At 75.8% G+C, this 230,686-nt stretch carries 202 protein-coding genes, 4 pseudogenes and 1 riboswitch (2 of these 207 cut by a window edge); of the genes and pseudogenes, 101 read left to right on the top strand and 105 right to left on the bottom strand.

All coding sequences use genetic code 11. The annotated features are described in order from the left end of the window. The 3 genes from ACU616_RS21810 to ACU616_RS21800 all read right to left on the bottom strand — a co-directional run. Positions 1-159, bottom strand: the 5' portion of a protein-coding gene (locus tag ACU616_RS21810; RefSeq protein WP_446760507.1) for a hypothetical protein. It extends 1,320 nt beyond the left edge of the window; 159 of the gene's 1,479 nt are visible here — the first part of the coding sequence; it begins with the start codon at positions 157-159; its stop codon lies beyond the left edge, outside the window. Positions 160-953: 794 nt separating this feature from the next. Continuing rightward, entirely contained in the window at positions 954-2,525 is a 1,572-nt protein-coding gene (locus ACU616_RS21805) for a ThiF family adenylyltransferase (RefSeq protein WP_446760506.1), read from the bottom strand. A gap of 14 nt (positions 2,526-2,539) precedes the next feature. Beyond that, positions 2,540-3,115 (bottom strand): hypothetical protein, encoded by a 576-nt coding sequence (locus tag ACU616_RS21800; RefSeq protein ID WP_446760505.1) that lies wholly within the window; start codon positions 3,113-3,115, stop codon positions 2,540-2,542. 756 nt (positions 3,116-3,871) lie between these two features. On the opposite strand from ACU616_RS21800, the pseudogene ACU616_RS21795 reads away from it, so the two are divergent. After that, positions 3,872-4,630 (top strand): annotated as a pseudogene (locus ACU616_RS21795) (AfsR/SARP family transcriptional regulator); the annotation flags it as partial. Positions 4,631-5,065: 435 nt separating this feature from the next. Here the strand turns inward: ACU616_RS21795 and ACU616_RS21790 are convergent. The 6 genes from ACU616_RS21790 to ACU616_RS21765 form a co-directional block, all read right to left on the bottom strand. Further along, positions 5,066-10,069 (bottom strand): multicopper oxidase domain-containing protein, encoded by a 5,004-nt coding sequence (locus ACU616_RS21790; RefSeq protein ID WP_446760504.1) that lies wholly within the window; start codon positions 10,067-10,069, stop codon positions 5,066-5,068. Positions 10,070-10,118: 49 nt separating this feature from the next. Further along, positions 10,119-11,000 (bottom strand): DUF2182 domain-containing protein, encoded by an 882-nt coding sequence (locus ACU616_RS21785; protein ID WP_446760503.1) that lies wholly within the window; start codon positions 10,998-11,000, stop codon positions 10,119-10,121. Continuing rightward, positions 10,978-11,712, bottom strand: a complete 735-nt coding sequence (locus ACU616_RS21780; protein WP_446760502.1) for a DUF1326 domain-containing protein — start codon at positions 11,710-11,712, stop codon at positions 10,978-10,980. The genes ACU616_RS21785 and ACU616_RS21780 overlap by 23 nt, the downstream gene beginning before the upstream one ends. A 45-nt stretch (positions 11,713-11,757) precedes the next feature. Continuing rightward, on the bottom strand, positions 11,758-13,005 hold the full coding sequence (locus ACU616_RS21775; protein ID WP_446760501.1) for a hypothetical protein: 1,248 nt from the start codon (positions 13,003-13,005) through the stop codon (positions 11,758-11,760). Positions 13,006-13,245: 240 nt separating this feature from the next. After that, positions 13,246-13,605 carry a hypothetical protein gene (locus ACU616_RS21770; protein WP_446760500.1) on the bottom strand — a complete coding sequence of 120 codons (360 nt, stop codon included), beginning with the start codon at positions 13,603-13,605 and terminating at the stop codon, positions 13,246-13,248. A 191-nt stretch (positions 13,606-13,796) separates the two neighbouring features. After that, positions 13,797-14,120: a Dabb family protein gene (locus ACU616_RS21765; RefSeq protein WP_446760499.1), complete on the bottom strand. Its 324-nt coding sequence runs from the start codon at positions 14,118-14,120 to the stop codon at positions 13,797-13,799. A gap of 431 nt (positions 14,121-14,551) precedes the next feature. Between ACU616_RS21765 and ACU616_RS21760 the strand changes: the two genes are divergently transcribed. From ACU616_RS21760 to ACU616_RS21730, 7 genes are all read left to right on the top strand, one after another. Next, complete coding sequence (locus ACU616_RS21760) at positions 14,552-15,454, top strand: DODA-type extradiol aromatic ring-opening family dioxygenase (RefSeq protein WP_446760498.1); 903 nt, start codon at positions 14,552-14,554, stop codon at positions 15,452-15,454. A gap of 160 nt (positions 15,455-15,614) precedes the next feature. Next, positions 15,615-16,580, top strand: coding sequence for an SDR family NAD(P)-dependent oxidoreductase (locus ACU616_RS21755; RefSeq protein WP_446760497.1), 966 nt, complete (start codon positions 15,615-15,617; stop codon positions 16,578-16,580). A gap of 155 nt (positions 16,581-16,735) precedes the next feature. Continuing rightward, complete coding sequence (locus tag ACU616_RS21750; protein WP_446760496.1) at positions 16,736-17,137, top strand: ester cyclase; 402 nt, start codon at positions 16,736-16,738, stop codon at positions 17,135-17,137. Positions 17,138-17,274: 137 nt separating this feature from the next. Beyond that, a complete protein-coding gene (locus ACU616_RS21745; RefSeq protein WP_446760495.1) occupies positions 17,275-17,571 on the top strand; it encodes a nuclear transport factor 2 family protein in 297 nt (98 codons plus the stop codon). A 362-nt stretch (positions 17,572-17,933) separates the two neighbouring features. After that, the gene (locus tag ACU616_RS21740) at positions 17,934-18,320 is read left to right on the top strand and encodes a hypothetical protein (protein ID WP_446760494.1); all 387 of its coding nucleotides are present in this window, start codon (positions 17,934-17,936) and stop codon (positions 18,318-18,320) included. Positions 18,321-18,730: 410 nt separating this feature from the next. Continuing rightward, entirely contained in the window at positions 18,731-20,098 is a 1,368-nt protein-coding gene (locus tag ACU616_RS21735; RefSeq protein WP_446760493.1) for an FAD-binding protein, read from the top strand. A 25-nt stretch (positions 20,099-20,123) separates the two neighbouring features. Continuing rightward, positions 20,124-21,371 (top strand): class I SAM-dependent methyltransferase, encoded by a 1,248-nt coding sequence (locus ACU616_RS21730; RefSeq protein WP_446760492.1) that lies wholly within the window; start codon positions 20,124-20,126, stop codon positions 21,369-21,371. Here the strand turns inward: ACU616_RS21730 and ACU616_RS21725 are convergent. Then, positions 21,368-22,291 (bottom strand): IS5 family transposase, encoded by a 924-nt coding sequence (locus ACU616_RS21725; protein ID WP_446759551.1) that lies wholly within the window; start codon positions 22,289-22,291, stop codon positions 21,368-21,370. The genes ACU616_RS21730 and ACU616_RS21725 overlap by 4 nt on opposite strands. 195 nt (positions 22,292-22,486) lie before the next feature. On the opposite strand from ACU616_RS21725, the gene ACU616_RS21720 reads away from it, so the two are divergent. Continuing rightward, entirely contained in the window at positions 22,487-23,629 is a 1,143-nt protein-coding gene (locus tag ACU616_RS21720) for an NAD(P)-binding domain-containing protein (RefSeq protein ID WP_446760491.1), read from the top strand. An 18-nt stretch (positions 23,630-23,647) separates the two neighbouring features. On the opposite strand, the gene ACU616_RS21715 is transcribed toward ACU616_RS21720, so the two are convergent. Next, positions 23,648-24,046: a PGPGW domain-containing protein gene (locus ACU616_RS21715; RefSeq protein ID WP_446760490.1), complete on the bottom strand. Its 399-nt coding sequence runs from the start codon at positions 24,044-24,046 to the stop codon at positions 23,648-23,650. A gap of 29 nt (positions 24,047-24,075) precedes the next feature. On the opposite strand from ACU616_RS21715, the gene ACU616_RS21710 reads away from it, so the two are divergent. The 8 genes from ACU616_RS21710 (at position 24,076) to ACU616_RS21675 (ending at position 30,025) form a co-directional block, all read left to right on the top strand. Next, entirely contained in the window at positions 24,076-24,855 is a 780-nt protein-coding gene (locus ACU616_RS21710) for a crotonase/enoyl-CoA hydratase family protein (RefSeq protein ID WP_446760489.1), read from the top strand. Continuing rightward, the gene (locus ACU616_RS21705) at positions 24,852-25,619 is read left to right on the top strand and encodes an SDR family NAD(P)-dependent oxidoreductase (protein WP_446760488.1); all 768 of its coding nucleotides are present in this window, start codon (positions 24,852-24,854) and stop codon (positions 25,617-25,619) included. Before ACU616_RS21710 ends, ACU616_RS21705 begins: the two co-directional genes overlap by 4 nt. Before the next feature lie 53 nt (positions 25,620-25,672). After that, on the top strand, positions 25,673-26,383 hold the full coding sequence (locus ACU616_RS21700) for a hypothetical protein (protein WP_446760487.1): 711 nt from the start codon (positions 25,673-25,675) through the stop codon (positions 26,381-26,383). Further along, positions 26,380-27,216, top strand: a complete 837-nt coding sequence (locus tag ACU616_RS21695; protein ID WP_446760486.1) for an enoyl-CoA hydratase-related protein — start codon at positions 26,380-26,382, stop codon at positions 27,214-27,216. Before ACU616_RS21700 ends, ACU616_RS21695 begins: the two co-directional genes overlap by 4 nt. A 602-nt stretch (positions 27,217-27,818) precedes the next feature. After that, complete coding sequence (locus ACU616_RS21690; protein ID WP_446760485.1) at positions 27,819-29,123, top strand: MFS transporter; 1,305 nt, start codon at positions 27,819-27,821, stop codon at positions 29,121-29,123. A 141-nt stretch (positions 29,124-29,264) separates the two neighbouring features. Further along, on the top strand, positions 29,265-29,390 hold the full coding sequence (locus ACU616_RS21685; protein WP_446761512.1) for a LamB/YcsF family protein: 126 nt from the start codon (positions 29,265-29,267) through the stop codon (positions 29,388-29,390). A 75-nt stretch (positions 29,391-29,465) separates the two neighbouring features. Next, entirely contained in the window at positions 29,466-29,783 is a 318-nt protein-coding gene (locus ACU616_RS21680; RefSeq protein WP_446760484.1) for a carboxyltransferase domain-containing protein, read from the top strand. A gap of 89 nt (positions 29,784-29,872) precedes the next feature. Then, positions 29,873-30,025, top strand: coding sequence for a hypothetical protein (locus ACU616_RS21675; RefSeq protein ID WP_446760483.1), 153 nt, complete (start codon positions 29,873-29,875; stop codon positions 30,023-30,025). Here ACU616_RS21675 and ACU616_RS21670 read toward each other — a convergent pair. Next, a complete protein-coding gene (locus ACU616_RS21670; RefSeq protein WP_446760482.1) occupies positions 29,989-30,573 on the bottom strand; it encodes a hypothetical protein in 585 nt (194 codons plus the stop codon). The two genes, ACU616_RS21675 and ACU616_RS21670, sit on opposite strands and share 37 nt — an antisense overlap. 521 nt (positions 30,574-31,094) lie before the next feature. On the opposite strand from ACU616_RS21670, the gene ACU616_RS21665 reads away from it, so the two are divergent. Beyond that, entirely contained in the window at positions 31,095-31,760 is a 666-nt protein-coding gene (locus ACU616_RS21665; RefSeq protein WP_446760481.1) for a DUF6875 domain-containing protein, read from the top strand. 94 nt (positions 31,761-31,854) lie between these two features. After that, complete coding sequence (locus ACU616_RS21660) at positions 31,855-32,574, top strand: hypothetical protein (RefSeq protein ID WP_446760480.1); 720 nt, start codon at positions 31,855-31,857, stop codon at positions 32,572-32,574. A gap of 197 nt (positions 32,575-32,771) precedes the next feature. Here ACU616_RS21660 and ACU616_RS21655 read toward each other — a convergent pair whose 3' ends face one another. The 3 genes from ACU616_RS21655 to ACU616_RS21645 all read right to left on the bottom strand — a co-directional run bounded on the left by ACU616_RS21655 (position 32,772) and on the right by ACU616_RS21645 (position 35,074). After that, positions 32,772-33,119, bottom strand: coding sequence for a DUF302 domain-containing protein (locus ACU616_RS21655; RefSeq protein WP_446760479.1), 348 nt, complete (start codon positions 33,117-33,119; stop codon positions 32,772-32,774). 294 nt (positions 33,120-33,413) lie between these two features. Continuing rightward, positions 33,414-33,806, bottom strand: a complete 393-nt coding sequence (locus tag ACU616_RS21650) for a cupin domain-containing protein (RefSeq protein ID WP_446760478.1) — start codon at positions 33,804-33,806, stop codon at positions 33,414-33,416. Next, positions 33,803-35,074 carry an epoxide hydrolase family protein gene (locus ACU616_RS21645; RefSeq protein ID WP_446760477.1) on the bottom strand — a complete coding sequence of 424 codons (1,272 nt, stop codon included), beginning with the start codon at positions 35,072-35,074 and terminating at the stop codon, positions 33,803-33,805. Before ACU616_RS21645 ends, ACU616_RS21650 begins: the two co-directional genes overlap by 4 nt. A gap of 321 nt (positions 35,075-35,395) precedes the next feature. On the opposite strand from ACU616_RS21645, the gene ACU616_RS21640 reads away from it, so the two are divergent. Next, positions 35,396-36,649, top strand: coding sequence for an epoxide hydrolase family protein (locus tag ACU616_RS21640; protein ID WP_446760476.1), 1,254 nt, complete (start codon positions 35,396-35,398; stop codon positions 36,647-36,649). A 114-nt stretch (positions 36,650-36,763) separates the two neighbouring features. Here the strand turns inward: ACU616_RS21640 and ACU616_RS21635 are convergent, their stop codons facing one another. Continuing rightward, a complete protein-coding gene (locus tag ACU616_RS21635; RefSeq protein ID WP_446760475.1) occupies positions 36,764-37,705 on the bottom strand; it encodes a thioredoxin in 942 nt (313 codons plus the stop codon). A 257-nt stretch (positions 37,706-37,962) separates the two neighbouring features. Between ACU616_RS21635 and ACU616_RS21630 the strand changes: the two genes are divergently transcribed. Continuing rightward, positions 37,963-40,731: a helix-turn-helix transcriptional regulator gene (locus tag ACU616_RS21630; protein WP_446760474.1), complete on the top strand. Its 2,769-nt coding sequence runs from the start codon at positions 37,963-37,965 to the stop codon at positions 40,729-40,731. A gap of 62 nt (positions 40,732-40,793) precedes the next feature. Here the strand turns inward: ACU616_RS21630 and ACU616_RS21625 are convergent, their stop codons facing one another. The 3 genes from ACU616_RS21625 to ACU616_RS21615 all read right to left on the bottom strand — a co-directional run bounded on the left by ACU616_RS21625 (position 40,794) and on the right by ACU616_RS21615 (position 42,389). Further along, positions 40,794-41,399, bottom strand: coding sequence for a TetR/AcrR family transcriptional regulator (locus tag ACU616_RS21625; protein ID WP_446760473.1), 606 nt, complete (start codon positions 41,397-41,399; stop codon positions 40,794-40,796). 182 nt (positions 41,400-41,581) lie between these two features. After that, positions 41,582-41,881: a DUF6510 family protein gene (locus ACU616_RS21620; RefSeq protein WP_446760472.1), complete on the bottom strand. Its 300-nt coding sequence runs from the start codon at positions 41,879-41,881 to the stop codon at positions 41,582-41,584. A gap of 34 nt (positions 41,882-41,915) precedes the next feature. Continuing rightward, the gene (locus ACU616_RS21615; RefSeq protein WP_446760471.1) at positions 41,916-42,389 is read right to left on the bottom strand and encodes a DUF5709 domain-containing protein; all 474 of its coding nucleotides are present in this window, start codon (positions 42,387-42,389) and stop codon (positions 41,916-41,918) included. Positions 42,390-42,639: 250 nt separating this feature from the next. Between ACU616_RS21615 and ACU616_RS21610 the strand changes: the two genes are divergently transcribed. From ACU616_RS21610 to ACU616_RS21600, 3 genes are all read left to right on the top strand, one after another. Continuing rightward, complete coding sequence (locus ACU616_RS21610; RefSeq protein WP_446760470.1) at positions 42,640-45,459, top strand: AAA family ATPase; 2,820 nt, start codon at positions 42,640-42,642, stop codon at positions 45,457-45,459. Between the two features lie 82 nt (positions 45,460-45,541). Then, a complete protein-coding gene (locus ACU616_RS21605) occupies positions 45,542-46,144 on the top strand; it encodes a molybdopterin-dependent oxidoreductase (RefSeq protein ID WP_446760469.1) in 603 nt (200 codons plus the stop codon). Beyond that, on the top strand, positions 46,114-46,869 hold the full coding sequence (locus tag ACU616_RS21600) for a ferredoxin reductase (protein WP_446760468.1): 756 nt from the start codon (positions 46,114-46,116) through the stop codon (positions 46,867-46,869). The genes ACU616_RS21605 and ACU616_RS21600 overlap by 31 nt, the downstream gene beginning before the upstream one ends. 45 nt (positions 46,870-46,914) lie before the next feature. Here ACU616_RS21600 and ACU616_RS21595 read toward each other — a convergent pair whose 3' ends face one another. Both ACU616_RS21595 and ACU616_RS21590 read right to left on the bottom strand, forming a co-directional pair. Then, positions 46,915-47,562 (bottom strand): response regulator transcription factor, encoded by a 648-nt coding sequence (locus ACU616_RS21595; protein ID WP_446760467.1) that lies wholly within the window; start codon positions 47,560-47,562, stop codon positions 46,915-46,917. Continuing rightward, positions 47,550-49,289, bottom strand: coding sequence for an ATP-binding protein (locus ACU616_RS21590; RefSeq protein ID WP_446760466.1), 1,740 nt, complete (start codon positions 49,287-49,289; stop codon positions 47,550-47,552). Before ACU616_RS21590 ends, ACU616_RS21595 begins: the two co-directional genes overlap by 13 nt. A 159-nt stretch (positions 49,290-49,448) precedes the next feature. On the opposite strand from ACU616_RS21590, the gene ACU616_RS21585 reads away from it, so the two are divergent. The 6 genes from ACU616_RS21585 (at position 49,449) to ACU616_RS21560 (ending at position 56,774) form a co-directional block, all read left to right on the top strand. Then, complete coding sequence (locus ACU616_RS21585) at positions 49,449-50,672, top strand: serine hydrolase domain-containing protein (RefSeq protein WP_446760465.1); 1,224 nt, start codon at positions 49,449-49,451, stop codon at positions 50,670-50,672. Positions 50,673-50,758: 86 nt separating this feature from the next. Next, the gene (locus ACU616_RS21580) at positions 50,759-51,940 is read left to right on the top strand and encodes a serine hydrolase domain-containing protein (protein ID WP_446760464.1); all 1,182 of its coding nucleotides are present in this window, start codon (positions 50,759-50,761) and stop codon (positions 51,938-51,940) included. Positions 51,941-52,449: 509 nt separating this feature from the next. Next, entirely contained in the window at positions 52,450-53,298 is an 849-nt protein-coding gene (locus ACU616_RS21575) for a tryptophan 2,3-dioxygenase (RefSeq protein ID WP_446760463.1), read from the top strand. Positions 53,299-53,694: 396 nt separating this feature from the next. Continuing rightward, positions 53,695-54,183, top strand: a complete 489-nt coding sequence (locus tag ACU616_RS21570) for a nuclear transport factor 2 family protein (RefSeq protein WP_446760462.1) — start codon at positions 53,695-53,697, stop codon at positions 54,181-54,183. Positions 54,184-54,343: 160 nt separating this feature from the next. Beyond that, a complete protein-coding gene (locus tag ACU616_RS21565) occupies positions 54,344-55,822 on the top strand; it encodes an amidase (protein ID WP_446760461.1) in 1,479 nt (492 codons plus the stop codon). Between the two features lie 538 nt (positions 55,823-56,360). Next, positions 56,361-56,774, top strand: a complete 414-nt coding sequence (locus tag ACU616_RS21560) for a GlcG/HbpS family heme-binding protein (RefSeq protein WP_446760460.1) — start codon at positions 56,361-56,363, stop codon at positions 56,772-56,774. A 28-nt stretch (positions 56,775-56,802) separates the two neighbouring features. Here the strand turns inward: ACU616_RS21560 and ACU616_RS21555 are convergent, their stop codons facing one another. The 10 genes from ACU616_RS21555 to ACU616_RS21510 form a co-directional block, all read right to left on the bottom strand. Beyond that, positions 56,803-57,210, bottom strand: a complete 408-nt coding sequence (locus ACU616_RS21555; RefSeq protein WP_446760459.1) for a YkvA family protein — start codon at positions 57,208-57,210, stop codon at positions 56,803-56,805. 121 nt (positions 57,211-57,331) lie between these two features. Next, positions 57,332-58,444: a sodium:calcium antiporter gene (locus ACU616_RS21550; protein ID WP_446760458.1), complete on the bottom strand. Its 1,113-nt coding sequence runs from the start codon at positions 58,442-58,444 to the stop codon at positions 57,332-57,334. A 52-nt stretch (positions 58,445-58,496) separates the two neighbouring features. Then, entirely contained in the window at positions 58,497-59,633 is a 1,137-nt protein-coding gene (pqqE, locus tag ACU616_RS21545; protein WP_446760457.1) for a pyrroloquinoline quinone biosynthesis protein PqqE, read from the bottom strand. Continuing rightward, positions 59,620-59,919, bottom strand: coding sequence for a pyrroloquinoline quinone biosynthesis peptide chaperone PqqD (pqqD, locus tag ACU616_RS21540; protein WP_446760456.1), 300 nt, complete (start codon positions 59,917-59,919; stop codon positions 59,620-59,622). The genes pqqE and pqqD overlap by 14 nt, the downstream gene beginning before the upstream one ends. After that, positions 59,897-60,610: a pyrroloquinoline-quinone synthase PqqC gene (gene pqqC / locus ACU616_RS21535; protein ID WP_446760455.1), complete on the bottom strand. Its 714-nt coding sequence runs from the start codon at positions 60,608-60,610 to the stop codon at positions 59,897-59,899. The genes pqqD and pqqC overlap by 23 nt, the downstream gene beginning before the upstream one ends. Before the next feature lie 7 nt (positions 60,611-60,617). Next, positions 60,618-61,511 carry a pyrroloquinoline quinone biosynthesis protein PqqB gene (gene pqqB, locus ACU616_RS21530; RefSeq protein ID WP_446760454.1) on the bottom strand — a complete coding sequence of 298 codons (894 nt, stop codon included), beginning with the start codon at positions 61,509-61,511 and terminating at the stop codon, positions 60,618-60,620. Positions 61,512-61,608: 97 nt separating this feature from the next. Next, positions 61,609-61,731: a pyrroloquinoline quinone precursor peptide PqqA gene (pqqA, locus tag ACU616_RS21525; protein ID WP_446760453.1), complete on the bottom strand. Its 123-nt coding sequence runs from the start codon at positions 61,729-61,731 to the stop codon at positions 61,609-61,611. Positions 61,732-61,736: 5 nt separating this feature from the next. After that, positions 61,737-63,467, bottom strand: coding sequence for a PQQ-dependent dehydrogenase, methanol/ethanol family (locus tag ACU616_RS21520; protein WP_446760452.1), 1,731 nt, complete (start codon positions 63,465-63,467; stop codon positions 61,737-61,739). 14 nt (positions 63,468-63,481) lie between these two features. Further along, positions 63,482-63,946, bottom strand: coding sequence for an MSMEG_3727 family PQQ-associated protein (locus ACU616_RS21515; RefSeq protein ID WP_446760451.1), 465 nt, complete (start codon positions 63,944-63,946; stop codon positions 63,482-63,484). 161 nt (positions 63,947-64,107) lie between these two features. Beyond that, positions 64,108-65,259, bottom strand: coding sequence for a glutathione-independent formaldehyde dehydrogenase (locus ACU616_RS21510; RefSeq protein WP_446760450.1), 1,152 nt, complete (start codon positions 65,257-65,259; stop codon positions 64,108-64,110). A gap of 122 nt (positions 65,260-65,381) precedes the next feature. Between ACU616_RS21510 and ACU616_RS21505 the strand changes: the two genes are divergently transcribed. Together ACU616_RS21505 and ACU616_RS21500 are read left to right on the top strand one after the other, a co-directional pair. Further along, the gene (locus ACU616_RS21505; RefSeq protein WP_446760449.1) at positions 65,382-66,818 is read left to right on the top strand and encodes a LytTR family transcriptional regulator DNA-binding domain-containing protein; all 1,437 of its coding nucleotides are present in this window, start codon (positions 65,382-65,384) and stop codon (positions 66,816-66,818) included. Positions 66,819-66,837: 19 nt separating this feature from the next. Then, positions 66,838-68,034 (top strand): dipeptidase, encoded by a 1,197-nt coding sequence (locus ACU616_RS21500; protein WP_446760448.1) that lies wholly within the window; start codon positions 66,838-66,840, stop codon positions 68,032-68,034. 144 nt (positions 68,035-68,178) lie between these two features. Here ACU616_RS21500 and ACU616_RS21495 read toward each other — a convergent pair whose 3' ends face one another. Further along, positions 68,179-69,324, bottom strand: a complete 1,146-nt coding sequence (locus tag ACU616_RS21495; RefSeq protein ID WP_446760447.1) for an iron-containing alcohol dehydrogenase — start codon at positions 69,322-69,324, stop codon at positions 68,179-68,181. 30 nt (positions 69,325-69,354) lie between these two features. After that, the gene (locus ACU616_RS21490) at positions 69,355-71,334 is read right to left on the bottom strand and encodes a glucuronyl esterase domain-containing protein (protein WP_446760446.1); all 1,980 of its coding nucleotides are present in this window, start codon (positions 71,332-71,334) and stop codon (positions 69,355-69,357) included. Between the two features lie 111 nt (positions 71,335-71,445). On the opposite strand from ACU616_RS21490, the gene ACU616_RS21485 reads away from it, so the two are divergent. Together ACU616_RS21485 and ACU616_RS21480 are read left to right on the top strand one after the other, a co-directional pair. Further along, positions 71,446-72,327 carry an ATP-grasp domain-containing protein gene (locus tag ACU616_RS21485; protein WP_446760445.1) on the top strand — a complete coding sequence of 294 codons (882 nt, stop codon included), beginning with the start codon at positions 71,446-71,448 and terminating at the stop codon, positions 72,325-72,327. Continuing rightward, positions 72,324-73,628 carry a circularly permuted type 2 ATP-grasp protein gene (locus ACU616_RS21480; RefSeq protein ID WP_446760444.1) on the top strand — a complete coding sequence of 435 codons (1,305 nt, stop codon included), beginning with the start codon at positions 72,324-72,326 and terminating at the stop codon, positions 73,626-73,628. The genes ACU616_RS21485 and ACU616_RS21480 overlap by 4 nt, the downstream gene beginning before the upstream one ends. A gap of 134 nt (positions 73,629-73,762) precedes the next feature. Here ACU616_RS21480 and ACU616_RS21475 read toward each other — a convergent pair whose 3' ends face one another. Continuing rightward, positions 73,763-74,923, bottom strand: a complete 1,161-nt coding sequence (locus ACU616_RS21475; protein WP_446760443.1) for a nucleotide disphospho-sugar-binding domain-containing protein — start codon at positions 74,921-74,923, stop codon at positions 73,763-73,765. Positions 74,924-75,068: 145 nt separating this feature from the next. Continuing rightward, a complete protein-coding gene (locus ACU616_RS21470; RefSeq protein WP_446760442.1) occupies positions 75,069-76,358 on the bottom strand; it encodes an acyl-CoA dehydrogenase family protein in 1,290 nt (429 codons plus the stop codon). 142 nt (positions 76,359-76,500) lie between these two features. Between ACU616_RS21470 and ACU616_RS21465 the strand changes: the two genes are divergently transcribed. Continuing rightward, a complete protein-coding gene (locus ACU616_RS21465; RefSeq protein WP_446760441.1) occupies positions 76,501-77,208 on the top strand; it encodes an NRDE family protein in 708 nt (235 codons plus the stop codon). A gap of 34 nt (positions 77,209-77,242) precedes the next feature. On the opposite strand, the gene ACU616_RS21460 is transcribed toward ACU616_RS21465, so the two are convergent. After that, complete coding sequence (locus ACU616_RS21460; RefSeq protein WP_446760440.1) at positions 77,243-78,478, bottom strand: MFS transporter; 1,236 nt, start codon at positions 78,476-78,478, stop codon at positions 77,243-77,245. 121 nt (positions 78,479-78,599) lie between these two features. Here ACU616_RS21460 and ACU616_RS21455 point away from each other — a divergent pair. Next, a pseudogene (locus ACU616_RS21455) lies at positions 78,600-79,790 on the top strand (histidine kinase); the annotation flags it as partial. Between the two features lie 420 nt (positions 79,791-80,210). On the opposite strand, the gene ACU616_RS21450 reads toward ACU616_RS21455, so the two are convergent. After that, entirely contained in the window at positions 80,211-80,651 is a 441-nt protein-coding gene (locus ACU616_RS21450; RefSeq protein WP_446760439.1) for a response regulator, read from the bottom strand. Between the two features lie 117 nt (positions 80,652-80,768). Between ACU616_RS21450 and ACU616_RS21445 the strand changes: the two genes are divergently transcribed. After that, on the top strand, positions 80,769-81,443 hold the full coding sequence (locus tag ACU616_RS21445; RefSeq protein ID WP_446760438.1) for a response regulator: 675 nt from the start codon (positions 80,769-80,771) through the stop codon (positions 81,441-81,443). Between the two features lie 173 nt (positions 81,444-81,616). Then, complete coding sequence (locus ACU616_RS21440; RefSeq protein WP_446760437.1) at positions 81,617-83,239, top strand: putative bifunctional diguanylate cyclase/phosphodiesterase; 1,623 nt, start codon at positions 81,617-81,619, stop codon at positions 83,237-83,239. A gap of 15 nt (positions 83,240-83,254) precedes the next feature. On the opposite strand, the gene ACU616_RS21435 is transcribed toward ACU616_RS21440, so the two are convergent. From ACU616_RS21435 to ACU616_RS21425, 3 genes are all read right to left on the bottom strand, one after another. After that, the gene (locus tag ACU616_RS21435) at positions 83,255-83,515 is read right to left on the bottom strand and encodes a hypothetical protein (protein WP_446760436.1); all 261 of its coding nucleotides are present in this window, start codon (positions 83,513-83,515) and stop codon (positions 83,255-83,257) included. Positions 83,516-83,612: 97 nt separating this feature from the next. Further along, on the bottom strand, positions 83,613-84,662 hold the full coding sequence (locus tag ACU616_RS21430) for a PD-(D/E)XK nuclease family protein (protein WP_446760435.1): 1,050 nt from the start codon (positions 84,660-84,662) through the stop codon (positions 83,613-83,615). Positions 84,663-84,729: 67 nt separating this feature from the next. Continuing rightward, positions 84,730-86,199: a hypothetical protein gene (locus ACU616_RS21425; protein WP_446760434.1), complete on the bottom strand. Its 1,470-nt coding sequence runs from the start codon at positions 86,197-86,199 to the stop codon at positions 84,730-84,732. 194 nt (positions 86,200-86,393) lie between these two features. On the opposite strand from ACU616_RS21425, the gene ACU616_RS21420 reads away from it, so the two are divergent. Further along, the gene (locus tag ACU616_RS21420) at positions 86,394-86,969 is read left to right on the top strand and encodes a hypothetical protein (RefSeq protein WP_446760433.1); all 576 of its coding nucleotides are present in this window, start codon (positions 86,394-86,396) and stop codon (positions 86,967-86,969) included. A 60-nt stretch (positions 86,970-87,029) separates the two neighbouring features. Here the strand turns inward: ACU616_RS21420 and recD2 are convergent, their stop codons facing one another. Continuing rightward, a complete protein-coding gene (recD2, locus tag ACU616_RS21415) occupies positions 87,030-89,303 on the bottom strand; it encodes an SF1B family DNA helicase RecD2 (protein WP_446760432.1) in 2,274 nt (757 codons plus the stop codon). A gap of 195 nt (positions 89,304-89,498) precedes the next feature. On the opposite strand from recD2, the gene ACU616_RS21410 reads away from it, so the two are divergent. From ACU616_RS21410 to ACU616_RS21400, 3 genes are all read left to right on the top strand, one after another. Then, positions 89,499-90,047 (top strand): single-stranded DNA-binding protein, encoded by a 549-nt coding sequence (locus ACU616_RS21410; protein WP_446760431.1) that lies wholly within the window; start codon positions 89,499-89,501, stop codon positions 90,045-90,047. Between the two features lie 215 nt (positions 90,048-90,262). Continuing rightward, a complete protein-coding gene (locus tag ACU616_RS21405; protein WP_446760430.1) occupies positions 90,263-90,454 on the top strand; it encodes a hypothetical protein in 192 nt (63 codons plus the stop codon). 168 nt (positions 90,455-90,622) lie between these two features. Continuing rightward, entirely contained in the window at positions 90,623-91,612 is a 990-nt protein-coding gene (locus ACU616_RS21400) for a rod shape-determining protein (protein ID WP_446760429.1), read from the top strand. 3 nt (positions 91,613-91,615) lie between these two features. On the opposite strand, the gene ACU616_RS21395 is transcribed toward ACU616_RS21400, so the two are convergent. Both ACU616_RS21395 and ACU616_RS21390 read right to left on the bottom strand, forming a co-directional pair. Beyond that, the gene (locus ACU616_RS21395) at positions 91,616-94,639 is read right to left on the bottom strand and encodes an FtsW/RodA/SpoVE family cell cycle protein (protein WP_446760428.1); all 3,024 of its coding nucleotides are present in this window, start codon (positions 94,637-94,639) and stop codon (positions 91,616-91,618) included. Positions 94,640-94,659: 20 nt separating this feature from the next. Beyond that, positions 94,660-95,853: a hypothetical protein gene (locus tag ACU616_RS21390; protein WP_446760427.1), complete on the bottom strand. Its 1,194-nt coding sequence runs from the start codon at positions 95,851-95,853 to the stop codon at positions 94,660-94,662. A 180-nt stretch (positions 95,854-96,033) separates the two neighbouring features. Between ACU616_RS21390 and ACU616_RS21385 the strand changes: the two genes are divergently transcribed. Continuing rightward, entirely contained in the window at positions 96,034-96,477 is a 444-nt protein-coding gene (locus ACU616_RS21385; protein ID WP_446760426.1) for a TIGR03618 family F420-dependent PPOX class oxidoreductase, read from the top strand. A gap of 64 nt (positions 96,478-96,541) precedes the next feature. On the opposite strand, the gene serA is transcribed toward ACU616_RS21385, so the two are convergent. From serA to ACU616_RS21370, 3 genes are all read right to left on the bottom strand, one after another. Next, complete coding sequence (gene serA, locus ACU616_RS21380; protein WP_446760425.1) at positions 96,542-97,750, bottom strand: phosphoglycerate dehydrogenase; 1,209 nt, start codon at positions 97,748-97,750, stop codon at positions 96,542-96,544. Between the two features lie 227 nt (positions 97,751-97,977). After that, on the bottom strand, positions 97,978-99,081 hold the full coding sequence (gene hemA / locus ACU616_RS21375; RefSeq protein WP_446760424.1) for a glutamyl-tRNA reductase: 1,104 nt from the start codon (positions 99,079-99,081) through the stop codon (positions 97,978-97,980). Further along, positions 99,078-99,839: a DUF2306 domain-containing protein gene (locus ACU616_RS21370; RefSeq protein WP_446760423.1), complete on the bottom strand. Its 762-nt coding sequence runs from the start codon at positions 99,837-99,839 to the stop codon at positions 99,078-99,080. Before ACU616_RS21370 ends, hemA begins: the two co-directional genes overlap by 4 nt. 230 nt (positions 99,840-100,069) lie before the next feature. Between ACU616_RS21370 and ACU616_RS21365 the strand changes: the two genes are divergently transcribed. From ACU616_RS21365 to ACU616_RS21350, 4 genes are all read left to right on the top strand, one after another. Beyond that, positions 100,070-101,245, top strand: coding sequence for a sensor histidine kinase (locus ACU616_RS21365; protein WP_446760422.1), 1,176 nt, complete (start codon positions 100,070-100,072; stop codon positions 101,243-101,245). Next, entirely contained in the window at positions 101,242-101,895 is a 654-nt protein-coding gene (locus ACU616_RS21360) for a response regulator (RefSeq protein ID WP_446760421.1), read from the top strand. Before ACU616_RS21365 ends, ACU616_RS21360 begins: the two co-directional genes overlap by 4 nt. Before the next feature lie 168 nt (positions 101,896-102,063). After that, positions 102,064-102,849: an alpha/beta hydrolase gene (locus ACU616_RS21355; protein WP_446760420.1), complete on the top strand. Its 786-nt coding sequence runs from the start codon at positions 102,064-102,066 to the stop codon at positions 102,847-102,849. 109 nt (positions 102,850-102,958) lie between these two features. Further along, complete coding sequence (locus ACU616_RS21350; protein WP_446760419.1) at positions 102,959-104,482, top strand: acetyl-CoA hydrolase/transferase family protein; 1,524 nt, start codon at positions 102,959-102,961, stop codon at positions 104,480-104,482. Between the two features lie 43 nt (positions 104,483-104,525). Here ACU616_RS21350 and ACU616_RS21345 read toward each other — a convergent pair whose 3' ends face one another. Further along, entirely contained in the window at positions 104,526-104,954 is a 429-nt protein-coding gene (locus tag ACU616_RS21345; RefSeq protein ID WP_446760418.1) for a VOC family protein, read from the bottom strand. A 128-nt stretch (positions 104,955-105,082) separates the two neighbouring features. Here ACU616_RS21345 and ACU616_RS21340 point away from each other — a divergent pair, with 128 nt between their 5' ends. Together ACU616_RS21340 and ACU616_RS21335 are read left to right on the top strand one after the other, a co-directional pair. Continuing rightward, complete coding sequence (locus tag ACU616_RS21340) at positions 105,083-105,442, top strand: carboxymuconolactone decarboxylase family protein (RefSeq protein ID WP_446760417.1); 360 nt, start codon at positions 105,083-105,085, stop codon at positions 105,440-105,442. 62 nt (positions 105,443-105,504) lie between these two features. Continuing rightward, the gene (locus tag ACU616_RS21335) at positions 105,505-106,500 is read left to right on the top strand and encodes an SLAC1 family transporter (protein ID WP_446760416.1); all 996 of its coding nucleotides are present in this window, start codon (positions 105,505-105,507) and stop codon (positions 106,498-106,500) included. A gap of 24 nt (positions 106,501-106,524) precedes the next feature. Here the strand turns inward: ACU616_RS21335 and ACU616_RS21330 are convergent, their stop codons facing one another. Further along, on the bottom strand, positions 106,525-107,271 hold the full coding sequence (locus ACU616_RS21330) for an HpcH/HpaI aldolase family protein (RefSeq protein ID WP_446760415.1): 747 nt from the start codon (positions 107,269-107,271) through the stop codon (positions 106,525-106,527). Between the two features lie 164 nt (positions 107,272-107,435). On the opposite strand from ACU616_RS21330, the gene ACU616_RS21325 reads away from it, so the two are divergent. After that, positions 107,436-109,010, top strand: a complete 1,575-nt coding sequence (locus ACU616_RS21325; RefSeq protein WP_446760414.1) for an MDR family MFS transporter — start codon at positions 107,436-107,438, stop codon at positions 109,008-109,010. 23 nt (positions 109,011-109,033) lie between these two features. Here ACU616_RS21325 and ACU616_RS21320 read toward each other — a convergent pair whose 3' ends face one another. Beyond that, positions 109,034-109,285, bottom strand: a complete 252-nt coding sequence (locus ACU616_RS21320; RefSeq protein WP_446760413.1) for a hypothetical protein — start codon at positions 109,283-109,285, stop codon at positions 109,034-109,036. A 214-nt stretch (positions 109,286-109,499) separates the two neighbouring features. Here ACU616_RS21320 and ACU616_RS21315 point away from each other — a divergent pair, with 214 nt between their 5' ends. The 4 genes from ACU616_RS21315 to ACU616_RS21300 are packed head-to-tail and all read left to right on the top strand — an operon-like array spanning position 109,500 to position 113,126. Beyond that, a complete protein-coding gene (locus ACU616_RS21315) occupies positions 109,500-109,751 on the top strand; it encodes a hypothetical protein (RefSeq protein ID WP_446760412.1) in 252 nt (83 codons plus the stop codon). Beyond that, the gene (locus tag ACU616_RS21310) at positions 109,748-110,578 is read left to right on the top strand and encodes a hypothetical protein (protein ID WP_446760411.1); all 831 of its coding nucleotides are present in this window, start codon (positions 109,748-109,750) and stop codon (positions 110,576-110,578) included. Before ACU616_RS21315 ends, ACU616_RS21310 begins: the two co-directional genes overlap by 4 nt. After that, on the top strand, positions 110,578-112,374 hold the full coding sequence (locus ACU616_RS21305; RefSeq protein WP_446760410.1) for a fumarate reductase/succinate dehydrogenase flavoprotein subunit: 1,797 nt from the start codon (positions 110,578-110,580) through the stop codon (positions 112,372-112,374). The genes ACU616_RS21310 and ACU616_RS21305 overlap by 1 nt, the downstream gene beginning before the upstream one ends. Then, positions 112,371-113,126, top strand: a complete 756-nt coding sequence (locus tag ACU616_RS21300) for a succinate dehydrogenase/fumarate reductase iron-sulfur subunit (RefSeq protein WP_446760409.1) — start codon at positions 112,371-112,373, stop codon at positions 113,124-113,126. The genes ACU616_RS21305 and ACU616_RS21300 overlap by 4 nt, the downstream gene beginning before the upstream one ends. Positions 113,127-113,157: 31 nt before the next feature. On the opposite strand, the gene ACU616_RS21295 is transcribed toward ACU616_RS21300, so the two are convergent. From ACU616_RS21295 to ACU616_RS21275, 5 genes and pseudogenes are all read right to left on the bottom strand, one after another. Beyond that, on the bottom strand, positions 113,158-113,748 hold the full coding sequence (locus ACU616_RS21295; RefSeq protein WP_446760408.1) for a nitrile hydratase subunit alpha: 591 nt from the start codon (positions 113,746-113,748) through the stop codon (positions 113,158-113,160). Continuing rightward, complete coding sequence (locus ACU616_RS21290) at positions 113,745-114,023, bottom strand: SH3-like domain-containing protein (protein WP_446760407.1); 279 nt, start codon at positions 114,021-114,023, stop codon at positions 113,745-113,747. The genes ACU616_RS21295 and ACU616_RS21290 overlap by 4 nt, the downstream gene beginning before the upstream one ends. Beyond that, complete coding sequence (locus tag ACU616_RS21285) at positions 114,016-114,306, bottom strand: hypothetical protein (protein WP_446760406.1); 291 nt, start codon at positions 114,304-114,306, stop codon at positions 114,016-114,018. The genes ACU616_RS21290 and ACU616_RS21285 overlap by 8 nt, the downstream gene beginning before the upstream one ends. Before the next feature lie 9 nt (positions 114,307-114,315). Continuing rightward, positions 114,316-114,849, bottom strand: a pseudogene (locus tag ACU616_RS21280) (UGSC family (seleno)protein). After that, positions 114,846-116,255 (bottom strand): thioredoxin family protein, encoded by a 1,410-nt coding sequence (locus tag ACU616_RS21275; protein WP_446760405.1) that lies wholly within the window; start codon positions 116,253-116,255, stop codon positions 114,846-114,848. The pseudogene ACU616_RS21280 and the gene ACU616_RS21275 overlap by 4 nt, the downstream one beginning before the upstream one ends. 171 nt (positions 116,256-116,426) lie before the next feature. Here ACU616_RS21275 and ACU616_RS21270 point away from each other — a divergent pair, with 171 nt between their 5' ends. Genes ACU616_RS21270 through ACU616_RS21260 form a run of 3 tightly spaced genes read left to right on the top strand, consistent with a single transcriptional unit; the run spans position 116,427 to position 118,809 of the window. Beyond that, complete coding sequence (locus tag ACU616_RS21270; RefSeq protein WP_446760404.1) at positions 116,427-117,311, top strand: alpha/beta fold hydrolase; 885 nt, start codon at positions 116,427-116,429, stop codon at positions 117,309-117,311. A gap of 38 nt (positions 117,312-117,349) precedes the next feature. Then, positions 117,350-118,639, top strand: coding sequence for a glycerophosphodiester phosphodiesterase (locus ACU616_RS21265; protein WP_446760403.1), 1,290 nt, complete (start codon positions 117,350-117,352; stop codon positions 118,637-118,639). Then, positions 118,636-118,809 (top strand): hypothetical protein, encoded by a 174-nt coding sequence (locus ACU616_RS21260; protein WP_446760402.1) that lies wholly within the window; start codon positions 118,636-118,638, stop codon positions 118,807-118,809. The genes ACU616_RS21265 and ACU616_RS21260 overlap by 4 nt, the downstream gene beginning before the upstream one ends. 29 nt (positions 118,810-118,838) lie before the next feature. Here ACU616_RS21260 and ggt read toward each other — a convergent pair whose 3' ends face one another. Together ggt and ACU616_RS21250 are read right to left on the bottom strand one after the other, a co-directional pair. Further along, on the bottom strand, positions 118,839-120,677 hold the full coding sequence (gene ggt / locus ACU616_RS21255) for a gamma-glutamyltransferase (protein WP_446760401.1): 1,839 nt from the start codon (positions 120,675-120,677) through the stop codon (positions 118,839-118,841). A 239-nt stretch (positions 120,678-120,916) separates the two neighbouring features. Further along, positions 120,917-121,102 (bottom strand): hypothetical protein, encoded by a 186-nt coding sequence (locus ACU616_RS21250; protein WP_446760400.1) that lies wholly within the window; start codon positions 121,100-121,102, stop codon positions 120,917-120,919. Between the two features lie 219 nt (positions 121,103-121,321). Here ACU616_RS21250 and ACU616_RS21245 point away from each other — a divergent pair, with 219 nt between their 5' ends. Beyond that, the gene (locus ACU616_RS21245; protein WP_446760399.1) at positions 121,322-121,624 is read left to right on the top strand and encodes a protealysin inhibitor emfourin; all 303 of its coding nucleotides are present in this window, start codon (positions 121,322-121,324) and stop codon (positions 121,622-121,624) included. Between the two features lie 15 nt (positions 121,625-121,639). Here ACU616_RS21245 and ACU616_RS21240 read toward each other — a convergent pair whose 3' ends face one another. Both ACU616_RS21240 and ACU616_RS21235 read right to left on the bottom strand, forming a co-directional pair. Further along, on the bottom strand, positions 121,640-122,701 hold the full coding sequence (locus ACU616_RS21240) for a M4 family metallopeptidase (RefSeq protein ID WP_446760398.1): 1,062 nt from the start codon (positions 122,699-122,701) through the stop codon (positions 121,640-121,642). Between the two features lie 195 nt (positions 122,702-122,896). Then, positions 122,897-123,508 (bottom strand): TetR/AcrR family transcriptional regulator, encoded by a 612-nt coding sequence (locus ACU616_RS21235; protein ID WP_446760397.1) that lies wholly within the window; start codon positions 123,506-123,508, stop codon positions 122,897-122,899. Between the two features lie 60 nt (positions 123,509-123,568). Here ACU616_RS21235 and ACU616_RS21230 point away from each other — a divergent pair, with 60 nt between their 5' ends. The 3 genes from ACU616_RS21230 to ACU616_RS21220 all read left to right on the top strand — a co-directional run bounded on the left by ACU616_RS21230 (position 123,569) and on the right by ACU616_RS21220 (position 127,612). Beyond that, positions 123,569-125,182, top strand: coding sequence for an MFS transporter (locus tag ACU616_RS21230; protein WP_446760396.1), 1,614 nt, complete (start codon positions 123,569-123,571; stop codon positions 125,180-125,182). Between the two features lie 68 nt (positions 125,183-125,250). Beyond that, a complete protein-coding gene (locus ACU616_RS21225) occupies positions 125,251-125,760 on the top strand; it encodes a phosphohydrolase (RefSeq protein ID WP_446760395.1) in 510 nt (169 codons plus the stop codon). A gap of 106 nt (positions 125,761-125,866) precedes the next feature. Next, a complete protein-coding gene (locus ACU616_RS21220; protein ID WP_446760394.1) occupies positions 125,867-127,612 on the top strand; it encodes a PHA/PHB synthase family protein in 1,746 nt (581 codons plus the stop codon). A gap of 48 nt (positions 127,613-127,660) precedes the next feature. On the opposite strand, the gene ACU616_RS21215 is transcribed toward ACU616_RS21220, so the two are convergent. Then, positions 127,661-128,404, bottom strand: coding sequence for a hypothetical protein (locus ACU616_RS21215; RefSeq protein WP_446760393.1), 744 nt, complete (start codon positions 128,402-128,404; stop codon positions 127,661-127,663). Positions 128,405-128,521: 117 nt separating this feature from the next. Between ACU616_RS21215 and ACU616_RS21210 the strand changes: the two genes are divergently transcribed. Continuing rightward, positions 128,522-129,874 (top strand): hypothetical protein, encoded by a 1,353-nt coding sequence (locus ACU616_RS21210; RefSeq protein ID WP_446760392.1) that lies wholly within the window; start codon positions 128,522-128,524, stop codon positions 129,872-129,874. Positions 129,875-129,922: 48 nt separating this feature from the next. Here the strand turns inward: ACU616_RS21210 and ACU616_RS21205 are convergent, their stop codons facing one another. The 12 genes from ACU616_RS21205 to ACU616_RS21150 all read right to left on the bottom strand — a co-directional run bounded on the left by ACU616_RS21205 (position 129,923) and on the right by ACU616_RS21150 (position 150,238). After that, positions 129,923-130,783: an alpha/beta fold hydrolase gene (locus tag ACU616_RS21205; protein ID WP_446760391.1), complete on the bottom strand. Its 861-nt coding sequence runs from the start codon at positions 130,781-130,783 to the stop codon at positions 129,923-129,925. Between the two features lie 71 nt (positions 130,784-130,854). Beyond that, entirely contained in the window at positions 130,855-132,822 is a 1,968-nt protein-coding gene (locus tag ACU616_RS21200; protein WP_446760390.1) for a 3-oxoacyl-ACP synthase III family protein, read from the bottom strand. A gap of 22 nt (positions 132,823-132,844) precedes the next feature. Beyond that, the gene (locus ACU616_RS21195) at positions 132,845-138,361 is read right to left on the bottom strand and encodes an ATP-binding protein (RefSeq protein WP_446760389.1); all 5,517 of its coding nucleotides are present in this window, start codon (positions 138,359-138,361) and stop codon (positions 132,845-132,847) included. Between the two features lie 42 nt (positions 138,362-138,403). After that, entirely contained in the window at positions 138,404-139,219 is an 816-nt protein-coding gene (locus ACU616_RS21190; protein ID WP_446760388.1) for a beta-ketoacyl-ACP reductase, read from the bottom strand. A 217-nt stretch (positions 139,220-139,436) separates the two neighbouring features. After that, positions 139,437-139,802 carry a hypothetical protein gene (locus ACU616_RS21185; protein WP_446760387.1) on the bottom strand — a complete coding sequence of 122 codons (366 nt, stop codon included), beginning with the start codon at positions 139,800-139,802 and terminating at the stop codon, positions 139,437-139,439. Between the two features lie 144 nt (positions 139,803-139,946). Then, positions 139,947-141,110, bottom strand: coding sequence for a DNA/RNA non-specific endonuclease (locus ACU616_RS21180; protein ID WP_446760386.1), 1,164 nt, complete (start codon positions 141,108-141,110; stop codon positions 139,947-139,949). A gap of 45 nt (positions 141,111-141,155) precedes the next feature. Further along, on the bottom strand, positions 141,156-143,222 hold the full coding sequence (locus tag ACU616_RS21175) for a hypothetical protein (RefSeq protein ID WP_446760385.1): 2,067 nt from the start codon (positions 143,220-143,222) through the stop codon (positions 141,156-141,158). Next, complete coding sequence (locus ACU616_RS21170) at positions 143,219-145,324, bottom strand: M36 family metallopeptidase (RefSeq protein ID WP_446760384.1); 2,106 nt, start codon at positions 145,322-145,324, stop codon at positions 143,219-143,221. Before ACU616_RS21170 ends, ACU616_RS21175 begins: the two co-directional genes overlap by 4 nt. A gap of 171 nt (positions 145,325-145,495) precedes the next feature. Continuing rightward, positions 145,496-146,650: a DUF2235 domain-containing protein gene (locus tag ACU616_RS21165; RefSeq protein ID WP_446760383.1), complete on the bottom strand. Its 1,155-nt coding sequence runs from the start codon at positions 146,648-146,650 to the stop codon at positions 145,496-145,498. Between the two features lie 77 nt (positions 146,651-146,727). Next, positions 146,728-148,494: a M28 family peptidase gene (locus tag ACU616_RS21160; RefSeq protein WP_446760382.1), complete on the bottom strand. Its 1,767-nt coding sequence runs from the start codon at positions 148,492-148,494 to the stop codon at positions 146,728-146,730. A 37-nt stretch (positions 148,495-148,531) separates the two neighbouring features. Continuing rightward, complete coding sequence (locus ACU616_RS21155) at positions 148,532-149,347, bottom strand: AfsR/SARP family transcriptional regulator (protein ID WP_446760381.1); 816 nt, start codon at positions 149,345-149,347, stop codon at positions 148,532-148,534. 135 nt (positions 149,348-149,482) lie between these two features. Continuing rightward, the gene (locus ACU616_RS21150; RefSeq protein ID WP_446760380.1) at positions 149,483-150,238 is read right to left on the bottom strand and encodes an AfsR/SARP family transcriptional regulator; all 756 of its coding nucleotides are present in this window, start codon (positions 150,236-150,238) and stop codon (positions 149,483-149,485) included. Positions 150,239-150,426: 188 nt separating this feature from the next. Here ACU616_RS21150 and ACU616_RS21145 point away from each other — a divergent pair, with 188 nt between their 5' ends. Together ACU616_RS21145 and ACU616_RS21140 are read left to right on the top strand one after the other, a co-directional pair. Continuing rightward, positions 150,427-150,882: a hypothetical protein gene (locus ACU616_RS21145; RefSeq protein WP_446760379.1), complete on the top strand. Its 456-nt coding sequence runs from the start codon at positions 150,427-150,429 to the stop codon at positions 150,880-150,882. Between the two features lie 11 nt (positions 150,883-150,893). After that, complete coding sequence (locus ACU616_RS21140; protein ID WP_446760378.1) at positions 150,894-152,210, top strand: Dyp-type peroxidase; 1,317 nt, start codon at positions 150,894-150,896, stop codon at positions 152,208-152,210. 87 nt (positions 152,211-152,297) lie between these two features. Here the strand turns inward: ACU616_RS21140 and ACU616_RS21135 are convergent, their stop codons facing one another. Together ACU616_RS21135 and ACU616_RS21130 are read right to left on the bottom strand one after the other, a co-directional pair. Continuing rightward, positions 152,298-153,092 (bottom strand): AfsR/SARP family transcriptional regulator, encoded by a 795-nt coding sequence (locus ACU616_RS21135; protein ID WP_446760377.1) that lies wholly within the window; start codon positions 153,090-153,092, stop codon positions 152,298-152,300. 76 nt (positions 153,093-153,168) lie between these two features. After that, positions 153,169-153,402 carry a hypothetical protein gene (locus ACU616_RS21130; protein WP_446760376.1) on the bottom strand — a complete coding sequence of 78 codons (234 nt, stop codon included), beginning with the start codon at positions 153,400-153,402 and terminating at the stop codon, positions 153,169-153,171. A 773-nt stretch (positions 153,403-154,175) separates the two neighbouring features. On the opposite strand from ACU616_RS21130, the gene ACU616_RS21125 reads away from it, so the two are divergent. Both ACU616_RS21125 and ACU616_RS21120 read left to right on the top strand, forming a co-directional pair. Continuing rightward, positions 154,176-155,588, top strand: coding sequence for an amidase family protein (locus ACU616_RS21125; RefSeq protein WP_446760375.1), 1,413 nt, complete (start codon positions 154,176-154,178; stop codon positions 155,586-155,588). After that, positions 155,588-156,172, top strand: coding sequence for a TetR/AcrR family transcriptional regulator (locus ACU616_RS21120; protein ID WP_446760374.1), 585 nt, complete (start codon positions 155,588-155,590; stop codon positions 156,170-156,172). Before ACU616_RS21125 ends, ACU616_RS21120 begins: the two co-directional genes overlap by 1 nt. 19 nt (positions 156,173-156,191) lie before the next feature. Here the strand turns inward: ACU616_RS21120 and ACU616_RS21115 are convergent, their stop codons facing one another. After that, positions 156,192-156,923, bottom strand: a complete 732-nt coding sequence (locus tag ACU616_RS21115; RefSeq protein WP_446760373.1) for a CPBP family intramembrane glutamic endopeptidase — start codon at positions 156,921-156,923, stop codon at positions 156,192-156,194. Then, a complete protein-coding gene (locus ACU616_RS21110) occupies positions 156,920-157,744 on the bottom strand; it encodes an alpha/beta hydrolase (RefSeq protein WP_446760372.1) in 825 nt (274 codons plus the stop codon). Before ACU616_RS21110 ends, ACU616_RS21115 begins: the two co-directional genes overlap by 4 nt. A gap of 362 nt (positions 157,745-158,106) precedes the next feature. On the opposite strand from ACU616_RS21110, the gene ACU616_RS21105 reads away from it, so the two are divergent. Then, positions 158,107-160,590 carry a lysylphosphatidylglycerol synthase domain-containing protein gene (locus ACU616_RS21105; RefSeq protein ID WP_446760371.1) on the top strand — a complete coding sequence of 828 codons (2,484 nt, stop codon included), beginning with the start codon at positions 158,107-158,109 and terminating at the stop codon, positions 160,588-160,590. A gap of 35 nt (positions 160,591-160,625) precedes the next feature. Here the strand turns inward: ACU616_RS21105 and ACU616_RS21100 are convergent, their stop codons facing one another. Then, a complete protein-coding gene (locus tag ACU616_RS21100; RefSeq protein WP_446760370.1) occupies positions 160,626-161,657 on the bottom strand; it encodes a site-specific integrase in 1,032 nt (343 codons plus the stop codon). A 138-nt stretch (positions 161,658-161,795) separates the two neighbouring features. Between ACU616_RS21100 and ACU616_RS21095 the strand changes: the two genes are divergently transcribed. Then, a complete protein-coding gene (locus tag ACU616_RS21095; RefSeq protein WP_446760369.1) occupies positions 161,796-163,004 on the top strand; it encodes a hypothetical protein in 1,209 nt (402 codons plus the stop codon). A 27-nt stretch (positions 163,005-163,031) separates the two neighbouring features. Here the strand turns inward: ACU616_RS21095 and ACU616_RS21090 are convergent, their stop codons facing one another. Both ACU616_RS21090 and ACU616_RS21085 read right to left on the bottom strand, forming a co-directional pair. After that, the gene (locus tag ACU616_RS21090; RefSeq protein WP_446761542.1) at positions 163,032-163,163 is read right to left on the bottom strand and encodes a hypothetical protein; all 132 of its coding nucleotides are present in this window, start codon (positions 163,161-163,163) and stop codon (positions 163,032-163,034) included. Between the two features lie 127 nt (positions 163,164-163,290). Further along, positions 163,291-163,422 (bottom strand): annotated as a pseudogene (locus ACU616_RS21085) (hypothetical protein); the annotation flags it as partial. Between the two features lie 80 nt (positions 163,423-163,502). Between ACU616_RS21085 and ACU616_RS21080 the strand changes: the two are divergent. Further along, positions 163,503-165,152 (top strand): amidohydrolase, encoded by a 1,650-nt coding sequence (locus ACU616_RS21080; RefSeq protein WP_446760368.1) that lies wholly within the window; start codon positions 163,503-163,505, stop codon positions 165,150-165,152. A 6-nt stretch (positions 165,153-165,158) separates the two neighbouring features. Here ACU616_RS21080 and ACU616_RS21075 read toward each other — a convergent pair whose 3' ends face one another. Together ACU616_RS21075 and ACU616_RS21070 are read right to left on the bottom strand one after the other, a co-directional pair. Further along, positions 165,159-166,226, bottom strand: a complete 1,068-nt coding sequence (locus tag ACU616_RS21075) for a cytochrome D1 domain-containing protein (protein WP_446760367.1) — start codon at positions 166,224-166,226, stop codon at positions 165,159-165,161. Positions 166,227-166,452: 226 nt separating this feature from the next. After that, a complete protein-coding gene (locus ACU616_RS21070; RefSeq protein WP_446760366.1) occupies positions 166,453-167,961 on the bottom strand; it encodes a carboxylesterase/lipase family protein in 1,509 nt (502 codons plus the stop codon). Between the two features lie 258 nt (positions 167,962-168,219). Here ACU616_RS21070 and ACU616_RS21065 point away from each other — a divergent pair, with 258 nt between their 5' ends. The 3 genes from ACU616_RS21065 (at position 168,220) to ACU616_RS21055 (ending at position 169,288) form a co-directional block, all read left to right on the top strand. Next, positions 168,220-168,582: a hypothetical protein gene (locus ACU616_RS21065; RefSeq protein WP_446760365.1), complete on the top strand. Its 363-nt coding sequence runs from the start codon at positions 168,220-168,222 to the stop codon at positions 168,580-168,582. A gap of 101 nt (positions 168,583-168,683) precedes the next feature. After that, the gene (locus ACU616_RS21060; protein ID WP_446760364.1) at positions 168,684-168,830 is read left to right on the top strand and encodes a hypothetical protein; all 147 of its coding nucleotides are present in this window, start codon (positions 168,684-168,686) and stop codon (positions 168,828-168,830) included. A gap of 254 nt (positions 168,831-169,084) precedes the next feature. Continuing rightward, the gene (locus ACU616_RS21055) at positions 169,085-169,288 is read left to right on the top strand and encodes a cold-shock protein (RefSeq protein WP_446760363.1); all 204 of its coding nucleotides are present in this window, start codon (positions 169,085-169,087) and stop codon (positions 169,286-169,288) included. A 94-nt stretch (positions 169,289-169,382) separates the two neighbouring features. On the opposite strand, the gene ACU616_RS21050 is transcribed toward ACU616_RS21055, so the two are convergent. Together ACU616_RS21050 and ACU616_RS21045 are read right to left on the bottom strand one after the other, a co-directional pair. After that, a complete protein-coding gene (locus ACU616_RS21050; protein ID WP_446760362.1) occupies positions 169,383-170,357 on the bottom strand; it encodes a patatin-like phospholipase family protein in 975 nt (324 codons plus the stop codon). Positions 170,358-170,369: 12 nt separating this feature from the next. Next, positions 170,370-171,548, bottom strand: coding sequence for an FAD-dependent oxidoreductase (locus ACU616_RS21045; protein WP_446760361.1), 1,179 nt, complete (start codon positions 171,546-171,548; stop codon positions 170,370-170,372). Between the two features lie 115 nt (positions 171,549-171,663). Here ACU616_RS21045 and ACU616_RS21040 point away from each other — a divergent pair, with 115 nt between their 5' ends. The 7 genes from ACU616_RS21040 (at position 171,664) to ACU616_RS21010 (ending at position 180,294) form a co-directional block, all read left to right on the top strand. Then, a complete protein-coding gene (locus ACU616_RS21040; protein WP_446760360.1) occupies positions 171,664-172,044 on the top strand; it encodes a hypothetical protein in 381 nt (126 codons plus the stop codon). A 113-nt stretch (positions 172,045-172,157) separates the two neighbouring features. Beyond that, the gene (locus ACU616_RS21035) at positions 172,158-172,670 is read left to right on the top strand and encodes a hypothetical protein (RefSeq protein WP_446760359.1); all 513 of its coding nucleotides are present in this window, start codon (positions 172,158-172,160) and stop codon (positions 172,668-172,670) included. Between the two features lie 201 nt (positions 172,671-172,871). Next, positions 172,872-173,912, top strand: coding sequence for a 3-oxoacyl-ACP synthase III (locus ACU616_RS21030; protein ID WP_446760358.1), 1,041 nt, complete (start codon positions 172,872-172,874; stop codon positions 173,910-173,912). Next, positions 173,909-176,467, top strand: coding sequence for an alpha/beta fold hydrolase (locus ACU616_RS21025; RefSeq protein WP_446760357.1), 2,559 nt, complete (start codon positions 173,909-173,911; stop codon positions 176,465-176,467). The genes ACU616_RS21030 and ACU616_RS21025 overlap by 4 nt, the downstream gene beginning before the upstream one ends. Beyond that, the gene (locus ACU616_RS21020) at positions 176,464-177,450 is read left to right on the top strand and encodes an NAD-dependent epimerase/dehydratase family protein (RefSeq protein WP_446760356.1); all 987 of its coding nucleotides are present in this window, start codon (positions 176,464-176,466) and stop codon (positions 177,448-177,450) included. Before ACU616_RS21025 ends, ACU616_RS21020 begins: the two co-directional genes overlap by 4 nt. A gap of 180 nt (positions 177,451-177,630) precedes the next feature. After that, complete coding sequence (locus ACU616_RS21015; RefSeq protein WP_446760355.1) at positions 177,631-178,455, top strand: CPBP family intramembrane glutamic endopeptidase; 825 nt, start codon at positions 177,631-177,633, stop codon at positions 178,453-178,455. 129 nt (positions 178,456-178,584) lie between these two features. Then, positions 178,585-180,294 carry an alpha/beta hydrolase gene (locus ACU616_RS21010; RefSeq protein ID WP_446760354.1) on the top strand — a complete coding sequence of 570 codons (1,710 nt, stop codon included), beginning with the start codon at positions 178,585-178,587 and terminating at the stop codon, positions 180,292-180,294. Positions 180,295-180,340: 46 nt separating this feature from the next. On the opposite strand, the gene ACU616_RS21005 is transcribed toward ACU616_RS21010, so the two are convergent. From ACU616_RS21005 to ACU616_RS20990, 4 genes are all read right to left on the bottom strand, one after another. Continuing rightward, on the bottom strand, positions 180,341-181,000 hold the full coding sequence (locus tag ACU616_RS21005; protein ID WP_446760353.1) for a CPBP family intramembrane glutamic endopeptidase: 660 nt from the start codon (positions 180,998-181,000) through the stop codon (positions 180,341-180,343). A 118-nt stretch (positions 181,001-181,118) separates the two neighbouring features. After that, the gene (locus ACU616_RS21000; protein ID WP_446760352.1) at positions 181,119-181,754 is read right to left on the bottom strand and encodes a response regulator transcription factor; all 636 of its coding nucleotides are present in this window, start codon (positions 181,752-181,754) and stop codon (positions 181,119-181,121) included. Further along, positions 181,754-183,520 (bottom strand): sensor histidine kinase, encoded by a 1,767-nt coding sequence (locus ACU616_RS20995; RefSeq protein WP_446760351.1) that lies wholly within the window; start codon positions 183,518-183,520, stop codon positions 181,754-181,756. Before ACU616_RS20995 ends, ACU616_RS21000 begins: the two co-directional genes overlap by 1 nt. Then, positions 183,508-183,891: a response regulator gene (locus ACU616_RS20990; protein WP_446760350.1), complete on the bottom strand. Its 384-nt coding sequence runs from the start codon at positions 183,889-183,891 to the stop codon at positions 183,508-183,510. The genes ACU616_RS20995 and ACU616_RS20990 overlap by 13 nt, the downstream gene beginning before the upstream one ends. Positions 183,892-184,029: 138 nt before the next feature. On the opposite strand from ACU616_RS20990, the gene ACU616_RS20985 reads away from it, so the two are divergent. The 3 genes from ACU616_RS20985 (at position 184,030) to ACU616_RS20975 (ending at position 186,315) form a co-directional block, all read left to right on the top strand. After that, on the top strand, positions 184,030-184,554 hold the full coding sequence (locus ACU616_RS20985) for a hypothetical protein (protein ID WP_446760349.1): 525 nt from the start codon (positions 184,030-184,032) through the stop codon (positions 184,552-184,554). 185 nt (positions 184,555-184,739) lie between these two features. Next, positions 184,740-186,035 carry a diacylglycerol/lipid kinase family protein gene (locus tag ACU616_RS20980; protein WP_446760348.1) on the top strand — a complete coding sequence of 432 codons (1,296 nt, stop codon included), beginning with the start codon at positions 184,740-184,742 and terminating at the stop codon, positions 186,033-186,035. A 16-nt stretch (positions 186,036-186,051) separates the two neighbouring features. Beyond that, entirely contained in the window at positions 186,052-186,315 is a 264-nt protein-coding gene (locus tag ACU616_RS20975; protein WP_446761511.1) for a YciI-like protein, read from the top strand. 100 nt (positions 186,316-186,415) lie between these two features. Here ACU616_RS20975 and ACU616_RS20970 read toward each other — a convergent pair whose 3' ends face one another. Further along, positions 186,416-187,525 carry a helix-turn-helix domain-containing protein gene (locus tag ACU616_RS20970; protein WP_446761510.1) on the bottom strand — a complete coding sequence of 370 codons (1,110 nt, stop codon included), beginning with the start codon at positions 187,523-187,525 and terminating at the stop codon, positions 186,416-186,418. 62 nt (positions 187,526-187,587) lie between these two features. Between ACU616_RS20970 and ACU616_RS20965 the strand changes: the two genes are divergently transcribed. From ACU616_RS20965 to ACU616_RS20955, 3 genes are all read left to right on the top strand, one after another. Beyond that, positions 187,588-188,766, top strand: coding sequence for an MFS transporter (locus ACU616_RS20965; protein ID WP_446760347.1), 1,179 nt, complete (start codon positions 187,588-187,590; stop codon positions 188,764-188,766). 329 nt (positions 188,767-189,095) lie between these two features. Next, positions 189,096-190,001, top strand: a complete 906-nt coding sequence (locus ACU616_RS20960; RefSeq protein ID WP_446760346.1) for an SCO6745 family protein — start codon at positions 189,096-189,098, stop codon at positions 189,999-190,001. A 112-nt stretch (positions 190,002-190,113) separates the two neighbouring features. After that, positions 190,114-191,478 carry a cytochrome P450 gene (locus ACU616_RS20955; protein ID WP_446760345.1) on the top strand — a complete coding sequence of 455 codons (1,365 nt, stop codon included), beginning with the start codon at positions 190,114-190,116 and terminating at the stop codon, positions 191,476-191,478. On the opposite strand, the gene ACU616_RS20950 is transcribed toward ACU616_RS20955, so the two are convergent. Continuing rightward, on the bottom strand, positions 191,391-192,701 hold the full coding sequence (locus ACU616_RS20950; protein WP_446760344.1) for a protein kinase domain-containing protein: 1,311 nt from the start codon (positions 192,699-192,701) through the stop codon (positions 191,391-191,393). The two genes, ACU616_RS20955 and ACU616_RS20950, sit on opposite strands and share 88 nt — an antisense overlap. 329 nt (positions 192,702-193,030) lie before the next feature. Between ACU616_RS20950 and ACU616_RS20945 the strand changes: the two genes are divergently transcribed. Further along, entirely contained in the window at positions 193,031-194,095 is a 1,065-nt protein-coding gene (locus ACU616_RS20945; RefSeq protein ID WP_446760343.1) for an FHA domain-containing protein, read from the top strand. Between the two features lie 39 nt (positions 194,096-194,134). On the opposite strand, the gene ACU616_RS20940 is transcribed toward ACU616_RS20945, so the two are convergent. From ACU616_RS20940 to ACU616_RS20930, 3 genes are all read right to left on the bottom strand, one after another. Beyond that, complete coding sequence (locus ACU616_RS20940) at positions 194,135-197,266, bottom strand: FAD-dependent oxidoreductase (protein WP_446760342.1); 3,132 nt, start codon at positions 197,264-197,266, stop codon at positions 194,135-194,137. A gap of 93 nt (positions 197,267-197,359) precedes the next feature. Next, complete coding sequence (locus ACU616_RS20935) at positions 197,360-197,968, bottom strand: DUF6529 family protein (RefSeq protein WP_446760341.1); 609 nt, start codon at positions 197,966-197,968, stop codon at positions 197,360-197,362. Positions 197,969-198,042: 74 nt separating this feature from the next. Next, positions 198,043-198,753, bottom strand: coding sequence for a hypothetical protein (locus tag ACU616_RS20930; RefSeq protein ID WP_446760340.1), 711 nt, complete (start codon positions 198,751-198,753; stop codon positions 198,043-198,045). A gap of 240 nt (positions 198,754-198,993) precedes the next feature. Here ACU616_RS20930 and ACU616_RS20925 point away from each other — a divergent pair, with 240 nt between their 5' ends. Beyond that, the gene (locus ACU616_RS20925) at positions 198,994-199,476 is read left to right on the top strand and encodes a heme-degrading domain-containing protein (protein WP_446760339.1); all 483 of its coding nucleotides are present in this window, start codon (positions 198,994-198,996) and stop codon (positions 199,474-199,476) included. A 201-nt stretch (positions 199,477-199,677) separates the two neighbouring features. After that, positions 199,678-200,097 carry a WhiB family transcriptional regulator gene (locus ACU616_RS20920; protein ID WP_446760338.1) on the top strand — a complete coding sequence of 140 codons (420 nt, stop codon included), beginning with the start codon at positions 199,678-199,680 and terminating at the stop codon, positions 200,095-200,097. Positions 200,098-200,139: 42 nt separating this feature from the next. Here ACU616_RS20920 and ACU616_RS20915 read toward each other — a convergent pair whose 3' ends face one another. Beyond that, positions 200,140-200,985: a DUF6807 domain-containing protein gene (locus ACU616_RS20915; RefSeq protein ID WP_446760337.1), complete on the bottom strand. Its 846-nt coding sequence runs from the start codon at positions 200,983-200,985 to the stop codon at positions 200,140-200,142. After that, positions 200,978-202,135 (bottom strand): Gfo/Idh/MocA family protein, encoded by a 1,158-nt coding sequence (locus ACU616_RS20910; protein ID WP_446760336.1) that lies wholly within the window; start codon positions 202,133-202,135, stop codon positions 200,978-200,980. The genes ACU616_RS20915 and ACU616_RS20910 overlap by 8 nt, the downstream gene beginning before the upstream one ends. 359 nt (positions 202,136-202,494) lie before the next feature. Here ACU616_RS20910 and ACU616_RS20905 point away from each other — a divergent pair, with 359 nt between their 5' ends. Next, positions 202,495-203,886: an MFS transporter gene (locus ACU616_RS20905; RefSeq protein WP_446760335.1), complete on the top strand. Its 1,392-nt coding sequence runs from the start codon at positions 202,495-202,497 to the stop codon at positions 203,884-203,886. A gap of 153 nt (positions 203,887-204,039) precedes the next feature. Here ACU616_RS20905 and ACU616_RS20900 read toward each other — a convergent pair whose 3' ends face one another. Further along, positions 204,040-205,002, bottom strand: a complete 963-nt coding sequence (locus ACU616_RS20900) for an IS481 family transposase (RefSeq protein WP_446760300.1) — start codon at positions 205,000-205,002, stop codon at positions 204,040-204,042. Between the two features lie 106 nt (positions 205,003-205,108). After that, complete coding sequence (locus ACU616_RS20895) at positions 205,109-206,170, bottom strand: LacI family DNA-binding transcriptional regulator (RefSeq protein ID WP_446760334.1); 1,062 nt, start codon at positions 206,168-206,170, stop codon at positions 205,109-205,111. A gap of 185 nt (positions 206,171-206,355) precedes the next feature. Between ACU616_RS20895 and ACU616_RS20890 the strand changes: the two genes are divergently transcribed. From ACU616_RS20890 to ACU616_RS20880, 3 genes are read left to right on the top strand one after another with little or no spacing between them, the layout of a single operon-like run. After that, a complete protein-coding gene (locus tag ACU616_RS20890; protein WP_446760333.1) occupies positions 206,356-207,513 on the top strand; it encodes a Gfo/Idh/MocA family protein in 1,158 nt (385 codons plus the stop codon). Then, complete coding sequence (locus ACU616_RS20885) at positions 207,510-208,691, top strand: dihydrodipicolinate synthase family protein (RefSeq protein ID WP_446760332.1); 1,182 nt, start codon at positions 207,510-207,512, stop codon at positions 208,689-208,691. Before ACU616_RS20890 ends, ACU616_RS20885 begins: the two co-directional genes overlap by 4 nt. Next, positions 208,688-209,548 (top strand): sugar phosphate isomerase/epimerase family protein, encoded by an 861-nt coding sequence (locus tag ACU616_RS20880; protein ID WP_446760331.1) that lies wholly within the window; start codon positions 208,688-208,690, stop codon positions 209,546-209,548. Before ACU616_RS20885 ends, ACU616_RS20880 begins: the two co-directional genes overlap by 4 nt. Positions 209,549-209,614: 66 nt before the next feature. On the opposite strand, the gene ACU616_RS20875 is transcribed toward ACU616_RS20880, so the two are convergent. Beyond that, on the bottom strand, positions 209,615-210,607 hold the full coding sequence (locus ACU616_RS20875) for a hypothetical protein (protein WP_446760330.1): 993 nt from the start codon (positions 210,605-210,607) through the stop codon (positions 209,615-209,617). Positions 210,608-210,890: 283 nt separating this feature from the next. Continuing rightward, a riboswitch (cyclic di-AMP (ydaO/yuaA leader) is annotated at positions 210,891-211,028 on the bottom strand. A gap of 166 nt (positions 211,029-211,194) precedes the next feature. On the opposite strand from ACU616_RS20875, the gene ACU616_RS20870 reads away from it, so the two are divergent. Both ACU616_RS20870 and ACU616_RS20865 read left to right on the top strand, forming a co-directional pair. Further along, a complete protein-coding gene (locus ACU616_RS20870) occupies positions 211,195-211,704 on the top strand; it encodes an ArsC/Spx/MgsR family protein (protein WP_446760329.1) in 510 nt (169 codons plus the stop codon). Between the two features lie 57 nt (positions 211,705-211,761). Further along, a complete protein-coding gene (locus ACU616_RS20865; protein ID WP_446760328.1) occupies positions 211,762-213,171 on the top strand; it encodes an MFS transporter in 1,410 nt (469 codons plus the stop codon). Positions 213,172-213,174: 3 nt separating this feature from the next. On the opposite strand, the gene ACU616_RS20860 is transcribed toward ACU616_RS20865, so the two are convergent. From ACU616_RS20860 to ACU616_RS20840, 5 genes are all read right to left on the bottom strand, one after another. Continuing rightward, a complete protein-coding gene (locus tag ACU616_RS20860; protein WP_446760327.1) occupies positions 213,175-214,836 on the bottom strand; it encodes a bifunctional 3'-5' exonuclease/DNA polymerase in 1,662 nt (553 codons plus the stop codon). 301 nt (positions 214,837-215,137) lie between these two features. Next, a complete protein-coding gene (locus ACU616_RS20855; protein ID WP_446760326.1) occupies positions 215,138-215,701 on the bottom strand; it encodes a DNA-directed RNA polymerase subunit alpha C-terminal domain-containing protein in 564 nt (187 codons plus the stop codon). Between the two features lie 52 nt (positions 215,702-215,753). Beyond that, positions 215,754-217,751, bottom strand: a complete 1,998-nt coding sequence (locus ACU616_RS20850; RefSeq protein WP_446760325.1) for a protein kinase domain-containing protein — start codon at positions 217,749-217,751, stop codon at positions 215,754-215,756. A 286-nt stretch (positions 217,752-218,037) separates the two neighbouring features. Next, complete coding sequence (locus tag ACU616_RS20845; protein ID WP_446760324.1) at positions 218,038-218,622, bottom strand: TIGR03086 family metal-binding protein; 585 nt, start codon at positions 218,620-218,622, stop codon at positions 218,038-218,040. A gap of 5 nt (positions 218,623-218,627) precedes the next feature. Then, positions 218,628-222,002, bottom strand: a complete 3,375-nt coding sequence (locus tag ACU616_RS20840) for a pyruvate carboxylase (RefSeq protein ID WP_446760323.1) — start codon at positions 222,000-222,002, stop codon at positions 218,628-218,630. A gap of 112 nt (positions 222,003-222,114) precedes the next feature. Between ACU616_RS20840 and ACU616_RS20835 the strand changes: the two genes are divergently transcribed. From ACU616_RS20835 to ACU616_RS20820, 4 genes are all read left to right on the top strand, one after another. After that, positions 222,115-223,080 carry an NADPH:quinone oxidoreductase family protein gene (locus ACU616_RS20835; RefSeq protein WP_446760322.1) on the top strand — a complete coding sequence of 322 codons (966 nt, stop codon included), beginning with the start codon at positions 222,115-222,117 and terminating at the stop codon, positions 223,078-223,080. 86 nt (positions 223,081-223,166) lie between these two features. Beyond that, positions 223,167-223,310, top strand: a complete 144-nt coding sequence (locus tag ACU616_RS20830; protein WP_446760321.1) for a hypothetical protein — start codon at positions 223,167-223,169, stop codon at positions 223,308-223,310. 313 nt (positions 223,311-223,623) lie between these two features. Then, a complete protein-coding gene (locus ACU616_RS20825; protein WP_446761509.1) occupies positions 223,624-224,073 on the top strand; it encodes an alpha/beta hydrolase fold domain-containing protein in 450 nt (149 codons plus the stop codon). Positions 224,074-224,639: 566 nt separating this feature from the next. Continuing rightward, complete coding sequence (locus tag ACU616_RS20820; RefSeq protein WP_446760320.1) at positions 224,640-225,053, top strand: hypothetical protein; 414 nt, start codon at positions 224,640-224,642, stop codon at positions 225,051-225,053. A gap of 643 nt (positions 225,054-225,696) precedes the next feature. On the opposite strand, the gene ACU616_RS20815 is transcribed toward ACU616_RS20820, so the two are convergent. Next, positions 225,697-226,209: a hypothetical protein gene (locus ACU616_RS20815; RefSeq protein ID WP_446760319.1), complete on the bottom strand. Its 513-nt coding sequence runs from the start codon at positions 226,207-226,209 to the stop codon at positions 225,697-225,699. 410 nt (positions 226,210-226,619) lie between these two features. Between ACU616_RS20815 and ACU616_RS20810 the strand changes: the two genes are divergently transcribed. After that, the gene (locus tag ACU616_RS20810; protein WP_446760318.1) at positions 226,620-227,162 is read left to right on the top strand and encodes a cupin domain-containing protein; all 543 of its coding nucleotides are present in this window, start codon (positions 226,620-226,622) and stop codon (positions 227,160-227,162) included. A 348-nt stretch (positions 227,163-227,510) separates the two neighbouring features. Here the strand turns inward: ACU616_RS20810 and ACU616_RS20805 are convergent, their stop codons facing one another. Both ACU616_RS20805 and ACU616_RS20800 read right to left on the bottom strand, forming a co-directional pair. Next, the gene (locus tag ACU616_RS20805; RefSeq protein WP_446760317.1) at positions 227,511-227,675 is read right to left on the bottom strand and encodes a hypothetical protein; all 165 of its coding nucleotides are present in this window, start codon (positions 227,673-227,675) and stop codon (positions 227,511-227,513) included. Positions 227,676-228,541: 866 nt separating this feature from the next. After that, complete coding sequence (locus ACU616_RS20800; RefSeq protein ID WP_446760316.1) at positions 228,542-228,745, bottom strand: hypothetical protein; 204 nt, start codon at positions 228,743-228,745, stop codon at positions 228,542-228,544. Positions 228,746-228,873: 128 nt separating this feature from the next. Here ACU616_RS20800 and ACU616_RS20795 point away from each other — a divergent pair, with 128 nt between their 5' ends. Together ACU616_RS20795 and ACU616_RS20790 are read left to right on the top strand one after the other, a co-directional pair. Then, positions 228,874-229,251 (top strand): nuclear transport factor 2 family protein, encoded by a 378-nt coding sequence (locus tag ACU616_RS20795; RefSeq protein WP_446760315.1) that lies wholly within the window; start codon positions 228,874-228,876, stop codon positions 229,249-229,251. A gap of 133 nt (positions 229,252-229,384) precedes the next feature. Further along, positions 229,385-230,377: a nucleotidyltransferase domain-containing protein gene (locus ACU616_RS20790; RefSeq protein WP_446760314.1), complete on the top strand. Its 993-nt coding sequence runs from the start codon at positions 229,385-229,387 to the stop codon at positions 230,375-230,377. Positions 230,378-230,519: 142 nt separating this feature from the next. Here ACU616_RS20790 and ACU616_RS20785 read toward each other — a convergent pair whose 3' ends face one another. Continuing rightward, positions 230,520-230,686: the end of an HAD-IC family P-type ATPase gene (locus tag ACU616_RS20785; RefSeq protein ID WP_446760313.1), read on the bottom strand. 4,351 nt of this gene lie beyond the right edge of the window; the window shows 167 of its 4,518 coding nt (coding positions 4,352-4,518); the start codon falls outside the window, past its right edge; its stop codon occupies positions 230,520-230,522.

The following is a 230,686-nucleotide window of genomic DNA, read 5'->3' as shown; positions in this document are numbered from 1 at the left end:
CGGCAACTGATCGTGAAGAGCCTCTAACGCAGGGTCTTTCGGATCGACCACAAGCGCCTCGAGGAGCGACCCTGGCGCGGGATTTTCTTGCGCCAAGAAGCCGAGCAGCGCTGGGTCCGGGTGAACCTGCCGGCGCTCGAAGTACTCCTCCAACATCACCTGGTGGCCCTAAAGCGCGCCTCAAAGCCCAGGGGATCGAAGGGCGCCCGCAATGTCTCTCGTCGCCCATCGGGATGGATCACGTCGTGGCCGTGGCCAGGTCCAAGAGCATGACGGAGCCCCCCGTAATAGACATCTCGCAGCCCGTTCTTGCCACGTGGCCGCACCACTTCTTCCGACTTTGGCGATCTGGTCGGAGCGCTGAGCGATGTGTCCGGTCGGTCGTGAAATGAAGTGCGCAGCATCGCGTAGATTTCGGCGGCCTGCGCGGTCACCTTCGGTGACGCCGGGCGCCCGCCGTGAGGCGCGCTCACGACGCGCCATTGCTTCGGAACTTCGTAATCCGGCGCCCCCCGCGCCCCTTGCTGGGCTCCCCACGCAACCGTCGTCCAGCGGAAGAGCCCCGCCGGTGTGACCAGCGAGCGAGTGACATCGTTGTTGCCGCAGGCCATCTGAGACTCCCCCGTGTACGAAGCTCGGGTCAGCCTGGCGGACGACCGGGCCGCCGACAAGGCCTTCAGCCCTCGCCGCCGATGCACGTCCGGTCTTGGCCGCGATAGACGGAGGAACCGCGACACAAGGGCCGACTATCCGGACGCCAGCCGACGAACCACCTCGCACTGAACTGCGGTTTTAGCCGCTAAGGCGTCGAACCAGCAGAGCCCCATCACATGGCACCAGTGGCAGCGAGTCCGGAAGCTGCCGCCGGTCAGCAGTCCTGGGGCCTTCAGGATGACGACGGCACACGTATCGTTCAGGCGCTGGTCCCCTGCCGGGTCAGCTCAAGCCACCTGTCATACGCGGTGACGACGACGCTCCCTCATTGCTACAAACCGATGTGCGGCAACTCCTCCCGCGAGCGCCCAGAACATGCGTTCCAAAAGCGCCCTTGACAGCGTGAGACGAGACTCCGCGGGCGCGGATGCACCCGATGGCTCAACGCCCGGGTTGCCCACGGCCAGTGGGACTGCGGATACGAGAGCCGAGACGTCCGATTCCACGGCTTCCTCTGTGGTCTCCGCGGGGGCCAGCCGGACATCGAGGTCTGGAAGAGCTTGAACGGCCTCACCGCATTCACGGCAGTCGGGATCACCCATCCCACGCATCCAGACTGACTGCCAGGCATGCTGGGCCGCGACGTCATCGAAGAGGCCCATTTGGCTGAAGAAACCAGGTTGGAGTCCGACCTGGACGAAGTTCCGGCCCTGCTCGACCGTCGGCCGCAGCAGCGCGTCAGTATCGGCCAACGCTCCGAGGACGCCCAGTGCCGTGCGGGCCGTCAACAAGGAGATGGTGGCCACGTCAGCGCCCAAGGCGACTTCTCCGGCCAGCCGACCGGTTGCGTAGTCGACACCCGGTGTCAAGTTAGAGGCCTCCTGGCGGGGGCCGACCGTGCATCGGTAGCAGGCGGTGAGCCCGGGTACGACCGTCACGATGTCGCCACCGGTCGCAGCCCGGTAGACACCGGCGAACACACCCGGGGTATCGGTCTCGTGGAGTAGGACGTCCAGCACCGCAAGCGCCCGATTGTCGTCCGCAACGCCAAGCGCCAGGTCCGCGTCTCGCAGAGCCGCCGCGAGCTCGCCTGCCGTGCCGGGCTCGACGCGCATGCGCAGCGGCGTCACTTGGACGTCAGGATTGATCGACGCCAGCCGCTCAGCCAGAGCCTCGACCTTCGCCCGACCAACATCGTCCTGCCTGTAGACCGTTCGGCTTAGGTTCACCGATTCCACGAGGTCTGGGTCGACCAGCGTCAGCCGAGGAAGCCCAGCGCGCACCAGTTGCTCAGCAACCACAGAGCCCACACTCCCGGCCCCCACGACCACCGCATGGCGTTGGTGGACCGCCGACAGCGCACCTGCGGGCAGGCGCGCAGAGCACCCCTGCCAGAAGTCCGTCGTCGTGTCGATCACACGCGCCACCGCCGGCTGGAGACCGGAGGCGGCGGCGCCGGCCACATGCACCGCCACTTCACCGTGCCGAATGCGAAGAACGTGCCTTCCTCGGCGCCGAGTCGACGCTGCGACCACCACACCCACCACTGCCACCGGCATGTGCTGGTTCAACCGAAGCAGGTCCGAAGCCGCAACCCGGTCTTGCCCGCTCGGCTCAGGAACCTCCTGCGGATGGGAATGAACGACGCCCAGGTACTGCACGCCCTCGTCGAGCTCGGTCCGCTGAATAAGCGCCTCTCCCCGGTCAGAGGCCCGCACATGAACATGACTTGTCTCAGCGGCGTCGTCCAGGATTCCATGCGTAAGCAGCACCGACCCGTCCGGGCGGACCCGCCCGAGCACGTGCATCATCCGTTCCGGCGGAACAGCGGCCAGTTCCACATCGATCAGTTCGGCCAGCTGTTCAGACACGAGAACGTCCACGCTCATTCGCCCCACGGCCAGGCGTGTCCGCGGAGCATCCGGCTAATCCCATCCGCCCACATAGCCGACTTCGCGTAGGCATTGTTGAACATGCGCTCGCCCGGACCGCGGTCGCTCAAGCAGAGATGGCCGTCCGCGAACAGGTGCGTCTCGTGGGCGAGACCCAGCCTCTCCAGGTCAGGAGCCAGCAGGCGGACGCGGTAGACCCTCTGGAACCGATCGAAGTAGAGGAAGAAGGCGAACATGTCACCGAGGCTGGTAGTGACCTCGTAAGCCCAGCCCTCGAAGTCGTCGTCTTCGTATCGCCAGTAGCCCGGTGGCAGGTGCCGTTCGGCGAGCGCAACCTCGTCGACCGCAGCGAACACCTCCGTCGTCACTCGGCTGACCGTCTGCGACCCGGCTTGCTGAATCGTTTGGATTTCCCCGGTTCGAGTCACAACCAAGTCGCTGACCGCCCAGCCCTTCTCCCGTGCGCGCGCGTGCCGGCGGACGATCTCCTGCTGCTCGGGCGGCAAAGGTTCAGGATTCCGGCGCGCAGCCAGGACCCGTTCACGCCACTGCTCCAGCTCTGAAGACACCGGGGCATCGCCTCCTGTGGTTGGAAGGTTCGGACGGGCGCGCGCCGGCCGGACCAGCCGACGGATACCGGAACATACTGTTTCCCGGTGACCCTGGGGAGCCGACTCGCACACTCAGATGGCGACACGCCGCCTGTCCATCCGGATCTGCCCGGGCGTTGATAGCAAGCGTCGTGCCCCCGCAGAGTCCCGAGTCCACCGGTTGGCGCATCGTGCCGCGCGGCCACCCGTGCCCGATCGGCCTAGCTTCTGCGGCCGCCTAGCAATCCGCGATCTTGTCCGACCGGCGCGCTACGTTCCGACAATGACCACGAAGCCGCGCACACCGCGCCCCTCCCCCACCGGGACGGCCGCTGGTGGGACGGCTCCCACTTCGCGGTGCCCAAGTCCCCCCTCGGACACCGAGTTGAACCCCCACGGTCTTCGGATCGCCGGGTTCTGCTGTCCCTCGGTCGGCGCGTCCAGTGGGCGGCTTCAGTCCGCGCAATACCGAGGTCTCCGCGAGGCTGTCGCCCTCGTCCGGGGACGGAGTGCTGGTGACCGGGGTACCGGCCTCCGCCGGGTCCTACACCGAGCCGGTACCGAGAACGGCATGAGGCGGCTGAGCGATGGGGAGGTCGTCACCGTCGACGGGACGGCCGGGGTCGTCCGACCCCAGGACTGAGCCATCGAGAGCCTGAGGGCCCGGCGCCTCCCCGCCCGCAGCCGGGAGGTGCGGGCGGCTCGCCCGCGGAGCTCCATGCTGCACCAGCCGGCGTGTGCCCCGGGGCACGGTGGTCGGCCCGCGCACCGTGCCGACCGCCTGCCGCGCCCGCGACCGTGCCGCTGGAGCCGGTCGCGTGGAAGCACCCGGCCGCGCGCTACGTGCTCCGGGGACCGCTCCTCGTGGAGGACGGCAGAGCCGAGATCCCCCTGCCCGGTGCGCGACAGCGAGCCGTCCTCGTGGCGCTGCTCCTCGCTCGCGGTCGGGCGGTGCCCGCCGATGACCTCGTCGACGCGCTGTGGGAGGACCCGCCCCGCGGAGCCGCGGCCAGCCTCCAGTCCTACGTGTCGCGGCTGCGCGCGGCCCTGGGCCTCGGTGCCGTGGTGCTCGAGCCGGGCGGCTACCGGCCGGCAGCCGAACCCGACGACATCGACGTCACCAGGTTCGAGCGCCTGACCGAGACGGGGACGGCGGCCCTGCGCGAGGATGATGCGGAGCGCGGAACGCCTGATCCGGCAGTCCCTCGACCTGCGGCGCGGGTCCGCGCTCGAAGGCTGCGCCGACCTGCCCTTCGCCGTGCCCGAGGCCATCCGGCTCGAAGAGGCCGCCTGGTGGCCGAGAAGGCACCGTGCGCGGCGGTGCTCCGCTCCGAAACCCCGCCCGAGGTGCTCGATCGCCTGGCCCGGCTGGTGCGGGAGCACCCGCTGCGGGAGCAGGCGCGGCGGCTGCAGGTGCTGGCGCTGTACCGCAGCGGCCGGCGGCGCGAGGCGCTCGCCTCCCTGGCGGACATCCGTCGAAGGCTGCAGGCCGGTCTGCGGCACGAGGAGCCCCCGGACACCTGGCCCTACCGGGCGGCGCTGGGCCGGCTGCTCCCGCAGTGGCACGACCCCGCCGCGCCGCCGTCGCCTCTTGCACACCTGGCCGAGGGCGTCCTGCGGTTGCTGCGCGGCTGGGTCGGGGATCAGGTACTCACCGTCGTCGTGGAGGACCTGCGCTGGGGACGGGGAGGCGCTCGCCGTCCTGGAGTACCGGGCGGACGACCTCGACCAGGAACGACGTGCTCCCGGTCGCAGCTCACCCCCTGGGTCAGCACCTCCAGCAGCGCGCTCCCGCACCTCGGTGCGGGAGCGCGACGCCGTCAGCTGCAGGGCCCGGTCGAGCAGGAGCTCGGCGGTGCTCAGCGCGCCACCGTCGCCCGGGCTGCCCGGGCGGCCGGCCACCGGCACCACACACTCCAGGAGGAGGTCCTATGCCGGTTCCCCCGGCATCACGCCCGTCTCTCTGGTGCCCGACGGTGGCCTTGGGCCGGCCGCGCGACCACGGTCGGGCGCGACCCGGAGGACGCTCCACATGCCCTGCCCCACGGCCCACTTGAACACGCCACTGCGGTAGGCGTAGTCGCCGGCTTCGCCGGCCGTCAGCCGGACGTCGTGCACGGAGTCGGCCGTCAGCCCGGAGGCCGATCCGGTCCACGGCCCGTCGACGAGCCAGGGAGCGGCCGGCCAGGCGAGCCCGTGCATGGTGAAGGTGTGGTTGCGCGGCTTGTCGGCGGCGCAGACCAGCCGCAGCCATACCTCGTCGCCGGGGGCCACCGTGAAACCCGGACGCACGGGCTCATCGGCGCGGAGCCCGAGTTGGCCCAGGAGGGTGGACCGGTAGTTGATCGCCTTCTGACCGGCGTCCTCGGGATCGTCCCCGGGAACGACGTCCCGCAGCGGCAGGTCGATGTCCCCGGCCACGAAGTGCCGCAGCCCGTCCTGGAGGAAGACGACGATCTCCTCGACCGTGTCCCCCGCGTCCGAGGTCAGGCGCGCCCGGGTTCCCCAGCGGACCGGCGTGTCCTCCCCGTCCACCCGCACCGTCCGCACCTCGTTGGTGGCCGGGTCCAGGCCCTCGGCCGTCCACCCCTCCGGCTCCACCACCAGCGCGCCGATCAGGCCGTGGTGGCGGTGGTTGCGGATGTCCCCCATGTCGTGCAGGTAGCAGACCTGGCCCAGCGGAGCGGTCCGGCGCCCGGCCCCGTCCTCGCCGTGCGGCGCCAGCGCGGGGTCGGCGTACCACCAGTACTCGCGCCAGTTCTGGTCGCGGTGGCCGATGGAGTGGTCGGTGCGCAGGATCACCGTGCCGGTGTCGGCGTGGATGTCGTGGCCGCCGCCGGGAGGGTCCAGAGCGGCGACCGTGCCGTCGTGGTTGCGGCCGACGTTGGCGCCGTCGTCGCTGACCACGTCGTAGCGGAGGAGGCTGGGGTGGAGCGAGACCCGTGGGGAGACGCGGCGCCGGTCGGGGTAGCCCAGCTCGTCGAGGTGCTCGATGGGCAGGCGGGGCGGGCTGACCTCGACGCCGAAGTCAGGCAGCCGGGGATCGGCGAACTCGTCGGACCCCCGCACCGGTTCCTCGGCCTCGGGCAGGAAGACCTCGTTGATCAGCACGATCCTGACCCACTGGCCGCTGCGGGCCCGCAGCACGAGCGGTTCGCCGGTGTGGTGGATCCCCGTGGCCCTCCGGTGGCCGGTCCGACCATCCGTGGGGGCGTCGTCCCAGCCGTCGGCGACCTCGTAGACCAGTCCCCAGGGATCGGTGAGCGCCGCTCCCGAGTACCGGTGCTCGGTCCGCCGCGCGGTCACCACGTACTGCTGGACCTCCGCGGGGTCGTGGTCCTCGCCCGCCCGCGGTGTGGGCCGGGGCGGCAGCGCTCCCGCAGCCCAGATGCCCTCCACGACCTCACGGGGGGATCGGGACGGATCCGGCCGGGCCCAGGCCAGGGGCGGGAGCTGGGCGAAGGCGGCGTCGCTGGGCTGGAGGGCGCGGATCAGTCCCCAGCACCCCAGCCAGAGGTCGTCCATGGCCGAGAACTTCCAGAGGTGGTCACCGAGCCCGTACGTGCTGCTGTCAGCAGGATCGATGTCCAGGGTGAAGACCTCGGAGATCCCGAGGGTCTGCTGGTTGACCAGGGGTGACCTGCGGTTGTGCCACTCCTTGCGCCAGCGCAGGCCGTGGGCCACGAAGCTGTGCTGCTCCTCGTGCGAGCCCTGGATCAGCCGGATCCGCAGCCGCTCCCCGGGGTAGGTGCCGACGAGTTCGGTGTCGGGATCGTGTCGGCCGCGCTCGAGGACGCCGACCGGGGCGGGCGGCTCAGCGATGTCGAGCGGTCCCGCGACGGGTTCCTCGTCGGCGCCCTCCCCGTCGGAGGACGAGCGGGTGCTGCTGAACCACTCTGACGGGTCATCGCCCCGGAAGGTGAGTGGAGCGTTGCGGTAGTTCACGCCCATGGCGCCGGGGTCGTCGTCGGCACCCAGCGCGTGCGGGGGGTTCAGCGGCGCACCTCCCTCACGGTAGAGGGGGATGAAGTCCCCGATCGCCAGGCAGGCCTCCCGGTAGGGCGGCAGGTCGGAGGTGTCCGGGGGGATGACCACGGCCTGCGGACCGGACCAGGCCGGCGTCCGCTGGTCGGGGAGGTACCAGCGGGACAGCTGCGGCTCGGCGATCAGCGCGGCGAAGAGCCCGTGCTTCTGGCGGTAGTTGGCCAGCAGGTGGTCGTGGAAGAAGCAGGGGCCGAACTCCTCGTCCACCACCCACCGGTGCAGGCTGACGTTGCGCGGCGGCTCGCCGGCCCGGTTGGGCCCGACGGCGTCGGTGCAGCTGGCGCCGGAGAGGTAGTTCCAGCCGGTGGCCGAACCGTCGGCGGCGAGGACGTCGAACTTGACCAGGTGGACGTGCAGGCCGCACTCGACCGGGAGGGCGCCCAGGTCGAAGTCGTCGGCCGGGTACGCCGTCAGCAGGTTGTGGAAGCGCAGCTCTACCACGTCGCCGTGGTTGGCACGCGGGAAGAACGGCTCGGTCCGCGGGGCAGGCGGTTCGCACCTCGTCGAGGCGGCCGGCTTGCCGTCGGGGCCGAGCGTGGTGACCTGCACCCCGGTGAGCCGGTATCGGTGGCCGCGGACGTCGTGCCAGCCCCGGCTGTTGTACTCGACCCGGTCCGCGACGGCGGTGACGTCGTAGCTGATGATCCGCTGCTCGGGCAGTCCGGCTGCGGTGTTCCAGCGGCGCGCCAGGCCGTCGAGGTGGACGAAGAGCGCTCCAGGCTGCGGGTCGGCCCGGCAGCCCGGGTCGAAGGCGTTCCACTCGGAGTCCGAGTGCAGGGGCATCCTCAGCAGGGTCCGCCGACCGCCGACGTCCTCCGCCCGGATGGCCGGCGGCGGAGGGGACTTGCGCGGGAAGGTGGCGTCGATGAACCAGGGGAACCCGGGTTGCTCCGGTGTGGACGGCGGGGGTTCACGGCCGGGGAGCGGGCACAACGGGGGGCACGGCGTGCCGTCGGGGTAGGCCCGGCCTCCGTCCACGTAGCGGTCGAAGCTGCGCCACAGTCCCCACATGCCGTGGTGGAAGTGGGGGTACAGGTGGCAGTGCCAGATGATGTCCCCGACGGCGTGCTGGCGGCTTCCGGACCCGTAGAGGGGGTCGATGGTCACCGCCGTCTGCGGGCCGATGGTGATCGAGTCGAGCAGTTGCGAGCCGCGGGGAGCCCCGGGCCGCCACGTCGACGGCTCGGCGGTGTCCTGCGGCACGGCACGCCACTGGTGCACGTGCAGGTGGAAGACGTGGGCCTCCTTGACCCCAGCGTGCACCAGCCGGATGCGCGCGGGGTCGCCGCGATAGGCGCGCAGGACCGGGGTGGCCGGCTCTCCGAACAGCCAGGAGCTGTGGTGCTGCTCCTCCCCCGCCACCCGTTCGAGGAACTCCCCCTCCGGTGTCCGGGCCGTCCAGAAGACCTCGCCGAGCTCGGTGTCCAGCGTGACCTTCACGGCGGAGAAGTCGATGCCGACCTGGCCGGGCGCCGGTTCGTCGGGGGTCGCCGCCGCGAGGCGGCGCATGCGGTGTGGCAGCCGGTTGGGCATCGGCTCGGCGCGGTAGGACAGCGGCATCACCGTGTGCTCGCCCACCAGGTGGGTCACGCCGTGGACCTCGGGCTCGTCGTGGAAGAAGACGGTGAACTCCCGGAAGCTCCTGGCGACCTCGGGATCGGTGGAGAAGTCGACGAAGGCGTGGTGCCGCGCGGCGCAGGGCGCCTCCGGGGTGCACCCGTCGGTGCAGGAGTCGTCGCCGGCGACGGCCTCCCCCGGTGCGAACTCCCGCTCGGCTGCGGCGAGGACGTCCAGGTAGAGCCCGTCCCCGTGGTCGGTGTCGGTGACGTCCTCGCCGGTCTCGGGGTCGCGCCAGCGGGAACCGGTCGGCTCGACGACGAGGGCGCCGAACAGGCCGTGGGCGTTCGTCCCCCGCTCGGTGCCCCGGATGTCGGCGAGGTCGTTGATCGTCCACACGCCCTCGTGCAGGCAGTTCCAGACGTACTTGCCCTGTTGGCCGCTGCCCACGGTGGAGTCCGGGTTGGCCCCGACGTACGCGCCGTCGCAGTAGCCGATGCCGGTGCCGGAGGTCCCGAGCGGGTGTTCGCCGCCGACCAGGCCCTCGCCCTGCAGGTGCAGGCCCACCCGCCGCTGGGCGATCTGGTTCTCGAGCAGCACCGTCACCGTGTCCCCGGCGCAGGCACGCAACACCAACGGACGCACGACCGGCAGGGGCTTCACGGGGTTGAACCAGTCGTACGGCGGAGCGGCCTCACCCAGAGCGGCCACGTCGAAGCTGTGGTCGTTGAGCAGCAGCCGCCGCGCGTCGTCCGCGGTCAGGTCGCTGTCCTTCGTCAGCGCGTCGGCGTCGAACCGCTCGTTCAGCGATACCAGCCGGTTCCGGATCGCCTGCTCGGCGCTGCGGAGGGCCACTCCCCACTCGCGGGACCAGCGCTGGAGCTGGTCGAGGTCCTCGGTGAGCTCGGTGACCTGTCCCCTGGTCAGTTCGCCGAGGGCGAGGACCAGCTCATCGACGGTGGCGCGGTAGTTCTGGCGGATCGCCCTCCCACGGGCGTCCCGCTGGGGTCCGGAGGCGTCGTCCTCCTCGCGCGCCAGCACCTGGGCCGCACTCCCCACGTCGTGCAGCAGGTGGTGGTCGTCGCCACGGCCGAGGGTGATCCGCATCTGCTGGTAGCGCTCCAGCCCGTCGACGACGAGCTGGATGAGCTGGCACCGGCGGTGCAGCCGCGGCAGGAACTCGTCGTGGTCCTCCCACTGTGCGCGGGCCCACCTCAGCAGGGGTTCATAGGACCGGAGGGTGAACAGCATGCCGTTGGGGTCGTGGTCCCCGTCGATCGTGTAGACGATCGGAAAGGACATCGCGACGACGTCGTAGCTTCGTTCGGACATGTCCAGCTCCTGAGGACTCGGTGGTCTGCGGCCGCGAGGACCAGGCAGGTCAAGCGCCGACTGGAACGGTCAGAAGGGGCCAGAGGACGCTGGCGAGCCCGACCGCGACGAGTGCCATCCCGGCCGGCCACACCAGCCGGCGCCCCCACGGGGCCAGCCGCTCGGCGGCCATGAGGACGGCGAGGACGACCATGGCCGGCAGCGCGGCCACGCCCACCGCGAATCCGCTCGCCATGAGCGCCCAGCAGCACCCGATGCACGACAGCGCGTACGCCGCGGCCAGCGTGACCACCTCGGCGGCGGGTGGCCGCCGGCCGCGCCAGTGGGCCAGGGCGAAACTGCGGGGGCTGCGGCAGGCCCGGAGGCAGCGGTCCTTCCACGGGGTCAGCTGGTAGATCCCGGCGCCGATGAGGACGGCTCCCGAGACCGCCCCCGCCACTCGCCGGTCGGGGCCGAGCCCGGCGGTGAGTGCGGACAGCGCGACGTCCCCGGCGATCAGCACGGCACCGACGACCGTCCAGGCGGCCACGAACACGCCGACCGCCCCACCGAGCAACCATCCGGCGTTGCGGTGCCGGGAGACCAGCCGCCGGACGGTGGACAGCATCGGCAAGGCCGGCGGGACCATCATGGCCAGCACCATCACCGACCACGCGCCGAGGACGGCCGCCGCCCGGCCGGCCAGTTCCCCACTGGCGGCGGAGGAGTGATGGTGTCCGGCAGCTCCGGGTGCGGGGAGCTCGCCGGCCCCCAGGCGGTGGTGGTCGAGGATCGAGGAGCTGTCCCCCGAGTGCAGGAACACCACCGCCAGCCACGCGGCCGCCGCGGTGCCGATGACCAGCAGGACCAGCAGCCGGCTGCCGTCCTCCCGGTTGGCGGGAGCGGAACGGGGCCGCGGACCCCGTCGGTCAGCGACCGGCGGGCCGGACATGGTCCCGATCGCCCGCCGCAGGGGAGCCCTCGAGCACGCCGCCCAATCCGCCGACCGGGTCCTGGTGGTCGTAAGCGAACGTTCCGCGCATGCCCGACCGGCCGGTCACGCTGAGCGTTCCGCCGGGCAGCGCTCCGACGTTGACCGACAGCTCCTCGCCGGCCTGGGCCACCACGGGGTCGGCGGCTGGCACACCGAGCTCCTTGGACAGCGCGGTGCGGGTCAGGCGGAGCGGCTCGGTCTCTCCGGAGAAGACCTTCGGCGTCCCGCTCGCGTGAACGCAGACCACGTCGTCCGAAGCCAAGGGGGCGACCGTGACCTCCCAGCACCCGTCCGCCGCGACGCGCAGGTCGATCCTGGCCCGCTCGAACCCGGCCACGACCCCGCTGACCTCGGCCAGGTCGGCCAGCGGACCCTCGAGCAGACCGCTGAAGGCCTGGGTGAGCCAGCCGAATTGCGCCGGGCTGGCTCCGGAGTCGACGTAGAGCACGGTCGTCGTGTTGCTCCCGTCCCGGCGGTTGCCCAGGTGGGTGGACACGCTGACCACCGTGCGGTCGTCCATCCCCACGCCGTTGATCAGCGAACCCGGGGCCAGGCGCCAGGCGATCAGGCCGGTGCAGTGGCCGCCGACCGGGTCGTCGTCGACCCAGCAGGGGCAGATGACCGTGCAGTCACACGCTTCCAGGAAGGACCCGCTCAGTGCATAGCTCATGTCACGCCCTGTGGGTGAGGAGGTTCGGGGAGACGGCGGCGTCGCTCAGTTCGTGGCGGTGACGGTCTCGGTGCCGGAGCCGCCGTGGGAGGAGTCGACCGTGACCGCGGTCGGTGGCGCGGTGATCCCGGGCTGTGTCCCCGGAGAGGCGGGCGCCAGCCCCTGCCCGCGGACGGTCAGGGTCGGCGGGTCGGCCTGGTCGGAGGACCGTGCGATGACGGTGAGGGTGTCGGCCTGGGAGTCGTACTCGGCCTGGGTGATGAGGACCGCGTCGGAGAGCCCGGTCGTCCTCACCCACGGCGGCGCGTCGGAGGTGTTGGTGACCGTGACCTCCTGAGGCACCCCGTCGCCGGAGGCCAGCCGGGCGTAGTAGTTCTCCTGGCTGGCGTCCATGGGAACGCTCGCCTGCCCCGGGACGCCGACCGTGATCGCCTGCCCGGGTTCGGAGTCGGCGAAGACATCGACCGAGACCGCGCCGGCCGCATCGCGTGCGTAGACGGCCCGTGTGATCTCCACCCCGGTCGTCCTGGCGAGGCGGCCCTGCAGGACGAAGAGCGGGGTGAAGACCTTGTCGGGGTTCGTCGGGTCGGCAGGATCGCGTGGCCCGCCGGCGTCGGCGATGTTCGGGCCTTCGATCCGGACGTAGTTCAGCGGCTGCCCGTCGGGGCCCTGAACCGGACTACCGGTGACTGTGTGCTCGGTGACGCCGTCGCCCACGTACCCGGGTGGAGCCTCGGCTTCCCCGGGTGCCATGTCGGCTCCGGTCGTCCAGCGCAGGAACGGCGCGACGGAGGACTGGAGCGCTCCGTCGAAGGCCAGGGGTGTCACCCCGATGTCCTCGGTGACGAACACCCGGCCCCGGTCGTCGGCGGGCAGCGGATCACTCTGCCCGTAGGGGTGGGTGAAGGTGTAGAGGGCCCCCGGGATCGCACCGTCGATCCGGAATCGGATCCGCCCGAAGACGACCTGCTGGCCGTCCATCACCACGCCCGTACCGCCGAACGCGGCCTCCAGGGCGAGCACCACCCGTGCGCGACCCGGCCGTGCCTGTCCTCCGGTCACCATATGGGCCTCGGCCAGCATGTAGAAGGCCTCCTCCGGGAAGGAGGACGGGAAGCCCGGTCGGGGCGTGCCCTGAGGAGACTCCGGTTCGCCGACCGCGGGAGCGAAGGGATCGTCGGGCTCGGTGACGAGTTCCAGCCGGGTGCCCCGACTGTCCTTGTACCAGAGCGGGTAGCCGTTGACGGGGCTGAGTGGCCCCACCTTCACCAGGCGGTCGGGGTTGGGGATCACCCTCGCCGCCCGGGACGACGACGGGCCGGCCGCAGCGGCGAGGTCGAGCCATGGACCTCTCGCCGCGGGTGTGCCCGGAGCGGCTCCGGTGTGCCCCCGCAGACCCGGATCTCCCAGGGGTGGCCCCGAGGATCCTCTCGGGTCGGGTCACCTTCCGAGGTGCTCGGCTTCATCGGGGCCTCCGGCGACGTCTGTGATCCATCCGGAGGACGAGATTGCCGAGGCGGCGTCACCGCAGCGTCACGGCGGCGTGATGGCTGCCCCGACGGACGGGATCGTCCCCATGCCCGAGGCGCCCGTCCGGGGCGACGATGAGCGGAATGGCGCGTCGCCGTCTGTCGGACAGCAGCCCCAGTGGTGGGATGCGTCGGAGGAGCCCTCCACCAGCCGGCGCGGATCGGCCTGCGGATCCTCCCGCTCATCGTGGTCCACGCAACTGGTCGGCGTGATCAGGGCTCCTGTCGAGATGGCATGCAGGTCGGCCTGCTCGTCGCCGAACAGCGGCCGATCGATGGCCGCCAACTCGTAGTACCGGTCTCGCTCATCGCGAGTAGTCCTCTGCGCTACCGGGTGAGAGAGCACCATCGGCTCCAGGATCACCGTCGACGCCCGCGGCCAGAGGACCGGGGACCTGAGGCACCATGCCGATCAGGGCCGCAATCGTGTGCGTACGCACCGTGTCGCCCCTCGGACACAGCATCGCCCCCAGGATCCCGCAGGTCGGGACCCGGGGCGCTCTCACGCCCGGGCGCGGACGGAGAGCAGCGGATGGTGCCCCACGGACGGACTGCTCAGCCTGCCCGGTCCAGCGGGGGCGGGATCTCGTAGTCGGCCGCGACGCGGTCGACGACCATGCCGCGCGCCTTCCGCCCCGCCGCCTCGTGCAGCGGGTGCACGAGGTAGGCGGCCAGCGCCGACGCGTCCCTGAACACCGAGTCCAGGACCAGGTCCCATGTCTGCCCGACGCCGGCCGTCGGGTGCACCTCGAGCGCCTGCAACCCGTCGATCCGGCCGAGCAGAGCGGTGAGGCTCTCGCGGATGGTGGTCACCTGCTGGTCTCTCTGGGTGGGTGTCGTCGCGGACAACTTCCAGAAGACGACGTGCCGAACGCTCATCTCGCGCCTCTCCTCGGGTGCGGTCGGCGGCACCGGAGCGTGGTGACGCCATGGATGCAGAGTCCGGTCAGCCGGGCCTACGCCGGCCGGGACGAGCGCCGGTAGAGATCCGCACCATGGCCTGTCGCCCGCGTGGTGACCGGCGCGGTGGGGCCGGTGGCCGCGCCGCGGGCCGCAACGAGCGGTGCGGTGCGGTGCGGTGCGGTGCGGTGCACGACGGTCGGGTGAGCGTAGGGCATGCCGAGGCCCGTTCCGCACCGCCGGTGTGCGTCGCCAGGCGAGCGCCGCACCGGTTCGCCGCCCGGGGCGCGCCCTGCGGCGATCCGGGAATCAACTGACTCACTTGACGCTTCAAGTAATCTGCAGGGGTCGCGGGAGCCGCGACCGACAGCGAGCGCAGCGGCCGATGCCGCGACGGACAGGAGAGCACGATGAGCGGAACCGAGGGGTCGACCGCCCGCACCGAGACCGCGGCGACCGGCCAGCGGCGGCAGCCGACGTACTTCATCTCGCACGGCGGCGGCCCCTGGCCCTGGATGACCGGCCCGTTCCGCGACGCGCAGAACCAGCTCGAGGAGTCACTCCAGCGCCTGCCCGGCGAACTCCCCGAGCCGCCGAAGGCCATCCTCATGATCTCCGGTCACTGGGAGGCGCCGGGCTTCGCCGTCCAGACGCACCCGAACCCGCCGATGGTCTACGACTACGGCGGCTTCCCCGACGAGATGTACCAGATCCAGTACCCGACGCCCGGCTCACCGGCGCTCGCCGGTCGAGTCGTCGAACTGCTGAGCGGCGCGGGCATCGCCGTCCGCGAGGACGCCGAGCGTGGCTACGACCACGGCATGTACGCCGTCCTGTTCCCGGCCTGGCCGGACGCGGACGTCCCCGTCGTCCAGCTCTCGATCGACCAGCGGTTCGATCCCGCGGAACACCTCGCCGTCGGCCGGGCCCTGGCACCGCTGCGCGACGAGGGGATCCTCATCCTCGCCAGCGGCTTCAGCTACCACAACCTGCGCCTCATGGGCCCGGGCGCGGAGGTTCCTTCGGCCGGGTTCGACGACTGGCTCGGCCAGACGCTGGTCGACAGCAGTCCGGAGGAGCGAGCCGGCCGACTGCTCGACTGGGCGCAGGCCCCGTACGCCCGCGTCGCCCACCCGCGCGAGGACCACTTCATCCCGCTCCTCGTCGCCGTCGGTGCCGCCGGCGACGACCAGGCTGTCCGCAGCTATCACGAGGACGCCTGGAACGGGACGGTGGTGACGTCGAGCTTCCGCTTCGGCGAGCCGGTCGCCACTGCGGCCCGAGATGCTGCCCGCGAGGCTGCGACCGTCTGACCAGCCGGCCGTCCACCACCCGGTGCGGACGCCCTCCAGCACCGCTCTGGACTCAGGCCGAGCATCGCCACCGCCGGCGTGGTCGAGGCGGGCGACAAGGTGATCCCGAGCTCGGAGGGCTGGGCCTGCTCGTGCAGGCCCAGCCCGTACTCGCATTGCCGTGAGCGGTGACCCGACTTACGGTCGCGATCTCGGCACAGCGGACGAGGTGGCGGCGGCGCAGCGCGCAGCAGCCGTGGTCAGGAGCAGCCATGAAGCCTCACATCGACACGCGACCCCGACTCGGGCCGCCGGCAGCCGACTCTCGTGGCCGACGCTGCGCCCACACGCTCTTCCTCTCGTGAGCACGTCGGCAGCCGGCCGCTCGCGCCGTTTCGAGGACAAGGTCGTGCTGATCACCGGCACCGGCGGCGGACAGGGCCGGGCGGCAGCGCTGCGCTTCGCCGCGGAGGGCGCCGTCATCGTCGGCGCAGACGTCAAGACCGCCGGGCACGCGGAGACAGTGGCCATGGTCGAGGGCGAGGGCGGGGTGATGACCGGAAGCGGAACCCTCGACCTCACCGTCGCCGACGACGTCGAGGCCTGGGTCCAGCAGGCGGTGACCGAGCACGGCGGCATCGACGTGGTCTACAACAACGCCGGGGTGTTCAAGATGGGCGACATCGCGACCCTGAGCCTGGCGGACTGGACCTGGTCGGTCGACCGCGAGCTGACCCAGGTGTTCTCCGTGACGCGAGCAGCATGGCACCACCTCGTCGCCAGGGGTGGTGGTGCGATCGTGAACACGGCGTCGATCGCGGGGGTGGTCACCCTCGGCGAGGGCGGTGGGATCGTGCACGCGGCGACCAAGGCCGCGGTCGTCGCCATGACGCGAGACCTCGCCGTCTCCGGTGCCACGCACGGGATCCGTGCGAACAGCATCAGCCCCGGCACCGTCCAGACGCCGGCGACGCAGGAGATGTTCGCCGACCCGGCCGGTCGCGAGGCGATGATGGGACCACAGCTCATCAAGCGCCTCGGGCAGCCCGACGACATCGTGTCCGCTGCCCTGTATCTCGCGTCCGACGAGGCGTCCTTCGTCACCGGCGTGAACCTCGTCGTCGACGGGGGCTACACCGTCAGGTGAGGGCGCTCGGCGGGCCGGCCGCCCGGATCCGGGGGCCGACCCCAGAACACGGGCCCCAGGTGGGAACAGCCGGTGTTGCACCGTCATTACTTGCACAGTCAAGCAAATGACGGACTGCGGCCCGTCTGATCTCTCACCCGGAGGACCGGATCACCATGAGCAGCACCGAGGACAACAAGGCCACCACGCGCCGCTTCTACGAGAGCTACAGCACCGGCGTGCAGGCCGCGTTCGACACCTCCGTCTCCACCGAGCTCGTCAACCACTCGATGGGTGACGCCGTCGGCCACGGCCCGTGGCTGCAGAACGACCTCGCCGCCGAGGCCGCGCTCCCCGACCAGAGGATCACCGTCCACGAGCAGATCGCAGAGGGCGACAAGGTCGTGAGCCGCTGGACGCTGCAGGGCACGAACACCGCGCCGTTCATGGGCAGGCCGGCTACGGGCAACACCCTGACGCTCGACGCGATCGTCATCGACGTCGTCCGCGACGGAAAGATCGTCGAGCACACCATCGTCGGTGACCTCGGCACGTTCATGGCGGGCTTCGGCAGCTGACCCACCGGGGTTCTCCCCCGACGGCCCACGCGCCGGTGCGCATCGACCAGCCACACGTCGACCCACCCCAGACCACAGAGTCCGGAGACCACGACAGGACCCGTGCCGCGCAGAGCCCGTCCGACCCCGGGGGCGTCGTGCTGGGCTTCTTCACCACCGCGTTCATCGAGCGCGACCCGGTGACGGCCGCCGACCGCTACCTCGGCACGACGTACACCCAGCACAACCCGGGCATCCCGGACGGCCCCGAGGTCTTCAAGCAGTTCATCCCGCAGTGGCTGTCGTCGGTACCGGAGCTGTCCTTCGACATCCGCCGCGTCACCGAGGGCGATCTCGTCGTGCTGCAGCACCACATGAAGAGCCGCCCTGATGACCTCGGGACGGCGATCGTCGACATCTTCCGCGTCGAGGACGGCCGTGTCGTCGAGCACTAGGACGTCCTGCAGCCCGTTGGTGCCGAGGCCGCCAACAGCAACACCATGTTCTAGGAGCACGAAGCAGGGACCAGCGCCCGCAGTCCGCCTGACTGGGGGCGCTGGCCGTGCCCGGCCATGCGGTCATCGAGCGCCAGGCCGGCGGCGGCCCCCGGTCAGCACGGACATCTCCCGGCGCCTGCAGCCGTGTGCGCATGCGGCGTGTCGCCCCTCGGACACCACATCTCACAGTCGCCCGTGAGGCCGCCGCACATGCGGTCCAGGTCGGCCCTCGACCCCGCTCGCGTGAGCGACGAACGCACGACCCGCACACCCGCTCGGCCGTCCGACCCGGTCGCATCCCCTGACCGAGGAGAACCGTCATGGCCTCCCAGGGCGTCACCTGGCACGCGATCGTCGTGCCGCAGGACCAGTTCGACGCGCAGGAGCAGTTCGTCATCGGCACCTACGGCGTCCAGCCGGCCATGGAGATGGACGGCGTCAGCGTCTTCTCCCCCGACGGTGACGTCTTCGAGCTGTACACCCCGGCGACCGTGATGCCGTGGGGCCTCGACGACGGCGTCGCGTTCGGCTTCCGGGTGGACGACGTCGAGGAGGCCGGCAAGCAGCTCGAGGCCGGCGGCGCCGAGCTCCTCGGCGAGATCGCCCGCTTCCCGGAGTACCAGGACGCCTGGCGGCGCTTCCGCGGCCTCGACGGCGAGGTGTACGGCATCCACGGGAACAAGCCGCAGCCCGGAGCCGGAGCCTGAGCCCGCGGGGCGGCGCCGGAAGACACACGGCGGCGCCGCCCGACCGGCGCCGCGCCCCAGCCGCCCTCGCGGGCCGGTACCTGCGCGCCCGGTCTGGCCAGCCGGACCGCTCCCCGCGGGCCCCGCCACGACGTCCGCCTCCGTCGGCGTGTCCCCGCGACCGGGGCGGGCTGTCGGCGGGCTCACGCGTGCTCGTCCGGTCCGCGGACGCGCCTGCACGAACGTCGACGACCCCGAGCGCCCGGGGGCTGTGCGCGACCCGCACGTGAGCGCGTCGCCGCAGTCACGAGCGTGAGGAAGAGGAGGCTGCGGGTGCGGCGGGACGTCGGCGACCCCAGGTCCCGCGGACACGACGTCGCTGCACCGGGCGCCTGCGCGGTCCGCACACGAGGCTCGGTACGTTCGCGCCCATGGGCGCAGCAGCCGACCTGGACCGAAGGGCCTACGACCTCGCAGTCGCCGACCTGCGCGCCCAGCTCGCGGCGCTGCCGTCCGGCGCTCCTGTGCGCCTGGGCAAGCGCACCAGCAACCTGTTCCGGACGCGGGAGGCGTCGTCGGCGCCGCGGCTCGACGTCTCGGCCTTCTCGGGCGTGCTGCACGTCGACCCGGACCGGCGGACCGCCGACGTGCTGGGCATGACCACCTACGAGGACCTCGTCGCGGCCACCCTGCCGCACGGGCTCATGCCGCTGGTCGTCCCGCAGCTGAAGACCATCACGCTGGGCGGGGCGGTCACGGGTCTCGGCATCGAGAGCAGCAGCTTCCGCAACGGCACGCCGCACGAGTCGGTGCTGGAGATGGACGTGCTCACGGGCGCCGGCGAGGTGCTCACCGTGACGCCGGACGGCGAGCACGCCGAGCTGTTCGCGGGCTTCCCGAACTCCTACGGCACCCTCGGCTACGCCCTGCGCCTGCTCATCGAGCTCGAGCCGGTGCAGCCGTACGTCCACCTGCGGCACATCGCGTGCGCGTCGGTCGCCGAGGCGGCCGACGTCATGGCAGCCGCGTGCCGCGGGCGCGAGGCGGACTTCGTCGACGCGACGTGGTTCTCGCCGGACGAGGTCCGCGTGACGCTCGCGAGCTGGGCAGCCTCCGCCCCGTACGTCTCCGACTACACCGGTCAGCACGTCTACTACCGCTCGGTGCAGTCGCGGGATGAGGACTGGCTGACCGTCGTGGACTACCTGTGGCGCTGGGACACCGACTGGTTCTGGTGCTCCCGTGCCTTCGGCGCGCAGAACCCGCTGGTGCGCCGCCTGTGGCCGAAGCGGTGGCTGCGCAGCGACGTGTACTGGAAGATCGTCGCCTTCGAGAAGCGGCACGGGTGGAAGACGCACTGGGACCTGCGCCGCGGCCTCCCGCGCCGCGAGGACGTCGTGCAGGACGTCGAGGTCCCGGTCGAGCGGCTGGCCGAGTTCATGGAGGTCTTCGCGCGCGAGGTCCCGATCGCGCCGGTGTGGTTCTGCCCGCTGCAGCAGCGCCCGGCCGGCCGCACGTGGCCGCTGTACCCGCTCGAGCAGGACCGGCTGTACGTGAACGTCGGCTTCTGGTCCAGCGTCCCCCTCGACGCCGACGAGCCGGACGGGACGCACAACCGCCTCGTCGAGCGCCTGGTGGAGGAGCTCGGTGGCCACAAGTCGCTGTACAGCACCTCCTACTACGACGAGGACGCGTTCTGGCGGCTGTACGGCGGCGAGACGTACGCCCGGCTCAAGACCGCGTACGACCCCGAGCGCAGGCTGCTCGACCTGTACGACAAGACCGTGCGCAACCGCTGAGGACGAAGGGGACGACGTGGGAGCCATGGGGATCGCGCAGGCGCTGCAGGCGGTGCTGGGCGGGCAGGTGGCGGTGACGGCCTACGACGACTCGGTGGCGGGGCCGCCGGACGCGGAGGTGACGCTGCACGTCCGCGACCCCCGGGCGCTCACGCACATGATCGTCGCGCCCGGGGAGCTCGGGCTCGCCCGCGGCTACGTCTCCGGCATGCTGGACCTCGACGCGCCCGACCACCACCGGGCGCTGCAGGTCCTGTCGACCGGCAGGCACATGGCCGACCTGTCCTGGGCCCAGCGCCGCGCCATCCTGCGCACCCTCGGCCGCGAGGCCCTGCACCTCGTCGAGCCGCCGCCGCAGGAGGTCGGGGCCCGCCGCTACCTCGCGGGCCTGCGCGCCCACACACGCCGGCGGGACGCGCTCGCCGTCTCCCACCACTACGACGTGAGCAACACGTTCTACTCCTGGGTTCTCGGGCCCTCGATGGCCTACACGTGCGCGGTCTACCCGGACGCGGCGGCGAGCCTGGAGCAGGCGCAGGAGAACAAGTTCGACCTGGTCTGCCGCAAGCTCGGGCTCGAGCCCGGGATGCGGCTGCTCGACGTCGGCTGCGGCTGGGGAGGCATGGCCCTGCACGCCGCGGAGCACTACGGCGTCGAGGTGGTCGGTGTGACGCTGTCGCGCCAGCAGGCCGAGTGGGGGCAGAAGGCGGCCGTCGAGGCCGGGCTGAGCGAACGGGTCGACCTGCGCTTCTCGGACTACCGCGACGTCACCGGGACGTTCGACGCGATCAGCTCCATCGGCCTCACCGAGCACATCGGCCTGGCCCAGCTCGACGCGTACGCCGCCCACCTCGCCTCGCTCCTGCGACCACAGGGACGACTGCTCAACCACTGCATCACCCGCCCCGACGACGACAGCCCGCCCATCCAGCGCCGCGGCTTCATCACCCGCTACGTCTTCCCCGACGGCGAGCTGCCGGGCGTCGGCCGCATCGTCGGCGCCCTGCAGCGGGCCGGCCTCGAGGTCCGCCACGAGGAGAACCTGCGGGAGCACTACGCCCGCACCTGCGCCGCCTGGTCGCGCAACCTGGACGACCGCTGGGAGCAGGCCGTCGAGGAGGTCGGGCTCGGGACCGCACGCGTCTGGGCGTTGTACCTGGCCGGCTCGCGGCTGGGCTTCGAGCGCAACGAGATCCAGCTGCACCAGGTCCTCGCCACGAGGACGACCGACGGCGACAGCGGCGCCCCCCTCCGCCCCGACTGGGGCGTCTAGGCCCTGTTTGAAAGGTCGCGCAGCCAGATGTCGATGTCGCTGATCTGGACGGTGGCCTCGTAGCGGACGGCGAGCTTGTCGTAGCGGGTGGCGAAGCCGCGGTGCTGTTTGTGCAGGTTGATGCCGCATTCGACGGCATGCCGCTGCCGGTAGCGGGCCGGGTCGAACGTCGGCGGTCGACCGCCGACGGAGCCCTTCTTGCGCCGGTTGGCCTGCTGGTCGGCCTTGACCGGGATGGTCGCCGGGATGCCGCGGCGGCGCAGATAGGCGCGGTTGGCCCGGCTGGAGTAGGCCTTGTCGGCCAGCACCCGATCCGGTCGGGTGCGCGGGCGACCCGGACCGGTGCGGTGTGGCACCCGGATCCGCTCGAGCACGGTGGTGAACTGCGGGCTGTCGGCCGCCTGCCCGGGGGTGAGCGCGGTGGCCAGCGTCTTGCGGCCGGCCTCGACGGCCAGGTGCACCTTCGTCGACAAGCCACCGCGGGAGCGGCCCAGCGTGTGATCGGGCGGCTCCCCGGCCGGCGGAGTGCGTTGGGCTTCGGGATGGCGGCGGGCGCCGGCGGCGTGCTGATGCGCCCGGTTGACCGTGGAGTCCACCGACACCACCCACTCGATTCCTCCGGCCTCCTCGCCCAGCGCCCGTAGTCCGGTGAGGATCGCGGGCCATCGGCCGGCCAGCTGCCAGGCGCGGAACAGGCCGTAGATGCTCTGCCAGGTGCCGTAGCGCTCGGGCACGTCCCGCCAGGGACAGCCGGTCCGGGTGCGGAAGCGGATGCCGTCGACGAGCTGGCGCAGGGTCCATTTCCGGGGTCTGCCGGGCTTCCTGCCGACCGGGAGCAGCGACTCCAGCAGCGCGGCGAGGATCGCCCACTGCTCGTCGGTCAGGTCATGGCGGGCACCGGCGGGTAGGGTGCCGTCCACGAGGTCTCCGTGGTGAGGGTCTTCTTGGTCGTTGATCCCTCTACCGGAGACCTCGCCTTTTCTCCGGCACCGACACGCCGCCCCCGGCCCCCGAGCGACTTCTCAAACAGGGCCTAGGCCGCCCGGATCAGGACGGCTGCCGCGGGCGACGGGGGCGTGCACGCTCCCCGGCGCACCGGCTGGGACGCTCCGCCCGTGTCGACCAGCGCGAGCCCCTCCGAGCCGGTCCGGCCTGGGCCGGACCGGGCCGCGACGGTCGTCGTCGTCGGTGGCGGGCAGGCCGGGCTGTCGGCCGGCTACCACCTGCAGCGCCGGGGCTTCGCCAGCGCGCTCGAGCAGCCGCAGGCCGACCGGAGCTACGTGGTCCTGGATGCCGAGCCCGCGCCAGGCGGCGCGTGGCGGCACCGGTGGGAGAGCCTGACGATGACCACCGTCAACGGGATCTTCGACCTGCCCGGGTTCCCCGCACCCGCCGTCGACCCGGACGAGCCGAGCCGGACCGCCGTCCCCCGCTACTTCGCGGCGTTCGAGAGGCACATCGCGCTCGCGGTCGAGCGGCCCGTGCGGGTGCTGGCGGTGCACCGCGACGACGACGACCCGGACGGCGACCTCGTCCTGCGGACGAGCGCGGGCACCTGGGTCTCGCGAGCGCTGGTCAACGCCACCGGCACCTGGGACAACCCCCTGCGCCCGGCCTACCCGGGGCAGGAGACGTTCGCCGGCGTGCAGGTGCACACGCGGGACTACGTGTCCGCGGCGGACTCCGCCGGGATGCGTGTCGCCGTCGTCGGGGCCGGCATCTCCGCGCTGCAGCAGCTGTCGGAGATCTCGGAGGTGGCGGCGACCCGCTGGTACACCCGCCGCCCGCCGGTGTTCCGCGACGACCTGCTGAACGACGAGGCGAACCGGGTCGAGCTCGTCGACCACGTCGCCGCCGACGTCGAGGCCGGCCGCCCGATCGGGAGCATCGTCTCCTACATCGGCCTCGCCTGGACCCCGTACGCCCTGGCGGCGCAGGCGCGCGGCGCCCTGGAGCGGCGGCCCATGTTCACCGCCGTCGACCCGGACGGGGTCAGGGAGGCAGACGGATCGCTCACGCCGTTGGACGCGATCGTCTGGGCCACCGGCTTCCAGCCCTCGCTCGCGCACCTCGACCCGCTCGCGCTGCGCAACGAGTTCGGCGGCATCCAGGTCACCGGGACGCAGGTGACCGCGGAGCCGCGCGTCCACCTCGTCGGCTACGGGCCGTCGCAGTCGACGGTGGGGGCCAACCGAGCGGGCCGACGCGCCGTCGCCGCACTCATCCGCCGGCTGAACGGCGCTCCCGGTCCAGCGTGAGCGCTGGTGCGCTCGGGCTCACCGCCCGACGGCAACGGCCTCCGCGCTGCGCCCGCCCGCGCCGGAGGTCGCGCTCGCAGGGCGGCCGCGGCGTCGGGACCACCGCACCGCCTCGCGCACACGTCGCTGTGCCCAGGTCGACAGCCGCGCCGTCCACGGGAACTCCCGGCCGAGGAAGGACAGGCCGACGACGACCACGGGCCAGCCCGGACCGGGCAGCGGCACGAGGAGCAGGCCGACCAGGACGATCAGCCTCCGACCACCGCCACCCCGACGCGGCTGACCACCGCGCGCAGCGAGCGGCGCCCGAGGGGCGCGGGGCCCTGAGGCCGTCAGGACGGCGTGCGTCCCGCCGCGACCGGTCGACCGTCGAGGAGGCCTGCGGAGCGGCCGGCCTGGTCGTCGTGTCGTTGACACCCGTGTCGGCCGGACCCTAGACAGGGCCGGTGGACGACGACGTCTCGCGCCGGGTGGCGCTCGAGGTGGCCGACGGCGTGGCGACCGTCCGGCTGGACCGGCCGGAGAAGCTCAACGCCCTGGATCCGGCGATGTTCGAGGCGCTGGTCGCCGTCGATACCGCGCTCGTCGACCGCGACGACGTCGGCGCGGTCGTGCTCACCGGCGCTGGCCGGGCGTTCTGCGCCGGGCTGGACTTCGGCTCGTTCGCCGCGATGGCCGAGGGCACCCGGGTCGTCGTCCCCCGGGAGCCGCTCGGCGCGGCCCGTGCGCTGGGCCAGCAGGCCGTGCACGTGTGGTCGCTGGTGCGCGCCCCGGTGATCGCCGCGGTGCACGGGTTCGCCTTCGGCGGCGGCCTGCAGATCGCACTCGGCGCCGACATCCGGCTCGTCGCGCCCGACGCCCAGCTGTCGGTGATGGAGGTCCAGTGGGGCCTGGTGCCCGACATGTGCGGTACCCAGCTGCTGCCCGAGCTGGTCGGCCGCGACGTGGCCAAGGAGCTGGCGCTCACCGGGCGCAGGGTCAGCGGCAGCGAGGCGGCGCGGCTGGGCCTGGCCACCCGCGAGGCGGCCGACCCGCGGGCCGAGGCGCTCGCCCTGGCGGCTCAGATCGCCGGGCACAGCCGCAGCGCCACCCGGGCGACGAAGCGGCTGATCGAGCTCGCCGGGCGGGTGCCGCTGGCCGAGGGGCTGCAGGCCGAGCAGGACGAGATCGGCGCGCTCATCGGCTCCCCGGAGCAGGCCGCGGTCGTCCGGCGGCGGCTGTCGTGAGCGCCCTGTTCGACCTGACCGGCCGTCGCGCGCTGGTGACCGGCGGCGGGTCCGGCATCGGTCTGGCCATGGCCCGGGCGCTCGCCGACCACGGGGCGTCGCTGGCGCTGTGGGGACGGCGGGCCGAGAGGGTGCGCGCCGCGGCCGAGGAGCTCACCGCCGCCGGCGCCGTGGCGCACGCCCAGCAGGTCGACGTGTCCGACGAGGCGGCCGTCGCCGAGGGCGTGCGGGAGACGGTGGCGCTCCTCGGCGGCCTCGACGTGGTCGTGGTCAACGCCGGGCTCGGCGTGCCGCTGAAACCCCTGATCGACACCACGGCGGCCGACTACCGGACCGTGATGGCCACCAACCTCGACGGCGCCTTCTGGACGCTCCGCGAGACCGCCCGGGTGCTCGTCGAGCAGGGCACCGGCGGCTCGGTCATCGCGGTGGCCAGCCTGGCCGCCATCAGCGGCACCGCCCGCAACCACGCCTACGGGGCGAGCAAGGCCGGCCTGACCGCGTTCGTGCGCTCCGCCGCCGTGGAACTGGCCCGGCACGGCATCCGCGTCAACGGCGTCCTGCCCGGCTGGACCGCCACCGACATGACCGCCGCCGCGCAGTCCTCGCAGGTCTTCACCGACCGGGTCATCTCCCGCGTGCCGATGGGCCGCTGGGGCCGGCCCGAGGAGTTCGGCGGCGTCGCCGTCTACCTCGCCGCCCACGCGTCGAGCTACCAGACCGGCACCACGGTCCTGGTCGACGGCGGCTACGCGGTCTTCTGACCGACGTCCGCCGCGGGTCGGCACGTCGTCGCCCCGCGTGCTGGACTGGGCGGGTGTTCCGCCTGCGCCAGCTCGTGCTCGCCGCGCAGCAGCTGGCACCGGTGGAGCGGGCGCTGCGGGAGCTCCTCGGCGCCGCCGCACCGCACCGCGACCCCGATGTCGGGCGCTTCGGCCTGACCAACGCCGTCCTCGCCGCGGGCTGCGACTTCGTCGAGGTGGTGTCGCCCTCGGCGCCCGGCACGGCGGCCGGGCGGTGGCTCGCGCGGAACGGCGGCGACGGCGGCTACGTGCTGGTGGTCGACGGGCCGGCGGCACTCACCGCGCCCGACCGCCTCGCGGCGCTGGCCGTGCGCGAGGTGCACCGCGTCGAGCTGCCCGACGTCGTCGACGTGCACCTGCACCCGCGGGACACCGGCGGCGTGCTCCTCGCCCTTGACGCCGTCGACCCGGCCGGGTCGTGGCGGTGGGCGGGTCCGGCCTGGACCGGTCGCAGCCCGTCCTGCGCCGGTGGACTGCGCGAGGTCACCGTCGCCGTCCCCGACCCGGACGAGGTGGCCCGGCGCTGGGCCGCGCTGCTGGACGTCCCGGCGGTCGGCGGCGGGCTGGGACTCGACGGCGGCCGCCAGTCCCTGTCCTTCGTCGCCGGCGCGGGCGACGTCGCCGCCGTGACCGCGGCACGGCTCGCGCTGCCCGGGGCCCGGCCCGACACGGCCGACGTCGGCGGCGTGCACGTCCAGGTCGTCCCGCTGGAGGAGGAGACGTGACCGACATCGAGACCGGCACCGAGCACCTGCTCGCCCGCGTCGAGGACGGCGTCGCCGTGCTCACGCTCAACCGCCCGGAGCGCCGCAACGCGCTGTCCACGCCGATGCTCACCGCCCTCGGCACGACGCTCGCGCGGGTCGAGGCCGACGACGCGGTCGGTGCCGTGGTGCTGACCGGCGCGGGCGGCGCGTTCTGCGCGGGCGGCGACGTCAAGGGCTTCGCCGAGCGCTCCCCCGGCGCGCCCGGTGCGTCGGCGGAGCGGGTGCAGCGCGCGAACCAGCGCGCCACCAGCGGACGCCTGTGGCGGATGGCCAAGCCGACCGTGGCGGTGCTGCCCGGGGCCACCGCGGGGGCGGGCCTGTCGCTCGCGCTGGCGTGCGACCTGCGCTACGCGGCGTCCTCCGCCGTGCTGACCACGGCGTTCGCCCGTGTCGCGCTCGCCGGCGACTACGGCAGCGCGTGGTTCCTCGTGCGCCTCGTGGGCCCGGCCCGCGCCCGAGAGCTGCTGTACCTCTCGCCGCGGCTGTCGGCCGACGACGCCCTGCGGCTGGGCCTGGTCAACGCCGTGCTGCCGCCGGAGGCCCTCGACGGCGAGGCGCTGGCGGTGGCGCGCCGGCTGGCGCACGGGCCGCGCGCGGCACTGGCGTCGATGAAGGAGAACGTCGCGCTGGCGCTCACCGCCCCGCTCGACGAGTACATGGACGTCGAGGTGACCCACCACCTCGCGACCTTCGCCACCGCCGACCACGCCGAGGCCGCGCGCGCCTTCGTCGAGAAGCGGGAGCCGGTCTTCGGCACCGGCGCCGGAGGAGGCAGAACCGGCGGTCCGTGACCGCGGAACGCCTCCTCCAGCCACCACGACGGCCGGTCCCGGGCCACCTCCGCGTCGACGAGCAGCGGGGTGCCGCGGGGGCCGGCGAGCCGCTCCCCCACCGCCGCCAGGTCCCCGGGCTCCCGGTCGGGAACGGCCGTGAACCCGTGGCCGCGGGCGATCGCCGCGAAGTCGCTCTCGGGGAAGCGCACGGCGGTCCGGCTCGGTCTGCCCATGGTGGTCGTCGTGTACGACGACGCCGCCTACGGAGCCGAGGCCCACCACTTCGGGCCCGACGGGCACCCGCTGGGGGACGGCGCGGCGCTCATGGGCGCCTCGGAGCTGGAGACCGTCAGAGGTCCCCGTGATGCTCGTGTGGAACTCCCCGCCTCGGCTGCACCCTCGAACGGTGCGGCGACGGATCGCCGCCTGGTGCCCCCCGTCACGGTGCACGTACGGGTGGACGGTCGGCTCTGCGGCGCACCGCACCCCTCGGCGCGACGCCGTGAGTCGGTTCCTGTTGCGCAGGGACGTGGTCGGGTCTGTGCTGGATCAGAACCGACCGGAATCGGTCACGAGGAGCTTCGATGCCACGCCCTCCCGAGTCCACCCAGGTCTCATCCGTGCGTCGCGTCATCGTGGCCAGCCTCGTCGGGACGTCGCTGGAGTGGTACGACTTCTTCATCTACGGCACGGCTGCCGCCCTGGTGTTCAACAAGGTCTTCTTCCCTGACTTCGCCCCGCTGGTCGGCACCCTGCTCGCGTTCACGACGTACGCAGTCGGTTTCGTGGCACGGCCGCTGGGCGGGGTGGTCTTCGGCCACTACGGCGACAAGCTCGGCCGCAAGAACGTGCTGGTCGTGACGTTGCTGATCATGGGTGTGGGCACCTTCCTGATCGGCGTGCTGCCCACGTACGGGTCCATCGGTGTGTGGGCCCCGATCCTGCTGGTGACGCTGCGCTTCCTGCAGGGGCTGGGCCTCGGCGGGGAGTGGGGTGGTGCGGTGCTGATGACGCTCGAGTCCGGCTCCGCGCACCGGCGCGGGCTGAACGCCAGCTGGCCCCAGGTCGGGGTGCCGATCGGGCTGCTCCTGGCCAACGGGGTGCTGTCACTGATGGGGGCAGTCACGTCCGACTCGGCCTTCGTCGGCTGGGGGTGGCGGATCCCGTTCCTGCTCAGCGGTGTCCTGGTCCTCGTGGGGCTGTGGATCCGGATGACGATCGCCGAGAGTCCGCTGTTCCGCGAGGTCGTGGAGCACGACGCCAAGGCGGAGGCGCCGATCGTCGACGTGCTGCGCCGGTACCCGTCGCGGGTGCTGCTCGCCATCGGGGCGCGGGTCGGGGTCGACGTCGCGTTCTACACCTTCATCTTGTTCATCACGACGTACGTGGCGACCTACCTGGAGCTGCCGAGCACCTACGCCCTCAACGCGGTCCTGATCGCCGCCGCGGTGCAGGTGTTCCTCATCCCCTGGTTCGGGGTCCTGTCGGACAGGTTCGGACGCCGGCCGGTCTACCTCTTCGGCGCAGTCGGAGCCGCGATCTGGGTCTTCGTGTTCTTCGCCCTGCTGGACACCGGCCGCTTCGCACTGATCGTCCTCGCGACGGCGATCGCGCTCTTCTTCCACGCCGCGATGTACGGCCCGCAGGCGTCCTTCATCGCTGAACTGTTCCCGACCCGGGTCCGCTACACCGGCGCCTCGATGGGGTACCAGCTGGCCGGGATCCTGGGCGGAGCCCTGGCCCCCATCGTCTCCGTGGCCCTGCTCGATCGCTACGACACCTCCCTGGCCGTCTCCCTGTACGTGGTCGTCGTCCTCGTCCTCACGACCGTCTGCGTCTTCCTGGCCCCGGAGACCGCGCGGATGGACCTGCACGCCGACCCGGCCACCGCGAACACCGGGAGGACCGGTGACCGCGCTGCCTGACCACCGACCGCGAGGCCACGGCGGCGTCCTCGGCGACCGGTTCCCCGCTCCCGCTGATCGATCCGGCCTCCCGAGGGGTGTTCCGTCCGGTGGATCCGGACTCCGACCCGGGTGAGGGTTTCGGCCGCTGGACGCTGGGTGATGACGACGCACTGCTCGAAGGTCGTGACCAGCGCCAACGCCGCGTGCGGCCACCACGCCGGGAACCCCTCGATCATGGTGACGCCTCGATCATGCGGCGTGTCTGCGCGCGGGCAGAGCGCATGACACTCCGCCCTCATCACCGCACCGCCGGGGGCCGTCGACATCCCGGTCACCTACGACGGTGCCGACCTCGCGGACGTGGCCGAGCTCGTCGGCCGGCCCCAGGCCGAGATCGTGCGACGTCACACCCGGAGCGAGTGGACCGTGGGGTTCTGCGGGTTCGCTCCCGGGACCTGTCCCGCGACCCCGCAGCGCTGCTGCGGCCGGGCAACCGGGTCCGGTTCTCCGACGTGGGACGGTCATGGCGAGCGCCGCGACCGTCCTCGACACCGGGCCCCGCCTCGACTGGTCCACCCCCGGGCGTGGACGACGCTGACCGGTCGGCCGTACGCGGTCACCGACGACGAACAACCGGATCGCACTCCGTCTCGACGGCGCGCAGCTCGAGCGGGCTGAGCAGGGCGAACTGAAGAGCGAGGGCATGGTGCGCGGCGCACTGCAGACACCGCCGTCGGAAGACCGGTCCAGTTCCTCGCGATCATCCCGTGACCGGCGGCTACCCCGTCCTCGGGTACGTCCGGGACGCCGATGTCGACCCGTGCGCGCAACTGGTCCCCGGCCCGCGCGTCCGCTCGCATCCGACGCCTGCCCGGCAGCACTGTCAGTCGCCGACCAGGACGCCGTCGGGCGTCCGGTAGACACCGACCGAGTCGGGGACGTCGCCCTCGCAGACGGGGATGCCGTCCACGCCCATGTCGCAACTGAAGGGCGGGTAGTCGACCTCGTCGTCCGCGGGCACCTGACTCGCCGGGTCGATCCGGAACGCCGCCAGGACCTCCCCGTCCGGGTCGAGGTAGGAGATCAGCACCTCGCCCTCCGGGACGTCGAAGGCGATCCCGTCCTCCACCGGACGACCGATCGCGCCGTCCCCGGGGTCGACGGTGGGACCCTCCACGGTCTGCGCCCGGAGGCGCAGCGGGTCCACGGGCACGGCGTCGCCGGCGGCGGTGACGTCGACGTCGACGTCGACGACGAGCCGGGAACTGTCCGCCCCATGGGTGCGGCGGACCCCGTCGAGGGTGATGGTGGCCGGGCTGCCCACCTGGTCGGTGAACGGAACGGTGTCCCCCACGTCCGCGACGGGCGCCGGGGTGGTGGCGACCTCGCCTGGCGCGGCGTCGTCGCTCCCAGGACCGCAACCGGCGAGCACGGTGAGGCAGGCAGCGAGCAGAACGGTGCGGCGCATGGCGATCCCCGGAACGGCTGCGTCCCACGCTAACCGCCGACCGGGCTCCGGTGGCGGGCTCCCGGCGCGGCAGTCCTGTGCCGGCCGGGGTGTCGCCGGATCTCCGCGGTGGGAGGCAGCCGCTGCGCCGCCGTCCCGACGACGGTCGGCGACGACCCGGCGAACCCCGTCGACATCGGCGACCGCGGGCTGGGCGCAGGCCCAGTCCGACGGACCAGCTCGACGAGGGCGTCGACCCGACGGAGCCCATGACGCGACCTGGACTCCGGGGGGCGCCAGGGAGTGCACCGGGGCCTCTGCCGGGTGCGACGGGCACCGGTGACGACCACCGTTCGTGGCGCCACCACGGGCTCCACCACGTCCCCGGGTGAGCCCCACCGACCCGTGGTCCGCGGCGGGCGCGGCGCACACCGCGTGGTCGGCGACGACGGGCCCACCGGGTCTCGCGGCGACCCACGCACCACACGGCCGGGCCGCACGGGCCCCACCCCGACCCTCCCCACGGCTCCTCGGGAGAAGCCATGCCGACACAGACCGCCACCCTCTTCCTCGTCGACGAGCTCGACGACGTCGGCCCGACCAGCGGGCTCGCGGAGAACGACCTGACCGCGCTGCGCGCGGTGGCGAGCTGGGTCAGGAGTTACGTGGTCGAGCCCCACCAGGACCTCGGGCGGGCCGGGCCCGTCTGTCCCTTCGTGCCGGGGGCCCTGGAGCGCCGGAAGCTCTGGTTCGCTCCCGAGCGGGTCGGTGCCGCGACCGTGCAAGACGTCGTCGAGCTCATGACGGGCTATCGGAGGCGGTTCCTGGAGGCTCAGCCCGCCGGCGGCGAGGACGCCGGCCACGCGGCGATCATCGTCGTGTTCACGGACCTGTCCGCAGGTCGTGCACGCGAGCTCTTCGCCGACGTCCTGCAGCAACTCGCCGTCCCGTCGTACGTGGAGGACGGGATCGTGTTCGGGCCGTTCTACGACGGTCACGACGGGCCCGCGATCCACAACTCCCGTTTCCGGCCGTTCCGATCGCCCGTGCCGTTCGTGTTCGTGCGGCACGGGGTCGTGGAGGACTGGGAGTTCTTCCTGGACGACGAGAGCTGGTTCCGCCTGTACGCGCGTCGCTTCGGGGAGTCCGCCGTCCACGCCCTCGCGGGGGAACTGCGCCGCCTGCCGTGGCGCGTGACGCCCGGATGACCGGCGCCTCGCCGCAGACGCGTCGCGCCGTCCCGCCCAGGACGTTCCCCGCCGTCAGCGAGCGGTCCGCCGGGCTGTGCGAGAGGAGCTCGTGATGACCCCACGGTCGACCCCGGTGCCGTCACGCAGGAGGGTGCTGGCCGTCGCGGCGACGGTGGCGGTGGCCGGCGCCGTGAGCGCGGTGGCCCCTCCCGCGGACGCGGCCACCGCCGAGTGCGGCCCGGGCTGCATCTCCGTCTTCAGCAGCGCACTGGGCACCCACGCCGACGTCGGCTTCGTCGAGGCCGTCCTCGACGGAGGCGCGGCGCGACCCGGGCAGCCGGTCGGCCTGGCGCCGGTCAGCGGCACCGACCCGGCGGAGGACTTCCGACCCGGCACGGCTCCGGGCGGGGGCACGGTCGCCGACTTCTACGCGGACGGGATGGTGTCCGCCGAGGCGAACGCCCACTACGGCCCCTTGAACGCCGTGCAGCAGAGATACGCGCCGTTCGGGGTGGAGACGGGCATGTGCGTGGGCGTGGCGCGCGTCGTCCAGGGCGAGGGGCTCACGCTGCAGCCGTGTGACGTCCCGGGCACGACGGTGTGGATCGTCCAGCCCGTCCCGGGGGACACGACGCCGGGGTGGTTCGCCATCGTCAACGCGGCGACCAGCGACTTCGACCGCCCGTTCGCGATGCACCTGCCGTGCCACGAGGTCGCCGGCGGTGAGCCGCTGCAGATGCAGCTCCGCCACCTGCGGTACCGCACCGGCGAGGGGACGCTGCCGGCGACACAGGTCTGGGGCGCTGTCTTCGGGCCGCAGGGCCAGCCGTGACGCCCCGGACGTCGGTCGAGCGCGTGCCCGGGGACACGGGCTGGCCGCCTGCTGGACGGCGAGGACCGGCTGCCGTGACCTGCCGGCTCCACCAGCACCCGCACCGTCCCCGGGTCGGCGATCGGACCGAGGGGACGGCGCGCTCGCCAGGTTCCCCGGGCGCAGGGCGCGCCCGCGGCCCGGAGCCGACGGGGTCCTCAGCGCCGGGGTGCGCCGAGCTCCTCGGCCAGCCCCTCGAGCAGCCCGCGCATCCTGTCCAGCGTCGGTCGCCCGGATCCCACGGCGTACCGCTCGGCCAGCAGCGCGGGGTCCTGGAACGCCAGCCACGTGGCCGCGCCGTCGGACCACACGAGGACCCGCAGGGGGAGGTCGAGCCCGCACCGCGGGTCGGCCTGCATGAGCGGCGTCCCGACCGCCGGGTCGCCGAGCACGAGGAGGACCTCGTCGTCCAGCTCGAGCCCCGCCGCGCGAGCTCCCGCCGCGTGGTCGATGGTCGCGAAGAGCTCGACCCCTCGCCTCCGCAGGGCCCGGGTCAGCCGCTCCACGACCGAGGCGACCTCCCCGGGGACCGCACGGACCCGGAACCCGTCGGACGCGGGGGGCTCCGTCGCGGCGTGGTGGTCAGGCACCGACCGGTGCGCCTGCCGTGACGGCCTCGCCGGTGACCTGCACCGTCTCGGCCGGGTGGGACGTGCCGACCACGTGCGAGGCGCCGTGGCGGAGGACGGTGGTGGGCATCGCGTCGGCTCCCCGCGGGTCGGTGGACGACGACGCCGTCCGGCACCGAGGACTGCTGTGAGGGGCGGTCCCGGCCGCAGGAGGGTGGCTGCGGGCACCGGTCACCCGGCTCCGCCGTCCCGCTCCGGGGCCACCAGCGTGACCAGCGGCTCGCCGATCTCCACGAGGTAGGTCGACAGCATGCGGCCGGTCCCCGGACCGAGGTCGCGGGCGTTGTGCGGGGTGCCCGGCGGGACGAGGAAGCCCTCACCGGCGTGCAGCGTCCGCGGGGGGCGGCCGGCGACGAGCACCTCGACCGTTCCCGCCGCGATGTAGCCGACCTCCTCGCCCGGGTGGGTGTGCCAGCCGGACTCGACGCCCTCCGGGATCTCGGTCAGGACCTGGACGATCTCCCGGCCCGGGACCGAGAACCGGCTGCGCTGCAGCTCGGTGCGCCGCAGGGTCCCCGCGAGGGCGTCCGGCGGCTGCACGCCGGTCCCGGCTCCGGTGGTCACGACCGGCCGCGCGGTGCGGGGACCGGGGACCCGCGCAGCGACCGGAAGCCGGCGCGCAGTTCCTCGGCGAACAGCTGCGGCTGCTCCCAGGCCGCGAAGTGCCCGCCCCTGTCCAGCTCGTTGTAGTGGACGAGCTGCGGATAGGCCCGCTCGACCCAGCTCCGGGGGGCCTGGTACGCCTCGCCGGGGAAGACGCTCACCGCCGCCGGGACGGAGACGCCCTTGGCGTCCCAGAAGCCGCCCCGGTACTCCCAGTAGAGCCGGGACGCGGAGACGCCCGTACCGGTCAGCCAGTAGAGCGTGATGTTGTCGAGGAGGTCGTCGCGCGTGAGCTCGCCGGTGGTGGTCGTCGTCCGGTGCACGGCCTCCACGACCGCTGCGGCGGGCTGGCCACCGGCGTCGTCGTGGTCGAGCAGCCAGGCGGCCAGGCCGACCGGCGAGTCCGCGATGCCGTACAGCGTCTGCGGACGCGCCGCCATGTACTTGGCGTAGGCCACGCGCGTCAGGGTCGTGGCCAGCTGCTCGTACGCGCGCCGTTCCCCGGCCGAGAGCCCGGAGGGCGGGGGCTCCCCGGCCAGCAGGGCCCGGTAGACGTCGGCGGGCACGCTGCCGGCGTAGTTGGTGTGGATCCCGAGCAGTCCCGGAGGCGGCTGCACCCCCATGAGGTCGACGACGAAGGCGCCCCAGTCCCCGCCCTGGGCGACGTAGCCGGTGTACTCCAGCCGGCCCATCAGCTCGTCCCAGGCGCGGCCCATGCGCTCGGGACCCCAGCCGGTGCTCGTCGGCTTGCCGGAGAACCCGTACCCGGGCATCGAGGGGATGACGACGTGGAAGGCGTCGGCCGCGCTGCCGCCGTGCGCCGTCGGGTCCACCAGCGGCTCGATGATCTTCAGCTGCTCGACGACCGACCCCGGCCACCCGTGGTTGACGACCAGCGGCAGGGCGTCCTCGTGCCGCGAGCGGACGTGGAGGAAGTGGATGTCCAGCCCGTCGATCTCGGTGACGAACTGGGGCAGCGCGTGCAGCCGGGCCTCGCACCGGCGCCAGTCGTAGCCGTCGGCCCAGTAGCGCGTGAGCTCCTGCACCAGCTCCAGGGGCACGCCCTGCGAGGTGTCCCCGACCGTCTCGCGCTCCGGCCAGACCGTCGCCTCCAGCCGCCTGCGCAGGTCCGCCAGTGCCTCCTCCGAGGCCTGGAAGCGGAACGGGCGGATCGCCCGGGCGTCGTCGGGTGCGACGGACGGCGGGGCCGGGGCGGTGGGCGCGGACATCCGTTCCTCCTGGCGGTCTCGGACCGGCGACTCAGCAGCGGTGTCCGTCCCCGGCGGGGCCGGCGGGGGAGCTCCGCGACGCGTGCCCACGCTGGCCGCGGGGCGCGCTCGTCGCCCCCGTGCTTCTCCCTGGTGCTCCCCCTGGTGCCCGGGGACGGCCGGCCGGCAGCGGCGGGACCCGACCACCCCGGCACGCGGCCAGGCACCCGCCCGTGGGTGTCCCTGGTGCGAAGGGCGGGAGTGCCCGGCGAGGGTCGTCCTCCCGCAGTCCCCTCCCGACCGTTCGCCCGACGGCGAGCGCCCGAGTGCCAGGAGGTACCGATGTCCGCGTCGACCGCCCCGACGACGACCGCTGCCGACGAGCGCGGCACCGCCGTCCGCCCCTTCCGGATCGACGTACCGGAGGAGGCGCTGACCGATCTGCGCCGGCGCGTCGCGGCGACGCGCTGGCCGACCCGGGAGCTGGTGGCCGACCGGTCGCAGGGGGTGCAGCTGGCGACCGTGCAGGCGCTCGCCCGGTACTGGGTGGAGGGCTACGACTGGCGCCGCTGCGAGGCGCGGCTCAACGCGTTCCCGCAGTTCACGACCGAGATCGACGGCGTGGACGTGCACTTCCTGCACGTGCGGTCCCCCCACGAGGACGCCCTGCCGCTGGTCATGACGCACGGCTGGCCCGGCTCGGTCGTCGAGCTGCTGGAGACCATCGGCCCGCTCACCGATCCCACCGCGCACGGCGGTCGGGCCGAGGACGCCTTCCACCTGGTGCTGCCCTCCCTCCCCGGGTACGGCTTCTCCGCCGAGCCGCGGGAGGTCGGGTGGGACGTCGGCCGGGTCGCGCGGGCCTGGGCGGAGCTGATGCGCCGCCTCGGCTACACCCGCTACGTCGCCCAGGGTGGCGACGTGGGTGCCGGCGTGACCGACGCCCTGGGTCGCCAGGCGCCCGAGGGGCTGCTCGCGATCCACCTGAACCTGCTCGTGACCGCGCTCGGCAGCTCGCTGCCCGGCGACACGGACGCGGAGCGCGCGGCCCTGGAGGCGATCGGCACGTTCCGGTCGAGCGGCTTCGCCTACTTCCTCGAGCAGGCCACCCGGCCGCAGACGATCGGCTACGGCCTGCTGGACTCCCCCGTGGCCCTGGCCGCCTGGGTGCTCGACCACGACACGGACTCCTACTACAAGATGTCGCGCGCCTTCGTCGACGGGCAGCCGGTGGGCAACCTGACCCGCGACCACGTCCTCGACAACATCACGGTGTACTGGCTGACCGGCACCGGGGCGTCGGCGGCCCGGTCGTACTGGGAGAGCTACGGACCCGACGCTCCCGCGGCCGCGGCTGCCGCCGGCCAGGCGCCTCCGCCCGTCACGGTCCCGGTCGGGTTCACCACGTTCCCGGGCGAGATCTGGCGCACCCCGCGCACCTGGGCCGAGCAGAGCTACCCCACGCTCGGCTACTTCTCCGAGGTCGAGCGGGGTGGGCACTTCGCCGCCTGGGAGGAACCCGAGCTGTTCACCAGCGAGGTCCGGGCCGCCTTCCGGTCACAGCGCCGGCCGCGGATCCCCGAACCGCGTCGCTGAACGCCCGCGTCCCCGGACGGCAACGGCTGGGCGCAGCAGGAGTCAGCAGCAGGAGTCACCGGCAGCAGGAGTCACCGAACGCCTCCCCGGCTGCTGACCCGGCCGGTCCCGCGGCTATCCGAAGGTGAAGCAGTAGGCCTCGGCGCCGGGTTCGGAGAAGGTGATCTGCAGCTGTCGCTCACGGACCCCGTCGCGCTGCCGGACGAGCTGGTACAGGCGCCCCTCCCGGAGCACGCCGTCGCCCCGCTCGTCGACGTCGACCCCGTGCGCCGAGCCCGGCGCCGCGCCGTCGAGGCGCACGGTGAAGGGGATGGGCGCCCGACCGGCGCCGGCGAGCACGAGGTGGGCGTCGCGCGCGGAGAACCGGATCGCGATGCTGCCACCGGGCTCCCGCAGCGCGACCTTCTCGGCGTCGACCGCCCAGCGGCCCTGCAGCGCCCAGGAGCCGGGTCGCAGCCGCCGCGGCAGCTGGTGGACGCCGTCCACCGGCACGGCGGGAGCCGCGCCACGAGCGGAGCCCAGGTAGGTCTCCGGCGTGCGCAGGGAGGACCAGTCGGCCTCCTGCTCCACGCCCTGCCCCGCGACGGCGACCGGTGCCCGCTGCACCCCGAGGAGCCGCTGGAGGACCCGTTCGGACTCCTCGTAGCGCCCCTCGCCGAAGTGCTCGTCGCGGATGACGCCGTCCCGGTCGACGAAGTACAGCGCCGGCCAGTAGTGGTTGTCGAAGGCGCTCCAGACGGCGTAGCCGTTGTCGACGACGACCGGGTGGTCGATCCCCCGCGCCCGCGTCGCCTGGCGCACCAGGTCCAGGTCGTGCTCGAAGGAGAACTCGGGCGTGTGGACGCCGACCACGACCAGGCCGTCGTCGCGGTAGGCCCGCGACCAGGCCCGGATCCACGGCACGGTGCGCAGCCAGTTGATGCAGGTCAACGTCCAGAAGTCCACCAGGACGACCGATCCGCGGAGGCTCTCGGGGTCCAGTGGCCCGGAGTTGATCCACGCGGTGGCCCCGTCGAACGGGGGCAGGTGCACGCGCAGGCGGTCGAACACGGACATGCCGGGACCTCCGGGGCTGGGCGTCGGGCTGACGGAGGGAGGCTGCGGGTCCGCGGCGCCGGTCGCGCCCGTCGGATGCCCTGGTCTCCCCCGCCCGCCCGGGCCGGCCGGCCGGCCCGGTCCCGGCAGCCGCCCGGGACCGCCATCGGAGTCGAATGACGCATGTGCCGGGCCTGCACCCGGACCTAGCGTGACCGCCCCGGGGGTCCCCCGGCGCGGCCGGGTCGGCCGGGCCCGCCCCCAGGGAGGCGGTGCGCATGTCCGGTACGGCGACGTGGCCGGGCCTGCTGGGGCGGCGCAGCGAGTGCGAGCTGCTGACCAGCACGGTCGCGGCGGCCAGGGCGGGGCACAGCCAGGTGCTCGTCCTGCGCGGCGAGGCGGGCATCGGCAAGACCGCGCTCCTCGACTTCGTCGTCACCCGGGCAGCGGGCTGCACGGTCGCGCGCGCCGCGGGCGTGGAGTCGGAGACGGAGCTCCCCTTCGCCGGCCTCCACCAGCTGTGCGGTCCCTTCCTGGACCGGCTGGAGGACCTGCCCGGACCCCAGCAGGAGGCCCTGGCCACCGCGTTCATGCTCCGCCGGGGCACCGCACCGGACCGTTTCCTCGTCGGCCTGGCCGTGCTCACCCTCCTCGCCGAGGTGGCCGAGGAGCGACCGCTGGTCTGCGTCGTGGACGACGCCCAGTGGCTCGACCGCGCGACGGTGCAGACGCTGGAGTTCGTCGCCCGCCGACTGGGAGCCGAGCCGGTGGCCGTCGTGGTCGCCGTCCGGGAGACCGACGACACCCCGGTGATGGCCGGGTTCCCGGTGTGCACGGTCGGCGGCCTGCGCCCGCGCGACGCCGCGGCCCTGCTCCGGTCGGCCGTCACCGGGACCCTCGACCTCCGGGTCCAGGACCGCATCCTCGCCGAGGCACACGGCAACCCGCTGGCCCTCCTGGAGCTGCCGCGTGGGCTGACCTCGGCGGAGGTGGTCTTCGGGGGCGCCACCGGAGGGAGGACGACGCCGCTGGTCCACCGTCTCGAGCAGGGGTTCCTCCGCCAGGCGGCTCCCCTGCCGGCGCCCTCCCGGCGGCTGCTGCTCACCGCGGCCGCGGAACCGGTCGGCGACCCGGGCCTGCTGCGGCGGGCCACCGAGCGGCTCGGCATCACGTTCGACGCGGCCCGGCCCGCCGAGGCGGCCGGCCTGATCGAGCTCGGCGAGTGGGTGCGGTTCCGCCATCCGCTGGTGCGCTCGGCGGTCTACCGGTCGGCCACGCCGGCGGAGCGGCGCGGCGTGCACGGCGCGCTGGCCGAGGCGACCGACCCCGACGTCGACGCCGACCGCCGGGCCTGGCACCGGTCCCGGTCGGTCGTGGGCCCGGACGAGGAGGTCGCCGCCGAGCTGGAGCGGTCCGCCGGGCGTGCTCTGGCCCACGGCGGGTGGGCCGCGGCGGCCGCCTTCCTCGAGCAGGCCACCGCCCTGACCCCCGATCCCGGGCGGCGCGTGCGCCGGTCCCTCGACGCCGCGCAGGCCAAGCTGCACGCCGGTCAGCTCGACGACGCGGCGGCGCTGCTCACCACGGCGGAGGTCGGCCCGCTCGCCGGGGCGGGGCAGGCGCGCGCGGACCTGCTGCGGGCGCAGCTCGCGTTCGTCGCCGACCGCGGCAGCGAGGCGCTCCCCCTGCTGGTCGCCGCGGCCCGCCGGCTCGAACCCCTGGACCCCGTGACGGCCCGGGACACCTACCTCGACGCACTGTCCGCCGCGCTGTTCGCCGGGCGGCTCGCAGCCGGACCGACCGCCCGCGAGGTGGCCGAGGTCGTGCGGGCGGCCCCCCGGCCGGACGCACCCCGCAAGGACGACGTCCTGCTGGACGGCCTCGCCGTCCTGTTCACCGAGGGGTACGCGCCGGCCGTGCCACTCCTGCGGCGGGCGGTGCGCGCGTTCGTCACCGAGGACCTGACCGTCGACGAGGGCCTGCGGTACGCCTGGCTCGCCGCGGCCGCGGCAGCGTCCCTCTGGGACGACGAGAGCTGGGACGTGCTCACCCGCCGGCACCTGGACGAGACCCGCGGGGCGGGCGCCCTGAGCGCGCTGCCCCTGGCGCTGAACACCCGCGCCCTCGTCCAGGCCCTCGCCGGCGACCTGGCCTCGGCCGAGTCCTGCGTGCAGGAGGCCCGGTCGGTGACCGACGTGACGACGAGCAGCCTGGCGCCCTACGGCGCGGTGGGCCTGCTCGCCCTGCGGGGTCAGGCCGAGCAGGCCGAGCCGCTGTTCCGCCGCTGCCTGGCCGACGTCGTCTCCCGGGGGGAGGGCGTCGGCGTGACCACGGTGCAGTGGGGCCGCGCGGTCCTCTGCAACGGGCTGGGCCGCTACGGCGACGCCGTGCGGGCGGCGACGGAGGCGGCGGCCGGTCCGCTGGAGCTGGGCCCGCCGGGCGGGGCGCTGGCGGAGCTCGTCGAGGCCGGGGTCCGCTGCGGCGACACGGAGGTCGCCACCGCCGCGCTGGCGCAGCTGTCCGCGCTGACCCGGGCCAGCGGCACCGACTGGGCCCTGGGCATCGAGGCGAGCCGGCGCGCCCTGCTGTCGGCGGGAGACGCCGCCGAGCAGCTCCACCGGGAGGGCATCGAGCGACTCGGCCGCACCCGCATCCGGGTCGAGGTCGCCCGCGCCCGGCTCCTGTACGGGGAGTGGCTGCGGCGGGCCGGTCGCCGGGTCGACGCCCGCGCGCAGTTGCGGACGGCCCACGACGAGCTGGTCGCCATGGGGGTCTGCGGCTTCGCCGACCGGGCGCGCCGGGAGCTGCTCGCCACCGGTGAGACCGCGCGCAGGCGCAGCGTGGAGACCTTCGCCGAGCTCACCGCCCAGGAGGCCCACATCGCGCGGCTCGCCGCCGGCGGGTTCACCAACCCCGAGATCGGCGCGATGCTGTTCATCAGCCCCCGGACGGTGGAGTGGCACCTCCGCAAGGTCTTCACCAAGCGGGGCGTGAGCAGTCGCCGGGAACTGCGCCGGACGCTGCAGGACGGCGACCACGCCGTCCTGTGAGGTCCGGACCGCCCCGGTCGGCGCCCGGTCCCGGCCGGGACCCCGGCCCGGTCCCCCGGGCGCTAACCCGGTGGGGCCGCGTCGGCCGCGAACGCCTGCAGCCCCGCCAAGGCCCCTCGGACGGCCTCCAGCAGCGAGCCCCCGCCCGCCGCCCGCCAGGAACGCACGGCGACACGCAGGACGACGATGCCCACACCGGCCTGCAGCAGGGCTGCGGCGTCCGGTTCGGACGAGCCGCGCATCGCCGCCAGGCCGCGCGCCAGCACCGCCTCGAGGTCCCGCTGCACCACCAGGGTGCGCTGCATGAGCCGCGGCTGCCCCAGGACGATCTGGTCCCGCACGGCGAGCAGGTCCTGCTGCGACTCCAGGAAACGGGCGAACTCCTCGAGGACGACGGACAGGCGGGCGGGCTCGCTCACCGCCGCGCCGGTCTCGAGCGCCCTGACCAGTGCCGCGGTGAAGTCCTCCTGGTAGGCGAAGACGACCTCCTCCTTCGTCCCGAACCAGCGGTAGAAGGTCGCGGGGGCGACGCCCGCCTCCGTGCAGACGTCCTCCACGGTGACCTGGTCGAACCCCCTGGTCCGGAAGAGCTCCAGAGCGACCTCCTCGATCCGGGAGCGTCGCTGCTCCCGCGACCCGCCGCCGCCGTCGCGGCCGCTCGGGGCCATGCCGCCTCCATCCGCACCCGTCGCCGCACCGATCACGGGCGCGGTGGAGTGTGGCACCGCCGGCGGTGGCCCACCCGCCCCCGGCCTCCGTCCGGGCCGTCGCGCGGTCGACCGACCCGTGCGCCGTGCCCGCCACGGCGGCACGGCCGGCCGGCGCTCGGGTGCAGGCGCTCCGGGCGCCGCTACGGAGCGAGGGAGGCGGCCGTCGGTGGTGTCCGCAGCAGCCGGACACCGGTCATCTCCAGCCGCACCCCGGCCGCGTCGGAGGCGCACCGCAGGACCACCTGCATGCACCCGGGGCACCGCACCACCAGCGCCGGGGCGTCCGCGTACACGAGGTGGGCGCCGAGCGCCGCGGGGTTCCCGCAGGAGGCGCAGGTGACGACCGCCGTGGTCGGGTCGACCGCCAGGACCTCGCCCAGCACACCGGCCGCAGCGTTGCCGTCCAGGCGGCGGTCGGCCGGCTCCGTGGCCTCGGTCATGACACCCCTCCGATCGATCACGCGGCCCGGCAGGTCACCGGTCTGTCCAGCTGGAGGACCACTCGTCGCCGTCCTCGGGGACGAGGTGCACCGCTGCCTCCTCGGCGGAGGCGGCGCCGGAGTCGATCCCGACGTCCCGTCCGTGCAGTTCGGGCTCCGCGTCGCCCCAGGTCCCGGGCGGCTCGAGGAGCCGCCCGGCCCGGGCCCGGCCGACCTCCCGGTCGATCAGCTCGCCGTCGGTGTCGGAGGCGTCGCCCAGCCCGTCCCCGTCGGGCTGCTCCTGCTCCGGGAGCTCTCTCGACAGCCTCCCGGCGAGGCCCTCGCCGGCGAGCTCCTCCCGCTCGGTCGTCCCCCAGTCGGTGACCGCCCAGGGACGCTCGGCCGGGGACCACCCCGTGTCGAGCACGTCCCCGATGCCGTCGAGGTCCTCGAGGGTGTCCTGCGGCTGCAGGACACCGGATCCCTCCTCCGGATCGGTCCCGTCGGAGCCGAAGAGGAACGGGTTCACGACGACCTCCTCGAGAGCGCAGGACCCGGCCCACCGCCCGGCCGGACGACTCTGGCCCGCGGCGCCCGGGGCGCGCATCGGTCATCCGACTGCCCCTGCGCAGCTCCGACGTCGCAGCGCGACCGCTGGTGGGCGACCCCCTACGTGAGAGAGACTCTCAGGCGGCGGGCGGGCCGGTCCGGGTGTCCCGGTCCGCTGCAGCGGGGGTCGAGCAGCACCGGGCGACGGACGACGCACCGGAGGGGGCCCTGTGCCACACCAGACGAGATCCCCCCACGGCGGGGACCTGGCCCTCGTCGGCCGGTCCGCCGAGCTGGCGGCCCTGTCCTCGTTCCTGCGACGGATGTCTGCCGGTGGCGCGGCCCTGCTGCTGACCGGGGAACCGGGCGTCGGCAAGTCCGCTCTGCTGGAGGCCGTGGCGCGGGAGGCGGCGGCGTCCGGGACGACGGTCCTGCGGGCGGCCGGGGTGGAGTTCGAGGCGGGGATGGACTTCGCCGGGCTCCACCAGCTCCTGCTGCCCCTGCTGGGGGACGTCCCGGCGCTCCCCCGGCCCCACCGCGACGTGCTCGCCGTGGCCCTGGGACTGAGCACCGGCGCGCCGCCGCCCGCCCTGCTGGTGTCGGCGGCCACCCTCGGGCTGCTCCGGCACACCGCGACCGGGCGTCCGGTGCTGGTGCAGGTCGACGACCTCCCCTGGCTGGACACGGCCAGCGCCGCGGCGCTGGGCTTCGTCGCCCGCCGCCTGGAGGGGAGCCGGATCGGCGTCCTCGGCGCGGCGCCCACCGGCAGCCGGTGCCTCCTCCTGCACGCCGGACTCCCCGAGATGGACGTGCCGCCCCTGGACGACCCGTCGGCCGCCGAGCTCCTCGACCGCGGCTTCCCGACGTCGACCGGCCTGCTCCGGCAGCGCGTGATGGCAGCAGCGGCCGGCAACCCGCGCGCGCTGCTGGAGCTGCCGGCCGTCGTGACCGCCGAGCAGCGCGCGGGGTCCGTCGCGCTCCCCCGCCGTCTGCCGCTGAGCACGGCGCTGCGCCGCGACCAGGCCGAGCGGCTGGGGCGGCTGCCCGCGACGACACGGGAGCTGCTCCTGCTCGTCGCCCTCGACGTCACCGGCGACCTGGGCACCCTCCGGGCGGCGGCCGCCGACGACGACTGGCTCGACGGCCTCGGACCGGCGGAGCGCGACCGCCTGGTGCTCGTCGACGTCGCGCGGAACCACGTGTCGTTCCGGCACCCGCTCATCGGTGCGGCCGTGGTCGAACTGGCGACCAGCAGCGAGCGCCGCCGGGCGCACCGCGCCCTCGCCACCGCCCTGGTCGACCACCCGGAGCGGTGCGCCTGGCACCTCGGTCAGTCCGCGATCGGCCCCGACACGGCCGCCGCGGACCTGCTGGAGACCTCCTCCCACCGGGCGCGGGCGAAAGGGGACGCACCCCGCTCGGTCCGTTCCCTGCTCCAGGCGGCGCACCTCACCCCGGCCGGCCCCGACCGCGCCCGGCGCCTGGCCGAGGCGGCGTTCGTGGGCGCCGACACGACCGGCTACCTGCGCACCGTCCCGCCGCTGCTGTCGGAGGCCTCCGCGGCCGACCCCTCGGCCGGCGGGTCCCTGCGGGTCGGCACCGCGGCCGCCCACCACCTGCTGCACGCCGACGGCGACGTCGACACCGCGTCCCTGGTCCTCCTGCGGGCACTGCACCACCCCGGGTCGGACCGACCGGACGCCCGCACGCTCGAGGACGCGCTGCACTGCCTCCTGCTCGCCTGCCACGTCGCGGGGCGCGAGGAGCTCTGGGGTGAGTTCCAGCGAGCCCTCGACCGGGTCGGCGCAGGCGCGTCCGACGTGCTGGCCGTCTCCGCCACCGTGTTCGCCGACCCGGCGCGCGCCACACCCGAGGCGCTCGACCGGCTCGACGAGCTCGTGTCGGTGGTCCAGGGCGAGTCCGACCCCGCGCACGTCGTCCGGGTCGCCACGGCGGCCTGCTGGTCCGACCGGCTGGCCGGCTGCCGGTCGGCGCTGCAGCGGGTCGTCGCGGACGGCAGGGCCGGCGGCGCCGTCGCCTCCGCGCTCCAGGCCCTGGTGCTGCTGTCCCACGACGCGCGGCGGGAGGGCCGCTGGGACGAGGCCGCTGGGACCGCGCAGGAGGCCGTCGCCTGGAGCGAGCGGCTGGGCTACCGGCTCCTGGCGGTGTCCGCGGTCCACTGCGAGGGCCTGGTGGCCGCCGCACGCGGCGACGAGGCGACCGCCGCCGCGTGCGCCGACCGGCTGGAGACGTGGTCGGCCTCCCGCGGGACCCGGCTCCTCGGCCAGTTCGCCGACCACGTGCGCGGGCTGCAGGCCCTGGGACGTGGCGAGTTCGAGGAGGCGTACCGGCACCTCGCGGCCGTCAGCGCGCCGGGCGACTTCCGGCCCCACGCGCCGGTGGCGCTCGAGGTGGCCATGGACGTCGTGGAGGCCGCCGTCCGGACGGGACGCAGGTCCGAGGCCGAGCGGCACGTCGCGGCCATGCAGCGCTCGACGGTCTTCCGGAGCCGTCCGTGGCCGGCCGTGGCGGCGTGCGCCTCGGCCGCCCTGGTGGGGTCGGGCGAGGAGGCCACGGGCCTGTTCGAGGCCGCACTCGCGACGCCCGGCGCGCACCGCCACCCCTTCGAGGAGGCCCGCACCAGGCTCGCGTACGGCGAGCACCTGCGCCGGAGCAGGGCGACGACGGCGGCGCGTCTGCAGCTGACGTCGGCCGGAGAGACCTTCCGCCGGCTGGGGGCCCGGCCCTGGGCGGCCCGGGCCGCCACCGAGCTCGCCGCCACCGGGTGGACCGCCGGGCCCGCGCCGGTCGGTGACCGGCGCTGGACGCTGACGTCGCAGGAGTACGAGATCGCGATGCTCGCCGCGTCCGGGCTGTCGAACAAGCAGATCGGCAGCCGGATGTTCCTGTCCCCGAGGACCGTGGGGGCCCACCTGTACCGGGTGTTCCCCAAGCTGGGCATCAGCAGCCGGGCCGCGCTGAGGGACGCCCTGAGCGCGGCGCGCGACGGGGTGCCGGCCGGCGCCGGCGTCCCGTCCCGGGCCGGCTGACCTCCCGGACCGGTCGTTCGACTGATGCGCACCACCGCCGCCGGCGGCCAGGGTCGCACCGAGTCGACACCGTGGAGGGGTCATGTCGGTGGTATCCCGCGGGTTCGGACGCCACGAGGTGCGCCGTGACGAGCGGCTCCCCCCGGGCCAGTACGACGTCGGCGCGTCCTTCCCGGTGCTCTCGGCCGGGCCGACACCGCGGACGCCGCTCGCCGCCTGGGACCTGACCGTCCAGGGCGAGGTGGACGGCGGGCGGCGCTGGACGTGGGACGAGTTCCGCGCACTGCCGCGCGAGGCGGTCTCTGTCGACATCCACTGCGTCACGAAGTGGTCGAAGTTCGACACGCGCTGGGAGGGCGTCGCCGTCGACACGCTGCTGGCCGGCGTGCAGACCCCGGTCGAGTACGTCACCGCGTTCTGCGACGGTGGGTACACCACGAACCACCGGCTGACCGACCTGACCGACGGCCGGGCGTGGGTGGTCGACACCTACGACGGGCAACCCCTCGCGCCCGAGCACGGCGGGCCGGTGCGCCTGCTGGTCCCGCACCTCTACTTCTGGAAGAGCGCGAAGTGGCTCCGCGGTCTCGCGCTGACGCGGGCCAACGAGCCGGGCTTCTGGGAGACCTTCGGCTACCACGATCGTGGGGACCCATGGCTCGAGCAGCGGTACAGCGGCGACTGAACTGGCTGGTCGCCACGCTGCTGGAGAAGCGGGTGGAGACCGCTCGTGTGCACCGGCTGCTCTTCGACGTCCCCGACTGGCGGGGCCACCTGCCCGGACAGCACGTCGACCTGCGCCTGACCGCCGAGGACGGCTACACGGCGCAACGCAGTTACTCGATCGCCTCGCCGCCGGAGGAGCCCCGGCTGCACCTGCTGGTCGAGCGGGTCGACGGGGGCGAGGTCTCGCCGTACCTCACCGGCGAGCTCCGGCCCGGTGACCGCCTCGAGCTGCGGGGACCGATCGGCGGGTACTTCGTCTGGTCCGCCGACACGGACGCGGCAGCCGACGGAGGGCGCCGTCCGGTGCAGCTCGTCGCCGGGGGCGCCGGCGTGGCGCCCTTCCTCGCGATGCTCGGCCACCACCGCAACGCCCGCAGCACCACACCGGTGCGCCTGCTGTACTCGGCCCGCACGCTCGACGACGTCGTCGCTCGGGACGCCCTCGGGCCCCACACGACGATCACCCTCACCCGCGGGGCGCCGGCGGGCTGGACGGGGCCGACCGGGCGCATCGACCGGAGGATGCTGCAGGAGCGGACCTCCCCTCCCTCGGAACGGCCGCGGGTCTTCGTCTGCGGGCCCACGTACTTCGTGGAGGACGTCGCCGCGCAGCTCGTCGAGCTGGGACACGAGCCGTCGGCCATCCGGCTGGAGCGCTTCGGGGCGTCCGGGGAGCCGTCGTAGCCCGCGCCCGGAGCCGGGGCGCGCTCGTGCAGCTCGGCCGGCCGCTCACGACGAGAGGTACCGGATGACCGCCAGCACCCGGCGGTGGTCGTCGTCGCTGGGCGCCAGGCCGAGCTCGTCGTAGATGTGCGACGTGTGCTGCACGACCGCCCGCTCGGTGATCGACAGGGTCCGGGCGATCGCGGCGTTGGTCCGGCCCTCGGACATCAGGGCCAGCACCTGCCGCTGCCGGGGGGTCAGCCGGTCGAGCGCCTCGCGGCGCCCCCGGGCGCGGGCGACCACGAGGCTCACTACCTCGGGGTCGAGGACGGTGCCGCCGGCAGCGACGCGGCGGAGGTCGTCGGTGAACGTGTCGACGTCGGCGATCCGCTGCTTGAGGAGGTACCCGACCCCCGACGGGCGATCGCCCAGCAGTTCGACGGCGTAGGCGCGCTGGAGGTGCTGCGACAGCACGAGGACGGCGATCCCGGGGTGCTGCCGGCGGATCTCGATCGCCGCCCGCAGGCCCGCGTCCCTGTGGTCGGGCGGCATCCGGATGTCGGTGACGACGACGTCGGGGAGGTGGTCCCCCGCGCTGCGGACCAGCTCGCGCGCGTCCCCGACCGCGGCGACGACGTCGAACCCGGCCGCCTGCACCACGTGCACGAGCCCGGTCCGCAACAGCGCCTCGTCCTCGCCGATCACGACCCGCACGGCAGCTCCACCCGCAGACGCGTGCCCCCGCCGGCGGGGCTCTCCAGGGTGAACCGGCCACCGAGGGCGTCGACCCGGTCGGCGAGGCCGTGCAGCCCCACGCCACCCTCCGGGGTCGCCCCGCCGACGCCGTCGTCGGTGACGCCGATGAGGAGCCGCGTCGGCTCGCGCGCGAGCGTCACGGTCAGGGTCTCGGCCGCGGCGTGCTTGACCGCGTTGGTCAGCGCCTCCGCGACGACGAAGTAGGCCGTCCGCTCGACCGTCGCCGGCAGGCGCCCGTCGCCGCCGACCAGCAGCAGCCGGGTCGGCAGCGGCACGCGGTCGGCCAGGTCCTCGACCGCCGCGGTCAGACCCCGCTCGATGAGGGCGGCCGGCATCACGGCGTGGGCGACCTCCCGCAGGTGCCGGGCGGCACCGTCGATGCCGATCCGCAGGCGCGTCGCCGCGGCGGGCAGGTCGGCCGGCCCGTCGACGCGGGCCAGTTGTTGCGCTTCCACCGCCAGCAGGACGAGCTCCACCTGCAGACCGTCGTGCAGGTCCTGCGCGATGTGCTGCCGCGCCCGGTCGCCGGCCTCGACGAGGCGGGCGCGCGACTGCTGCAGGTCGGCGTGGCTGGCCCGCAGCTCGGCGGTCAGCCGGTCGTGGTCGATGGCGAGGGCGGCCACCTGACCCGCGCCGCGGGCCAGCTCGGTGTCGTCGACGGCCGTCGTGTCGTAGACGATGGCGCCGATCCGTCTCGACCCGAGCTCGATGTCGACCAGGTCGCGGTGCTCCCCCAGCGCCGACGCGTCGAACGCGGCGCCGTCACCGTCCACGAGGGCACGCCCGTCGCGGGACGCGTAGACGACCTGCAGCGACGGGTCCCCGAGCGCACGGCCGAGGGCGCCGGCGAGCAGGTCCGGGGTGGCCGCGGACGACGCCAGCCAGGCGCTGAGCTCCTGGATCCCGGCGGTCCTCGCGAAGCCGCCGCGCAGCACCGCCGCCGCGAAGGCGACGGGCACCCCGGCCAGCAGGACGATCTGCAGCCCGGCGACCTGTACGGCCGACAGACCGGCGGAGGGTCCCAGGAGCGGACCGAGCGGCGTCGCCAGGACGGCCAGGATGCCGTAGGCGTACAGCGGCAGCAGCACCCTCCGCTGGCCGGGCGTCGCGGTGCGCAGCCGCCCGGCGAGCACACCGGCGGTGACCAGCATGACGGCCATCCCCGCGCCCCGCTGGAGCCAGGTGCCGGCGAGGGAGAGGTCCACCCGGTGGGCGACGGAGAGCATGCCGCCGGGGCTGGCACCCCGGTCGAAGAGGTACCCCGGGACCTGCAGGACGAGTGACACCACGAAGCCCCCCACCACCGTCAGGCGGGAGGTGCGCGAGCGCAGCCGGCCGGACGGGAAGGCGTGCAGCAGCCACACGACCACGGCGAGCGGGGTGGTGGCGAGCACGACACCCACCGCCACCAGGGCCGGTGTCCCGGTGTTGGCGAGAGCGACCACGAACCACGTCAGGGCGCCGAGGACCATGATCGGGCCGGTCCGGTTGCTCGGCCGGCGCCGCCACGCCTCCAGCCCCGCGGCGAGGTGGACGAGCCCCCCGGCCGGGAACGACGCGAGCAGCCACCACGGGCCGGTGTCCTGCTCGGCGAACAGGGCGGTCTCGATGCCGGCGACGACGACACCGAGGACGCCGATCAGCGCGAGGCTCACCATCAGCGCCCGCGCCAGCGGCGATCGCACGCCTCCCCGATGCGGCACCGGGGCAGCATGGCACCGGCGGCACGCGATCGGTGCAGGTCGCGGCGGCGGTGTCCCCCGCGCCACCCTGTACCCAGGTCCAGGGGAGCGGCCCACCCCGGTCCCTTGCCCGGCGGTTCCGGCGCCGCCAGGGTCGCCTCCATGTCCCGCCGAGCGGCCGCCGTCCCGTTGCTCGTGTCGACCGTCGTGCTGACGGCGTTCACCTCGTCGCCCGTGGGCGCGTCGACCGTGGACGCGTCGCCGGGGAGCGCGGCGGCGTCGGAGGTGCCGGCGTACGCCGCGGCGGTCCAGCCCGAACTGGACCGGCTGATGAGGGACCTGGCGATCACCGGCGCGGTCGTCCTGGTGCGGTCCCCCGAGCTCGGCGACTGGGCCACCGCGATGGGCACCCGGACCTGGCACGGCACCGAGCCGGTCACCCTCGCCGACCACGTCCGGGTCGGCAGCAACACCAAGACCTGGACCGCCACGGTGGTCCTGCAGCTGGTCGACGAGGGCAGGATCGGCCTCGACGACCCGGTGTCGCGGTACCGCCCGGACGTGCCCAACGGGGAGCACATCACCATCGCCCAGCTGCTGGACATGACCAGCGGTCTGGCCAACTACACCACCGACCTGGAACTGAACGAGCAGCTCGACAGCGACCCCGGCCGGGTGTGGGACCCGGAGGAGCTGCTGGCGATCGGCCTGGCCGAGCCGCCCGCCTTCCCCCCGGGCGAGGGGTTCCTGTACTCCAACACCAACTACGTGCTGCTGGGCCTGATCATCGAGCAGCTGACCGGCGTCCCGGTGGAGCAGGCCTTCCAGGACCGGCTCGTCGACCCCCTCGGGCTGGGCGAGACCTCCTTCCCGGCCGTGACCGACGCGTCGATCCCCGAGCCGCACCCGCAGACGTACACGTTCGGCACGAACGTGGAGACCATCGACAGCCTGGTGCTCCCACCGGAGGTCCAGGCCGCGGCCAGCGCCGGCACCCTGGAGCCGATGGACGTCACCGACCTCAACCCCTCGTGGGCCTGGACCGCGGGCGCCGGGATCTCCACCGCGGAGGACCTCGCCGACTACGTGGAGGACCTGGTCGACGGGTGCCTGCTCAGCCCGCAGCTGCAGCAGCAGCGGATCGACAGCGTCCGGCCGATTGACCCGGACGACCCGGCCAGCCCCGGCTACGGACTCGGCCTGGCCCGCTTCGGGCCCGTATACGGACACTCCGGTGAACTGCCCGGGACCAACTCCTTCATGGGCCACGACCCCGTCACGGGCACCACCGTCGTCACCTGGGCCGCCACCGCCCCCGCGCCCAACGGCGAGGGCCCGGCCGTCGAGCTCGCCCGAGCGGTGATCGACGAGCTCTACGCCGACTGACCGGCACCCCTGGCGGATCGGGCCGGCACGACCGGGCTCGGCTCCGGGGACACCATCCCGTTCCCTCTCCGGAGGAGCTGTTCGCCATGCGCCGATGGATGCGCCCCGCCGCCCTGGCCCTCGCCCTGCTCGCCGGCGCGGCGACGACCGGCGTCACGGCCACCCCCGTCTCCGCGGCCGGACCCGCCTCTCCCCCGGCCGCGGCCCTCGACCCGGACCTCGCCGCACGGGTCGACGACCTCGCGCAGGCCGCCTTGACCGGCGGCGTCACCGGTGCGGTGGTCGGCATCTCCGACCCGGTCCGCGGGAGCTACCTGCAGGCCTACGGGACCGCGGACGCCGCGGGGACCCCGATGACCCCCGACATCCACTACCGCATCGCCAGCGTGAGCAAGACCCTCACCGCGCAGGCCGTGCTGCAGCTCGCCGACCAGGGGAGGCTGTCCCTCGACGACCGCCTCGACGAGTACGTGCCCGACGTCCCCCGCGGGGACGAGATCACCGTCCGGGACCTCCTGGGCATGCGCGGCGGCGTGTACGACTTCGTCGCGGACGAGGGGTTCCTGGCGCGGTACGCCGCCGATCCGCTCCTGCCGGGGTGGTCCCCCTACGACGCCCTGGAGATCATCCGCGCGCACGCCGACGAGGCCGGCCCACCCGACCAGGCGACCGTGTACTCCAACTCGGAGTACGTGCTGCTCGGGCTGGTCCTCGAGCGGGTCACCGGCCGCTCGGCACGGCAGTGCACCACCTCGGTGATCGAGGACCTCGGCCTCCCGGAGACCTCGTACCCCACGACCGCGGCCCTGCCGGAGCCGTTCGCGCACGGCTACGTGAACACCGACAGCGAGCTGGCACCGGCGGATCCGGCCGCCGACGGACCCCGGGACGTCACGCTCAGCAACCCCGACGTCCCGTTCACCGCCGGTGCGGTCGTCTCCACCGTGCCGGACATGGTGCGCTACGCCGAGCAGCTGGCGACCGGGGCCGGCCTCGCCCCGGAGACCGCCCGGCTGCGCCAGGAGTGGACGCCGCTGACCTCGACCGGCACCCGGGTGCAGTACGGCCTCGGCGTCCTCCGGCTCGGGGACTGGGTGGGCCACAACGGCTCGGTGTTCGGCTACAGCGACATGGTCTTCCACCTGCCCGCGCAGGAGGCGAGCGTGGTGGTGATGGTCAACGCGGCCGACGGCGAGGCCGTCCCCGCGACCGATCTCTGGGGCGGGATCGTCACGCTGCTGTACCCGGGCAGCCTGCCGACCTGGTGACCGTCGGGCGTCGTGACGGTCCACGCTGACCGGGCGGGACCGGAGAGCCCAGCACGCCCCCACGACGCACCCGTCCCGGATGCTCACCCGGCCGATCGACGGACGGACGCTCCGCTCCGCTCCGGCGGCAGGAACACGTGTGCGCACGTGTCGACCAGGTGGAGCAGCACGTCCGGTGGAGCCCGTCGACCACCGTGGCATCATCTCGACGAGACCACCGCGCGAGCTCGGCGCAGCGTGGACTCGGGCCACCTCGACGGCGGTGGCGGACCTGGTGACCGCGCCCGGCTCCGGCGCCGCGACGGCGGCCGGCCATCGCGCGGTGACAGCAGCCCGGCTCACGGCGGGGGCGACGGCGGCCTGGCGACCCGTGCCGGGGTGCGGGTGCCACGCGTCCGACGGCGCGTCAGGTGGCGCCACCACGTGCGGTGGTCCGGCTCGATGGGCCGAGAGGTCGACCCGGCAGCGGGAGCGGACGAGGATGGCATCCGGCACGGAGAGGATGCGTCATGGCGATCGAGGAGGGCGTCCGCGCCGTCGAAGCCGGGATGACGACTGACTTCAGCGAGAAGATGGACTACGGGAGCTACCTGGCCCTCGACGCGCTGCTGTCCGCGCAGCACCCGATCAGCGACCACCACGACGAGCCGCTGTTCATCATCCAGCACCAGACCACCGAGCTGTGGCTGAAGCTCGCGCTGCACGAGCTGCGCGCCGTCCGCTCCTCGCTGGACGCGGACGACGTCCGCCGTGCGGGCAAGGGCCTGGCCCGGGTCAAGCACGTCTTCCGCACGATCACCGACCAGTGGTCGGTCCTCGCGACCCTGACGCCGAGCGAGTACACCCAGTTCCGCGGTGTCCTGGGCAACGCGTCGGGCTTCCAGTCCCACCAGTACCGCGCCGTCGAGTTCATCCTCGGCAACAAGAACGAGCACGTGCTGCAGGTGTTCGATGCCAGGCCGCACGCACACGACCTGCTGGCCGAGCTGCTCGACGCCCCGACGGTCTACGACGCCTTCCTGCGCTTCCTGGCCCGTGCCGGCCACCCGGTCCCGGAGCACGTCCTGCACCGGGACGTGCGCGAGGCGTGGGTGGAGGAGGACTCGCTGCTCCCCGTGTACAAGGCGATCTACGAGGACACCGCGGCTCACTGGGCGGAGTACGCGATCTGCGAGGACCTCGTCGACCTCGAGGACGCCGTCCAGCTGTGGCGCTTCCGTCACCTCCGTACCGTGCAGCGGACCATCGGCTCAAAGCCGGGCACCGGCGGGAGCTCGGGTGTCGCGTTCCTCAGGCGGGCGCTCGACCTCACCTTCTTCCCGGAGCTCTATGCGGTGCGGACGGTGATCGGTGCCTGAGCGCCGCGCCGGCACGCTGCCGGTCGAAGCCGGTCCGGAGCGTCCGGACGGCTGACGCACGGGGCCGCCCGGCGTCCCTCGCAGCCCGGAGCACGACCCCGCGGTGGTCGCAGGAGCAGGACCACCGTGACACCCCGGATGAGGCTGGCGGCGGCGTTCGAGGCGGGAAGCTCCGAACACGACATCCGGGCGGTACCGGCGAGGGCCGGCACGACAGCGCGGAAGAAGGCGGCCACCGGCCGAGGAGGATCGCCGCGCCGCCGCGGTGAGCGAGGAGGATCCGGTCGTCGTCGAGCGCCCGCGGCGACGGCCGCCTGCCACCGGGCCGAGCGGCCCGTCCCGCCCACGACCCGGGCAGACTGCCCGCACTGCACCGACGCACCCCCGGGGGAGCTCGTGACCACGCTCGAGGACCGCGTGCGGCGGCTGGAGGACGTCGAGGCGATCCGCGCGCTCGACGCCCGCTACTGCCGCCTCATCGACACCGGGGACTGGCCCGCGCTCGTGGCGCTCTTCGCGCCCGATGGCACCTTCGACGGTCTGCAGAGGGCCAGCGGGCACGACGACCTGCTGGCCTTCTTCACCGGTCTCGCCGGCGGAGGCATCCGCTGGTGGCACCACGTCTCGAACCACGAGATCGAGATCCAGGCCGACACGGCCACCGTGTCATCGATGCTCTGGCAACCCTGCGTGGTCGACGACGTCCCGCACGTGGCCGCGGGCCGTTACGCCGACCGGCTCGTCCGCACCGCCGACGGCTGGCGGTACGCGGTGAAGCAAGTGCGGTTCGAGTACTGGGGGCCGCTGCGGGACGGCTGGGACCGACACCGCTTCGGCTTCGCCCCCGCGCGCTCCGCGGCCACGTCGACGGGAGGGGTCCCGTGACCGCGTGGCTGCACGCCGTCCAGGCCGGCGCCGCCGACGGCCGAGGAACGCCGTCCTGGCCGCTTCTCGATCGGCCGGTTCCGGTTCGCCTTGTCGCGGCCACCGGGCCTCGGCAGACTGCGGCCCCTCGACGTGCCCACACGACGGAGGGCGGACGACGATGTCCGAGGACCTGGCCTACGCCACCGCCACCGAGCTGGCCGCCCGCATCCGACGTCGCGACCTCTCCCCGGTGGAACTCCTCGACGCCGTCATCGCCCGGATCGAAGCGCGCAACCCCAGCCTGAACGCGCTGGTCTTCACCGCCTTCGAGGAGGCCCGGGACCGAGCGCGACAGGCCGAACGGGCCCTCACGTCCGGCGAGGCGATCGGCGCCCTGCACGGGGTCCCGACCGCGATCAAGGACCTGTTCGACTTCAAGCCCGGATGGCCTGCGACGTTCGGAGGGGTCCGCGCACTCAAGGACTTCAGCGTCCCCGCCCACTGCACGTACGCGGAGAGGATGGAAGCCGCGGGGGCCGTCCTCGTCGGCAAGACCAACAGCCCGGTGATGGGCTTCCGTGGCACGTGTGACAACTACCTGTTCGGCCCCTCCCGCAACCCCTTCGACACCACGAGGAACACCGGAGGCTCCTCCGGCGGCAGCGCGGCCGCCGTCGCGGACGGACTCCTCCCCCTGGCGGAGGGAACGGACGGCGGCGGCTCCATCCGCATCCCCGCCGCCTGGTGTGGCCTGTACGGCTACAAGGCGTCCTTCGGCCGCGTGCCTCAGATCTCCCGCCCGAACGCCTTCGGCTCCCTCAACCCGTTCCTGTTCGAGGGGGCGCTGACCCGCACCGTGGACGACGCCGCCCTCGCCCTCGACGTGCTGGCCGGTCACGACGACCGGGACCCCTTCTCCCTCGACGACCCCACCACCTTCGCCGGGGCCACGCGCCGGTCGATCAGCGGCTGGCGGATCGCGTACAGCCCCGACTTCGGTGTCTACCCGGTCGACCGGAGGGTCGCCGCCGTCGTGCAGCAGGCCGTCGATGCCTTCGAGGAGGCCGGCGGCGCCGTGGAGGAGGTCGACCTGAGGTTCGACTACGACCAGCGCGAGCTCAGCGACCTGTGGTGCCGGTTGATCACGCCGCTCAACATCGAGGGCCTGGAGGGGCTCAAGGCCCAGGGTCTCGACGTGCTCGGCGAGCACCGCGACGACTTCCCACCGGAGTACCTGCGCTGGATCGACGACGGCCATCGACTCAGTGCGCTGGACGTGCTGCGTGACCAGAGGATGCGCACCCACGTCTACGACCAGGTCCAGCAGGTCCTGCGCACCCACGACCTGCTGGTCACCCCGACGCTCGCCGCGCTGCCCGTGACCAATGCCGAGGACGGCAACACGATCGGGCCGCGCGCCATCGAGGGCGTTGACGTCGACCCGCTCATCGGCTGGTGCCTCACCTACCTGATCAACTTCACCGGGCACCCGGCCGCCTCGATCCCTGCCGGCGACGTCGACGGGTTGCCGGTCGGCATGCAGCTGATCGGCCGTCGCTACGGCGACGCCGACGTGCTCGCCGCCAGCGCGGTCTACGAACGCCTGCGTCCCTGGCAGGACACCTACGCCCGGTGCGCGGACCGATCGATCACCTGACCCGCAGGGGCGCGCGGCAGGGCGCCCGTGACGACCGCCGACGTCCCCCGCCCGTGGTGGAACGGTCCCCGGGTTCCCCGTGCCCACGCTGAGCACTGCACCCAGGACGGCCCGGGCTGCTCGTGTCGGTGCCGGTTGTCTCCTCCGCCCGCCGTCGAGACACTGCGGACGTCGCGCACACGGACGAGGTGATCGACGATGACGCTGTCCGATGACGTCGCCCACGCGGCCGTCGCCTGGATCGGGACCCGGGACCCGAGCCCCACCCCGGCTCGCTGGACGACCCGGTCGAGTGGATGCTCCACGCAGCCGGCGTAGGCGTCCCGCCACAGGACGGATCCGTCCGTGGCGGGAGGCCGAGTGGTCGCCGCCGGACGGGCGAGGAGCCACCCGGGCGGGGCCCGTCCCGGCTTCCGGACCGGAGCAGTGGCGGACGGACCCCGGCCCCCGGCCGGTCGCTGCGACCCGCGGGATCCCCGTGGTGCAGCAGCCGCCCTCCTGGACCCTGCCCGATCACTCCGACCCGAGAGGAATCCCTATGACCCAGCAGCTGACCAGCCTGACCCTGGAGGACGCCCGCCGCATCGTCGCGGCCGGAGAGGCCCGCGCCGCGGAGATCGGGCAGCCGATGAACATCGCCGTCGTCGACGTCGGGGGCGACCTCGTCCTGCACGTCCGGATGGACGGCGCCTGGCGGGGCAGCGTCGACATCGCCATCAACAAGGCCTTCACCGCCCGGGCGTTCGACATCCCCACTGCCGAGCTCGCCGAACTGGCCACGCCGGGCGGGCAGTTCTACGGCATACAGATGTCCAACAACGGCAAGGTGATGGTCTTCGCGGGGGGCGCCCCGGTGCGCGCCGACGGCGTCATCGTGGGCGCGGTCGGGGTGAGCGGCGGCACCGGCGAGCAGGACACCACGGTCTGCGAGGCGGCCGCCGCCGGCTTCTGACGGGTGTGCCCCTCCGGGGTCGGAACGCCTACACCGGCAGCCGGCTCGCCCGGCGCAGCGCGGCCAGGCCGTCGGGCGTGCCGGGCCAGTGCCGGTCGAGCGCTGCCGCCCCGGCGCGGCGGACCACCGAGCGCAGCACCAGGGCGACCACGATCGCGTCGTCGGCGTGGCCGAGCACCGGCACGAAGTCGGGCACCAGGTCGATCGGCATGGCCAGGTAGCCGAGCAACAGCCACAGCCGCACCCGGACGCCGCGGGGCAGCGTGCCGTCGCCGGCCAGCCGGTGCACCAGCCTGAGCACGTCGGGCAGCAGCCGCAGCAGCTCCCGCAGTCGCAGGTCGTCGGGGCGGGTCGCCCACAGCACGGCCATCAGGACCAGCCAGCACAGCAGCAGGCTCGCCAGCACCCCGACCAGCGTCCACGCCCAGTCCGGCATCCGCCGCCACCTCTCCACCGCCCCCGCCGACGTCCCGGGACCTGTGTGGTCTACCCGAGCCCATCGGCCCCCTTGCAGGGTCCCGCCGCGAGCCTGCGAGTGGTGGGGGGCAAGGGGGTCCTCAATCCAGCTCGACCGGGACCTCCCCGAACGCGACGAGGCTGACCACCCAGTACACGACGTAGAGCGCCAGCAGGGTGCCGCCGTGCCACCGCGTCAGCCGGCCGGTGGAGAGCAGGTACGCGGCCAGGGCGGTGAGGACGACGAGCGCGGGCAGGTGCCAGGTGAGCACGTCCGGGCCGACGACGATGCCCCCGGCCAGGAGGGTGATGCCCAGCTTCCCGGTGACGGAGAAGACGACGCTGCCGATGACGTTGCCGACCCCGATCTCCGGCACGCCCCTGCGGAAGGGCTCCACCGTCAGGAGGACGTCCTCCATGGTGAGGACGGCGGTGACGATCGTGGCGCCGAACACCGTGCCCTCGAGCCCGTAGGCCGCCAGGATCCCCTCGGTCCCGGTGCTCACCGTCGCCGCGCCCACGACGAGACCGGCGAGCGCGACCACCGCCAGCCCGAGGTGGGCCCAGCCGGGCAGGTCGCGCTCCTCGGTGCGGGGCGCCTCCTCGACGACCTGCTGCGCCCGTCCGGCACCGGCCCGTGCTGCCGCCCCGACCGGTTCCGGTGCCGCCCCTCGCCGGGACCCTGCATCGTCCCCGTCCCCGTCCCCGTCCCCGTCCCCGTCCCCGTCCCCGGCGACGGCGGCCTCGTACACCTCCACGTCGCGGAAGACCGCGACGCTCCGGCGGAGCTCCCGGGCGGCGACGTAGGTGACGAACAGGACGAACAGCCCCAGGAGCAGCAGCCCGTCGGTCACCGTGAGCGGTCCGGCGAGCGTGACCGCGACCATTCCCAGCGGTGCGGCGGCGAACAGGACGAGGTAGTCGCGCGGGATGTCGACCGCGCTCGGCCGGACGACCGCGGCCACCGCGAGGACGACCCCGGTGAACGACAGCGCCGTCCCGAACACGACGCCGAGCGCGACCCCGCTGAGGTCCTCCAGGTTCAGCCCGACGCCGAGCGCGATGTCGTCGAACTCCACACCGGTGAAGACGACGGCCAGCAGGAACAGCGGGATCCGCAGACCGCTCGCCGCCCCGACGAGGTGGGTGATCAGCTTCTCGGCGCTGAGCACCAGCAGCGTCGCCCCGGAGACGAAGACGAACACCGAGGTCATGTCCTGGCGCCCCTCCTCGCGACGAGCCGTGGGCGGGGGTGCCGGCCGGCGGTCACCGGCTGCGCCCGGCGGCGGGGTGTCGCCGCGGGACCAGCACGTCCGCACCGGACGGCGTCCCCTCGTCGGCGGTGGCCACCGCCGCGGCCACGAGCCCGTGGTCGGGCGAGAGGTGGCAGACCGGGTCGGTGCGGGCGGCGTCGCCGGTGAGCTGGAAGGCCTGGCAGCGGCAGCCGCCGAAGTCGAGCTCGCGGCGCTCGCAGCTGCGGCAGGGCTCGGGCATCCAGTCGGTCCCGCGGAAGCGCTGGAACAGCGGTGACCGCTCCCAGATCCACTCCAGGTCGTGCTCCCGCACGCTGGCCCGCGGCAGCGGGAGGGTGTGGGCGGTCGGGCACGGCAGGACGCCGCCGTCGGGCACCACGGTCAGCTGGCGCCGTCCCCAGCCGCCCATGCAGGGTTTCGGGTACCGGCTGAAGTAGTCGGGCAGGACGTAGACGACCTCCATCCGCCCCTGCAGCCGCGCATGGGCGGCCCGCACCACCTCCTGGGCGCGCTCCAGCTGGGCCCGGCTCGGCAGCAGCCCGCCGCGGTTGCGCAGGGCCCAGCCGTAGTACTGCGTGTGGGCCAGCTCGATCCGGTCGGCCTCCAGCTGCTCGGCGAGGTCCAGGATGCCGGCGAGCCGGTCGACGTTGTGCCGGTGCAGGACGACGTTGAGCGTGAGGGGCCAGCCCAGCTGCTTGACCAGCCGGGCGGCCGCCACCTTGTGCTCGTACGACCGCACCCCGGCGATCCGGTCGGACACCGCCGGCTGGTCGGACTGGAGGCTGATCTGCACGTGGTCCAGGCCCGCGGCCCGCAGCTCCCCGGCTCGGCGCGGCGTCAGCCCGAGCCCGCTGGTGATCAGGTTGGTGTACAGGCCCAGCTCGGCGGCGCACTGCACGATCCCGGCCAGGTCGCGGCGCAGCAGCGGCTCGCCCCCGGAGAGGTGCAGCTGCAGCACGCCCAGCTCCCTGGCCTCGGCCAGCACCCGGAGCCACTCCGCGGTGGTCAGCTCGTCGGCGTAGGCGTCGAGGTCGAGCGGGTTGGAGCAGTAGGAGCAGTGCAGCGGGCAGCGGTAGGTGAGCTCGGCCAGCAGCCCGAACGGCCGCTCCACGGCCGGCCCGTCCACGACGCCGTCCTCAGCGCTGGGCACGGCCGGCCTCCGTGTACCCGGTGTCCAGGCAGCGCCGGGCGGCGAGGCGGTCGAGGAACGCGCGCACCTCGTCGTCGTCCACCGAGGCGTACCGGCCCCGCAGCTCGGCCAGGATCCCGGTCACCGTCCGCTGCCCGTCGCACAGCTCCAGGACGGCCGCGCCCGTGCGGTTCAGGACGGTGACCGCCTCCGGTGTCAGCAGCACGTGCCGCCCGCGGGCCGGGTCGAACCCCATCCGGACGTGGCGGGCCAGCCGGGGGCGGTCACCACCGCTGACGGTCGGCACAGGCGTGGTCGATCGCATCGAGCATGCTCCAGAGGACGTCGCACTTGAAGGACAGGGCCGCCAGGGCGGCCGCCTGCGTCTCCGGCGTCCGGCAGTGCTCCGTCACCACCTCCAGGGCGTGCGCGGAGTCGCGGGGCGCCTGCGACAGACGGGCGCGGAAGTAGGTGAGCTCCTGCGGGTCGATCCAAATGTAGTGGCGCTCGAAGGCGGCCAGGCGCTCGGCCATCAGGTCCGGCGCGAACAGCTCGGTCAGCGAGGAGGCCACCGCCTCCACCCACGGCCGGGTGCGGGCGAAGGTGACGTAGGCGTCGACGGCGAACCGCACCCCCGGGACGACGTGCCGCTGGTCCTCGATCTCGCCACGGGTCAGCCCGACCGCCTCGCCGAGGCGCAGCCAGGCCTCGATGCCGCCTTCCCCGTCGGCCGTGCCGTCGTGGTCGACGATGCGCCGCAGCCAGCGGCGGCGGACCTCGCGGTCCGGGCAGTTGGCGAGGATCGCGGCGTCCTTGCGCGGGATGGCCGCCTGGTAGCAGAAGCGGTTGGCCACCCAGCAGCGGATCTGCTCGGGGTCCAGCTCCCCGGCGTTCATCCTGCGGGAGAAGGGGTGCTGGTCGTGGTAGCGCCGCGAGTGCTCGCGCAGCGCGGCCACGAACTCGTCGGTCGCCGTGCCGGTCGGGTCGGTCAGGGTCATGTGGGCCTCACACCTCCAGGTCCAGGCCGTCCACGGCGACCTCCAGGCCGTGCTCCTCGACCGCGCGCCGCTCGGGCGAGTCCTCGAGGAGGATCGGGTTGGTGTTGTTGACGTGGACGTAGACGCGGCGCTCGATGGGCAGCGCGGCGAGCCGCTGGAGGCTGCCCCCCGGGCCGCTGATCGGCAGGTGCCCCATCTCGCGGGCCGTCCGGCCGCCGCGGCCGAGCCGGACGAGCTCGTCGTCGGACCAGCAGGTGCCGTCGACGAGCAGGCAGGCGCAGTCCTCGAGCTGGGCGCACACCGCCGGGGTCAGCTCCTGCAGCACCGGCAGGTGCACCAGCGTCCGGCCGCTGCGCTCGTCGGTGAGGCGGTAGCCGACGACCCGCCCCTCCCGGGTACCGGAGCCGAAGCGCGGGCGCTTGGTCGTGGGGACGTCGAAGGCCCGGTAGGACAACCCGTCGCCGAGCGGCACGTCCGCGCCCGGCACCACCGGCCGCCACTGGACCGGGCAGTAGGCCTCGAGCGTCCGCAGCAGCGCCGTCCCGTCGTACAGCGTGTCGCGGGTCGCCTCGGTGGCGTGCACGACGAGGCCGCCCCCCTCGCGGAGCAGCAGCAGCCCGAGCGTGTGGTCCAGCTCCGCGTCGGTGAGCAGCACGGCCTGCAGCGGCACCTCCCCGGCCGCGTCGGGGTGCAGGTCGGGACAGGACCCCAGCTGGGCACGGACGTCGGGTGAGGCGTTGAGCAGGGTCCACCGCCGGCGGTCCGCGCTCACCGCGACCGACGACTGGGTGCGCGGCCGGGCCGGCCGCGACCCGTCGCGCACCGCCCGGCACGGGGGGCAGGCGCAGTTCCACTGCGGGAACCCGCCGCCCGCCGCCGAGCCCAGCACCCGCGCCCACATGTCGACCGGTGCTCCTCCCTGCAGTGGGGAGACGGAGCCGTGAGGAGACGGAGAGGCGCCGGACCGCACCGCCCGACGCCTCTCCGCCCGGATCCGTCTAGTCCCAGTCCTCCTGGACGCCCATGTACGCGGTCGCCTCAGCGGACACCCGGATCTCCTCGAAGGAAGGGGACTCCCACTCCTCTGCGCAGGGCGGGGAGACACAGAGCTCCTGGTCCATCACGGTCACCTCCCCCCCGCGGAGTCGATGTCCTCGGGCAGCGAGAAGACGAACAGGGCCTGGCCGTGCGGGCCGCCCATCATCCCGGGCAGGAAGCCCTCGACCCAGGCGCCCCAGCCGACGGGGACGGCGACGTACTGCTTGCCCTCGACGCTGTAGGTGATCGGGCTGCTGTGGTGGCCGCTGCCACAGTTGAACTGCCACAGGAACTCACCGCTGCGCGCGTCGAGCGCGACGAACTGCCCGGCCGGCGTGCCGGCGAACACCAGGTCGCCCGCCGTGGTCAGCGTCGAGGCGCACATCGGCAGGTCGTTGCGCCAGCGCCACACCTCCTCGCCGTCGGCGTTGAACGCCGTCACCGAGCCGGCCATGTCCTCGGCGTCCACGATCACGGCGGCACCCCAGTAGGGGATGCCCTCCTTGAACTCCCGGCGCCGGCGGGCGACCCTCGCGCCGGTGTCCTGCACGGGGACGTAGAACAGCTGCGTCCTCGGGTTGTACGACGCGTGGGTCCACTCCTTCGCCCCGGCCGGACCGGGGTAGAAGTGCACCTCCTCGCCCTCCGCCTCGGGGTAGATCCGCGGCGTCACCTGCCCGTCGGGGCTGATCTCGCCCCAGGTGATCCGGTCGACGAAGGGGAAGATCCGCACCCGCTCGCCGGTGGTGCGGTCCAGGACGAAGCAGTACCCGTTCTTGTCGAAGTGGGCCAGGAGCTTGCGCCCGTCCTGCTCGAACAGGATGCACTCCATGTTGGAGTCGTAGTCCCACAGGTCGTGCGGGGTGCACTGGTAGTGCCAGCGGATCTCACCGCTGTCGGCGTCCACCGCGATGACGCTGTCGGTGTAGAGGTTGTCGCCCGGCCGGACCTCGCCGTCGAAGTCGGGCGCCGGGTTGCCGGTTCCCCAGTACAGGAGGTTGGTCTCCGGGTCGAAGGTGCCGGTGATCCAGCCGTTGGCACCGCCCCGCGCCCACGCCTCCCCCTCCTGCGGCCAGGTCTCCGAGCCCGGCTCGCCGGGCTTGGGGATCGTGTAGCACCGCCAGACCCGCTCCCCGGTCTCCATGTCGTAGGCGTCGAGGTGGCCGCGCACGCCGAACTCGCCACCGGAGCTGCCGACGACGACCCGGTCCTTCACGACCAGCGGGGCGACCGTGAGGCTCTCCCCCGCCCGCACGTCGCCGCTGGTGACGTCCCACAGGCACTCACCGGTGGTCGCGTCCAGCGCCAGCACGTGGGCGTTGAGGGTGCAGACGAAGACCTTGCCGTGGGCCACGGCCACCCCGCGGTTGACGTTGCCGCAGCACAGCGAGACGTCGAACGGGATCGCGTGCTTGTACTGCCACAGCAGCTGCCCGGTCTTGGCGTCGAGCGCCCAGACCCAGCCGTCCCACCCGGAGACGTACATGACGCCATCGACGACGATCGGGCAGTTCTCGAAGGCGTAGGTCGACTGGCCCGCGTGCAGCCCGTGGGGCGAGAAGCTGAACACCCACGCCGGGGTCATGCGGACGACGTTCTCCGTGGTGATCTGGTCGAGCGGGCTGTACCGCTGCCCGTCGTAGGCGCCGTAGTAGGTGAGCCAGTTCTGCGGCTCCGAGCGGGCGTCGAGGATGCGTTCGTACGTGACGTCCTGGACCACCGGCGGCGCGGTCCCGGGCGCGGTGGTCAGGGACCCGAAGTCGACGGCCGGCGGGGCCTCTCCGTACTCGATGTCGGTCCTGTCCTGGATGTCGGTCATTGACCCAGTCCTGTCTACGGTCGGGGCTGCTTCGGGCGGTCGAGGCGGGCGGACTCCGGGACGTCGCCCCTGACGACGATCGCCCCGATCAGTCCCCGGCCCTCGTCGTTGCCGATGTTGGAGCTGAACCAGTAGTAACCAGGGCCGTCGAGGGTGACGGACATGGTCCCGCGCGTGTAGTTCGGCAACCACATCCACTTGCTGTCGCCGTTGCTCGGTACGAGCGCGCAGTGCGTGTTCTGGTCGTCGTTGACGAACTCGACGTCCAGGTGCCCCCCGTGGGGCAGGACGAGGACCGAGGGGTCCCAGATCAGCTGGTCGGGCACGATCCGGATCCGGGCGCGCATCCGGCCGTCGGCGCCCTCCTCGGCGTGCCCGATGTTCCCGGTGGCCAGCAGCCGGCCGATCGTCGCCTGGTTCTGCCCGTCCAACCCGAGATCGTGCAGCGCCGAGGATCGCTCCGATGCGGTGGTCGTCATCGACCTTCCCTCCTGGTTGTGTCGAAGCGGACTGATGGGGTGTCTGCCGTGCCGGGGACGGTCACGGCCAGGCCCCCGGACGACGGACCGCCGTCCCGCGCTCGGTCGCTCCCTGGGTGGCCATGGCACCTCCTCCTCTGGCTGCTGCAGCCGCGCGACGATCAGGCGGCGTCGGGTCTGAGCACGACCTTGGTGAAGCCGTCGACGCGCTGGTCGACCATCCGGTACGCCGCCGGCGCCTCGTCGAGCGGCAGCTCGTGGGACACCACGAAGCCCGGCCGGGCCCGGCCCTCGGTGATCAGGTCGCGCAGCTGCCGGTCGTAGCGCCTGGCGTGGGCCCGGCCGGTGCCCAGCCGCAGGCCCTTGTCGACCAGCGTGCCGATGGTGACGAGCAGCGTGCCGGGTCCGGCGTCGGGGACGAGCCCGTCGGGTCCACGGCGCACGCACGGACCCGGGACGCCGAGCCCGCCGGTGGGCCGCACCGTGCGCACGAGCTGGTCCAGCACCGCCACGGGCTCCTCGCCCCCGCCGGTCTCGAGGGGGACCGGGAAGCCGACGGCGTCCACGCCGGTGTCGGTGCCCTCGCCACCGGTGAGGTCCCTGATCTGCTGCGCCGGGTCGCCGGCGGAGGGATCCACGGCGACGGCCCCGATGTCCCGCGCCATGGCGAGTCGCTCGGGGCGGCCGTCGACCACGAAGACGCCCGACGCGCCGCAGAGGAGCGCGCAGTACGCGGCCATCAGGCCCACCGGCCCGGCGCCGTAGACCGCGACGCTCCCGCCCGGCGAGAGGCCCGCGAGGCGGCAGCCGTGGTAACCGGCGGGGAAGACGTCGGAGAGCAGGACGTAGTCGGACTCGTGGTCGGTGCCGTCGGGCAGCAGCAGGCAGTTGACGTCCGCGTACGGGACCCGCAGGTACTCCGCCTGGCCGCCGGCACACGCGGCCGGGGCGACGCCGCCGTAGGGGCTCGGGCTCCCCGGACGACCGGCGGGGGCGCCCGTGAGGCAGGAGCCGCTGGAGCCGGCCCGGCAGTTCCGGCAGAAGCCGCAGGCCACGGTGAACGGCATCACGACACGGTCGCCCTGCTCCAGGGCGGTGACGCCGGCGCCGACCTCCTCGACGATGCCGAGGTTCTCGTGGCCGACCACGGTGCCCGGCTCGGCGCCCGCCCGCCCCTCGTACAGGTGGAGGTCGGCTCCGCAGATGCACGTCGACGTGATCCGCACGATCACGTCGTTCGGCTGCTCGATCCGGGGGTCGGGGACCTCCTCCACCGCCACCTCGAAGGGCCTCCGGTAGACCACCGCGCGCATGGCCACCCACCCCCCTCCGGCTGCCGTGTGCGCCCTGCGACCGCGCCCGGCCCGCTAACCTGCTGCTCCTCGACCGCGGCCCGAGCCTGGGGCGCTTCCCCCCACAGCCCAAGGGGAACGGGATGAACGGCGCGAAAGGTCGGACGAACGGCGCGCTCCCCGCGACGAACGGAGCCGCGCTCTCCGACGGCGACCTCGAGCAGATCGCGACCGCCCGGGAGCGCTTCGCCGCTGGAGTGGACACCGTGCACGGGGTGCAGCCGGAGATCCTGTTGTCCTGGTACCGGTGCCGTGAGGAGTACGAGGTCGACCCCGACCTGCAACGGGCACCTGCTGCGGCCGAGGGCAGTGCGCACTCGATGGAGCACGACGTGGTGTTCGCCGAGCTCGGGGGATCGGCGGCCCGCGCCGGCGGGGAGGTGGACGGCCTCGACGGCCTGGTCACCGTGGCCGACGCCGACGGGCACGTGCTCGCGTCCTGGGGCAGCCGGCGGGTGCTGCGCCTGGCAGCGGACAGCAACCTCGCCGCCTGGTCCGCGTGGTCGGAGTGGGCGAGCGGCACCAACGGCACGGGGACCGCGCTGCACACCCAGCGCCCGGTCCTGGTGCGCGGCCCGGAACACTGGTGCCGGGGGTTCCACCCCTGGATGTGCGCCGGCATCGCGGTGCGCGACGTCGTCACGCGGGATCCGCTCGGCGCGCTGGAGATCTCGTGCTGGCAGACGCCGCTGTCGGACGCGGTGCTCCCCTGGCTGCAGAGGGTCGCCGCAGCCACCGAGGCCAAGCTGCGGCAGCGGGCGCACCACACCGGCACGCTGCTGGCGGCTGCTCTCGCCGACGCGCGGATGGCGCCTGCGACACCGCTCGCCGCCGTCGACACGGCGGGCAAGGTCGTGCTCGCCAACGGCGAGGCGGCCGTCCTGCTCGGCACCGCCGCGGACACCCCGGCCTACGCTCCGGCGCAGCGGTGGACGCCCCAGGTCCGCGCACTGACGCCGCTGGTCCACCGGGCGACCGAGCGCGCCCGCCAGGACCGTTGTTGGAGTGGATCGACCCTGGTCTACGTCCCCTTCCTCGACGCTCCCCTCTCGGTCTCCGTCCGCCCCGTGTTCCACGGCGCGCAGCTGCTCGGCGCGCTGCTCGCCTTCGGGCCCCCCGACCGGCCCGACTCCGCAGACCTCCCCGGTGAGCCCGGCCCCCGCCCCTCCGATCCCCGCCCGCACCGCAACCGGGTCATCGCACTGCGGGACGATCACTGGGTCCTCCTCGATCCCCGCGAGATCCGGTTCGCCGAGGTCGACCACAACGACGTCTGGCTCACCACCGACCAGGGACGGCTGCTGGCCGCCGCCCGGGGTCTGGACCGCCTCGAACAGGACCTCGTGGACAAGGGGTTCCTCCGGGTCCACCGCCGCTTCCTGGTCAACCTGGGCCGGGTGCGCGAGATCGAGCCGGGCTTCAAGGGGACGCTCTTCCTCGCCACGGACACCCGCGTCCACGAGACCGTCCCGGTCTCCCGCCGGCACGCGCCGTCGGTCCGCCAGGCCCTCGGGCTGTAGACGTCCTCGGAGGATCCGGATGGCGAGTGCACCCGCGGCCGCACTGGCCACGGCACGGAACCTGCTGCGAAGCCACCCGCTGGTGGACGGCCACAACGACCTGGCGTGGGCGATCCGCCGGCGGTTCGGTCGCGACCTGGACCGGGTGGACCTCGCGGCCCTGGTGGCGGGGACGCACACCGACCTGCCCAGGCTGCGGCGAGGCGGGGTCGGCGCCCAGTTCTGGTCGGTCTACGTCCCCGGCACCCTCCGGGGTGACGCGGCGGTGGCCACGACCCTGGAGCAGGTCGACCTCGTCCACCGGATGATCGACAGGTACCCGGACGACCTGGAGCTGGCCCTGAGCGCCGACGGCGTCGAGAGCGCCTTCGCCCGCGGGCGGATCGCCTCGCTGCTGGGCGCCGAGGGCGGTCACTCCATCGCCGGGTCGCTGGGCGTCCTCCGGGTGCTGCACCGGCTCGGCGTCCGCTATCTGACGCTCACGCACAACCTCAACGTCCCCTGGGCCGACTCGGCGACCGACGCGCCCGTCGCCGGCGGACTGACCCCGTTCGGCCGCGAGGTGGTGCGCGAGATGAACCGGCTGGGCATGCTGGTCGACCTGTCGCACGTGGCTGCCACCACGGCACGCGACGCCCTGCAGGTCGCGGAGGCCCCGGCCGTCTTCTCCCACTCGGGGGCCCGTGCGGTCTGCGACCACCCGCGCAACGTCCCCGACGACCTGCTCCGCCTGCTGGCTGCCAACGGGGGCACGTGCATGGTGACGTTCGTCCCCGACTTCGTGTCGCCGCAGTGCCGCGCCTGGACGCTCGGGCTCCGAGCCGAGATCGAGCGCCGTGGGCTCGACCCGGAGGACGCCGGCACGCGGGCCACGGTGGCGGCCGAGTACGTCGCCGACCATCCGCGCCCGCGGGCGACGCTCGCACAGGTGGCCGAACACGTCGACCACGTCCGGGAGGTGGCCGGCATCGACCACGTCGGCATCGGGGGGGACTACGACGGAACGGACGACGTCCCGGACGGACTGGAGGACGTCGCCTGCTATCCCACCCTCATCGCAGAGCTCCTCGAGCGGCGGTGGAGCCAGGACGAGTGTGCCCAGCTGATCGGCGGCAACGTCCTGCGAGTGCTCCGTGAGGCCGAGGCCGTGTCGCGGTCCTCGTCCGCCCGGCGCGGTCCGTCCACGGCGAGCATCGAGGACCTGGATCGCACGTGACCGACGCCTGCCGTCCTCACCGGGGGTCGTGCTGCGGGACGGAGCTCCCGCGCGGAACCACGGACGCTCGCCCTGTCCCTCCGGTGGCGGCTCCCGGGCAGCGGGGCGGACGTCGTCGCGGCAGGCGGAGCCGTGCCTGCGACGTCACGACGCCGCGCGCAGCACCCCGAGCAGGTCGTCGTCGGTGAGCTGCACGGGGTTCCCCCGCATGCTGCTGGAGCGCGCCGCCGTCGCCGCCACCTCGGCGTGCTGCGCCGGCTCGAGACCGACGGCTCCCAGCGGGGGCACGTCGAGCGCGGCCACCGTCTCGCGCAGCCAGGCCACCCCCTCCTCGACGGTGGCGTCGTCCCGCCCGGTCAGCAGCCGGGCGACCTCGGCGTGACGGCACAGCGCGGGTGAGTCCGGCTCGCGCGCCCGCAGCGCCCGGACGTTCGCCTCGACCACCGGCGCCAGCAGCGCGGCGCACACCGCGCCGTGCGGTGCGTCCACCGTGCCGCCCACGACGCCGGCGAGGCCGTGCACCGCCCCGAGCTTCGCGTTGGCCAGCGCGATGCCGCCGAACAGGCTGCACAACGCCATGTCCTCGCGCGCGCCGCGGTCCTCGCCGCGCTCGTAGGCGGCCCGCAGCGCCCGCGCACCCCGCCGCAGGCCGGCCGCCGCGACGGCGTCGGTCGCCGGGTTGGCCTGTGGCGAGACGTAGGGCTCCAGGCACTGGGTGAGCGCGTCCAGCCCGCTGCTGGCGGTGACCTCCGGCGGGCAGGTCAGCGTGAGCAGCGGGTCGACCAGCGCGACCGCCGCCAGCAGGTGCGGGCTGCGGATGCTCGCCTTGACCCCGTGCTCCGGGGCGGCGAGCACCGCGTTGGCGGTCACCTCCGCACCGGTGCCCGCGGTCGTGGGCACCGCGACGCAGGGCCGCGCCGGCCGGGCGACGGGCACGCCGCGGCCGACGACCTCCAGGTGGTCCAGCGGGTCGGTGCCGTTGCCGAGCAGCGCGGCGACGGCCTTGCCGGTGTCGAGCACGCTCCCGCCGCCGATCGCGACGACCACGTCGACGCCGGCGTCCCGCGCCTCCCGCGTCGCCGCCCGCACCCCGTCGACCGTCGGCTCGCCCGGGACCGACACCACGGCGACCGGGTCGACCCCGCCCAGCAGCGACCGGGAGCGGGAGGGGTCCCTCCCGGTGCACAGCAGCACCCGCCGCCCGAGGGGAGGCAGCAGGTCCGCCAGGTCGCCGGCGCGCCCCGGACCGAACAGCACCCGCCGCGGGACGGCGAGGTCGAACCCGCTCACCAGACCTCCCCGGGACGACGTGGGAGGAGCCTAGGCCGTGCGCCGCCGGGGGCCGTGCTCCTCCAGCCAGTCGACCATCGCCGAGCGGGTGGCAACCGACAGCCGGTGCCAGTCGGCCAGCGGCACCCGCGGCACGCCGGCGGCCCGGCAGGCGGCGGCCACCGCGCCGGCCGGCGCCTCGGGGTCCCAGGCCGGGTCCAGCACGACCGCGGGACGGTCCGCCAGCGCAGCGAGCAGGTCGGCCAGCGTGTACCCCGGCCGGGCCCGCAGCAGCGGCTCGCCGCAGCTCGGGGCGGCCAGCACCGCACCGGCCGGCGGCACCCCGCCCGGCCCGGTGCCCAGAGCGGCCAGGTGCAGCGCCACCAGCGCCCCGGTGCCGTAGGCGGCGACCCAGGGCCGGTCGTGACCGGTGGCCGCCGCGGCGACGGCGGCCACCGCGGCCGCGTCGGCGGCCATCCGGGCCAGCGGCGAGGAGCCCGGCCCGGGGCGCTCCCCGTGCCGCGAGCCACTGCCGACCGCGTCGTGGCAGGCGACCGCCCAGCCGGCCGCGGCCAGCAGCGCCGGCAGCGGCTCGGCCTGCTCGTAGCCCGCCCGCCACCCGGTCGCCGCGCACGGCGGCCCGAGCCAGAGCACCAGGCCCCGGCCGGCACCCCCGTCGTCCGGGCGCAGCAGCGTGACCGCCACCCCGCCCGGCGTCCGCAGACCCTCTCCTCCGGCCGGAGGCCCGGCGACGACGGGCCCGAGGGCGGCGCGGACGGCGGCCCGCAGCTCCGCACCGCGGACCGGCTGCACCCCTGGGCGCACGCGGTCGGCGGGCCACGGCACCGGGGACGGCGACACCGGCGCGCGCCCGGGGCGGCGGGGCGGGCCGCCGAGCACCGACTGCGCCCAGTCGAGCTGGGCGGCCACGGCCGACTCGTCGGCCCGGTGCCCGCCGGGGCGCAGCGCCAGCTCCAGGGCGTCGCGCCGGCCGAGCAGGGCGAAGGCGTCGCGCGCGGCGTCGACCGCGGCGCGGGCGGCCGGGACGCGCTCGACCGGGTCCTCGACCGCCACCGAGACCAGGACCGGCCGCGGCGCGGCCAGCGCGAGCAGCTCGTGGGCGTCGGTGGGCAGCCGGTGCTCCCGCCCGGCGAACCAGCGCAGCCCGGGGTGGTACCAGCCCGGGTAGTGCCGGGTGAGCAGCTCCACCCCCTCGCCGAAGTGCCGGTCGGTGCACAGCCGGGCGGGGATGGCGCCGAGCACGCCGCTGGAGCTGGAGACGACGCCGGCGAAGCGGTCGTCGAACGCGGCGGCCAGCAGCGCCGTCTTGCCGTTGCGGCTGTGCCCGCCGACCAGCACGCGGCGGGCGTCCACCCCCGGCTGGTCGGACAGCACGTCGAGGACCCGCGACAGCGCCCACGCCCGCCAGGCCAGCCGCCCGGCGACCACCGAGGGGAACGCCCGCGCGACGGCCTCGGTGTCGTCGTCGCCGTCGGCGGCCGAGACCAGGCAAGCGCCCCACCCGCGGGCCAGCGCCGCCTCCGCCCAGGGCCCGTGGCTGGACTGCAGGAGGTAGACCGGCACGTCGCGGCGCACGCCGGCCGCCGGCACCGGCAGCAGCAGCCGCGCCCGCACCGACCAGCCCGCGCCGGCCGTGGACCCGCCGACCGTGAGCTCGCGGACCTCCACGCCGTCTGCCGTCCGCACCCGGTGTTCGCGGACGGGCGTGCGGCGCGGGGCGGGCGGGAGGTCGCCGGTCAGCCACCGGCGCCAGCGGGCGCGCAGCACCGCGCGCCGGGCCGGCCACGCGTCGGCCCCGGCGGGGCCGGCGGGGAGGCCGTCGACCGGCGACCACAGGCCGGTGCGCGCCGGGAGCCGGGCGAAGTCCGGCGCCAGGCCGCCGCCGGCCGCGAGCCACGCCTCGAACGGCCCGCTCGGCGGCAGCACCCGGGTCAGCTCGGCGGTGTACCGCCGACGGCGGGCCTCGGCCGAGCGTCCGTCCCGGCAGGGACCGGACAGCACCTGCGTCATGCGCCCGCACGCTAGGGCCGAGACGTGTCCGCGGGGGTGTTCCGCGTGTTGCGTCCGTGCTGCGGCGGACGGGTGGTTCGGGCGGCCCCCTCCGCGGGCAGAGGAGCCCCCGTGCGCGTGCTGCTGGTGATCACCGACGAGGACTGGTACGAGGACGCCGGCTACGCGGCCGCCTGGGTGCGGGCGCTGGAGGAGCAGGGCGCCGAGGTCGAGCGGCTGGCCCGGGTGCCGGCCGACTGGCCGGTCAGCGGCCCGCCACCGGGCCGCTACGACCTGGCGATCGCGCACGTGCTGGTCGAGGAGGTGGTCGCCTACGCGCCGACCTTCGCCCTCGCCGTCCTGCTGGAGGCGGCCGGCGTGCCCCTGCTCAACCCCGTCACCTCGCTGGTCGCCTCCGCCGACAAGCTCGTGACCCACGCCGTGTGGGCCGCGGCCGGCGTGCCCCAGCCGGCCGCGTGGGACCTCGCCCGGGTCCGCGAGTGGCCGGTGCCCGGCCGGCAGATGGTGCTCAAGCCCTCGCTCGGCGACGGCGCCCGGTACATCGAGCTGGTCGGCGACCTCGACGCCGCCCGCCGGGTCGAGGAGTCCTGGCGGGCCGACGAGGCGGCCGGCGGCCACCGGCGGGGCACGTCGCTGCTGCAGGAGTGGATCGCCGAGCCGGCGTGCGCGCGGGTCTTCGCCACGCCCACCAGCACCTCCCTGGTGTACGAGAAGTCCCGGGAGCAGGGGGCGCTGGTCACCCACGGGACGGTGTACCCGCGGGTGTACGAGGCGCCGCCGGAGCTGGCGCAGCTGGCCTCGCGGATGGTCGCCGCGCTCGGCGGCGGGCTGATGGGCGTCGACGTGCTCGTCGAGCCCGACGGCCGGCTGCTCGCGCTGGAGGCCAACGCGCCCTTCGGCTTCGACGTCACCGACCCCGAGCAGGGGCGGTGGGTGGCGCGCGCCGCCCTCGACGTCGCGCAGCGCGCTGCCGTGCGGCGGGCGGCCGCGTGAACCCCGGCGCCGGCCTCGACGAGGCGCTGCTGCCCGACGGCTCCGACCGGCCGCACGCGGCGGAGGCGCTGGCCGCCGTCCGCGCGTACGGGCCCGGTGCGCTGGCCGCGGACGTCGCCCGCGCGGCGGCCGGGCTGGGCCTGCAGCACGGGCCGGCCGGGGAGTCGCACCCGTTCCACGTCGACCCGGTGCCACGGGTGCTCGAGCGGGCGGAGTGGGCGGAGCTGGCCGCCGGGCTGGATCAGCGGCTGCGGGCGCTGGAGGCGCTCGTCGCCGACGCGCACGGCCCGCGCGAGGCGGTCCGTGCCGGCGTCGTCCCCGCCGAGGTGCTCGACACCAACCGCCACCTGACCTCCGGCCTGCCGCCGCCGAAGCGCTGGATCGGCATGGCCGGCCCCGACCTCGTCCGCGGCGCCGACGGGCGGCTCGTCGTCCTGGAGGACAACGTGCGGACCCCGACGCTGCTGGCCTACGCGCTGGCCGCGCGGGACCTGGTGGCGCCTTCACTGGGCGTGCGGCCCGGCCCGGCGCCGGTGCACGAGGCGGCCCGGACGGCGGTGCGGCGGATGCTCGCCGACGCCACCGACGTCGCCGATCCGGTCGTGGCCGTGCTCGGGGACGGGCCGCGCAGCGCGGTGGCCTGGGAGATCGACCGGCTCGGGGAGATGGCCGGCGCGCCGGTCGTGCTCCCGGAGCAGCTGGCCGTCCGCGGCGCGGACCTGCTGCTGCCCGACGGGCGCCGGGTGGACCTGCTCTGGCGGCGCACCAGCGAGGAGCGGCTGACCGGCGACGACGGCCGGCCCGACGAGCTGGGCGAGCTGCTGCTGGGTCCCCTCCGGGCCGGCACGGTGACCGTGGTGAACGCGTTCGGCACCGGGGTCGCCGACGACAAGCGCACCTTCCCCTACGTCGAGGACCTGGTCCGCTTCTTCCTCGGCGAGGAGCCGCGGCTGCGCTCGCAACCCGCCTACGACCTCGGCGACCCCGCGCAGTGCCGGGCCGCCCTCGACCGGCTGCCCGAGCTGGTGCTCAAGCCGCGGTCCGGCTCGGGCGGCCACGGGGTGCTCATCGGCCCGCGGGCGGACGCCGGGCAGCTCGAGCGCGCCCGCGCCGCCGTGCTGGCCGCGCCCGGTGAGTGGATCGCCCAGGAGCCGGTGGCGCTGTCGACCCACCCCACCGTCGTCGACGGCGCGCTCGTGCCCCGGCGCTCGTGCCCCGGCACGTGGACTACCGGCCGTACGCCTTCTGCACCGACGACGGGACCGTCGTGCTGCCCGGCGGCTTCACCCGGGTGTCGCTGACCGAGGGCGAGCTGGTGGTCAACGCCTCGCAGGGCGGCGGCGGCAAGGACACGTGGGTGGTCGGCTGAGGAGGATCCACGACCGCGCACCGGTCGGCCCGGAGGCGAGCGCCGGCGCCGTCCCGCACACGACGCTCATCCGCCGGCCGGCGGATGAGCGTCGGCCAGCCGGGTCAGCGCACCGACGAGCGTCTCCGGCGCCGGCATGGCGGCGATCTCCGCCGCGACCTCGCCGGCAGCAGCCGACAGCGACGGGTCGTCGACCAGCCGGCGCAGCACAGCCGGGCCGATCTCGTCGAGGTCGACGGCGAGACCGGCGCCCCGGGCGGCCACCGTGTCGGCGTTGGCGCTGCGGTCGCCCGGGCCGCGGACCACCAGCTGCGGCGTCCCCGTCGCGAGCGCGGTCAGCAGCGTGCCGGCGCCCCCGTGGTGGACCAGGCCCGCGGAGGTCGGGAGGACGGCGGGGAGGGAGACCCATCCCGTCGTCCGCGTGTGGGGCGGGAGTGGTCGGCGGCTCACCCGCGCGTCCGGGCGGACGAGCAGCACCTCGAGGTCGGTCTGCGCAGCCGCCACCACGACGGTGCTCATCAGCCGGTCGCGGCCCGGCTGGGCAACGGTGCTGCGCGACACGACCAGGCGGGGACGCAGCCCCGGCTGCGCCAGGTCGCCCGGGGCCGGGTCGCCGCTGCCGGGTGGCACGAACCGCACCGGCAGGCCGGTCCGGGCACCCACCAGGCTGGGTGGTGACGTGGTGAGGACCGCCGCGGGCGGCGCGACGGGGGTGCCCCCTCGGTACGCGGCGGCGACCCCGGCCAGCTGCGGCACCGGGTCGAACAGGGAGTGCTCGACGACCACCGAGGGCACGCCCCGCCGCGTCGCGGCGTCGGCGGCGGCCACCGCGAAGGGCTCGTGCAGCACCAGGTCGGGAGCCAGCCGGTCGGCGAGGTCGACGACGCCGCGGGTCATGCGTTCGTTGACCGGTGCCCACAGGAGGCCGCTCGCCCTGGGATCGTCCCGGCCGGCACCGAGGTCTCGTGCCAGGCGAGGGTGGGCGAGGGCGAAGCGGAGCATGAGCCGGGTCAGCCGCAGCCCGGGGGCGACGTCGACCGCGGTCAGGTCCCGCGGGCACGCCCGCAGTGCGTCCCCGGTGGTGGCGACGACGACCTGGTGCCCGGCGTCCCGCAGCGCCCGGGTGAGCGGGACCAGCGGGAACAGGTGGCCGGCCATCGGGGTGGCGACGACCAGCACCCTCATCCGGCCGGGACGACCAGGGTGCGGGACGGCGGTCGGCGACACGGTCTCGTCCCTCCGTCCGGGTCCGTCCTCCCGATCGGTGCGCGCCCGGCCGGACCGGGCCGGGGGTGCGGGCGGAACTCCTGGAGACCGGGATCGCCCGGGTCCCGCGGTGGGAGCGGGCCGTCTCCGATCCTGCCCGTCCGTGCTACGGCCGCGAGAAGACCCGCACGTCGTCCTGCTGGTCGGTGACCGTCCACGGCTTGGCGGTGCCGCTGCCCGACATCCGGAAGTCGGGGTCGTGCTTGAGGATCTCGCGGCGGGCGATCGTCATCTTGTGCACCTCGTCGGGCCCGTCGGCGATGCGCAGCGTGCGCTGGTGGGCGTACATCTCGGCCAGCGGCGTGAACTGCGTGACGCCGGCCGCGCCGTGCACCTGGATGGCGCGGTCGATGACCTTGAGCACGGTGTTCGGGACGGCGACCTTGATGCCGGAGATCTCGGTCGCGGCGGCCCTGTTGCCGACGGTGTCCATGAGGTGCGCGGTGTGCAGGACGTACTGGCGGGCCATGTCGATCTCGATGCGGGACTCGGCGATCCAGTCCTGCACCACGCCCTTGTGCGCCACCGACGTCCCGAACGTCTCGCGCTGCAGCGCCCGCTGCACCATGAGCTCCAGCGCGCGCTCCGCGGCGCCGATCGAGCGCATGCAGTGGTGGATGCGGCCGGGCCCGAGCCGCGCCTGCGAGATGGCGAACCCGCCGCCCTCCTGACCGAGCAGGTTCCCCGCGGGGACGCGCACGTCCTCGAAGACCACCTCGGGGTGCCCGCCGCGGTCGGCGTAGCCGAAGACCGTCGGGCTGCGGCCGAAGGAGATGCCGGGGGTGTCCTTGGGGACGACGATCATCGACTGCTGGGTGTGCCGCGGCGCCTGCGGGTCGGTCTTGCCCATGACGACGAGGACCTGGCACCGCTGGCCCAGCGCGCCGGAGCTGAACCACTTGCGGCCGTCGAGGACGTACTCGTCGCCGTCGCGCTCGATGCGCAGGCTGATGTTGGTCGCGTCGGACGACGCCGAGTCGGGCTCGGTCATGCAGAACGCGGAGCGGATCTCGCCCTCCAGCAGCGGCAGCAGCCACCGCTGCTTGACCTCGGCGGACCCGTAGAGGTTCAGCACCTCCATGTTGCCGGTGTCGGGCGCGTTGCAGTTGAGCGCCTCGGAGGCGAACCCGACCTTGCCGAGCTCCTCGGAGATGGGCGCGTAGTCGAGGTTCGACAGCTTCGTGCCCGGGTGGTCGGGCTCGAGGTGCGGCAGGAAGAGGTTCCACAACCCGCGCTCCCGGGCCGCGGCCTTGAGCTTGTCCATGACCGGCGGGTAGCCGCTCGGTCCGACCTGCTCGAGCTGCTCGTGGTACTCGCGCTCGTTCGGGTAGACGTGGTCGGCCATGAACCGCCGGACCTCGGCCAGCGCCGCCTGCCCCTGCTCGGTGAACTGCACGGTCTCCCCTTCCCCGGCGGCCGGGTCCGCCGCTGCGCCGACCGGCTCGTGAGGAGACGATAGTGACGCGCTCCACCTCCCGACGTCGCTGGCACGATCCCGGGCGACCGGAACCGCCGGACGGCCGGGAGAGGATGCAGGCGTGTGCACCGTGGTCGTCCGCCGGTCGGCGGGACAGCCCCTCCGGGTCCTCGCCCTGCGCGACGAGCTGACCACCCGCGCCTTCGACGACCCCGGCCGCTGGTGGCCCGACTCCCCCGACGTCGTCGCGGGCCGCGACCGCCTCGCCGGGGGGACGTGGTGCGCGAGCCGCGTCGGGACCGGGGCGACCGCCCTGGTGCTCAACCGGCCGCACCGGCGCGAGGCCGAGCCCGGGGCGGCGAGCAGGGGGGTGCTGCCGCTGCTCGCCGTCGCCCGCGGCAGCGACTGGCGCTCGCGCGTCGACCTCGCGGGGATGGCCGCCTTCCTGCTCGTCCTGGCGACGCCCGACCGGCTGGTGACCTGGGACTTCGACGGCGAGCGGCTGCGGGAGACCACGCACCCCGAGGGCACCGTCATGGTCACCTCCGGCGGGCCCGAGGACCGCAAGACCGAGCGCCACCTCGCCGGTTTCCGGGCGGCCGACCCTCCCGACGGGTGGCGCCACCTGGTCCAGGACGCGCCGCCGAGGGACGACCCGGGTGCCCTGGTCGTGCGCCACGAGAAGGACGGCCGGGTGTTCGCGACCGTCTTCGGCCAGCTGATCGAGGCCGAGCCCGGCCGTCTCCGGCTGAGCTGGAGTCGGGAGCCCTGGACCGCGCGGCCCTGGCACACCCTCGTCGTCGGACCGGAGGCCCGGGGAGCCGGCTGACCCGGAGGCCGGCCACCGGGTCAGGCGCCTCGGGTCAGGACGCCTCGGGCGCGGTCGCGGCGGCGCGCGCGGCCGCGCCGCGGCGCGGCAGGGTCGCCGACGCCACGGCGGCGCCGAGTGCCGCGCCGGCGGCGACCAGGAACGCCGTGGTGAAGCTGCCGGTCCGGTCGGCGATCCACCCGCCGAGCTGCGGCCCCACCAGCTGGGCCAGCCCGAAGACGAGGGTGACCGCCCCGAAGGCCGCGGCGAACCGGCGGGGGTCGAGGGTGTCGGCGAGGTGGGCGGCGAGCACGGCCGGCGCCCCGGACAGCGCCAGGCCGAACACCACCGCGGACAGCACCGCCCACGGCTCGGCACCGACCGGCACGAGCAGGACCGCCGCGGTCATGCCCACGTAGGTCCAGGTCATCGCCGCCCGCCGGCCCACGCTGTCCGACCAGCGGCCGACCAGCACCCCGCCGGCGGTGATGCACACCCCCACGAGCGCGAACACCGCCGAGGCGTGACCGGCGCCGAACCCGGCGTCGTGCTGGTAGGCGGCGACCAGGAAGGTCATGTAGACGGCGATCGCCAGGCCGTACCCGCCGTAGGAGAGCATCGCGCCGACCCAGCCGGGCACCGCGCGCAGCGCCGAGATCCGGACCCGCCCGGAGACGGGGGTGGGCGGCGGCCGCAGCCACCGCAGCGCCGCCAGCGCCACCAGCGCGGCCAGCACGGCCTCGATGCCCCACACCGCGCGCCACTCACCGGGGCCGGCGACGGCGTGGACCACGGCGGTCAGGGCGCTGCTGGCCACCACGCCCACCCCGACGCCGCTCCCGGTGATCCCGATGGCCAGGCCGCGGCGGGAGACGGGGACGGCGGACCCGGCGATGCCCGGCGCCGGCACCCAGATCAGGGCCCCGCCGAACCCGGCCAGCACCATGCCCGCCACCAGGACCGGCACCGACGGCGCCAGCGCCAGCACCGACACCCCCACCGTGGAGACTCCCAGGCCCACCCGCACCGAGGTCGCCGGCGCCAGGCGCTCGGCGGTGAGGCTGACCACCAGCGTCCCCGCCAGGTACGCGGTGAGGTTCAGCGTGCCGAGCAGCCCGGCCACGGCGTAGGAGTGCACCAGGTCGGCGTTGACCGCGGGCAGCAGCAGCGCGTAGCCGAAGCGCCCGAAGCCCTGCGCCACCGCGGCGGACAGCACCAGGACCGGGATGAGAACCCGCGGCCCGGGGACGGAGCTCCGCTCCCCCGGCGTGCGGGCACGGAGGGGACGCACCGGCGCAGCCTAGGACGTCCCGGACCGAGCGGCCCGCCGCCCGGGTGCTGCGGGTCGGCCGGGGCGCGCGGGTGTGAGAACCTCCTCGCACCCCGGCCGGCGGCGATCCTGCGGAGGCGACATGCCGCGCCCCACTCCCGGTCTGCTGCGGGCCGCCTCCTGGCTGGTGGTCGTGCTGGGGACCGTCTACGCGGTCACCCTCCTGCCCGGGGTCCGCCCGACGCCGGGCTACCGGCCGGCTCTCGACGCGTGGCTGAACATGACCGTCGACGGCGCCGTCATCGTGCTCCTGGCCCTGCGGGTGGTGGTCGACCGCCGCGACCGCGCCGCCTGGCTGTCCATGACCGCGGGGCTGGTGGCCGCCTTCGCCGGCAGCCTCGCCTACTACGCGCACTACCAGCACCTCGACCCGGTCCCCAGCCCGTCGTGGGCGGACGCGGGGTGGCTGCTGTTCTACGTGCTGCTCGCCTCCGGGCTGGTGCTGCGGCTGCGCAGCCGAGCCCGCCGGATGCCGGTCAGCCTCTCGCTCGACGGGCTCGTCGCCGGCCTCACCGCGGCCGCGGTGGCCGAGACCTCGGTCGACGGCGCGGCCGTGCCGTTCGGCAGCCACGGCGGAACGTCGCTGACCACCCTGTACCCCCTCGCGGACCTGCTGCTGCTCGCGCTGGCGGTGGCCGCGCTCGCGGTGCTCGGCGTGGGCGCGGGCTGGTCCTGGTGGCTGCTGTGCGCGTCGTTCGTCACCTTCTTCGTCACCGACACGCTCTACGCCGACCTGGTCGCCGCGGGCGACTACACCGGCGGCGACCCCGTCGACCTGGGCTGGCTGGTCGCCCGGGTGTTCCTGGCCGGCGCGGCGCTGGCCTCGCTGCGGTCCACCGAGTCGCGGACCGTGGACCTCGAGGGGGTCAGCGTCCTGGCCCTGCCGGGGGTCTGCGGCCTGGCCGTCCTGGGGCTGCTGTTCGCCGGCGTGCACACCGGGATCACCCCGTTCGCCTCGGTCGTGGCGCTGGTCGCCGGCGTCCTCATGGTGGCCCGCACCGCGCTGACCTTCCAGGAGCTGCGGGCGCTCACCGCGGCCCGCCAGCGCGCGCTGAGCGAGCGCCTCGTCGAGGCCCAGGACGACGAGCGGGCCCGCATCGCCGCCGACGTCCACGACGACTCCATCCAGGCGCTGGCGGCCGTGGACCTGCGCCTGGGCGCCCTGCGCAACCGGCTGCGGGACCGGGCGCCGGAGGAGGCCGCCGCGGTCGCCACCGCGATGGACACGGTGCACGACGCCGGCCTCCGGCTGCGGTCCCTGCTGTTCGAGCTGGAGACGCCGGTCCTCGACGCCACCCTCGCCGAGGGCCTGCGCGACGCGGCGGCGCAGGTCTTCGAGGAGACCGACGTGGCGTGGACGGTGCAGGAGCGCGGGCGCGCTCCCCTTCCCCGGCAGGTCCGGGTGTCGGCCTACCGGATCGCCCGCGAGGCGATGGTCAACGTCCGCAAGCACGCCCGGGCGCGCTCGGTGGCGGTCCTGGTCGACGCGACCCCGCGCGGCGTGGAGGTGCACGTGGTGGACGACGGGAGGGGGGTGGCCGCGGCCTCCTCGGTCCCCTCGGGGCGCCGCCACTCCGGCGTGGTGGCGATGCGCGACCGCGCCCTGGCGTCGGGCGGCCGGTGGCGGTCGGAGCCCGGGCCGGGCGGGGTCGGCACGGACGTGTCCTTCCGGCTCCCGGTCCCCGCCGGTGGGTCAGCCGGACAGCAGGCGGCGGACGACCTCGGGCGCGCCGGGCACGCCGATGACGAGGTGCCCCTGCACGCACCGGCGCAGCAGCACCGCGAGGTCGCCGGCGACGGCTCCCTTGAGCAGGTAGGCCGACCCGCCCGCGGCCAGCACCCGCGTCCACGTCGTGGGATCCGTCTGCCCTGACAGCGCGGCGACGACCGGCCGGTGCGGCAGGGCGACCAGCCGGCGGACCAGCTCGGGGCCGCCGCCGGTCATCCGCACGTCGGTCACGACCAGTTCCGCGCGGTGCTCGCGGGCGGCGGCCACGGCGTCGTCGCCGGTGCTCACCTGGGCGAGGACGCGGAAGTCCGCCTCCTGGTCCAGCAGCGCGGCGACGGCGGGCGCGACGCGCGGGTCGTCGTCCGCGACGACGACCCGGATCTCGCCGTGGCCCGCGGTCGGCACCGCTCCACCCTGGCGCACCGGACCGACGCTGTCCCGGTGCGCGTGCACCCGAGGACCTGGTACCGGTGCACTAGACACCCTCCTCCCGGGCCCGCAGCTCCGTGCCAGACTCGGGACGTGAGCCGGCCCGGGGCGACCGACGAGCCCCCGCCCGCCCCGGTCCGCGTCCTGGTCGTCGACGACCACCAGATGTTCGCGGCCAGCCTGGCGCAGGCCCTGGGCGCCGAACCGGACCTGCGCGTCGTCGGGCAGACGACGTCGATCGCCGGAGCGCGGGACCTGCTGGCGTCGGCCGTCCCGGACGTCGTGCTCCTGGACCACCGCCTCCCCGACGGCGACGGCGTGGGCGCGATCGCCGAGCTGCACCGCATCCGGCCCTCGGCGAAGGTCGTGGTGCTCACCGCCTCGGCGACCGACCGCGTGCTGGTCGCCGCCATGGAGGCCGGCGCGGCGGGGTTCATCGCCAAGACGCAGCGGCTGGAGGACCTCGTCGCCGGCGTCCGGGCGGCCGCCCAGGGCGAGTCCGTCGTCAGCGCGACGCTGCTGTCCCGGCTGCTGCCGCGCCTGCAGCGGCGCAGCGGCGGTGGCGGGGCGGACCTCACCGAGCGTGAGCAGGAGATCCTCGACCTGCTGGCCCGGGGGATGTCCAACGCCGAGATCGCCGCGCAGCTGACCCTCAGCGTGCACACGGTGCGCAACCACGTGGCCAACCTGTCGGCGAAGCTCGGCGCCCACTCCAAGCTCGAGGCGCTCTCCATCGCCGTCCGGGAGGGCCTGGTCGACGCCGGCTGAGCGCACCACGGCCCGGCGCCGGGCCGGCGCCGGGTCGACGCCGGGCCGTAGTGCATGCGCACCAGGCGGTTGGCACGGGCGCACCTGGTCCCGCCCGTGCGCACCGGCGAGCCTGGGAGGTACCCGGCGGGCACCCGTGCGCCGGTCTCGGCCGGGAACGCAGGGGCAGGCACGTGAGCACGTGGCAGGGCGGTCGCACGGGCGACGACACGCAGGACCGCACGGCGGCCGAGGTGCCCGACCGCGGGCTGGTCCTCGACCGGCTCACCGCGGCGCTGACGGCGGGCGGGCACCCGACCGCGCTGCTGCTGGTCGACCTCGACCACTTCGGGCTGGTCAACACCGCCCGCGGGCACGACGTCGGGGACCGACTGCTGGCCGCCGTCGGCGCGCGGCTGCGCGCGGCCGTCTCCGGGTCCGACACCGTCGTGCGGTCCGGGGACGACGAGTTCGTGGTCGTCTGCGAGCAGACCGGTGAGCACTCGGCCTACGCGCTGGCCTGCTTCCTGCGCAACCTCCTGACCGAGCCGCACCGGCTCGACGGCGCTGCCGTGCAGGTCACCGCCTCCATCGGCGTGGCCGTCGCCGAGGCCGGGTCGGCGGTCGGGGCGACCGAGCTGCTGCGCCGGGCCGCCTCGGCCGTGACGGCGGGCAAGGGCTCCGGCGGCGGGCGCGTGCGCGTCTTCGAGCCGGAGGCCGACGACCGGGCGGCCAGCCGGCACGCGCTGGCGGCCGACCTGCCGGTCGCACTGGCGGCCGGGGAGCTCACCGTCGAGTACCAGCCGATCGTGGACCTGCGCTCCGGTGCGGTCGTCGGGGTGGAGGCCCTCGCCCGCTGGACGCACCCCGAGCACGGCCCCGTGCCGGCCACCACCTTCGTCGGAGCCGCGGAGCTGACCGGCCTGGCCCCGCAGCTGGACGGCTGGGTGGTGCAGCGGGCGCTGCAGGACATGGCCCGCCTGCGCGCGGCCGGCGCGGTCCCCTCCGACGCCCACCTCGCGGTCAACCTGTCGACCGGCGACCTGACCGACACCGCGCTGCCCGACCGGCTGCTCGGCTGGACGCAGCGCTGCGGCCTGCCACCCGGCCAGCTGGTCCTCGAGGTCACCGAGACCGCGGTCATGCAGGACGCGGAGTGCGCCGTACGGGTGCTGCGGTCCCTGCGCGACCGCGGCTTCGGGGTCGCGATGGACGACTTCGGCACCGGCTACAGCTCCCTGGCGCACCTGCGGGACCTGCCGGTCTCGGCGGTGAAGATCGACCCCACCTTCGTCGCCGACGTCACCGTGCACCGAGACGCGCTGGCCATCGTCGCGTTCGTCGTCGACCTGGCCCGGGCGGTGGGGGTCGCCGTCGTGGCCGAGGGCGTCGAGACCGCCGAGCAGGCCGCAACCCTGCGGGCGCTGGGCTGCGTCACCGCGCAGGGCTGGCTGTGGGGTCCGGCCGTCCCGCCGGCCGCGCTGCTGGACGGACGCGCGCGGACCGCTCCGCACCCGCCGGGGCGCGACGCCGCCCGGACGCGCGGAGCCGGGCACCCGGCGGCCGGCGGCCCCGACGCGCACGGCGTGCACCGGCTGCTCCAGCTGCACCGGGACGGCGCCTCCATCGACACGATCGCGACCGCGCTGGGGTCCGAGGGGTTCCGCAGCCCGGCCGGGCGGCGCTGGCACCCGGCCGCCGTCGCCCGGCTCATCGCCCAGCGGATCCGCCGGTCCGTGGCCACCACACCCTTCGCACCGGTGGCGCTCCCCCCGGCACTCGACCGCCCGTACGACCGGCCCGCCGGCCCGGCCTGACGCGGATCGGACCGGTCAGGCGGCTCCCCGCGCGCCCGGCCCGGGCTCGTCGAGGACCCAGGTGGTGCGCCCGTGCAGCGGCGGGGTCTTGGTGCCGTCGGTGAACCAGACGACGACACCGCCGTGCGCGCGGCAGCGCGAGCGCACGACCCGGACCCGGCCTCCTCCCCGCGTCCGGGTCGGCCGGACCAGGGGCAGACCGAAGTCCGAGCCGATGACGTCGCTGGTCAGGACCGGCGCGCCGGCGGGCAGGTGGGACGTGGCGACGGTGGTCATCGCAGAGCTCCTCGGTGCAGAACTGTCGAACGTGTGTTCGATTGTGCTCCCGGGGGCCGACAGTCGCCGCCCCGGGGGTCGCGGTCGGCGCGGGCGGTCAGTCCTGCCCGGTGCCGTTCCGCGTGACCCGGATCGTCTGCGGGCTGCGGCTCCGGCGGGTGGGCACGACCTCGCCGAGCTCGGTGAGCCGCTCGACCGCGGCGTCCTTGTCGACCTGCGTGCGCAGGCCGCCACCGGACCACTCGCACCACAGGTCGCCGGCCGGGCCCGACCGGCCCCGCAGCCGCTCCCGGGCGTACTCCTTGTGCCGCCGTGCCTCGTTCTCGGCCGCCCGCCAGGCGTCGTAGTCGTGCACCGCGACGACGTAGTCCTCGTCGGTGACCGTGAGGCGGGACTGGCGGGAGACCTCCCCCTCGGTCTCCGGGTCGACCGGCGGCCCCCAGCACAGGTCGAGGAACGGGCACCAGTCGCACATCGTGTCGACCCCGGGGCCGAACCCGTCGCGGGGGACGGCGTCGACGCCGTCGTCCTCCACGGTGGCGTAGACGTCGGTGAGCCACATGATCGCCTCGGCGGTCAGCGCCGGGTCGTGGTCGGCCTCGAAGACGACGTCCTCGCCCGAGTCGCGGGACAGGTAGCGGATGCGCAGCCCGTCCACGTCCTGCCCGGTGCCGGCCGGCAGCCGGCGGTCGGCGGTCTGACCGGTGCGCAGCAGCCAGGCGTAGACCGCGACCTGGAACCAGTGCCGGACCGGGACCCCGCGGGTGAGGACCCGCTCGAAGCCGAACCGCGAGGTGGTCTTGAGGTCCTCCACGACCGGGGCGTGCCACCAGTCGCAGCGGCCCTTGACCTGCTCGCCGCACAGGCCGACCTCGGTCAGCCCGCCGTACTGGCGGCGCAGCGCGCGCAGGACCCCGCGGTGCAGCTCGGTGCCGATGAAGGCCTGCAGCCCCGTGCGGGTGTTGGTGGGCCGCCGCCGGGCGACCCGGTAGGCCGCCCGGCGGCGGCAGTCGCCGAGCTCGGAGGCGCCGATCACCCGCTGGCGGGAGCGGGCCCGGCGGCTGTCGAGGTCGCGGACGGCGGCGGCCAGGCTGGGCGCGGCCCGGCGCTCGGCGGCGCTGGGCCGGGCGGGCAGGACGGCGGTCACCGGCTGCTCCCCGGGTCGCGAGGGGTGGAGCGGGGCCGGAGGACCGGCCCCGCTCCCCCGGCGCGGGTCACGCGACGATCTCCTGCTGCCCGCTCCCGGCGGCCCGCTGGGTGGCGATCACGTCGCGCACCAGCGCGGTCAGCCGCTTGGTGGCCACGTGCTCGGCCGGCCGGCCGAAGCGGGCGGCGATCTGCTCCTCGGTCACGCCGAGCGCTTCCAGGCTGGCCAGCACGCCCCGGCGGGCGGCGGTGAGCCGGCGCTCCCGCGGGTCGTCCGGGGTCGGGGAGGGCTCCAGCAGCGGGTTCGCCGGCGGGGCCTCCCGGCCGGCGTCCGGGCGGGCGGCCGCGGCGGCGGCCTGGGCGGCCTCCACCACCGCGGCGGGCGTCTGCGGGACCGACGGGTCGCCGACCGCGACGCGACGCCCGGCCGGCTGGGTCCGCACCGACGCCTCGAGGAACTCCTCGTGCCGGGCCTGGACCAGCTCGGCGACGGTGTAGGAGCCCCCGGCGGTCGGCACCTCGACCTGCAGCAGCCCGGAGCGGTTGGCCGCGGCCCAGACCTCGCGCAGCTCGTCGTCCCCGCGGGCGTCGCCGATCCGCGCGACCAGGTCGGCGACGTCGGGCTCGCCCCGTCCGCCTGCGCGGACGGCCGGCGTGGCGGCCCCGCGGTCGGCGGCGGCCTCCTCGGTCCGCTCGTGCTCGAGCAGCCCGCCGCCGTGGAAGGACACGAGGTCGCGGACGTGCGCGGTGCCGGGGTCGCACTTGAGCGCGTCGAAGACCAGCCACTCCAGCAGCCGGCCGGAGGCGGCCTGGTCGGTGACCTCCTTGGCCGGGTCGTCGTTGGGCTTGATGCCGACGTGCACGCTGCGCGCGCCGACGATCAGCGGCCGGCGCCCGCGGCGCAGCCGCACCCACACGGAGGCCGCGTAGGGGAACTCCCGGTGGGTCTGCACCGACCAGGTCTTCTGCCCCTCGATGGGGCGGCCGTTGGCGTCGACCTCGGTGACCTCCTTGCCCCGGGCGGTCACCACGACGATGCCGGGGAAGGTGAGCAGCTCGGTCTGCAGCTTGCGCCAGCGGGCGCCGGCGTCGTTCCACAGGTTCTGGCTGATGGTGATCTCGGCGTTGGGGTCGCGCTTGAGCAGCTCGCGGTTGCGCGTCGACTTCCCGGCGCGCTCGCTGGCCCAGTCCTTGAGGCCGTCCCAGATCGCCGAGCCGGTGTCGATGCCGAGCACCACCGGCGGCTCGCCGGCGTCGGCGGCGCGGCGGGCCTCGGCCTTGACCGACTGGACGGCGGCCAGCACGGCCGCGTAGGAGCCGTCGTGCTCGACGAGCTGGTAGCGGGCCCCGGGGATGGCGCCGTACTCGTCGCCGGCGCCCTCGTTGAGGTCGATCCAGTACAGCGCGCCGATCTTGTCGCTGGCGCTGAACTGGGCCAGCGACCAGCTCTTGCCGGCCTTCTCCTCCCCCTCGAGGAGGATGCACGGCCACGGCACGCGACCGGTGGGCTTGCGGGTCTTGAGGCCAGGGACGGCCATGGTGAGCTCCTTGTGACACGGGGAAGATGTCGATCCGGAATCTAGGGAGGGGTACCGACAGAACCGGGGTGTCAAGACGCCGCGCCGACCGCCGGGCCGGCGCGTTCGCTCTCGGCGGAACCGGGGCCTCCCCGCAGCGGGGGCGCGGCGCGGCACGCTGCACCCCGCAGAGGGCGGCACTAGCGTGCGGCGACGTGAGCGGCTTCTCCTCCGACGGTCCCGGCGGCGGTCCCGGTGGCGGTGCGGTGGACGCCGTCGCGCTGCGGACGGCGACGCCCTACGACCTGTGGCACTGGAGCCAGGAGACGTCGCAGCGCCTCGCGGAGGTGTACGGCTCGGTCCTCGCCGTCGGCACCCGTGCGGCGTGCCGGGCCTCCGCGGCCGAGTTCCTGCGGCTGGTGCGCCGCCTCCTGGCGCTGCGTCTGACCGCGGTCGCCGCCGACCGGCGCCTGGCGTTCGCGCAGCGGGTGCCCCCGACCTCCGGCGTCGCCGTGGCCGCGCTGTGGGCGGAGGTGTTCTGGACGGCGCGCGCGGAGTCGCCCGAGGACGACTCCGGTGTGCTGGAGGCCACCGACGCGTCCATCCGCGGCCTGCTGGGGCTGTCGGCGGGCGACCTGACCGACCCGGGCGTCGTCACCGCCTGGTGGGAGCGGCTGCAGCAGGTGGAGGCGACCTTCGGCGGCCTGGAGATGGCCGCCCAGGTGGCGCTGGAGACCCGGCGGGAGCTGTACGAGCACGGCCTGGAGGCGCGCCGGCTCGACGCGCCGTGACGCCTCCCGGGCCGCGGGACCGGCGTCCGGCGCGGCTGCGGCCGTCCCGGGCGCGGACGGTCACCCGGGCGCGGCGGCGGAGATCGCGCCGCGCAGGCGGGCGGCCAGGGCGGTGTGCCGGCGTCCGGAGCCCGCGGCGCGCACGGCCTGACCGAGGGCCCGGGTCGAGCCGACGAGCACGACCAGTCGCTTGGCGCGGGTGACGGCGGTGTAGAGCAGGTTGCGCTGCAGCATCATCCACGCGCTGGTGGTCAGGGGGACGACGACGCAGGGGTACTCGCTGCCCTGGGAGCGGTGGACGGTGACGGCGTAGGCGTGCACCAGCTCGTCGAGCTCGCCGAACTCGTAGGCGATCTCCTCGTCCTCGTCGGTGACGACGGTGACGGTCTGCTCGACGGTGTCGATGGCGGTGACGACGCCCTGGGTGCCGTTGAAGACGCCGTTGCGGCCCTTGTCGTAGTCGTTGCGGATCTGGCTGACCTTGTCGCCGACGCGGAACACCCGTCCGCCGAAGCGCTTCTCGGCCCGGTCGGGCCGCGCCGGGGTGAGCGCGTCCTGCAGCTGCTCGTTGAGCGCGGCGGCGCCGGCCGGGCCGCGGTGCACCGGCGTGAGCACCTGGACGTCGCGGCGCGGGTCGAGGCCGAAGCGGGCCGGGATCCGGCGGGTGACGACGTCGACGGTGAGCCGGGCGGCCTCCTCGGCGTCGTCGGTGGAGAACAGGAAGAAGTCGTCGAGGCCGCGGACCTGGGGCGGGCTGCCGGCGTTGATCCGGTGCGCGTTGGTCACCACCCCGGACCGGCTGGCCTGCCGGAACACCTGCGTCAGCCGCACGTGCGGGACGGGGGTGCCCGCGGCGAGCAGGTCGCGCAGCACCTCGCCCGCGCCGACCGACGGCAGCTGGTCGACGTCGCCGACCAGCAGCAGGTGCGCGCCCGGGGGCACGGCCCGCACCAGCTTGTTGGCCAGCAGCAGGTCCAGCATCGAGGACTCGTCGACGACGACCAGGTCGGCCTGCAGCGGCCGGTCGCGGTCGTAGGCGGCGTCCCCGCCGGGGCGCAGCTCCAGCAGCCGGTGCACGGTCACCGCCTCGACCCCGGTCAGCTCGGTCAGCCGCTTGGCGGCCCGGCCGGTCGGCGCGGCGAGGACGACCTTCGCGCCCTTGGCCGCCGCGAGGGTGACGATGGAGCGCACGGTGAAGCTCTTGCCGCAGCCGGGGCCGCCGGTGAGGACGGCGACCTTCTCGGTCAGCGCCAGTTGCACCGCGGCGCGCTGCCCGGCCGCCAGCTCCACGCCGGTGCGCCGGTGCAGCCAGGCCAGCGCGGCCTCCCAGTCCACGCCGGCGAAGGCCGCCAGCCGGTCGTCGTCGGCGCCCGCCAGCCGCTTGAGCCCACCGGCCAGCGAGACCTCCGCCCGGTGGAAGGGGACCAGCCAGTAGGCCACGGTCTGCCCGTCCGCGTCGGGCAGCTCCTCGCGGATCAGCCCCTGGTCGGCGACGAGCAGGGCCAGGCAGTGGCGCACCAGGTCCGCCGGGACCTGCAGCACGTCGATCGCGCGGGCCACCAGCTCGGGCTCGGGCAGGAAGCAGTGCCCCTGCCCGGTGGCCTCCGAGAGGACGAACTGCAGGCCCGCCTCCACCCGCTGCGTGCTGTCGTGCGGGATGCCCACGGCGGCGGCGATGGTGTCGGCGGTCTTGAACCCGATGCCCCACACCTCGGCGGCCAGGCGGTAGGGCTCGGCGCGGACCACCCCGATCGAGGCGCCGCCGTACTGCTTGTAGATGCGCACGGCCAGCGAGGTGGAGACGCCGACCCCCTGCAGGAAGACCATCACCTCCTTGATGGCCCGCTGCTCCTCCCAGGCCGCGGTGATCAGCCGGGTCCGCTTGGGACCGAGGTTCGGGACCTCGGCCAGTCGGGCGGGCTGCTCCTCGATCACCTGGAGGGCGTCGGTGCCGAAGTGGTCCACGATCCGCTCGGCCAGCCGCGGGCCGATCCCCTTCACCAGGCCCGAGCCCAGGTAGCGGCGGATGCCCTGCACCGTGGCCGGCAGGACGGTGGTGTAGTCCTCGACCAGGAACTGCCGGCCGTACTGCGGGTGCGCTCCCCAGCGGCCGCGCAGCCGCAGCGTCTCCCCCGGCTGGGCGCCCAGCAGCGACCCCACCACGGTGACCAGGTCACCGCCCCGGCCGGTGTCGACCCGGGCCACGGTGTAGCCGGTCTGGGGGTTGGCGAAGGTGATCCGCTCGAGCGTCGCCTCCAGGACCGCCCCCGTCCGTGCCGCGGTCGGTGCCGCGGTCGATGCCTCGGCCCGTGCCGCAGTTCCTGCCTCTGCCACCTGCCGTCCCCCCGGTCGTGCGCCGTCCGGCCCCCGATGGTCACACGGGACGGGGACATCCCGGCGGGCCGTCGCAGGCGGAGGGCGGGCAGGAACCGACGGGAGTGCGGGCGGCGGGCGGGAACTGTCGGTGGCCCGCCGTAGCCTGCGGCCGCTCACCCGAGCTGTGCACTGAACGTTACGGAGGACCGGATCATGGCCGGCGACACAGTCATCACCATCATCGGCAACCTGACCAGCGACCCCGAGCTGCGCTGGACGCCCTCGGGCGCGGCGGTCGCCGACTTCACCATCGCGTCCACCCCGCGCACCCTGGACCGCCAGACCCAGGAGTGGAAGGACGGCGACCCGCTCTTCCTGCGCTGCAGCGTGTGGCGGCAGGCGGCGGAGAACGTCGCCGAGTCGCTGACCCGCGGCTCGCGCGTGATGGCGCAGGGCCGCCTCAAGCAGCGCTCGTTCGAGACCAAGGAGGGGGAGAAGCGCACCGTCGTCGAGCTGGAGGTCGACGAGATCGGCCCGTCGCTGCGCTACGCGACGGCGACGGTGGCCAAGGTCAGCCGCTCCGGCGACGGCCCTGGCGGCGGCTTCGGGGGCGGCGGCTCCGGCGGCGGCCGCGATGGCGGCTCCGGCGGCGGCTTCGGTGGCGGCGGCCCCGGCGCGGGGCGCGGCGGTGCCGGACGAGGCGGCGCACCCGATCCCTGGGCGGCGCCGGCCGGCGACCAGGGCGAGGAGCCGCCCTTCTGAGATCGGTCGCCGGCGCACCGCCGTCCCGGCAGGGGCGGCGGCGCGCCCGGGTCGCCGCCGGACCGGGACCGCTCCGGCCCCGTCCGGTGGCGGACCCGGCACGGGGCCGGCGGGACGACGGGTACCAGCCGGTGCCCGGACGTGTATCAGCCGGTGCCCGCCGGCGGTCCTCCGTGCAGGTCTCGACACCGACGACGAGCGAACGGGAGCGATCGGTGAACACCTACGACCCCACGGCCGACATCCTCTACCTGCACCTGCCGGGCGGGCCGGTCCCCGCGTCGGCACCCCGGGCCGACCACCGCACGGACGACGGCCCCCGTGCCGACCGCCGGTCGGGGTCCCCCACCCGGCCCGGGACGGCGACGGACGCCACCGCGGGCGCACCGCCCGGTCCGGCCCGCTGACGCCTCCCCTCGACCCGTGGCCGGGCGTCCCCCCTCCGGAGGTCGCGGTCCGGCCGCCGCGCGGCCAGACCCGCGCATGATCTGCCGCCCGGACGCGGCGGTGGGCGTAGACCTGGCACCGGCGCACCCCCAGACTGGGCGGCACGCGGCGGTCAGGAGGACAGGCGGGTGGAACTCGGCATCGACCTGGGCACCGCCAACACGGTGGTCGCCGACGTGCGTCGCGGCATCCTCTTCGACGAGCCGACGATCATGCTCCTGCAGCCCGGGCGGGCCCGCCGGGAGCGGGTCCTCGCCGTCGGGCGGGAGGCGGCCGAGCTGCTTGGTCGCGCCCCGTCCGGGTACACCGCGGTCCGGCCGCTGCACGACGGCGTGGTCACCGACCTGGAGACCACCCGGACCTACCTGCGCGCGGTGCTGCACCAGGCGGGCCGGCGGGCCTGGGGCCTGCCCGTGCGCGCCGTGGTCGGGGTGCCCGTCGGCTCCACCGCGCTGGAGCACCGCGCGCTGCTGGAGGCGGCGGAGGAGGCCGGCATCCGGCCGGTGACGGCGCTGGACGAGTCGGTCGCGGGTGCGGTCGGCTGCGGCATCGACCCGCTGGACCGGCGGGTGCACATGGTCGTCGACATCGGGGGCGGCACCGCCGAGGCGGCGGCGTTCTGCTTCGGCGGGGTCCTCGCCCACCGCACCAGCAAGCTCGCCGGCGACGAGATGACGCTGGCCGTGGCCCGCTACGTCCGCGAGGAGCGCCAGGTGCACATCGGCGAGCTCGAGGCCGAGGACCTCAAGATCCGCTCCGGGACCGAGGTGGACGGCCCGCTCGTGGTGCAGGGCCGCGACGCCGGCACCGGCCGGCCGCGGCTGGTGACGGTGCAGGCCGGCGAGGTGGTTGACGCCCTGCGGCCGATCACCGACGAGATCGTCCGGACGCTGGCCGCCTGCCTGGACGACCTCGCCCCGCAGGCGATCGCCGACGTGATGGCGGAGGGCGTGCTGGTCTTCGGTGGGGCCTCGCAGGTCCAGGGCCTGCCCCAGGAGCTGGAGCGCAGCCTCGGCCTCCCCGTCAAGCTCGCCGAGGACCCCCTGACGTGCGTGGCCGAGGGCGCCGCCCGGGCCCTGCGCAACCGCCGGCTGCTGTCGGCCTACAGCCGCAGCTGACCGTCAGGGCGCCTGCACCGGGCCGGTGGCCACGACGTCGGGCTGGTGCTCGAGGTAGTGGCGCAGACCGTCGGTCACCACGTCCGCCGCGCCGCCCGGGATGTCATCGGGCCCCTGGACCAGTGCCGTCATCACGATCTGCGGGTCGTCCATCGGGGCGGCGGCGGACATCCAGTAGTCGTACTCGTGCTCGGTGAGGCCGCCGTCCTGGGCCGTGCCGGTCTTCGCGCCGACCGGCGCCGGGAGATCGGCGAGGCGCACCGCGGTGCCGCCCGTCACGGCCGCGCGCATCCCCTCGCGGACCGGCCCGAGCTCGGCGGCGAAGGGCACCGGCGTCGCGGCCGGTGCGGGGAGCGCGGTGTAGGAGGCGCCCTCCGTCCCGACCGCCAGGCCCAGCCGCGGGGTGACCATCGACCCGGTGGCGACCGCAGCGGTCCACCGGGCGTTCTGCAGCGGGGTGACCTGCAGCTCGCCCTGGCCGATGCCGAGGATGACGGTGGACCCGCCGTACCACGCGCCGCCCTTCTCCTGGACCGACTCCGGCGTGCCGAGGTAGCCGGCGGACTCGGCGGGGAGGTCGATCCCGGTGCGCGCCCCGACCCCGAGAGCGTGGGCGGTGTCGATCAGCGCGTCGGCGCCGAGGGCGACGGCCAGCTTGTAGAAGTAGACGTCGTTGGACACGGCGATCGACTGCACCAGGTCCATCGGCCCCATCGGCCGCCAGTTGCCGAAGGTGTGCCCGCCGTAGGTGAACTCGGCCCCGGTGGGGACGACCTGGTGGGGCGCGAGGACGTGGTGCGCCTGGTTGGCCGCGGCCACCACGAGCTTGAACGTCGACCCGGGCGGCGCGACCGCCTGGGTCGCGTGGTCGAGCATCGGTGACCCCGGTGCGCTGCTCAGGGCCTCCAACGCCGCGGCGTCGACCGGGGGTCCGTAGACGTCGGCGTCGAACGACGGGGCGCTGGCCATGGCGAGGACCTGCCCCGACCGGGGGTCCATCGCGACGGCGGCGCCGATCTTGCCCTCCGGCCGGGGCTGCGCCAGCACGGCCGCGGCCAGGTCGGCCTCCATCCGCCGCTGCAGGCCCAGGTCGATCGAGAGCCGCAGGTCGGCACCGGGCACGGGGTCCCGCCGCTCGCCCATCGCGACCGGCACGCCGGTCGGGTCGACGTACACGCACTGCTGCCCGTTCACGCCGCGCAGCACCGCGTCGTACTCCTGCTCGAGCCCGGCGCGGCCGACGACCTCGCCCAGCGGCAGGTCGGGCCAGCGTTCCTCGTCCTCGGGGGTGGCCACACCGACGAAGCCGAGCACCGGGGCGAGCACCGTGCCCTGGGGGTGGGCACGGCGGGGCTCCGGGACGACGAGCACGCCGGTGATCTCGGCCCCGGTGACCGCGTCGGCGACGTCCCGGGGCACCTCGGCCACCGGCAGCGACAGCGTGGTCTCGTCGGCCGCGGCGATCTCGGCGTGCAGGTCCGCGCGCGGCCGGCCGGTCAGGTCGGCCAGGCGGTCGACGTCGGCGGGCCGGTCCAGCAGCAGGGCGGGCACCACCAGCACCCGGTCCACGCCGCTACCGACGTCCGCGGCGTCGACCGCGAGCGGCTCGTCGTGCCGGTCGGTGATCGAGCCGCGCGGGGCGGGCAGCCGGACGCAGCGGGTCATCTGCTCCTCGCCGACCACCCGGAGGGCCACGCCCTCGGTGCTCTGCAGCCGCCACCCGTAGACCCCGAAGGACACCAGCAGCACCGAGAGGGCGACGGCGGCCACCCGGACCAGCCGGGGCCGGCGGTGGCGCCAGCGCGGTGGCGCCCACAGCCGCCGGCGGGCGCCGTCCCTGCGGACGGCCAGGACCACCCCGATCGCCGCGAGGTGCACGACCACCGCCGTGCCGCCGTAGCTGAGCAGGGGGAACGGGATGCCCGCCAGCGGGAGGAGCCCGAGGTTGGCCCCGACCGAGACGACGGTCTCCAGGCCCAGGAGGACCGCCAGTCCCCCGCCGACGAGGGCGGCGTGCGGCGTCCGGGAGGCCCGGCTGGCCAGCGCCAGCCGCCACACCAGGACGATCGCGGCGAGCACGACCCCGGCGCCGGCGACCAGTCCCCACTGGCCGACCAGGCTGGCCAGGGCCAGGTCGGTCTCCCGCTCGGGCAGGTACTCCGCGCGCAGGCCGCGCAGCGGGTCGTCGGTCCGCCCGAACAGGCCTCCCGAGGCCAGGGCGATGTGCGCCTGCCGCAGCGCCCAGCCCGAGCCGGTTGGGGACTCGTGCGCCCCGACGAGGAAGCTGCCGAGGCGTTCGACCTGGTAGGGCCGCAGCAGGCTGATCATCAGCGGCGCCGACACCACCGCCGCGGCGACCACGGGCAGCAGGAACCGGGCGGGCACGCGCCCGATGACCAGCATGGCCCCGGTGAGGACGACGAGCAGCATCGTGGTGCTCAGGTCGGGCTGGAGCAGGGTGAGCGCGATGGGCACGACCGCGAGCAGCACGGCCAGCGTGAAGCGCTGCCACGCCGGGCGGCGCGAGCCGAGGACGGCGGCGAGGACCAGCAGCAGCCCGAGCTTGGCCAGCTCCGAGGGCTGGAAGGTGAAGGAGCCGACCGCGATCCACCGGGTGGCGCCGTTGGCGGACAGGCCGACCGTGAGGACGCCGACGAGGAACACGACCGCCGTGCCGTAGGCGACCGCGCCGAGGACGCCGAGGTAGCGGACGCGGAACCGCCAGAACGCCAGGAGGGCGAGCACCCCGGCGGCGGCGATCAGGCCCTGCCGCACGGCCAGGTCGGTGGCGCCGACGAGGGACAGGTTCACCAGCCCGAAGGCGGCCAGGGCGAGCGCGGCGACGACGGCGAGCAGGTCGAACGCGCGGCTGCGGCGGTCCCTGCGCTGCTCGCGGGTCCGCCGCGGGCGCCCCGGCGCACCGGTGGTCGCGGACGCGTCGCCGGAGAGCCTCCGGCGCTGCCGCCGGCTCCACCGTCGGCTCCCCCGGGCACCCGCCGGCAGCCCGGCCGGTCCAGCGATCGACATGTGGTCCCCTCCTGCCGGGTTCACCCGGTCGGTCGGTCGGGCGGGCACGACCCGGCGGACACCGGCGGGGAGGCCGCGGCCGCGGGGAGGCCGGTGACGGCCAGCACCGCCACGGCCGGCAGGTCGGGGAGCGCGACCGTGCCGACGGCCGTCACCTGCCGGCCTCCGGGCGGCACGGTGACCGTCCCGCCCGGCACGGTGGTCGCTGCCCCGGTGCAGCGGTCGACGACCCGGTAGGACCAGGTCACGGTCCGTTCGGGTCCGGCGTCGAGCCGCACCTGCAGGCGCAGGGTGCAGGCGGTGGCCGGCGCGCACCGCTCGAGCGGGCGCAGGTCGACCCCGGTCACGTCCCCGGCCGCCGCGGGCGCCGGCGGCACGACCGGCAGGCCGTCGGGTTCCGGCGCGGTGGACGACGCCGCCCCGCTGCGCCCGGCGTCCAGGAGCAGGTCGACGTCGGCGGCGATGTCGTCCCGGAGCACGGCGACCTCCAGCAGGACGACCGCGGCGAGGACCAGCACCGAGAGCAGCCACGCGCCGGCGCGCCGCACCGCGGTCCCCGTCCCCCGTGGCCCCGCGCGCCCGGCCGGGGTGGCACGGACCACGGCCGACGGGCTCCCCGCGGGCCCCGTGCCGCCCGGTGCCGCGGTGCGCGCACCGACGGCCCGGACCAGCGCGCCGAGCTCGGCGCGGGCCACCGTGCGATCGGTGCCGGCGACCGCCTCCTGCAGCACCCGGGCGACGGCGGGGACGCCGGCGTCCGGCAGGTCGGTCGCTGCCCGGTCCAGCCGGGCCAGCAGCTCCTCGGCCGCCGGGTCCGCGGGGCGGCCGCGCAGCCGGGCGGCACCGGCGACGTCGGCGAGGACCGCCGCGAGGTCGGCCGCGGTCCGACCGGCGGCGGGCGGCCCGGCGCCGGTGCGCGGGCGCAGGAGCACCTCCCCGTCAGCGGTGACGACCGCCTCGACCGGGTCGCCGTCCCGGCCGGCGGTGTCCGGGTGCTCCCGCCCGTCCGCGGCGGCCAGCAGGCCCACGCCCACCTCGAGCGCCTGCGGGGCGGTCAGCCGCACCAGGGCCAGCAGGCGGGCCAGCTCCACGCCCTGCGGGAGGACCGTCGCCGGTCCGCCCGGTGGCCGCTCGTCCCGGTCGCGCAGGTCGGGAGCCGGGGCCGGCTCGGGCCCGCGGACCTCGGTGGCCCGTTCCGTCCTCAGGTCCGTCACCGACCGCCCCCCTCTGCCGCTCCGGCCGGTCACCGACTGCCCGGGCGCCCATGCTGGACCGGGGCGGCTCAGATGTCAGGGGGTTGCGGCGCGGCGGCGCCCGCGCCGTGCGATCGGGCCGTGCGACCGGGACGGGCCGCTGCCCGGCGCCGGTGCAGGTTCCGGTGTCAGGGTGCTCGCATGACGAGCCTCGACGACGTCTCGGCCATCGCCGCGAGCGAGCACGGGCTGGCGGTGGTGTCCACCCTGCGCGGCGACGCGAGCATCCAGGCGTCCGTGGTGAACGCCGGGGTCCTCCCCCACCCCGCGACGGGGGACCCGGTCGTGGCGTTCGTGACCTACGGCCGCGTGAAGCTCTCCAACCTCCGCGCGCGCCCTCAGGTGGCCCTGACCGTCCGGCACGGCTGGCGGTGGGTGACGGTCGAGGGCCGCGCCCAGCTGGCCGGGCCCGACGACGCGCAGCCGTGGCTGCGCGGGTCCGACCAGCTGCGCCTGCTGCTGCGCGCGGTGTTCACCGCCGCCGGCGGCCGGCACGACGACTGGGACGAGTACGACCGCGTCATGGCCGAGCAGCGGCGCACCGCGGTGCTCGTGGAGCCGGGCCGGGTGTACGGCAACGGCTGATCCCGTCCGCGGCGGACGACGGCTCGGCTCGACTCGATCCGACCGCCGGGCGCCGCCCCCCGGGTCAGCCGGCGGGTGGGGGCAGCACCGTGAGGCGGACGGTCTCCGGGAGCGCCCGCAGCGCGGTCAGCAGCTCTTCCGGCGGCGTCGCGCTGACGTCGGTGACCGCGTACCCGAGCTCGCCGCGGGTGGCCAGCACCTGGCCGTCCACGTTGAGCCCGTGCTCGCCGACCAGCGCGTCGGCGCGGGCGAGGACGCCGGGCACGTTGCGGTGCAGCAGCGCGAACCGCGCCGCGGAGGAACCGTGCAGGGCCACGGTGGGCAGGTTGACGCTCAGCGTCGTCGTCCCGGAGACGGTGTAGTCGGCGAGCTTGCCGGCGACGAACCGCCCGATGTCGTGCTGGGCCTCCTGCGTCGACCCGCCGACGTGCGGGGTGAGGATGACGTTGGGCAGCCCGCGCAGTACCGAGGTGAACGGGTCGCCCTGCTCGCGCGGCTCGTGGGGGAACACGTCGACGGCCGCGCCGGCGATGTGGCCGGACAGCACGTTCTCGCGCAGCGCCTCGTGGTCGACGACGAACCCGCGGGAGAGGTTGAGGAACAGGCTGCGGCGGCGCATCCGGGCGAACTGCTCGGCGCCGAAGAGCCCGGCGTTGCCGGCCCGCCCGTCGACGTGCAGGGTCACCGTCTCGGCCCGCTCGAGCAGTTCCTCCAGGCTGCCGCAGGCCTGCGCGTTGCCCAGCGCGAGCTTGTCCTCCAGGTCGTGGAAGAGCACCCGCATGCCCAGCGCCTCGGCGAGCACCGACAGCTGGCTGCCGATGTTGCCGTAGCCGACGATGCCCAGCGTCCGCCCGCGGATCTCGTGGCTGCCGGCCGCCGACTTGTCCCAGGTGCCGGCGTGCAGCGCGCGGTCCCGGTCGACCAGCCGCCGGGCCAGGATGATGATCTCGGCGATGGCCATCTCCACCACGCTGCGGGTGTTGGAGTAGGGCGCGTTGAACACCGCCACCCCGGCGGCGGCGGCCGCGGCGAGGTCGATCTGGTTGGTGCCGATGCAGAAGGCCCCCACCGCGGCCAGGCCGGGACGGCGGCGGACGACATCGGCGGTCACCTGGGTCTTCGAGCGGATGCCCAGGACGTCGACGCCGTCGAGGGCGGCGACCAGGTCGGCCTCGTCCAGCGCTCCCCGCAGCGACTCGACCGCGTAGCCGGCCGAGCGGAGGAGGTCGGCCGCCACCGGGTCGATGTTCTCCAGCAGCAGGGCTCTCGGCACGGGTTCTCCTCGTCGGCGGGACCGGGCAGCCGGGCGCCCGACCCCGCGCCGCCGGGCTCGGCAGGCGGGGCGGGGTCCCGGTCGGGTCGGGCACGCGGGCACCGGTCCGGGTGGTGGTCCACGTCGACGACGAGTATCCGGGCCCCGGCAGCGGGCGGTGGGCACCGGGTGGCGCCCGGGCCGCCGGGTGCTCGCGCGGCGGCGGGCGCGTGGGAACGGGCGAGGTGTCACCGCGGGTCTCCGGGAGGACGGGGGTCGGTCGGCCGGGACGGGACGAGCGCCGGGCCCTGCCGGGCCGGGGAGCGTCGGTCGCTGTCGGGCCGCCGGCCGGCCGGCCGCGCCGTCTCGGCCTCGACCAGGGCCCGCGCGGCGGCGAGGGCGTCGGCCGCCACCGCGGCCCCGCCGCCCGCCCTCGCCTCGCGCTGGAGCAGGGCGAGGTCCACGACATGGACGGCGGGCAGCGCCCCGACGGCCGGGTCGACGTCGCGGGGCAGCGCCAGGTCGAGGACGACCAGCGGACGCTCCGGCCGGCCGCGCATGGCGCGGGAGACCACCCCGGCACCGAGCACCGGGCCGGGGGCCCCGGTGCAGGTGAGCAGGACGTCGGCGGCGGCCACCTCGCGGGGCAGGTCGGCCGGGTCGGCGGCGCGGCCGCCGACCCGGCCGGCCAGCCGCCGCGCCGAGGCCGTCGTCCGGCTGCTGACCGTCACCGCGGCTCCCCGGCGGGCCAGCGTGGTGGCCGCCAGCGCCCCCATCGACCCGGCGCCGACCACCAGCGCCGGACGTCCGCGGAGGGGACCGGTGCGGTCCTCGACGCGGTCCAGGGCGACCGCCACCAGGGAGGGGCCGGCCCGGTCGATGCCGGTCTCGGAGCGCACCCGCTTGCCCACGCGCAGCGCCCGCTGGGCCAGCGGGTGCAGGACGCGGCCGACCGTGCCCTCCCCCTGCGCCAGCGCGTACGCCGCGCGCAGCTGGCCCAGCACCTGCGGCTCCCCCACGACCATCGAGTCCAGACCCGCGGCGACGGCGAACAGGTGGGCGACCGCCCGGTCCCCGCGGTGCACGGTCAGGTACGGGGAGAGCTCCTCCACCACCACCCCGGCGTGGCGGGCCAGCACCCGGCTCACCTCCGCCATCCCGTCGTGGCAGCCGTCGACCTCGGCGAGGACCTCGACCCGGTTGCAGGTGGCCAGCACCAGCGCCTCGTGCACGGAGTCGGCGGCGACTAGCCGGTGCAGCGCCGCGGCCACGTCGCCGGTGTCCATCGCGCACCGCTCGAGCAGGGCGACCGGGGCGGTCCGGTGGCTGACGCCGACCGCGAGGAGGCTCACGCCGCCCCCTCCAGCTCGGCCGCCGCGCCGGCGGTCACGGGGTGCTCCGACGCGGGACGACGGTGCCGGCTCGCGGTGCGGCGGCGCCGGGTCCCCAGGTACCACTCGGCGACGGCGAGGTCGATCACCCAGGACACCAGCGCGAGCGTGGCGTAGGCGCGGTCGTCCGCGACGCCGACGTCCGTCCCCAGGACGACCAGGACGGCGGTCAGGGGCACGTGCAGCAGCCGCAGGGTGACGGCGGTGTAGGTCAGCGCGAAGGTCCGGACCGCCCAGCGCCGGTGCCCGGCGACGTCCCGGCGCCGGATCGCCCGGAACGCCGCCGCCGCGCAGACCAGCCACACGATCCCGGTGGTGCCGAACCCGACGCCCGCCACCGGTCCGCCCGTGGTGAACGGGGCGATGGCCAGGCTGGTGCACCCGGCGACCGCGATCGCGCCGAGCACGACCCGGCCGGCCACCCGGTGCAGCCGCGGCGACCGTGCCCGCACCCGCGCCGCGATCTGCAGCGGGGCCAGCAGCAGTGCCAGGCCGCCGGTGACGACGTGCACCAGGAACACCAGGGAGACGGCGCTCCCCTGCTCGGCGTAGTCGGGGGCGAGGCCCGCGGACGCCGACACCAGGTACGGCGTGACGAACAGGACGGCGACCGCCACCGCGGTGAGGGAGAGGAACCCGTAGGCGACCCGCCGCCCCGTCCGTCCCCTCGGTCGCCGTCTACCGTCTCGCCGGGCCGTCCGCTGCTCGGTGTGCGCCATGGGGGTCTCCGGTGCTCTCGTGCCGGGCGGGGCCGGCGGTGTGGGGGTCCCAGGCTCCTGGTGCGCGGACGCCGTCCACGAGCCCCGCGGGGGTCGGGGTCGGCCCTCCTGCGGGTGGACTCCACGGGCCGGCTCCTCCCCCGCCTCCTGCGTCGCCTCCCTCGCGCGAGGCAGCCCGGACGACTCCCGCGGGTGTCGCCCCGGGACGCCGTGCGGAGGCACGATGGGAGGTGTCGTCGCTCGCCCTGACCGGCCTGACCCCGCCGTCCCGCCGTCCGTGGGCTCCGGCCCGGGCGGACGTGTGGCTCGCCGGCGCGGTCGCGGTGGCCTCCGTCGTGTGGGTCCTGCTGGCCCTGGACCCCGACCCGCCGTACCGGCCGGTCGACGTCCTCGAGGTCGTCCTCGCCGTGGCCGCGGCGTCCGGCCTGCTCTGGCGCCAGGTCGCGCCGCTGGCCGCGATGGCGGTGACCGGGCTCCTGGTCGTGGTCAACGCGGCGGCCGGCTACGTCGTCGGGCCGATCCAGTTCCCGATGTGGATGGCCCTGTTCAGCTGCTTCGCCGCCGGCGGGCGCCGGCTGCGGGTGGTGGCCGCTGCCATGACGGTGCTCGCCGTCGCCGGCTACGTGGCGTTCGGCCGCGGGGCTCCTTCGGGGGACCTACCCGCCATCGCCGCGCTGGTCCCGTTCGCCGCCGTCGCCGGTGAGCGCAGCAGGCAGCGGGCGCAGGCCGCGGCGGCCGAGGCGCGGCGGGCGGACGAGAACGACCGGCGCGCCCTCGTCGCCGAGCGGCTGCTGCTGCAGGAGCGCACCCGACTGGCCCGCGAGCTGCACGACTCGCTGGGGCACACGGTCAACGTCATGGTCCTGCAGGCAGGGGTGGGGCGTCGGGTGTTCGCCGAGAACCCCGCCTTCGCCCACGAGGCGCTGACCAGCATCGAGACCGTGGGCCGCGGCGCGCTGGAGGAGCTCGACCGGCTGCTCCGGGTACTGCAGCCCGACGCGGGCAACCGGCACCCCGTGCCCTTCGCGCCGACCCTGGCCGACCTGCAGGAACTGGCCGACCGGATCCGGTCGACCGGACGCCCGGTGGAGCTCAGCATGGACGGTGTCGACCTGCCGGACAGCACCGCGCGGGCGCTGTACCGGATCGTGCAGGAGGCGCTGACCAACGCCGTCCGGCACACGGCGGCCGGCCGCATCCGGGTCGAGGTCGCGCGGGACGGCGACCGGGTCGTGGCCGACGTGCTCAACGAGGCCGCCCGGTGCGAGGAGCCGGCGCCGGGCCGCGGGCTGGTCAACATGCGGGAGCGGGCCCGGCTGGAGGGTGGCTCGCTGGAGGCCGGCCCGGTCGAGGGCGGGTTCCGGGTGCGGGCGGTGCTGCCGGCCACCTCGGCGGTGACGGCGTGATCCGGGTCCTGCTCGCCGACGACGACGCCCTGGTGCGCGGCGGGCTGCGGGCGCTGCTCGGCGCCGAGGACGACATCGACGTCGTCGGGGAGGCCGCCGACGGCCGCCAGGCGGTCAGCCGCGCGCGGGAGCTGCAGCCCGACGTCGTCCTCATGGACGTGCGCATGCCCGGCGTCGACGGGGTCGGCGCGACCCGCGAGATCGTGTCGTGGCCGCGGCGCCCACGGGTGCTGGTGCTCACCACCTTCGACCTCGACGAGGTCGTCGACGACGCGCTCGACGCCGGCGCCGACGGCTTCCTGCTCAAGCGCGCCACCCCGGAGCAGCTCGTCGACGGGATCCGCACGGTCGTCGCCGGCGACGCGCTGGTCGCCCCGGCGGTGACCCGGCGGCTGCTGGCCCTGCACGCCGGCCGGCGGCCGCCCGACCGCGACCGGCTGGCGCTGGCGGCGCAGCTGACCGAGCGGGAGGCCGAGGTGCTGCGCGCGCTGGCCGAGGGCCTGTCGAACGCGGAGATCGCCCGCCGCATCTGGATCTCACCGGAGACGGTCAAGACCCACGTGAAGAGCATCCTGGCCAAGCTGGGCGTGCGGGACCGCACGCAGGCCGTGGTCTGGGCCTACCGGACCGGCTTCGCCGGCACGCCGTGACCGGCGACCGTCCCGCACGAGGGGAGCACCGCGTGCCGACGCACTCCCTTCCACCCCGACCTGCGCGCCGCACGGTTCGTCCCCCGCACCGTGGTGGGCCCGCGCACCCTGCGGCCGGTCCGGCTCGGAACCCGGGTGCTCGCCGGTGCCCGCCGGCAGCATGGCGCGGTGGAGGTGCCGGTCGAGCCGGGGGTGTCGGTGCGCCTGTTCCGCCCGGCGTCGGCCGCCCCCCGGACGCCGGCGCTGCTGTGGATGCACAGCGGCGGGCTGCTCATCGGCACCGCGCGCCAGGACGACCGCGCCTGCCGCCGCCTCGCCGACCGGCTGGGCATCGCGGTCGCCTCCGTGGAGTACCGGCTCGCGCCGGAACACCCCTTCCCCACGCCGCTGCAGGACTGTGCCGCCGCGCTCGGGTGGCTCGCCCGGCAGCCGTTCGTCGACCCGGAGCGGATCGCGCTCGGTGGCGCCAGCGCCGGCGGCGGCCTGGCGGCCGCGCTGGCGCTGCACACCCGGGAGCACGGCGGGGTCCGCCCCGTCCTGCAGCTGCTCTCCTACCCGATGCTCGACGACCGGACGGCGGCACGCACCGACCTCGACCAGCGCTGCGTGCGGATCTGGAACCAGAGCAGCAACCGGTTCGCCTGGCGGTCCTACCTCGGCCCGGCCCGGCCGACCGCCGACGTCCCTCCGCTGGCGGCGCCGGCGCGCGCCGCGGACCTGTCCGGTCTCCCGCCGGCCTGGATCGGCGTGGGCACCTGCGACCTGTTCCACGACGAGGACGTGGCCTACGCCCGTCGGCTGGCGCAGGCCGGCGTCGAGTGCGCCCTGCACGTCGTGCCCGGGGCGTACCACCTCTTCGACGACGTCGAGCCGAGGGCAGCGGTCTCCCGGGAGTTCCTCCGGGCACGGACCGCCGCGCTGGCTGCCGCGCTCGACCGCGGCAGCGGTTCCTGACCGGCCCGTTCCACCGCTCGTCCCGGCACGGGTCCGGGTAGCGTCGCCGGTGAGGCGCCGGGCGGCCGGACCCCACCGCCCCCACCGGCGCCCGGGGAGGTCGCGGGCCATGACGAGCGAGGGACGCATCCGGCACGCGGGTCTGCGGCGGAAGGTGGTCCCGGCCGAGGAGGCCGCGGCCCTGATCACCCCCGGGTCGACCGTGGGCATGAGCGGTTTCACCGGCGCGGGCTACCCCAAGGCCGTCCCGCTCGCCCTGGCGCGGCGGATCGCGGAGGCCAACGCCGCCGGCACCCCGTTCCGGATCAACGTGTGGACCGGCGCCTCGACCGCCCCGGAGCTCGACGGCGCGCTCGCCGCCGCGGACGGCATCGAGCTGCGGCTGCCCTACCAGTCCGACCCGGTGAGCCGCGAGAAGATCAACGCCGGGACGATGGAGTACATCGACGTGCACCTCTCGCACGTCGCGCAGATGGCGTGGGAGGGCTTCCTCGGCCCGCTCGACGTCGCGCTGGTCGAGGTCAGCGCGATCACCGCGGACGGCGACCTGGTGCCCTCCTCCTCGATCGGCAACAACAAGACCTGGCTCGACCGGGCCGACGCGGTGGTCCTCGAGGTCAACGCGTGGCAGAGCGAGGACCTCGAGGGCATGCACGACGTCTACTACGGCACCGCGCTCCCGCCCGACCGCAGGCCCATCCCGCTGACCCGCCCGGGCGACCGGATCGGCGTGCCGCACCTGCGGTGCCCGCCGGAGAAGGTGGTCGCGGTCGTCGAGACCGACGCCCCCGACCGCAACAGCCCCTTCAAGGCGCCCGACGAGGCGTCGCGGCGGATCGCCGGGCACCTCATCGAGTTCCTGGAGCACGAGGTGGGCCGCGGGCGCGTGCCACCGGGCCTGCTCCCCCTGCAGTCCGGGGTGGGCAACGTGGCCAACGCGGTCCTCGCCGAGCTGGCGCAGTCGCCGTTCGAGGACCTCGCCGCCTACACCGAGGTCATCCAGGACGGCATGCTCGAGCTGCTGCAGTCGGGGCGGATGTCGGTCGCGTCGGCCACGGCCTTCTCCCTGAGCGAGGCCGCCGCCGCGCACGTCAACGACAACGCGGCCGACTACCGCGACCGGATCGTGCTGCGGCCGCAGGAGATCAGCAACCACCCGGAGATCGTGCGCCGGCTCGGCGTGCTGGCCATGAACGGCGTCATCGAGGCCGACATCTACGGCAACGTCAACTCCACGCACCTCATGGGCAGCCGGATCCAGAACGGCATCGGCGGCTCCGGCGACTTCGCCCGCAACGCCTACATCTCCTTCTTCGTCACCCCGTCGACGGCGAAGGGCGGCGCCATCTCCAGCATCGTGCCGATGGTGTCGCACGTGGACCACACCGAGCACGACGTGCACGTCGTCGTCACCGAGCAGGGGCTGGCCGACCTGCGCGGGCTGGCCCCGCGCAAGCGGGCGCGGCTGCTGATCGACAACTGCACGCACCCGGACTACCGGCCGCTGCTGGAGGACTACCTGGACCGGGCGCTGGAGGGCGCCTACGGCCGGCACACCCCGCACCTGCTCGAGGAGGCGCTGAGCTGGCACGCCCGGTTCGTCCGCACCGGCAGCATGGCACCGCGGTCCTGACAGCAGTCCCGACGACGGCCCTGACGACGGCCCCGGCGGGACCTCAGGCGGACGGCGGGGCGAAGAGCTCCAGCGGCAGGCCGTCGGGGTCCTTGAAGGACAGCCCCGACCCGTAGGCGGCGTCCACGACCCCGTCGTGCGCGACGCCCAGTGCCTCCAGGCGCCCCGCCCAGGCGTCGAGCCCCTGCCGGTCGGGCACGCCGAACGCGAGGTGGTCCAGGCCGGGACGGCGCGGCGAGTGCGGCAGGTCCTCGATCCCCTCGGGGAACTCGTGCAGGCCCAGCAGGGTGCCGCCGAGCGCGAAGACGACGTGCCGGAACGGTCCGGTGTCCTCGTCGAGCACCGGCTCCGCCCCGACGAGCGCCCGGTACCACGGGACGCTGACGTCGAGGGAGCGGACGGTCAGCGCCACGTGCGTGATGGGGCCGAGGCCGGGCCCGCCGGCCGATCCGCTCTCCTGCGACATCGTCATCCGTTCCTCTCGTCCGTGTGCGGCGACCGCCGGTGACCGCGCGACCGGCCCAGCCTCCACCCTGCGGGCCCGCCCGGGGAAGCGGGCGCCGCCCAGCGCCCACGGCCGGCCGCTGCCACGATGCCGTCATGAGCCACGGCCACGCCGTCCAGGACGAGCTCCGCGAGCCGGCGCGCGCGCTGCGCCGCGCGATCCCCGAGGTCTACGACGGCTACCGCCGGCTGCACGCCGCCGCCTACGCCGCGGGCGCGCTGGACGAGAAGACCAAGGAGCTGATCGCGCTCGCCATCGCGGTCAGCGAGCAGTGCGACGGGTGCATCGCCTCGCACGCCCGCGGCGCCGTCCGCACCGGCGCCACCGAGGCCGAGGTCGCCGAGGCGCTCGGCGTCGCCATCGCGATGAACGGGGGGCCCGGCACCGTCTACGGCCCCCGCGCCTTCGCCGCCTTCCGGGAGTTCGCCGAGGAGCCCGGTCCCCGGCAGGGCTGACGGCGGTCCCTGCGCCGGGGGCGGCCGGCGCGGGGCCGGCACCGTCCGGTGAGGAGGCGACCGTGGGGAGCCCGTCCGACCGCCGGGGAACGGCGCACCGGGCCCGGCCGCCGCGCCGGCGGCTGACGGTCGGCCTGCCGCCCACCAGCGGGGCGGCGGTGATGAGCACCGACATCCTGTCGACGGCGGCGCAGTACGCGGGCCTCGGGGCGCTGTCGTGGGTCCTGCTGGTGCTGGCCGTGCTCGCCGGGCTGGTGCTGGGGGCTGCCCTGGTCGGCCGGCTGCTCACCGACCGGTCCGGCTGGCTCGCCGACGCCGCCACGCCGGCCTCGCTGACCGGGGTGGCGGCGACCGCGGTGGTCGGCGGGCGGTTCGCCGCCCTCGGCTGGACGGCCGCCGCGTGGGCGCTGCTGGCCGCCGCCGCGCTGCTGTGGCTGGTCCTGCTGCCGCTCGTGCTGCGGCACTGGCGGGTCCCGACGGTCGGGGCGAGCTTCCTGGTCTGCGTCGCCACGGAGGGGCTGGCCGTGCTGTCGGCGACGCTGGGCGGGGCGACCGGTGCCCGCGCGGCCGTCGTCGCCGGCTGCGCGGCGTTCCTGCTCGGACTCCTGCTCTACGCCGGAGTCGTCGCCCGCTTCGACTGGCGGCAGCTGGCCGTCGGCGCGGGCGACCACTGGGTGGTCGCCGGAGCGCTGGCGATCGCCGGCCTGGCCGGGGCGCAGTTGCTGCTCGCGGGAGACCGGCTCGGCCTGCCCGACGGCGTCCGGGCGCCGCTGCGCGTGCTCGACCTGGCCCTCTGGGCCGGCGCGGTGGCCGGCTACGCGGTCCTGCTGGGCTGCGAGCTGCGCTGGCCCCGCCCGCGCTACGCCGTCCGCCGGTGGGCCACGGTCTTCCCGATGGGGATGACGACCGCGGCGAGCTCCGCCGTCGCGGCGGCCGACCGGCTGCCGGCGCTCGCCGTCCTCGGGCACGTCCTGCTCTGGCCCGGGCTGGCCGCCTGGGCGCTCGCCGTCGTGGGGGCGACGCGCCGGTGGCTGCGGCGGATCGGGTCGCGCGGCTGAGCCGCACGGACGCGGACCCGCCCCTCAGGGCCGGTCCGGTCCCGACCGGCCGCGGGCCACGCCCAGGTGGTGCGTCACGGCCTCGCCCAGGGCGACGGCGTCGACGGCGACCGTGACGATCGTGGCGCCCTCGGCGGCGTACCCGGCGGCCTCCTCCCCGCTGTAGGCGTGCACCCCGACGGGCACGCCGGCCGCCCGGGCCCGGGCGACGATCGAGGACAGCACGCCGCGCAGTTCCCCGCGGCGCTCGTCGCCGGTCAGCCCCAGGGACAGGGACAGGTCGCCCGGGCCGACGTAGACCCCGTCGAGTCCCTCGACGGCGAGGACGGCGTCGAGGTCGTCGAGCGCGGTCGCGGACTCCACCATCACCACCACCAGCGGCTGGTCGGCGCCGCCGGAGAGCCGCCCGATCGAGCGGCTCCCGGCCGGGGCGTACCGGCAGGCGGCGACGACCTCCCGGGCGTGCGCGGCGTCGCGCACGTTGGGCACGACGACGCCCCGGGCGCCCAGGTCGAGCGGGCGGCCGACGTCGGCGAAGGCGGGGCTGCGGGTCCGCACCAGCGGCACCGAGCCCGCCGCGGTGACCGCCGCCGCGACGCCCGGCAGCCCGGCCTCGCCCAGGGCCCCGTGCTGCAGGTCCACGACGACGAAGTCGGGGCCGGTGCGCGCGAGCACCTCGCCGGTCACCGGGCCGGGCAGCAGGCTCCACAGGCCGTGGCACGCCTGCCCGGCCGACCACCGCCGCCGCAGCTCGACCTCGCTCGTCGCCATCCCCGGAGCCACCCCTCCCGCCGGACACCACACCGCCGCGCGCCGCTCCGCGACGATCCTGCTCGGCCGCTCCCGACCGCGCGACCGAGACCGCCGGCGCCGCGCGCGAGGAGGCACCCCGCCGCCCCGGGAATGCGCGGCGGCGGCCGGGGTTGGTGCTCGGCGTGACCACCGTGACCCGCGCGTCGGTCGGGCTGCGCTCCGAGCGCGGACCCGTGCTCGGAGCGGTGATGCTCAGCACCGCCCTCATCGCCCTCGACAGCACCATCATCGCGACGGCCGTCCCCGCCGTCGTCGACGACCTCGGCGGCTTCAGCCAGTTCCCGTGGCTGTTCAGCGTGTACCTGCTCACCCAGGCGGTGACCGTCCCCGTCTACGGCAAGCTCGCCGACGTCTACGGCCGCAAGCCGGTGCTGCTGTTCGGCATCGCGGTGTTCGTCGCCGCGTCGCTGTTCTGCGGCCTCGCCTGGTCCATGCCGGCGCTCGTGATCGGGCGGGCGCTGCAGGGGATCGGCGCCGGCGCCGTCCAGCCGATCGGCATGACCGTCATCGGCGACATCTACACCGTCGAGGAGCGCGCGCGGGTCCAGGGCTACCTCGCGTCGGTGTGGGGCGTGTCCTCCGTGCTGGGCCCGACGCTCGGCGGCGTGTTCAGCGACTACCTGTCCTGGCGCTGGATCTTCCTGATCAACCTGCCGCTGGGCGCGCTCGCGCTGGTCGCGCTGTCCCGCCGGTTCACCGAGCGGGTCGAACGCCGGCGGCACCGGCTCGACGTCGCGGGCGCCGTGCTGCTCTCGGTGGGCTGCTCGCTGCTCATCCTGGGCCTGCTCGAGGGCGGCAGCGCCTGGGCGTGGGGGTCGGTCACCTCGGTCGCCGTCCTCGCCACGGCGGTCGTGCTGCTGGCCGCCTTCGCCGTCGTCGAGCGGCGCGCGGCGGAGCCGGTGCTGCCGCTGTGGGTGCTGCGCCGCCGCATCCTGCTGACCGGCAACGTGGCCGCGCTGGGGCTCGGCGCGCTGCTCATCGGGCTGAGCTCCTACCTGCCGACGTGGGCGCAGAGCGTGCTGGGTGCCAGCGCGCTCGAGGCCGGCTTCGCGCTCGCCGCGCTGACCCTCGGCTGGCCGGTCGCGGCCAGCCAGGCCGGCCGGCTCTACCTGCGCATCGGCTTCCGCAACACCGCGCTGATCGGCGTCGCGCTCACGATCCTGGGGACGACGGGGACGGCGCTGCTCGGGCAGCACGCGCGGCTGTGGCAGGTGGGCGCGTGGATGTTCGTCACCGGCGCGGGCCTGGGGCTCTCGTCCTCCCCGCTCATCGTCGCGGTGCAGTCGGTCGTCGGCTGGGACCGGCGCGGCGTGGTCACCGCCACGAACATGTTCTCCCGGTCGATCGGGTCGGCGGTCGGCGCCGCGGTCTTCGGCGCGATCGCGAACACCACGCTGGCCGCGCGCTTCGCGGCGCCGCCGGCCGGCCTGGACGGCGAGGTCCCCACCGACGTCGACAGCACGACCGCCGCCCTCTCCCAGGGCGGCGCCGTGGCGCAGTACGCCCGGGAGAGCCTGCACGCGGCCTCGCACGGCGTGTTCGTCGCGACCGCGGTCACCGCCGTGGTGATCGCGGTGGCCGTGGCGGCCATGCCGCGGCGGACCGAACCGCTCCGCTTCGACGACGAGCCAGGCACGGGCGACGCGGGAGCCGGCCGCCCCGGCCTCCCGGACGACCGTCACCCCCCGGCGGGCTGACGGCGACGGACCCGCCCCGTCGGTCAGTCCTCCCGCTGTCCGTCCTCCTGCTGCCTGTCCTCCTCAAGCGCGGCCGCCCGCCGCTCCGCGCCGGTCTCCCCCGCGTAGCCGACGTCCTGGCCGGCCACCCGCCCGACGAAGGTCTCCGCGTGGCCGGTGCCCGTCGTGGTGTCCGCGTCGGGCCCCTCGCCGGCGCCGCCCCCGGTGGCACGCGACAGCGCCTGCGCGTCGTCGCGGTCGACGTCGTCCTCGCCCGGTCGTGGGTCTGGCTGCATGACTCGTCCTCCGTGGAACTGGTCCTCCGCGTCCTCCGGCGGCGCCGGCGAGCAGCGATGGCGCCGTGCCGGACGTGCCCGGCCCCGGCCCCCACGACACGTCTCCGCACGACGGCCGGGTACCGGCGCACAGCCCCCTTTCCACGGCTCCGCGTCCGTGGTCGACTTCCTCCCCCGGTTCCCCCGGCGGCGTCTGCAGGGTGTGGAGGCGACGATGTCCCTGGAACAGGACGTGGCGGCGGCTCGCGGAGCGGTGGACGCCCTCGAGCGGGCGTGCGCACCGCTGAGCAGGCACTTCGGTGACACCGTGGACGCGCGGCGGCTGAGGGCCGACGTCGCGCGGCTGCGCGACGACATCGACCTGCTGTGCGGCGCGCGGGCCCGCGCGGCGTACGAGCCGTTCGCGACCGTCTACGGCGACGGCGACGACGAGGGCATCGGCGGGTCGGGCCGCACCCGGCGGTGACCACCACCGCCCCACGCGGGACCGGGTCGGTCTCCCCCGGGCACGGGAACGGCGCGCCGGCTCCGCGGCGGGCGGCGATCGCGGCGCGGACGCTGCGCACCGACCGCTGGTGGGTCCAGCCCGCGGTCACCGTTCTGGCGCTGGTGCTGTTCGTCGTCTACTCGTCGTTCCGGGCCTTCCAGAACGCGCACTACTCCGCCGAGCCCTACATCTCGCCGTTCTACTCGCCGTGCCTCACGACGGCCTGCGAGGGCGACACCTTCCCGGAGCTGTTCACCGGGCCGGCCTGGATCTCGCCGGCGATCTACATCCTGGTCGTGCCGCTGGGCTTCCGGCTGACCTGCTACTACTACCGGAAGGCCTACTACCGGTCGTTCTGGCTGTCCCCACCGGCCTGCGCGGTCGCCGAGCCGCACCGGCGCTACACCGGCGAGACGCGCTTCCCGCTGATCGGGCAGAACGTGCACCGCTACTTCTTCTACCTGGGGCTGCTGTTCAACGTCGTCCTCACCTACGACGTCGTCCTCGCCTTCCGCGACGAGACCGGCGCGTGGGGGCACATGGGTCTCGGCACGCTGGTGCTGCTCGCCAACGCGGCCCTCCTGTGGCTGTACTCGCTGTCGTGCCACTCCTGCCGGCACGTCGTCGGCGGCCGGCTCAACTCCTTCTCCCGCCACCCCCTGCGGTACCGGTTCTGGACGCTGGTCTCGAGGCTGAACGCCCACCACATGAGGTACGCCTGGATCTCGCTGTTCGGCGTCGCGTTCGCCGACTTCTACGTCCTACTGCTCGCCACCGACACGATCCCCGACCTGAGGTTCTTCTGATGGATCTCGAGAGGCACGAGTACGACGTCGTCGTCGTCGGGGCGGGAGGCGCGGGGCTGCGCGCCGCGATCGAGGCCTGCCAGTCGGGAGCGCGCACCGCCGTCGTGTGCAAGTCGCTGCTCGGCAAGGCGCACACGGTCATGGCGGAGGGCGGCATCGCGGCGGCGATGGCCAACCTCTACCCCGAGGACAACTGGCGCGTGCACTTCCGCGACACCATGCGCGGCGGGAAGATGCTCAACCACTGGCGCATGGCCCAGCTGCACGCCCAGGAGGCGCCGGACCGGGTCCGCGAGCTGGAGGACTGGGGCGCCCTGTTCGACCGCACGCCGGACGGGCTGATCAGCCAGCGCGACTTCGGTGGGCACCGCTACGCCCGCCTCGCGCACGTCGGTGACCGCACCGGACTGGAACTGATCCGGACGCTGCAGCAGCGCACCGTGGCCCTCGGCATCGACGTGTACATGGAGTGCACGGTCACCCGGCTGCTCACGGACGACGGGGGCGTCACCGGCGCCTTCGGCTACTGGCGCGAGTCCGGCCGGTTCGTCGCCTGGCAGGCGCCGTCGGTCGTGCTCGCCACCGGCGGCATCGGCAAGTCCTACAAGGTCACCTCGAACTCCTGGGAGTACACCGGCGACGGGCACTCCCTGGCGCTGCAGGCCGGCGCGACGCTGGTGAACATGGAGTTCGTCCAGTTCCACCCGACGGGGATGGTCTGGCCGCCGTCGGTGCGCGGCATCCTCGTCACCGAGAGCGTGCGCGGTGACGGCGGCGTCCTCCGGAACTCCGCGGGCAACCGCTTCATGTTCGACTACATCCCCGACTTCTTCCGCAAGGAGACCGCGGAGACCGAGGACGAGGCCGACCGCTGGTACGACGACAAGCGGAACAACCGGCGCCCACCGGAGCTGCTCCCCCGCGACGAGGTCGCCCGCGCGATCAACAGCGAGGTGAAGGCCGGCCGCGGCACCCCGCACGGCGGGGTCTTCCTCGACATCGCCTCCCGCCGTCCCGCGGACTACATCCGCAAGCGGCTGCCCTCGATGTACCACCAGTTCCGGGAGCTCGCCGAGGTCGACATCACGGCCGAGGCGATGGAGGTCGGGCCCACCTGCCACTACGTGATGGGCGGGGTGGAGGTCGACCCCGACACCCAGGCGGCCCGCGTGCCGGGCCTGTTCGCGGCCGGCGAGGTGTCCGGCGGCATGCACGGGTCCAACCGGCTCGGCGGCAACTCGCTGTCCGACCTGCTGGTGTTCGGACGCCGGGCCGGGCTCGCCGCCGCCGAGCACGCCCGGACGCGCACGGGCCGGGTCGCGCTCCCCGACGACGCGCTGGCCGACGCCGCGCGGGCGGCCCTGGCGCCGTTCGAGCGGGAGGGCGGCGAGAACCCCTACGCCGTCCAGCACGACCTGCAGCAGACGATGCACGACCTCGTCGGCATCATCCGCACCGCGCCGGAGATGGAGCAGGCACTCGAGCGCATCGCCGCGCTCCGGCAGCGGGTGGCCGACCTGTCGGTCGAGGGACACCGGCAGTACAACCCCGGCTGGCACCTGGCCCTCGACCTGCCGCACATGCTCCTGGTCAGCGAGTGCATCGCCCGCGCCGCCCTGGCGCGGGAGGAGAGCCGGGGCGGGCACACCCGCGACGACTTCCCGGCCACCGATCCGGAGTGGGCCAGGACGAACCTCGTCTGCGCCCGCGCCGCGGACGGCTCCGTCGCGCTGACCCGGCAACCGCTGCCGCAGATGCCGCCGGAGCTCGCCGAGGTCTTCGAGGAGTCGGCATGACCTACGACGCGACGTTCCGGGTGTGGCGGGGGGACGCCTCCGGCGGGGACCTGCAGACCTACACCGTGACGGTCAACGAGGGGGAGGTGGTGCTCGACGTCATCCACCGGCTGCAGGCCACGCAGGCCGGCGACCTCGCCGTCCGGTGGAACTGCAAGGCCGGCAAGTGCGGATCGTGCAGTGCGGAGGTCAACGGGCGGCCGCGGCTGATGTGCATGACCCGGATGAGCACCTTCGGCGAGGCCGAGACGGTGACCGTCACCCCGCTGCGGACCTTCCCCGTCATCCGCGACCTGGTGACCGACGTGTCGTTCAACTACGAGAAGGCCGCCCGGATCCCGGCGTTCACCCCGCGGCCGCGGGAGGCCGACGGCAACCACCGGGTGCAGCAGGTCGACGTCGAGCGGTCGCAGGAGTTCCGCAAGTGCATCGAGTGCTGGCTGTGCCAGGACACCTGCCACGTCATCCGCGACCACGAGGAGAACAAGGCGGCCTTCGCCGGGCCCCGGTTCCTCATCCGGCTGGCCGAGCTGGACATGCACCCGCTGGACGTCCTGGACCGCCGGGACGCCGCGCAGGACGAGTTCGGGCTCGGCTACTGCAACATCACCAAGTGCTGCAGCGAGGTCTGCCCGGAGGGCATCCACCTCACCGACAACGGCATCATCCCGCTCAAGGAGCGGGTGGTGGACCGCCGGTACGACCCCCTCACCTGGCTGGGGTCGAAGATCGGGCGGCGGCCCCGGACCTGACGCCGGGGGGATCCGCCGGCCCGGGCCGCGGTCAGACCAGGGCGGTGCCGATGAGTCCCTTGCGGGTGACGAGGGCGGCGAGCCGTTCCTCCGGGAGCTGCTCGGTGCCGGCCGGACGGCGCGGCAGCACCATGTACCGCGACTCGGCGCTGGCGTCCCACACCGAGATGCGGGTCCGCTCCGGCAGCTCGAGGCCGAACTCGCACAGCACGCCGCGGGGGTCGCGCACCACCCGCGAGCGGTAAGGCTCGCTCTTGTACCACCCGGGCGAGGGCCCCAGCAGCGCGATCGGGTAGCAGGAGCACAGCGTGCAGACCACGACGTTGTGCTCCTCGTCGGTGTTGGCGACGACCTTGAGCCGCTGCTCCTGCAGGCCGCCGGCCATCGACAGCCCGAGCTCGCGGATCGCGCTGTTGGCGTCGGCCAGCAGGCGGTCGGCGAAGCCCGGGTCGACCCAGGCGCGGGCGGCGATCCGGGCGCCGTTGGCCGGTGTGCCGCCGGCGAGGAACTCGTCGATCCGGCGGTCGATCTCGCCGTCGTCGAGCAGGCCCCGGGCCTCCAGCAGGGCCTCCACGTGGCGCACCCGCGCCGAGACGAGCGAGCTGGGGTGGTCGCCGCTCACGGGTCCTCCTCGATCGGGGTCAGGTAGTCGGCCCACAGCTCCACGGTCACCGTGTGGTCCCCCGAGCCGAACAGGTCGGCGGCGGCGAACCGCACGTGCCACACCTGCTGCGGGGTGCCGGCGCGGCCGCGGGCCCGGTCGTCGGCCAGCGGGTGCCTGCCCGCCTCCTCCACGAGGACGCCGACGGCGCCGCGGGCGTAGCGGGGCAGCCGGGTGTGCCCGGCGGGGTCGGTCGTGCGGGTGCGCACCCGCACGCCGGGGGCGAGCTCAGCCACGCGGCGGTTCCAGCTCCTCCGCGGACGCCACGCCCTTCTCCGCCAGCAGCGTGGTGATCGCGGTGAACCAGCGCTCGTAGTAGGAGGCGGCGAGGTACTCCTCCGGCGGCATCCGCTCGATCGCGTCCCGGAACTCGTCGAGGTTGTAGACGCCCCGCTTGATGAGCGCGCCGTTGAGGGCGAGGACGTGGGCCTCCCAGTCGGCGTGGAACGGCGGCTCGTCGGCCTCCTCGACGATCGCCGGGAAACCGGACATCCCGCCGACGTCGTTGATGCGGCTCACCGGCCCTTCCTACCGTGCCGGCGGCGGCGGGCGCACCGTGACGGCGGCGAGCACCGCCGGGTACACCCGGTCGGCCACGACCCGCAGCTCGGCGTCCGTGCGGTCCTGCACGGGGTGCGGGACCAGGACGCAGGGCGCGGGGAAGCCCAGCGCCTCCCCCTGCAGCCGGGCGGCGTCGGCGAACGCCTCGCTGGCCAGGAACACCCCCACGACGCCGCGGCGCTCGAGGTCGGCGATGTCGTGCACACTGCACGACGTGCACGAGCCCTAGTCGGCCAGTGCCTCGATCACGACCTCGCACTGCTCGGCGATCTCGTGTCGCAGGTCGACCGGGGCGGTCCGGGCGAACGTCGGCTTGGCGTAGCGGCGCACCGTCGCACCGTCCTCGCGCAGCAGCTCGGCGAGGCGGTCGAGGACGACGTCCCCGCGCGCCTTGCTGATGTCGAGCAGGCCGACGGTGCGGCCGCGCAGCGAGGCCGGGCGGGGCAGCGGGGCCCGGGACGGCGCCCGCTGCTCGCCGGTCGGGTCCAGGACGGTCGTCATGCGCCCACCTCTCGGGTCACCGGGACACTCCCCGTCTCGCCTGCCACCCAACCGCCGAGGACGGCACTGAACAGCCCGGCGTCGCCGCCGGCGTGCACCACGAGCAGCCCGCCGGGCCGGAACTTGGGCAGGGACCGGCTGCCCAGCGCGGCGGCGACGTCCTCGGGAACGCCCTCGGCCATGCCGCCGGCCCCGCGGACCAGCTCGGCCCCGGGCAGGGTGAGCAGCTCCTCCAGCTCGGCCAGCAGCCGGGCGCGGTCCCAGCCGGCCTCGCGGAACACCCGCCCGTGCTCGGGCGAGACGACGAGCACCGCGTCGAAGGCCAGCGGCAGCTTCGGGTGCGCGTTCACCCGCAAGCAGGCCGCGAAGGTGCGGGCCAGCGACCCGGGGTCGCGGCTGAGCTGGTCGACCACCGGCTGCACGCCGGAGCCGGCCACGACCGTCACCGCGTCCCCGGGCACACCGCGCTCGGCCGCCAGCGGCAGGAACGGGCTGTCGTGCTCACGCTCGGCGAAGCAGAAGGTGTACTTGCCGGGGTTGCCGAGCGTCGCCCGGTCGACCTCGCCGGGACGACCGCCACCGACGTTGCGCACCACCAGCTGCAGCGCCCGCCCGATCGTGGCGTTCGCGCGGTTGCCCTGCCCGAGGGCGTTGACGCCGCTGTTCATCCCGATCCGGGCCGCGACCCGCCCGTTGACGACCACGACCGGCCCGGCGAAGTACGTCGTCGCCAGCAGCCCGTGCAACGCGAACTCCTCCGCGCACGCCGCCTCGAGCGCGGCCAGGACCACCGGCAGGTGCTCCGGCAGGCAGCCGGCCATCACCGCGTTCACCGCGACCTTCTCGACCGTGCACTCGACCAGGTCCGGGGGGACGACGGCGACCACCTCGCCGGGGTCGCGCACGGTGCCGCGCAGCATCCGCAGCACCCGCTCGGGCGTCGGCGGGACGACCGGCAGCCCGTCGGTCCAGCCCCGGTCGAACAGCGCCTCGTGCTCGTCCTCCAGCGCGGCGAGCTCGACCCGCCGGCTGCGCAGCCCGGTGCCGCCGTAGCGGGCCTCGAGGGCGTCGATCCGGAAGGGGTCGACCGACAGCGAGCCGCAGCCGGGCCGGTGCTCGGGCAGGCCCGGCCCCAGCCCGGGCACACCCGTCAGCGCCTCCCACTGCTCCCGGCTCCACCCGACCACCCGCGCCGTCTCCCGCCCGCCCTCGATCCGCAGCAGGGTCGGGACGGTCTCGACGTCCAGGCGGTAGGAGAGCTCCAGGTCGGTGTCGTCGCCGTCGAACCAGGAGGCGTCGTCCTGGCACCACACGGCGGCGCCGAGCCCGCGCAGCACCGGCTCCACCAGCACGCAGGTGGGGCAGTCGCGCTTGACCACCGCGACGAGGCCGTCGGGGAGCTGCACCGTCGCGACGCTAGCCCACCCGGCCCCGGGCCGGCAGCGGTCGGCGCGGGGGCGGACCACTGCTCCGCCTCCCGCGCCCGGCCGCGGGAGCGGACACCCACCCCGCGCGGCGCCCCGCACGGCGGCGACGGATGATCGGCGGGCCGTCCGGCCACGTCCGAGGAGCCGCCGATGTCCTGCCCCGCGACCGAGTCCGCCGGCGTGCCCGCCTGGTTCGAGGAGGCACTCGCCGCGACGCCGGAGCGGCGGGTGGCCGAGGTCGACGGGACACCGATCGCCTACCGGGTGTGGGGGGAGGCCGGGCGGCCCGGTCTCGTGCTGGTCCACGGCGGCGCCGCGCACTCGGGCTGGTGGGACCACATCGCCCCGCAGCTGCACTCGCACCGGGTCGTGGCGCTGGACCTGAGCGGGCACGGCGACAGCGGCCGGCGCCCCGCCTACGACATGGCGACGTGGGCCCGCGAGGTCGTGGCCGTGGCCGCGGCCGAGGACCTCGACCGGCCCGTCGTCCTGGGCCACAGCATGGGCGGCTGGGTCGCCCTCATCGTCGGGGTCGGGCACCCGGGCGCGGTCTCGGCCGTCGCGGTCGTCGACTCCCCCCTCGTCGCGCGGCCACCGGAGGAGGACCGGCTGCGCGAGCGGCGGCGGCCCTCCTGGTCCTACGCCACCGCGGAGGAGGCGGTCGCCCGGTTCCGCACCGTCCCGCACCAGGACGTGCTGCTCCCCTACGTCCGGGAGCACGTCGCCCGGAACTCGCTGCGCCGGGTCGAGGACGGGTGGAGCTGGAAGTTCGACCCGCAGCTGTGGGGCCGGCCGCCCGCGCTTCCCGAGCTCCTGCCGCGGCTGACCTGCCCGGCGGCGCTGTTCCGGTGCGAGAAGGGGCTGGTCGGCCGGCGGATGGCGGCCGAGATGGCCGGGCTCGTCGCCGGCGGCTTGCCGGTCGTCGAGCTCCCGGACGCCGGTCACCACCCGGTGTTCGACCAGCCGCTCGCCCTCGTGACCGGCATCCGGACCCTGCTCGCGTTCTGGCCCCACGGCGGCCCGGCCCGGCACTGACCGGGCGCAGCCGGCCCGGCGCGGACGTAGGGTTCCGCGTGGACTTCGCCGACCTGAGCCGGCCGTTCGTCATCGCCCACCGCGGCGGGGCCGTGCAGGTGCCCGAGCACACGATGGAGGGCTACCGGGTCGCGGTGGGCCAGGGGCTGGCGGTCATCGAGCAGGACGTCGCCACCCTCGCCGACGGCGGGCTCGGCGTCATGCACGACGGCACCGTCGACCGCACGACCACCTCCAGCGGCAACGTCGCCGACCACACCTCGGTGTCGTGGAAGCAGCTCGACATCGACGCCTCGGTCACCCTCGGCGGCGGCTGGCCCGACGGGCTGCACCCCCCGCTGTTCGACGAGGTGCTCACCGAGTTCCGCAACCGCGTCCTGCTCTGCGCCGAGGCCAAGAGCAGCGACGCCATGGCCCCGGTGCTCGCCGCGCTCGACCGGCGCGGGGTCCGCCCGGCGACGGTGCTGCTGCAGTCCTACGCGCTGGCCGACTGCCGGCTGGCCCGCTCCCGCGGGTGGGACGTCATCTGGCTCGGGACCACCGACGCCGCCCGGGCCGCGGCCGAGGGGATCGGCTGGATCGGCCCGGAAGCGGGCTCGGTCACCGCGGAGGTCTGCGCACGAGCGCACGCGGCGGGCGTCGAGGTGGCCACCCACACGGTCAACCGCCGGCACCAGCGCGACGCCCTCGTCGCCGACGGCGTGGACGCGCTCTTCTCCGACGACCCGGTCTACGTCGCGGGGGACGCCGCGCGGCGCACCTCGGACCTGTTCGCCCGCCAGGTCTGGCTGCCCGGGATGCTGCCGGACACCGACCGCGGCCGCTTCCACCCGGACGACGGCTCGTGGGGCTGCGGCGCACCCGGCACCACCACCTGCACCCTGATGGGCTTCCTCGCACCGCCGGACCCCACGGCGTTCACGCTGTCCCTCGACCTCCGCGTGGACGTCCTCGACGCCGGCGACCGCACCTGCTGCGGGTGGGTCCTGCTGAGCACCGACGACCACCCGTACCGGCCGCCGTCGGGTCCCTCGCCGGGCGTCGACGGCCACCTCGTCGGCCTCCGCGGGGACGGCGGCCTCGACGTCCACCGGGTCACCGACGGCGTCCCGACCCCGCTGGCGTCCTCGGCGCCGGGCACGGCCCTGCGGACGGGCGCCTGGGTGCCGCTGCGGATCGCCGTCACCGGTACGGCGCTCTGCGTCACCCGCGCGGACGCCGACGGCGGGACCCTGACCGTCGTGGACACCACCCACCGGCCCGTGCCCGTCGTCCACCTCGGCAGCGCGTCCGCCGCGGTCCGGTTCCGGGACCTGGTGCTCACGTGAGCGAGCCGCGCGAGCGCCCCGGCCACGGCCCCGCCGACCCGGCCGGCTACCTGGTCGAGGAGATCCCTGACGGCTACCGGTGGACGTGCCGCGCCGACGGCCGGACCGCCGGCCCCTTCCCCAGCCGTGACGAGGCCGTCGCCTCCGCCGAGGCCGACCGCACCGCCTGACCGCGGGTGCGGGACGCACCGGCGTGGTCCTACCCGTCGGCGCCGAGGTCGGGGGCGAGGTCCGGGACGCCGGGCAGTTCGTGCACGACGCCGGCGCTGCCACCGCCGCGGCGCTCGGGCTCGGCGGCGGCGAGCAGCAGGCCGCCGGGGAGGAACTCGACGCCGGTCGCGGCCCCGATCTCGGCGGTCTCGGTGAACCGGTGTCCCAGTGCCTGCAGCTGCTCGCCGTACAGCGCGAGGAAGGCGGGCTCGGCGTCGGTCGTCGGGCTGTTGCGCTGGCTGGCGCGGGGCGCGGCGATCGCCGCGCCGAGGTCCATGCCGCGGTCGACCCGGTTGACCAGGGTCTGCAGCACCGTGGTGATGATCGTGCTGCCGCCCGGGGAGCCCAGGGCCAGCACCGGCGCGCCGTCGCGGAGGACGATGGTCGGCGCCATGCTGCTGCGCGGGCGCTTGCCCGGGGCCGGCAGGTTGGGCTCGGGCACCGTCGGGTCCGCCGGCGCGAAGGTGAAGTCGGTGAGCTCGTTGTTGAGGATGAAGCCCCGGCCGGGCACCGTGATCCCGCTGCCGCCGGTCTGCTCGATGGTCAGCGTGTAGCTGGCGACGTTCCCCTCCGCGTCGGCGACCGTGAGGTGGGTGGTGGAGGGTCCCTCGGCACCGCCGGCACCGGTCGCGGCCCCCTCCGCGGGGCACGGGCCGTACTCGCCGTCCGGGACGCCGGCCTCGACCGGCTTGGGCAGCGCGGCGGCGGGGTCGATCGCGCAGGCCCGCTCGGCGGCGAAGTCGTCGGACAGCAGCTCGGCCAGGGGCACCGGGGTGTAGGCGGGGTCGCCCACGTAGCGGTTGCGGTCGGCGAAGGACAGCGCGGCGGCCTCGAGGTAGGAGTGCAGCAGCGGCACGTCGGGCAGCGAGCCGAGCGGGAACTGCTCGAGCACGTCCAGCGCCTCCCCCACGGTGGAGCCGCCGCTGGACGGCGGGGCCATGCCGTAGACCTGCAGGCCCCGGTAGGCGACCTGGGTCGGCGCGCGCAGCGGGGCGTCGTAGCGCGCCAGGTCGGCCCGCTCGAGCAGGCCCGGGCGCACCTGCTCGGCGCCGGGCGCCTCCGGCGGGTCCTGCACCGTGGCCACGATGTCGTCGGCGAGCCCGCCGGCGTAGAAGGGCTCGAGCCCCTGGTCGGCCAGCAGCCGGTAGGTGTCGGCCAGGTCCGGGTTGCGGAGGACCGAGCCGACCTCCGGCAGCTGCCCGCCGGGGAGGAACAGCTCGGCGGTCGGCGCGAACCGGCGGAACTTCGCCTCGTTGTCCGCGGTCTGCTGCCGGAAGGTCTCGTCCACGACGAAGCCCTCGTCGGCCAGCCCGATGCCGCCCTGCAGCGCCTCGCCGAGGGACAGCGTGCCGAACTCCTCCAGCGCCCGGTCCCACGTCAGCGGCGTCCCCGGTGTGCCGACCGACAGCCCGCTCTGCACCGCCTCCTGGAAGTCGAGCGGGGTGCCATCGGCGTCGAGGAAGGCGTCCGCGCCCATGGCCAGCGGGGCGGTCTCCCGGCCGTCGATCGTGGAGACCTCGCCGGTGGCGGCGTCGTAGTAGACGAAGAAGCCGCCGCCCCCGATGCCGGCGGAGTACGGCTCGGTCACCCCCAGCGCCGCGGCCGCGGCGACGGCGGCGTCGGCGGCGTTGCCGCCGGCCGCCAGCACCTGCAGGCCGACGCGCGTCGCGTCCGGGTCGACCGTGGCCACCGCGCCGCCCGTGCCCACCGCGAGCGGCACCTTCTCCGGCGCCGGCTCCTGGGCGACCGCCGCGCCGGGACCCCCGGCCGCGACCAGACCGGTCGTCAGCCCGGCGAGGGCGAGCAGCGTGGTGCGTCGACGGGCCATGACGCCTCCTCCGGCGGAGTCGACCAGCGAGGCCCCCATCGCACACCGGCCTCCCGGGGAGCGCCACCGCAGGCCCGGAGGAGGCACGTCCACCCCGGGCAGCGGACGCCACGGCCCACGGCGACGGGAGGAGGTGCAGGACGGCCGGCGCCCGGCGTCCCCCCGGCCGCGGAGGAGCCCGCGTTCCCCGGGAACACGACCACGCGAGCGGGGGGCGGGCGGCGTCCGGCCGGGTAGCGTCAGGCCTGCTCGGCCGGCCCCGCCCAGGAGGTCTCGCAGTGGGCGCAGAACCACATCAGGTGACGGTGGTGCCGATGGCGCCGCTGGACGCTGCGGGTGATCGCCGTGCCGCACGACCAGCAGCAGGAGCGGACGTCCAGCGTGTGGGTGTACTGGTCCCCGGAGGAGGACGGGACGACCGACATGGGGGCTCCGCGGGCTCGCCGACACGACGCCGCAGCGGTGCCCGGTCGGGCAGGACGGCAAACCGGCGCACGGGAGCGTGCCACCGGCTCGCCGCGGTGCTGCTTGCGGTCGTGGTCGCCGGCGGGTGCGGGTCGGACGGGCCCGCTGCCGGCGGAGCCGCCGGTGACGGTGCGGGCGACGGCGCGGGGAACAGCGCGCCAGGAAGGGGGATCGAGGTCGTGGACGAACGGGTGCAGGTCGAGGTCGAGCGCACGGGCGGGTTCGGCGGGCTGGTGACGCACCGGTCGGCGGACACCGTCGCGCTGCCCCCGGACGAGGCGCGCGAGCTGCGGGACCTGGTCGGCGGGCTCGACGTCGAGGCCCTCGGGCGTGCGCCGGCGTCGACCCGGTCGGTGCCCGACGCGTTCGAGTACGACGTCGTCATCTCCACCGGTGGGCGCTCGGTGCGCCTGCACGCCCAGGACCCGGACGTGCCGGAGCAGCTACGTCCGCTGATCCGTTTCATGATCCAGCGGACGTAGCCGGCTCCCCCCGGCCTACAGGACGCCGACGGTGCGGAAGGCGCCGCGGACCGCCTGCGCCGCCTGGCGGTCGACCTTCTGGTCGCGTGCCAGGATGCGCGCCTGCGCGCTGAGGACCTGCGCGGCGTCGGCGAAGTTCGCCGTCGGCCACAGGTTCTGCAGGCCCGCGTACCAGATCCTGCCCGCGCTGTCGGTGCCCAGCTCCGACGCGGTCAGGTAGAACGCGCGGTTGATGATGCCGCTGTTGATGTGGACGCCGTAGTTGTCCTTGGGCCCGGAGTAGTACCCGCTCATGTGGTCCGGCTGCGGGTCCTTGCCCATGAGCGGGTTGTCGTAGGCCGTGCCCGGGTGCGCCATCGACCGCAGGGCCTCGCCGTAGAGGCCCGGCGCCATGATCTCGTCGCCGATCAGCCAGTTGGCCGACTCGAAGTCCTGACCGCGGACCTGCTGCTCGATGAGGCTGCCGAACACGTCGGCGAAGGACTCGTTCAGCGCGCCGGACTGGCCCTTGTACTGCAGGTTCGCGGTGAACTGCACGACGCCGTGGGACAGCTCGTGCCCCAGGACGTCCGGCGAGGCCGCGAAGTCGACGAAGATCTTGCCGTCGCCGTTGCCCAGGACCAGTCGCACGCCGTCCCAGAAGGCGTTCATGAAGGCGACGTCGAAGTTCACGTTGACGTTGACGGTCATCCCGTTGTGGTCGATGGAGTCGCGGTTGTGCACGGTCTTGTAGTAGTCCCGTGCGGCTCCGGCGTAGTCGTAGGCCTGGTTGACGTTCTGCGCCTCGTGGGCCGGGTCCCCTTCACCGCGCACCAGCTTCACGTCGAAGTTCGCGGTGTTCTGGTCGTCGTAGACGGCGCGGTCGCCCTTGGTGGGCCGCGGTGAGACGACCGTGGTGAGCGCCGACGGGAGGTCCGGGGAGGCGTTCTGGCGCAGGTCGCGCAGCTGCTGGGTCAGCACCGCGGTGCGCTGCGCCGCGCCCGGGTCGGGCGTGTCGATGCTGCTCGAGCGCGCGAGGTGCTCGATCACCGCGGGCGGCACGAAGGAGCACCGCGCGGGACGGGTGGGGACGGACATGGAGGAGCCTCCTGGCCGGCGACGAGGGAGCCCCCCGACCGGGACACTGCGCACCGCCCGAGGGAGCGACCCGGGGCCGTGCGCGGATCGCTGCGCCAGGATCGCGGGGACGACGTCACCCCTCCGTCACGACGGCGTCACCGGGCCCCGGCCGACCGCTCGTCTCCCCCCGGGACCGGCGCCGCTGCCCGACGGTCAGCCGGCCGCCCGCGCCCGCAGCAGCGCGGCCCCCGGCACGACGAGGCGGCGCACGTGCCGGTCGACGTCGTCGGGGCCGGGGGCCGGCTGGGCGGAGTCGAGCGCGCCGATGGCGTAGAAGTCCGTCGTCGCGGTGACGCACTGCCAGCGCCAGGTGAGCTCGGACCCGTCCAGGTGGGGCAGCAGCGGCCCCAGCACGGCGCAGTACCGGTCGGCGACGGCGCGGACGGCGGCCGCGCCGTTGACCTCCCACGCCTCCGGCGGTGCGTCGAAGATCCGGGTGAACACCCGCGCGGCGTAGCGGCCGCGACCGGCGCACCGCAGCACGACGATCGGCCGCACCCAGCCGTCGACGAGCGACTCGACCTCGGGGCCGGACCGCAGGTCGCCCAGCACCCGCTCGCGGTGGGTGAGGACCTCCTCGACCACGCGGCGCTCCACGGCGGCGACCAGGCCGGCCTTGTCGCCGAAGTAGTAGCCCACGGCGGCGGCGTTGGCGACACCGGCCAGGCGGAGCACGTCGCGCACCGAGGTGCCCGCCGGCCCGCGCGCGGCCAGCAGCTGCTCGGCCGCGTCCAGCAACCGCGCGGGGGTTGCCACCTCCGTCATCCGACCTCCATGCTGGGCCCCGCCTAACACGGGCGTATCAGACGATCGTCTGGAGTGAGCATGCCCGACACTCGAGTCGTCCGGGGGGGCCCGGGCGCGCTCCTCGCCGCGACGAGTGCGGCCGTGGCGCTGGTCGGCGGCGCCGGCACCGCCCTGGCCCGTGCCGGACACGAGATCGCCCGCGCCACGGGCGCCACCGGTCCCGAGGTGTCCTGGGCGGTCGGCGCCTACGCGCTGGCCGTCGCCGTCCTCGCGCTCCCCCTGGGGATCGCGGCGCGCCGCTGGGGCCGGCGCACCGCGCTGGTGCTGGGGCTGGCCGTCCTCGCCGTCTGCAGCGTGTGGTCCGGGCTCGTCGCCGACCCCACCACGCTGGTCGTGCTGCGCGGGCTGGCCGGCGCCGGGGCGGCGGCGGTCGTGCCGGCCGCGCTGTCGGTGCTGCTCGACGCCCACCCGGCCGAGGGCCGCCCCTCGGCCGTCGCCGTGTGGGTCGCGGTGGCCGGCGCCGGCGCCCTGGTCGGCCTGGTGCTCGCCGACGTGCTCCTGTCCTTCGCGTGGTGGGGCAGCCTGCAGGTCGTCTCCGGCCTGCTGGCCGCAGGGGTGGCCGGGGTGTGCCTGGCCGTCGTCCCGCCGTCGTGGGCGCACCTGGGCAGCCGCCGTTCCGGGCGCTGGACCTCCCCGGCCGGCGCGCGCGTCGTGCCGGCCCAGCACCCCGTCATCGGCCTGGGGTCGACGTCGGCAGGGGCGCGGACCTCCCGCCTGTCCCGGACCGTGCAGGCGGTCGCGGCCGGCGCGCTCGTGCTCGGCGTCACCGGCGCCGTCGTCCTGGTCAGCGCGGTGGTCCCGGACGCCGCACCCTCGGCGCCGGCCATGGCCACCACCACCGAGAAGGACGTGGTGGCGCCCCCCCGGCCGGCACCCGACCGCACCTCCATCTCGCCGGTGCCCGCGGCGGAGCCGGCCGCCGCGCCGCCGCTCGCGGGCACGGCCGCCGCCCCCGCACCCGCCGGCGTCGCCGCGGACCAGCAGCAGCCCACCGCGGCGCCCGCCACAGAGGCACCCGGGCAGACCGGGGAGGCCACCCCCGCCGGGACGAGCGCCCCCGCGCCGGTGCCCCCGACGACGGCCTCCGCCACCTCGACGTCGACGACCACGGCTGCGACCACGGCTCCGACCACGGCTCCGACCACGGCCGCGGCGAGCACACCGGTTCCGACGACACCGGCCCCCGCGACCACAACCCCGGCCCCGGCCCCGGCCACCACCACCCCGGCCCCGGCTCCGACCACGACGGTCCCCGCGCCGGCTCCGACCACGACGGCTCCCGCCCCGACCACTCCCCCGGTCCCGACCACGACGGTCCCCGCCCCGGCTCCGACCACGACGGCTCCCGCCCCGACCACCACCACCCCGGCTCCGACCACGACGACTCCCGCCCCGACCACCACCACCCCGGCTCCGACCACGACGACTCCCGCCCCGACGACCCCCGCCCCGACCACGCCCGCCCCCACGACACCGGCTGCGACACCGACCACCCCGGCGCAGACCAGCACCCCGACCACGACCACGACCTCCGCGACCACCCCGACGGGGACGACCGCGACGGGGAGCACGACACCGGAGACCACGACGCCGGCCGGGACGACCACGGCGACCGGCACCGCCACCCCCTGAGCGCCCGGCGCGCAGGGTCGGCTCGCCGGAGCCGCCGCACGACCCCGTCACCGCCTAGCCTCGGGCGCGTGGGGTTCACCGTTCCCGACGCGCACCTGCTCGCGCTGCACGCACACGAGGGGCAGGTCGACGCACAGGGCCGGGACCACTACCTCGCCCACCTGCGGCCGGTCGCCGAGGCGCTGCGGCCCTACGGCCCGGACGCGGAGATGGCCGGCGTCCTGCACGACGTCGTCGAGGGCACCCGCGACCGCCCCGACCCCGCCCGCCGGTACGACCTCGACCGGCTGCGCGCCCTCGGCGTCCCGGAGGTCGTCGTCGAGGCGGTCGACGCGGTCACCCGGCGCCCCGGCGAGCCCTACATGTCCGGCCTGATCCGCCGCTGCGCCGCCCACCCCCTCGGCCGCCTGGTCGCGCTCACCGACAACGCCCACGCGCTGGCGGCCAACGCCGTCCTCGCGCGGACCGACCCGGACCGGGCGCGCACCCTCCGCGAGGGCCGCTACCGCCCGGCCCGCCGGATGCTGCTGGCCGCGGAGGCCGCTGACCCGGGGTGCGGCCGGCGCATCCTCGTCTGAGCCGCGCGGCGGCCGGCCCGGGGAGCCCGCCGGTCAGGGGTGTCCCCGCGGCCGGTGCGGCACTAGCGTCCCCTCCTGTGTGACCCAACTCACAAGAGGGGGATCGGTGACCAGGACCCAGCCACCACACCAGCGCACGTCCACCCGCCCGCACCTCGCGCCCGCGGACCGCACCACCCGCGACGACCCGGCGCCGCCGGCCCCGGTGGAGGGTGGCGAGCCCGTCGGCCTCCCCTCCCCGCGCGGCATGGCCCGGGGCCTGGTCGCCACCTTCGGCCGGCCCGGGCCCGTGGCGCGGGAGGCCGTCCGGCTCGGGCAGGACACCGCCCGCATCCTCCGCGGCACCGACGAGATCGCGCCCTCGCCGAAGGACCAGCGCTTCGCCGACCCCGCCTGGTCACTGCACCCCGGGTACCGGCGGCTGGGCCAGTCCTACCTCGCGACGACGGCCGCCCTGGGCCGCCTGGTCGACGACTTCGAGGCCACCGGCGCCGACTGGCGCGAGGTCGAGAGCGTGCGGTTCGTGGTCAACGCGCTCACCAGCGCCCTGGCGCCCACGAACACCCTGGCGGGCAACCCGGCCGCGCTGAAGCGGGCGTTCGACACCGCCGGGGTCAGCGTGCTGCGCGGGCTGCGGAACGTGCTCCACGACCTCGTGCGCAACGGCGGGCTGCCCCGCCAGGTGGACCGCAGCGCCTTCACCGTGGGCGAGGACCTCGGCATCACCCCGGGCGCCGTCGTGTACCGCGACGAGGTCGTCGAGGTCATCCAGTACACGCCCTCGACGCCGACCGTGCGCTCGCGGCCGCTGGTGATCGTGCCGCCGCCGATCGGCCGCTTCTACTTCCTCGACCTGCGACCGGGACGCAGCCTCGTCGAGTACGCCGTCAGCCGGGGCCTGCAGGTCTTCATGGTCAGCTGGCGCAACCCGAAGAGAGAACAGTCCGAGTGGGGGCTGGACGAGTACGCCGGCGGCGTCGTCACCGCCGTCGACGTCGCGCGGGAGGTCACCGGGTCCGACGACGTCACCACCCTGGGCCTGTGCGCCGGTGGCCAGGTGATGACGACGGCGCTCAACCACCTCGCCGCCACCGGCGACGACCGGGTGCACGCCGCCGGCTACGCGGTGACCCTGCTCGACTTCTCCAGCCGGGCTCCGCTCGGCGCCTTCTCCGGCCCCCGGCTGCTGGAGGTCGCCCGGCGCAACTCCCGCCGCCGGGGCGTCATCTCCGCCCGGCAGATGGGCTCGATGTTCACCTGGATGCGCCCGGACGACCTGGTCTTCAACTACCTGGTGAGCCAGTGGCTCATGGGTGAGGACCCGCCCGCGTTCGACGTCCTCGCCTGGAACGCGGACGGCACCAACCTGCCCGCCCGGCTGCACGAGCAGTTCCTCGACGTCTTCGCGCACAACGCGCTGGTCAAGCCGGGGGCGCTGCGCGTGCTGGGGACGCCGGTCCACCTGAGCCGGATCACCGTCCCCACGTTCGTCACCGGGGCGCTCACCGACCACATCACCCCGTGGCACGGCTGCTACCGGACCACCCAGCTGCTGTCGGGGCCGAGCACCTTCGTGCTCAGCTCCAGCGGCCACATTCAGAGCCTGGTCAACCCGCCGGGCAACCCCCGGGCCCGCTACTGGACCGGCGGCGAGCCGGGGCCCGACCCCCACGCCTGGCGCGCGGCGGCCGAGGAGCACACCGGCAGCTGGTGGGAGCCGTGGTCGGAGTGGGCGCTGGAGCGCTCCGGCGACGAGGTGCCCGCACCGGAGGCGCTCGGCAGCGACCGGCACCCGGTCCTGGAGCCGGCGCCCGGCTCCTACGTCCGGGACCGCGTCCCCGGCCGCGGCTGAGTCCGGCCGGGAGCCCGGGTCCTCCTGAGTCCTGGTGGGGCGGGCGGGTCAGCCGGCCCGCCGCACCAGGTGGTCGAGCACCTGCCCGGTCTTGCTCTGCGGCTGCGGGTCGGCGGGCAGCCCGCAGGAGAGGACGAACCCGGTCAGCGCGTGCTGGCGGGCCGCGGCCTCGGCGGGGGCGCGCGCGACGACCGACAGCTCGAGGAAGTCCAGGTGGTCGACGGTCCACCGCTCCGCCCGGACGCCGAGGTCGGTCGGCGCCGACCGGACCTCCTTCCACCGGGTCGCGGCCACCGGCGGCAGGACGGTGAGGGCCGCCAGCTGCACCGGGACGTCGGCGCAGTCGCGCAGGAAGGCCGCCTGCTCCTCGGTGAACAGCTCCTCGGCCGACCGCCCCTCCTCGTCGATCCCGTCGAGCGGCGGTGGCCGGTCGACGGTGTGCGAGACCGCGAGCACCCGGCGCTCCCCCGCCCAGTCGGCCTCGACCTCCACCTCCCAGTCGTGCCCGTCGGCGGTCTCGCCCTCCCGCGCGGCGAGCCAGCGGCCGGTCAGCTGGGAGAGCCGGGCCGGGCGCATCTTGATCGTCGAGTCACCCCTGCCCTCCGGCTTCGAGCGGGCGCGCAGGACGACGCCGCGGTCGAGCAGCGGGGTGCCCAGGAGGGCGCCGGGGACGACGTCCTCGCAGAAGTGGATGCGCCAGGACTGCCCGCCGGTCAGCCCGAGCGCCCGCACCGCCGCATCGGTGCCGTCCCCGCCGAGGGTCACCTTGACCTCGATGCCGTCCAGCCGCATGGCGTGCCTCCGCTCCGGGGTGGGCGGCCCAGCGTCCGCGGCCCACGTCACGGCACCGTCACCGACCGGCGCGGGCGACGTGACGGCGTGGTGACGTCCGCGGTCGACCCTGTGGCGATGGCTGTCACGTCCCCCCACGGTGCCGCGACGCACGAGGACCCGACCCGCGAGGACCCGACCCGCGAGGACCCGACCCGCGAGGACCCGACCCGCGAGACCCCGATCCCCGAGGACCCGACGCACGAGGACACGACCCGCGAGGACGGCGCTGCGGTCCCGGCGACGGGCGTCAGCCCCTCCCCCGACCCGCACGGGACCCGGCGACCTCGCCGGCGGCTCGGCGTCCCACGGCGTCACGGCCGCGTGCCGGCCGCGCGGGCCTGGCGAGAGGGGACCCTGACGCGGATCCAGGAGCTGGAGGCCCTGTGCGCCTGGGCGGCACGCCAGTCCTCGGCCGTCGACCAGCCCATCCTCCACGCGGTGGCGGTGCACCTCGCCGCGGCCCGGCAGGCCGCCGAGGTCCGCGGTCACCTCGTGATGGACGAGGCGCTGCTGGAGCGCGCGATGAGCAACCTCGACGCGGCCGAGGGCATGCTGCTCACCGTCGCACCCCCCGCCTACCTCCTGGGCCGGCTCCCGGGGGTGCTCAACGACGTGACCCGCCACCTCGCGCCGTCGGACCACCGGCGCCGGCAGCTCGAGCAGCTGGGCCGGCGGGTCGGCGTGTGCTCCCCCGGGGACGCCGCGGAGGGGACACCGCCGGCGGACGCCGAGCCGCTCAAACTGGTCGAGGCCGAGAGGCTGACGATCGCCACGGCCAGCCGGGCCGCCGGCTCCGCGGCGCTGCGGGAGCAGATGCGCCTGCGCAGCTTCCGCAACGTGCTGATCGTGGCCACCGTCCTGCTCACCCTCCTGGCCGCCACGCTGTGCCTGATCGGGCTGGGGAGCCCCACGTCACTGCCGCTGTGCTTCGCCCCGGAGCAGCAGGACGGCAGCACGCTGGTGGTCTGCCCGACCGCCCAGACGACGGTCGACACCCCGGGCGGTGGGGACGACCCCGCCTCCGGCGACGTCGACGACGTCGTCCGCGAGACGGTCCGGCCGGTGGACGTCCTCCTCGTCGAGCTGATCGGCCTGGCCGCCGGGGCCGTCGCCGCCGCGGCGGCGGTGCGCAACCTGCGGGGCTCCTCCGAGCCGCACGGCATCCCGGTCGCGGTGGCCCTGCTGAAGCTGCCGACGGCGGCCCTCACGGCGGTCCTGGGCCTGCTGCTCGTGCGCGGCCAGTTCTTCCCGGGCCTGACCGCTCTGGACACCTCGGCGCAGATCCTGGCGTGGGCGCTGGTCTTCGGCTACGCGCAGCAGGTGTTCACCCGGCTGGTCGACGCGCAGGCCGACACCGTCCTGAGCAGCGTCCGTGCCGGCAACGGGACCGTCCCGGGCGAGGGCGCCGTCCCGGCCCCCGGTCGCTGACGCCGAGCCGCCCCGGCCCACGGCGAGGCCCGGTCCACGGCGCACGGGTCACGACCCGCCGCGGGCCTCCCGGGCCACCAGCGCGCGCAGCTCCGCCCGCATGACCCCGGGGTACTGGAGCGGCACGAAGTGGGTGCCGGCGAGCGTGTCCAGCCGCGCGCCGGGGACCGCCCGCGCCGCCGCCCGGACGTCGGCGAGGTCGACCAGGCTGTCGTAGCGGCCGGCCACGAAGGTGACGGGGCAGCGCACCGGACCGACGTCCAGCGGCGCGTGCTCGGCGACGGCCAGGGCCAGGTGCCGGTACCAGCGCCAGTCGTGCCGGGAGAACTCGTGCAGCACCTGGTACAGCGCGGCCGGGTGGCCGGCCTCCCGCGCCGGGCCGGCGACCCCCGCCGGCGTCAGCAGCTCCGGCCACCGCGGGAGGCTGGCCACCAGCACCGGCAGCAGCGGACCCACGGCCAGCAGGAGCCGGCTGCTCAGCCGCCCCGCCGGTGCCCGCAGCCGCCGCGGCACGCCGTAGGGCGCGAACATCGCCGAGAAGCTGCCGCCCGGCACCCCGGCGACGGCGAGCAGCGACCGGACGCGGGCGGGGTCCTCGAGCGCGAGCTCGAAGGCCACGTTGACCCCCAGCGACCAGCCGACGACCGTCGCCGAGGACAGGCCGAAGGCGTCGAGGACCGCGCGGGCGTCGTCCGCGTGGTCCTCGACGCGCACCCGGTCCCGGTCGGCCGGCCGCTCCGAACCGGACAGGCCGCGGTAGGACCAGGTGACCACCCGGAAGCCGCTGTCGCGGCCGACCAGCCCCGGCCAGGCCGCCGGCGGGGCGCCCAGGCCGTTGCACAGCAGGACCGGGACGCCGTCCCCGTCGTTGGTCCAGGCGCGCAGCCGCGTGCCGTCCGCGGCGCGCACCGTCGTGTGGCCTCCCTGCAGGGGCCCGCCGCGAGCCTGCGAGTGGCGGGCCCCTGCAGGGAGGTCCTCCATCAGGTGAAGGCCTCCCGCATGCCCTCCGAGGCCGATCCGGGCTGCGCCTGGTCCGCCGGCTCCGGGGCGGGCATCCCGGCACCGTGCTCGTGCGGCGCGGAGGCTCCCTGGATCGCGACGACGGCCGGGTCGACCCGCATGACGGCGTACCCGGCGACGGCGCCCGCCCCGAACCCGGGCGCGAAGACCCGCGCCGGCTCGGTGATGACGCCGTCGCGCACGGCGTCGTGGATGGCCAGCGGGATGCTCGCCGAGGAGGTGTTCCCGACCTGCTCGATGTTGAAGTAGAGCTGGTCGGCGGTCAGCCCGGCCCGCTCGGCCAGGCCGATGACCATGGTCTTGTTCGCCTGGTGCGGGACGATGAGGTCGATGGCGTCCATCAGCGACCCGTCCCGGCCGGCAGGCGCCGGCAGCTGCTCCAGCTCCTCGATCATCTGGGACAGGTAGCGGCCGGCCAGCGCCTTCACCTGCGGGCCGAAGACGGTGATGTTGTTGTCGAACTCGGGGTTGGGCCAGAGGATGGAGTTCACCTCGCTGGCCGGTCCGCTGGCGTAGGTCTTCATGTAGTCGATGTCGCCGTCGGTGCCCTCGGGTGCCGGGCCCACGACCAGCGCCGCCGCGCCGTCCCCGAAGATCATCCGCGAGGTGCGGACGTTGCCGATCTTGTCGGAGAACTTCTCCACGCAGACGACCAGGACCGGCCGCTCGACCTCCTGCAGCATCCGCACGGCGTCGGCCACGCCGTAGGGCATGCCGGCGCAGGCGGCGATGACGTCGTAGGCGGCGTAGACCTGGTGCATCCCGAGCTGGCCGCACAGGTAGGTGGCCAGCGACGGGATCAGCCGGGAGCTGGTGCAGGTGCAGACCAGCACGGCGCCGATCTCCTCCGGCTGCCGTCCCGCCTTGTCCAGTGCGGCCTCGGCTGCCTGCAGGGCGAGCTCCTCCAGCGGGAGCGAGCTGTACTCGCGCTGCTCGATGCCGGTCTTCGACGAGATCTCCTCGGCGCTCATCGGCGACCAGTTGTAGGCGGTGTTGCGGATCAGGTCGTCGTTCGTGCACGGCTGGTCGCCGTGCACCGCGGCCAGGGCCTCGATCCGCGGCTGCACCGAGAAGCGCTGCCGCACGTCGAGCTCGGGGTAGGGCCGCACCGGCGGCCGGGACTCCCGGGGTCCGGCGACGCGCCGGGGCTCGGCACCCGCACGCAGCCGGCGCAGGAAGCCGCGCACCTCCTTGTCCCGCGGGTGGAAGGCGACCACGTAGTCGTCGTCCGTCAGGTCCTCGGCCCGGGCCAGCTCCATCTTCGACCGGTCCCAGGGGTACTGGTTGTGCAGCACCATCGCCCAGCGGTGCAGCGCCTCGAGCTCCGGCACGTCCTCGGTGACGTCGAGGATGTCGGTGTAGTCGTAGACCGGGTAGTCCGGGTCGTAGCCCGGCAGCCGGAAGGTGAGCGCGCCCGGCTGCTCCAGGAACTCCGCGACCGTGGGCTTGACCGCCGGCAGCGTCGAGGCGTGGTGCTTCCGGTGGCCGTAGACGTCGAACAGGACGTCGAAGATCCGGTCCTCGCAGCCCTCGTTCCACCGCGACGGCAGCTGCGGGTAGGCCTCCTCCACCGCGGCGATCTTGGTCTCGCCGTCCTCCCACGGCTCCAGCACCGGGAGGAAGACGTCCGGGCGCGACCGGGGCAGGTCGCCCCAGCGGGTGGGCCGCTTGTCGTACATGGTGATCGAGAACCGGTTGGCCCAGAACAGGTTCAGGGCCATGTCCCGCATCAAGTCGTACCGGGTGGCGTAGGCGCCGGTGCGCACCCTCTCCAGGATCTCGGTGCCGCTCGGGGCCTTGGTCTCGAAGTCACGGCGGATGACGCTGTCGAGCTGCTCGAGCGTCTCCACGGTCGAGAAGTCCAGCTCCGGCATGATGTTCGAGGGGAACACCATGCGGCCGTGCTGGTTCAGGACGAAGGCGTTCACGAGGGTCCTCTCTGTCGGGCGGTCAGCTCCGGGCGGTGCGCTCCATCCCCCGCTCGACGGCGTCGATGAGTCGGGGGCGCAGCTCGGCGGCGGGGATGATGGCGTGCACGGAGCCCATCCGGCGGGCCCGCTCGATGTCGTGGACCGCCTCGAACTCGGCGGCGACCTCGCCGAGCTTCTCGGAGCGGACCGTGGTGCGCAGGGTGGCCAGCTGGGAGCGCAGCTGCGCCTGCTCGACGGGGTCGGCCGAGCCGAGGGCGGCCTCCAGCTCCTTGACGCGGGGGTCGGCGCCGGTGCGCTTGTCCACCTCGCGGGAGAAGACCACCGCCGCGGCCGGCGCGCCGCCGATCACCGAGGCGTAGGAGCCCTCGACCGCGAGGACCTCCATGCCCTCGTTGAGGACGCCGGAGAACACCACGAACGCGCCGCCGTGGTAGCGGGAGACCACGCAGAAGACGATCGGGCCGTCGAAGTTGGTGATGGCCCGGCCGATCTCGGCGCCGTACTCCAGCTGCCACTTGCGCAGCGACTCCGGTGACCCGTCGAAGCCCGAGAGGTTGGCGAGCACGACCAGCGGCCGGTTGCCGCTGGCGGCGTTGATCGCCCGGGCGGTCTTCCACGAGGAGCGGGGGAACAGCGTCCCCGCCGTCCACTGGTCGGGGCCGTCGGCCGGGTAGCTGCCCCGCCGCGGGATGGGCCGGGACTCGACCCCCAGCACCATCACCGGGTGGCCCCCGAGGTGGGCGTCGAAGACGACGGCGGTGTCGGCGTCGGCCATGCCGGCCCACCGCTCGAGCACCGCGTGGTCGGAGTCGGTGACCGCGCGCATGACGGTGCGGATGTCGAACGCCTTCTTGCGCTCGGGGTTCTTCTCGGCCGAGAAGACGTCGCCGACGGTGGTGAACTCGCTGGCCGGGTGCTCGTGCGGGAAGGAGCGCACGTCGCGGTCCCGCGGGTCGGCGGTCGGCGCCGGCCGCGGCCAGCGCTCCCCCGGCGCGCGGTAAGTGTGGTCGTAGTGCCGGGCCAGCAGGTCGAGAGCGCCGTTGAGGTCGGGCGCCCAGTACTGTGCCTGCCCGTTGGGCCCCATCACGCGGTCGTAGCCGCCGATGCCGAAGTTGTCCTCGGCCGACACCCCGCCGGAGTAGTCCAGTGAGTGCTTGCCGGTGAGCACCATCGCGCTGTCCGGCGTCATGACCAGGATGCCCTTGGTGTGCATGAGCATCGTGGCCTCGGCGTTCCAGTACGGCTGGGCGCCCACGTTGATGCCGGTGACGACGACGTTGATCTCGTGTCCGGCCTGGGTGAACTCGATGATCCGGCGCAGCGCCCGCGACACCCAGTCCATGTTCTCGGTGCCGCTGTCCATCGAGATGCGCGCGCCCGAGGACAGCGCGAACCACTCGACCGGGATGCCGCGCTCCTCGGCCAGGTCCAGCGCCGCGACGACCCGCGCGCACTCGGGCTCGGCGACGGTCCCGAGGGCCTTGGTCGGGTCGCCGAAGAGGGCCACCCGCGTCATGCCCTCCGGGTAGCGCCGGGTCGGCGTGGTCACCAGGCCCACGACGATCCCCGCCTCGTTCTGCCCGGGTGGGCGCTCGACGGGCGTGAGCCGGCCGTCGCCGTCGAGGTCGTGCTCGACGAAGGAGCCGTCCGGGCCGGCCAGCAGCGGGGCCAGCTCGTACGGGTAGGGCGCGCCGCGGGCCCGGGAGCTGAGCACCTTCGCGGTGTAGTCGTCCAGCACCCGCAGCGGCCCGGTCGGGCGGTCGGTCACCCGCATCTGCACGCCGGTGCCCGGGCGGGCGGAGAAGCGCAGCGCCACGTCGCGCGGCGGGCGTCCCTCCTCCTCCTGCAGCCGGGCCAGCAGCACGATCTGGTCGAGGCCCGCGCCCATGGTCAGCGGGGCCGCGGTCCGCGCGAAGTCGGCCACCTCCGCCAGCGGCACCTCGATCGAGGGCCAGGCGTAGAGGTGGATCCGGTTGTGCTCCAACGGCCTCCGCGACCGCCGCAGCGACTGCGCGCGCCGCAGGCTGTCCAGGCAGGAGGTCAGCTGCCCCTCGATGGTCGGGAACCCGACGACCTCACCCCGCTCGTCGCGCAGCGGCGTGAGGTCGCGGACCTCGGCCATGGCGATGAAGCGCTCGTCGTTGGGGTTCTCCTTGGCCGTGACGTGCAGGAGGTAGGTGTCCTCGGCCGAGGGCACGCGCTCGCCGTCGAACTCCTTGAGGCGCCAGATCTGGAACCGCTGCGCGGTCAGCGGGTGCAGGCCCCGGACGATGCGCTCCTCGGCCAGCCCGGCCCCGTCCGGCGTCCGCCGCCAGGTGAAGGTCTCCGCCTCGCCGTCGGGCGTGCAGACGGTGACGGTGACCCGGCGGCCGGCCCGCAGCGCCGGGACCTCGGCGAGGACGGCGTGCAGCTGCTCGGCGGCGGCGTCGGCGGCGGGCGGCCGGTCGGGCCAGTTCACGTAGAGGTCGACGACCACCTGGGCCGGGTCGGCGACGTCGGCCAGCGCGCCCGCCACCGAGGCCAGGGCCTGCGGCAGCCCCGCCATCTGCGTCATGAGCGCGAGCAGGTGCAGCCGCTGGCCGTTGAGGTCGTACTCGGCGGTGACGCAGGTGTCCCCGTCGAGGAGGGTCGACCGCACGTCCTCGAGGCTGCGGCTGCGGTAGTAGCGGCGGGTGAGCACCTCGAGGACGGGGTCCGGGACGCTGGTCTCGCGCTCGAAGCGCCGGACCAGCAGCCGGATCAGCGGCTCGGGGCTGGCGACCAGCGCCTCCATCCGCCGGATCTCCTCGGCGGTGTCCCCGCGCGACGCGGCCTCGTCCAGCTCGTCGAGCAGCCGCGCGGCCCGGTCGAGGACCTCCTGCCGGGCCTGCTGGACGACCGGCTCCTCGAAGTACCGGTAGCGGACGGCGCGCGCCAGGTCCCCCAGCGCGGGGTGGCGCAGCTGGGTGGCCACGATCAGCCGGTCCAGGACCTCGCCGAGCTGGGTGCGCGAGGGGCCCTCCGGCAGCCGGCCCTCCGGCAGCCGGCCGGCGGTCAGCCAGCGGTCCAGCAGCGCCGAGACGGCGGGCAGCTGCTCGCCGACGCGCTGCTGGGCGAGGAACACCCGGTGCACCGCCTCGGTCAGCGCCGCGCTGGGCTCGAGGTCGTCCACGCCGTAGTGGGCCAGCGCCCGACGCAGCCGGGCGCGGAAGGTCTCCGGCAGCCCCTCCCGCTCGACGTCGAGGGAGTGCAGGTAGGCGTGGAAGTACTCGCGGGGGCTGTGGACCTGGGTGTCCCCCTCCTCCTCCTCGCTGGCGGGCCGGTTGCGGGAGAGCTCCGCGATGTCGGCGAACGTCACCAGCACGTCGAGCGCGGCGGACCGCAGCTGCGCGTCGTCGACGGGCAGCTCGTCGCGAGCGGCGGCGTACTCGGCGACCAGCCGCTTGGCGTGCCCGCCGCTGACGTCGTAGCCGGTGACCAGCGCCCGCAGCGACGCCAGCCGGGCCAGCGCCCGCGCGCGCGGGTCACCGTCCGCGGTCTGGGCCTCCTCGGGCAGCACCACCCGCTCGCCGGTGGCCTCCTCGACGTCCCCGCCGGTCCGCTCCAGGCTCAGCAGCGGGGCGCCGGCGTCGACCTGGCTGTTGACCGCGGCCCGCACCTCGCGGACCCGGCCGGTGAACGGCGCCCGCACCGCCGTCTCCATCTTCATGCTCTCCAGGACCGCGACCGGCTGGCCGGCCGCGACCTCGTCACCCGGCGCGACGCGGACGGCCACGACCACGGCCGGGGCGGGGGCGCGTACGACGCCGCCGACGTCGCGGCTCACCCGGTGCGTCTCGCCCTCGACCTCCACCAGGGAGGACCCGGGCGCCTCGGCGGCCACCACCGAGTAGCGGCGCCCACCGACGGTGAGCCGGGCCTCCAGGGGGCCGAGCCGGTCGACCTCGACCTCGACGACCCGGCCGTCGAGCCCGACCCGGTGCCGGTCGCGGTCCACCGTGGCGACGGTGAGCCGGTACACCTGGCCGCGCAGGCCGAGCTCGATGGTGCGGCCCACCTCGTGCGGGGCGCGCGGCCGGCCGCCGCGGGCCGAGGCCAGGAACGCCAGCCGCTCCTGCTCCTCCTCCGCCTCGGCGAGGTCGAGCGCCACCTGCACGAGCGCCACCCACGCCGAGCCGGACGGGCGGACGCCGTCGAGGGTGCCCGCGCGGTCCAGCCACCCGGTGTCGGCCGTACCGGCCACCACCTCGGGGCGGTCCAGGAGGTGCAGCAGGAAGGACTTGGTGGTGGTGCCGCCGCGCAGGACGACGGTGGTCTCCTGCAGCGCGCAGCGCAGCCGGGCCAGCGCCTCGGGACGGTCCCGGCCCCACGCGATGACCTTGGCGATCATCGAGTCGTACTGCGGCGGGATGACGTCGCCGACGCTGATGCCGGTGTCGACGCGGACCCCGGGGCCGGTGGGCAGGCGCAGCAGCTCCACCTGGCCCGGCGCCGGGGCGAACCCCGCCTCGGCGTCCTCGGCGGTGAGCCGCGCCTCGACCGCGTGCCCGTTGGCCTCCGGCGGAGTGCCCTCCAGCCGGCCGCCGGCGGCCACGTGCAGCTGCAGCTTGACCAGGTCCAGACCGGTGGTCGCCTCGGTCACCGGGTGCTCGACCTGCAGCCGCGTGTTGACCTCGAGGAACGTGGTGAGCTGCTCCTCGGGCTGGTAGAGGAACTCGACGGTGCCCGCGCCGACGTAGCCGGCGGCCCGCACGAGCGCGACGGCGGACTCGCGCAGCGCGGCGTCCTGCTCCGGGCGGAGCGCCGGTGAGCTCGACTCCTCGATGACCTTCTGGTTGCGCCGCTGCACCGAGCAGTCGCGCACGCCGGGCGCCCAGACCGCGCCGTGCTGGTCGGCGATCACCTGGACCTCGACGTGCCGGCCGCCCTCGACCAGCCGCTCCATGAAGACGATCGGGTCGCCGAAGCTCTTCTCCGCCTCCGACCGGGTGCGGACCAGCGCCTCCTCGAGCTCGTCCTCCGAGCGGACGACGCGGATGCCGCGGCCCCCGCCGCCGCTGCGCGCCTTGACGATGAGGGGGTAGCCGATGGCCTCGGCGTGCCGCCGGCCGTCCTCGGGACCCTCGACCGGGCCGTGGCTCCACGGCGCGACCGGGACCCCGGTCTTCTCGGCGAGGACCTTGGCCTCGATCTTGGCGCCGAGCAGCCGCATGGCCTCCGGCGGCGGCCCGATGAAGGTCACGCCCAGGTCGGCGCACAGCTCGGCGAAGGCGGGGTCCTCGGCGACGAACCCCCAGCCCACCCACGCCGCGTCGGCGCCGCTGGCCCGCAGGGCCCGGCCGAGCGCGGCGTGGTCGAGGTAGGGGGAGCCGGCCCCCGTCTCCTCGAGCAGGACCGCCTCGTCGGCGGCCCGCACGAAGGTCGCCCGGCGCTCGGCCTCGGTGTGCAGGGCCACGACGCGGGTCCGGGTGCCCTGCTCGGCGTTGAGCTCACGCACCGCACGGATCAGCCGGAGGGCCGGCTCCCCACGGTTGACGACGGCGATGCGGTCGAACACCGGGCACTCTCCTCGATCGCTGGGCTGACGGGGGCGCGGGTGCTACATGTCCAGGCCGCCGTTGACCCCCCAGACCTGGCCGGTGATGTAACCGGAGGCGTCCGCGGCGAGGAAGTGCACGACGCGGGCGATCTCCTCGGGCTCACCCAGCCGGCCGAGCGGGATCTTCTGCTTGAGTCCCTCGATCACCTTGTCCGGCACCGTGTCCAGCATCTCGGTGGCGGTGTAGCCGGGGGTGACGGCGTTCACCGTGATGCCGAGGCCGTCGGTCTTGCCGGAGCGCTGCACCTGCATCGCGGCCTCGCGGGCCAGCGTCTTGGTCAGGCCCAGCAGTCCGGCCTTGGCCGAGGCGTAGTTCGACTGCCCGATGCCACCCATCTCGCCGATGACCGAGGAGATCATCACGATCCGCCCGCTGCCCCGCTCCAGCATGTGCTTGAGCGCGGCCTGCGACAGGTAGAAGGCGCCGGAGAGGTTGACGTCGATGACCCGCCGCCAGTCGTCGTCGGTCATCTTCAGCACGGTGCGGTCGGCGGTGATGCCGGCGTTGTTGACCAGGATGTCGAGCCGGCCGTGCTTGTCGATGACCTCGCGGATGGTGCGGCGGCAGTCCTCGGGGTTGCTGATGTCGCCCTTGTGCACGGAGAAGCCCTGGTCGGGGAAGTCGTCGCAGAACTGCTTGCGGAAGCGCTCGGCCGCCTCGTCGTTGCCGCTGTAGCCCGCGGCGACGTCGGCACCCTGGGCGGCCATGCTGCGGCTGATGGCCGCGCCGATCCCGCGGGTCCCTCCGGTGACGAAGGCCACCCGGCCGGAGAGCTTGTCGCCGGTCCTGCTGGTCCGTTCCTGGGTCGCCGTCACCGGCTCCTCCTGGGATCTCGGTTGCGCGTCGGTACGTGGGCCGAGCCGGGACCGGTTGTCGAGCCGTGTCCCGCCATCGGAGTACGGGCAGCATCCTGCGGAGTGACCAGCACGGCAAGGCAGGAGACGGATTCGTTCGTCACCGACGCGGCGCGTCGCGGCACAGGTGCCCTCCCACGGGCGGCCGGGGGCCGGCCCGGACCACCCGCGCGCGGGGTCAGAAGGGCTCGGGGAGCCCCCGCCGCCACGGCGTCCCCGGGGCCGCCTGCCGGTGCCCGACCGGGTCCGGGGCGGGCTCCGGCGACGACGGGGACCGGGCGCCGGCCAGCCCCTCGCGGAAGCCCTGCGCGTACCACAGCGGGGCGTCGAGCCGGACCCCGGCGGGCGGGGTGCCCGCCCCGGCGTCCCACACGAGGCGGGCCAGGTCGTCGGGGTCGAGCCCGTGGCAGCACGAGCCGGTCGCGGCCGGCTCCCCGGCCGGCTCGAACCCGGCCGCGAGCAGCCCGTCGGCGCGGCCCAGCGCCCGGGCCGCCTCGAGGGCGCGCAGGAACGGGGACGACGGCTCGGGCGGGCTCGCGGTCACGGTCCACCTCCGGTCGGGGTCACCGGGTGCACCGCCGCGGTCCCGTCGGGGCCGGGCGCGGTGCCCGTCTGCAGGAGGTGGCGGCAGGGGCGCTGACACCGCCGGGTTCCGCCTCCCGCGGTGCCGGACCGCGGGAGGTGCCGGTCACCACCGGATGTCGGTGACGCTGCCGAGCGGCTCGCGCTCCCCGGTCCGCGCCGGGAGCACCGGGGTGTCGGCCGCCCGCAGCACGTCAGGGAAGAGCAGCCCGGTGCGGGACTCGAGCTCGGGGAGGGCCACCTGGAAGACCCGGAACTCGTCGAGCTCGAGGATCGGGAGCTGGTCGAGGGCCTGGGTCAGCAGGAAGGCCCGCGCCCGCAGGGCGCCGTCGGTGCGGAAGGCGATCACCTTCCAGTACTCGCGCGGGAGGCGCACCCCGCGGTACACGCGGTCGTCGTCCGCGAAGACCGGCCCGCCGAACACGCTCACCCTCAGGTCCTCGACGTCGACGTCGGCGAGGACCGCGTTCTCCAGGCGTCCCCACACGCCGTCCCGCGCGCTCTGGTTGAAGTCGTCCATCTGCGGCGTGATGTTGGTGAAGTAGAAGGAGTCGCGGTTGGCCCGCTCGGCGACGGGGAGGCTGCCCCAGGTCAGGTCGGCGCGGCGCGCGAGGTGCCCGCGGTCGAGCCGGTTGCCCGCGTACAGCTCGTCGCCGACCTGCAGGTCCTCGGCGATCCGGGGGTCCTTGACGAACCGCAGGCCGTTGCGGCTGAGCGCCTTGAGGGCGCCGCCGTCGATGTTCCAGGCGACCCAGCGGGCGAACCGGCGTGAGGCGCTCATCTGCAGGGAGAAGTGCACGTGGTCGACGACGGTGCCGCCGTCGACCGTGCGCGCCACGTCGGCCAGGACGGCGGCGCCGGCGACGGGCGCGGGGACCTGCTCGCCGAGGAAGGCGGCGTCGTAGCCCTCGACGACCTCGGCGGCGTCCGCGGCAGCGGCCCGGGACGCGGCAGGGGCGGTCCGCGGCGCCGTGTGCGCCCCCGTGGGCTCGCCGTCGAGGGTGAACCGGATCGTGATCTCGGGGACCCGCCGGCCGCCGGCGGTCACGTACGCGACGTCGATGGCGGAGACGTCGAGGTCGGCGAGGGACGCGGCCTCCCCGGCCCGGACCAGCCGACGGAGCGCGGCGAGCAGGTGCCCGTCCCCGCCGGCGTCGGCCGGGCCGCCCGCGGTGGTCCCGGTGGGGGTCGTGGCGCGCCCGGCGCCGTCCGCGTCGAGGGCCCCGGGGAGGAGCTCGTCGGTCGTCGTCTCCGGCAGCAGGTCGGTCACGACCCCACCTCACGCACCGGTCGTCACGGGGGCGTCACCGGCGTGTCACGCGGCCTGCACCAGGGCGTAGACCTTCGCCTCCCAGGAGAACAGCGGCTCGCGCCCGGCCCACTCCGGGGGGACGTCGCGCTCCTGGGTGACCTCGCGCCAGCGCCGTCCCTGCGGCGTGGCCGGCCAGGTCGGCACCACGTACTCGGCGGAGGGACCAGGCGGTGTCGTGTAGTCGGAGAAGTTGGCGACCACGACCACCTGCTCGTCGGCGCCGGGCCGCCCGCGCCGCCAGACCACGACCCGCTTGCCGTCGAGGTCCACGTGCAGCAGCTCGACGTCGTTGACCGCGAGCGCGTCGCTGGTGGTCCGCAGCCGCACCAGCCGCGCCACGTGGCGCTGCACCCGCCGCCGCCAGTCCTCCTCCAGCCGGGACCAGTTGACCGGGTCCACCTGCTTGCCGGAGGCCTCGGTGACGTGGCCGGAGGGGTCGACGAGGTCGTGCTGGTCGGCGAACTCGTCGCCGGCCAGGATCTGCGGCACGCCGACCGCCGTCAGCAGGCAGGCGAAGGCCAGCTCGACCCGCTTCTCGCAGTCGGCCACGCCGTTGGCCCGCAGGAAGTCGTACAGCCGCTCGTTGCGCAGCCCCTCGACGTCGTGCGAGGTCAGGTAGATCACCGCCTGGGACAGGTCCCCGTAGCCCGACGCCCGGCAGTCGACCATCCGGCGCACGGTCTCGGCGAAGCCCAGGCCGTCGACGTCCTGCCCGAGCACGGCGGCGCGGGCGCAGCGCTTGAACCCCTCGTGCCACAGCCCGTCGAGGCGGTGCTGGGTCAGCAGGGCGGGCGGCTCGGTCAGCTCCTCGCCCACCACGAGGAAGCGGGCCTCGGCCTCCGGGTCGCCGGGTGCGGCGCCGCACCGCTGCAGGAACAGCGAGCGGGCCAGGTCGCGGTAGGCGCCGACGAAGTCCCAGTTGGCGACGTTCTCGATGCTGTCGAGCCGGATGCCGTCGACGCCGAGGTCGGTCATCCACCGCGCCAGGGCCGTGCGCAGCAGGCCCGAGGCCGGCGAGAGCGGCCCGTGCTCCCCGGTGACGGGGTCGGAGCCCTCGGGGCGGGCGGCGAAGCGGAACAGGGTGCTGCCGTACCCGTTGCGCAGGCCCCCGCGGGAGTCGTACCGGTCGGGGTCGGCCGGGTCGGCCGTCGCGGGGTCCAGGACGAAGAAGTCCTCGGTCGCCGCGGCCAGGTACGGGTGGTCGCGCGCGAACGCGGTGACCGAGTCGACGAAGAAGCGCACCCCGTGCCGGTGCAGGGTCGCCACCAGCGCGCGCAGGTCGCGGTTGGGCGTCGGGTGCGAGGAGTCGAGCGGGGAGCCCAGCTCGGCGTCCGGCGCCGCGAAGTCCGTCGTCCCGTAGCCCCAGGTGCGCACGTAGGCGCTGTCGGCCGGCGGCAGCAGCTCCAGGGCGTTGACGCCCAGCTCGTCGACCAGGTACGAGCGGCCCGGCGCGGTGACGTCCAGCGCGGCGAAGTCCGCGCCGCCGGCGGCCCGGTCGACGAGGGCCGCGACGTCCCGGAAGGTGCCCACCCCGCGCTCGTAGCGGCCCTCCCCGCTCCCGGCCGACCACGCCGTCGGCAGCTCGTAGAGGACGATCCGGTTGTTCGGCGGCAGGGACGCCGGAGGGACGTCGTCGAGCTCCCCGTACTCGCCGCCGGGGTCGCAGGGCTCCAGCACCCCGTCGCGCCAGCGCACGACCGACGCCGGGTAGCGGTCGGCCGCGGTGTACCCGGGCCCCGGCGGCTGCGGGGCCCGCAGCCGCCAGTCGACCGTGGTGGCCCACGGGTCGGTGACCCGGACCCGCTGCCCGGACCGGCCGGGGTGGGCATCGGTCACCTCGAACCAGTAGTGCCACACCTGCCCGTCCTCGAGGCCGCACCGCGCGGCCGGCACCGTCCACAGGTCGGCCCCGTGCGGGGAGGGTGCGAGCGGCACCGAGCGCTCCCCCACCAGCGTCACCGGCGCGCCGGGCTGCAGCCGCCCGATCACCAGCAGCGGCACCGGGTCGGTGCGGGCCGGGCGCCAGAGGACGAACTCGGTCCGGCGCAGGGTCAGCACGTGCGCGGTCACGGGGTGGCGAAGCTCTCCACCACACCGGCCAGTGACGTCGAGGTCGCCGGCGGGGACACCGCGCCCACGCCCATCCCGCGCCTGGCGAACCCGCCCCAGACGTCGGGCAGGTCGTCCGGGTCCAGGGCGGCGACCGCGTCGAGGACGCCGTCGCGGGCCTGGGTGAAGGTGGGCATCGAGGGCGTCAGCTTCAGGCCGCCGATGACGTACTCGAGCACCCGCCGCTCGGCCTCGGCGTGCCCGTGCCGGGCGACGAGGGCCACGAAGACCTCCCACAGCGCGGCACACCACACCTCGCCGGCGTTGTGCACCTCGCTGTTGGCGCCGCCGCCGTGGGGGTTGCGCGGCGGGCCCTTCGGCAGGACGGCGCCGTCGCCGATGTGCCGGAAGGTCAGCGGGTTCTTCGCCGTGTCCACCGAGTAGGGGTAACGGCGGATCGAGAAGTAGTAGTTGTCGTGGAAGATGGGCGTCAGGTCGGTCCACCCGCCGACGGGGAAGACGCCGGTGTCGAACGCGTCGGTCTCCTGCGAGGTCATGCAGATGGCGAAGAAGTCGCCCCAGCCCTCCCCCATCGCCCGGCCCTGGCGGTTGGCCAGCCCGCTGGCGTTGCCGACGAGCCGGTTGGTGACGTAGTGGCCCATCTCGTGGAAGGTGATCAGCGCCTCGTGGTTGCTGGTCCGCGACGGCGTCACGGCGCGGAACTCGTACATCTGCATGCGGGGGCTGGCGCCGTCGGCCGGCGTCTGCATGTTCGCGTTGTCGCTGCCGCTGAAGTCGTTGCCCTCGGCGAGGACCGGGTCGCCACCGACGCCGACGCCGTCGAGGTTGACCCGCTGGGCGTTCCCGGCGGCCTCGTCGAAGCCCGCCTCGTACCAGCGGTCGTGCAGCCAGTTCACGTGGAAGAACATCCCGACCAGGCTCGCCTGCAGGTTCTCCGGGTCGGACGCGGGCTTGGCGTGGTCGTAGACGTGGTCGAACACGCGCGGGCCGGTCACCGTGCCGAGGACGTCCCCGGGGCCCAGCCCGTCGGGTCCGGCGAGGTCGGCGTAGGCGGTGCAGTTGTTCCCCACGGTCGTCGTCGCGTCGTCGGGGAGCCACGGCCGGCCGGGCAGCAGGCTCTCCAGCGTGACCAGGCGCTCGGGGACGGTCGGCGCCTGGAACCCGTCCGGGACGCCGGTCGGGTGCGGTGAGCCGGGGGCGGGACCGTCCTCGGGCCGGCACACCGCGTCGCCGGTGTTGTGCACCCGGTAGCTGAAGGCGACGTCGGCCCGCAGGTTCCTGCGGAACAGCACCTCCGGTTCCGGCGCCGCCTCCACGACGTAGGCGAAGGCCGGGTACGTCCGGATCCACAGCTCCAGGTGCCAGCCCCGCGCGAACTGCCCGCCGCCGAGCGGGAACAGCACCTCCCGTACCCGCACGGGCCGCTCGAACGCCGGCCCGTCGGTCGCCGCGGCCCGGTAGCTGCGCCACGCGCCCGCGCCGGCCGCCGCGGCGTCCCCGTCGTCCCCGTCGGGCTCCTCGGCGACGAACGACGAGGGCTCGTACGGCAGGCCGGTGAGGTCGGACGCCGCGACGGCGATGGCCTCCTCGGGCGTGCTGCCGGCGGCCCGGCCGGCCCGGCCCGCCTCCGCCGCGCCGGGGAAGAACTGGCCGGCCACGGACACGACGTCGCCGTCCGGGCCGATCGCGGCCGTCACGTCGGAGGCGAACACCTCGACGCCGTCGACGCGCTGGACCAGGTGGGCGGTGCGCAGGCGCGTGCCGCTGACCGAGGCGACGGCGACGCCGTCGGCGTCCTGCGGGGCGAGCCGCCACAGGTCCCCGTGCTCGGCGACGAAGCGGCCCACCGCCTCCTCGGGGGTGCCGCCCGTCGGCGCGGTCAGGCGGGCGCCCGGCGACAGGCCCGCCACGCGGTTGGGCAGCCCGGTGGCCTCGTCGTGCTCGACGCGCAGCCCCGTGTCGGCGCCGACAGCGGCGGCCGCGGCCGGCCGGCCGCTCCCGTCCGCCGGCTCCCCGGCCGTCGGCGGGGGCCCGCCCCGGACGCGGCGGGCGCCTGCGTCGTAGAGCGCGTGGAAGTCCTGCGGCAGGTCCCTGGTGACCACGTCGTCCCCTGTCCGGGCGTCGTCCGCCCTCGTCCTCGTCGCACCCGGGTCATCGCACCCGGGTCATCGCTCCCGGGTCATCGCATCCGGGTCATCGCTCCCGGGTCATCGCTCGCGGGTCATCGCACCCGGTCGTCGCCCCGAGGCTGACCGGCCGCCGTCACCGGGACGTCACCGGCCGCCGTCGGCCTCCGCCGCCCCGGCGCCGACGGGCCGGCGGCCGGGCGGGCCGACCCGCAGCGGGACCTCGATGACCCGTGGCCGCTCGGCCAGGTAATCGACCAGCCGGCGCGGCGCGTACCGCGCCCGCGCGTCCTCCCGCCGGGCGACGGCGCTGGAGGCGACGGACTCCGAGTCCGGGTCCTCCGCGCCGATCGGCCGCGCGTAGGGGCGCAGCAGGCGGTACAACCACCGCCGCGAGTCGTGCAGGGTCCCCAGGGGGTCGGGGTCCACGGGGAAGGTTCGGCCGTCGAAGCGCTCCGGCGCGCCGTCGGCCGGCCGGCGGTAGGCGTCGTCGCGGAAGGCCAGTCCGCAGGAGCGGGCGCGGTCGACCATCCACAGCAGCGTGATGTCGGCGAGCCCGGACTCCGGGTGCCCGCCGCCGACGTCGCAGTGGTCGCCGCTGAACCACACCTGCTCGACGTCCGGGCGCCCGGCGACCGAGGCGCGGTCCCACAGGGTCGGGGCGAAGGGCCGGCGCCGCTCGTCGACGGCCAGCGCCTGGAAGGCGGCGTCGACCGTGCCGCTCAGCCGGGTGTCGTGGAACTCGAGGCGGTGGTTGGCCAGCCGCGCCAGCCCCAGTCCGACCGACGGGATGCCGAGGGAGCCCACGGTGTCCCAGACGCCCAGGAAGCGGATCCGCGGCTCGTGGCTGTAGGACCGCCGGAACAGCTGCGACTCCAGGTCACGGGGGTGCGCGGCCCGTGACCGGTACAGGTCGTAGGCCTCCTCCAGCCGGCCGGCGTGCTCGCGCCGGAGGACGCCGCAGTTGCGCACCAGGCCGACGGTGCTCCGGGCGGTGTACGCGCCGCGGCTGAACCCGAAGAGGAACAGCTCGTCGCCGGGTTCGTAGTGCTCCACCAGGAACCGGTAGGCGTCCTTCACGTTGCGCGAGAGGCCCACGCCGAAGGCGCCGCCCCGGATGCGCTCCCCCGGCTTCGTGCCGACCCCCTGCTGGTAGTACACCCGCTGCTCGACGCCGTCCCCGTCCTCGCGGTCGACCCCCAGGGCGACCTTGGTGACGTTCGTCGGACACAGGCGGCCGCCGTGCACCTGGTCGGCGGTGTTCCACGTGCCGTCGCAGCACAGCACCAGACGCTTGGGCACGGTCGGCTCCTCCCTGGGCGGGTCCGGGTCCTCCCCGGCTGGGCCGCGACGGTAGGGCGCCGGGCGTCACCGCCGCGTCACGCGACCGTTCCGCTGGAGCCGGGGGACGCGCCCGCGGGCTCCTCCGCCTCCGGTCGGCCGAGCGTCCCGGCGACGAAGGCGGTGTTCATGCGGAGGATCTCCAGCGCCAGGTCGAGGTCGACGTGCGCGAGCGCGTCCTCCTCCGTGTGCACCCTGTGGTTGCTGCCGTCGGCGCCCTCGATGGTCAGGACGGCGGGGATGCCGACGTCGGTGAAGGGCACGTGGTCGCTGTTGGCCGGGCTCAGGCCCACGCTGACGGCCAGGCCGGTGTGGGCCGCCGCGGCCCGCGCCAGCCCGTCGATGACGTCCCGGAAGACCGCCGCCCCCTCCAGCAGCACCCCCGGGACGGCGGTGTTCCGGCCGGCGATCATGTCCATGTTCACCACCGCGCGGATGCGGGCGCGCTCCGGGCCGGGGAGCTCCTCGACGTAGCGCCGGCTGCCGAACAGCCCCTGCTCCTCACCGCCGAACAGCACCAGCCGCAGGTCGAGCAGGGACGGCGAGCCGGCCAGCGCCCGCGCCAGCGCCAGCACCCCGGCGCTGCCCGAGGCGTTGTCGTCGGCGCCCGGCGCGGGCGCGGGCGCGCCGAGCCGGTTGACCGAGTCCAGGTGCGCGGTCACCAGGACCACGTCGCGGGGGGCGGGGCCGGTGCCGGGCCGGTCGGCGACGACGTTGCGGCAGCGCCCGCCCCCGCGGGGCACCGGCTGGGTGGTGACGGTCAGACCGGCCGCCGTCAGCTGCGCGGCGCCCCAGGCCGCGGCCTCGTCGAACCCCGCGCTCGCGGAGTGCCGGGTGCGGTGGGCGGCCAGCGTGGCCAGGTCGGCCGCCAGCTCCTCGCGCGAGAGGCGGGCCACGCAGCGCCGCACCCACTCCGGCTCCTCCCGGCCGGCCGCGGGAGCGGGCGCGGCGGTGACCACCGGGCCGACGGCGGTGACCACCGGGCCGACGGGGAGGGGGCGCAGCGCCCAGCAGGCGCCGCCGGAGCCCGCGAGCCGCTCCGCCTCCTCCGGCTCGAGGTCGACGACCAGGTGGCGGCCGGTGTCGACGAGGACCGGCACCTCGGGGTGGTCGGCCTGGAAGAGCCGGCCGTTCTGGACGACGAGGAACAGCCGCTGCGCGCCGGCCCCGTCCACCGCGACCACACCGCCCGCTTCGCGGTCGGACGGCTCGTCGGCCGGGGGCGCGTCGCGGGTCACGACGACGTGCTCGCCCAGCCGGGTCCGGGCACCTCCGGGGTCGGTGCCCGGAGCACGCCGGTGGGCGGCCGCCGCCCCGACCAGGTCGCGCAGGACCGGGAGGAGGTCGGGCAGCCCGGCCACGTCGCCACCGGCCCCGCCGGGCGGGCGCAGGTGGACGCCGGCCGCGCCCAGCCGCCGCGCGGCCGCCACGTGGCCGGCGTGCTCGCTGACGAACACGACGTCGGAGAGGGTCAGCGCGGGCTCGGCCCGGGCCACGGCGGCCCGGAAGACCGCCGGCGCGGGCTTGCGCACCCCGACCTCCGCGGAGAGGGTCACCCGCCGCGACAGCGGCTCGAAGAAGCGCCGGATGCCCAGCGCGTCGAGCAGGGCGGAGTACTCCGCGACGACCGCGGCGACGTCCGCGGCGTCCACCGGGTCGCGGGTGTCCGACAGCAGCCCCAGGACGACCGCCGGCCGCCCACCGGCGCGCAGGTCGGTGAGCTCCTGCAGCAGCTCGCGCGCCCCCGGCCGGAGGACGCCGCCGGACTCCAGCGTGTCGCCGAGGTCGAACAGCACCAGCAGCACGGCGCGCTCCCCCTCCCGGACCGGCCGGTCCCCCGCGTCAGGCGCCCCGCGCCCCGGCGGGCACCGGAGCGGCCGCCGAGCGGGGCCGCGGCACGCCGGCCGGGCCGGGGCGGCCGGCGACGACGCGCACCTGCCACCGCGACACCAGCTCCTGCATCTGGCGGGTCGGCGGGACGCCGAGCTCCCGGGCGAGCGCGTCCCGGAAGGCGGTGTAGGCGCGGACCGCCTCGGCGAGGTTGCCCTCGGCCAGGTGGACCCGGACGATCGCCCGGTGCGCGCTCTCGCGCAGCGGCTCGTCGCGGGCGGCCGCGTAGGCGGCCTGCACCGCCTCGCCGTGGCGGCCGGCGGCCACGAGCCGGTCGGCCAGCACCTCGAGGGCGTGCATGCGCAGCTGGCGCAGCCGCTCGCGCTCCAGCAGGACCCAGTCGTCGTACCAGCCCGGCAGGAGCTCCCCCGCGAGCGCCGCCGCCGGCGTGCGGATGCCGTCGACGGGGACCGCCGGGTCGAGGACGGCGTGTGCCCACTCGACGAGCTCGCGGACGTCGACGCGCACGCCGGCGGCCAGGGTCACCGCGCCGCCGGACACGTCCACCAGCCCCGGGACGGCCTTCTGCACCCGCCACAGCGCCGACCGGAGGCTGCCGTGGGCCTGCGCCTCGGGGACGTCGGGCCACAGCTGGCCGGCGATCGCCCCGCGCGCCGGGCGTCCGCACAGGCTCAGGTGGGCGATCAGCCGCTGGACACCGTGGGGCAGGGCGCCGGCGGTGGCCGGCGCGGTCCCGTCGTCCCCCGACACGCGGAAGCCGTCGAGCAGGTGGACGCGTGCGGTCGTGGTGGTCGTGCGAGTGGTCATGCAAGGCCCCTCTCGAGCCCGTCTCTGAGCGGTGGGTCCCGGTGCGTGTGGTGACGTAACGGGATCGTTTCGACACGCCCCGGGGGCGTCAACGGTCGTTGGTCCCTGTGGAGCACGGCGTCTGCCCGGCGACGGTCAGGAGGCCAGCCGCCGCGACCGGGGGATGCCGCGGACCAGCCGGGTCATCTGCTCGGTCGGCGGCACCCCGAGCTCGTCGCGCAGCAGGTCCCGGAACAGGTCGTGGGCCCGCAGCGCCTCGGCCACGTTGCCCTCGGCGAGGTGCACGCGCACGACGGTGCGGTGGGCGCTCTCCCGCAGCGGCTCGGTCCGGATCGCGAGGTAGGCGGCCTGGAGGGCCTCGGCGTGCCGGCCGGCGGCGCCCAGCCGGACCGCCGCCGTCTCCAGCGCGTGCAGCCGCAGCCGGGCCAGCCGGTCGCGCTCCAGGAGGACCCAGTCGTCGTACCAGCCGGGGAGCAGGTCGCCCAGCAGCGCCGGGTCCGGGAGCACCACCCGGTCGGTGCCGGTCCGCGGATCGCACACGCGCTCGGCCCAGCCGTGCAGCTCGCGCACGTCGGTGCGGACGCCGGCGGCCAGCCGCAGGACTCCGTCGGAGGGGTCGAGGAGCTCGGGGGCGGACCGGCGCAGCCGCCACAGCGCCGACCGCAGGCTGGCCTGGGCCCGGTCCTCGGGCACGTCGGGCCACAGCTGACCCGACACCGCCGTGCGCGCGGGCCGCTCGGCCAGGCACAGGTGCGCGACCACGCGCTGCACCGCCCGGGGCAGCTCCACGGCGGCCGGCCGCCGCGCGGCCGCACCGTTCCGGACGGTGAACCCGTCGAGCAGCGTGATCCGCGGTCCGCTGTCCGGGGTGGTGCGCGGGATCTGGTCCATCGGCGGTCCCCGATCAGGAGTGACGGCATCAGGAGGAACGGCGTCGCCCAGCAGAGGGGCGCCGGGGCGCGGCTGATACACGGGCGGGATGACGGGGCCGTGACGCGGCGGTGATGCCCCCGGCGGCAGGGTCGGCCCGACCGGCCGCCACCCGGCGGTGCGGCGCGCGAGGAGACGAGGGACTCCCGATGACCGGACCGAGCACCGCCGACGACCCGGTGCAGAACCCGCTGACGCTGGTGATGACCGCGCGCTCGCCCGAGGACCGCGGGGTGCTGCAGCGAAAGGTCCAGGCGCTGCAGTCCCTGCCCCGGGAGCAGAACCCGGTGGTGCGGGCGCTCGAGGCGATCGGCACCGTGCACTTCGCCCGCTTCGTCCTGCTCGACGAGCAGCGGCTCGCCGTGATCACGACCTACGACGGCGACTTCGACGTCTACATCAACGAGTTCGTCGACCACATCGGCGAGGTGTTCGACGACCTGCTGCAGCACGTGGAGGGCGCCCCGCCGCTGCCGGTGCAGCGGCACCGCGAGGAGTTCCTGGACTACGTGCGCCGCCACGACCTGCGCTGCGTGCCGCCGTTCTACAGCGCCTATCCGCAGCGGACGGTGCTCGACGTCCTCGCCGCCGACGTCGTGGCCTGACGCGGGTCCCGGTGCTCGACCTCGCCGACGTCCAGGGCGTCGTCCTCCGCGGGTACACGATGCCGCGCGCCCGCCACCTGGTGCTGCGGGTGGACGCCGCGGCCGCGGGCCGCGAGCTGCTCGGCTCGCTGGTCGCCGGGGACCCCCGCCGTCCGCAGGTCACGACCGGGACGCCGTGGACGGAGAAGCCCGACTGCTGCCTCAACCTGTCGGTGACCGCCGGCGGGCTGCGCGCCCTCGGGGTCCCCGAGGAGTCGCTGGCGACCTTCCCCGCGGAGTTCCTCGCCGGCGCGCAGGCCCGCGCCGACCGGGTGGGTGACGTCGGCCCCAGCGCCCCCGAGCACTGGCTGCCGGTGTTCGGGGACCCGGGGTTCCACCTGCTGGTCTCGCTGTTCGGGCAGTCCGCCGCGGCGGTGGACCGGGCCACCGACGACCTGCTGGCCGGCACCGCGCCGGGGCTGACCGAGCTGTGCCGGCTCGACGCCGCCCTGCTCGGCGCCCGCGTGGACCACTTCGGCTACGTCGACGGGATCTCCCAGCCCACCGTCGGCGACGCGCCGCCACCCGGGCCGCCCGACCGGCTGCCGGTGGCGCCCGCGGGTGCGTTCCTGCTCGGCCACCCCAGCCAGTTCCGCGACTTCACCTACCCCGTGCCGGAACCCGAGGTGCTGGGCCGCAACGGCAGCTTCGCGGCGTTCCGCGTGCTGTCCCAGGACGTCGACGCCTTCCGCGAGCTGCTGGCCGAGCAGTCCCGCCGCACCGGCAGCTCCCCGGAGCGCGTCGCCGCGCAGCTGTGCGGGCGGTGGCGGAACGGGACCCCGCTGGCCCTCTCCCCGGACACCGACTCCCCCGACCCGCCGGTGCCCGCCGACGCGCTCAACGACTTCGGCTACGCCGCGGACCCGAGAGGCGAGCGCTGCCCGATCGGGTCGCACGTGCGGCGCATGAACCCGCGCGACTCCCGGGTGGCCGGGGGCGGCGGGAACCAGCACCGGATCGTGCGGCGCGGGCTGACCTACGGCCCGCCCTACGACCCCGACCACCCCCGGGACGGGCACGACCGCGGGCTGCTCGGCCTGTTCATCGGGGTCAGCCTCCGCGACCAGTTCGAGTTCGTGATGGGCCAGTGGGCCGTGGACGGCCGCTTCGCCCCGGGCCTCGGCCGGACGCAGGACCCCTTCCTCGGGTCGGGCGGCACGCTGCCGCTGGCCACCCCCGGCGGCGGACGGGCCGAGCTCCGCGGCCTGCCCCGGCTGGTCACCACCCGCGGCGGCGCCTACTGCTTCCTCCCCAGCACCACCGCGATTGGCCACCTCGCCGCCCTGTGACCGCCGCCCTGTGACCGCCGCCCTAGGATCGCCGCCCTGGGACCGCCCTGTGACCGACCCGGCCACCGCGCCGGCGTCGCGACCGGGTCAGCCGCCGCGCCGCGCTCCCTCGGGGACGGGGCTGCGGTGCACCCCGGGGGCCCGTGCCGGGCGCCCGTCGGCCGCCCGGCGCCGGGCCTGGGCGAGCAGGGCGGTCATGGACGGGGTGGGGGCGACACCCAGCGTGTCGGCGAGCACCGCCCGGAACGACTCGTAGGCGCGGCGCGCCTCGGCGAGGTTGCCCTCGGCCAGGTGGACCCGGACGACGGCCCGGTGGGCGCTCTCCCGCAGCGGCTCCTCGTGCACCGCGGCGTAGGCCGCCTCCACCGCCTCGCCGAACCGGCCGGTGGCGACCAGCTCGTCGGCCAGGGCCTCCAGCGCGTGCATCCGCAGCTGGCGCAGCCGCTCGCGCTCCAGCACCACCCAGTCCTCGGACCAGCCGGGCAGGAGCTGCCCGCGCAGCTCCTCGGGCGGCATCGCGACGTCGTCGCCGTGGACCTGCCGGTCGAGCACCCGCGACGCCCACGCCTCGAGCTCGCGGACGTCGACGCGCACCCCGGTGGCCAGCGACAGCGAGCCGCCCGACACCTCGACCATGCCGGGGGCCACCCTCCTCAGCCGCCACAGCGCCGAGCGCAGGCTGCCGTGCGCGTGGTCCTCGGGCACGTCGGGCCACAGCTGACCGGCGATGACGGTGCGGTCCGGGCAGCGCGACAGGCTCAGGCGCGCGACGAGGCGCTGCACCGCCCGCGGCAGCTCGCAGGGGGCGGCGCGGGTGCCGTCCCCGAGCCGCAGGGCGAAGCCGTCGAGCAGGGTCACGCGGACAGCCGGTGGGAGGGTCACGGGGCACACCCCCTGGAGCACCCGACGACGGTGGAGCGGCGGCGTCCGGGTCCGCCGGCGGGAATGGTCCGGGCTCTCAGTCGCCGCCGTCAATCGAGTTCGACGCGTCGCGGAGGAACTGCTCCACCCAGGCACGCACCGCGTCGACGACGTCACGCGGCGAGGCGGCCAGGGCCACGGTCGCCTCCCCCGTGCCGCCCGGGCCGGGCGAGGTGTCCATGCTCGTCAGCCGACCGCGGAAGGTCTCGGCGCCGTCCTCGAGCCACACGCGGACGAGCAGTGCGGCACTGTGGTCGCCGTCCAAGGTCACCGTCCATCGGGGTCGTCCCTGCCGCCCGCCCCAGCGGACGGCCCGTCCCCCGCGAGTCGTCATGATCGCGGGACCCCATCCTCGCTCGTGACCCTGCCCGGCGCACTCACCCGGAGGAGCGTCATCCGCCGGCCGGACCGGCACGGGAGGAGCCGTCCCCGCCTGCGGCGCCCTGTCGGTCACGGTCGGCCCCCTCGCCGCGGTCGACGGGCTGCGTCCCGGTCTCCTCCGGTCTCTCCCGGTCGCCGGAGTCTGGCAGCCCACGCGTCACCGGAGCGTCACCGGTGAGGACACCGGAGAGGCCACCGCCGACCCGTCGTGACCTGCACCGCTCCCCCTCCCGGGGGTCCGCACGTGACGACCACCGCACCCACCGAACCCGCCGGACAGACCCAGGCAGACGTCCAGGACGCCGGCCACGTCGACGTCCTGATCGTCGGCGCCGGGGTGTCCGGCACCGGCGCCGCCCACCACCTGCAGGAACGGGTCCCCCGACCGGAGCTTCGCAGGTCGCCCGCGCGGAGCCCGTGGCCGAGGAAGACCGCGGCCGCGCCAGTCGGGGCGTCGTCGCGGCGTAACAGCAGGCCGGCCCCGCCCCGCCCGCGCCCGCCGGCGTAGCCGTCGATGGGCACCGAGTCGCCGAGGGCGCTGTAGGACGACGGCGCGGGATCGGGCACGCGGCCACCCCGCGCGAGCGGCGGGACCTCGCGCGGGGTGACCGACCCGCGCGCCGACCCGTTGCCAAACGCGAATGGGCCGTTCACGATTGCGTCATGGCCATCCCCCTGGACGAGTACCGCCGCTGGGACGCCGTCGCCATGGCCGGGCTGGTCCGCGACGGGCACGTCTCCGCCGCCGAGCTGGCCGAGACCGCACGGGGACTGGTCGAGGCCCGGCGCCAGCTGGACGCCGTCGCCTCTCCGGCCGACCCCGGTGCGGTCCGCCCGCGCGCGGCAGGCCCCTTCGCCGGTGTCCCGTTCGCCGTCAAGGAGCTGCTCGCCTGGCCGGGGCTGCCGTGGTCGATGGGCTCCCGGCTCACGGCCGCCGCGCCTGCGCCGGGTCTCTCGCCGTACGCCGCACGGATCCGGGACGCCGGGCTCGACGTGGTCTGCTCCACGACGAGCTCGGAGTTCGGCCTGCTCGGCAGCACCGAGACCGCGCTGCACGGGGTGACGCTGAACCTGTGGCGGCCGGGCCTGTCCGCGGGCGGCTCGTCGGGAGGCTCCGCCGCCCTGGTCGCGGCCGGGGTCCTCCCCATGGCGCACGGGAGCGATGCCGGGGGCTCGCTGCGCGTGCCGGCGGCGCTGAACGGCGTGTTCGGGTTCAAGCCGTCGAACCGGCGCGGCGAGCCGACCGGCCCGGAGGTGCCCGGCCTGGGCGCGCTGCTCGTCGAGCACGTCATCACGCGCTCGGTCCGCGACAGCGCGGCGTTCCTCGCGGCCACCGAGCGCAGCGGTCCCGGCGCGGTCCACCCGCCGGTCGGCCGGGTGACCGGCCCGTCGTCGACCCGGCTGCGGATCGCCGTGCTGGAGCCGACGCTGCTCGGCGCCCGCCCCGACGGGGCGGTCCGGCACGAGCTCGACCGCGCGGCGGCGCTCTGCGACTCCCTCGGGCACCGGGTCGAGGTCGCCCCCGCCCCGGACGTCGAGGGCGCGGCGGTGAGCCGGGGTTTCTTCACCGCGGCCGCACTGACGGTGGCGGAGGTCGCCCGCGCGTTCGCGCCGCTGCTCGGCCGCCTGCCGGGTGAGGACGAGCTCGAGCCGTTCACCCTGGAGCTGGTCGCCTGGGCCGCGACGCTGGGCCCCGACGCGCCGGCGGAGGCGGAGCGGGCGCTCGCGGGCGCCGCGCGCGGCTACCTGCGGCTGTTCGAGCGCTGCGACGTCGTCCTCTCCCCCACGCTCGCCCGCGCCTCCTGGCCCGTGGGCCACCTCTCCCCCGCGGCCGGCCGGGAGACGCTCGTCCGGCGCACCGAGGAGGCCGTCGGCTACACCCCGATCCACAACGTCGCGGGCTGTCCCGCGATGTCGGTGCCCCTGGGCCGGCACGAGGGGCTGCCGGTCGGGGTCCACTTCGCCGCCCGCCCCGGTGCCGACCGGCTGCTGTTGGAACTGGCCTTCGAGCTCGAGGCGGCCGCCCCGTGGGCCGACGTGCGGCCGCCGGAGCCGGTGGCCGCGGGACGGGTGTGATGGCCCAGGTCCTCAAGCCGGAGGTGCGCGCGCGGATCGAGGCGGCCGCGCTGCGCTGCTTCGCCGACCAGGGCTACCCCGGGACGTCGGTCGCCGCGATCGCCGGCCTGGCCAGCACCGCACCGGGGAACGTCTACCGGTACTTCGGCTCCAAGGAGCTGCTGTTCGACGCGGTCGTCCCCGCGGACCTCCCGGCCCGCCACGACCGGCTGCTCGACACCCGGGTCACGGCCCTGGCCGGGGGCTCGCGGCACGGGGAACCGGCCGAGGAGCTGCTCGGCTTCTGGCTCGACCACCGCCTGGCCGTCGCCGTCCTGCTCGACCGGGCCGAGGGCACGCGGTTCGCCGGCTACCCCGCGGCCTTCGTCGGGCGTCTCGTCGACGCCGCCGAGCGGTCCCTGGACCGCCCTGCGACCCCCGAGCAGCGCGACGTCCTGGACCTCGTGTTCGACAACACCCGGCGGGCACTCGCCCGGATCCTGCGGACCGCGCGCGACCGCGAGCACGGCCGGGCCCTGGTGGCCGGCTTCTGGAGCTACCAGCTCCCGGGCCTGGACGGGCTCGTGGCCCACCTCCGGCGGTGAACGGCCGGCACGGCCGCCCTCACCCGGGCGCGCGGCGGAGGCGGTGCGCCGCGGCCGCCGCGAGCGTGCCCGCCGCGTTGGCCGCGAGGTGGAGCAGGACCGGCGCCAGCAGGCTCCCGCTGCGCAGCCGCAGCCAGGTGAACAGGCCCCCCGCCGCCGCGGTGGCCGCGCAGCCCAGGCCCACGGCGAGACCCCGGGCGACCGGACCCCCGGCCAGGTCGTTGGCCACCAGTGCGCTCCGCGTGGGGTGCACGTGCCAGATGCCGAGGAGCGCCGCCGAGCCCGCGACCGCCACCGGCGGCGACACGCTCCGGGCCAGGGCCGCGAGCAGGACGCCGCGGAAGGCCGTCTCCTCCCACAGGACGGTGCCGAACGGGATGCGCACCAGCACCCGGTGGGCGACCTCGCCGCCACCGGCCCCGCCCAGCCGGGCGTCGGCGAGCAGCGGCCGGACCGCCGGGACCGCGAGACCGGCTGCGCAGCCCCCGGCCACCACCGCGGCGAACGGGCCGCCCCACCGCAGTCCGGCGCGGAGGCGGTGCCGGTCGAGCCCCAGCTCCGACCAGGACAGGCCAGCGCCGCGGGCGGCCACGAGGAGCAGGCCCGTCGCCGCGACGTTGGCCCGCACGTAGGAGCCGGAGGAGCCGGGCAGCCGGGGGACGACGACGTTGTTCCAGGCGCCGAGGACGAGCACCAGCGGTGCCGTGAACGCGAGGACCCTCCTCCGGCCGGGAGGGCGGGCACGGGTCACGGCCCGTCGGCCAGCGCGGCGAGCTCGACGACGGCGTCGACCAGCGCCGCGCCGTCGAGCAGGACGGCGTCGTTGTGGTCGGCGCCGGGCACCTCGACCCGGCGGTGCAGCCGCGCGGCGGCCTCGGCCACCTGACGGCTCTGCGCCGGCGGGACGATCGTGTCGGCGCCGCCGTGGACGACCGTCGTCGGCGCCCGCACGCGGGCGACCTGCTCGGCGACCGGGTAGTGGTCGCGCAGCAGCGCCCGCACCGGCAGGAAGGGGTAGTGCGCGCTGCCGACGGCGGCCAGGTCGACGAACGGGGACCGCAGCAGCAGCCCGGCGGGCGGGTGCTCGACGGCCAGCTCGGTGACGACGGCGCAGCCCAGGCTCTCGCCGTAGTAGAGGAGCCGCTCCTGCCGGACACCGGCCTGCTCGAGCAGCCAGCTGCGCGCGGCCCGGACGTCGAGGGCGAGCCCCGCCTCGCTGGGGCTGCCGGGGTTGCCGCCGTAGCCGCGGTAGTCGAACAGCAGCACCGCCAGCCCGGCCGACGACAGCGCCCGCGCCAGCGGCGCGCGCAGCCCGAGGTGCCCGCCGTTGCCGTTCGCCACGAGGGCGGCGGGGGCCTCGGCGGTCGGGCCGGGCACGAACCAGGCTCCGAGGGAGAGGCCGTCGGCGGTGGTGAGCGTGACGTCGCGGCCACCGGGGACGGCGTCGGCGGCCGCGGGCACGGGCCCGTCGTCCGGGAAGTAGACGAGGCGCCGCTGCAGAGCCCAGAGCAGACCCACCAGCACAGCCAACACGACCGCGACGACCACCGCGGCCCGGAGCACGGAGCGCACGGCTGATGGTGGCGGACGGCGAGCACCGGGGCCCGCAGCGACGGCGACCAGTGTGTCGACCCCGAGGGGGCCGTCCACCGGTGGCTCCCGTCGTCGGCCCTGGGCCGTCGCGCCTGACGCGGGGCGGATCGTGCTCAGGACCGGGGAGCGGGTCCAGCGGGTACGGGCTCGGCAGCGGGGTCACCGCGTCCGGTCCGACGGCCGGGGCGGCGCGGGCGTCGCGCAGCGTCGTCCTGACCCCCGGTCGGGTCACGCCCCGCCGGGGAACCCCGCACCGGCACCCCGGCGCGGCTCCCTGCGGGCCCCCGGGACGGGCCTCCCGCGCGCCACGGTGTGCACGGCGACCCCGGAGGGCGGACCGCATGGACGAGACGAGCACGTCGGACCGGCCCAGCGCCCCCTCGACGCAGCTGCCGGAGGCGCCGACGACCGGGTCCCCTCCGCCGACGCGGGCAGCGGGCGCAGGCGCCGTCCGGGGAGGTGGGTCCTCCCTGGAGGAGGTCACCGGGTACGACCGGTCCCCCAGCGACGTGCTCCGCGCCGGCGTGCTGACCGTCGCGGCCGTCCTGCTGCTGCCGGTCGCCCGGTGGTCGCGCGAGACGGCCGCGGCAGCGGACGGGGACCTGGTCGGGCGGCTGTCCTCGGCCGCGCCGGCCGTCGAGCGGTTCGTGACCGGCGCGGCCGCGCTGCTGGTGGTGGCGTCGGTCGTCGCGGCCTGGGTCACGCCCGCGGTGACGCGCCGGTGGCGGCTGTCCGGCTACCTGCTGGTCGGCGGCGTCCTCGCCGTCGCACTGGCGCAGGCAGCGGGCTGGCTGCTCGACGGCGGTGGCACGGGCGTCCCGCCGCGCGGGGCCGCGTGGCCCGGGGACCTCGACGACGTCCTCCGGGTGGACGGCCTCGCCGTGGCCGCGGCGTCGTTCGCGGTGCTGGCGCCGTTCGTGTCCCGCCGGTGGCGGCGGGCCGGGGTCCTGGTCCTCGCGGCCACCACGCTGCTGCAGCTCCTGTCGCCCCGGCCGTCGCCGGCCACCCTGGCCGTGTGGCTGCTGCTCGGCGCCGCGGTCGGCTCGGCGACCCTCCTGCTGCTCGGCCGTCCCGTCGCCCGGCCGACCCGGGGAGCCGTGGCCGCCGCCCTGGCCGGCAGCGGGCTCGATCCGGTCGAGGTGGCGCCGGCCGTGGTCGACGCCCGCGGCTCGGTGCCCTGGACGGCGCGGCTGCGGAACGGGGACCGCGTGTTCGCCAAGGTCATGGGTGCGGAGAACCGGGCCGCGGACCTGCTGTTCCGGGCCTACCGGTTCCTCCGGCTGCGGGACGTCGGGGACGAGCGCCCGTTCTCCTCCCTGCGCCGCACGGTCGAGCACGAGGCGATGGTGTCGCTGCTCGTCCGGGACGCCGGCGGGCGCACGCCCCGCCTCCGCACCATCGCCCCCGTCGGGCACGACTCGTGGCTGCTGTCCTACGAGCTCGTCGACGGCACGACCCTCGACCGGGTGCCGGACACCGCCGTGACCGGGCCGGTCCTGCACGGCATCTGGGAGCAGGTGGCCGTCCTGCGCCGGCACGGCGTCGCCCACCGCGACCTGCGCCGGGCCAACGTCCTCCTCGATCCGTCGGGCACGCCCTGGCTCCTCGACTGGGGGTTCAGCGAGGTCGCCGCCGCACCGGCGCTGCTGGACGCCGACGTCGCCCAGCTGCTCGTCGCCCTCGCGCTGCAGGTCGGGGTCGGGCCTGCCGTCGACACCGCGGTCGCCCGGCTGGGGCCGGAGGCGGTGGCCGCGTCGCTGCCGCGGCTGCAGCCGAACTCGCTCAGCGGCGCGACACGGGACGCGCTGAGGCACGACAGGGAGCTGGCCGGGGAGATCCGCGCCGCCGTCAGCCAGCGGTGCGGCGTCCCGGAACCGCGGTTGGCCGACCTGGAGCGCATCCGGCCCCGGACGCTCCTCGTGGTCGGCGTGCTCGTCCTCGCCACCTACCTGCTCGTCCCGCAGCTCGGCGACGTGGCCGGCATGGCCGAGCGCGTGCGGCACGCCGACTGGGCCTGGTCGCCGCTGGTGCTGGCGACGTCGGCGCTGACGTACGTCGGTGCCGCGCTCAGCCTCGCCGGGGCGGTGCCCGGGCGGCTGCGGGCCGTCCCCACGTTCGTCGCCCAGCTCGCCTCCTCCTTCGCCGGCCGGCTGGTGCCCGCCGGTCTCGGGGGGATCGCGCTCAACGTCCGCTTCCTGCAGCGCAGCGGCGTCGACGTCGCGGTCGCCACGTCCGGCGTCGGGCTCAGCTACGCGGCCGGGACCGTCGTCCACGTGCTCCTGCTGCTGGGGTTCGGGGTGTGGGCCGGGCGGTCGCTGCCGGACGTCGCCCGGCCGGTGGAGTCGCCTCCCGTGGCCTGGGGAGCCCTGGCGGTGCTGGCGCTCACCGTCGCCGCGTCCGCCGTCCCGGCCGTCCGGCGGTACGTCGTCACACGGCTGGGGCCGCCGCTGCGCCGCTCCGTCCACGGCCTCGACGGCACCCTGCGCAGCCCGGGCAAGGTGGTGCTGCTGCTGGGGGGCTCGGCGGCGACCACGCTCGGCTACCTGCTCTGCCTCTACCTGTCCACCCGGGCGCTGGGCGGGGACGTGGGTCTGGCCCCGGTGGGCGCCGTCTACCTCGCCGGCGCCGCCGTGGCCGCCTTCGCGCCGACACCCGGCGGTCTCGGCGCCCTCGAGGCCGCCCTCGTCGCCGGACTGGTCGGCGTCGGGATGGACCACACGATCGCCGTCCCCGCCGTCTTCCTCTACCGGATCGCGACGTTCTGGCTGCCCGTCCTGCCCGGGTGGGCGGCCTTCGGCTGGCTCCGCAGGTCGCACTACGTGTAGCTGCCCGGCGAGCGGGCCGGCACCGGGTCGACGGGTCAGAGGCCCAGCGAACCCGAGGCGGGGTCGGCCCACCGGCTCGACGCGTCGTAGGAGCGGACGACCAGCGACCGCCACCGGCCGGTCCGGCTGATCTCCTTCTCCGGCACGCCCTGCGCGTAGGCCGTGGTGGCGAAGCCGCGCCGCAGGGAGTGCGGCGACAGCCCCTCGGAGACGACGCCGGCGCGCTCGGCGGCCCGCTTGAGGACCAGGTCGACGCTGCGGGTGGTCAGCGCGGTCGTGCCGACCCGCGGGGCGTGCCCCTTGCCCACCGACCGGAACAGCGGGCCGGTGGTGATCCCCTGCGCCGCCAGCGCCGCCAGCCAGGCGCGGGTGGCGCGGACGGGACAGGTCACCTCGCGGACGCCCTCGGCCAGGGCCAGGGTCTCCCCCGCGCCCTCCTGGTCGGTTTTGGAGAAGCGCAGCAGGACGTCGAGGCCGCCGTGCCCGGCCGGGGCGAGGTCCTCGATGCGCAGCCAGACCAGGTCGCTGGCGCGCAGGCCGAGCGCGAAGCCGACCAGGAGCAGGCAGCGGTCGCGCAGGCCGGCGAGGGTGTCGGGGAGGTCCTCGACGAGGGCCCGCACGGTCGCGGTGTCCAGGGCCCGGGCGCGGCGCGGCCGGTACCCGGAGCGGACGGCGGTGCGGCGGATGCCGGCCAGCGTGCGCCGCACCCCCTCGCTGTCGCCGGGGACGGCGTGGCCCGCGGCGCGGTGGGCGTCGTTGAGCGCCGACAGCCGCCGGGCGACGTAGCGCGGGCTGCGCCCCTCGTCGGCCAGGGCGGCCAGCCAGGCGGCGACGGCCAGCGGGTCGGCGGGCAGGGCGCCGGGCAGCGACCGGGCGGCGCACCACTCCCGCCAGGCGGCCACGTCCCGCGCGTACGCCTCCCGGGTGGCGGCCGACTGCGCCGCGGCGACGTAGGAGCCGACCGTGGTCAGGTCGCCGGGCAGCAGCAGGCCGTCGCCGCCCGTCGCCGCCGGGACGGCGACCGGGCGCGGGGAGGTCTCCCCCGCCTCGCCCGGATCGGACCCCACGGCAGCTCCCTCGGTTGCCTGCGCCATCCACGGATCACTTCGCAGAGTAGGTGATTCTCGGAAGCGATGTACACCTGACCGCACACCGACCCGAGATGAATGAATGGATGGACCGTGCATCCGACTATGCTCACGACCGTGACGCAGCCTGCCGGCGAGGCCGGGGTCGAGCCGTGCGCCTTCCCCGGCTGCACCGAGCCGCGCCGGCCGCGGACCCCGGGGCGCAGCGGCCCCTCTCCCACGTTCTGCGCGCGCCCCGACCACAACCCCGAGTCGGCGCGCCAGGCACGGGCCCGGGCATCGGGCTCCCGGTCCGCCCGCGCCGTCGCCACCGCCACCGCACTGGCCGAGGACCTGCCCCCGGAGGGCCGGGTCCGGCAGCTGGTGGGCCGGTGGGCGGCGGCCACCCGGGAGGCTGCCGCTGCGGCCGAGGCGCAGGCCGCGCTGCTCACCGCCGCCGTCGACGCCCTGGACGCCTACCGCGACGAGACGACGGTGGAGGCGCGGATCGCCCAGGCCCGCTCCGACGTCGAGGCCGCGCACGCGGCGCAGCTGCGCGCCGAGGAGCAGGCCCGGCTGGCCACGCGGCTGCAGGCGGAGGCGCAGCGGGCGCGGGAGGCGGCCGAGCGGGACGCCGAGGCGGCGCGGGCCGACGCCGGGCAGCAGGTCGCCGAGGCGCGGGCCGAGGCCGCGCGCCGGGTGGAGCTCGCCGAGGAGGCGCGCCGGGGAGCCGAGACGGCCCTCGAGCTGGCCGAGTCCGACCGCGTCCGGGCCGAGGACGCGCGCGCCGCCGCCGAGCAGCGGGCCCACGACACCGAGGTGGCCCGGCAGGCGGCGGAACGGGACGCCGGGGAGGCGCGGCGGGCCGAGCGCGGTGCCCGCGAGGACGCCGCCCGCGAGCACGACGCCCTCGTCGAGGCCCGGGCCGGGTGGCGCGTCACCGAGCGCGAGCTCGCCCAGGCGGTGCGGACCCGCACGGAGGAGCGCGACGCGGCGCTCGGCGCCCGCGACGAGGAGCGGGCCGCCGCGGTCGCCGCGCGCGAGCAGGCCCGCGACGCCGGGCACGAGCGGGACGCCGCCCGCCGCGCCGAGCAGGACGCCCGGACCCGGGAGCGGGATGCGGCCGGGCGGGCCGCGGCAGCCGAGCGCGACCGCCAGCGGGCGCTCACCGACGCGGCGCGGGCCGCTCAGCGCGCGGAGGACGCCGACCGCCGGGCCGCGCAGGCCGAGGCCACGGCGCGCTCCGCCGGCGAACGGGTCGGCGCCCTCACCGCCGAGGTCGCCGCCCTGCGGGAGCAGCTCGCCGCACGGCCCGCCGACGGCGCGGACGGCGCCGGGCGCGCCTGACCCGCGCCGGCCGCTCCCCCGCCGTCCTCAGATCGGCCCGAGAGCGTGCACGGCCTCGGCGACCTCGAGGAAGCCGGCCACGTCCGCGCCGAGCACCAGGTCGCCGGGCGCGCCGTACCCCTCGGCGGTGGACGAGCAGCGCTCCTGGACGTCGCGCACGACCTCGGCCAGCCGGGCCTCGGTGTGCTCGACGGAACACCGGTCGCGCGAGGCGTCCTGCGCGTCTCCAGCGCCGAGGTGTCTCCAGCGCCGGGGTGGCCACGCCCCCGGCGTTGGCCGCCCTGCCCGGCGCGAACGCGATCCCCGCCTCGCGGGACGTCCGGACCGCGTCCGGCGTCGAGGGCCGCGACGAGGGTGGCAGAGGGGGCCCGCGCCGGACGCCGCGGAACCGACCTGTCCGCCACCTGCCGGCCGGCACCGGGCGGCGCGGGCCGGGACGGCGGGCCGGGACGGGTCACACTGGCCCGGTCCCCATCCGGTGCGAGGAAGGACGACGCGGTGCGGCTGGACGTGCTCTACGTCGACGGCGACATCACCACCGGCGACCCCGGCCGGCCGCGCGCCCGCCGGCTGGGCGTGTGGCGGGGCCGGGTCGCCGGCCTCGACGACGACCTGGCCGGGTGCACCGCGGACACGGTGGTCGACCTGCGCGGCGCGCCCGTCGTCCCCGGGTTCCACGACGCCCACCAGCACCTGAGCATGCGCGGGCAGCGGCTGCGCCAGGTGGACCTGACCTCCCCCGGGACCGCCACCCTCGAGCAGCTCTACGCACGGGTGGCCGAGCGCGCCGCCGCCCTCGAGCCCGGCGCGTGGGTCCTCGGGCACGGCTACGACCAGAACAAGATCGGCGGGCACCCGACGCGGGAGGCCCTCGACCGCGCGGCGGGCGGGCGGGCGGTCTGGCTGTCGCACAACTCCGGGCACATGGGCGTGCTGAGCACCGAGGGCTTCGCCCGCGCGGGGTTCGCCGACCTCGACGCGGTGCCCGACGTCCCCGGCGGGCACGTCGAGCGCGACGAGCGGGGCCGCCCGCTCGGGCTGCTGGCCGAGCAGGCCCAGGGGCTCGCGCACGCGGTGCTGCGCCCGGAGCCGTTCGAGGACTGGGTCGCCGGCATCGGCCTGGCCAGCGACGTGGCGCTGTCCGAGGGCACCACCAGCATCACCGAGCCGGGCATCTGCGCGGGGCTGGCCGGCAACAGCCCCGCCGACCTCGCCGCCTACCTCACCGCCCGCGAGCGCGGCCTCCTCCGCGTCCGGGCCACCCTGATGCCGGCCGTCGACGCCCTGCACGAGATCGGCGACGTCGAGCCGGGACACCCCTGGTTCGGCGTGGACCTCGGGGTGCGCACCGGGCTGGGTGACGAGTGGGTGCGCGTCGGGGCGGTGAAGGTGTTCTCCGACGGCTCGCTGATCGGGCGGACGGCGGCGATGCGCGTCCCCTACGCCGACCGGCCGGACACCAGCGGCTTCCTGCAGCACGAGGCGCAGTGGCTGCACGAGCGGATCGTGGCCGCGCACGCCCACGGCTGGCAGGTGGCCACGCACGCGATCGGCGACGCCGCCCTCGACGTCGTCCTGGACGCCTACGACGACGCCCAGCGGCGCTTCCCGCGTCCCGACCCCCGCCACCGCGTGGAGCACGCCGGGGTGGCGGGCGACGACCAGGTCGCGCGCCTGGCCGCGCTGGGGGTGGTCCCGGTGCCGCAGGGGCACTTCGTCGGCGAGATCGGCGACGGGATGCTGCAGGCGCTCGGGCCCGAGCGGGCCCGGCTGTGCTACCGGCAGCGCAGCTGGCTCGACGCCGGGGTCGTCCTGCCCGGCAGCTCCGACTGCCCCGTCGTGCGGGGCGCACCGCTGCTCGGCATCCACGACCTGGTGAACCGGCGCACCGGATCCGGGCAGCCGTTCACCCCGGCCGAGGCGCTCACCGTCGAGGAGGCGCTGCGCGCCTACACCCACGGCTCGGCGTACGCCGACCACCAGGAGCACGAGAAGGGGACCCTCGCGCGGGGCCTGCTGGCCGACCTGGTCGTGCTCGGCGACGACCCCGCCCGGGTCGACCCGACGGCGATCGCGTCGATCGAGGTCGTCGCCACCGTCGTCGGCGGGGTGCCGGTGTTCGGGGCCGACCGGCTGCGCGTCTCCTGACGGCGCTCACCCGCCGGGCGCGGCGTCGAGCAGGCGGATCGTGCCGTCGCCGAAGTTCGTGACCAGCAGCCCCCGCCCGTCCGGGGTGACCGTGACGCTGGTCGGGTCGGTGCCGGTGGGCACCCGGGCGGTGACGGTGCCCGACGCGACGTCGACCACCCCGACGGTGCCCTCGTCGACGTTCGCGGTGTAGAGGTGCCGGCCGTCGGGCGCCCAGGTGACGTCCTGCGGCCCGGCGCCCACGCCGGGCACGGTGGCCACCACGCTGTCGCTCGCGGGGTCGACGAGCACGACGTCGCCGCCGATGTAGTCGACCAGCGCCAGGCGGGTGCCGTCGGGTGAGAACTCCAGGCTGTGCGGCCCGTCACCCACCGGGATCGTCGTCACCACGTCGTTCGTCGCCAGGTCGAGGACGGTGACCACGTCGGAGAAGTGGTTGGTCACGTAGGCGCGGCGGCCGTCGGGCGCGAACGCGATCCAGTGCGGGGACGGCGCGACGTCGATGCGCCGCACCAGGGCGCCGGTGGCCGGGTCGAGGACGTCGAGGTGGTCCTCGTCGAAGTAGGGCACGTAGAGCAGCCGCCCGTCGGGGGTGGTGGACAGGGCGTAGGGGCCCCGGCCCACCGGCACGGCGCCGACCACCCGGTCGGTGGCGGTGTCGATGGTGACGACGGCGTTGGCCGTGTACTCGGCGTCGAAGGCGGAGACGTAGGCGCGCGTGCCGTCCGGCGAGAAGGTGACCATCTGCGGCGGCGCGTCGGGGACGGGGATCGTCCCGGTCGGCTCGCCGGTGGCCGGGTCGATCCGGACCACCGCGCCGGCGGCGGGGTCGGCCACGTAGCCGAAGCCGCCGCCGGGTGCGAGGGCGAGGTGGTGCGGCGCCTGCCCGACCGCGACCGCCGGTCCGGTCCCCGGGGTGGCCGCGCTGGCCGCCGACGTCGGCGCGCCGGAGGACGGCGCCCCCGTGCCCGACGCCGCCGACGGGGCGGTGGTGTGCCCGGCGTGCTCCGTGCCGCCGGACGCGGTCGGGGCCGCCCCGGCCCGCCCGTCGGCCGGCGGAGGCCCGCCGCGCACCAGGAGCACGGCGGCCGTGGCGCCGGCGAGCAGGAGGACGCCGAGCGCGACGCCGGCGACGCGCCGGTGGCGCGGCGGCGGCGGTGCCTCCCGTGGGTGCCGTGGTGCAGGTCCATGGCCGCTGGTCCCCGTCCGCCGTCCGAGCGTGCATCCCCCCTCAGGGGCTGCATCGTCGGGTGGTCCGGGCCCGGTCACAAGGGGAACGGCTGCGGGGGGCGACCCCGGGTCAGCGGATGCCCTCCCACAGGACCCGCTGGTCGCCCCGGGGGTCGTTCACCAGCCGCACCTGCTCGCCGAAGTCCTGCACCGGCCGGCGCTGCGTGTCGTAGGGCGCCCAGCCGGGGTCGCCGTCGGTGACGAAGCGGACCCAGGCGCCGTGCATCGCGTCGGCCAGCGCCTGGGGGGCGGCCTCGCCCATCAGCGCGCCGTGGCCCTCCTGCTCGAGCGTGTCGAAGGTGAAGCCGAGCTCGAGGGCGTGGCAGGCGCCGAGCCGGCCGCCGAACTGCGGGGAGGGCCAGGAGAACTCGTACACCCACGCCCGCCCGCCGGCTCCGCCCTGCTCCCCCACCGCCTCGGCCAGCCGGATCGCCGGCACCCGGAAGAACCAGTCGGTGGCGACGTCGGCCAGGAGCTCCCCCGGCGTCGCGCCCGGACGGGCCGCGCCGTAGACCTCCAGGGCCCGGTCGGCCGGCAGCCCGTAGCCGGCGAGCGCCAGCGCGAGCAGCTGGTCGGTCACCAGGTCGGCGACGCCGTTGGGCACGAGGAACAGCCGCTGCTCGTCGCGGTTGGCGCCCACGAGGACGGCGACGTCGCGGGCCGACCCGCCGGCGATGCCCCGGATGGGCAGGTCGGGCAGCACGTCGCCGTCGACGACCGGCTCGAAGGCCATGAGGTTGACCGCGACCTCGCCGAAGCGGCCGGGGTCGGGCGCGAGGGCGACCTCCCGGGCCAGCCCCTGCTGCGCGGCGATCAGGTCCGCGACGGGGACGGCGGCCAGCGCCTCCCGGGTCGCCGGCACGCCGAGCCGCTCGGCGAGGTACCCGCCGATCCGCGTCGCCGTGGCCGCGGTGAGCGCGTGGTGGCCGGCGCCGCTCTGCGCCACCGCCTGGGCGAACAGCCCGCGCGCCGACGGCATCGCCAGCAGGCAGGCCACGCTCATCGCCCCCGCCGACTCCCCGCCGATCGTGACCCGGGCCGGGTCGCCGCCGAAGGCCGCGATGTTCTCCTGCACCCACCGCAGCGCGGCCACCTGGTCGAGCAGGCCGCGGTCGGCCGGGCCGTCGTCGGCGAAGTGCAGGAAGCCGTCGACGCCGAGCCGGTAGTTGATCGTCACGCAGACGACGCCGTCGCGGGCGAAGGCCGTGCCGTCGTACACCGGCACCGCCCCCGAGCCGTAGACGAAGGCGCCGCCGTGGATCCACACGAACACCGGCAGCCCCGAGGCGCCCGGGTCCGGGGTCCAGACGTTGAGGTTGAGGCAGTCCTCGCCCGGGATCTGCGGCTCGGGGAGCAGCACGTCGTAGGGCGGCGCGTAGGGCGGCTTGGGCACCGTCGGCCCGTACTCGGTGGCCGGACGGACCCCGTCCCAGCGCTCGGCCGGCTGCGGCGCGGCGAAGCGCCGGGCGCCGAAGGGCGGGGCGGCGTAGGGGATGCCGAGGAAGGCGTGCACGCCGTCGCGGCTGGTGCCGCGCACCGTGCCACCGGAGGTCTGGACCGTCGGTGTCGTCGTCGTCACCCCGCGGACGCTAGGCCTCGCCGGGGACCCCCGGTCCCGCCGGGCCGCGCCGGGCCGCGCCGGGCCGCGCCGGGTCCCATCGGGTCGTCGTCCCGCGACCCGGCGGTCCGGCGCGTAGCGTCGGGGGTGCGGGACGGCTCGGTGCCCGCACCGTCCCTGCCCGACGGCGGCGCGCCCCGCGCCCGGGCAGACCGCGCCGATCGGGCGCTCCCACCGCGGAGAGGCCGCGCGCCCCCGCCCTGACGTCTGGACCCCTGCATGACCACACCCGCCCTGCTGTTCCTCGCTCCCCCCTCGTCGGGGTACGAACCCGACGACGACCGCACCGACACCTCGGCTCCTCCTCCGCCGCGGGACGCCGCCCCGGGCCGCTCCGCGGGCCGTCACCGCGAGCCGGGTCGGCAGGAGCCGGCCGGAGGGCTGCGCATGACCCGCGGCGCGCGGGAGGCCGCCACCGGCATGGGGGTGAGCGACGCCGACGTGCAGCGCTGCCTCGACGCGCCCGACGACGTCTCCCCCGACGAGCGCACCCCCTCGCGCACCCGGTTCCGCCGCGGTGGGCTCGTCGTCCTCGCCGGCGCCGACGGGATGGTCCTCCGGGTCGCCCGCCGCGGCCGCTGAGGGAGCATCCCGTCGCCGCCCACCGGGGACGCTGCGCCGACGCCTCGCTCGGGTGCCCCTGCCGGGGCGACGAGGCGATCCACGAGGAGCACTCGCGCGCGATGGCCGAGGCGCGCTCCCGGTCCCACGAGCCGGTCGACTGCCCCGAGTGCGGCGCGCCCACGACGCCGCTGGCCATCGTCACGTGGGGCAACTGCCGGGCCTGCCGCACGGCGCACTCCCGCGTGACCGACCCCCTGCGCTGGTGAGCGCCGCGGCCGGCCGGGCCCGCGGGCACGGCCGGCCGCCGGGTCCGGTGTGATCCCGCTCCCCGATCGGGTCGCCGCCCCGGCGGCGGCGCGCAGCCCGTACAGTCGGTCCCGGTCGCTGTCGTGCCTCTGCTTCGTTCCCGGACGTCCGCAGTCGTCTCTGCCTGACGTTCCTCTCGGTCCTGCCGGTCGGTGCGGCGACCCGGGACCGGCGCCAGCCGGCCCCGACACCCCCAGCACGGAATGAGAACGACATGGCCCAGGGCACTGTGAAGTGGTTCAACGCGGAGAAGGGCTTCGGCTTCATCGAGCAGGACGGCGGCGGCGCCGACGTCTTCTGCCACTTCTCGGCGATCAGCGGCAGCGGCTACCGGTCGCTGGACGAGGCGCAGCGCGTCGAGTTCGACATCACGCAGGGCCAGAAGGGCCCGCAGGCGGAGAACGTCCGCGCGATCTGAGCGGCGCGCCGAGCGGCGCACCCGAGCAGCGCAGGAGGGGCACGGCGGGCACACCGCCGTGCCCCTCCGTCGCGTGTGCGGCCGGAGCCCGGAGCTACCCGGCCGCCAGCCGGACCAGGTCGGCGACCTCCGGCTCGGCCGCCCGGCGGCCGGCCGCGAGGAACGACTCCTGGATGACCTCGTTGAGGTGGGCGCGCGACATCATGTCGTTGCCCATCACCTGCTGCTCGCGCGCACCGGGCGCGAAGACCACGGTCCGGATCCCGTCGGCCTGCAGCGCCCGGACCTCGCGGTGCAGCAGCCGCGTGGCGTGCCGGCGGGCGGCCGCGTAGAGGTCCGGCCGCCACCCGGCCGACCCGCTCATCGGGGAGACGACGATGACGACGTCGAGACCCAGGCCCCGCAGGACCGCGGCGTTCGTCGGGGAGTGCACGCCGCCGTCGACGTAGCCGCGGCCGCCGATGCGGACCGGCGCGAAGTACCCGGGCACCGCGCACGAGGCCGCGACCGCCAGGTGCAGGGGCGCCTCGGGCGTGCCGGGACGGCCGAAGACCACGCGGCGGCCGTCCCGCCGGCGCACCGCGGTGATCCACAGCGGGGCGGCCGGCCAGCCCGGCGCCTGCTCCTCCAGCTCCCGCAGGGCGGCCAGCTGCTCGACGATGTCGTGCTGCCCGGGTGCCAGCAGGGTCATCCCGGCGGCCATCGGCCGGAACTGCCACGGCCGGGTCAGCGCCCGGTGCACCATCGACGGGCCGGGCAGCCGCAGGGGGCGGCGCAGCACGTCGAGCGGGCGGAAGGGCGCCAGCTCGGGGACGGGCGTGGCGGCGACGTGGCGCATCACGCCGCCCTCCCCGGACAGCGGCGCCTTGACCGTCCACGCGGCGAGGTCCTCCGCGGAGACCCCCAGCCGCAGCAGGGTGCCGGTGATCGACCCCGCGGAGGTCCCGACGACGACGTCCACCCGGCGGGCGTCGAAGCCGAGGTCGTGCTCGAGCACCGCCAGCACGCCGGAGTGGTAGGCCTGCCCGACGACGCCGCCACCACCCAGGACCAGGCCGACGCGAGTCATGGGCCGAGCCTGTCACGCGGTCGCGGCCCGCACCGGGTCGTCCCACTCCAGGTGGTGGTCGCGCACCCAGGCCTGCGGGTCGCGCCGCCGCAGCACCAGCGGCACCACCAGGTCGCGGACCACGCGCCCCACGGCCGGCGGTGCCTTGGCGCTGCTGGTCCGGAACCCCTCGGCCACGACCCGCTCCGTGCGCCGGCGCCGGGCCCGCTCGTAGGCCGCCAGGGCCTCGGGCCGCGGCAGGTCGCGCAGGCAGCGGGCGAGCACGACGGCGTCCTCCATGGCCAGCGAGGACCCCTGCCCGGCGGCCGGCGAGGTGGCGTGCGCGGCGTCGCCGACGAGCACCGTGCGCCCGTCGTGCCACCGGCGGACGGCGGGGACGTCGTAGGTCGTCCAGCCCCGCAGCGGGTGCGGGGTGGCGTCGACGAGGGCCGGCGCCGGTGAGCGGTCGGACGCGTGCAGGTTGTGCAGCAGCGCCCGCCAGTCGGCGTCCGACCGGGCGGCGACCGCGTCGGGCGCGGGCTCCCGCGCCGCCGGCGGGTTGGCGAACCACCACGTCCGGCCGTCGGGCGCCGGGAGCCAGCCGAAGAACGACCGCCGGCCGAAGACCATCGTCAGCCGCCCCACCTGCCCGTCGGCGGGCGTGTGCTCGGCGTAGCCGGCGGTGTTGAGCACCGGCACGAAGCGGGGCGGCGCGGCGGCCGGGTCGAGCAGGGTGCGCACCGTGGAGCGGACCCCGTCGGCGCCGACGAGCAGGTCGGCCGACTCGCTGGTCCCGTCGGCGAAGGTCGCCCGCACGCCGCCCGGGGTGCTCGCCACCGCGGCCAGCCGGGAGCCGAAGCGGACGTCGACGCCGCGCCGCGCCGCCTCCGCGTGCAGCACCCGGTACAGGTCCGACCGCCGCAGCGAGATGCCCCCGGGGCCGCCGGTGCCGGTCGGCAGCGTCCCGAGCACCCGGCCGGTCCCGCTGCGGAACTCGATCAGGGGCGTCGGGAAGCCCGCGTCCCGCACCGGCCGGTCCGCGTCGACCGCCCGCAGCGCGTCCAGGCCGTTGACCTGCACCCCCAGCCACGCCCCGACGTCCCCGGCGGGGGCCGGGTGCGCCTCGTGGACGGTGACGTCGATGCCCGCCTTCTGCAGCGCCATGGCGGTGACCGGTCCCGCGACGCCGCCGCCCACCACGATCGCCCTCATCGCCCCTCCCCCACGTCGCCCCTCCCTCACGGCGCCCCGTGCCGGAGCCCGCACTCTGCCGCACCGGCGGGACCGGCGGCGGCCGACCGTCGGTGGCCACCGGCAGGATCGGCCCGTGGTCGCCTTCTTCCTCCCCCGGGCCAGCGACGACGAGCAGGCAGAGCGGCTCTACGAGGCCCTCGCCGAGTTCGCCGGCTGCGAGCCCGCGCCCCCGCCGCGGCGGGTCCGCTCGATCGCCTTCGACCAGGACGGCGCCCGGTGGGTCGCCGAGGTCGGGGAGGAGCTGCGCGGCCAGCGGACGACGCGGCAGCTGCGCCGCGGCGAGCTGCTCGAGCGCACCGAGACGCTGACCTCCGCCGCCCGGGTGCTCGCCGTCTACCCGGGCACGCCGTTCGTCGTCGTCACCGACGCCGCGCCCATCACCGGGACGCCGTCGGAGTGGGCCAACCCGTTCACCGCCACCCCGGGCGACGTCGTCCTGTTCGACGCCCCCTGAGCGAGCGACCTGAGCCCGGGACCCGTGCGCACGGCGCCCGACCCCCTGGTCAGCGACGCCGGCCCGGCGGACCCTCGGCACGGTCACCCCGACCCACCACCCGGGAGGCCGTCGTGTCCCGAACCCCGCACCCGTGTCGAGCCGGGGCCGCGCTCGCGGCCGCCGTCGTCCTGCTGGCCGCGTGCGGCGGCGAGGACGGCTCCGCGAGCGGCTCCGCGAGCAGCTCCTCGCCGGCCCCGAGCGCCGCGCAGACCGGGGAGACCACCGCCTCCGGCTCCGGCGCCGGGGACTTCTGCGCGCAGGCCGCCGGGATCGACGAGCGGGTCGAGACGGCGCTGGACGGCATCGGCGACGACGACCCCTCGGTGCGGGACGCCTTCGACCAGATCGCGGCGGAGCTGCGGGCGGTCCAGGCCCCCGAGCCCATCGCCGCCGACTGGGCCGCGCTGGCCGACGGCCTGGACCGCACGGCCGACGCGCTCGCCGACCTCGACCTCACCGACCCCCAGTCGCTGGCCGGGCTCGAGGACGTCGGGGACGAGCTGTCCACGGCGAGCGACCACGTCGAGGCGTACCTCCGCGACGAGTGCGGCACCGGCACCTCGGGAGCGGCGCCGACATCCTGAGGGCCGGCACCGCCGCCGGGCGGCACCCCGGCGGCGCGGCGTCGCTCACCGCGAGGGGCCGTGTGCGCTCCTCCCCCGCCGCACCGGCTGCTGGCGGGCAGGGCGGACACTGGCGGAATGCGCGTGCAGAGGTCGGGTAGTGGAGGCGCCAACGAGGGCGGTGGGCAGGAGGCCGGCCCTTCCGAGGACTGGACCCCGCGAATGAACGGCTCACCCGTGAACGGCAACGCCACGCACCGCTTCGGCAACACCGCCGTCCTGGCGCTGCAGACGGCCGACGCCACCCGCGTGGTCACGTCCGACGCGCTCGACGACGTGCTCGCCGACACCTACCGCCGGGTGGGGCTGCGGCCGGGCCTGCTCGAGCGCCTCGCCGGCATCCGCGAGCGCCGCTGGTGGGCCGACGGCGTCACCTTCGTCGACGGCGCCGCCGAGGCCGGCGCGAAGGCGATCAGCGAGAGCGGCGTCGACCCGGCCGCGATCGGCCTGATGGTCAACACCTCGGTCAGCCGCAGGTACCTCGAGCCCTCGACCGCGGTGGCGGTGCACCACGCGCTCGGCCTGCCGCGCTCGTGCCAGAACTTCGACGTGACCAACGCCTGCCTGGGCTTCGTCAACGGCATGGAGCTGGCCGCCGCGATGATCGACTCGGGCATGGTCGAGTACGCCCTGGTCGTCAACGGCGAGGACTCCCGGCCGGTGCAGGAGCGGACCCTCGAGCGGCTCAACGAGCCGGGCACGACCTCGAAGGACGTGATCGCGCAGTTCGCCACCCTGACCCTGGGCTCCGGCGCCGTCGCGATGGTGCTCGGCCGCGCCGACCGGCACCCCGAGGGCCACCGGCTGGTCGCCTCGGTGAGCCGCGCCGGCACCGAGCACCACGAGCTGTGTGTCGGCGACAACGACCTCATGCGGACCGACCTCAAGGGCCTGCTCGACGCCGGCCTGGCCCTGTCGGAGGACATGTGGGCCGACGCCGCCGCCGAGGTCGACTGGGCCCGCGGCATGGACCGCTACATCGTCCACCAGGTGTCGAAGGTGCACACCCAGGCGATGTGCGACCGGTTCTCCATCGACCCGGCGCTGGTGCCGACCACCTTCCCGACCCGGGGCAACCTGGGCCCGGCGTCGGTGCCCTACACGCTGGCCGGCCAGCAGGACTCCCTCGTCGACGGCGAGCGCGTGCTGCTCATGGGCATCGGCTCGGGCCTCAACGTCTCCTGCCTCGAGCTCACCTGGTGAGGGCCCCCGACAGCCCCGGCCTCCCGCCGGACCTGCCGGGCCTGGACCCCGCGTGGTCGCGCACGGTCGCCGTCGCTGACGCCGCGGGCGTCAAGCACACCTGGCACGTCCTCGACAACGGCGTCGCGGACCCGGTGGGCACGCTGCTGTGCGTCCACGGCAACCCCACCTGGTCCTACCTGTGGCGCCGGCTGCTCGCGGCCGCCCCGCCCGGCTGGCGGGTGGTCGCCCCCGACCAGCTCGGCATGGGCTTCTCCGAGCGGCTGACCGGGCCGCGGCCGCTCGCGCAGCGCATCGCCGACCTCGGCGACCTCACCGCGGCCCTCGGCGTCACCGGCCCGGTGGTCACCGTCGGGCACGACTGGGGCGGGGTCGTCTCCCTCGGCTGGGCGCTGGAGCACCGCGCGGACCTGCGCGGCGTCGTCCTCGCCAACACCGCCGTCGCCATGCCCGAGGGCGACTGGGGTCCCGCGCTCATCCGCGCCGCCGACGCCCCCGGCGTGCGGGCGGCGGTCACCGTCGGCACACCGGTGTTCGTCCGGGCCACGACGGCGCTGTCCCGGCCGGCGCTGCCGGCCGGGGTCCGGCGCGCCTTCGCCGCGCCCTACCGGACCGCGGCGCGGCGCCGGTCGGTGGGCGACTTCGTCGCCGACATCCCCTTCTCCCGCGGCCACCCCTCCCGCGCGGCGCAGGAGGCCGTCGCCGAGGGCATCCGCGGCCTCGACGTCCCGGCGCTGCTGCTGTGGGGCCCGCGCGACCCGGTCTTCGGCGAGCGCTACCTGGCCGACCTGCGCCGCCGCCTGCCGCAGGCCCGGCTGCACCGCTACGAGGGCGCCTCCCACCTCCTCCCGGAGGACGCCCCGCAGTACGCGCAGGCCGTGGCACAGTGGGTGAGCGACCTCGGCACCGGCCCGGTGCCGCCGGCCCGCCCGGCGGGCGACGCCGGACGCCGGCTGTGGTCCGCCCTGGAGGAGCGCGCCGGCGACGACGCGCCCGCGGTGGTCGAGGTCGGCGGCGCGACCGTGACCTGGTCGGCGCTGGCCCGGCGGGTGCGCGACCTGGCCGCCGGCCTGGCCGCCTCCGGCGTCCGCCCCGGGCACCGCGTCGCGCTGCTCGTGGAGCCCTCCGCCGACCTCACCGCCGCGGTCTACGCCGTGTGGCGCGCCGGCGCCGTCGTCGTGGTGGCCGACAAGGGGCTGGGGCTGCGCGGCATGCGCCGCGCGCTGCGCAGCGCCGCGGTCGACTCCGTCATCGGCGGCCGGCCGGGCCTGGCCGCGGCCCGGCTGATGCGCCTGCCCGGCACCCGGATCGCCGCCGGCCGGCCGGGCCCCGGGTCCGGCGCCGCGCACACGCTCGACGAGCTGGAGACGCTCGGCCGGTCCGCGCCGGCGCCCGCCGAACCCCCGGTGGACGACGACTGCGCCGTGCTGTTCACCTCCGGGGCCACCGGGCCGGCCAAGGGCGTCGTCTACACGCACCGCCAGGCCGGCGCCCAGCTGGAGCTCGTGCGGTCCACCTACGGCCTCACCGCCGGCGACCGGTTCGTCGCCGCGTTCGCGCCCTTCGCCATCCTCGGCCCGGCGCTGGGCATCGGCTCGGCGGTCCCCGACGTCGACGTCACCGCCCCCGGCTCGCTCACCGCGACGGCGCTGGCCGACGCCGCGGCCGCCGTCGACGCGACCGTCGTCTTCGCCTCCCCCGCGGCGCTGCGGCGGGTCGCGGCCACCGCGGGCGACCTGACCCCGGAGCAGCGGGCAGCGCTGGCCCGGGTCCGGCTGCTCATGTCGGCCGGCGCGCCCGTCCCGGCCGCGCTGCTGCGCTCGCTGCGGGAGGTGCTCCCGGCCGCCGACGCGCACACCCCCTACGGCATGACCGAGGCGCTGCCCGTCACCGACGTCTCGCTGGCCGGCATCGAGGCGGCCGGCGACGGCGAGGGCGTCTGCGTGGGCCGCCCGCTGGCCGGCGTGACCGTGCGGGTCAGCCCGCTGTCCCCCGGCGGGGAGGCCGACGGCGAGCTCACCGACCGCCCCGGCGTGACCGGCGAGGTCTGCGTCCGCGCCGCGCACGTCAAGGACCGCTACGACGCGCTGTGGGCGCTCGAGCGGGCGTCGTCGCGCGACCCCGGGTTCCACCGCACCGGCGACGTGGGGCACCTCGACGCCGAGGGCCGGCTGTGGATCGAGGGGCGCCTGCAGCACGTCGTCACCACGGCGGCGGGCGTCGTCACCCCGGTCGGGATCGAGCAGCGGGTGGAGCGGCTCGCGGGCGTGTCGGCCGCCGCGGCCGTCGGCGTCGGCCCGGCGGGGGCGCAGGTCGTCGTCGTGGTCGTCGCGCCGTCGGGACGCCGCTCCGGTCGGCGCGGGCGGCGGATGGCGCTGGCCGGCCCGGAGCTGGCCGACGCGGTGCGGGCCGCCGCCGGGGTCGAGGTCGCCGCGGTGCTGGGCACCGCCGCGCTGCCGGTGGACGTCCGGCACCAGTCCAAGGTCGACCGCGGCGAGGTGGCCCGCCGCGCTGCCCGGGTGCTGGCCGGCGCGCGGGCGCGGCGCCGCCCGTGAGGGTGCTGGTCACCGGCGCCAGCGGGATGCTCGGCCGGGCCACGGCCACGGCGCTGCTCGCACGCGGCGACCAGGTGACGGTCCTGCAGCGCCGTCCCGCCGGCCTGCCCTGCCCGGAGGTGCTCGGCGACGTCGCCGACCCGGCGGTCGTCGGCCGCGCCGCGCGGGGTCAGGACGCCGTGCTGCACCTCGCCGCCAAGGTCGACGTCACCGGCCCGTGGGCGGAGTACGCGCACGCCAACGTCGAGGGCACCCGCGCCGTCGTCGACGCCTGCCGGGTGGCCGGCGTCGGGCGGCTGGTGCACGTGTCGTCCCCGTCGGTGGCCCACGCCGGGACGGCGCTGACCGGGGTGGGCGCCGGGCCGGCCGACCCCGCGCGGGCCCGCGGCCGCTACGCGCGGTCCAAGGCCGTGGCCGAGCTCGGCGCGCTGGGCGCGGACTCCGCCGCGCTGGCCGTGCTGGCGGTCCGCCCGCACCTGGTGTGGGGCCCGGGTGACACCCAGCTCGTCGCGCGCATCGTGCAGCGGGCGCGGGCCGGGCGGCTGCCGGTGATCGGCTCGGGCGCGGCGCTGATCGACACCACTTACGTCGACAACGCCGCGGCCGCGCTGGTCGCCGCGGTGGACGCCTGCGGACCCGTGCACGGCGAGGCCCTCGTCGTCTCCAACGGCGAGCCGCGCCCGGTCGCGGAGGTCGTCGGCCGGCTCTGCCGGGCCGCGGGCGTCCCCGGGCCGCGCCGGCGGGTGCCCTTCGGCCTGGCCTGGCTGGCCGGCGCCGCGGTCGAGGCGGTGTGGGAGGCCACCCGCCGGCGCTCGGTGCCCCCGCTGACCCGGTTCCTCGCCGAGCAGCTGGCGACCGCGCACTGGTTCGACCAGCGGCGGACCCGGGAGGCCCTGGGCTGGCGGCCCGCGGTGGACCTCGACGAGGGCTTCGGGCGGCTGGCCGAGTGGTACCGCCGCACCCCGCTCCCCGACCGCGGATAGGGGTCCTCCACCCGCTGCGGTGCCGTGCGGCGAGGGCGCCCGGAGGTACTGGTCGACCGACGGGTCCGGCCGCCAGGTGCAGGGTCAGCCCTGAGGCCGGTCGAGGGCCTGCCTGCTGGTCGGACCCCGGTCGTCGGGCCGACCCTCGGTCGCGTTCCTCTCCACCCGACGGAGGCCCTCATGTCCAGCACCGTGGCCTGGGTGCGGCAGCACCGGCTGACCTGCTTCTTCGCCCTCGCCTACCTGGTGTCGTGGACGCCGTGGGCCTTCGACCTGGCCGGGTCCTCGCTCGGCACGCCGTTCTTCCCCGGCGGCCCTCTCGTCGCGGCGCTCCTGGTCATCGCGGTCGCCGACGGCCGGCGGGGCTTCCGGGAGCTCGGCTCGCGGCTGGTCCGGTGGCGGGTCGGCTGGGTCTGGTACGTCGTCGCCCTCGGCCTCCCGGTGCTCATGGTGCTCGCGACCGGCGTCCTCACGTGGTGGAGCGGCGCCCCAGCACCGGACCTCTCGGGGGTCGTCTGGACCGACGTGGTCCTGCTGCTGGCGCTGCGCACGGTCAACCCGACCGACAGCGCGCTGGGCGAGGAGCCCGGCTTCCGCGGCTACGCGCTGCCGCACCTGCAGGACCGGCTGTCCCCGCTGGCGGCGGCCGGGGTGCTCGGCGTCCTGACCGCGGGCTGGCACGTCCCGCTCGTCGCACTCGGCAACCTCGGCTGGATCGGGCTGCCCTCCACCGTGGTGATCACGTTCCTCTACGTGTGGCTGTTCAACCGCAGCGGCGGCAGCCTGCTCATGGCCGTGCTCTTCCACGCCAGCCAGGGCGCCTTCACCTTCGGCATGCTCGGCTTCGCCGATGCCGACGTCGACCGCGCCGCCTACGTCTACTTCGGCGTCCTCGTGGTGGCCGTGGGGGCCGTGGTGGGCCTCGACCGCGAGATCTGGCGCAGGGCGCCGGAGTCGGCCGTCGACACCGAGCCCGTCTCCGTCCCGGCCGGCGCCGGCGTCTGACCGGGACGTGCCGGAGCCGGCACCCCCGGCCCCGGCACGACACGCCCACCGGGCGCAGGACGGCGACTCCCGCGTCCACGAGGTCCCGACGGGCGCCTGCGGCGCCCGATCGGGGGGAGGATGCGCCGAGTGGACCAGCTCACGGTCCCCGAGGACCGGACCAGGACCGACACCGACCGACCGCAGCACGGACGGCGGACGGTGCGGCGACGACCGCTCCGGCGCCCCTTCCGCTACACGCTGCCCGGCCTGGCCGGGGCCCTGGTCCTGCTGTGCGCGTCGCTCACCCCGTCGCTGCTCCCGCGGACCGGGCTGACCCAGGGGCTGATCAGCGGCCTCTCCGCCGCCTTCGGCTACGCCGTCGGGGTGGTGGCCGCCGCCGCCTGGCGGGCGGTCGTCGACCGGGACGCGCGGCCCGCCCGGCGGCGCTCGTGGCTCGTCCTCGGCGGGGTCGCGCTCGTCGCCTTCGTCGCGGCGACCGCGTACGGCCGCTACTGGCAGGCGCGCATCCGGGAGCTGATGGACGCGCCCGCCGACAGCGCGTTCTCCGTGGTGGTGGTGCCCCTGGTCGCCGGCGCCGTCTTCGTCGTGCTCGTCGCGCTGGCCCGCGCGGTGCGGCGCGTCTACACCGGGATCGCGCTGCTGCTCGACCGGTGGATCGGCGCCCGCGCCGCCCGCGCGCTGGGCTGGGCGGTGGTCGTGGTGGGCTCGGCGCTCCTGCTCAGCGGCGTCGTGGCCGACCAGCTCGTCGCGGCCGCCGACCGGGTCTTCTCCGTCCGCAACGACCGGACCGACGAGGGCGTGGTCGCGCCCACCGCGGCCGAGCGGTCGGGAGGACCGGGGTCCCTCATCGGCTGGGGGTCCCTCGGCCGGGAGGGCCGCACGTTCGTGGGGACCGGGCCCTCGGCCGACGACATCGCGGCCTTCACCGGCGCACCGGCCCCGCAGCCGGTGCGCGCCTACGCCGGGCTCGACTCGGCCCCCACCGCCGAGCTGCGCGCCGGCCTCGCCGTCGACGACCTCGTCCGCGCCGGCGGCCTGGACCGCGCCGTCCTCGCGGTGGTCACCACCACGGGGTCGGGGTGGGTCGACCCCGGTGCGGTGGACTCCCTGGAGTACCTGGCCGGCGGGGACACCGCTGCGGTGGCGATCCAGTACTCCTACCTGCCGTCGTTCGTCTCCTACGTGGTCGACAGCGACCGGGCCCGCGAGTCCGGCCGGGAGCTCTTCGACGCGGTGTACGACCGCTGGTCCCGCCTGCCGCTCGACGACCGGCCGCGCCTGGTCGTGGTGGGTGAGAGCCTGGGCTCCTTCGGCGCCGAGACCGCGTTCAGCGGCGAGCACGACCTGCGCAACCGGACCGCCGGGGCGGTCCTCGCCGGCCCCCCGCAGTTCAACACGCTGTTCCGGGAGTTCGTCGACGACCGGGACGCGGGCAGCCCCGAGATCGCGCCGGAGTACCGGGACGGCCGCACGGTCCGCTTCACCGACGACCCCACCCAGGACGTCGCGCCGGCCAGCGAGCCGTGGGACGGCACCCGCGTGCTCTACCTGGTGCACGCCTCCGATCCCGTCGTGTGGTGGACCCCGGAGCTGGTGTACGCCCGCCCGACGTGGCTGGAGGAGCACCGGGGCGACGACGTCGTCGACGCGGTGCGGTGGATCCCCTTCGTCACCTTCTGGCAGGTGACGGCCGACATGCCGTTCGCCACGAACGTCCCCGACGGGCACGGGCACGTGTACACGTCCCAGTACGTCGACGCCTGGGCGCAGGTCCTCCAGCCGCCGGGCTGGGACGCCGAGCGGGCGCAGCGGATGCACGACCTCCTCGCCGCCTGACGCGTTCCCGGTGCCGTGACGGGAGGCGCCGTCACGGGAGGCGCCGTCACGGGAGACGCAGGGCCGTGGCGGCGGCCACGACGCCGAGGGAGTTGGACGCCAGGTGCAGCAGCGCGGGCGCCAGCAGGCTGCCGCTGCGCAACCGCAGCCAGGTGAGGAGCAGGCCGGCGGCCACCGTCCACAGACAGGTCACCAGGACGGCGGCGCCGGTGGCGAGGGGCCCGCCGGCGAGGTCGTTGGCCGCCAGGCCGTCCAGCGTCGGGCGGACGTGCCAGACGCCGAAGAGCACGCAGGACACGGCCGTGGCCGCCGGCCGCGGGAGCACGCGGCCGGCCGCCGCCTGCAGGACGCCGCGGAAGGCGACCTCCTCCCACAGGACGGTGCCCAGGGGGATGCGCACGAGCACCCGCACCGCCACCTCCGCACCGTCGAGACCCGCGATCCGGGCGTCGGCCAGCAGCGGGCGCAGCGCAGGAGCGGCCACGGCCACCGCGTACCCGGCGGCGACGAGCGCCGCGCCGGCCCCGCCCCACCTGCCCCCGGCGGCCAACCGCCGCCGGCCGAGTCCCAGCTCCTCCCAGGTCAGGCCCACCCGCCTGGCCGCGGCGAGCAGCACCCCTGCTGCCACCACGGCCGCGACCACGGCGGATGCGGGCCGGCCGGGGAGGTGCGGGACGACCAGGCCGTTCCAGCCGGCCAGCACCACGCAGAGTCCTCCGGTGAACCGGACGAGTCTCCGGCGCCCTGCTGTGCGGTCGTCCACCGGCGTGGTCCTCTCCCGGGCTCTGCGGCGTGCCCGCCGCGCGGACCGGCGGCGCGGTCGGTCAGGAACGCAGGTAGGCGAGCACGGCGAGGACCCGCCGGTTGGCGTCGGGCGCCGGGTGCAGGTCCAGCTTCGTGAACACGTTGTGCACGTAGGCCTCGACCGTCTTCGGGCTGAGGAACAGCCGCTCGCAGATGGCCTGGTTCGACCGCCCCTCCGCCATGACGGCCAGGACCTCCCGCTCCCGCTCCGAGAGCGCGTCCAGGGGGTTGCGCACGCGGCGCCGCCCGACGAGCTGGGCGACGACGCCGGGGTCGATCACCACTCCCCCGGCCGCGACCCGGCGGACGGCGTCGGCGAGCTCACCGGGATCGGCGACCCGCTCCTCGAGCAGGTACCCGGCGCCGGAGGCGCCGGACTCGACCAGCCGCATCGCGTAGTGCGGCTCCACGTGCGCCGACAGCACGAGGACGCCCGTGCCCGGGTGGCGGGCGGTGAGCTCCCGCGCGGCGTCGAGGCCCTCGGTGGTGTGCGTCGGCGGCATCCGGATGTCGACGACGACGGCGTCCGGCGGGTCCCGGTCCGCGACGTCCAGGAGCGCGGCGGCGTCCCCCACCTGCGCGGTGACGTCGAACCCGGCGTCGGCGAGCAGCCGCGCGATGCCCGCCCGGAACAGCGCCGCGTCGTCGGCGACCATCACGCGCACGAGACCGTCGCGATCACCCGGGTGCCGCCGCCCCGTGGGCTGCGCACCGACAGTTCGCCGCCGAGCGCGGCCACCCGGTCGGCGAGGCCGCGCAGCCCCGACCCGTCCGGGTCGGCCCCGCCGGCACCGTCGTCGCAGACCTCGACCCGGAGGCCGTCACCGGTCTCCCGCACCTCGACGACGAGCTGTGCGGCCCCCGCGTGCTTGGCGGCGTTGGCCAGCGCCTCGGACACCACGAAGTAGCAGGTCTGCTCGACCGCGTCCGCCCACCGCCGGTCGGGCACCCCTGCGACCACCACCGGCAGCGGGCAGCGCTCGGCGAGCGAGACGAGGGCAGGCCCGAGACCGGCGTCGGTCAGCAGCACCGGGTAGATCCCCCGGGCCAGCTCCCGGAGCTCGTCGAGGGCACCGGCCAGCTCCGCGCCCGCCTCGTCCAGGAGAACGCCCAGCTCACCGCGCTCAGCGGTGTCCAGCTGCGTGTGCGCCAGCCGCAGCGCGAGGGCCACCGTGACCAGCCGCTGCTGGGCTCCGTCGTGCAGGTCGCGTTCCACCCGCCGGCGCGCCCCGTCGGCCGCCTCGACGATCCGCGCCCTCGACGCCTGGACCTCCCGGAGCTGGCTGCGGACCTCGGCGTGCAGGCGCTCGTTCTCGACCGCCAGGCCCGCCCCCGCCGCGACCGCCGCCACCAGTTCGGGCTCTCCCGCGAGCACCGGGTCGTGCACCAGCACCGCGATCTGCTCGCCGTCGCGCTCCAGGTAGGTCAGGGCCCGCCCGTCGACCGGGGCGACGCGCACCGGGGCACCGGCCGGATCGACGAAGGCACGGCGCTCGGGCAGCCAGTAGGCCAGCTCCAGGGACGGGTCGTGCAGCGTGGCGGCCAGGACGCTGCGCAGCCGCTCGGGCACCGGCAGCCCGGCGCCGAGCTCCACGATGAGGCCGCCCACTGCCGACCGGTCGAGCTGGCTGCGGAGCAGACCCAGCAGCAGCGCCAGCGGCCACACGACGAGGACGACCTGCGCCGACCAGGCGAGCCCGACCCCCACGGCCGGCGGGATGAGCAGCAGGACGGCCGTCCGCTCGACGAGGATCGTTCCGACGATCAGCGCCGCACCCACCGCGCCGGGTGCGAGGGTGCGGCGCTGCGCGGGGCCGGCCGACCGCCACCGCGAGAACACCAGGCCCAGCAGGGACAGGAGCAGGACGACGACCACGCCCTGCACGACCAGGTCGACGCCGGAGGGGTCGAACTCCCCGTTGCTCGGCGCGATCACCAGACCGTTCGGCGGCGGCCCCTCCCCGAGCTGCCGCCGGGCCCCGAAGGCGAACAGGAAGACGGCGTCCAGTGGTGCGGAGAGGAGGTAGCCGACCGTGACGAGCACCCGTTCCACCCGGTTCTGCACGCGGCCGGCCGGGAAGGTGGCCAGCAGGTGCACGAGCACGCTGAGGTGGACCGAGCCGAGCAGGACGCCCACCACGAAGCCGGAGCGGGTGTCGACCGCCACCGCGAAGCGGGCGAACCAGGCGAAGCCGAGCACGACCATCAGGACGCCGGTCCGGCTGTCCGGGCGGCGCGCCCAGGCCACCAGGCCCACCCCGATGAAGGACCAGCCGACGGCGAGGTCCAGCACGAGGGTCGGCGCCAGCAGGTCGGCGGGCACCGTGTAGCCGCCCCACACGAGCGCGCCCGCCGCCGCGGCTCCGGCGACCGCCCCGGCGGAGGCCACCACCGCGCGGGTGCGGGGCCTCAGCCGCTGCACGGCACCGGCCGTCCTGGTCCGTCGATCACACGCAGCAGTGTCTCGCCGCTGAGCTCCGCCTTGGCGATGAAACCGCGCGCCGTGCTGGCGTCCACCCGGTGGCCGTAGTCCAGCAGTGCCCGGCTCGAGACGAGCACGACGACCGGGGCCGGCTGCCCCCGGGCGAGCGCCTCGGCCACCGCGAAGCCGTCCAGATCGGGCAGCTGGACGTCGAGGAGGACCACGTCGGGCACGAGGTCGCGCGCCGCGGCGAGGGCCCCGGCGCCGTCGGCGGCCTCCCCCACGACCTGGAAACCGCCCGCCACGAGCAGCCGGCGGGCCAGTGACCGGAAGGGGGCGTGGTCGTCGACGATCAGCACCCGCGCTGTCACGGGTCGAGCGTGACGACGCCGCCCGCCCCGCCGCCACGGGGCCAGCCCCGTGCCCGTCCCCGGGTCAGCCCCCTGATGCGGGAGGCTCCGCCGGAGCACCGTCGGAGCCGTCGGATCCCGCCGCTCCCGGAGGCAGCCATGTCCCGCACCGTGCGCACTCCGCACCTGTTCCGGACGGACCTGTTCGGCACGGACCTGTTCGGCACGAACCTGGTCCGCGTCGGGCTGGCCGGCGGGGTCGCCGCCGTCCTGCTCACCGCGTGCGGCGGCGGGGGCGACGAGGCCGACTCCACGACGACCCCCGCGGCGGGGCAGAGCGAGGAGGGGACGGCGCCGACCGAGGACGTGGCCGACTTCTGCTCCCAGGCCGCCGACCTCGACGACCGGGTCGACGCCGCCCTGTCCGACCGCGAGGGCGACGACGCATCGGTCGCCGACGCCTTCCGCCAGATCGCGACGGAGTTGCGCGGCATCGAGGCCCCCGAGGCGATCTCGGCGGACTGGGGCGCGATGGCGGCCGGCCTGGACCGGATGGCCGACGCGTTCGGCGACGTCGACGTCACCGACTCCGACTCGCTGGAGGCACTGGACCGGGCCGAGGGCGACCTGACCACGGCGAGCACCCACGTCGACGACTACCTCAGCGACCAGTGCGGGATCTGACGCGGCGCTGCCCGGACCGGTCCATCCGCCCGGCCGGCGGACCACACTGACCCACCGGAAGCCCGTCGGCACGGGAGAGGCGGCCGTCGATGTCCGGTCCCCAGCGTCGTCGGACCCCGCGTGGACGCGACGGCGCGGCCCGCGGGCGACGACGCCGCAGGCGCTGGCGCCGGACCCACGCTGCCGTGGCCCTCGCCGCCGCGGCGTGGGTGGCGGTGCTCAGCGTCGCGGCGGCGGTGGACGACTTCCCCCGCGGCCTGCTGCTGCTCGTCTGCGGCGCGCTGGTCGCCGCGGGCGCGTGGGAGGGGGTGCTCCGCCGTGGCTGGGGGCGGGTCGCCGGCCTCGCCGTTGCCGCCGTGGCCCTGGCCGGCGGCGTCCTGCTGCTCATCGACGAGGGGTACTCGCGCACCCTCCTGCTGCTCGGCCTGGGCGCCCTGGTCCTCTACGCGGCGGCCCGGTCGGCCTTCCGCCCGGACGTCGTCCTCCCGCCCGCCGAGCCGCCCCGCCGGCCGGTGGTCGTCGTCAACCCGCGGTCGGGCGACGGCCGCGCGGCCCGCGTCGGGCTCACCGCGGCCGCCCGCGACCGGGGTATCGAGGTGCTGGAGCTGCGACCGGGTGAGGACCTGGCGGCGCTCGTGCGCAGCGCGGTGGACGCGGGCGCCGATGCCGTGGGCATGGCCGGCGGCGACGGCTCGCAGGCCGTGGTGGCCGCCGTCGCCGCCGAGACCGGCCTCCCCTACGCCTGCATCCCCGCGGGGACGCGCAACCACTTCGCCCTCGACCTCGGCGTGGACCGGGACGACGTCGTGGGGGCGCTGGACGCGCTGGTCGACGGCGGGGAGCGGGTGGTCGACCTCGCCGAGGTCAACGGCCGCGTCTTCGTCGACAACGTCTCGCTCGGGGTCTACGCGCAGGCCGTCGCGCAGGACGGGTACCGCGGCGCGAAGCTGCGGACCCTGCTCGCCACGGTGCCCGAGGCACTGGGCGCGGGCGGCGGCGTCCAGGACCTGCGGTGGACGACGCCGGGCGGGCGGAGCATGCGGGGTGCGGCGGTGATCCTGGTGGGCAACAACCAGTACCGGCTGGCCGGGGCCGCCGGCGCGGGAACGCGTCCGGCCGTCGACCAGGGGGTCCTCGGGATCACCGTGGTCGACCCGCCGGGCAGCCGCGACCGGCGCGGGCGGCGCCCGGTGCGCCAGTGGACGGCCCCCGCGTTCCGGGTCGACGCCGACCGGCCGGTCGCGGCGGGCATCGACGGCGAGTCGGCGCTGCTGCACCCGCCGGTCGTCTTCCGGACGCGACCGGCCGCCCTGCGGGTCCGCATCGCCGCCCACCACCCGGGCGCCTCCCCCTCGGCGGTCGAGCCGGTCGGGGCGCTGGCGGCCCTCCGCGCCCTGGCCCGCATCGCCGCCGGCGGCGACCCCCGCCGGCTGCCGCCCCGGGTGACGCCGCCGGTGCGGCAGCGGGACACCGCCGTGTGACAGTGGCGGCGTGCACATGCTCTTGGAGTACACCCTGGCCGACGACTACCTCGAGCGGCGGGCGGCGCTCCGCGAGGACCACCTCGCCCTCGCCCGGGCGGCGCACGAGCGGGGCGAGCTGCTGCTGGCCGGCGCGCTGCCCGATCCCTACGACCGGGCGCTGCTGGTGTGGACGGCCGGGCGCGAGGTCGTCGAGCGGTTCGCCGAGGCCGACCCCTACGTCGTCCACGGGCTGGTCACCGCCTGGACGGTCCGGCCGTGGAACGTGGTCGTGGGCTGAGGGGAGCCCGCTCCCCCGGCTCGTTCCGCACCCCCGGTGTCCGATCGGGCCGTCGGCACGCGGAACGACCCGGCGGGGCCGGCGGCAGGTGCCGCGCCGGTCAGGGCTGCCGGGCCCACCGCCGGTAGTCGCTGGGGCTGGTGCCGTAGACCTGCCGGAAGGCACGGCTGAGGCTCGTCGCGTCGGGGAAGCCCCAGCGGCGGGCGATGGCGAACACCGGCGCCGTGCCGCGGGGGTCGGCGAGCTCGCGGCGGCAGCGTTCCAGGCGCTCGCGCCGGATGTGCCGGGCCACGGTGGTGCCCTCGCGGGCGAAGAGCCGGTGCAGGTGCCGGGTGGACAGGCGGTGCGCGCGGGCGACGGCGGCCGGGTCGAGCCCGGGGTCGCCGAGGTGCCCGGCGACCCAGCCGTGGATGCGGCGCGGCTGCTCGGCGGCCGGGCCGGCGGGCTGCGGCGGCGCGGTCAGCTCCGCGGCGACGGTGGTGACCAGGTCGGCGACCTCACCGGCCGGCCGCACCGCGCCGGCCGGTGAGAGGTCCGGCGGGCCGGCGGCGAGCTCCCGCAGCGCCCGCCCCACGATCCCGCCCAGCCCGCGGCGGCCGTCGACGGCGCGGGCGGTGAGCCGCTGCGTGCCCGCGGCGTCGACGGCGACGCTCGAGCGTGGCCAGGTCAGCACCAGCAGCCCGACGTCGCCGCGCAGCCGCCCCGAGAAGGCCCGCTCGGTTTCGTAGACGGCGTGGTCCCCCGGGCCCACCTCCGCCTCCCGCCCGTCCTGCCGCAGCACCGCACCGCCGCGGGTGACCAGCCCGACCTGCAGCCAGGCCTCGGGATCGGCGCGGGCCAGACCCCGCGTGCGGTGGTAGTCGGCGCCGGTGGAGTCGACCGTGGCGACCGACAGGTGGCCCGCCGGCGCGCTGCGCACCGCGCCGGCGAAGGAGGTGTCCCGGTCGGCGTCGATGTCGAGGGCGATGAAGTGCTCGCGGCCAACTCGTCGGTGGTCCCGCTGGTAGGTCGGTGGTCCCGCTGGTAGGAGGACGCCGCACGGTCGAACGTCGCGGCCAGGCTGCGGCGCTCCTCGTCCGACGGCACCCGCCGAGCATCCTCGCCCCGGTCCGGCCCTGCGCTCCCCGGGCTCCTTCCGACCTGTGCGGGCCCGATCGGACCGGCACAGGCCGGAACGAGCCCGGGGAGCCGGCGGCCGGGCCGGCCGCACAGCCGCCACCCGTCCGTGGGCACGCAGACCTACAGGTCAGCGGTACCGGTAGCGTCCGGCCGGTGACGGGGGCCACAGCCGAGCAGCGCGCCACCCGACGCCGGCTCGACGCCCTCACCCTGGGCCTGTTCACCGTGGCCCTGGGCACCAACATCCCCACGCCGCTGCTGCTGGTCTACCGCCGCACGCTGCACCTCTCGGAGTCCGACCTCACCGCCGTCTTCGGCTGCTACGCCGTCGGCCTGGTCGCCGCGCTCACCGTCTCCGGCGCGGCCTCGGACCGCTTCGGCCGGCGGGCGCTGGTCCTCCCGTTCGCGGTGGTGGCCGGCCTGGTGTCGCTGCTGTTCATCCCTGCCGCGGGCTCCCTGCCGCTGCTCTACACCGGCCGGCTGCTGCAGGGAGTGGTCTCCGGGGTCGTGTTCTCGGTGGCCAACGCGTGGCTGCAGGACCTCGCCGGGCCGCACGGGCAGCAGTCGGCGGCCACCCGCGGCGCCGTCTCGACGTCCCTGGGCTTCGCCGTCGCCCCGGCGATGAGCGGCGTGCTCGCCCAGTACGGCCCGGCGCCGACGACGCTGCCCTACCTCGTGCACGTCGCCGTCCTGCTGGTCGGCCTGGCCGCGCTGGTCACCGTCCCCGAGACCGTGCACGCCCGCCGTCCAGGCCGGCTGATGACCCTCGGGCTGCCGCCGGAGGCGCGGCGGCCGTTCTGGGCGGTGCTGGCCCCCACCGCCGTCGGCGTGTTCGCGTTCCCGACGGTCGCGGCCACCCTGCTGCCGCTGCTCGTCGTCCCCGACGGCGTGGGCGTCGCCTACGCCGGCGTCATCGCCGGGCTGGCCCTCGGGGCGAGCGCGGCCGCGGCCCGGATGGGCCGGCGCTACGAGCGCGGCGCCGGGCCGCTCGGGATGCTGCTCGGCGCGGCCGGCCTGACCCTCGGCGTGGCCGCGATCCTCGCGCGGTCCGGGCCGCTGCTGCTGCCGTCGTCGGCGCTGATGGGGACCGGCGGCGGGCTCTGCCTCACCGCCGGGCTCACCCTCACCGCCCGGCTGGCGCCGCCGCACGCCCGGGGGGCGATGAACAGCGCGTTCTACGCCTTCGCCTACCTCGGCTTCGGCACGCCGCTGCTGCTCGCCTCCCTGGGGTCGGCCCTCGGCGCGGTCACGGCCATGTCGGTGTTCGTCGCCGTGCCGCTGGCGATCGCCGGCTGGCTCCGGCTCGAGCTGCGCCGCGACGGCCGGGGCTGAGCGCAGCCGGACCGGCCCCTCCCGCGGTCGCGGGGTGCCCACGTCGCTCCGCCCTCCGCTGCAGTCCGGGCGCCGCACGCGGGGACGCGCCCCACGGGCCGCCTGCCGAACCGGAGGACCCCGCTGCCCGTCCTCGCCGTCGCCGCCGTCGGGACCGGCGACCAGGCCGGCGCAGCTCGAGGGGCTCCTCGACGGCACCGCCACCTAGGCGGAGTCGGTGGTCAGCGCGGAGGTGCGGGGAATCGCCGCCCGGTGAGCGGTGCACGCACCGGACGGCGACGGGCGTCGCGGGGATGGTGCCGCGCCACCCGGCGGGCCACGATGCGCCCGTGGACTTCGCCCAGGCACAGCAGGTCTTCCTCACGCCTCCCGACGCCGAGCGGCCGCCGGCCGGTGTGCCCGACTCCCCCTCCCGCCGGCTGCGCGACGCCGCCGAGCCGATCGCGACCGTCAGCTGGTGGGGGACGCCGGTCAACGACCGGCTCGCCGCCCTCGGCCTGGACTTCCTGACCGGCTACGTGTGGGGCCGCACCGCCCCGATGGGCGAGCCGGCCCCGCTGGTCGTCGTCGCCGCGTTCGGCGTCTTCGAACCGGGGCTGCTCACCGGCCTCTACGAGCAGGCGCGCGCCACGGCGTCGCGCGCCGACGTGCTCGCCGCCCGGGAGCAGGGCGTCGTCGAGTCGCTGCGCGACCTGCTGCCCGGCGTCGACGTCACCGGCGCCGTCGCCGCGCTGCGCCGGGGCACCGACGCGGCGGCGCGGGACCTCGCCGGCCGGCCGCTGTTCGCCGGCCAGCTCTCGCTGCCCTGGCCCGAGGACCCGCTCGGGCAGCTGTGGCACGCCGCCACGCTGCTGCGCGAGTACCGCGGCGACGTGCACGTGGCCGCCAACGTCGCCGAGGGGATCAGCGGCGTGCAGATGAACCTGCTCACCGAGTACTGGGTGGGGTGGGAGCACACCGCCTACGCCGGCACCCGCGGCTGGTCACCCGAGGCGATGGCCGCGGCCGACGCCGACCTCGCCGGCCGCGGGCTGGTCTCCGGCGGGCGGCTCACCGACGAGGGACGGCGGCTGCGCGACGCGGTCGAGGCGCGGACCGAGGCGGCGCTCGACCCGGTGCTGACCGCGATCGGCCCCGACCTGGACGGGGTCACCGCGCAGCTCGACGAGTGGTCGGCGGCGATCGTCGCCGGCGGGGCGGCCCCGCCGGACGTGTACAAGCGCATCAGCGGCTGAGGAAGGACCCCCGTGCCCCCCGCCACTCGCAGGCTCGCGGCGAGCCCCTGCACGGGGGCCGGAGGATGGGTCCCGCAGGCTCGGCCGGCGGACGGGGAGGCAGGACGTGACGGTGCGCAGCACGGTCCGCTGGGCCGCCACCCACGGCGCGATGCGGCTGGCGATCCGGTCGCGGGCCCGCACCGGCAACGCCGACGCCGAGGTGCTCGTCGACCCCGCGGTCCGCGAGGACCCCTTCGCCCACTACGAGCGGCTGCGCACCCCCGCGCCGTTCACCGGCGGGGCCTTCGCCCGGGTCAGCGTCCACCACGACGTGTGCACCGAGGTCCTGCGCAGCGACGCCTTCGGGCAGATCGGCGGGGACCGCGCCGAGGGCCTGCCGCCGCTGCTGCGGACGCTGCTGCGGCTGGCCGGTCCCCGGCCGAGCGTCGGCCCCATCGACCCGCCGTCGATGCTCGCCGTCGACCCGCCCGAGCACACCCGCTACCGCAGGCTGGTCAGCCGCGCGTTCACCGCCCGCGCCGTCGCCCGGCTGCGCGACCGCACCGGCGAGATCGCCGACGAGCTGCTCGACGGGCTCGGGCGCGAGGCCGCCGGCACCGGCGGGCACGTCGACCTCGTCGCCCGCTACGCCAGCCTGTTGCCGGTCACGGTCATCTCCGAGGTGCTCGGCGTCCCCGTGGCGATGCGCGAGCAGTTCCTCGCCTGGGGCGACGGCGCCGCGCCGAGCCTGGACCTGGGCCTGGACCGGCGCACCCACCGCAGCGTGGAGCGCAACCTGGGCGAGCTCGACGCCTGGTTCCGCGGGCACCTGCAGCGGCTGCGCCGCTCCCCCGGCGACGACCTGCTGTCCACGCTGGTCACCACGGCCGACGACGACGGCGGCGGGCTGGCCGAGCAGGAGCTGCTGTCCACGGCCCTGCTCGTCTTCGGCGCCGGCTTCGAGACCACGGTGAACCTGATCGGCAACGGCGCCGCGCAGCTGTTCGCCCACCCCGGCCAGCGCCGGCTGCTGGCCGCGGACCCCTCGCTGTGGCCCAACGCCGTCGACGAGGTGCTGCGCGTGGACTCCCCGGTGCAGCGGACCGGGCGGCGGGCCCGGCGCGACACCACGGTGCACGGCGCGCGCATCCGCGAGGGCGACCTGGTCCTGCTCCTGCTCGCCGCGGCCAACCGCGACCCGCGGGTGTTCCCCGACCCGCACGTCTTCGACGTCACCCGCGCCAACGCCCGCGACCACGTCGCCTTCTCCAGCGGCATCCACTTCTGCCTCGGCGCCGCGCTCGCGCGGATGGAGGGCGAGGTCGCGCTGCGGGCCTTGTTCGAGCGCTTCCCCGACCTCGCCCCGGCCGGCCCCGGGCGCCACCGCGGCACGGTCATCCTGCGCGGCTACGAGTCGCTGCCCGTCGTCCTTCCCGCGCAGGCCGCCGCCGCCGCCGGCGAACCGCACGCCGCCCCGTCCGCCGGCGCGCCGTAGACCGTGAACGCCCGCGGCAGCAGCCACACCGCGAGCACCGCCAGCAGCAGGACCAGCAGCACGACGGCGACCACCACGGCCGGACGGCGCGGCGGCCGGGCCTCGTCCTCCTCCGCCTCCCCGGCGGCGTCCGGCTCCCGGAGGGCCGGCTCGTCGGCGGCCGGGACGGCGGGGACCGGCGTCCCCTCCCGTGCCGGGCCGGGCCCGACGGTGACCGCGGGGCCCGGCGCCGTGCCCGCCGGCGCGGCGCCGTGGGAGTTCCCCTGCCGGGCACCGGCGGCCGGGGCGCCCGGCGTCGGCCCGCCGCCGCGGGTCGGGGCGACGATGCGCTCGGCACCCAGCACGACCGGCATCCCGTCCGCGGCCAGCCAGTGGGGGCCCCAGGCCCGCGTGCCCGCCTCGGCCAGCGCCACCCCGAACGCCTCCGCGGTCGCGTGGCGCTCGGCGGGGTCGGTGGCCAGGCCGCGCATGACGACGGCGGCGACGTCGGCCGGGACGTCGGGGGCCACGTCGCGCAGCGGGACCGGCGCCTCGTAGGCGTGCTTGAACAGCAGGGACATCACGTCGCCGTCCGCGGTGAACGGCAGCACGCCCGACAGCAGCTCGTAGAGCATCGTCGCCAGCGCGTACACGTCGGTGGCCGGCGACAGCTCCGCGCCGCGCGCCTGCTCCGGCGCCACGTAGGACGGCGTGCCGACGACGTCGCCGGCGCGGGTGAGCATGGTCTCGGCCCCGCCGAGCACCTTGGCGATGCCGAAGTCGGTGACCTTCACCGCCCCGCTGCCGGCGAACATCATGTTCTCGGGCTTGACGTCGCGGTGCAGCACGCCGCGCACGTGGGCGGCGTTGAGGCCCGCCGCGCAGGCCAGGCACACCGCGACCGCCCCGGGGGCGGAGAACCCGGTGGTGAGGGCGCGCTCGCGCAGCGTCCCCCCGGGCAGCAGCTCCATCACCAGCAGGCACAGGTCCTCCCGCTCGACGAAGTCGTACACGGGGACGACGTGCGGGTGGTCGAGCGAGGCGAGCACGCGCGCCTCCGCGGTGAACCGCCGCCGGACGGCGACGTCGGCCGCGAACGCCGTGGGCAGCTGCTTGATGGCGACGCTGCGGTCGAGCTGGCGGTGGTGGCCGGCGAGCACCACGCCCCAGCCGCCCTGCCCGAGCACCTCGCCGATGTCGTACGCCGGGAGTGCGTCGGCGATCCGCTGCCGTTCGGCCTGCATCGGATCAGCGCGGCCCGCGCCCGGGCACGACGGTCCGGGACGGGGGACGGGCGGAGCCGGACGGCGCGCGCACGGGCTGGCTGTGGGCCACGGGGACTCCTCGGACCACCCCGGCCGGCCGTGCCGCCGACGGACCGGGCTGGCCATGGCTCCGGCGGAGATGGCCCGGGCAGTCTACTGGCGGCGGCCCCGCGGCCGGGCCGTCGCGCGCGCCCTCCCTCGGCGGGTCCGGCGTCCTGTTCCGCGGCGCCGTACGGCCCTAGCCTGGGCCCGCCGACCACGGGGGCGCGGGAGCGCGGCAGGGTCCACACACGGTCGGGAGGACTGCCATGCCGGACACGGCCATGCCGGACACCGGGACACGGCCGGGACGGTCACGGGTCGCGCTGGCCCCCGGGGACGGCCTGGTCGCCCGCTTCGGTGACGTCGTCCTCCTGCTGCCCGACGGCGACGCCGCCGACGGCTCCGCCACCGAGGAGCTGCTCGACCTCGTGGCGGCCGCCGCGGCCGAGGACGAGCCGGGCAGCGCGGTCGCCGCCCGCCTGGTCGGCTGGGTCGGCGGCCGGGCACCGGGCGACGGCACGCCGTTCGGGGTGGTCGCCCCGGTCGCCGACGGCGTGGTCGTGCTGCTGCGCGGCGCGGTGTCGGCGCAGGTCGAGGGCCCGGCGGGGACGACGCGGCTCTCCGGCCGGCAGGCGCTGACCTGGGTCGACCACGTCGTCACGGAGCCGTTCGAGCGGGTGACCGTCGGCGCCGGGGCCGGGACGGGCGCGCCGGTCCACCCCCGCTCGGCGCTGCGGGACGGCGTGGTGCCCGCGTGCGGCTTCGCGGTCGGCCCCGCCGGCCCCGCCGACGCCGCCGCCCCGGTCGCGACCGCACCCGCCGCCGCGCCACCGGCGGCCCGCGACCAGCTGCGGGAGACCCTCGCCGACGCCCGCCCGCTCGACGTCCCCACCCCCGGCCCGGACGACGGGCCGGCCGTCCCGGCCGGTCCGGGACCGGCGCGCCCCGAGCAGCTGCTGGAGACCGTGCTCGCGCCGGCGCCGGTGGGCGCGCTGGTCGGCGACGGCGGCCCGACGCTCGTGCTCGACCGGGACTACGTGCTCGGCCGCGAGCCGCACAACGACCCCGACGTGCGCAGCGCCGTGGCCTCCCCGGTCGTGATCCACGACCCCGACAACCTCGTCTCCCGCGTGCACGCCCGGGTCAGCGTCGACGGCGGCCGGGTGTACGTGCGCGACGCCCCCTCGGTCAGCGGCACCTTCGTCGCCGGTCCGGGGGCCGGCGAGTGGACCCGGATCGGCGGCGAGCCGACCCTGCTCCCGCCCGACTGGAGCCTGCGCATCGGCACCCAGGTGTTCACCCTCCGCACGACGAGGGCCGACGCCGGCTGACCCGGGCCCTCCTGACCCCGGGCCCTTCCGACCCCGGGCTCAGGCCGGCGCCGGCTGCGAGGTCGGCCGGCGCCGGCCGACCTCGCGCAGCACCCGCCAGTCCCCGGCGCGCAGCCCGGCGAGGACGGCGTCGTCGAGCTCCAGCCCCCGCTTGACCGCCGCGGTCACCGCGGTCACGTCCTCCGGGTGGTGGCCCAGGACGACGCCGCCGACGACCGTCCGCCCCGCGACCACCAGCCGCCGGTAGGACGGCAGCGACGCGTCCTCGGCGACGAGCACCTCCTCGCCCGGCTCCGGCTCCACCCGGCCGATCGAGAACAGGTCCAGCCCGACGCCCTTGAGCAGCGTGGCCGGCACCTCGGCGGCCAGCGTCTCGTCCCCGCCGAGCGCGTTGACGGCGGCGACCTCGCCCTGCTTGGCCGCGATCGGCCACAGCCCCCACACCCGCCCGCCGTGCTCGGCCACGTCGCCGGCCGCGAAGACCCCGGGCACCGCCGTCGCCATCCGGTCGTCGACGAGCACCCCGCGGTTGACGGGGATGCCGGCCGCGCGGGCCAGGTCGACGTCCGGGCGGATGCCGACGGCGGCCAGGAACACGTCGCAGCGCAGCGCCCGGCGGTCGGCGAGCCGCACGCCGCTGACCCGCGGCTCGCCGGTCAGCGCCTGCGCCTCGGCGCGGTAGAGCACCTGCAGGCCGATCCGGCGGAAGTACGCGTCGACCAGCTCGCTGCACCGCGGGTCGATCTGGCGGCTGAGCAGCCGGGCCCCGCGCTCCAGGACGGTGACCCGCAGGCCCAGCTCGAGCAGCGCGTGCGCGGCCTCCAGCCCGAGCAGGCCGCCGCCGGCGACGACGGCGTCCCGGCCGCCGTGGCGCTGCACGTAGGCGCGCAGCGCCGCGGCGTCGGCCGCCGAGCGGAGCACGAAGCTGCCGGGCCGGCCGAAGCCCTCGACGGGCGGCTCGACGCCGCGGCTGCCCATGGCCAGGACCAGCCGGTCGTAGGGCAGCACCTCGCCGGTGCCGAGGAACACCCGGCGGGTCCCCGGGTCGATCCGGGTGGCGACGGTGTTGAGCCAGGCGGTGATCTGGTGGTCGTCGTACCAGGTCTCCGGCAGCAGGGAGAGCCCCTGCATGGCCGACCGGCCGTAGACCAGCCGCGAGATGCCCATCCGGTTGTAGAGCACGTGCGGCTCCTGCCCGACGACGTGGATCTCGCACTCGGGGTGCCCGCGCCGGACGAAGTCCGCGGCGGTCACCCCGGCGATGCCGTTGCCGAGGACGACGACGCTGACGATCGACCGGTCGAAGTCGCGCGGGGCCGCCCCGTCGTCGGGGCCCCCGGGCTCGGGGGTGAGCGAGACCGTCACCGGCCCGGACCGGATCCGCGCCGAGCAGGCCATGCGGGTGGTGGGGGCCAGCCCGAGCCGGCGCAGCGTGGAGAGCTCCTCCTCCTCGGGCTCGGACAGGCACGACGCGCCCTCCAGGACGGCGACCGGGTCGGCGCCGCACACCCCCATCCGGCAGCCGGCCTCGATCGGCTGGCCGGCGCGCTCGACGGTCTCCAGCAGGCTGGTCCCGACCTCGGCCTCGACGGCGGCGCCGGTGCCGGCGATGCGCACCTCGGCGGTGTCCGCGCCGTCGTCCGCGGCGGCCTCGGCGGCGGGCGCCGGGCGGCTGACCGGCACCAGCGGCAGCAGCTCGGGGTGGAACTGCTGCACGTACTGGCGCTCCTTGACCACGGTGCGCGCGATCCACAGCAGCGACAGCACGAGCACCAGCCCCGAGACCGGCCAGCGCAGCCACGGCGCCGCGACGCCGGTGACCGTGGCGAAGGAGGCGGCGAGGACCGGCCCGGCGAACCAGTAGAAGAGGTTGATCGCCGCCGCGGCCCACAGCGCGACCACCACCGACGCGCTCATCGGCAGCAGCGCGGAGACGGCGTAGAAGAGCCCGACGCTGCCGAGGAAGAACAGCGCCAGCTCCCCGTAGGTCGTCGTCAGCGGCCCCCCGCCGGCACCGGCGAGGACGAAGAAGCCGAGCACGAACCCGGGCAGCGCGGCGACGAACAGCCGCCGGGGCGCCGTCCACACGGGGTCGTCCTCGTGCAGGTCGGCCTGGTAGGCGCCGATCGGGGCGAAGTCGTAGCAGTTGGTGGTGCAGGCGACGCACGGGCGGCAGTGGCTGTTGGGGACCCGGACGAACGGGGTCTGCCCGTAGACGCGCTGCAGCGGCAGCAGCGGGCAGATCTGGCTGCACCAGCCGCTCTTGCCCTTGAACAGCAGGCCGCCGAGGAAGGCCGCGGCGATGATCACCGACAGCAGGACCCCGGTCGCCGTCCCGCTGCCGTTGAAGACCGCCAGCCGGGCGCCGGCGATGCCGAAGAACAGCACCATCGCCACGACGAAGGCGCGGCGGCGGAACCACTCCGGCAGCGTGCGCCCGAGGCTGAAGCCCAGGACGCGCGGCGTCTGGTTGGCCGCGGCCAGCGGGCAGATGTTGCGCCACAGGCCCGGGGCGACGAAGAACAGGGCCGGCAGCAGCGGCACGACGATGCCGAAGAAGACGAACAGCCCGCCCGCGGGCCGGACGAACAGGGCCACGCACAGCGCGACGTAGGCGGCCACGCTGACCACCCGCACCGCCCGCCACGCCCCCAGCGGGACGCGGGTGCGCATCTCGGTGTAGACGGGGAAGAGGTCCTCCCCGGGCCGGGCGGTGCGGCCCAGGACCCGGTCCCACGCCACCGCCACGCGCGAGGGGGCCGCGGGGGGTGCCGGCGGCGGGGGCGGCGGCGGGGGCAGGGCCACGCCGGCGCCACCGGCGAGCACCGTCTCACGGGCGGCCGCCGGCACGGGGATCCGCTCGGGCCGGCCGATGACGACGATCTCGGTGCCGCCGAGACGGACGACGTCGCCGGCCTCGAGGGTGACCCGGCCGTCGACCGGGACCCCGTTGACCAGGGTGCCGTTGCGGCTGCCCAGGTCGACCAGCGACAGGGCGACGGGGCTGGGCACCAGCCGCAGGTGGCGGCGGGAGACCCGGTCGTCGGCGAGGGCGAGGCCGTCGGGGTCCAGGCCGCCGGGGTCGCGACCGACCTCCAGCGCCCGGGTGAGCGCCACCCGCCGCGGCTCCCGGCCCGGCTCCCGGATCTCGACGACCGGCGGGCTGCTCACCGCTCGGCCCGCCCGGTCGCGGTGGTGGTGGACGCCGGCATGGCCCCTCCTCGGAGTGCACGCGCCGCGGGGCGGTGCGTCGGCGGTGGTGCGTCAGAAGCGGAAGCCGCTGGAGGTGAAGACCCACAGCGACGAGGTGAACCACAGGGCGAGCAGGGTGGTGAAGAGCAGGCCGCCGAGCACGGGCACGACCCACCGCGGCAGGCCGGGGCGGGTCAGCGCGAGCATCTTGGCGACGAAGACGCCGTAGAAGAAGCAGCCGACGGCGGAGTGGACGAGCGCGCGCGTCGAGTCGCTGTGGAAGCCCAGCGCGTACACGCAGTGGACGACGACCGGGACGGTCAGCAGCACCGCGACCCGCCCCGACCAGCGGTGCACGGTGCGCGTCCAGGGCCGGGCGCCGGCGTCGTGCATGCGCCCGGCGGTGAGCAGCTGCACGACGCCGAGGACGGCGGCCGCGGTGGTCAGCCACGCCTTGACGTAGAGCGGCGAGGAGAACCCGGCCACGTCGAGGGAGTAGCCGGCCGGCTCGTGCTCGGCGGCGTAGACGCCGAGCACGACCGCGACGGTGCAGCCGACCAGCAGGAAGGTCAGCAGGGGCAGCCGGAAGGCGTCGCGCGGCTCGGGGCGCGGCCGGACGCGCCGGGCGACCGGCTCGGGTGCGGTCGCCGGGGCGTCGACGGTCTCGCGGGTGTCGGTCATGGCGGGGATCTCCTCGCGTGCCGTGCCGGCAGGAGGACCGGCAGGACGTCGGGGTGGGCGTCGGCGGCCGTGGCTCAGCCGCCGACGACGGTGTCGGTGCCGGCGACGGCCTCGGCGGTGCCCGGGGAGCCGTCGATCTCGAAGGTGCGGGCGTCGAGGTCCAGGGGCGGCGCCTCGCGCTTGCTGCCGCCGACGGTGGCGACCCCGACCTGCGTCCCGTCGGGCAGCACCGCCCAGCCGATCCGCGTCGCCAGTCCGTCGAGGGTCAGGCGGGCCTCGTAGACGCCGGCGGGCGGCTGCGACGCCGCCGCGGAGAACGGCAGCGCCAGCCCGGAGCTGGTGGTCACCGTGCCGAACACGGCCCCGCCCGTCACCGACCCGGTGAGCCCGGCGCCGTTGCGGCCGGTCAGCGTCACCGTGTCGCCGTCCACCGTGCCCTGCAGCCAGGCCTCGAGGGCGCCGCCGTCGCAGAGGTAGGCCGCCACCGCGTCCCCGTCGACGGCCATCGCGATGGTCGCCTCGCCCCCGCTGGTCACGCCGGCGTAGACGGCCTGCAGCGCGGCCGGGGCGGCCGGTGCCGCGTCGGTCGGCTCGGCGGACGGCGCTGCCGACGGCTCGGCCGACGGCGCGGTCGTGGCGCCGGCCCCGCCGGTGCCGGGGTACAGCGGCGCGCTGCTCGCCGCGGGGTCGATGCGGCTGTTGGCCGCGAAGAGCACCACGGTCAGCAGGACGACCGCGCCCAGGGTGGTCAGCGGGCCCGCCGCACGCCTGCGTCGAGCGCTCATGCGTCACCCTCCGGTCCACGTCACCGCCGTCGACATCCCCCGCGGCCCCGGCCGCGGCCGGGGTGGAACCCGGCGCCCACCGTGCCAGAGTCGCCGGGAGGGCGGAACCGGTTTCGGCGCCGCCCCCGGGCGTCCGCGCGAGCAGGGCCCGTCCGGACGGGGACGTTGGCCTCCGGCCGTCACGGGTGCGTCACCGCGGTGTCACCGCGGGCCGGCGACCGGCGGACGCCAGGATGACCCATGGACACCTCCTCCCCCGCCGTCTTCCCCTCCGTCGCCGAGCTGGCCGCGGAGGAGCACGAGCTGCAGGTCACCTCCTTCACCAACGACGACGCCTGGGCGCTCGGGTCGGCGCTGGTCGCCACCGCCCGCCGGGACGGCGCGCCGGTCGCGGTCGAGATCAGCCGCAACGGGCAGCGGCTCTTCTCCGTCGCCCTGACCGGCGCGACCCCGGACAACGCGTCGTGGATCGAGCGCAAGACCCGGGTGGTGGACCGCTTCGGGCACAGCTCGCTGCACGTCCGGCAGTCGTGGGCCGAGCGCGGGACGACGTTCGAGGAGGGCTCCGGCCTGGACCCGCGGCTCTACGCCGCGCACGGCGGCGCGTTCCCGGTGCTCGTGCGGGACGTGGGCCCGGTCGGCGTCGTCGCCGTGTCCGGGCTGCCCCAGCTCGAGGACCACCGGATGGTGGTGGCGGCGCTGCGGGTTCACCTCGGGCGCTGAAGCCGGACCGGCGGGGCGCCCGGGGTGCCGGACACGCGGAGCGCCGGGGGCCAGGTCACGATCCGACAACCGGACGGCGTCGTTTCAGCCAAGACATGCCAGTGCGCACGGGCACGCGGTGTCCGTAACGTTACCGACAGCAGCCAGCCCGTACCGGTCCGTCACTGCCGGTGCGCTCCATCCCGACCCGAGGAGCTTTCCGTGTACGCCTCCCGCCCCCACCTCAGCCTGCTCTCCGACTCCGCCGCCCACACGCCGGCCTGGACCACGGACCGCACCCCGGCCCCCACCCCCGCCTGGTCCCCCGCCCACGAGCCCGCCTTCGAGCCGGCGTCGTGGAACGACACGTCCTGGTCGCAGATCGCCATGGGCGAGAACCCCGCCGGCGAGGAGGGGTGGCGGCTCGACGCGCTGTGCGCCGAGACCGACCCCGAGGCCTTCTTCCCGGAGAAGGGCGGCTCCACCCGCGAGGCCAAGCGCGTCTGCGCCGGGTGCTCGGTGCGCGCCGAGTGCCTGGAGTTCGCCCTGGCCAACGACGAGCGCTTCGGCATCTGGGGCGGCCTGTCCGAGCGCGAGCGGCGCCGGGTGCGCCTGCAGCGCCGGTCCCCGCTCAGCGCCTGACCAGCACCCCGAGGAGCGTTCCCGGGTGGGTGCTCGACGTGCTCACCCGCCGCTCCGGCCCGCCCACCGCGCGGCGACGGCGTCGTCGACCGCCCCGTCGGCGACCAGCGCGCGGAAGCCGCGCGTCACGGTGCGGCCCGGCGCGAGGATGACCGGACGCCGCGGCGCCAGCTGCGAGCCGATGCCGGGGTAGTCCCCGACCCGCACGAACCAGGGGTCGGCCCGCGTGACGTCGTCGGCCCCGGTGACGACCACGGTGAAGCCGGCCGCGCGGTCGCTCCAGGCCAGCCACGGCGCGACCGCGCCGTGCGTCCCCTGCTCCCCCGCGGTGTGCGTGGTGTGCACGAACGGCTCCCGCGTGGCCGGGAGCCGCCAGGAGAAACCGCCGTAGCCGGCGCCCGCACGCCCGTGGGTGGCCGGGCTGCCGAGCGCGAGGTCCCCGCCCGTGGCGTTGGTGAGCGCGGTCGTGAGCTGCAGCTCCCAGCCGCCGGCGACGAGGCGCGCCCGCACCCGGCGGTGCTCGCCGAGCAGCAGCCGGCCGTCCGCGGCGAGCCAGCGCAGCGCCTCGTCGAACCCGTCGTCGGCCAGGGTCGAGAACCCGGCGTGCTCGATCCGGCCGTGGTCCCCGCACGCGGTGTAGCCGCGGCCGCGCAGGTAGGTCGGGCCGCCCCACAGGTTGGTGCCGCCGACGTCCTGCACCCCGATCGAGATGCCCAGGTGCCAGGGGTGGTCGGCGGGCAGCGCGTCGGTCACCGCGCGGCCGCCGAGGGTGCGCACCGGGTGCAGGTAGGGCCGCGGCGCCAGGACCGGGTCGAGCCCCGCGCCGTCGTCGTACTCGGCCACCACGACCCCGCCGAGCCGCAGCGTGGCCAGCGGGTGCTCAGCCACGGGCGGCCGCTGCCCCCGCCCGCGCCCAGGACAGGTCGAGCTCCGAGAGCAGGGCCAGCCCGTCCGCGGCGCGCTCCACCGCGTCGGCCACCCCCGGGACGACCGCGCGCGGATGAGCCCCGGAGCGGTCGGTGCGGCGGTGCGCCGGCGGCACCTCGGCCGGCTCGTCGGCGAGCCGGACCGCCTCGACCACCTGCATGAACGCGCGCGTCGCGGCCAGCGGGACCAGCAGCGGGCGGCCCGGCTCGCGCACCGTCGCCACCAGGTCCTCCAGCAGGTCGGTGGCCGGGTGCTCCGTCGTCTCCACCCGCCCGCCGCGCTCGAGCCGCACGCGACCGGGTCGGTAGTGCAGCACGATGCGCCCGCGCGTCCCGTGCACGACCAGGTACGGCTCGACCTCGCGGTCGGCGCACAGGGTGACGGCGACCGCGACGGTCGTGCCGCGGGCGGTGACCAGCCGCAGGCAGGAGGTGTCGTCGGCCTCGATCGGGTTGGCCCGGTACAGCTCGACCCGCGCCTCCCCCACACCGTCGGCGCCGTCGACGGCCAGGGCGGTGGCGATCGCGTGGGCGAAGGGGTTGGTCAGCGCGCCGTCGACCACCGGGACGCCGTCGAGACTGCGCCGCCCGGCCCAGGGCGCGCGGGCGTAGTAGGACGCGTCGCGCTGCCACGCCCCGGCGGCGCCGATGCCGAGGACCTCCCCGATCGCGCCGTCGGCGAGCAGCCCGCGCACGTACGGCAGCGCCCGCGACCCCAGGCTCTGGAACCCGACCTGGCAGGCGCGGCCGGTGCCGGCCAGGTCCAGCGCCAGCTGCTCGAAGGCGGCGAGCGTAGGGGTCGGCGGCTTCTCCAGCAGGACGTCGGACCCGGCGGCCGCGGCGGTGAGGGCGAGCTCGGCGTGCGTGTGGATCGGCGTGCTGACGACGGTGATCCCCGGCCGCACCGCGTCGAGCAGGTCGGCCAGCCGCGCCGTCACCGGGACGTCGCCGGCCAGGGCGCGCTGCTGGTCGGTCAGCGGCCGGGTGTCGCAGATGCCGGCCAGGTGCACCGGCACCCCGGCGCGGGTGGCGCGCGCGACGTTCTCCAGGTGCCACCGGCCGTGCCCGTGGACGCCGACCAGCACGGTGGGGACGGAGCTCGGTGCCGTCATGCCGGCGCCTCCTCGCGATCGGTGGTCCGCACCCCGACCGTACCGCGCGTCACACTGTTTCGGAAAGCGATTGCCCAGATGCGCGGTCCACCGCCGCCCGGATCGATGCGCGCCCGGCGAGCACGCCTGCCTTCCCGGAGCTCCTGCCCTGACGCTCACTGACCCCACCGCCGCGCTGGCGTGCACGGAGGCTCAGCGGCCCCGAGCGGCCGGGGCGGCACCGGCCACATCCGGCACTTGACACGTGCAGTGGGTCACAGCACCCTGTCTCCGGCAAGCGTTTACCAGGGCACTCGGGAGACCGCGGAGCCCGCCGCGCACCGGACGAGCGATCATCGTCGACGACCCCAGGAGGCGTCATGCAGGGACACACCAGCGACCGGTCGGGCCCGTCGGCCACCGACCGGTCCATGTCGCGCAAGGCCGCGATGAGCGGCTGGATCGGCAGCACGCTGGAGTACTACGACTTCGCCATCTACGCGCAGGCCGCGGCACTGGTGTTCCCGGCCGTGTTCTTCCCGTCCGAGGACCCGACGGTCGCCCTCATCGCCTCACTCGCCACCTACGCGGTCGGCTACGTCGCCCGCCCGCTGGGCGCCTTCGTCCTCGGCAGCTGGGGTGACCGGCGCGGCCGCAAGAACGTCCTCGTCCTCGCCATGATGCTCATGGGCGTGTCGACGCTGGCCGTCGGCCTGCTGCCCACCTACGGCCAGGTCGGCGTCCTCGCCCCCGCGCTGCTGGTGCTGCTGCGGCTGGTCCAGGGCTTCGCGGTCGCCGGCGAGCTCGGCGGCGCGAGCGCGATGATCATCGAGCACGCCCCGGCGGACCGCCGCGGCTTCTACGCGAGCTTCAGCCTGCAGGGCACCCAGGCCGGCTCCATCCTCGCGGCCGCCAGCTTCATCCCCCTGTCCGCGCTGCTGTCGGACGGGGCCTTCCAGACCTGGGGCTGGCGCATCCCGTTCCTGCTGAGCTCCTTCGTCATCGTGGCCGGCTACCTGATCCGCCGCCGGGTCGCCGAGACGCCGGTCTTCCTCGAGGAGGCCGCGAAGCACGAGGTGCCCAGGACCCCGGTGCTCCAGGTCGTCCGTGAGAGCGGCGGCACGATCCTCCGCTGCGTCCTCATGGCCATGGCCAACGTCGTCGGGACGACCGTCGTCGTCTTCGGCACGGCCTACGCCACCAACGAGGCCTACGGCGTCGGGATGAGCGCGGCCACCTACCTCTGGCTGCCGCTCGCGGCCAACGTCGTGGCCGTGGTGCTGATCCCGTACTTCGGCAAGGTCTCGGACCGGATCGGCCGCCGCCCGCTGATGATCGTCGGTCCGCTGGGCGCCGGCGTGCTGTCCTTCGCCTACCTCTGGGCGGTCGGACAGGCCAACGTCGTCCTGACCGTCGTGCTGGCCATCCTGATGTTCGGGGTGCTGTACCAGGTGTGGAACGCCACCTTCGCCAGCTACTTCCAGGAGCTGTTCCCCACCCGCCACCGGGTGACCGGGTTCGCCGTCTCGCAGAACGTGGGCCTGATGCTGGTCGCCTTCCTGCCCTCGGTCTTCGCGCTCGTCGCCCCGCCCGGGTCGACGAACGTGCCGCTGGTCATCGGCGGGATCACCGCCCTGCTGTGCGTCGTCTCGGCCGTCGCCGCCTGGTCGGCGCCGGAGACCTCCCGGCTCGACCTGCGTGAGATCGACGGCCCGGCCCCGGCGCCGGGCTCTCCCGCCGCCACCTCCCGCGTGGAGGTCGGCACCGCCTGACCCGCACCACCCGCGGCGGCCGCCGTCCCCGAACGGGGGACGGCGGCCGTCGCCGTCCGGGCCGGGGTGGGCGCCGGCGCCCCGTCCCCGTCGACGGAGCGGAGCCCGAGCGCACACCGTCGGGGACGGCGACGGTCTAGGTGTACTCGGCCATCAGGTTGGTGCCAGGCGGCTGATCGGTGGGAGCCCGCCGAGTGCTGAGTGGCGGCGGTGAGTGTTGTAGTGCTTCAGCCACGGAGCAAGAGCGGCGGCGCGCTGGGCGTTGCTGGTGAAGGCCTGCCGGTAGGCCCACTCGGTGGCCAGGGTGCGGTTGAGGCGTTCGACCTTGCCGTTCTGCCAGGGGCAGTAGGGCTTGATGAACTTCTGCCGGGCGCCGAGTGCGGTGATGACCTCGCGCAGGGACCACTTGTAGGCCCAGGCGTTGTCGGTCATCACCCGCTCGATCCGGTCGATGCCGTGGCCGGCGAAGTAGGCCGCCGCGCGGGTCAGGAACGCCGCGCAGGTGGCGCCCTTCTCGTCGGGGAGGATCTCGGCGTAGGCCAGCCGGGAGTGGTCATCGAGGAGGGAGTGCACGTAGTCGAAGCCGGTCGGCACCGACTTGTGGCGGTGGTCGGCGGTGGCCGCCCGGCCGTGGGCACGCCAGCCGCCGTCGGGGATGCGGGCCAGCTTCTTGACGTCCATGTGCACCCGCTCGCCGGGCGCCGACCGCTCGTAGCGCACCGCGGTGGCCTTGGAGGCGCGGATGACGTGACCGGTCATCGGGTCCAGCGCGGCCAGCCGCGGCAGCCCGCGGCGGACCAGGACCCGGGAGACGGTGCGCGCCGGCACCCCGAGTTCGGCACCGATCCACGCCGGCCCGCGCCGCTCCCGTTCACGCAGCTCGACGATCCGGTCCTCCACCTCGGCAGCCGTGCGCCGCGGGCTGCTGTGCGGGCGGGAGGACCGGTCGACCAACCCGGCCTCGCCTTCTTCGGCGTAGCGGGTGAGCCAGGTCCGCACGCACTTCCGCGAGATCCCCATCGCCGCCGCGATGTGCGCCTTCTTCCAGCCGTTGCGCCACCGCTCGACGATCAGCAGCCGGCCATGCACGGTGGTGCGGGCATTAGCGTGGGACACGAGAACCTCCGAGCAGGGACTGGGCCTTCGACAAGCCACACCCCACTCGGAGGTTCTCCTTCCTTCAAGCCCAGTCCGCCGTCACCAACGTCCTGGCTGGGTACATCTAGGACGCCGGGCGGGCGGGGCCGGTGCTCGCGCGGACGATGAGCTCCGCGGGGACCGGCACCCGGCGCGGGTCCGGCGACGCGGCCGACAGCACCAGCTCCATCGCGCGGGCGCCCATGTCCTCCAGCGGGAGGCGCACGGTGGTCAGCGCCGGCTGCAGGTCGCCGGTGAACCACAGGTCGTCGAAGCCGACGACCGAGACGTCGTCGGGGACGCGCCGGCCGAGGTCGCCCTGCAGGGCGCCGAGCGCGCCCACCGCCATGAGGTCGTTGAGCGCGAACACCGCCGTCAGGTGCGGGGCCCGCGCGAACAGCGACAGCGTGGCCGCGTGGCCGCCGGCGCGGGAGAAGTCACCCTCGACGACGACCGGGGCGCCGCGGTCGCCGCCGAGCTGGGCCCACGCGTCGAGGAAGCCGCCCAGCCGGTCGGCCACGGTGCGCAGCTCCGCGGGGCCGGCCAGGACGCCGACGTCGCGGTGCCCCAGGTCGCGCAGCAGCCGGGCCACCGAGGCCGCGCCGCGCCGGTTGGCCGGCAGGACGGTGTCGAAGGGGAGGTCGTGCTCGCTCACCAACGCGACGCGGCCCCCGGCCTCGGCGAAGTCGGCGAGGGCCTGCCCGAGCTCCGGGCCGTCGTCGAGGCGGCCGCTGCCGGCGAGCAGCACCGCCCGCACCCGCTGCGCCTGGAAGCGGGCGACGTACTCGACCTCCCGCCCGGCGTCGCGCGACGTGCCGGCCATCATCGTCAGCAGGCCGTGCCCGGTGGCCACGCGCATCGCGCCCGCGGCGATCGAGGCAAAGTAGGGGTCGTCGACCTCGTGCACGACCAGGCCGGCGACGTTGGTGGTGGCGCGGGCCAGCGCCTGCGCGGGGCCGTTGGCGGCGTACCGCAGCTCGGCCGCGGCGCGCCCCACGCGGGCGGCGAGGTCGGGGCTGACGACCCGGGTGCTGCCGTTGAGCACGCGGGAAGCGGTTGCCAGCGAGACGCCGGCCCGCTCGGCCACGTCGCGCAGGGTGATCCCGCCCGGACCCCGCCGGGCCCGCGGATCGGAGCCGGGCTGCACGGGCGCAGTCTAGCCGTGCCCGCCGCCTCCCCACCTCCCCCGCGCGAGGGGACGCCACCGCCGAGGAACCGCGGCCGGGGGGTTGCCCGCGTCACACCGTCCGGGCTACCGTTTGGTAAGCGCTTTCCAAGCCGCTGCGGCCCACTGTCACGGGCCACCGTCACCACTCGCGAGGAGCGACCACCATGGGCACCCCACCGCTCGGCATCATCATGAACGGCGTCACCGGCCGCATGGGCTACCGCCAGCACCTGCTGCGGTCGATCCTGGCCATCCGCGAGCAGGGCGGGGTCCTGCTGTCCACCGGCGAGCGGGTGCAGGTGCAGCCGCTGCTGGTGGGCCGCCGGGCCGCCGCGCTGCAGGAGATCGCCGACCGGCACGACATCGCCGACTGGACCACCGACCTCGACGCCGCCCTGGCCGACGACCGGTGGCGCGTCTACGCCGACTTCCAGGTCACCTCGGCGCGGGTGGCGGCGATCCGGCGGGCCATCGCCGCGGGCAAGGACGTCTACACCGAGAAGCCCACCGCCGAGACCCACGCCGAGGCCGTCGAGCTCGCCGAGCTGGCCGCCTCCGCCGGGGTGAGGAACGGCGTCGTCCACGACAAGCTGTTCCTGCCCGGGCTGCTCAAGCTCAAGCGGCTGCTCGACTCCGGCTTCTTCGGCCAGGTGCTGTCGGTGCGCGGCGAGTTCGGCTACTGGGTGTTCGAGGGCGGCTGGCAGCCGGCCCAGCGCCCCAGCTGGAACTACCGGGCCGAGGACGGCGGCGGCATCGTCGTCGACATGTTCCCGCACTGGAACTACGTGCTCGAGGACCTCTTCGGCCGGGTCGAGTCGGTGTACGCCAAGGCCACCACGCACATCACCAGCCGGGTCGACGAGCGCGGCGAGCCCTACGCCGCCACCGCCGACGACGCCGCCTACGGCGTCTTCGAGCTCGAGGGCGGCGTGGTCGCGCAGATCAACTCCAGCTGGGCGGTGCGGATCGACCGCGACGAGCTGGTCGAGTTCCAGGTCGACGGCACGCACGGCAGCGCCGTCGCCGGGCTGTTCGGCTGCCGGATCCAGCCCCGCAACGCCACGCCCAAGCCGGTGTGGAACCCCGACGTGCCCGACAGCCGCGACTACCGGGCCGGCTGGCTGGAGGTCCCCGACAACGACCCCGTCGAGAACGGGTTCAAGGTGCAGTGGGAGCAGTTCGTCCGGCACGTGGTGGAGGACGGCCCCCACCCCTACGACTTCGCCTCCGGCGCCCGCGGCGTGCGGCTGGCCGAGGCCGGACTGGAGAGCTCGGCGACCGGCCGCCGCGTGACGATCGGGAGCGGGGTGCCGGCCCGATGAGCACCGCCGTCCTGCTCGGCGCCGACGGGCGCACCCGGCTCCTGCCGCTCGGCGAGCCGGCCGCGGTCCGCCGCCCGACGGCGCCGCTGCGGTCGCGCACCGCCTACGCCGCCGCCCACGTCGTCCCGCGGGTCGCCGGGGAGAACGTCCCCGGCGCGCCGGCCGACGTCGACTGGGACACCACCCTCGCCTTCCGCCACCACCTGTGGTCGTGGGGACTCGGTGTCGCCGACGCGATGGACACCGCGCAGCGCAACATGGGCCTGGACGCCGCCGCCACCCGCGAGCTGGTCCGGCGCAGCGCCGCCGAGGCGCGGTCGGTGGGCGGTGCCCTGGTGGTCGGCGTCAACACCGACCACCTCACCGACGACGTCGTCCCGCTGGCGCGGGTGGTCGACGCCTACGTCGAGCAGCTGCACCACGCCGAGGACTGCGGCGCCGGGGTGGTGCTCATGGCCAGCCGGCACCTCGCCCGGGTGGCCGAGGGGCCGGCGGACTACGAGCGCGTCTACGCCGAGGTGCTCGCACGCGCCGGGGGCCCGGTGCTGCTGCACTGGCTCGGCGAGGCCTTCGACCCGCAGCTGCGCGGCTACTTCGGCTCGGTCGACACCGGGGCGGCCGCCGACGTCGTCGTCCGCATCCTGGAGCGCCACGCCGACCGGGTGCGCGGGATCAAGACCAGCCTGCTCGACGCCGCGGCCGAGGTGGCGCTGCGGCGGCGGCTGCCGGCCGGCGTGGCCCTGTTCACCGGCGACGACTTCCACTACGTCGACCTCATCGAGGGCGACGGCGAGCACTCCTCGCACGCCCTGCTCGGCGCGTTCGCCGCGATCGCGCCGGTGGCCGGTGCCGCCATCGCCGCCCTCGACGCCGGCGACCCGGCCGGCTACCGGCGGCTGCTCGGGCCGACCGAGGCGCTGTCGCGGCAGGTGTTCGCCGCGCCGACGGCCTACTACAAGACCGGCATCGCCTTCCTGTCGTGGCTCAACGGTCACCAGCCGGCGTTCGGCATGGTCGGCGGGCTGCACTCGGCCCGCAGCCTGCCGCACCTGTCGGAGGTGGTCCGCCTGGCCGACGCGGCCGGCGCCCTGGAGGACCCGGAGCTCGCCGCGCGCCGGTGGAACGGCCTGCTGGCGCTGGCCGGCGTCGACGTCCCGGTGCTGGAGCCGGTCCCGTGAGCGCCCACCCGCGGCTGTCGCTGAACCAGGCGACGGTCAAGTACGCGCCGCTGCTCGACGCCCTCGCCGTCACCCGCCAGGCGGGCATCGGCGCGATCGGGCTGTGGCGCGAGCCGGTGGCCGAGGTGGGCCTGGAGAAGGCGTGCGCGCTGGTCGCCGACTCCGGGCTGCGGGTGTCGAGCCTGTGCCGGGGCGGCTTCTTCACCGCTCCCCCGGGCCCCGCCCGCACCGCGGCGCTCGACGAGAACCGCCGCGCGATCGAGGAGACCGCGGCGCTGGCCGCGGCCGGCGCGCCCGGATCGGCACCGGTCCTCGTGCTCGTCGCCGGCGGCCTCCCCGACGGCGACCGCGACCTGACCGGCGCCCGGGAGCGGGCCCGCGACGCGATCGGCGCGCTGGTCGACGACGCGACGGCCGCCGGCGTGGTGCTGGCGGTCGAGCCGATGCACCCGGTGTTCGCCGCCGACCGCGGCGTGGTCTCCACGCTCGGGCAGGCGCTCGACGTCGCCGAGCAGTTCCCCGCGGAGGCGGTCGGCGTCGTCGTCGACACCTACCACGTGTGGTGGGACCCCGAGCTCCCCGCGCAGGTGGCGCGGGCCGGCCGCGGTGGACGGATCGCGTCCTACCAGGTGGCCGACTGGGTCACCCCGCTCGCGGCCGACGTGCTGGTGTCGCGCGGCCTGCCCGGCGACGGGCACGTCGACCTGGCGGGGACCAGCGCCCTGGTCGAGGCGGCCGGGTACCGCGGCGACGTGGAGGTCGAGGTGTTCTCCCAGGAGCTGTGGGACGCCGACCCGGCGGTCGTCGCCGCCCGGACCGCGGCCGCGTTCGCCGCGGCCGCGGGCGTCCGGGGATGAGCAGCCGGGTCCGGCCGGCCAGGGGGCCGGCCGGACCCGGCGCGAGGGGCCGCGTCAGGGGTCGCGTCAGCCCGTGTAGTTGACGTGCACGTGGTCCATGTGGTTGGCCGTGGCGCTGCCGCGGTCCTCCATGGCCGACCAGCTGCCGCCCGGCGAGCTGAGCATCCGCTGCTGGTAGATGAGGTAGTCGACGCCGAGCTCGTCCCAGTGCGCGACGTGGTACTGGACGATCGCGTTCCCGAGCGCGGTGTTCGACAGGACCATGTAGTCCAGGGCCAGGCCCGACGGGTGGCCGCCCGGGTCGGTGGCACTGGCCCGGGTGCCGCCGAGGGTGATCGAGCCCGCGCCGGCCACGTTGCTGACGACGGCGTTCGCGGCCGCCTGGACGACGGCCTGCACCGGCCCGGCGGTGTTGGTGATGCGCGCGGTCGCCCTGGCGGCGGTCCCCGAACCCGCTGTGGACGACGAGGCGGTGGACGACGCGGCGGCGGCCGAGGAGCCCGCCTCCGGCTCCACCTCCCGCTGCGCCGCCACAGCCTCCGCAGCGGCGGCCTCCTCGGCGGCGGCCCGGTCGGCGGCGGCCTCCGCCGCGGCGGCCTCGGCGGCCTGGGCGGCGGCGGCCTCCTCCGCCGCGCGCTGGGCCGCGGCGGCGGCCTCGGCTGCCGCGGCCTCCTCGGCGCGCTGCTGCGCGAGCGCGGCCTGGTCGGCGGCGGCCTGCGCCTGCTGCGCGGTGGCCTCCTCGGCCGCGCGGCTGCTGCGGCTGGCGGCCAGGTCCTCCAGCGGCTGGAGGTCCTCGGCCGGCTGTGCGCCTCCCCCCGCACCGAGCGCCCCGCCCTCGGCGGTCAGGCCCAGCTCCTGGGCGACGGCGGCCGACTCCGGGTCTCCGGCGCCGGCCGAGGCGGTGGGGTCCCCGCCGACGACGACGTTGACCAGCAGGGCGCCGGCGGCGGCGACGCCGAGGAGGAGGCCGGGGCGGCGGGCGGCGGCCGGACGTCGGCGGCCCGTGGCGCGGCCGCGGCGCTCGGCGGATCGGCCGGACGGGGTGGTGCGGGGGTCCATGGTGCGGGTGCTCCAGGCGGGTGCGGGGCGCAGCGGGCTGCGGCGGGGGCGGACGGCACGGCCGGCGGGCGCGCCGGGCCGGCGCGGGCACACCGGGGCGGAGCGGCGCGGGGCCGGTCGGGCGGAGGGTGCCCGGGCTGGTGTGCGCGCGGACGGCGTCCGGGGCGGACGGCCGCGGACGGTCAGGTGCGCAGGCGCGCCGGGACGGGGCGGAGCCGGATCGGACGGGGTGGTGCGGCGGTGCGGGCAGCAGTGCAGGCGCGCGCCATCCGGCGGCTCTCCGTTCTCCCGTGAGCCGCCTACCGGGTGAGCTGACGGGTTCGGGCGGGAAGCGGCCCTACCTCTCCCGGCACGCGGCCAGGAGGGGATTCACCCCAGTACTGCGGTGGGTCCCCGGCTCGCCCCAGCGGGCGACTCGGCGGCGTCCCCCGGCCTCCCCCGACGGGGGACGACGACCGGACGGACGACCCGACGCTACCGGCGGAGAGCACATCGTGACAACGAGTCGACAGGTGTCTCGTCGGGTGATGGTGCTCGCGTCCGCGCCGATCGGCGGCCCGGTGGTGTAGGGGCCCTAGGGTCGGGGTGTGGAGGTCTGGTTCAACCCCTCGTGCTCGACGTGCCGCGCCGCCCGCGACGAGCTCGACCGGGCCGGTGTCGAGTACTCCCTGCGCCGCTACCTCGACGACCCGCCGACCGAGGCCGAGCTGCGCGCCGCGCTGGCCGCCCTCGGGTTGCAGCCGTGGGACGTCACGCGCCTCGGCGACCCGCTGGCCGCGGAGCTCGGGCTGCCCGACGCCCCGCGCGACGCCGACGCGTGGGTGCGCGTGCTCGTGGAGCACCCGCGGCTGATCCAGCGGCCGATCGTGCTCGGCGACGACGGCCGGGCGTGGGTGGCCCGGGACGGCGGCACGCTGTCCGAGGTGGTCGCCGCCGCCCGCGGTCCCCGGGAGATGGACCCCCGCGACCCGGACACCCTCTACGCCGAGGGGCCGGTGGCCGCCGAGCCGCCGGACGACGACCGGCCCGAGGGCTCACCGGTGCGCGACTCCGGCGGCACCGGCCCGGGCCCCGACGACCTCGACCGGCTGCTGTGACGCAGCGCTGACCCGCCGGGCGGTTGCGCTGTGCAACGTCCTGGGAAGCTCGGGGGCATGGCGGTCTCCCGGTCACCCCGCGCGCTCGTCGCCGCACTCGTCTTCGTCGGGACGGTCGTCGCCGTCATCTCCAGCCTCGGTGCGCCGCTGGTCCCGGCGATCGCGTCGTCGACCGGGGCGTCGCTGCCGGACGCGCAGTGGTCGCTGACGGTCACGCTGCTGGTCGGCGCGGTGGCCACCCCGGTGGTCGGGCGGCTCGGCGACGGCCCGCACCGCCGCCGGGTGATCCTCGCCGTGCTGGGCGTGGTGACCCTCGGCGGGGTCCTGGCCGCCCTCCCCCTGGGCCTGTGGTGGCTGGTCGCCGGCCGCGCGCTGCAGGGCTTCGGCCTGGGGCTCACCCCGCTGGCCATCGCCACCGCCCGCGAGGCGCTGACCGGCGACACCTCCCGCTCGACGATCGCCGCGCTGTCGGTCACCGTCGTCACCGGCGTGGGCCTGGGCTACCCGCTGGCCGGGCTGGTGGCCGAGCTCGGCGGTGTGCACGCCGCGTTCTGGGCGGGGGCCGCGGTGAGCGCCGCCGCGCTGGCCGCCGCCGCCGTCGTCCTGCCCCCGCCGGCCGCGGCGCCGCGGCGGCGGCTCGACGTGGTCGGCGCGCTGCTGCTCGGCGCCGGCGTCGGCGGGCTGCTGCTGGCGCTGGGCGAGGCGGAGACCTGGGGCGTGACGTCGCCGCTGCTGTGGGGGCTGGCCGCCGCCTCGGTGGTGGCGCTCGTGCTGTGGGTCCGGTGGGAGTCGCGGACGCCGCAGCCGCTGGTCGACCTGCGGCTGGCGCGCGGCCGGGTGGCGCTCACCGCGCACTCGGCGGCGCTGCTCGTCGGGCTGTCGAACTACCTGCTGCTGGCCGCGGTGCCGGTGCTGGCCCAGGCCCCGCCGGCCGACGGCGCCGGCTTCGGCACCTCGATCGTCGTCGCCGGGCTGGTGCTCCTGCCGTTCTCGGCGGCCAGCATGGTGGGCGGCCGGCTCGCGCGGCTGCTCGCCGACCGCGCCGGGCACGCCCGGGTGCTGCCGGTCGCGGCGCTCGTGCAGGGCGTGGCCTTCGTCCTGTTCGCGTTCCTGCGCACCGACCTGTGGCAGCTGTTCGCCGTCATGGCGGTGGCCGGGCTGGGCGTAGGGGCGGCGTTCGCGGCGTTCCCGGCGCTGGTGGTGGCGGCCGTCCCGCCGGCGGAGACCGGCAGCGCGATGAGCCTCAACCAGGTGCTGCGGTACGTGGGCTTCGCCGTCGGCAGCGCGCTCACCGCGACCGTGCTCGCCTCGGCCACCCCGGCCGGCGCGGCGGCGCCGTCCGCCGGCGGCTACACGACGATCGCCGCGGCCGGCGTCGTCGTCTGCCTGCTGACCGCGGTCGTCACCGCCCTGACCGGCCGCCGTGCGGCGACCGCCCCCGCCCCCGAGCCGGCCGCCGTCCGCTGACCCTCACCCGGCGTCGGCCCAGGAGCGGACGACGGCGACGTCGAGCGGGAAGTCGACGGGAAAGCCGCCGAACAGCAGCCGCCCGGCCGTGACCGCGGCGGCCCGGACCTCGCCGGCGACCTCGTCGGCCAGGTGCCCGGGCGTGTGGACGACGACCTCGTCGTGCAGGAAGAACACCAGGTGCGGCCGCTGCGCCGGCGGCCCGCTGCCCAGCCGCCACAGCCGGTTGCGCAGGTCGGCGAGCCAGCACAGCGCCCACTCGGCACCGGTGCCCTGGACGACGAAGTTGCGGGTGAACCGGCCCCAGGCGCGGCGGGCACGGTCGCGGTCCTCCCGCGGGCCCTCCTCGTCGGGTGCCTCGCCGAGCCCGACCGCCCGCTCGGCCCAGGCGCCCGTCGGCGGCGGCGACCCGCGGCCGAGCAGGGTCGCGACCACCTCGCCGCGCTCCCCCGCCCGGGCGGCGTCCTCGACCAGGCCGATGGCCCGGGGGTAGCGGCGGGCCAGCCGCGGCAGCATCCGGCCGCTCTCGCCGCGGGTGGCCCCGTACATGGCGCCGAGCACCCCGAGCTTGGCCTCGGCCCGGGTGGCGACGGCGCCGTCGGCCACCATGCCCTGGTACAGGTCGGTCGAGCGCGCCGCCTGGGCCATCGCCGCGTCGCCGCTCATGCCCGCGAGCACCCGCGGCTCGAGCTGGGCGACGTCGGCGACCACGAACGCCCAGCCGTCGTCGGCCACCGCGGCGGGACGGACCTGCGCGGGCACCGACAGCGCTCCCCCGCCCTGCGCCGACCACCGCCCGGTGACCACGCCGCCCGGGAGGAAGGCCGACCGGAACCGGCCCCCGCGCACCCAGGTCTCCAGCCAGCTCCAACCGTGCGCGGCCAGCAGCCGGGCCAGCCGCTTGTACTCGAGCAGCGGCGCGACGGCCGGGTGGTCGACCTGCTCGAGCGTCCACTGCCGGGTGTCGTCCACGGGCAGCCCGGCGGCCCGCAGCGCGCGCAGCAGGTCGCCGGGCGAGTCGGGGTTGAGCGCGGGCGCGCGCAGGGCGGCGCGGACCTCGCCGGCCAGCCGCTCCAGGACCGGCGGGCGGACGCCGGCCGGCGGGCGTGGCCCGAGCGCGTCGGTGAGCAGCCGCTCGTGGACGTCGGCCCGCCACGGCATCCCGGCGTGCGTCATCTCGGCGGCGACCAGCGCGCCGGAGGACTCCGCGGCGAGCAGCAGTGCCAGGCGTGCGCGCTGCGCGGCCGCGGCCAGGGTCGTCTGCTGCCGGTCGTGCTCGGCGACGGGGTCGAGCCGGTCGGCGGGGTCGGCCAGCGGGAAGAGGGCGTGCTCGGTCGTGGTCACCGGCGCGAGCGCGTCCCAGCCGGGGGTGTCCTCGCCGGCGAGCAGCCGCTGGTCGGCGGACGGCGAGCGGCGCAGGACGGCGTGGCCGAGCCGCAGGTCGGTGCACCGCTCGACGCGGACGCCGGCGTCCAGCAGCGCCGGGTACCAGCGGGTGGTGTCGTCCCACACCCAGCGGACCGGCGTGCGCTCCCGCTCGCGGACCCAGCCGGGGAGGTCGTCGGCGGTCAGCCGGGTGACCGCGGGCGCCCCGCCTCCGTCGTCGTCACGGCACCGCCGGGCCTCGACCAGGTCGCCGCGGCGGCGGAGGACGATCCGCTCCACCCGGGCAGTGTCGCCGACGGGTGCGACGGTCCGGCGCACGACGCACGGTGCCCCCGTGTCGGGTGGCGACCTGCGGCTGCCTCGGGGTACTCGGGAAGCCGGCCGGTCGACGGGAAGCGGTCACGAGGAGCGGCGCTCGCGCGAGATGCGGCGCGTGGTCGTCACCACGCCCGGATGACGACGACCAGGCGCACCTCGACGACCAGGCGCACCTCGACGACCAGGCGCACCTCGACGACCAGGCGCACCTCGACGAGCGCCTGCGTGCGCCGGGTGGACCCTGCACCGGCGGAGGTCCTCCTCAGCCGAGCAGGCGGCGCACCGTCCGCACCGGCTGGGCCACCCACCAGCGGGCCGCGCGCAGGCCGAACCGCCACAGGTCGCCCCACTCGGCCGGCCGCGGTGCCCCGGCCGGGGACGCGGGGGGAGCCGACTCCTCGGGCTCGGGCTGGGACTCGGGCGCTGCAGGCTCCGGCGCCGCGGGCGGCTGCTCGGGCACCAGGAGGTCGAGCGGGGTGCGCCGCCGCGGGTCGCGCAGCGAGGCGAACGACGGGATCGCCGGTGCGGTCGGGGACTCCTCCTCGGCCGGCGGCGCCTCCGGGAGCACCGTCTGCGCGGCGCTGGGGGTCGACGGCTCGGCGCCGGAGCGGGGCAGGCGCGCGGGTGGCTCGGGGACGACGGCCCGGATCGCGGCGATGGTGCTCGGCCCCAGCCCGGGGACGGCGGACAGCTCCCGCCGGGTGAGCCCCGCCAGGCCGGCGACGTCGGTGATGCCCGCCCGCATCAGCGCCGCCACCGCCCGTCCGGGCAGCTTGAGCTCCTCGAGCGCCCGCCCGGACTGGTTCCCCGGGGACCTGATCACCATGGTCACCGACCCTAGCGCCGTCCCCGGTTCCGCCTGCCGGCAGCCGGACCGGTCAGCCGGTGGCGCCGGCCGACCCGCCGGCGGCGCTCCCGGAGGCGGCGCCCGCGCCGTTCCGCGACGCCGCTCCGCCGCCCGGGGCGCCGTTCCCGCCGGTGCCGGTGCCGGTGCCGGTGTCCGTGTCGGGGGTGCCGGTGCCGGGGGTGCCGGTGTCGGGGGTGCCGGTGCCGGGGGTGCCGGTCGCCGTCCCGCTCCCGGCGGACGGCGTCGTCCCCGTCCCGCCCGCCGGCTCGGTCGGGGCACCCGACGACGGCGCGGACTGCGACGCGGACCCCGACGACGGCGCGGACGGGGAGGCGGACTCGGTGGCCGGCTGCGAGGCGGACCCCGTCGCCGGGTCGGCCGCGGACTCGGACGTCGCACCGGTCGTGGGCTCGGACGTCGGATCGGACGTCGGATCGGTCGTCGGCTCCGCCGCGGGCTCGGACGTGGGCCCGGGCGTGGGCTCGGTCGTCGGGTCGGTCGTCGGGTCGCCGGCACCCGCGTCACCCGAGGAGCCCGCAGGGTCCTCGGCGTCCTCGGTCCCGGGCGCCGTCGCACCGGCACCGGTGGGGGCGTCCCCGGCGCTCGGCGACGCCGCACCCGACTGCTGCCCGGGCGCCGTGTCGGCCGCCGTCCCCGGCGTCGGCTCGTCGGCGGACAGGGACGCGGCCTGACCACCGCCGGACGCGGTCGTCGCCGGGCCGGTCGCCGCCGGATCGTCCGGCGGGGCGGCGGCGACGACCAGGCGCACCCGGTCGCCGGTGTCCACCTCGGTGCCGGCCGGGTCGAGCCGGGTGACCGTGCCCGGGGCGGCGTCGAGGGTGACCGTCGTCTGCTGGCCCACGGAGAGGCCCAGGTCGGTCAGCTCGCGGGCGACGTCCTCGGCCGGGCGCCCGACGTAGTCGGCGGCGGCCAGCACGATGCCCTCCTCCGACGGCACGGCGGTCGCGGCCGGGGCGTCGCCGTCGGGCAGGCCGCCGACCAGCGCGACCGCGCCGCCGCCGAGGAGCACGACCGCGAGCACCGCCAGGGCGAGCAGCAGCCGCCGTCGGCGCCGGTCCCCGGCCGCGGGCTCCCCGGCGGGAGCGGTCCGCGACGCGCGGGCCGACGGCTGCCCGGCGGGCGCGACCGGCCGGGTCGCCGCCGCGGCCACCGGCGCGGTGTCGTGCGAGGGGCGCACGGTGTCCTCGAGCGCGTGCAGGAAGGCCGCGCCGTCGGGCAGGCGCTCACCCGGGTCCTTGGCCAGGGCGGCGTCGATGAGGTGCCGGACGTCGGGCGGGACGTCGGCCGGCAGCGGCTCGGGGTCCTCGCGGACCTGCTTGAGCGCCACGGCCACCGGGTTGGTCCCCGTGAACGCGGCACGGCCGGTGAGCGACTCGTAGCCGACCAGGCCGAGCGCGTAGACGTCGCTGGCCGGGCCGACCCGCTCACCGGCGGCCTGCTCCGGCGACATGTACTGCGCGGTGCCGATGACCTGGCCGGTGCCGGTCAGCGGCACGCTCTCGGCCGACCAGGCGATGCCGAAGTCGGTCAGCTTCACCCCGCCGTCGGGGCGGACCAGGATGTTGCCGGGCTTGACGTCGCGGTGGACCACGCCGGCACGGTGCGCCTCGGCCAGCCCCGCGGCGGCCTGCGAGAGCACCGAGAGGGCGGTGTCGGGCTCGAGCGGGCCCTCCCGGGTGAGCAGAGCCGAGAGCGGCGCACCGTCCACCAGCTCCATCACCAGGTAGGCGAGGTGCTCGCCGGTGTCCTCGGCCCGCCCCTCCCCGTAGTCGAGGACGGCGGCGATGTTCGGGTGGCTCAGCGCGGCGGCGTGCCGGGCCTCGGCGCGGAAGCGGGCGAGGAAGGTCGGGTCGTCGGCGTACTCGCTGCGCAGGACCTTGACCGCGACGGCCCGGTCGAGCACGGTGTCCCGCCCGCGCCAGACCTGCCCCATGCCACCCGTGGCGATGAGCGCCTGCAGCTCGTAGCGGCCCCCCAGGGTCTGCCGACCGCCCTCGACCGTGGTCACACCCCGCTCCGTCCCGTCTCCCCGCTGCGGGGTGTCCCCGCCTTCCGTCGGCCCCCGCGGACGGCCCGCCACGGACCGCGCGGTGCGCTCCCGGCCCGCCGTGGCGGTCGACGCACCTCGCGCGCCATCGAGGCGCGCGCTCGCGCACACGGACCCCTGCCCGCGGGCGGGGGAGCTCAACCGTCGGTCACGACACACCGCGGCGGAGATGACCCTCGGTCGCAGCCCGGCGACGTGGCGGGACGGTCGGGTCGCCGCCTGCCGGGGTCCACCGCCGGGCGGACGGTCACCCGGGCGTGCGGCCGAGCAGCGCGGCGAGGCGGTCGACCGCCGGGGCGTCGCCGGCGACCGGCTGCGACGGCCCGAACGGCGACCGGCCCGCCGGCAGCCGGCCGAGCAGGCCCGCGCTGAACGCGAGCTCGGGCTCCACCAGGTCGTCGGGGAACGGGACCCGCCGGCCGGTGGCGCGGGCGAGGTCCCACCCGTGCACCAGCGTCTCCACCGTCCGCAGGTGCACCAGCGCCGGCCCCGGCAGCGTCCCGGCCGGGACGGTGTGCGCCCGGTCGAGGACGCCGGGCAGCCCGAAGGCGGCCAGCAGCTCCTCCGCCGAGCCCCGGTGCGCGCCGGCCGGGTCGTCGCCGAGCTGGTCGGCGGGGTCGCGGCGGCCGAGCTGGTCCAGCGGCGGGAGGGGCTCGCCGCGCAGCACGCGCGCGGTCATCCGGTTGCCGCCCACGAGGTGGCCGACCAGCTGCCGCACCGTCCACTCGGCGCACGGCGTCGGCCGGCCCCACTCCTCCGGGGCGACGGCCGCGACCAGCTGCGTGGCCCCGTCGAGCGCCGCGGTCAGCGGGGCGAGCACCGGGGCGGTCACGACGCTCAGGCCAGGACCACGAGCAGGTCGCCGCCCTCGACCTGCTGCACCGGGCCGATGGCCAGCCGCTCGACGGTGCCGCCGACGGGGGCGGTGATCGCGGCCTCCATCTTCATGGCCTCGATGGTGCCGATCGGCTGGCCGGCCTCGACGGTGTCGCCCTCGCCGACCTTGACGGTGACCACGCCGGCGAACGGCGCGGCGACCTGGCCGGGCACCGAGCGGTCGGCCTTCTCGGCGGCCTTGACCGCGGCGTCGACGGAGCGGTCGCGCACCGACACCGGGCGCAGCTGCCCGTTGAGGCTGCACATCACGGTGCGCATGCCGCGCTCGTCGGGGTCGGAGACGGCCTCCACGCCCATGAGCAGGGTGACGCCGGGCTCGAGGTCGACGGCGTGCTCGTCACCGGGCCGCAGGCCGTAGAGGAACTCCTTGGTCGGCAGCACCGACACGTCGCCGTAGTCCTCGGTGTGCGCCAGGTACTCCCGCGTGGGGCCGGGGAACAGCAGCCGGTTGAGCGTCGCCCGCGGCTGCTGGGTCAGGCCGAGGACGTCGTCGTCGGAGAGCTCGGCCGGCGGCTCAGCGGGACGGCGGCCCTCCAGCGCCCGGCTGCGGAAGGGCTCGGGCCAGCCGCCGGGCGGGTCGCCGAGCTCACCGCGCAGGAACCCGATGACCGAGTCCGGCAGGTCGTACTTCCCCGGGTCGGAGGCGAAGTCCTCGACCGTCACCCCGGAGCCGACCAGCTGCAGCGCCAGGTCGCCGACCACCTTCGACGACGGCGTCACCTTGACCAGCCGGCCGAGCAGCCGGTCGGCCGCGGCGTAGGCGTCCTCGACCTCCTCGAACCGCTGCCCCAGGCCCAGCGCGATCGCCTGCTGGCGCAGGTTGGACAGCTGGCCGCCGGGGATCTCGTGGGTGTAGACCCGCCCGGTCGGCGAGGGCAGGCCGGACTCGAAGGGCGCGTAGACCCGCCGGACGGCCTCCCAGTAGGGCTCCAGGTCGTTGACCGCGGCGAGCGAGAGGCCGGTGGCCCGCTCGGTGGCGTCGGTGGCGGCCACGATGGCCGACAGCGGCGGCTGGCTCGTCGTCCCGGCCATGGAAGCGACCGCGCCGTCGACGGCGTCCACCCCGGCCGACCAGGCCGCCAGCAGCGTGGCCAGCTGCCCGCCGGCGGTGTCGTGGGTGTGCAGGTGCACGGGCAGGTCGAACCGCTCGCGCAGCGCGGTCACCAGCCGGGCGGCGGCGGGCGGGCGCACCAGGCCGGCCATGTCCTTGATGGCGAGCACGTGCGCGCCGGCGTCGACGATCTGCTCGGCCAGGCCCAGGTAGTAGTCAAGGGTGTAGAGCGTCTCGCCGGGGTCGGACAGGTCGCCGGTGTAGCACAGCGCCACCTCGGCCACCGCCGTCCCCGTGGCCCGGACGGCGTCGATTGCCGGGCGCATCTGGGCGACGTCGTTGAGCGCGTCGAACACCCGGAAGACGTCGATGCCGGTGCTCGCCGCCTCGCGGACGAAGGCCTCGGTGACCTGTTCGGGGTAGGCGGTGTAGCCGACGGTGTTGCGGCCGCGCAGCAGCATCTGCAGGCAGGTGTTCGGCACGGCCTCGCGCAGCGCGGCCAGGCGGTCCCACGGGTCCTCGTGCAGGAACCGCAGCGCCACGTCGTAGGTGGCACCGCCCCAGCACTCCAGGCTGAGCAGCTGCGGGGTGGTGCGGGCGAGGTGCCCGGCGACGGCGAGCAGGTCCTTGGTGCGCACCCGGGTGGCCAGCAGCGACTGGTGGGCGTCGCGGAAGGTCGTGTCGGTGACCGCCAGCGCGGTCTGACCGCGCAGGTCGGCGGCGAAGGCCTCGGGGCCGAGCTCCAGCAGCCGCTGGCGGGAGCCGTCGGGGGCGGGCGCGCGCAGGTCGGCCCGCGGCAGCTTCGTCACCGGGTCGACCAGGTGCGGCCGCTCGCCGTGGGGCTTGTTGACCGTCACGTCGGCGAGGTAGCTGAGTAGCCGCGTGCCGCGGTCGGCGGAGCTGCGGGCGGTGAGCAGGTGCGGCCGCTGCTCGATGAAGGAGGTGGTGACCCGGCCGGCCTGGAAGTCGGGGTCGTCGAGCAGCGCCTGCAGGAACGGGATGTTGGTGGCCACGCCGCGGATGCGGAACTCGGCGACGGCGCGGCGGGCGCGGGCGACGGCGATGCCGAAGTCGCGCCCGCGGCAGGTGAGCTTGACCAGCATCGAGTCGAAGTGGGCGCCCACCTCCGCGCCCAGCGAGGAGCCGCCGTCCAGCCGGATGCCCGCGCCGCCGGGCGAGCGGTAGGCGGTGATCCGGCCGGTGTCGGGGCGGAAGCCGTTGGCGGGGTCCTCGGTGGTGATCCGGCACTGCAGCGCCGCGCCGCGCAGCACGATCGTGTCCCGCGACAGCCCGAGGTCGGCGAGGGTCTCCCCCGCCGCGATCCGCAGCTGCGACTGGACCAGGTCGACGTCGGTGACCTCCTCGGTCACCGTGTGCTCCACCTGGATGCGCGGGTTCATCTCGATGAACACGTGCCGGCCCTCGCCGTCGAGCAGGAACTCCACCGTGCCGGCGTTGACGTAGCCGATGGCCTTCGCGAAGGCGACGGCGTCGGCGCAGATCCGCTCCCGCAGCTGCGGGTCCAGGTTCGGCGCGGGGGCCAGCTCGACCACCTTCTGGTGGCGGCGCTGCACCGAGCAGTCGCGCTCGAAGAGGTGGACGACGTTCCCGGCGCCGTCGGCGAGGATCTGCACCTCGATGTGCCGCGGGTCGACGACGGCCTGCTCGAGGAACACCGTCGCGTCGCCGAACGCCGACTCCGCCTCGCGCATCGCCGCCTGCACCGCCGCGGGCAGCTCGGCAGGGTCCTGCACCCGCCGCATGCCGCGCCCGCCGCCGCCGGCGACGGCCTTGACGAACACCGGGAACGGCAGCGCCTCCGCCGCGGCCAGCAGCGTGTCGACGTCGTCGCTGGGCTCGGTGGAGGCCAGCACCGGCAGCCCGGCCTCGCGCGCGGCGGCGATCGCGCGCGCCTTGTTGCCGGTCAGCTCCAGCACCGAGGACGGCGGGCCGACGAAGGTGATGCCGGCGTTCGCGCACGACTCGGCCAGCTCGGGGTTCTCCGACAGGAAGCCGTAGCCGGGGTAGACGGCGTCGGCGCCGGCGCGCCGGGCGGCACGGACGACCTCCTCGACCGACAGGTAGGCCCGGACCGGGTGCCCCTCCTCGCCGATCTGGTAGCTCTCGTCGGCCTTGAGCCGGTGGACGGAGTTGCGGTCCTCCCACGGGAAGACGGCGACGGTGCTCACGCCCAGCTCGTAGGCGGCGCGGAAGGCGCGGACCGCGATCTCCCCGCGGTTGGCGACCAGGACCTTGGCGAACACAGGGGCTCCTCCGGGGTGGGGACGGCGGGCATCCGGTGGGCACTCTCCCAGAGACGTGTGTCGTCCGTCTGACATCCTCGCGGTCCCGGTTCCCCACCCCGCAGGAGGACGCGTGCGCGCCGCCCAGATCGCCACCCTCGACGGTCCCTCGTCCATCCGGGTGGTCGACGTCCCCGAGCCCGACGCCGGCGGGAAGGTGGTCGTGGACGTGCACGTCGCCGGCGTGACCTTCCCCGAGGTGCTGCTCAGCCGGGGGGAGTACCAGCTCAAGCCGGAGCCGCCGTTCGTCCCCGGCAGCGAGGTCGCCGGCGTGGTGCGCAGCGCCCCGGAGGGCAGCGGGTTCACCGCCGGGCAGCGGGTGGCCGCCTTCCCGGGGTTCGGCGGCTTCGCCGAGGTGGCCGCCGCCGACCCGGCGTTCGTCTTCCCGCTCCCGGACGGCGTCTCCTTCGAGCAGGGGGCGGCGCTGCCGATGAACTACCTGACCATGCACTTCGCGCTGCGCCGCCGCGGGCAGCTGCGCGAGGGCGAGACGGTGCTGGTGCACGGCGCCGCCGGCGGCCTGGGGACGGCGGGCGTCCAGTTGGCCAAGGCGTACGGCGCGCGGGTGCTCGCCGTGGTGTCGAGCGAGGGCAAGGGCGAGGCGGCCCGGGCCGCCGGCGCCGACGAGGTCGTCCTCGCCGACGGCTTCCGCGCCCGGGTCGAGGAGCTCACCGGCGGCCGCGGCGTCGACGTCGTCGCCGACCCGGTGGGCGGTGACCGGTTCACCGACTCCCTGCGCAGCCTCGCGCGCGAGGGCCGGCTGCTGGTGCTCGGCTTCACCGGCGGGGAGATCCCGACGGTGAAGGTCAACCGGCTGCTGCTGAACAACGTGTCGGTGGTCGGCGTCGGCTGGGGTGCGTTCTGGCGGGGCGAGCCCGGCTTCGTGCAGGAGCAGTGGGCCGACCTGCTGCCGCTGCTCGAGCAGGGCCGCCTGCAGCCGGTGCTCGGCACGGTGCACGACCTGGCCGACGCCGCCGCCGCGGTCACCGAGCTCGACGAGCGCCGCGCCACCGGCAAGGTGCTGCTGCGCGTGCGCTGAGGTGTGAGCCGATCGGCAGCGCCTCCTGGCACACGCCGGCCCTCCCCCGCCGGACACTGGAGAGGGAGCGAGTGGGGGGAGGAGCCGTGCAGGCAGAGCTGAGCGAGCTGCACGAGGACTACGTCTGGCGGGTCAACGAGGCCGTCGCCGAGGACCGGATGGACGTCGTCCAGGAGCTGCACGAGCAGTACGTCGAGGCGGCGCTGCAGCGCATCCTCGCCACCGCCTGACCCCCGGGCGCGGCGCCGGGCTGCCGGAGTCCCCGGCCGGCCACCCCGAGGACGGCTAGCGGTCGACCGGGTGTTCCACCCGGTGCCGACGCGGCCTGCGTCCGGGCAGCGGCCGGCACGGCGTCCGACCCGGCTCGTCGCGAGCGGCGCGGTCGACGGCTTCGGCGCTGTCGGCGGCCAGGTTCCTGGCCAGGTGCTCGACGGCGTACGGCACCTCGGCCCAGTCACCCGGGTGGTCGGTCCCGTGCTCGTGCAGTACGAGGAGCCATCCCGTGCTGCTTCTCGAGCAGCCGACGCGCGCCTCTCGTGACAGCTGCTCGGCGAGGTCAGGAGAGCAGCCGCGGTCTCGTCACCCGCCCGGATGGAGGACCTGCGCGGGCTGCCGCCGACCTACCTCACCGTCCACGAGGTGGACCCGCTCCGGGACGAGGGGTTGGAGTACGCCCGCAGACTGCTCGTCGCCGGGGTGTCGACCGGGCTGCACTGCTGTGCCGGGGCCTCCACGGATTCGTGCTCGTACCCACCGCGGCGATCACCCAGCGGGCCCTGGCCGACCTGCACGGCGTCCTGCGTCGAGGGCTCGGGGTGGACCCACCGTCCGTACCAGCGGCGGACGCGCCCGACGCGGCGGCGGCGACCGCCGCGGCAGCCACCGGAGTCTGACGCGGCCCGCTTGAGGACAGCCCTGAGGCGATCCAGGACGAGGTCGATCCGGAACAAGCCGTCCGTGAGCCACGCGTTTCCGGGGCGCGCATCGGGCTGACAGACGCCCCGTCCAGAGGGGTCCCGTGGCTCGAACAACGCGGCCGGGCCCCTCCCGTCCCCGGCCAGGCCGCTGGGATCGGGAGGCAACCTGATGGAATCGAGTGAACGGGTCACCTGGGAGGACTGCCCGAACTGCCGACGGGCGGCGGCTGTCGGCTGGGTGGACAGGCGGCCGGTCGAGTTCGACTGTCCGCGCGGTTGCTGCCTCAGCGCGGAGCAGCTCCGGGTCTTCGCCGCCAGGCGCGGTCGACCGCCGGTCGATGCGTCGTCGCGTGCCTCGTAGCGCCTGGCGGGGTGATCGCCCAGAGGGCGCCTTCAGGTACACGGGTGACGTCGCTCCGGGAGTCGCGGAGCCGGTCCACCGCCATGCCCAGGGGACGGGTGAGCTACTGGTCCCCCGCCATCGCGAACCGGACGTTCGGTCCCTGAACGGCCCACTCGGGGACAGCTCGACACCCGCAGGTCGACTCCGTTGCACGAGCCCTGTGCCCCCGTGGCGGCGCACTGCTAGCGTCGCGCCGCTCCACCGTGGCACACCCCACCCGACCGACGGGGAAGGGCCCGATGAGGAAGCTGATCCTCCTCGTGTCGATGCCGGCGGTCGCGCTCGTCCTGTTCGCGGTGCCGGCCCGGTTCGAGGGCCCCGTCCTCGTCCCGATCAGCCCCGGCCACGGCCTGTCCCTCGTCGACCTCGCGGCAGTCGTCCCGCTGCTCACCGGACTGACCGCCCTCGGGGTGTTCCTCGTGCGGCGGCGTGCGGTCCTCGAGTGCACGATCCGCCGGCGGCCCGGGGCGGCGGCCACGGTGCTCATCGGCGCGGGGACCGGCCTGGGACTGCTCGTCGCCTCGGTGTTCCCGTTCTTCTGGTGGTGGGCGGTGGGAGCCGTCCTCCTGAGCCTGGCGCTCGCCGTCGTGGCGTTCGCCGCCGGCAGCCACGTCCGCGGAGGACCGGTCCCCGATGTCCACGCTCAGGGCTGATCCGAGGTCCTCCTGATCCTCAGGCGGTCGCCTGCGCCGGAGCAGGAGGTCCCCGCGCGCCGCCGTCCCCACACCCGACCGTGGTCATCGGTGAGGTGGACCGTGGGGTGGTCCGCGGCAGGGTGGCGGGCTCGACGGTCGCCTGGACCCGGCACGTCCCCCCGGCCCCGTCGTCCGTGGAGCCACCAGGCATCGTCCGCTGGCCGCGGCAGCTCCTTCGAGTGGAGGAACGCCGGCATCGACGCGCTGGCCGACGGCGTCAGGTACCTGTGCGGTGTGCAGCTGCAGTCGAGCGGTCGACCTCGTCCGGGCGGACGCCGGGGCTGGGCGTCGACGCTCCCGGTCCTGCTGTTCAGCCTGTACCCGGTCCCGCTCTCGGTCCGCAGTGGGGACTGGTTCTCGGTCGCGCTCCTGGTCACCCTCGACGTCCTCGTGCTCGCCGTGCGCACTGCCGTGACCCGCACACCGGCAGCGCCGCCCGTCAGCGACACCAACGACCCACCGCCACGCGTATCCGGTGGATAGCACCTCGAGCGCGCACGGCCAGCGGCACGCGCGGTCCCGCGCGAAGCAGGCGGATCCTCCGGCAGTCGGCCAGCCTCACGCCCGTCCTCCAGGTCGCTTCCTGTCCCTGAGCGGCCCGCTACGGGACGGTTGGCGGTCCGCTCACGACTGTCGGCTCGACGGTGGCGTCTCGACGTCGGGCCGGTCGACGCATCGCCTCCGCGAGCACGCAGGCCCCGGCTCCGCACGTCAGCAGGCCCGAGGTCGCCTCCCACCACGGCTGGGCGTCCCAGGGACCGATCGCGTAGGTGACGAAGGCGACGAGCGGTGATGCCAGGATCAGCAGCACCGCCGCCGCACCGCTCGCCCAACCGCGGGAGACCACCGCAACGCCCGCGAACAGCAACGGCGGTACCAGAAGCCAGAGCCAGATGGTGACGTTCGAGCCCACGGGGCTGACAACGGTGCCCTCGAGACCCGAACGCAGGGCCGCCAGTCCGACGCCCATCACGATCAACACGGTTGCGAGGAGGGCTACGGCGGAGGGGATCCCCGGCTTTCGTCCGGTCAGAGCCCAGGGCAGGGGAAGCAGAGCGATGGCGAGGACCAGTAGCGACGCACCGGCCAGTTGTGCGGCCACCCCCGCGGGCATCCACGGCTCCTAGGGCGGGAGGAAGTCGTAGAGGTGGTCCATCCGTGTCTCGCACGCCTGGGTCTCCTGGTTCCCGCGCCATGGGCATGCACCGGCCCAGCGCTGCCAGGACGCGGCGTACAACAGGCCCCCGGACGCCATCAGCGTCGTCGCCACCCACACCCGCACGACCCTCAACACCAGGGCTCCCCTCCGCCGCGAAGCGTGCGGCGCCTCGGCAGGAGTGTCCGTACTGAGAACCGGGTCAGGCTCCATCTTCGCCTCAGATCAGGTGTCCGGGAAACCGGGTCAGGCTCCGCACGCCGCGGAGCCGAGGCTTCCGGCCCAGGCCAGACCGGTTGAGCATGGCGGGGTCGGCGTCATGGCCTCGACTGCACCTGCCGACGCCCCGCCGCGCCAGAGGAGGGCCCATGAGTGTTCAGGTACGTCAGGTGATCACCGGTCATGACGCCAACGGCAAGTCGGTCGTCGTGTCCGACGGAGCGACGCCCGCGATCGAGGTGGGAGCCATTCCGGGTGCGCAGTTCTACTTGGTGTGGGGCACCGAGGACGGCGGCACCACGGTCGGCACCAGGGCGCAGGGCGCCCAGGTCCTCCCGTTCTTCCCCGGCTCAGGGGGCACCCGGTTCGTGCTCCTGCGTTTCGCCCCGGACTCCTCTGCTCCGCAATCGATCGCCTCGCCGGACGACCTGTCCGCCGAGCTCGAGGACAAGCTGCCCGGGTTGGTCGGAGCGTTCGAACCCGACAACCCCGGCATGCACACCACTGACACGATCGACTACGGCCTGTGTGTCGAAGGCGAGATGTGGCTCGAACTCGACGACGGCCACGAGGTGCACCTCACCCCCGGCACCTGTGTCGTGCAGCGCGGCACCCGCCACGCGTGGCACAACCGCAGCGACGAGCCAGCGCTGATGGCGTACGTCATCGTCGGCGCTGATCGGGAATCCTGACCCGACGACCGCAGAACGGCTGATCGAGCAGCAGGCGACCGCGCCGGCTCGGCCGCGTCCCTGCGCGGTGTCGATCCACCGCTTCCAGCCTCGTGGGCCGCCGGTCCTGTCGTGTCGCTGCCGGCCCGTGTCTCTCGAGCGGCCCACTGTGGGACACGCTGCAAGCTGCTCGCTCTGAGTCGGCGCCTTCCGCGAGACAGCCGCCCCCGTCTCACGCGAGCTCGCGGACGCGGACGCGACAGGCGCTCTCGCTGAGCGGAACGGTCAGACGCCGGACTCCCGCAGGATCGAGCCGGTGACCGCAGCCTGTACTCCGGGCGGCCACCCAGACCGGCGGGCGGGGCGACCTCAGGCAGGGGCGCCGAGCGGCGGGTGCTCGAGCACGCGTGGCCTGTACTCGGCCAGCAGGATGCGGCCGTCGAAGGTGCGGTGCTCGATCATCTCGAGGGCGACGTCCGGATAGCCGTCGTAGATGCGTTCCTCGCCCGTGGCCCCGGTGATCACCGGGAACATCCCGACCCGGAAGCGGTCGACGAGTCCGGCTCGGACTGAGGAGCCCCGAGCCGTTCTCCTTCATGGCGCGGACCGCCTCGACGGCGTCGTCGCGGACGAGCGTGCAGTTGGCCCACGTCAGTGGCTCCTCGAGTGAGGAGGAGAACACCACCTTGGACGCTCGCGTCAGCTCGTCGACGGACGCCTCTTCCTCGGGCCTGAACCCGTCTTGGCCACTCGGGACGTCGCCCGCGGCGAAGCCCGACATCAGGCGGTAGGTGGTGGCTCCCACCAGGTAGGTGACCTCGGGCTGCTCGCCGAGCCACGCGAGGTACTCCGGCCCCTCGAGGCCCCAGAACCCGGGCCATCCCTCGCCCGATGCGTAGCCGTCGAGGGTGGTGATGAAGTCGACGAGAAGCTCCGACATGGCCGGGTCCTTTCCTCGCGTGTCACGAGCTCGGACCGGCCGTAGGCCATGAACTCATCGGCCGCGCGGTGGGGTGACGAGGAACCCATGACGCTGCAACGTCCCGAGTCCTAGCGGGTAGATCTCGACCTGGAGTGGGTGAGGGTCCGCATCGACGACGACGAGATCCTGGTGTCGTAACACCCTTCTGATCGGCCTCGGATAGCCAGCGTCACGGCACGGAAGACATCTGCGTCACCGACAGCGGCGAGACCATCGTCGTCAGTCGCAACGGGCCTGCTGGTCCGCCTTCTGCGGCGCTGTAACCCGAGGAACGCCGAGCCGCGGCGGTGGCTCCTGGGGGAGCGGCCCAAGCGGAGGTTGTCCCTGAGCGGCCCACTGAGGGACAAGTACGAGATTGCTCGCGGGCTGCCCTTTGCTAGGCGAGCCCCTGACCTGTGGCGGTGCAACCGACACGCCCTCAGTTCTCGTTCGTCCGTGTGCCCTCTTCGTCAGCAGCTTCCTTCTGTGGCCTTACCTTCGCTTCGTCCTCGAGATTGCGCAGGATGTCCTGAACGGACAACTCCGGCGTGCCGGGACCTGCGCGCTTGTAGCGCACGAGCATCAGGGCCGCCCTGAAGCCGCCCTCCGCGGCGAGCTCGGCCGGTGTCTCTGAGTGGCCCACCCAGGGACGCCGCCCCAGCGTTGTCGTCTGTCCCAGTCCAGGGGCGAGTGGGAACTCGGATCTGCCGCCCACTCTGGGAGGACCTGGACCACTTCACGACGGCCGTCGTCGAGCCTGACACTGCTGCCATGACGGAAGCGCGGGTCGGGCTCGAACAACTCGTGGTCGACTTCTTCGGGCGCATGCGGGCGGGTGACCGGGTCGGCGCACGAGCCCTGTGGGGCCCGGACGCCGTCTGGCACATCACCGGCAGCCATCACCTGACGGGTGACTACCAGATCGACGCGTACATGGACCTGCTCGGTGAGTGGTACCGGGACCACCCCGATTACAGGGGCGAGTGGGTCTCGTCCCAGAGCTACGGGGACGACTTCGTCGTGGCCTACGCACGCACGACCGGCGGAGACAAACCGGGAACGGCGACCGCTCTCGCGGTCTATCGAGTCGCGGACGGCCTACTGCAGGAAGGCTGGGCTCTCTTCGCCGATCCGCGCTACCCGGCCTGACGCTCGCAGCGATCCCCCGAGGCGATGGCGTGGTGAGTGGGACCGAGCGCACGGGCGGTGGTGAACGAGGCTGCGTAGTCCCGAGTACGTCAGGACCTCGTGACGCTGCAGCTCGCCGAGTCCGAAGCGCGGAGTGCGGGTGTTCGACGGTTCTGACGTGCAGATCAGTGGGCTGTCCCTGACGCCGCCCTCAGAGCTGTGTCGGATTGCTCAGGCGGCCGCCCCTGAGCGGAACCCTGGTTCATTCTCGGTGCTGCTCGGGCATGGGGTGGCCCAGCGGGTTGGCGAGGATGGCCGGGTGCTCGATGAACAGCGCCTCACGGACCTGGCCAACCGCGTAGCCGAGGTCCCCGGCGTGATCGGCGTGGTACTCGGTGGCAGCCGCGCCCGTGGCGAACACTCCGAGGACTCCGACGTCGACCTCGGCCTCTACTACCGCCCGCCCCTGGACGTCGACGCGCTCGGGGCGCTGGCGCGGGAGGTCGCCGGGCCGGGTGCAGAGGTGACCCGACCCGGGGCCTGGGGGCCGTGGGTGGACGGTGGGGCCTGGTTGCGCATCGACGGCACGCCGGTGGACTGGATCTACCGCGACCTGGACCGGGTGGTGGCGTGCTGGCGCGCAGCCCGGCGGGGTGAGTTCACCTTCAACGCCCAGGTCGGCCACCCGCTGGGCGTGCCGGACTTCACCTACGCCGGAGAGCTCGCGCTCGCCGAGGTGCTGATCGACAGCACCGGAGAACTGACCGCCCTGCGGCAGCAGATGGCCACCTACCCGGTGGCGCTCGCCCAGGCCCTGGCCGCAGGGCTGTGGGAAGCGGGCTTCACGCTCGACATCGCGCGCAAGGCCGTGTCACGGGCAGACACCACCTATGTGGCCGGCTGTCTGTTCCGGGTGGTGCTCCTGTGCGCCCACGCGCTGCACGGGCGGGCCGGGCGGTGGCTGATCAACGAGAAGGGCGCGATCGCCTCGGCCGGGCGCCTGCCCGCAGCACCAGCCGGCTTCACCGCCCGGGCCCACGGCGTGCTGGCCCACCTCGGTGACCGCCCCGACCGACTGAGCGCAGCCATCGCTGCCGCTCAGACGCTGCTCGACGACGTCCGCGCCGTCTGCAACCCGTCCCAGTAGCCGATCCCCTGCGGGAGGGCGAAGGGATGCCCCGGGAGTGCCCTCAGGGACACGGGTGGGAGGGCACGGGATCCGCGGGCACGCCCACGGTGGTGTGCGGTGGCGGCGCGTCCACGGGCGGAAGTGCGCCGCTCCCCACACATCACCCCTGGGCGGGCACCGTCCCGCGGTCCGCGGTCGCACGCCGGATCAGTGCCGGCAGCACCTCCGCGCCGGCCGTGCCCGCCGCGGCCCAACCCAGGACGACCAGCCACGACAGCGGGTCCAGCGGGCTGCAGCCGAAGAACCGGCTCACCCCCGGCGTCTGGA

It is taken from the genome of Geodermatophilus sp. URMC 62 (assembly GCF_052931475.1).
The sequence above is the reverse complement of the archived record's forward strand: the minus strand, read 5'-3'. Positions and strand labels throughout refer to the sequence as shown.

What these genes read in the sequence shown, in the direction of transcription:
- ACU616_RS21315 (WP_446760412.1), top strand. Translation starts at nt 109,500, where the DNA reads ATGTCCCTGGAACAGGACGTGGCGGCGGCTCGCGGAGCGGTGGACGCC.
- ggt (WP_446760401.1), bottom strand. Translation starts at nt 120,677, where the DNA reads ATGGCCCGTCGACGCACCACGCTGCTCGCCCTCGCCGGGCTGACGACC.
- ACU616_RS20810 (WP_446760318.1), top strand. Translation starts at nt 226,620, where the DNA reads ATGAGTGTTCAGGTACGTCAGGTGATCACCGGTCATGACGCCAACGGC.
- ACU616_RS21330 (WP_446760415.1), bottom strand. Translation starts at nt 107,271, where the DNA reads ATGGCGACGAGCGAGGTCGAGCTGCGGCGGCGGTGGTCGGCCGGGCAG.
- ACU616_RS21000 (WP_446760352.1), bottom strand. Translation starts at nt 181,754, where the DNA reads ATGGTCGCCGACGACGCGGCGCTGTTCCGGGCGGGCATCGCGCGGCTG.
- ACU616_RS21215 (WP_446760393.1), bottom strand. Translation starts at nt 128,404, where the DNA reads ATGCGGCTGGACGGCATCGAGGTCAAGGTGACCCTCGGCGGGGACGGC.
- ACU616_RS21520 (WP_446760452.1), bottom strand. Translation starts at nt 63,467, where the DNA reads ATGACCGACATCCAGGACAGGACCGACATCGAGTACGGAGAGGCCCCG.
- ACU616_RS20945 (WP_446760343.1), top strand. Translation starts at nt 193,031, where the DNA reads ATGCCGGACACGGCCATGCCGGACACCGGGACACGGCCGGGACGGTCA.
- ACU616_RS21730 (WP_446760492.1), top strand. Translation starts at nt 20,124, where the DNA reads ATGGGGATCGCGCAGGCGCTGCAGGCGGTGCTGGGCGGGCAGGTGGCG.
- ACU616_RS21500 (WP_446760448.1), top strand. Translation starts at nt 66,838, where the DNA reads ATGGCGAGTGCACCCGCGGCCGCACTGGCCACGGCACGGAACCTGCTG.
- ACU616_RS21235 (WP_446760397.1), bottom strand. Translation starts at nt 123,508, where the DNA reads ATGACGGAGGTGGCAACCCCCGCGCGGTTGCTGGACGCGGCCGAGCAG.
- ACU616_RS21065 (WP_446760365.1), top strand. Translation starts at nt 168,220, where the DNA reads ATGACCACACCCGCCCTGCTGTTCCTCGCTCCCCCCTCGTCGGGGTAC.
- ACU616_RS21050 (WP_446760362.1), bottom strand. Translation starts at nt 170,357, where the DNA reads ATGACTCGCGTCGGCCTGGTCCTGGGTGGTGGCGGCGTCGTCGGGCAG.
- ACU616_RS21370 (WP_446760423.1), bottom strand. Translation starts at nt 99,839, where the DNA reads ATGGCGCACACCGAGCAGCGGACGGCCCGGCGAGACGGTAGACGGCGA.
- ACU616_RS21645 (WP_446760477.1), bottom strand. Translation starts at nt 35,074, where the DNA reads ATGTCCGCGCCCACCGCCCCGGCCCCGCCGTCCGTCGCACCCGACGAC.
- pqqB (WP_446760454.1), bottom strand. Translation starts at nt 61,511, where the DNA reads ATGTGGGCGCGGGTGCTGGGCTCGGCGGCGGGCGGCGGGTTCCCGCAG.
- ACU616_RS21410 (WP_446760431.1), top strand. Translation starts at nt 89,499, where the DNA reads ATGGCCGGCGACACAGTCATCACCATCATCGGCAACCTGACCAGCGAC.
- ACU616_RS21785 (WP_446760503.1), bottom strand. Translation starts at nt 11,000, where the DNA reads ATGTCCGGCCCGCCGGTCGCTGACCGACGGGGTCCGCGGCCCCGTTCC.
- ACU616_RS21765 (WP_446760499.1), bottom strand. Translation starts at nt 14,120, where the DNA reads ATGAGCGTTCGGCACGTCGTCTTCTGGAAGTTGTCCGCGACGACACCC.
- ACU616_RS21425 (WP_446760434.1), bottom strand. Translation starts at nt 86,199, where the DNA reads ATGGCCGTCCCTGGCCTCAAGACCCGCAAGCCCACCGGTCGCGTGCCG.
- ACU616_RS21270 (WP_446760404.1), top strand. Translation starts at nt 116,427, where the DNA reads ATGTCCTGCCCCGCGACCGAGTCCGCCGGCGTGCCCGCCTGGTTCGAG.
- ACU616_RS21505 (WP_446760449.1), top strand. Translation starts at nt 65,382, where the DNA reads ATGAACGGCGCGAAAGGTCGGACGAACGGCGCGCTCCCCGCGACGAAC.
- ACU616_RS20855 (WP_446760326.1), bottom strand. Translation starts at nt 215,701, where the DNA reads ATGGTGATCAGGTCCCCGGGGAACCAGTCCGGGCGGGCGCTCGAGGAG.
- ACU616_RS21780 (WP_446760502.1), bottom strand. Translation starts at nt 11,712, where the DNA reads ATGAGCTATGCACTGAGCGGGTCCTTCCTGGAAGCGTGTGACTGCACG.
- ACU616_RS21155 (WP_446760381.1), bottom strand. Translation starts at nt 149,347, where the DNA reads ATGACCACTCGCACGACCACCACGACCGCACGCGTCCACCTGCTCGAC.
- ACU616_RS20935 (WP_446760341.1), bottom strand. Translation starts at nt 197,968, where the DNA reads ATGACCGACACCCGCGAGACCGTCGACGCCCCGGCGACCGCACCCGAG.
- ACU616_RS21660 (WP_446760480.1), top strand. Translation starts at nt 31,855, where the DNA reads ATGACCCCACGGTCGACCCCGGTGCCGTCACGCAGGAGGGTGCTGGCC.
- ACU616_RS20950 (WP_446760344.1), bottom strand. Translation starts at nt 192,701, where the DNA reads ATGCAGGCCGAACGGCAGCGGATCGCCGACGCACTCCCGGCGTACGAC.
- ACU616_RS20795 (WP_446760315.1), top strand. Translation starts at nt 228,874, where the DNA reads ATGACGGAAGCGCGGGTCGGGCTCGAACAACTCGTGGTCGACTTCTTC.
- ACU616_RS20885 (WP_446760332.1), top strand. Translation starts at nt 207,510, where the DNA reads ATGAGCACCGCCGTCCTGCTCGGCGCCGACGGGCGCACCCGGCTCCTG.
- ACU616_RS21045 (WP_446760361.1), bottom strand. Translation starts at nt 171,548, where the DNA reads ATGAGGGCGATCGTGGTGGGCGGCGGCGTCGCGGGACCGGTCACCGCC.
- ACU616_RS20815 (WP_446760319.1), bottom strand. Translation starts at nt 226,209, where the DNA reads ATGCCCGCGGGGGTGGCCGCACAACTGGCCGGTGCGTCGCTACTGGTC.
- ACU616_RS21565 (WP_446760461.1), top strand. Translation starts at nt 54,344, where the DNA reads ATGTCCGAGGACCTGGCCTACGCCACCGCCACCGAGCTGGCCGCCCGC.
- ACU616_RS20890 (WP_446760333.1), top strand. Translation starts at nt 206,356, where the DNA reads ATGGGCACCCCACCGCTCGGCATCATCATGAACGGCGTCACCGGCCGC.
- ACU616_RS20875 (WP_446760330.1), bottom strand. Translation starts at nt 210,607, where the DNA reads ATGGACCCCCGCACCACCCCGTCCGGCCGATCCGCCGAGCGCCGCGGC.
- ACU616_RS20985 (WP_446760349.1), top strand. Translation starts at nt 184,030, where the DNA reads ATGTCCCGCACCGTGCGCACTCCGCACCTGTTCCGGACGGACCTGTTC.
- pqqA (WP_446760453.1), bottom strand. Translation starts at nt 61,731, where the DNA reads ATGGACCAGGAGCTCTGTGTCTCCCCGCCCTGCGCAGAGGAGTGGGAG.
- ACU616_RS21635 (WP_446760475.1), bottom strand. Translation starts at nt 37,705, where the DNA reads ATGTCCGTGTTCGACCGCCTGCGCGTGCACCTGCCCCCGTTCGACGGG.
- ACU616_RS21305 (WP_446760410.1), top strand. Translation starts at nt 110,578, where the DNA reads ATGGATCTCGAGAGGCACGAGTACGACGTCGTCGTCGTCGGGGCGGGA.
- ACU616_RS21735 (WP_446760493.1), top strand. Translation starts at nt 18,731, where the DNA reads ATGGGCGCAGCAGCCGACCTGGACCGAAGGGCCTACGACCTCGCAGTC.
- ACU616_RS20805 (WP_446760317.1), bottom strand. Translation starts at nt 227,675, where the DNA reads ATGTTCCCGGTGATCACCGGGGCCACGGGCGAGGAACGCATCTACGAC.
- ACU616_RS21015 (WP_446760355.1), top strand. Translation starts at nt 177,631, where the DNA reads ATGTCCAGCACCGTGGCCTGGGTGCGGCAGCACCGGCTGACCTGCTTC.
- ACU616_RS21150 (WP_446760380.1), bottom strand. Translation starts at nt 150,238, where the DNA reads ATGGACCAGATCCCGCGCACCACCCCGGACAGCGGACCGCGGATCACG.
- ACU616_RS21435 (WP_446760436.1), bottom strand. Translation starts at nt 83,515, where the DNA reads ATGACCACCGTCGCCACGTCCCACCTGCCCGCCGGCGCGCCGGTCCTG.
- ACU616_RS20905 (WP_446760335.1), top strand. Translation starts at nt 202,495, where the DNA reads ATGCAGGGACACACCAGCGACCGGTCGGGCCCGTCGGCCACCGACCGG.
- ACU616_RS21240 (WP_446760398.1), bottom strand. Translation starts at nt 122,701, where the DNA reads ATGTCCGTCCCCACCCGTCCCGCGCGGTGCTCCTTCGTGCCGCCCGCG.
- ACU616_RS20820 (WP_446760320.1), top strand. Translation starts at nt 224,640, where the DNA reads ATGAGGAAGCTGATCCTCCTCGTGTCGATGCCGGCGGTCGCGCTCGTC.
- ACU616_RS21300 (WP_446760409.1), top strand. Translation starts at nt 112,371, where the DNA reads ATGACCTACGACGCGACGTTCCGGGTGTGGCGGGGGGACGCCTCCGGC.
- ACU616_RS21625 (WP_446760473.1), bottom strand. Translation starts at nt 41,399, where the DNA reads ATGGCCCCGAGCGGCCGCGACGGCGGCGGCGGGTCGCGGGAGCAGCGA.
- ACU616_RS21345 (WP_446760418.1), bottom strand. Translation starts at nt 104,954, where the DNA reads ATGACGATGTCGCAGGAGAGCGGATCGGCCGGCGGGCCCGGCCTCGGC.
- ACU616_RS21585 (WP_446760465.1), top strand. Translation starts at nt 49,449, where the DNA reads ATGTCCCGCCGAGCGGCCGCCGTCCCGTTGCTCGTGTCGACCGTCGTG.
- ACU616_RS21395 (WP_446760428.1), bottom strand. Translation starts at nt 94,639, where the DNA reads ATGTCGATCGCTGGACCGGCCGGGCTGCCGGCGGGTGCCCGGGGGAGC.
- ACU616_RS20930 (WP_446760340.1), bottom strand. Translation starts at nt 198,753, where the DNA reads ATGAGCGCTCGACGCAGGCGTGCGGCGGGCCCGCTGACCACCCTGGGC.
- ACU616_RS21550 (WP_446760458.1), bottom strand. Translation starts at nt 58,444, where the DNA reads ATGACCTCGGTGTTCGTCTTCGTCTCCGGGGCGACGCTGCTGGTGCTC.
- ACU616_RS21350 (WP_446760419.1), top strand. Translation starts at nt 102,959, where the DNA reads ATGACGAGCGAGGGACGCATCCGGCACGCGGGTCTGCGGCGGAAGGTG.
- ACU616_RS21750 (WP_446760496.1), top strand. Translation starts at nt 16,736, where the DNA reads ATGAGCAGCACCGAGGACAACAAGGCCACCACGCGCCGCTTCTACGAG.
- ACU616_RS21510 (WP_446760450.1), bottom strand. Translation starts at nt 65,259, where the DNA reads ATGCGCGCGGTGGTCTACCGGAGGCCCTTCGAGGTGGCGGTGGAGGAG.
- ACU616_RS21030 (WP_446760358.1), top strand. Translation starts at nt 172,872, where the DNA reads ATGAACGGCTCACCCGTGAACGGCAACGCCACGCACCGCTTCGGCAAC.
- ACU616_RS21560 (WP_446760460.1), top strand. Translation starts at nt 56,361, where the DNA reads ATGACCCAGCAGCTGACCAGCCTGACCCTGGAGGACGCCCGCCGCATC.
- ACU616_RS21620 (WP_446760472.1), bottom strand. Translation starts at nt 41,881, where the DNA reads ATGACCGAGGCCACGGAGCCGGCCGACCGCCGCCTGGACGGCAACGCT.
- ACU616_RS20925 (WP_446760339.1), top strand. Translation starts at nt 198,994, where the DNA reads ATGGACACCTCCTCCCCCGCCGTCTTCCCCTCCGTCGCCGAGCTGGCC.
- ACU616_RS21105 (WP_446760371.1), top strand. Translation starts at nt 158,107, where the DNA reads ATGGACGAGACGAGCACGTCGGACCGGCCCAGCGCCCCCTCGACGCAG.
- pqqC (WP_446760455.1), bottom strand. Translation starts at nt 60,610, where the DNA reads ATGACCCTGACCGACCCGACCGGCACGGCGACCGACGAGTTCGTGGCC.
- ACU616_RS21555 (WP_446760459.1), bottom strand. Translation starts at nt 57,210, where the DNA reads ATGCCGGACTGGGCGTGGACGCTGGTCGGGGTGCTGGCGAGCCTGCTG.
- ACU616_RS21665 (WP_446760481.1), top strand. Translation starts at nt 31,095, where the DNA reads ATGCCGACACAGACCGCCACCCTCTTCCTCGTCGACGAGCTCGACGAC.
- ACU616_RS21340 (WP_446760417.1), top strand. Translation starts at nt 105,083, where the DNA reads ATGAGCCACGGCCACGCCGTCCAGGACGAGCTCCGCGAGCCGGCGCGC.
- ACU616_RS21605 (WP_446760469.1), top strand. Translation starts at nt 45,542, where the DNA reads ATGTCGGTGGTATCCCGCGGGTTCGGACGCCACGAGGTGCGCCGTGAC.
- ACU616_RS21580 (WP_446760464.1), top strand. Translation starts at nt 50,759, where the DNA reads ATGCGCCGATGGATGCGCCCCGCCGCCCTGGCCCTCGCCCTGCTCGCC.
- ACU616_RS20975 (WP_446761511.1), top strand. Translation starts at nt 186,052, where the DNA reads ATGCTCTTGGAGTACACCCTGGCCGACGACTACCTCGAGCGGCGGGCG.
- ACU616_RS21210 (WP_446760392.1), top strand. Translation starts at nt 128,522, where the DNA reads ATGGCTGTCACGTCCCCCCACGGTGCCGCGACGCACGAGGACCCGACC.
- ACU616_RS21640 (WP_446760476.1), top strand. Translation starts at nt 35,396, where the DNA reads ATGTCCGCGTCGACCGCCCCGACGACGACCGCTGCCGACGAGCGCGGC.
- ACU616_RS20865 (WP_446760328.1), top strand. Translation starts at nt 211,762, where the DNA reads ATGGCGGTCTCCCGGTCACCCCGCGCGCTCGTCGCCGCACTCGTCTTC.
- ACU616_RS21630 (WP_446760474.1), top strand. Translation starts at nt 37,963, where the DNA reads ATGTCCGGTACGGCGACGTGGCCGGGCCTGCTGGGGCGGCGCAGCGAG.
- ACU616_RS21515 (WP_446760451.1), bottom strand. Translation starts at nt 63,946, where the DNA reads ATGACGACCACCGCATCGGAGCGATCCTCGGCGCTGCACGATCTCGGG.
- ACU616_RS21125 (WP_446760375.1), top strand. Translation starts at nt 154,176, where the DNA reads ATGGCCATCCCCCTGGACGAGTACCGCCGCTGGGACGCCGTCGCCATG.
- ACU616_RS21600 (WP_446760468.1), top strand. Translation starts at nt 46,114, where the DNA reads ATGGCTCGAGCAGCGGTACAGCGGCGACTGAACTGGCTGGTCGCCACG.
- ACU616_RS21385 (WP_446760426.1), top strand. Translation starts at nt 96,034, where the DNA reads ATGACGAGCCTCGACGACGTCTCGGCCATCGCCGCGAGCGAGCACGGG.
- ACU616_RS21055 (WP_446760363.1), top strand. Translation starts at nt 169,085, where the DNA reads ATGGCCCAGGGCACTGTGAAGTGGTTCAACGCGGAGAAGGGCTTCGGC.
- ACU616_RS21760 (WP_446760498.1), top strand. Translation starts at nt 14,552, where the DNA reads ATGAGCGGAACCGAGGGGTCGACCGCCCGCACCGAGACCGCGGCGACC.
- ACU616_RS21060 (WP_446760364.1), top strand. Translation starts at nt 168,684, where the DNA reads ATGGCCGAGGCGCGCTCCCGGTCCCACGAGCCGGTCGACTGCCCCGAG.
- ACU616_RS21250 (WP_446760400.1), bottom strand. Translation starts at nt 121,102, where the DNA reads ATGTCGGTCGTCCCGTCCTCCTCCGGGGACCAGTACACCCACACGCTG.
- ACU616_RS21490 (WP_446760446.1), bottom strand. Translation starts at nt 71,334, where the DNA reads ATGACGCAGGTGCTGTCCGGTCCCTGCCGGGACGGACGCTCGGCCGAG.
- ACU616_RS21230 (WP_446760396.1), top strand. Translation starts at nt 123,569, where the DNA reads ATGCCCGACACTCGAGTCGTCCGGGGGGGCCCGGGCGCGCTCCTCGCC.
- ACU616_RS21790 (WP_446760504.1), bottom strand. Translation starts at nt 10,069, where the DNA reads ATGTCCGAACGAAGCTACGACGTCGTCGCGATGTCCTTTCCGATCGTC.
- ACU616_RS21670 (WP_446760482.1), bottom strand. Translation starts at nt 30,573, where the DNA reads ATGCGCCGCACCGTTCTGCTCGCTGCCTGCCTCACCGTGCTCGCCGGT.
- ACU616_RS20910 (WP_446760336.1), bottom strand. Translation starts at nt 202,135, where the DNA reads ATGACGGCACCGAGCTCCGTCCCCACCGTGCTGGTCGGCGTCCACGGG.
- ACU616_RS21145 (WP_446760379.1), top strand. Translation starts at nt 150,427, where the DNA reads ATGACCGGACCGAGCACCGCCGACGACCCGGTGCAGAACCCGCTGACG.
- ACU616_RS21685 (WP_446761512.1), top strand. Translation starts at nt 29,265, where the DNA reads ATGACGACGCACTGCTCGAAGGTCGTGACCAGCGCCAACGCCGCGTGC.
- ACU616_RS21740 (WP_446760494.1), top strand. Translation starts at nt 17,934, where the DNA reads ATGGCCTCCCAGGGCGTCACCTGGCACGCGATCGTCGTGCCGCAGGAC.
- ACU616_RS21575 (WP_446760463.1), top strand. Translation starts at nt 52,450, where the DNA reads ATGGCGATCGAGGAGGGCGTCCGCGCCGTCGAAGCCGGGATGACGACT.
- ACU616_RS21120 (WP_446760374.1), top strand. Translation starts at nt 155,588, where the DNA reads ATGGCCCAGGTCCTCAAGCCGGAGGTGCGCGCGCGGATCGAGGCGGCC.
- ACU616_RS21320 (WP_446760413.1), bottom strand. Translation starts at nt 109,285, where the DNA reads ATGCAGCCAGACCCACGACCGGGCGAGGACGACGTCGACCGCGACGAC.